This window comes from Streptomyces sp. NBC_01622, assembly GCF_045209635.1.
GTDB lineage: Bacteria > Actinomycetota > Actinomycetes > Streptomycetales > Streptomycetaceae > Streptomyces.
The window spans coordinates 1,479,540-1,707,666 of sequence record NZ_CP109293.1; the positions used below are offsets into that span (position 1 = coordinate 1,479,540).

The following is a 228,127-nucleotide window of genomic DNA, read 5'->3' on the forward strand; positions in this document are numbered from 1 at the left end:
CCGCCCTCGACCATGTCGCGGAGCTGGGCGAGATGGACGCCGAGTCCGGCTGGGACGAGGACGCCTGGGGCGAGGCGATGGACAAGTACTGGGACGAGTACGAGGACCTCGGCACCGGTCCCGACGCCCGCGGGCCCAAGCTCCTGCTCATCGAGGAGGAGCCGCAGCACAGCCTGTGGCGCGTTCGGCAGATCTTCGCCGACCCGAACGGCGATCATGACTGGGGCATCAGCGCGGAGATCGATCTCGCGGCCTCCGACGCGGAGGGCCGTGCGGTCGTCCGCGTCACCGACGTCGGCCAGCTGTGAGCACAGGAGAATCCCACCCATGACGAACCCGGCAGAGCGGCTCGTCGACCTGCTCGACCTGGAGCAGATCGAGGTCAACATCTTCCGTGGCCGCAGCCCACACGAGTCCCTGCAGCGGGTCTTCGGCGGCCAGGTGGCCGGCCAGGCCTTGGTCGCCGCGGGGCGCACCACGGAGGGCGACCGGCCCGTGCATTCGCTGCACGCGTACTTCCTGCGCCCGGGCCGGCCGGGCGTGCCGATCGTGTACCAGGTCGAGCGGGTGCGGGACGGGCGGTCGTTCACCACCCGCCGGGTCACCGCCGTGCAGCAGGGTCGCACGATCTTCAATCTCACCGCCTCCTTTCACAAGCCTGAGCAAGGTCCTTTCGAGCACCAACTACCGCCCCGCGACGTCCCGGACCCGGAGTCCCTGCCGACGGTGTCGGAGGAGGTCCGGGCTCATCTGGGCGTGCTGCCGGAGCAGTTGGAGCGGATGGCACGCCGTCAGCCCTTCGACATCCGGTACGCGGACGGGCTACGCTGGAGCGCCGAGGAGATCAAGGACGCCGAGCCGCGCAGCGCCGTGTGGATGCGCGCGGTGGGTCCGCTCGGCGACGATCCGCTGGTGCACACCTGCGCGTTGACGTACGCCAGCGACATGACGCTCCTGGACGCCGTCCGCATCCCCGTCGAACCCCTATGGGGCCCGCGGAACTTCGACATGGCGTCGCTGGACCACGCGATGTGGTTCCACCGGCCGTTCCGCGCGGACGAGTGGTTCCTGTACGACCAGGAGTCCCCGATCGCGACGGGCGGACGCGGTCTGGCCCGCGGGCGCATCTACGACCTGGAGGGGCGCCTGCTCGTCTCGGTCGTCCAGGAGGGGCTGTTCAGAGCGCTGTAACTGGTGGACGTGCGCCGCAGCTCACCCGTTTCTGCGGCGCAGCCAGCTCAACATGCCGCGTGATCGCCCGGGTTCCGGCGCCGGCTCGGGCGGGTGCTCGCTCGGGGTCGACGGTGGTCCGGCCAGGCGCTCGCTCGGGGGCAGCGGTGATCCAACTGGTTGGGAAGCGGGGCGCGGTGCCGGACGATGGCGGCGTGCCTCGTCCAGCACCTGGGCCAGGTCCGCCCGCAGCCAGCTGATCTCGTCCGGGTGGTCCGCCGTCATGATCCGCTCGGCGAGGTGAGCGGAGGGCGAGCCCGGAGCGCCGTGGGCGGGCGGGTCCGGCCGGAACCGGTTCAGGTGGGCGCGCTCGTAGGGGTCCTGGACGATTTCGGCCACTTGGACGGGGTCGAGCAAGGCGGACAGGGCACCTGCGCGTTCCCATGGACCGTCCGCCTCGCGCAGCAGGAATCCCAGATGGCGTCCGCGCCAGTTGCGGGGCCGCAGATCCAGACCCTCCTGGAGTTGGTCGCGCAGCCCTTCGGGCGTGCGGCCGTTCAGTAGTGAGGTGTGGTTCTTGTCGGTGGCGAACTGCCGTAGTTCTTCGGCGAGATAGAGCCAGACCACGGCTCGGTAGCGGTTTAGATAGAACCTCACCGGCACCACCAGTCCCAGCCGGGCGAGGCGGGTGAACCTGGCGGCGGTGACCTCCATGAGGGCCGCGCCGTCTGTGGTGCCCACGGTCCTGACGCTCTCCACGAGCGATTCCGGGAACCCCTCCGCCGAGCGCAGTCGGTCGATCTCGGTGCGGGCGACACGTCGGCCGCCGCCCCCTTCGTCGGGCACGGTGCGGATGCGTCCGAGATGGACGGCGAGGTCGAACTCGCCTCGTTTGAGGCCCAGTTCCCGTGCCGCGCGACTCGGCGTGCACGAGAGTTCCGACGGTGTGGTGATGGTGTTGCCTGCCATGGTCGTTCTCCCCCGTTGAGTCCGTTGCTCACGCTGTGTGCGTTCGCGATGGACAAACCGTAGCCGGTTCGGGGAATCTCATGGCGGGCCTGTGGATAACTCCGCGGGATCGGGCGAACTCACAGGTCAGAGGTCTGTGACGGGAGTTCGCTCGGGCTGCCGGGCATCCACGCCGAGGTGCTCGCCGACGCGGTTGACGAGCAGTGTCATCTCGTAGGCGATCTGGCCGATGTCCGCGTCGGCGCCGCTGAGGACGCACAGACAGCTGCCGCTGCCCGCGGCGGTGACGAACAGGACGGCGTCGTCGAACTCGATCATCGTCTGCCGTACCCCGCCGGCGCCGAAGTGGCGTCCCGAGCCCTTGGCCAGGCTGTGCAGTCCGGACGAGACAGCGGCGAGGTGTTCGGCGTCCTCGCGGCGAAGTCCCGTGCTCGCGCCGGTCACCAGTCCGTCGTTGGACAGGACCAGAGCGTGGCGTACGTGCTCGACGCGCTCGGTCAGATCGTCCAGCAGCCAGCTCAGTCCCTGGTTCTGCGCCATGTTCCGGCCTCCCCGTGTCGCGTCTCCCCCTGGCCGGAGGATCTCCCGTCAGCCTTCACCACGCCCGTCGCCCGGGCAAGGAGGATGGGGGCATGGCACAGAACATGACCGACGAGGAATGGCGGGCGTTCGTCTCGCACGGTACGCGCACGGGCAAGCTGTCGACCGTTCGCGCCGATGGGAGCCCACATGTGGCGCCGATCTGGTTCCTGCTCGACGGGGACGACGTGGTGTTCAACACCGCGAAAGGAACGGTAAAAGGGCGCAATCTGGCCCGTGATGGGCGAGTCGCCCTCTGCGTGGACGACGATCGGCCCCCGTTCGGCTTCGTGGTGCTGCAGGGGCGCGCCGCATTGTCCGAGGAACCGGGCGAACTCCGGCACTGGGCCGCCCGGATCGGGGCCCGGTACATGGGCGAGGAGCGTGCCGAGGAGTTCGGTGCCCGAAATGGAGTGCCGGGCGAACTCCTCGTCCGCGTAACGGTCGAGAAGGTGGTGGCCCTGAAGGGGATCTCGGAGTGAGAGCTCCGGTCAGCCCACCGAGTCGAGCATCCGGGCGGTGTGCATCCGTCCGGCGTACTCGACGAGCCGGATCAGCACCTCCTTCCCCGAGTCGCGGTCCCGGGCGTCGCACAGGACCACCGGCGTTCCCCGGTCGAGGTCCAGGGCGCGGGAGACGTCGTGGGCGCCGTAACTGCGGGCGCCCGTGAAGCAGTTGACGGCCACCACGAACGGGATGTGCCGGTGCTCGAAGTAGTCGACCGCGGGGAAGCAGTCCTCCAGTCGCCGGGTGTCCGCGAGGACCACGGCTCCCAGGGCTCCCTGCGACAGTTCGTCCCACAGGAACCAGAAGCGGTCCTGGCCCGGTGTGCCGAACAGGTAGAGGGAGAGGCCGGACCTGATGGTGATGCGGCCGAAGTCCATGGCGACGGTTGTCGTGACTTTCTGGTCCACGCCGTCGGTGTCGTCCACCAACTGGCCGGCCTCGCTGAGCAGTTCCTCGGTGCGCAGCGGCCTGATCTCACTGACCGCGCCCACCATGGTGGTCTTGCCCACGCCGAATCCGCCGGCGACCAGGATCTTCAATGCCAGGGCGGTCGTCTCGCCGCCTTCGGCATCGGAGTGCTCGGAGACCATCGATCACTTCTCTCGGGAGTGCCGGCAACGGTCGACGACCGTAGGTGTGCATCCTGGCAAGTACGACCTCATCCTGGGCGGTTGGACCACTATTTGCCCGATGTGACCGTCTCGCGCCTGTTCGGTGTACGGAAGGGTGCACAAGTCGTCGTCGTACGCGTTCGAGTGGTGCTGAAGTTTCGTCACAGTGCCCGGAGTCCCTCGATCACCTCGCGCAGAATCCGTTCGTCAGGAAGCTGCGCGGGCGGCACCGGACGGCTGACGGTGACACAGCCGAGCTCCAGGAGGTCGCCCAGGAGCACCCTGACCACTCCCAGGGGGAGGTCCGCTCCGGCGGCCAGTTCGGCGACGGACTGTGTTTCCGTACGGCACAGGTCGATGAGAGCCCGGTGTTCCGGTCCGAGCCCGGTGTCGTCGTCGAAGCCGGGCGCGCCCGCGTCCAGCGTGACCAGGGCGATCAGGTCGAACCGCACTCCTGTGGGGCCCGGTTTGGTACGTCCGCCCGTCATGGCGTAGGGGCGGACGAGAGGCCCGGCCTCCTGGTCGTACCACTGGCTGCCCGGCTCGTGCGGGACACCGGTCATGTCTTCGGTCATCTGAACGGACCGCCTTCTCGCCTCATCCGGCGACGGGTGGCCGCGCACCGACGCGCGGCGGCGTGTACAGGTGCTCGCCGACGCGCTTGACCAGCCGTGCCATCTCGTACGCCACCAGGCCTATGTCGGCGGTCACAGAGGTGAGGACGGCGAGGCAGGAGCCGTCTCCGGCCGCCGCCACGAACAGGAAGCCGTCGTCCATCTCCACCATGGTCTGCCGCACTCCGCCGGCGCCGAAGTGCCGCCCCGCGCCCTTGGCGAGGCTGTTGAATCCGGAGGCGACCGCGGCGAGGTGTTCCGCGTCCTCGCGGTCGAGGTCGGTGGAGGCTCCGATGGCGAGGCCGTCGTTGGACAGCACCACGGCATGTCGTACTTCGCCGACGCGCATCACCAAGTCGTCCAGCAGCCAGTCGAGTTCACCGGACCGCTGGGCGGCCCTCATACTCGGGTCCTGGATCATGCGGGGTCTCCTTCGCTGCTGTCGCTGTCCGTTGCGGGGCCTGGGGTGGCGCCTCGGCCCGGCTGCCTGCCGCCGCCGCGCGTCCAGCCTTCGCGGTAGGCCGCCATCCGGTCCCGTACGACCTCCGGGCTGCGGTGTTCGTCGCGGGGGGAGGCAGGCGCCCGTTCCCGGTCCGCGGCGGGCTGTTCGCGGAGCTGGGGGACGAGGTTCGCCTGCCGTACCCGGCGGGGGAGGTCGTCGCTGTCCTCGGGGCCTTCGGCGTCCTCGGGAGGTCGGTGCAGTCGCAAGGTGGTGACTCCAGGGGGCGGGGTGCCGTTCGCCGGCTCCGCCGAGGCCCGGGGCGGGGACGCCAGGGCGGGTCGGTCGGCCGGTGCCGGGACGGACTCCTGGTGCTGGAGCGGGGACGGCACGCGCGCGTACCCGCGTTCCACGGCCCGGTGTCCGTCGTCCACTGCCGCGCGGGGCGCGCGTTCGGCGGCGCCGCCGTGCAGCAGGGCCGTCGGCAGCAGCACGACCGCTGTCGTTCCGCCGTAGGGCGAGGTCCTCAGGTGCACCTTGATGCCGTGGCGTGCGGCGAGCCTGCTGACCACGAAGAGGCCGAGCCGGTCGCTGTCGAAGAGGTCGAGGGCCTCGGACTGCTCGATGCGGCGGTTGGCCTCGGCCAGCGACTCCGGGCCCATGCCCAGGCCCCGGTCCTCGACCTCGACGGCGTACCCGTTGCCGACGGGTTCGCCGGTGACGCGCACGCGCGTGTGCGGCGGCGAGAACTGGGCGGCGTTCTCCACGATCTCGGCGAGCAGGTGCGTGAGGTCGGCGACGGCCGTGCCGAGAACGGAGGCTTCCGGGAGTTGGCGTACCTCCACGCGCGCGTAGTCCTCGACTTCGGACACGGCGGCGCGGACGACGTTGGTCAGGGAGACCGGCATGCGCCAGGCCCGGCCGGGTGCCGCGCCGGAGAGAATGATCAGGCTCTCGGCGTGCCGTCGCATCCGGGTGGTGAGGTGGTCCAGGCGGAACAGGTCGCTCAGTTCGTTCGGGTCCTCGGAGCGGCGCTCCATGCTGTCCAGAAGGCTGAGTTGACGGTGCACCAGGACCTGGCTGCGGCGGGCGAGGTTGACGAAGACTCCGGAGATGCCGCTCGCCAGTTCGGCGCGTTCGACAGCGGCTCTCAGGGCGGCTCGGTGCACGGTGCCCAGGGCCTCGGCGACCTGCCCGGTCTCGTCCTCCGCGGCCGGTCCGGGCGGGGCCTCCGCCCTGACGTCGATGTCCTCCCCCGCACGCAGTCTCCGCATGGCCTCGGGGAGTTTGTGGCGGGCGATCGCCAGGGCGTCGTTGCGCAGACTCACCAGTTCGACGACGAGACCGCGTCCGATGCGTACCGAGATGACGAGCGACGCGATGACGGCGGCGAGACCGAGCAGTACGGCGGCGCCGGCCGGGGTGAGGAGTCCTCGTGCGAACGGATCGGCGCGGTCCGCGACTCCGCTGCCCGCGTCCGCCTCGATGGCGCGCATGCCGTCCCGCACGCGTGCGTGCGCGTTGTTCCAGGTGCTCTCGGGAGCCGAAGCGACCGCGCGGGTGCCCGAGTTGGCGGCGAGGACCTTGTCCTCGACCGCGCCGACCACGGTGTAGGCGCCGCTGTCGGCGAGGTTCCGCCAGGCGGTGCGTTCGGAACCCCTCAGGTCCGCGGTGGCGGCGTCCGTGAGGGTACGGCGGGTGTCGACGGCGCCGGTGAACAGCCGCAGCCGCTCCCCGTCGAGGCGGCCGTCGAGACGGGCACCGGCGAGTACCACGTCTTCCTGGGACAGCGATTCCGCGGCCCGGGAGAACTCCAGCAGCACACGTGCGTCGGAGCCGAGGGCGGCGTCCTGGATTCCGGTGAGCGCCCCGCCCACGGCGAAGGCCGCCGAAATGGTCCTCGTGTACTGCCCGTACGTCTCGTCCCATCCCGCGCGGTGGGCGAGCACGTCGGCCCGCAGCGAGCTCAGTCGCTCGGCTCCGGTGACGAAGGATTCCAGGCGCTGGGCGACTCCGGCCGGCAGTTCCTCGCCGTCGGCGACGGTGCTGGTGTCGCCGAGCCGCAGCCGGGCGATGGCCCGGTCCGTGTCCGCGGCCAGTTTCTTCAGGTCACCGCTCGGCTCGGCGCCGGGGTCGGTGGCGTAGCGCACCGCGGCCGACCGCTCGGCCTGCAGCGCGGCGACGGCGACCGCGACGGGGCTGCGCACCGCCGAGTCCACACGCTGCAACTGCCTTAGCCGGGCGACGTCCTGGGCGGTGCTGACGGTGGCGTACGCCCACAGGGCAAGCAGGGAGACGACTGGGACCATCAGCAGGCAGACGATCTTGGCCCGTACGGTGCGAGGTCGCATCCGCCATCGTCCCGCGCGCGGGGGCACCTCGTCCTGCGGTGCGCCCAGGGGCTCGTCGAAGAGCTCGTCGGCAGGTGGTCCGGCGTGTGCGCGGCGACCGCGCACGGGCGACGGCGTCTCGGCGCCGGCTCTGGGGGTCCTACGGGGGTTACGCATGGCCTCCTCGCTCGGGAGTGGTTCGGGGCGTGCCGTGGCGTGCCCTGGTCGGTCGGGCCGCTTGTCAGTGGGCGACGCTCTCGGCCGGCCGCTCGGCCGAGGCGGTTGCCTCGCGTTCTCCCGTCGTCGGCGACAGCGCGACGAACGCCGAGGTCAGGAACAGGTAGGACCCGAGGCCTACGGCGAGGGGGAAGATGAACTGCATCGCCGTGGCCCCGGGCAGGACCGAGCCGGAGGGGGTGACACGCACGCTCACCGCGAACATCCCGGTGTAGTGCATGCTGGCGACGGCCGCCCCCATGACGAGTGAGGCGACGGTGACCGCGATGGGCGACTTGATGTTGAGGGCCGCCCACAGGGCCGCGGTCGCCGCGACGACGGCGATGAGGACGGAGAGCCCGACGAGCATCGGGTCGTAGCTCACGTCGCCGTGCAACCGCACCGCCGCCATTCCCAGGTAGTGCATGCTCGCGACGCCCAGTCCGGTGGTGAGGCCGCCGAGGAAGAGCGCGCGGCCCCGGTCTCGGCCGTAGCCGACCGCGAAGACGCCCGCGCAGACGACGACGATGGCGACGACGAGGCTGAGCACGGTCAGTGGCACGTCGTAACGGATGTCGGTGCCGCTGACGCCGAAGCCGAGCATGGCCACGAAGTGCATGGTCCAGATGCCGGTGCCGAGCGCGGAGGCCGCCGTGATGAGCCAGTTGCGGCGCGACCGGCCGGTGGCGCCGAGCGCGCGGACGGTGCAGCGCAGCCCGAGTGCGGAGCCCATGCAGGCCATCACGTAGGACAGCACGGGGGTCAGCCAGCCGAAGGTCGCGTGGTCCAGGTGTCCCATGACCAGGGGACGCTAGTAGGGGCACGGGTGCACAAAGGGGGCGCATTTCGAAAGGTGTTGCAATATGACGCAGAGAGGCGCCTGAACGACCGAGTCACGCTCGAACGTGTGCACCGAAGCGTCATCCGTGTCGGTGAGGGACTATGCGGAACATGAACGACGACCACACGCATGTCCGGGAATTCTTCGGTGCGCGCGCCGCGGACTGGGACAGCCGCTTCCCCGACGACGGCCCCGCCTATGCGGCGGCCGTCGCCGAACTGGCGCTGCGCGCGGGGGACCGTGTGCTCGACGCGGGCTGCGGGACGGGGCGTGCCCTGCCGCCGCTCCGTGCGGCCGTGGGGCCCTCGGGAGTGGTGGTGGGGGCCGATCTGACCCCGGCCATGCTGGAGGCCGCCGTACGGGCCGGACGCGGCCGTGAAGGGTGCCTGCTGCTCGCCGACGTCGCCACGCTGCCGTTGCGGCCGGAATCGCTCGATGCCGTGTTCGCGGCGGGCCTGATCGCGCACCTGCCCCAACCGGAGGCGAATCTGCGGGAGTTGGCGCGTGTCGTACGCCCCGGCGGCACGCTGGCCCTTTTCCACCCGATCGGCCGCGCGGCACTCGCGGCGCGTCAGGGGCGGCAGATCACCCCGGACGACCTGCGCGCGGAGCCCAATCTCCGTCCGCTGCTTGCCCGTTCCGGTTGGCGCATGACGTCGTACACCGACGAGGACGCCCGCTTCCTGGCGCTGGCCGTGCGCGAGGGCTGAGTCGCACCGCTGCGGGAGGCCCGAGGCGCTTCACCGCAGCGTCCCCCTTCTGTCGCCGCAACTCCAACTCTAGGTTGGGTAGCAGTAGATGGACGGTCGGCGACAGAACACCACGCAGGGGGAAGGTGGTCAGCATGTTCGACAGGCCCCGCAAGACCTTCGCCAGAATTCTCGCCTCCACGCGCACGGAGGCCGGCGACAGCCCCGAACGGCGGGCGCACAACCTGTTCGAGGCCGCGGCCGTCTACGTCTCGGCGCGCGCGGAGGACGACCAGGACCGGATCGACGAGGCCGCGGGCTGGGTGTCGCCGGAGGCGCTGTCCTTCGGGGTGAGCGAGTTGGCGTGCCGGGCCGTGGTCGCGCTCGCCAGGGAACGTGACGAGTCGCCGCGGACGGTGGCCCGGGCCCTTCTCGGGCTCCCCGCGGCCTGATACTTCGGGTTACCGGTGGTCATTTCGCCCTGTCCAGACGGAAAACTGCAGCTCCGCGTGTACTTGGGAGTCGTGACAAGCGGCTTCCGGGCACACTAGGGTGCGCGCGGTTGGACGAATGATGGGGAGGCTGGGATGGCCGACACGGATGAAGAGGCCGTCGCCGCCGAGGACGACGCTCTCTATGTGCTCACGGCGGTGCTGCTGACGCCGGCGAAGTTCCCGAGTGTGCTGGGTGACGACTATCCGGAAGCCTGCGCCGCGCTCGGTATGGCGCCGCTCGCCGACGGGTACGGCCTGGTGCTCGGCCAGGACGGCGAAGGTGCGCGGTGGACGGTCGTCATCGACGACGTGTCGCTGGTCGCGGTCGCCATCGCGTCCTGGGACTGCGGCATGGAGTACGACCTGTCGCCGAGCGAGCGCACAGTGGTCGCGGCCCTGCCGGGCTGGCCGCTCGCGGTCGCGGTCGCGGCTCCCAATGTGCCCGCGCCGCACGATCCGGACCCCGACCTCGTGGACCGGCCGCCGTTGGCCCCGCCGGACACCACCACCTGGGGCCCGGCGCAGCGACGGCTGGGCGCGGACGAGATCGCGCTGCAGTGGGCCCTGTGGCGGGAGCAGATCGACGACTCGGCCTTCCCTGCCCAGGGCAAGACGGACGAGTCTTCGGAGTCGTCGCCGGGTGACGTCACCTCCGAAGACGCGTCCGAGGCGGACGAGGTCGCTTCGGACGGCAGCGGAGAAGGCCCGCAGACGGGCCACAGCGGGGTCCGCAGGGTGCTGTCGGAGGCCCGGGCGTATGTGGACGCCCCGCCGCCTCTCGGGCGCGTCAGATCGTCCTTCGCGCCGGGCGAGGCGCGCACACTGCGCGCCGACGGCCCCGGCTGGTCGATGGTGGCCCGGACCGACGACATCGCGTTCGTCCTGCTCGACGAAGAGCCGGGCGAGGTGCTGCCTGTGGGTCGGGGCCCGGAGTTGCCAGGCCTCCTGGAGGCGCTGGACAAGCTTGCCGTACGGCCCAGTTGACCGGCCGTACGCTCCCGTAGTCGGGCACTGTCCGCGGGGCTGCTGACAGCAGCCCCGCGGACAGTGCTGTGCTGTTCTCTGTTCCCGCGCGCCGTACGGGAGCGCGGTGGGGCATCGGTGTGTCGGTGTCAGCGGCCGATCTCCTTGCCCGCGGCACGGCGCAGCCGACGGCGCTGCGACGGATCCAGCGTGAGATACGCGGCGGTCGGCACTCCCACGACTATCAGGAATGAGACCCACCAGGGCAGCCAGATCAACAGGATCAGTCCGACCGCCACACCTCCTACAACGATCTTCGTGTTCCTCGACATGTGTTGCCTCCTCCGCGGCCACGGCCGCTCTCTGATGTGAAAACGGGTCCGCGCTTCCCACAGTTCCGGACCGCGACCCTGAGACATCCCTGAGACGCTTCCCCTACTGGTCCCCGGGCCACCAGTCCCCGAGCCGTCAGCCGCTCCGTCGTCACTCCGTCCACTCCGGCCTCAGCGGCTCCCCCACCTCGTGGAGGTGACGCAGGGCCTGTCGGTAGGAGTCGACGAGCCCGGTCTCCACATAGGGGATACCCACATCCTCGCAGTGGGCGCGCACCAGCGGCTGGGCGAGCCGCAGATTGGGCCGCGGCATGCTCGGGAAGAGGTGGTGTTCGACCTGGTAGTTGAGCCCGCCGAGGAACCAGTCCGTCAGGGGGCCGCCCCGGATGTTCCGTGAGGTGAGCACCTGGCGACGGAGATGGCCCCATCGTTCGCCGTTCGGGTCCGGCATCTCCATGCCCTTGTGGTTGGGGGCGAAGGCCAGACCGAGGTGCAGTCCGAACAGGGCCTGGTGCAGTGCGGCGAAAGCGAGCGCCTTCCCCGGGGACATCGAGGTCAGCAGCAGTGTGGCGTACGCCGCGACATGGCCCACCAGGAGCGCGCCTTCGACGGACCGTTCGCGCCGGGGCTGCCGCCGCAGGTCCTGGAAACCGTGCACCTTGAGGGCGACGCCTTCGAGCAGGGTGAGCGGGAAGAACAGCCAGGCCTGGTTGCGGGTGAGCCAACGCCGCAAACCGGCACGGTCCTTGGCCTGCTCACCGGTGAACACGAGGATGTCGGCGACGACGTCCGGGTCCTTGTCGATGTGGTTGGGATTGGCGTGGTGGCGGTTGTGCTTGTCGTTCCACCAGGAGTAGCTCATTCCCAGCAGCAGGTTGCCGTGGATCAGACCGACAAGGCGGTTGGCGGTCTTGCCGCCGGCGATCTGGGAGTGGCCCGCGTCATGGCCTATGAAGGCCGTTCGGGCGCCGAACACGGCGAGCAGCGGGGCCAGGAGCAGGGTCGCCCAGGAGTCGCCGATCAGGACGATGCCGGTCACGGTGCCGGCCAGCGCGAGGGCGTTGGCGGATACGCAGAGCGCGTACCGGACGCGCCGCCGCTCCAGTAGGCCTCGGCTCTTGACCGTGCGCAGGAGGGGCGCGAACTCGCTTCCTGGGGACGGCGCTACGGCATCCCCTGGATCATGCGCGCCGACGACTGCGGTGGTCTGGGACATGTCCGGTCTCCGGCTCTCTCAGGCAACGGGGTGACCTGAGCAAACGTACGAATCGGTGACCGGTCGCGACCATGGCGGCACCCCCCGTGTCCGTACGGGGGTCACCCGGTTCCTCACAGGGGGGTTGACGACACCCCGGCGACCCGGTCCCAAGAAATCGAGCGCCCGGAGAAGTGCGCCAAAGGGCGTCGGAAAAAGACAATGGCAAGGAAATCGTCCGCTCCTTGCCACACCCAACGTATAGCGCAGTACGGGGCTTGCGGCAAGGCCCCTGTAGTGCCGCAAAATGACCGACCGAGGCCCGGACCTGCGGAAACGCAGGGTCCGCGAAACAGATGCCCTCAGGGCGGCCGACCGGAAAGCAATCTCGTTGAATGGGCGTTTCGATGACGGACGTGATCGTGGTCGGCGGCGGACCGACCGGCTTGATGCTGGCCTGCGAATTGCGGCTGCACGGCGTGCGCGTGGTCGTACTGGAGAAGTTGACCGAGCCGACCGGGGAGTCCCGCGGGCAGGGTCTGCACGCGCGCAGCGTCGAGATCATGGACCAGCGCGGTCTTCTCGACCGGTTTCTCGCGGTGAGTGAGAAGTTCGTGGCCGGTGGTCTCTTCGGCGGCATCGTCAAGCCCTGGCCGGACCGGCTGGACACGGCTCACCCCTACGGCGTCGCCACCCCGCAGCCGGTCACCGAGCGGTTGCTCGGCGAGCGTGCCGTTGAACTCGGTGCCGAGATCCGGCGCGGCCGCGAAGTCGTAGGGCTGAGCCAGGACGCGACCGGGGTGACAGCCGAGTTGGCGGACGGCACACAGCTGCGCTCGCGCTACCTCGTCGGGTGCGACGGTGGCCGCAGTGCGGTGCGCAAGTCGCTCGGCGTCGGTTTCCCCGGGGAGCCCGCCACGGTCGAGACACTGCTGGGCGAGATGGCGGTGACCGAGGATCCGGCCACGATCGCCGCCGTCGTCGAGGACGTCCGCAAGACCCAACTGCGGTTCGGCGTCAGCCCCGGCGAGAACGCGATGTACCGCGTCGTGGTGCCCGCGGACGGCGTGGCCGAGGACCGGGCGACCCCACCGACCCTGGACGACTTCAAGCGGCAGCTGCGGGCCGTCGCGGGCACCGACTTCGGCGTGCACTCGCCGCGCTGGCTGTCGCGGTTCGGCGACGCCACGCGGCAGGCCGAGCGCTACCGGGTCGACCGGGTACTGCTGGCCGGCGACGCGGCGCACATCCATCCACCGACCGGCGGGCAGGGGCTCAACCTCGGTGTGCAGGACGCGTTCAACCTCGGCTGGAAGCTGGCCGCCGCGGTCAACGGGTGGGCTCCGGAAGGGCTGTTGGACAGCTATCACAACGAACGGCATCCGGTGGGCGCCCGCGTTCTCGACAACACGCGCGCGCAGATCACACTCCTGGGGACCGATCCGGGTGCGACCGCACTACGGGGGCTGTTCTCCACGCTGATGGACTTCGAGGAGGTGAACCGGTATGTGACCGAGATGATCACCTCGGTCGGCATCCGTTACGACTTCGGGGAGCAACATGAACTCGTCGGTCGGCGGATGCGGGACGTGAAGTTGACGCAGGGGCACCTCTACGGGTTGATGCACGGCGGCCGGGGGCTGCTGCTCGACCGGACCGACCGGCTCTCGGTGGCCGACTGGACGGATCGCGTCGACCACGTCGGCGAGGAATGCGAACTGGACGTACCCGCTGTCCTCCTGCGGCCGGACGGCCATGTGGCCTGGGTCGGTGACGATCAGGAGGGCCTGCTCGATCGGCTGCCCAAGTGGTTCGGTGCCCCGCGCTGAGCGCAGCTTTCAGACCCGCGCCTGCCCGACGAGCGGCCGACACCCTGGATTCATCCGGCCGTCGACCATGGTTCCCCATGGGGACCAACTCTGGCCGCTGTCAACGAATTTGTCCTCAGGAGGCCAGATGTCCCCGCACGCCCCCGTCCGGCGCCGCGTCCGTCGTCCCGTCGCGGCGGGTGTCCCGCTCGCCATGGTGGTCGCCCTCATGGCGGCCGGCACGGCCGCTGGAGCCCCCTCCGGAAGCGGGGCCGCCCATGTCACCCGCACGGCGACACTGGGCGACATCCCGCTCGGCGCGTTCAGCAACGCGCTGCTGCCCGGGTCGGTGGACAACGACCGAGGCGTGGACCTCGGCGGCATCGGCAGCGACATCTACCCGGCCGGCCGCAAGGGCGAGTACTGGACGATCACCGACCGCGGGCCCAACGGCCAGATCAAGGTGAACGGGACGAAGGGCCGCACGTTCCCGGTGCCCGGTTTCGACCCGGCGATCGTGAAGATCCGTGTCTCCGGGGACACGGTGAAGGTCTTGGACGCCATCCCGATCACCACGTCCTCCGGGAAGGGCGTCACGGGGCTGTCGAACCAGCAGGGACGCGACGAGGCGCCGTACTCCTACGACGCGCAGACGCCACTCTCGTACAACCCGAACGGGCTGGACACGGAGGGCATCGTGCGGGCCGGGGACGGTTCGTTCTGGCTCGTCGACGAATACGGCCCTTCCCTTGTGCACGTCTCCGCGCGCGGGAAGGTGCTCACGCGGTACGTGCCCAAGGGGCTGCGTCTGACCGGGGCCGACTATCCGGTGGTGGAGGCGCTGCCGGCCGTCCTGCTGCACCGGAAGATCAACCGAGGCTTCGAGGGGCTCGCCCAACTGCCCGGCGGTGACCTGGTGATGGCCCTGCAGAGCCCCCTGTCGCTGCCGGACGGGGACGCCGGGGACGCGTCGCTCAACACCCGTCTGCTGCGCTTCTCCACGAAGAAGAAGGCGGTCACGGCGGAGTACGCGTACCGCTTCGCCCCGGTGAACGTGGTCGACCCCAGCGAGGACGACACCTCCGAACTCAAGATCTCCTCGGTGGTCGCCGTGGGCGACGACCGGCTCCTGGTCGAGGAGCGCACCGACAAGGCCGCCCGGCTCCAACTCGTCAAGCTGGAGCGGAAGTCGAACATCCTCGGCGGTCGCTACGACGACGACACGACGTCACCGTCGCTGGAGCAGCTCGACGACCCCGCCGCCGCGGGTGTCCCGGTGCTGGCCAAGAAGCTGGTCGTGGACCTGGGGACGGTTTCCGGGGTGCCGCAGAAGATCGAGGGCATCGCGCGCGTGGACCACGACACGCTCGCCCTGATCAATGACAACGACTTCGGGATGACGGACGGCGCGGGCGCGTTCGACACGCAGGGGCGGCTGGTCGACAGCGGGATCGAGACGGCCGTGGTCTATGTGAAGCTGCCGCGCGGAATCTGAGTGTGCGTCAACCCCTGCGACGGCTAGCCGTACAGGGACGGGAGCAGTGACTCGATGTCGCTGGGGATCTCGCTCGGCAGTTCCGAGGGGAGGTTCGAGGGAAGCGCCGTCGGGAGCTTGGTCGGCAGGCTGGTGGGGAGTTTCGTCGGGAGGGTCAGAGAAGGGCTCTCGCTCGAACTGCTCTCGTCGGGCGTCTTCTTGTCCGGTGAATCATGTCCCCCGGAGGTCATCAGCACGACGGCGACGACGGCCCCGGCGAGCACGATCACTGCAAGCAGGATGAACAGCGGGCGGGGGCGCCTTCGGGGTGGCGGTCCGTAGTCCCCGTAGTCACCTCCCGAGCCGTGCCCGAAGTCTTCGGGAGGTGGTCCGAAACCGCCTCCCTGAGGCGGGGTGGCGCCCGGTGGCCCGGGCGGTCGAGGCGGTACGGGCGGCATGGCCATACCGTCAAGGGTCGCCGCGTAGCGGTCATGACGCGACCCCCGCGCGGTGGTTGATACGGACTCATGCCATGGATCGCATGATTCCGGAGCATTCCGCGCGGGGGCCGGTCACGGTCCGGGACTTGTGTGACGCACGCGTGCGTGCCGTCAGCCGCGTGCACCCAGGAGGTGGTCCATGGCGAGCTGGTCGAGCTGCTCGAAGGCCATCCCGCGCTTGGCGGCGGCCTCCACGTCGAACTCCTCGAACGCCGAGCGGTCCGCGAGCAGCGCCTTGAGGCCGTCCGCCGCGGTCTGCTGCGCCAGTTCGTCCAGACGCGAAGCGCGCAGCGCCTCCTGGACCACCGGGTCGGCACGGAACGCGGCTGAACGCTCCTTGAGGATCAGGTAGTTGCGCATGCAGCCGGCCGCGGACGCCCACACGCCGTCGAGGTCCTCGGTGCGCGGCGGCTTGAAGTCGAAGTGCTTCGGGCCGGCGTAACCGGCGCTCTCCAGGAGGTCGACCAGCCAGAAGGCGGCACGCAGGTCGCCGTTGCCGAAGCGCAGGTCCTGGTCGTACTTGATGCCGGACTGGCCGTTGAGGTCGATGTGGAAGAGCTTGCCCGCCCACAGGGCCTGGGCGATGCCGTGCGGGAAGTTGAGCCCGGCCATCTGCTCGTGCCCGACCTCGGGGTTGACGCCGTAGAGCTCGGGGCGCTCCAGGCGCTCGATGAACGCCAGGGCGTGGCCGACGGTGGGGAGCAGGATGTCGCCGCGGGGCTCGTTCGGCTTGGGCTCGATCGCGAACTTCAGGTTGTAGCCCTGTTCGGTGACGTACTCGCCGAGGAGGTCGAAGGCCTCCTTCATGCGGTCGAGCGCGACGCGTACGTCCTTGGCGGCGCCGGACTCGGCGCCCTCCCGGCCGCCCCAGGCGACATAGGTCTCGGCGCCGAGCTCGGCCGCGAGATCGATGTTGCGGATCGTCTTGCGGAGGGCGTAGCGGCGCACGTCGCGGTCGTTGGCGGTGAACGCGCCGTCCTTGAAGACCGGGTGCGTGAAGAGGTTGGTGGTCGCCATCGGCACCTTCATGCCGGTCGCGTCGAGGGCCTCGCGGAAGCGCTTGATGTGCGACTCGCGCTCGGTGTCCGAGGACCCGAAGGGGATCAGGTCGTCGTCGTGGAAGGTCACACCGTGGGCGCCGAGCTCGGACAGGCGCTGCACCGTCTCGACCGGGTCGAGGGCGCGGCGGGTGGCGTCGCCGAACGGGTCCCTTCCCTGCCAGCCGACGGTCCACAGGCCGAAGGTGAACCTGTCCTCGGGGGTGGGCTGGTAGTTCATGACGCGGCTCCTTGCTGCTTCGCTCCGACTATTTCGTCATGGCGGTTTACAAATTAGTATGCCGGAGCGTCTCTGGGAAGGGACAATGTGTCTCCGGGCGGAGACGCATGCCGCACACAAGGGAGAAACCCGATGTCAGCAGCCGAGGGTCCGCTCGTCGTCGGTGTGGATTCGTCCACCCAGTCCACCAAGGCACTGGTCGTCGACGTGTCCACCGGCCAGATCGTCGCGAGTGGCCAGGCGCCGCACACCGTCTCCTCGGGGGCGGGCCGGGAGAGCGACCCCCGGCAGTGGTGGGACGCCCTGTGCGAGGCCCTGCGCCAGTGCGGGGACGCGGCCCACGAAGCGGCGGCCGTGTCGATCGGCGGCCAGCAGCACGGCCTGGTCACCCTGGACGCCCAGGGCGAGCCCGTGCGCCCCGCGCTGCTGTGGAACGACGTCCGTTCGGCGCCGCAGGCCACCCGTCTGATCGAGGAACTGGGCGGTCCGAAGGCCTGGGCGGAGCGCACCGGCAGCGTGCCGGGCGCCTCGTTCACGGTCACGAAGTGGGCCTGGCTCGCCGAGCACGAGCCGGAGGCCGTGCGAGCCGCGGCGGCCGTACGTCTCCCCCACGACTACCTCACCGAACGGCTCACGGGCCAGGGCACCACCGACCGGGGCGACGCCTCCGGCACCGGCTGGTGGGCCTCGGGGACCGAGTCGTACGACGAGGAGATCCTCCGGCATGTCGGGCTCGACCCGGCGCTGCTGCCCCGGGTCGTACGGCCGGGCGAGGTGGCGGGCACGGTGCGGGACTGCCACGACCTGCCGTTCTCCAAGGGCACTCTCGTCGCCCCCGGAACCGGCGACAACGCAGCCGCCGCACTGGGCCTCGGCCTGCGCCCCGGCGCGCCCGTGCTCAGCCTCGGCACATCGGGCACGGTGTACGCCGTGTCGAAGCACCGCCCCGCCGACCCGTCCGGCACGGTCGCGGGCTTCGCCGACGCGCACGGCGACTGGCTGCCCCTGGCCTGCACCCTGAACTGCACCCTCGCCGTCGACCGGATCGCGACCCTGCTCGGCCTGGACCGGGAGGCCGTGGAACCCGGCACGTCGGTCACGCTGCTCCCCTACCTGGACGGCGAGCGCACCCCGAACCTCCCCAACGCCTCGGGCCTCCTGCACGGTCTGCGCCACGACACCACCAGCGGCCAGCTCCTCCAGGCCGCCTACGACGGTGCCGTACACGCGCTGCTGGGCGCGCTCGACCTGGTCCTCGACGAGGACGCGGACCGCACCACGCCGCTGCTGCTGATCGGCGGGGGCGCGCGGGGCACGGCCTGGCAGGAGACGGTACGGCGGCTGTCGGGGCGTCCCGTCCAGGTGCCCGAGGCGAAGGAACTGGTCGCACTCGGCGCCGCCGCGCAGGCCGCGGGCCTGCTGACCGGCGAGGACCCGGCCGCGGTGGCCCGCCGCTGGAACACGGCCGCCGGGCCGGTGCTGGACGCCGTGGAGCGGGACGAGGCGACGTTCGCCAGGATCTCCGGGGTACTCTCCGACGCGGCTCCGCTGCTCGAACGCGACCCGAGCGGCCGTTGACGCACACCGACCGAGGACTGAGGGAGGCATGACCGCACCGCTGCACGAGGCGCACCCCGCCGGGCCCGGACGTGCCCTGCCCGACACCCAGCAGGGCATGCGCCGCCGCAACCTCGCCCGGGTGATGCACACGGTGAGCGCCGAGGGTCCGCTCTCGCGTGCGGCCGTCGCCTCGCGCATCGGGCTGACCCGTGCGGCGGTGTCGACGCTGGTGGACGAGCTGATCCGGTCGGGACTCCTCGAAGAACTGGGCCCCGAGCGGCCCGGCCGGGTGGGCCGCCCCGGATCCGCGCTCGCCGTCAGCGGGCGCGGTCCGGCCGGGATCGGCGCGGAGATCGGGGTCGACCATCTCGCGGTCTGCGCGGTCGATCTGCGCGGCGAGATACGCGCCCGTGCCGTACGGCACGGAGTGAACCGCGGCCGTTCCCCCGAGCCGGTGCTCGCCGAACTCACCGCGCTGGTACGGCAGGTCGTCGCCGAGGCGGACGCGCAGGGCCTGTGGCCGGCCGGGCTCGCGGTCGCCGTGCCCGGTCTGGTGGCCCGCGACGGCCGTACGGTCGTCCGCGCCCCGAACCTCGACTGGCACGACACGGATCTCGGCCCCCTGCTGCCCGCCGAACTCCCGCCCACCGTGGACAACGAGGCCAACTTCGGCGGGCTCGCCGAACTCTGGCTGGGCGATACCACTCCGCGTGACTTCCTGCATGTGTCGGCCGAGATCGGTATCGGCGCGGCGGTCGTGGTGGACGGCGGGCTGTTGCGCGGAACTCGGGGATTCGCGGGCGAGTTGGGGCATGTGCCGGTGCGTCCGGACGGGCCGGAGTGCGCGTGCGGCGGGCGCGGGTGCCTCGAACAGTACGCGGGCGAGGAGGCGGTGCTGCGCGCCGCCGGCCTTGAGCCCGGAGCGGACCGGGTCGGTCTGCTGGCCACCCGCGCCGCCGACGGCGACGAGGCGGTACGACGTGCCCTGCACGATGCCGGTACGGCGCTCGGCATCGCGCTCACCGGCGCGGTCAACCTGCTCGATCCGCAGCTGGTGGTGCTGGGCGGCGCGCTGTCCGGGCTCGCGCCCTGGCTGCTCCCGTCGCTGGAGGCCGAGTTGGCGCGGCGCACAGCGGGGCCGCCCTGTCCGGTGTCGGTGTCGCGGCTGGGCCCCGAGGGTCCACTGCTGGGGGCCGCGCACTCGGTCGTGCGGGCCGTGCTCGACGACCCGGCGGCGGTGGCCGAACGGGCTGTGGACATCGTGGCCGAACAGGCCTGAAACACAACCGACTTCACTCGTCAGGGTGGCCGGGTTTTCCACAGATCCGTCGTCGTCCACGGAAGCACGCCACGCCCTACTGCCCAACCCGCAAGCGCCGTACCGTGATTCACGCGAGGCGCAGCCGTCGTGACGTGACGACGGCGGGCGTGCATGGATGGACAGGTGGACGAGGGGGGATTCACGTGTCGGCGGAGACAGTTCAGGGGCTGCGGCGGGATGCCGTCGGCCTGCGCGAGGTTCTCTTCCAGAGCGTCACGGCGATGGCGCCGGCCGCCGCGGTCGCCGCGTCGATCCCGTCGGGCGCGGCCTTCGCGGGCGGCAGTCTGCCGCTGTCGGTACTGATCGCGCTGGTGGCCTGCCTGTTCACCGCGTCCTGCGTGGCGGAGCTGGCCCGGGAGTTGCCCGCCGCCGGTTCGGTGGCCACGTACGCGGCGCAGGGACTGCATCCGGCCGTCGGCTTCCTGGTCGGCTGGGGCTACGTCTTCGTGGAGGCACTGGTCCCACCGCTGCTGCTCCTCCAACTCGGCTTCACCACGGCGGGCACCCTCCACCAGGAATGGTCCTCATATCCGGAGAGCCTGTGGTGGCCGTGGGCGCTCGCGGGCGCCGCGATCATCGCGGCGGCGGGCTGGTTCGGAGTGCGCGCCTCCGCCCGTTTCGGTACGGTCCTCGGGGTCTTCGAGATCCTTGTCTTCCTGGTCTTCGCCATCTGGCTGATCGGCAAGGCCGGCAGCGCCAACACCCTGTCCGTCTTCGGCACTTCGCACACCGGGAAGGATTACTCGGGCCTCGGCGGAGTCTTCGCCGGCTCGGTCTACACGGTGCTCGCGTTCGCCGGATTCGAGGCCGCGGCACCGCTCGCGGAGGAGACCCGGGATCCGCGCCGGACGATGCACCGCGCGGCCCTAGGTATCGGCCTGTTCTACGTGCTGACGACCTACGCCATGGCGGTGTACTTCGGCCCGGACCGCTTCGCCGGATTCGGTGCCTCCGGCGCGGCGTCCTGGGAGGGGGTGGCACGCGCGTCGTTCGGCCTGTTCTGGGTGCTGGTGTTCCTGGCCGTGGTCAACTCGACGATCGCCAACGCCAACGCGTGCGCCACCGTCTCGACCCGCACCGCCTTCGCCCTGGCCCGCATCCGGGTGCTCCCCCGCGTCCTGGCCACCCTGCATCCCCGCCACCGCTCCCCCGTCGCCGGCATCGCCGTGCAGACCGTCGTCGCGGTGGGCGCCGTACTGGGCCTCGGTTTCGGCTACGACCCGGTGACGGCGTTCCTCCTGCTGGCCACCGTGATCGTCACAGTCGTCATCGGCGTCTACATCGTCGTGAACCTGGCCTGTGCGGGCTACTTCCTGCGCCGCAGACGCGAGTTGCTCAAGCCGGTACGGCACCTGCTGGTGCCCCTCCTGGGGATCGTGGCATTCGTCCCGGCCCTGCTCACCGCGGCGGGTCTCCCGGTCTTCGACTTCGTCACCGAGCTGACCGCTCCCGTCTCGTACGCCGGACCGGTCGTCGGCGTCTGGATGGCGGCAGGAGTCGTAGTGCTGCTGGTTCTGCTACGGCGCCACCCCGAGCGAATAGCCGAGACCGCCCGTGTCCATCTCGACGAACTCGCCTCCAGCGGTCTCTCTCAGAACGGAGCAGTACAGCCATGAACGACCCCCGGATCCTGACGGTGCGGCCCGAACCGGGCGAGTACGCCTGGACGTTCGGCGGCGCGCCGCCCGTGGCTCGCATCGCGCCCGGTACGGTTCTCGACCTTTACACGGAGGACTGCTTCGCCGGGCGGGTGCGGTCCGAGAAGGACCTGGTGTCCGAAGTGTGCGAGTTCCCGTTCCTCAACCCGCAGACCGGCCCCTTCCATGTGGAGGGCGCGGAGCCGGGCGACACGGTCGCCGTGCACTTCGTGTCGATCGAACCGGCCCGCGACTGGGCCGCCTCGACCACGGTCCCCCTTTTCGGCGCGCTCACGTCGACGCACACCACGGCGACACTGCAGCCGCCGCTTCCGGAGACCGTCTGGATCTGGCAGTTGGACCGCACCCGCCGTACGGCGTTGTTCCGCGCGCGGGACAACGACATCGAGGTCGAGCTGCCTCTGGACCCGATGCACGGCACGGTGGGCGTGGCCCCGGCCAACCTGGAGGTGCGGTCGGCGCTGGTGCCCGACGCGCACGGCGGGAACATGGACACACCCGAGATGCGGGCCGGAGTCACCTGCTATCTCGGGGTCAACGTCGAGGGCGCGCTCCTCAGCCTCGGCGACGGGCACGCCCGGCAGGGCGAGGGCGAGACCTGCGGTGTCGCGGTCGAGTGCGCGATGAACACCGTGGTGATCGTGGAACTGCTCAAGGGCGTCTCGACTCCCTGGCCGCGCATCGAGTCGGACACGCACATCATCTCGACGGGTTCGGCACGCCCGTTGGAGGACGCGTTCCGGATCTCCCAGCTCGACCTGGTGCGCTGGCTGGTGCGGGACTACGGGTTCAGTGAACTGGACGCCTACCAATTCGCGACCCAGGCGGTCGAATCGCCGTTGGCCAACGTGTGCGACACCAACTACACCTGCGTGGCCAAGATCCGCAAAGAGTGGCTGCCCGCGCGCGAGACTCACCGAGGGCTGCACGCGCGGTTGCGTGAGACCGCTTCGGCCCTCCGGCACTGAACCGAAAGGCAACCCGACCATGGAACGGGCAACACCGCTCCCGAGCAGGCGATGGCTCCTGAAGGGCGCCGCCCTCGCCGCCGTCCCCTACGCGTTACTCCCCGCCCCACAGGCCGACGCACAACCGCAGGCCGTCGACTATCCGTCGGCCGAGTGGCAGCCGGCGACCTCCTCCAACTACACGGCGTCCGACCGCCCCAGCACCTATCCCGTGGACTACGTGGTCATCCACGTCACCCAGGAGACGTACTCCTCGACGCTTTCCATCTTCCAGAATCCGAAGAAGAAGGTGTCCGCGCACTACCTCGTGCGATCGGCCGACGGGCATGTGGCGCAGTGCGTCCGAGAGGCCAACATCGCCTGGCACGCGGGGAACTGGGACTACAACACCCGCAGCATCGGAATCGAGCACGAGGGCTGGGTGGATCAGCCCGCGTACTTCACCGACGCGCTCTACGAGCAGTCGGCCAGGCTCACGGCGGCGACCTGCGCGAAGTACGGGCTCCCCAAGGACCGGTCCCACATCATCGGACACTACGAGGTGCCGGGCACCGACCACACCGATCCGGGACCGAACTGGGACTGGACTCGCTACATAAGGCTGGTCACTTCGGCCTGATCCGAGCCGGGCCGGAGTCCGATCCGCGCCTGCTCCACGCCTGATCCGACCGGGATGTGCCGCGTTCGGACCGTCCCGGTCGAAACGGTTGTCCGTACCCTTCCCCGGAGTGACGATGTCCGCAGGCGTTTCCCCGCCGTATCGCGGGCGTGTCACCGCTGTATCGCGGTACTCGCGACGCCGTATCGCCTTCCTGGGAGGCCGAGTTGACCGATCCATGGGTGGCCCTGGAACCGGGGGCCGACCCTGCCGAGCGGGTGCGGGTGCTGCGCCGGGCGCACGAGACGTTCGCCGTGGCGGGCACGGTGCCGCAGCCGGTGCGCTCGGTGGTGGCGGACTCCTGGCGGCGTTCGGCACGCGCCGGTGTCGGTCCCGAGGGCACGGCGAACGTGGAGCTCACGGACGGCGACCTCGGCGTCTATCGCGCGCAGCATCCGCTGGCGCGGGTGATGCCGCTGATCCGGGAGCTGATGGGCACGTTCGCCGCCGACGGCGAGCATCTGCTCGCCGTGTGCGACGCGCAGGGCAGACTGTTGTGGGTCGAGGGACATCCGGCGACCCGGCGGAAGGCCGACCGGATGAACTTCGTGCCGGGTGCGCGCTGGGCGGAGAGCGCGGTCGGGACGAACGCGCCGGGTACGGCCGTCGCCGTGGACCGGCCGGTGCAGGTGTTCGCGGCCGAGCACTTCATCCGGCGGGTGCAGCCGTGGACGTGTGCGGCGGCTCCGGTGCACGATCCGCGCACCGGGCGGGTGCTCGGTGCCGTGGACATCACCGGCGGGGACGGGCTGGCGCATCCGCACAGTCTGGGTTTCGTGCAGGCGGTGGCGCGCGCCGCCGAGTCCCAGTTGGCGCTGCTCGCCCCGGAACAGGCGTCGGTCGACGGGCCCGAGCTGACCGCACTCGGCCGGGACGAGGCCCAACTGTGCGTCGACGGACGCAAGATGAGGCTGAGCCGTCGGCACAGCGAGATCCTGGTGCTGCTGGCCCGGCATCCCGAGGGGCTGACCGGCGACGAGCTGCTGTGCGCGCTGTACGAGGACGAGTCGGTGCCACCGGTGACACTGCGGGCCGAACTGGCCCGGCTGCGCAGGCTGTTGGGTCCCGGTCTGCTCGCCTCGCGTCCCTACCGGCTCACGCTGCCGGTCGAGTCCGATGTGGCGATCGTCGAACGGCGACTGGAAGGAGGTGCGGTGACGGGAGCCGCGACGGCGTACACGGGTCCGCTGCTGCCGGGTTCGCAGGCTCCGGCGGTCGTTCGGCTCAGGGCCCGCCTGGCGGACGGCATCCGTACGGCGTTGATCGCCCGCCGCGACCCCGACCTGCTGGCCGACTGGGCGCACGCGCCGTGGGGCGAGGACGACCTCGACGTGTGGCGGGCGCTCGCGGCGATACGCCCGACGGCACCGGTGCGCTCCCGGCTCGCGGCCCTGGAGTCGGAGTTGGCGGCACCGGGCACTTGGTCGCGCGGGACCGGCCGCTGACGTACCTCACGGGAGGCACCGCAACGTACATGCAACGTCCCGCTCCCTAGCCTCGCGCCGAGAGCTGCCCAACGGCGGGCAGCGCTGCTCCGGGAGGCACACCAGCATGACCCGTTACACGGCACCCGGCACCGAGGGCGCGATCGTCTCCTACCAGGCGCGCTACGACCACTTCATCGGCGGCGAGTACGTGCCGCCGGCTCGCGGGCAGTACTTCGAGAACCCGTCCCCGGTGAACGGGCAGCCGTTCACGGAGATCGCGCGCGGCACCGCGGAGGACGTGGAGCGGGCGCTGGACGCGGCGCACGCCGCCGCGCCGGGCTGGGGGCGCACCTCGGTGACCGAGCGGTCCGACATCCTGCTCAAGATCGCCGACCGGATGGAGGCGCACCTGGAGCCCCTCGCGGTCGCGGAGAGCTGGGAGAACGGCAAGCCGGTCCGCGAGACCCTCGCCGCCGACATCCCGCTTGCCATCGACCACTTCCGCTACTTCGCGGGGGCGATCCGGGCGCAGGAGGGTTCGCTGGGCGAGGTCGACGACGACACGGTGGCGTACCACTTCCACGAGCCGCTCGGGGTCGTGGCGCAGATCATCCCGTGGAACTTCCCCATCCTGATGGCGACTTGGAAGCTGGCCCCGGCGCTCGCGGCGGGCAACGCGGTCGTCATCAAGCCCGCCGAGCAGACCCCGGCGTCCATCCACTACTGGATGAGCCTGATCGCGGACCTGTTGCCGCCGGGCGTGGTGAACATCGTCAACGGCTTCGGCGTCGAGGCGGGCAAGCCGCTCGCGTCCAGCCCCCGCGTGGCGAAGGTCGCCTTCACCGGCGAGACCACCACGGGGCGGTTGATCATGCAGTACGCCTCGGAGAACATCAAGCCGGTCACGCTGGAGCTCGGCGGCAAGTCGCCGAACATCTTCTTCGACGACGTGTCGTCCGCGAACGACGACTTCCTCGACAAGGCGCTCGAAGGCTTCACGATGTTCGCGCTCAACCAGGGCGAGGTGTGTACCTGCCCGTCCCGGGCACTCGTCCAGCGCGGCCACTACTCCGACTTCCTCCAGGCGGCCGTCGCCCGCACGGAGTTGATCAAGCCGGGGCACCCGCTCGACACCGACACGATGATCGGCGCCCAGGCCTCCAACGACCAGCTGGAGAAGATCCTCTCCTACCTGGACATCGGCAGGCAGGAGGGCGCGAAGATCCTCACGGGCGGCGAACGCCTCGACTACGACGGCGAGTTGAAGGGCGGCTACTACGTCCAGCCGACGATCTTCGAGGGCGACAACCGGATGCGCATCTTCCAGGAGGAGATCTTCGGACCGGTGGTCTCGGTGACGTCGTTCGACGACTTCGACGACGCGATCAAGGTCGCCAACGACACGCTGTACGGTCTCGGCGCCGGTGTGTGGACCCGGGACATCAACACGGCGTACCGCGCGGGCCGGGCGATCCAGGCGGGCCGGGTGTGGACCAACTGCTACCACGCGTACCCCGCGCACGCGGCGTTCGGCGGCTACAAGCAGTCCGGTATCGGCCGTGAGAACCACAAGATGATGCTGGAGCACTACCAGCAGACCAAGAACCTCCTCGTCTCGTACTCGCCGAAGAAGCTCGGCTTCTTCTAGACCCACAGGCTCAAACGAAAGGGTGCCTGAACTGGGAGAACTCCCGTCAGGCACCCTTCGCTGCAACCACGCAAGCCGCGCTGGTGCGTTGGCATGGGTCGCCATGGCATCAGAGGGCGGCGAGGTTGTTGAGCAGCCGGCCGAGCTCTGCAGGCGCCTGGATGTGGGCCAGGTGGCCCTGGCCGGGGAGTTCGTGGACTCGGGCGTGCGCGACGTGCTGTCGTACGGTGTCGAAGGACGTTCCGTAGGGGGCCGTTCCGCGATTGAACCGGCCGATGATCAGGTCGACTTGGGCTGCCAGTCGCGCCATCGCATCGGGAGGCGGCGCCGCGTTGAGCGCGCCGAGTTCGGCGTACAGCGGTCCGCTCAGGCGACACAGGACCGCCCAACCGTCACGATCGGCCCGAAGCTCCTCGACATGCGCAGCGGAGAATCCGGAGATCTGCCGGTTGACGATCTCGACGCAGCGGTCCCAGTCCGCTTTCTCCTCCGCACTCTTCAGGTCCGGCAGCACATCGCGTCCGAACGGCCGCATCACCGGCTCGTAGGCGATCACCTGGGGAATCAGGCGGTCGTTGGCGGCGAGCAAGGCGATGAGGCCGCCGTAACTCCAGCCGAAGAGCGCCTTCGTGCCGGCGAACTCGTCGAGGACCACGCCGAGGTCCTCGACCTCCGTCCGCAGCGAGTACGACGTGGCCAACGGCCCCGAGGGAGCGCGGCCCCGGCGATTCACGACCACCACCGAGGGCCAGGCGTCGATGGTGCCCGCAACGCGGCGCCACGCATGCGCGTCGGTCATCACGCCCGGGACGACGGCGAGGCCCGGGGCGTCCGGCTCGCCGTACACATCGACCGTGACCCAACTGCCCCCGCCGACCGACAGCCTCTTCTGAATCGTTCGCTCCACAATTCAATTATGGAGCGAACGATCTACAATGCAAGCGTGACCGAACGCAGCCGTGGACGACCACGGGCCTTCGACCGCGACCGCGCGGTTCTGGACGCCGCCCGCCTCTTCTGGCGGCGCGGCTACTCCGGCACCTCGACCCGCGCCCTGACCGCGGCCCTCGGACTCTCCACCTCCAGCCTCTACGCCGCCTTCGGCAGCAAGGCCGGACTGTTCGAGGAAGCGGTGCGGACCTATGCCGAGCGCTATCGCGAGATCTACCGACAGGCTGTCGCCGAGAAGGACATCCAGACCGTCTTCGAACGCGTCCTCATCGACTCGGTCCACGAGTTCACCCAGCCCGGCGACACACATCCCGGGTGCCTGATCAGCAGCGCCGCCATGACCGACAGCACGAACGCGCTCGACGCCGGCGCCTACATCGCCGAACTGCACAGTTCGAACGAGCAGGCCCTCCTCGTACGCGTCGAACGGGCCGTCCAGGACGGGGAACTGGCCGCCGACACCGACGCAGCGGCCCTCACCGGGCTCGTCCAATCCCTCTGGCACGGATTGTCAGTGCGGTCCAACGCCGACACGTCGCGCGAGAATCTGGTCAAGACAGCGCAACTCGCCCACCAGCTGATCTGCCGGCAACTGGCGCCGCCGGCGGCGGGGTACGCCGGCTGCCGCTGCGGCGGTTCCGGCATCGCCGCAGGTGACAGTGGTAACGGTGCTCATTGCAGCCTTTGGAGAAACCCTCCGCGGCGCGGTTGACTTGCCCTCCGCCGACGCAAGACAGCGACCCTGGGAGCTCCCGTGTCCGACCATCACGACCACGAGCACGGCGGCCACGACCACGACAGCGGCGGCGGCCACTCCGGCCACTCCCATGGCGTGTCCGCGGACGCCGACCGGCGCTGGCTGACGATCGCCCTGGTGCTGATCAGCGTGTTCATGCTCGCCGAGGTCGTGGTGGGGGTCGCGGCCAACTCGCTGGCGCTGATCTCGGACGCCGCGCACATGCTCACCGACGTCGCCTCCATCGTGCTGGCACTGATCGCGATGCGACTGGCGGCCCGCCCCGCGAAGGGGCACTTCACCTACGGCCTCAAGCGCGTGGAGATCCTGTCCGCGCAGGCCAACGGCCTGACCCTGCTACTGCTTTCGATCTGGCTGGCCTACGAGGCGGTACGTCGCCTCGTCTCCCCGCCGGACGTCACCGGCGGCCCGGTCCTCGTCACCGCGCTGGTCGGAGTGGCGGTCAACCTGGTGGCCACCTGGTGCATCTCCAGGGCCAACCGCACCTCGCTGAACGTCGAGGGCACCTACCAGCACATCCTCACCGACCTGTTCGGCTTCATCGCCACCGCCGTCGCCGGAGCCGTCGTACTCACCACCGGCTTCGCCCGCGCGGACGCGATCGCCTCCCTGCTCGTGGTCGTCCTGATGCTCAAGGCCGGCTACGGCCTGGTCCGCGACTCCGGACGGATCTTCCTCGAGGCCGCGCCCGCCGGGATCGACCCCGACGTACTCGGCGACCGCCTGGCCGCGCAGGACACCGTGGTCGAGGTGCACGATCTGCACGTCTGGACGATCACCTCCGGCCAGAGCGCCCTGTCCGCCCACGTCCTGGTCGAGCCGGGCGGCGACTGCCACGCCGTACGCCGCGGCCTGCAGAAGATGCTCCTGGAGGAGTACGGCATCGGCCATGCCACGCTGCAGGTCGACCACCTGGGCGAGGACGCTCCCGACCTTCTCCAGATCACCAGCGCCACCGCCGACGACCGTGACGCGCACTGCGACGACGCCCACGGTCCCGTCCACCGCCCCGGCCCCCACGACCACTGAGCCGCCGACGACCCACCCGCCAGTACAGGAATTGCTGAATTCAGGTTTTCCCGTACCGTCACCGTGTGCTGACTCTCGCCTCCGAGGTCGAGGTGCTGGCCCGTTTCGGCCGTGCCCTCGCCGACCCGATCCGCTGCCGTCTGCTGCTCGCGCTGCGCGAGGCCCCGGCCCACCCCTCCGATCTGGCGGAGGAGTTGGGCATTTCGCGGACCCGGCTCTCCAACCACCTGGCGTGTCTGCGCGACTGCGGTCTCGTCGTCGCCGTGCCGGTCGGCCGCCGTACCCGCTACGAGCTCGCCGATCCCCGCCTCGGTCACGCACTGCAGGACCTGCGCACGGCGGTGCTGGCGGTGGAGAGCGACCGCACCTGCCCGGACGCCGACGCGAAGGGCTGCTGCTGATGAGCGCCGGGACGCCCCTGGTCACTGCGGGCCCATCCCCGGTCCGTCGCGACGAACTGGCCCGCCGCATACGACTGTTGGTGGGCGCGACCATCACCTACAACGTCGTCGAGGCGGTCGTCGCCCTGGCCGCCGGGACCGCCGCGTCGTCCAGCGCGCTCATCGGCTTCGGCCTCGACTCCGTGGGGGAGGTGTCCTCGGCGGCGGCGGTCGCCTGGCAGTTCTCCGCGGCCGACCATGCGGTGCGCGAGGCCCGGGAGGCGCGGGCGCTGCGGATCATCGCCCTCTCGTTCTTCGCCCTGGCGGTCTACGTGGCTGTGGAGTCGGTGCGTGCCTTTGCAGGGGTCGGCGGGGCGAACCGTTCGTACGTCGGTATCGCCCTGGCCGCCGTGTCGCTCGCGGTGATGCCGTTCCTGTCCGCGGCCCAGCGCCGGGCAGGGCGCGAACTGGGTTCGGCCTCGGCGGTCGCCGACTCCAAGCAGACCTTGTTGTGCACCTACCTGTCGGCGGTGCTGCTGACCGGCCTGGTCGCCAACGCCGTCCTCGGCTGGTCCTGGGCCGACCCGGCCGCCGCCCTGGTGATCGCGGCCGTCGCGGTCAAGGAAGGCCGGGACGCCTGGCAGGGCAAGGGGTGCTGCGCTCCAACCACCGCCGCCGTACTGCCCGTTGAGTCCGCGGCGGACCCGTGCGGCTGCCGGCCGGGCTGCGGGTGCTGTGCGTGAGCAGGACCCGGCGGCCGACCAGGGCCCGGCGCGGTCGAGGGCTCGTACGCCGAAGTGGGCGTCGCAGCCGCAGAGTTGAGGCGCGGTGACCGGCAGCACTCGGGTCCTCCCCGACCACCTCCTCGTACGGATCATGATGGCACCTGGCGCACGGGCACCAGCCACCTCACCCTGACCGCCTCGGCGGGCGAGGAATGGGCCGACGGCCGTGCGGGCCCGGCCATCACCTGGCCCTCCCGCCCGGACCCCGCTCCGCTGGGCGAGGCCGTGGCCGCGATGAAGAAGGCCCCCGGCCTCACCCTGCACGAACCGGTCACCAGCAACACCGCCCTCGGCCTCGGCGACCTCAAGCAACTCCCCATCACCGCCAAGGAGTTCCTCGCCGCCGAGCCCTACGGCAGCGGCACCACCCCGGTCACCACCCGCCTGCCCGACGAGACCGGTCGGATCCGGCACGAGCCCCTGACGGCCACTGACATCCTGGGCCCGGCCGAGGTGTGCTCACAGGCACCGCTCAGCAGCACGGTGATGACCGGCAGGACGCAGCAGAGGGCCCACGGCGCGTGGCGGACCACGCGAACCGAGGCGCTCTACCCTGCCCTGGTGGTGCTGTTCGCCGCGCTGGTGATGTGCCTGGGCGCCTTGGCCCACGGCACCGACGCCCCCGCTGCCGCCCCCCATGACCAAGATGTCCGTCACGGCGGTCCCGGCGGACACCAACGCCAACGAGAAGAGCGACCAGAAGGCCGCCACCGCGAAGAAGCTCATACGCGGAGAGAAGACCTGGGACGCCAAGAATCTCGGCCGCAACCATGTCGAGACCAAGGTCGACTACCCGATGAATCCGCCCGTCGGTGGCAACCACGCCCCGGTGTGGATGACCTGGAACGGCAACGTCTACACCAAGGCCGTCCCGAACGAGAACGCCGTCCACTCCCTCGAACACGGCGCGGTCTGGGTCACCTACAACGACAAGGCGACCGCCACCGACCTCAAGACCCTCGCCGACGAGGTCACCAAGACCCCGTACACGCTGATCGACCCGGACAAGACCCGGTCCGGGCCGATCATGCTCTCGGCCTGGGGCCACCGGCTCAGCGTGAACACGGCCTCCGACCCGCGGGTCGACGAGTTCCTCACCAAGTACGTGCAGGGTGCGCAGACCCCGGAGCCGGGCGCCGCCTGCACCAACGGACTGACCGCCTCATGGTCGACACGACCAGGGCGTCGTACCCGACCGCAAGCCCGCTCTCAGCCGCTGGCCAATGACTGGCGCCGCGGCCTGGTCACCTTCGTCCTGGCCCTGTCGTTGCCGGCCATGACGGACAACGGCACCAACAAGCCGTCGAAATGGCGTACATCGTCCGCGACCGAACGAAGAGCCAGGAAGTGCGAGGCCTCGCCTACGACATCGCCCAGACCCAGGCCAACCAACTCGGCATGCTGCTCGGCTGGCTGTCCCTGTGGAACCTGCTCCTCGCCCCGACCGGCTCGCACCCCCTTCGGAAAGCATCAGCGAGAACTGACATACCGTCATTCCCGGAGGTCCAGAAACCTCCTTCGGTTAGGAGTCGTCAGCCGGTCCGGCTCGAGACAACGATGGCTGCGGGAATTGGTGGGCCGGGTGCCTTTGGAGCAACCCTTAGGAGCCGCAACCGATGCCGTGGGTGGCCGAACGGACCTTCGCCCGGCCACAAGGCTTCCGCCGGGGACGTAGATCCGACGACGCGCACGAAGCGTTGCTCAAACTCGCCAGCCGCCTCACTACCCACCGACAACTCGGCTTATAACATTAAGAGGTTGTCTCACGTGGTGAGTTTCGCGAGTTTCTTGTAGCAGGTGAGAGCTGCGGCGAGGCCCAGGAAGGCGAGGAAGTGGCTGCCCTTGCGTTCATAGCGAACGGTGAGACGGCGGTAACCGAACAACCAGGCGATCGACCTCTCGATCTTCCAGCGGTGTCGGCCGAGCCGCTCGCCGGACTCGATGCCCGGGCGCGCAATGCGTGGGATGAATCCTCGGGAGCGGAGCCAGGCAAGATGTTCGGCGGAGTAGTACGCCTTGTCGGCGCGGACCTTGACCGGTCGCCGTCGTCGTGGCCCGCGCCGGGAGCGTATGGCGGGGACGCCCAGGAGCAGCGGCTTGAACGCCTGGCTGTCATGCACGTTCGCACCGGACACTGCGACGGCCAGCGGGATGCCCTGCGCTTCGGACAGCACATGCAGCTTGCTGCCCTTCTTGCCGCGATCGACCGGGTTCGGCCCGGTCAGCGAGCCCCCCTTTTCGCACGGACGGACGCGGCGTCGATGATCGCCGAGGTCCAGTCCAGCGCACCTCTGGCACCGAGTTCGTCCAGGACCGCCCGGTGCAGCCGGCGCCACAGACCGGCCCTGGTCCACGCCGAGAACCGGCGATGCGCGGTGGCAGGCGAGGTGCCGAACGTCGGCGGCAGATACCGCCAGGCGCAACCGCTGGTCAGCACGTACACCACCGCCGTGAACACTTTCCGATCCGCCACCGGCACCGTCCCGCCACCCTGCTGTCTGGGCCGGAACGGTGGTATCAGTGGCGCGGCAATCTTCCACAGCCCATCGGGGACCAGGTCCCGCGCAAGATCCACAGCCATAGCGGACGATCATGCCCCACATGGGACCTGGGGCCCGTCCTCGGGGCAGTGCGGGAATAGCAGTTGGCGATCGAGCCCCACGACTTCTAACCTGCACAAATGACCGAAGACGGCCCTGCGGTACGCGTGGGAGACACCGGACCGCGACCGGTCCACCTGCTCTTCTCCGAGCTGGCGAGACCGTTCGAGGACGACCCCACACTCGACTTCGTCGTGAAAGCTCGCGGGCAATGGGTCAGTATCGAGACCCTGGTTCGGACGTGGGACGGCGACGGCCTCGACACCTTCCTCTCCTCACTGGCCGAGGATTTCCGCGGCTGGGAAGGTGCGCGCGCCTGGCGCTCTCTGGAACGCGACCTGACGATCTCGGCGGAACACCATTCGGGCGGCTACGTACACCTGACGTGGGGCATCCACGATCGGCCTCCGTCCGAGGAGTGGCACTTCGAGACCACCACCGTGCACGCCGCCGGCGAGGAAATGCGAAACCTCGCCGCCAAGCTCCACACATTTCTCACGAGCACGATCGAGTAGCTGGGGCAACACCACGTGAGACAACCTCTAAGTGTTGTTAATGGATTCACACGTACGGTGATGACGGATTGCGTAATCGTTGGCAACTCGTGCCAGTTCGTGGGCAGGAGGGCACGTGTATCTCACCATATGCGTGGCGGGCATCACTGCTCGCGGACTTCGGAATGGGTACACCGGACGATGCCGCAGACCATTCGGAAGTACTGGGGGCCGTTCCAAGGCCGGGTCACCCTGAACTACAACTGGGGCGCCATCGATCACGACTCGGTTGTGATCGTCACCGTGTCGGAGTACACGCCGGAGAAGGTCCGCTTCATCGGGGCGGCGTCCATCACCGTCGAGAACATCGCTCCGCACGGGCCGCCCTACGACCCCAACCACGGTGTCACCTTCGTCGTGAACGTCGACTGGGGTGCGCCGCTGACCATTGTCACCGACATCACGGTCCTGGATGCCAAGCCTCTTGAGACCCAGACCTATGTGCCCGATGTCAGCCACAACCTCGGTATGCGGATGCAGTACCAGGAGAGCAACGAATGGTGCTGGATCGCTGCAGACACCAGCGTCAACCATTTCTACAACCCGGCGAGCACCTGGACCCAGTGCCAAGTCATGACGGAGATCGGGCATAAGATCAATGGGTTTCCGGCGGACACCGGGGCCTGCCCGACCCAGACAGCCCTCAACGACAACCCGGTGCTCGCCAACCGCTACGCGGACCCTTACAGCGGCGACGCCCTCTACGTCCTCGACGATTCCCGCCTCGGGGTCGATCGGTGCTATCTCAAGTCCGGCGGCATGACAGACGCTCTCAAGACAGTCGGCAACTACGCCAGTTACCAGCCCGCCAGCCTGACCCTCTCGCAGATCGTCGGCGAGATCAATGCCGGCCGCCCAGTCGTCGCCGATATCACCTGGAACTCCGGAGGCTCGCACTCTCTCGTCATCGCCGGGGTGCAGGGCGAAGGATTGTTGATCCTCGACCCCGTCAACGGCCAATCCCTCGTCGAGTTCGGGGCCTTCCCGCTGACCTATTTCGGCGGCGCGGTCCTGGACGGCTACGCATTCACCAAAAGGTAGTGCGTGGCCCTGCTCGCCAATATCTTCCCCCGCCACCTAGACCTGCGCACCTACTTACAACGCCTAGCACTATGAGCCGATTTGTCGGTGGGTGATGAGGCAGCAGGCGAGTTTGCGGAACGCTTCGTGGGTATCGGATCTGCTTTCCCCGGATGCGTAGGCGGCGGAAGTCTTACAGCCGGGCGAAGGTCCACAGCGCAGCTCCAGGCGTTCCCGCAGCTCATCCGACCGGCTCTGCCGGATATACCGCTGCCCCTCTACACCGCCCCGCCTTTCTCAAGCCGCTGGTCTTCGCGGGTCGCCGGTCTCCTCGGCGGCTTCTGCTGCGGCCTTCAGCAGGCGGGCGGCCAGTTCCGTAAAGCCGGCAGGTCCGGGCCAGGTGCCGTGCAGTTGGTGTCGCGTACCGGCGGGTGCAGCCGCGCGACCGGCAGCGCGTCCAGCACGGCCGTCGAGCGCCAAGTCAGCTTGACACTTCCTCCCGTTGCCGGTCATCGCCGGCTGCGGCGGGGATGGCGCTGTCGATGAGGACGGCGGCGATGGCGGCGGCGGTGGGGAAGGCGTCGGCGTTGAGGACCCGGGTGCGGGCCGCGGCGCCGTCGATGAGCAGCGCGAGCTGCTCGCCGAGCTGTTCAGGGTCGGCGGCGCCGGCTTCGCGAGCGGTGTCCGCGAGCCGCGCGGCGACGGCCCTTTTGTAGTCGCGCGCGTATTGGGATGCGGGGTGCTGGGGGTCGTGGAGTTCGACGGCGGCGGCGATGTAGGGGCACAGGGGGGTGGTGGGGGGGATGTCGAAGGCGGCGAGGAGCCGTTCGCGGGGCGTGAGGTCGGTGCGGTCGAACACGCCGGACAGGACGGAGGGGTCGAACCGGCGCAGGTACTCGGCGACGAGTTCGTCCTTGCCGGTGAAGTGCTGGTAGGCCGTGCGCTTGGACACCTGGGCCGCCGCGCAGAGCTGGTCCATGCCGGTGCGGTTGATGCCCTGCTCGCGGAACAGCTGCTGGGACGCGCTGATGATGCGCTCGCGGGCGCCCCGACCGCGGCGGCGGCCCGTGGGGCCCTTCTCCAACTCCGTCATGGGCCCATGGTAACGCAGCCGGGTAACGACCGGTGTACATAGTTTGCGTCCCGGCCGCCCGCCCCGTACCGTAAGCACACAGGACGGTGTACATAACACCGTCGCCCCCAGGTACGTACGGCATTACCGACTCGAGGGAACGACTATGGGAAAGCTCGACGGCAAGGTCGCGGTCATCACCGGCGGCACTACCGGCATGGCGCAGGCCGGCGCGAAGCTGTTCGCCGACGAGGGAGCGCACGTCTTCATCACAGGCCGCCGCCAGGACGCCCTGGACGAGGCCGTGAAGCAGATCGGCCGCAACGTCACCGGCGTCCAGGGCGACGCAGCCGACCTGGACGATCTGGACCGCCTGTACGACACCGTCAAGCGGGAGAAGGGAAGCCTCGACGTGCTGTGGGCCAGCGCAGGCGGGGGCGAGCCCGCCCCGCTCGGCGAGATCACCGAGGCCCACTTCGACGCCGCGTTCCACCTCAACGCCCGCGGCACCCTGTTCACCGTCCAGAAGGCCCTGCCGCTCTTCAACGACGGCGGCTCCATCCTCATGACCGGCTCCAACGCCTCCCTCGGCGCCTTCCCCGGCTGGAGCGTCTACGCCGGCAGCAAGGCCGTCCAGCAGGCATGGGCCCGCGTCTGGCTCAACGAGCTCAAGGACCGCCGCATCCGCGTCAACGTCCTGACCCCCGGCCAGGTCGCCACCGCTATGCAGGAAGAACTCTTCGACGAGGCCACCAGGCGCCAGTTCGAGTCCCTCATCCCCCGCGGCCAGATGGGCCGCCCCGACGAAATCGCCGCCGCCGCCCTCTTCCTCGCCTCCGACGACTCCAGCTACGTCAACGGCATGGAACTCGTCGCCGACGGCGGCACCACCGCCATCTGAACCGGACGACCCACAACCAAGGACACCTCATGAGCAACATCAGCATCATCGGCACCGGGAACATGGCCCGCACCATCGGCGCGCGGGCGATAGCGGGCGGCAACACCGTCGAGGTCATGGGCCGCGATCAGTCCAAGGCCGCTGACCTGGCCAAGGCTCTCGGCGGCGGCGCCACGACGGGAGAATGGGGCACCGCCCCGGCCGGGGACATCGTCATCGTGGCCCTGCTGTACGACGGTGTCGTGCCGGTCGTCACCCAGTACGGAGACGCTCTCGCGGGCAAGGTCATCGTCGACATCAGCAACCCCTTCAATTCCACGTTCGACGGGCTGGCCCACCGCGAGGAGACCTCGATCGCGCAGGAAGCCGCCAAGGCCGCCCCGGCAAGCGCCAGCGTGGTGAAGGCGTTCAACACCATCTTCCGACATGTCCTGGAGAAGGGGCAGCCCGACGTCTTCATCGCCGGCGATGACGCGCAGGCCAAGGCAGGTGTGGAGGCGTTCGTCAAGAGCCTCGGGCTGCGCCCGCTGGACGTCGGCGGCCTGAAAATGGCGCACTGGCTGGAGGGAGCGGGCTTGGTCACGGTGGGCCTCGCCAACCACGGGGTGGGGAACTTTGACTTCGCCCCCGGCATCACCGAACTTCCCGTCTGAGCAAACGGTTGACGGACCGACGAAAAGACTCGCCGATGAAGCTCGGTTCACACTTCCCTTAGTCGGGCCCGCTATTGAGGGAAGTGTTCGAAGTCTCAACCCACCGGCACAGAAGCCCTGTTGGTTCCCTGTCCTGCCGCACTCGACCTCCCGCACACCCTGGTCGAGTGCGCAGGATGCTCATCCGGATCTGCGAACGCAAGGGCGTGCCCGTCCTCGCCGACCACGCCTAGACCGGTGCCGGCCTGCGCGTCACCCACTGGCCCGAGGCGTCCGCCCGGCGGGGAACTCACCCCCACCCAGCGCACCGTGAACCGCGAACCGTGTCCTCGCCCAGGCCCGAGTTCCCGTCGAACGCGGCATAGCGCGACGGAAGTCCTGGCAGATCTTCCGCAGATCCCGCATCATCCGCTCCTGCCAGGAGAGACGACGGCCTCCAAGGCTCCTTGCGCAGCACGGGCGTCGGCGTTCGCCGCCCCACTGGTCATCGGCCGGGCCTTCGGCGTTTCACCCGGTCACTGCCCGGCGTCGACCGGTTCCTTGTCCTTGACCGCGGCGTCGAACAGTGCCGCGGCTGCCGCACGGGCCGTCGTTGCCGCGGACGGGTCCCGGTCCATCCGTGCCGAGATCCCGGCGCCGTCGTACAGCAGGTGGAGCTGCCGTGCCAGGTCGTCGGGATCGGCGACGCCGGCCTCGCGCGCCAGATCCGTGAAAAGCGTCCGCACCCAGAGCCGGTATCGGTCGGCGGCGCCCTCCACCGGGCTGCCGGGCCGTACCTCCGCGCTGGCCGTCATGTGCGCGCAGCCGTTGAAGCCGGGCTCGGTGAACAGCTGGCCCTGCCCGTCGAAGACGCCGAGCAGCCGCTCGCGCGGCGTCCGGAACCGGGTCAGGACGCGCTCGATCTGCTCACGGGTGCGATCGTGGCGGGCGTCGAGGTACGCCTGCACCAGTTCTTCCTTGCTGCCGAACAGGTTGTAGAGCGACGCCTTGGCCACGCCGGCCTTCTGCACGATGCGGTCGATGCCCACGGTCTGCACGCCCTCGCTGTAGAACAGCTCGTCGGCGGCGGCCAGCAGACGTTCACGCACGGACGGCTTCGAGGCGGTGGCCTTGGTGGACATGGTCACTTCCTTCTTTCAGACTGACGGTCCAGTCTACGGCTCCCCGTGGAGGGCTCGTTCGCCTCCCACCCCGTCCAACAAAGCCAGACAGACCTGTCTTCCCGCACTGACGAGCAGAGGCGGTCACCGTGCTGCGGTGACCGCCTCTGCGCTACGGGGCCTTCTACCTGGCCACTGTGGTCCTATCGGTCGAGGAAGAGCTTCGTGTGGGTGACGAACCGCTCGGGGTACTGGAAGTGGGCTCCGTGGTTGGCGTCCGGGTACAGGATCAGCTCGGCGTCCGGGAGGAACTGCTGGAGGATGTACGAGTTGATCGTGGGGATGATGATGTCGTCGGTGCCGTTGACCACCAGGACCGGGATCGCGATGTTCTTCAGGACCGCGTACGCGGGGTCCTTCACGGCGCCGTAGGTGTGGATCGCGGTGCCCTGGCCTGCGTAGACCTGCTCGCCGAACGGGGAGTCGTCGCGGTCCTTGCGGGCCACGATCCGCTCGACGTAGGCGCGGCCGAGCTTCTGACTGGTCTGGGTCGGGGCGAAGAGGACAGGCAGCCACATGTCTTCCTGCCGGGGCAGCCTGACGGTGAACAGGGCGGCGGTCTCCGCCGGCGTCTCGCCGATGCCCACCCCGCCGCGCGGGCCGGTGCCGACCAGGACCAGCTTGCGAGCCAGGTCGGGGCGCTGGATGGCGACCTGCTGGGCGACCAGGCCGCCCATGGAGTGGCCGACGAGGTCCACTCTCGTCAGCCCGAGGGCGTCGATGAAGATGCCCGCGTCGGTGGCCATCTGCTCGATGGTGTCCGGGACGAGGCCGCTGGTGGAGGCGACTCCGGTGTTGTTGAACAGGATGACCTCGCGGTCGGCGGCGAATCCGTCGCTGATCGCCGGGTCGTGGTCGTCGAGGTTGCCGATGAAGTGCTGGAAGAACACGACGGGGGTTCGGCCGACGGCCGCGTTGCCGAAGCGGCGGTAGGCGAAACGGATGCCGCCGGCCTCGACGAACCGGGTCGGGGCGGTGTCGTGGGTGTGGTCGGTCATGGTGGCGCTTCTCCTCGGATCAGCGTGTGGAGGCGGGGCGGTGGGCCGTCCGGGCACGCAGGGGTTCTGCGTCGGGAGCGGCTCAGTTGGCGGTGTGGCCGCCGTCGGCGTTGAGGATGTGGCCGGTGATGAACGACGCCTCGTCGGACGCGATGAACACGATCGCGGCGGCGACCTCCTCCGACAGGCCGAGGCGGGCCAGCGGAACCTCACTCACCAGGGCCGCCTTGTTCTGCGACGTGCCGGTGAAACGGGTCAGCATGCCGGTGTCCGTCGGCCCCGGGGCCACACCGTTGACCCGGATTCCCGACGCGGCGACCTCCAGGGCCACCGACTTGGTGATGCCTTCGACGGCGTGCTTGCTGCCGACGTAGACGGAGGCTCCGGCGGCGCCCTCATGGCCGTAGGTCGAGGAGATGTTGACGATGCTGCCGCTGCCCTGTTCCTGCATGACGCGGACCTGGTGCTTCATGCTCAGGAGCACGCCGAGGACGTTCGTGTCGAACGTCGCGTTGTACGTCTCGGCAGTCTGGTCGGTGATCGGGCTGGGCCGGCCTTCCGTGCCGGCGTTGTTCACCGCGACATCGAGACGGCCGAACCGTGCGACGGTCTCGTCGACCATGGCACGCACCTCGTCCTCGTTGCGGACGTCGGCGTTGACGAACTCGGCCCACGAGCCGAGCCCACGCAGTTCCTCGACCAGGGCCTTTCCTGCCTCGTCACGGCGGCCGGTGACGACCACGTTCGCGCCCTGCTTGGCGAAGGCGACGGCGGCTGCGCGACCGATGCCGGTCAGCGCGCCGGTGATCAGTACGACGGGGTTGTCCATTGCTGTGCTCGGTTTCTGTAGGTGTGGTGGGGGTCAGACGGCGGTGCGTCCGCCGTCGGCGGGGATGACGGCGCCGGTGATGTACCGGGCGGCACGCGAGGCCAGGAACGCGATGACGTCGGCGATCTCCTCGCCTTCCGCGGCGCGGGCCAGGAGCGTGGTCGTGCCGAGGGCCGTGATGTTCTCCCTGTCGGAGCCGCCGGTGTAGACGGGTCCGGGGGCGATGGTGTTGATCCGCACACCCCGCGGGCTGTATTCGGCGGCCCAGGAACGGGTCAGCGAGGTGAGTGCGGCCTTGGTGGCGCTGTAGGCGGCGCCACCTGCCAGGCCGATCTGCCCGGCCATGCTGCCCAGGTTGATCACGACGCCCTCGCCGCGCTCGGCCATCGCCGGCGCGATGACGGACGTGAGGTAGTAGGCGCTGCGCACGTTGGCGTCGAACAGCGCGTCGAACGTGTCGGGCTCCAGGTCTGCCGTGGGTCCGAACCAGGAGAACCCGGCGTTGTTGACGAGGACGTCGACGCCCTTGGCCGCGGCCGCCAGCTGCATGACGGCCCGGACGTCGGTGAGGTCGGCGGCGAGGAACTCGGCACTGCCGCCGAGGCCCTCGATCCCCTTGACCACCGCGGCCCCGCGGTCCGCGTCGCGGCCGTGGACCAGGACCCTGAATCCGTTCCGGGCGAGCTTCTCCGCAGCGGCCCGGCCGATCCCGGACGTCGCGCCTGTGACCAGGGCTGTGCGTGTGTCGGTCATGGTCGCCCTTCCCGCTAATTGAGTAGACCGGTCTGTCTGCTTTCTGCATTCAGCTAAACAGACCTGTCTAGTCTCGTCAACTCCACCACGGAAGATCCAAAGCCACGCCCGTCCATCAATAGTGTTTGACGTGTAGCAAAGGTGGCGCCTACGGTTGCCACGCCACAGAGACAGACTGGTCTAATCAGTCGAGTAGATCGAGGAGTGGAGCATGAGTACGACCTTCTTCGGCGTGTCCTTCGACGCCATCGACGCCGCACGCGCCGCGCGGTTCTGGGCTGCCGTCCTGGACCGAAAGGTCACCGACGGGGCCGACGAGCACGATGCCGTCGTGGAGGCCGGCGACCCCGCCAGCGGACCGCGACTGGCCTTCCACCAGGTGCCCGAGGCCAAGAGCGTCAAGAACCGGTTCCACCCGGATCTGATCACCGGCGACTACGAGGCAGAGACCGAGCGACTGCTCGCCCTCGGGGCGACCGAGCTCCACGAAGTCGTGCGCGGCGGCGCCCGGTGGACCACGTTCGCCGATGTCGAGGGCAACGAGTTCGACCTCATCGCCGGCTGAACCGCCCACGACGAAAGGGAAGATGACCATGACGACACGGGAACCCAAGATCCCCGGACCCGACCACCCCATCACCATCGAGGCCACCGACATACGCGTGGTCGCCCGCGTCGGCACACACGTCGTCGCCGACACCACGCGGGCCCTGACACTGCGCGAGGCCAACTACCCGCCGGTGCACTACATCCCGCTCGACGACGTCGACCGGACGCTGCTCACGGACAGCTCCACCCAGACGTACTGCCCCTACAAGGGCGACGCCTCGTACTACAGCCTCGCCCTCGCCGACGGCGTGCGAGCCGACTCCGTGTGGTTCTACCCCGAGCCGTACGACGCCGTCGCGGACATCGCCGGTCACGTCGCCTTCTACACCGACCACGTGGACGTCCAGGCCGGCGCCTGACAACCAAGGGGCGAGGAGTCCACGCCGCCTGCCACAGGAGCCGCCCGGAGGACCCGGGCGGCGGTCCTGTCCGTGGGCAGTGGGCAGTTCACCCGCGTCACCAACGAGTTCCTGCCTGTCGGTCCGCTCAGCCATGTCGCAGCCGGCCCGACGCCGAAACAGCCCGCCATGCCGGACGCCCGCGCCCGCGATCGGGGCTCCTGCTCTGGGAACCGGTCGGAGGGTGTACGGCTGGTGACGATATGCTCATGCGATGGGCCGGAATCCCCGTCATGCCGTCGTCTGGACTGTCGGAGGACGGGAGATGAAGCCGGTCCTGCCGAGCGCGGGGTCAGAGGAGGCGATGGGGTGCGGCAGGCAGGTGTGCTCGATGTCGGATGCCACAGTGCTCTGCTGACGGTCGTGCGACGGCGCCCGGGTGCGGTGCTGGAGCCGGTGTTCTCCCGCAAGGTGCGGCTGAGACTGCACGAGACCCTCGACCACAAGGGACGGCTGGACCAGGCCGGCGTGCACAGCGTCGAGCGGGCAGTGGCCGAGGCCGTCGCCGCCAATCCACGTCAGCGCGGACCGGAAGTGTTCGCCTTCGCCACCTCCGTCATCAGGGACGCCCCCAACCGTGACGCGATCATCGCGCGCGTGGCACTCACCACCGGCACCCGCCTGCGCGTGCTGACCGGCGAGGAGGAGGCACGGCTGGCCTACGTGGCCGCCCGCCAGTGGGCGGCCCCGACGGCCGCCCCCCTCCTTGTCCTGGACATCGGCGGCGGCACGCTGGAGATAGCCTCCGGCACCGGAGACCAGCCCGACGCGGTGTACTCGCTGCCGCTGGGCGCGCGCAGAATCACCCGGGACTGGCTGCCCGGCAACACCACACCGTCCCCACGCCGCCTGGCCGAGATCCGCAAGTACCTGCAGCGATCCCTCGAAGCCGTTCCCGACCTGCCGCGAGCCGACCCCGGCGTGCGGGTGCTGGCCTGCTCCAAAACCTTCGAACAGCTCGCCCGGCTCGCCGCAGCCCGGGGCAGGACGCCGCGAGCCGGACGACAGTTGGCCCTGCCCCAACTGCGCGCTTCGGCCACCCTGTTGGCCGGGGCGACGCCGTCCCGCCGCGGCAAGCTGCCGGGCATCTCCCGGCACCGAGCTGAACAGTCCCTGGCCGGAGCCCTGATCGCCCAAACCCTCATGGAAGCCTGCGGCGCCAAGCGCGTCGAAATCTGCCCCTGGTCCACCCGGGAAGGACTCCTGTTGGAACGTCTCGGCGTGCCCCACACCACAACAGACCCCTCCCGCCTCGCCGGCTGAACCCCAACACTCCGCCCGGCGAGCGCCGCCCCCTGCCTTCCTTCAAGCCCGGTGACCAGCGACGACTTCACATCGATCGATGTGTTCCGGCCCTCCATGCACCGGCCGGCCGACCTGCATCCCGGCACCGGCAAGACCGACGCCCGCGACGTCTACGTCATCGCGGTTGCACCCTGCCGCACTCCATCGACCTCGACAAGAGTGCGCGAGCCTGATCACGGCCCTGGGATACGACGACGAGTCCGTTGCCGACCAACCACCTGTGGGCATGGGCCCCACCCCTGCAGGCGGGCCCTTGCAGGGCGGTCACGGCAGGGAAACCGTCCCCACGACGAGGGCGTTGGCACTCACCCCCGCGACCGGAACACGTTCCACCGCAGCGCATCCGGCCGCCCGCAGCCACCGCTCGTACTCGGCGCCCGCGTAGTTCCTGCCACGTCGCGTCTCCACGAGCATCAGCAGGTTGAACAGCGCGGCAGGCGCGGGTCCCGACTCGTCGTCGTCCATCAGCAGTTCGGCGACCAGAATCCGGCCCCCGTCCGGGAGCGCCGCCGCGACCTTGTCCAGGATGACCTGGTTCTCTGCGGCGCTCCAGTCGTGCAGCACCGACGACAGGAGGGCTGCGTCGTGTCCGCCGGGCAGCTTCTCTTCGGCGAAGAAGTCTCCGGCCACGCAGGTGATCCGGTCGCTGAGGCCCGCCTCGGCGACCCGCTCCGCCGTCTGCTCGCACACGAACGCCAGGTCATAGACCGTCGCTTCGAGAGACGGGTAGGCCCGGCACAGCTCGATCGTGAACGCGGCACCGCCACCACCGACATCCAGCAACCGCCGCACCGACCCGAAGTCGTACGCCTCGGCGACGGCCCGCGCCGTGTACGTCGACAACGAGTGCATGCCCCGCCAGAACGTCCGCACCGTCACGGGATCGGCGTCGTCGAACAGCGAATCCCGCCGCGTCGAGTCCCATACGGTCGGTGCGTCGGTGTGCACCGCCTCGGCGAGACGCATCCAGCCCGCGTAGACCCGTTCGTCCAGCATGGTGACGAAATCGCCGAAGTAGTAGCGGGTTCCGGGGACCAGGTACTCGCGCGCCAGTGGCGACGCCAGGAACCGGTCCCCGTCCTTCTCCAGCAGCCCCAGACCTGCGCATCCGGTGAGCAGCATCCCCGCCGGACGTGTCCGCAACTCCCGTGCGGCGGCGAACTCTTCGACGGTGATCCCGTCGCCCGCCGCCATGCTGAACACGTCCAGCTGAACGGCGACGGCGAGTGTCTTGCTCGCGAACAGCCCCGAACTGAGCTGCATCAGAGCGAAGGGTGCGACCGTCACAGCCCGTCCCCTTCCCGCTGCGGGCCGAGTCGTGGTTGCCCGACCGTGGCCGTGGACTGCTCGACGATCTCGGCGATGGCGTCGAAGGGCCGGTACTCGGCGCACTCACTCCGGATCTCACTCGCGCGCTTGCGGTAGCGCGGGTCGTTCAGTACGTCGTCCACGGCGGCACGGACGGCGGCCGACTCGGGGCGGGCGGTATGCAGGTTGACCCCGACGCCGGACCACTCGACCCGGGCGGCGACCTCGGGCTTGTCCTCGGTCTCACCACCGACGACGAGCGGGACCCCGTGCCGCAGCGCGGTCTGGACGCCCCCGTAACCGGCGTTGGTGACCAGGACGTCGGCGAGCGGCAGCAACTGCTCGAAGGGCACGAACCCGGCGAGGCGGACGTTGGCGGGAACCTGACCGTCCAGCGCCGCCCGTACCATGTCAGGGCCGTCGGGGCGTGCCGTCGCGGCCACGACGGTCACGTCCGCGTCCGCCAGCGCACCGAGCGTGGGCACGAGGAGCTGGGACAGGTCACCGTTCTCCACGGTGCCCTGCGTGACGACGACGACCGGCCTGCCGGTGGACAACTCCGCCCACCAACGGGGGAGTTCGAACTCGCTGTCGGTGGCAGCCGGGAGAGGTCCGATGAAGCGGAAGCCCTCCGGGGCGTCACTGCGCGGGTACTCGAAGGCGGGAACAGTCAGCTGAAGCAGGTGGTCGGGGACCGTGGCCATGGCATCGAAGAGCGGAGCGGGCAATGCGACGCCCATCGCGGAGAAGACGCCTTCCACGTACTGCTGCGGATCGGCGAAGAACGCCCCCATCTGGACGCGCATGTCGTCGTAACGGGCACGTTCTTCGTCTGTGGTGGGCGGGAGCAGTCCCGGCCCGAAGGGCGCGGTGTCCACGCTGCCGAAGGCGGGCGGCGCGATGCCTATGTTCACCAGGAGAGGGCGTCGGCCACGGGAAGCGCGCAGGGCCGTCGGCAGCGTCCAGAAGGACATCGGCTCGCTGATCACCACGGTCGCGGGGAACTCGGCGAGCAGTTCCTGGAGGCGCCTGTCGTGGATCGGCGCCTGGTCGGCCGCGAGGTGCTTGATGTCGAAAACGATACGGTCGAGCGGGGCGAGCTTCTCGCGCTCCTTGAGCTCGGCGTCCAGGGCGCCGATCGTAACGTCGACCTCCGCCGGGTGCGGGACGAACCGCGCCCCGGTCGCGCTGATCCGCTCTTCGAACTGGGCCCCTGTGTAGAAGAGAACCTCGTGTCCGCGCTTCGTCAGGTCGGCCGCAATCGCCGCGAGGGGTACGACATGGCCCGGTACAGGGCCCGCCGTGACAATGATCTTTGCCATGGTCTCTCTTCCGGATGGGCAGAAAAGTGGTCTGGGGAAAACCGATGGGTATATGGGCGATGCAGAGGCTTTCAGGGCGTCGAACGGTTCGCGGCACCTGACAGGACTTCGGGAGCGCCCAGGTGGCGGTTGTCCGTTGGTGCCAAAGACGGACTGCGGGCGCGGCGGAACGAGATCTGTTCTCGCGCGATGCCCGCGTGGCCGACGCGCCTTCGGAGATCGGAGATCAGGCGCACCAGGACGTGGTGCGGACTGGGCTTGATCCGCTTTGGCGGCCATGCGAGATCAGAGGTCGAGTCCCGGAAGGACGTCCACCTTGGAGAACCCGGGGCAGAGGAAGCCGCCAGCTCGCCGCCCGGTCACCCCTGAGTTCAAAGCCGGGATCGTGGAACGGTGCCGCTCGGCCCGGACTGTTCAGGCCCTGTAGGCACGGGCACTGATTTCGACGGACAGGTGGCGGGCCGCCATGCCGCGCATCTTGGTGATTCCGAGCGCGTAGCGGTCGATCGTCCCGTGGGCGGTGAAGACCGCCGACGCGCCCGTGATGTCGATGTCCGTCACGGTGAGATCGACGAGCGCCGACTTGTCCCTCACCGTGAGGGTTCCCGAGACGGTGCAGCTGTCCGTCCGGCGCTGGATGCCGTTGGTCCGGAAGAAGATGGTGGGGTGACGGCGGGCATGGAGGAACAGGGACGACCTCACCTGGGGGTCCCTGATGAAGTTCCGGGTCGAGAAGCTCGAAGCGGAGATCTCGGCGTCCACGGTGGAGTCGTCGACCTGGTCGGGAACGACGATCACGCCGTGCGTCACAGTGAAGCGGCCGCGAACCTTGCCAAGGCCGAACATGTGCTTGGTCGTGAATGTGACGGTCGATGCCGAGCCGTCGATGATGTACCGCCCTGTCGGCGGCGCCTGGAGAGCGGTTGCGGAAGTCGACATGACATAGGTGCCCTTCGTCGAGTGGCGTGCCAGAAGTGCCGCGAGCCATGGGACGGCTCCCAATTCCATCTGCGGCAACAGCCAACCTAGCAATCGATGTCTGCGCAGGCAAGTAACGGTATGTGTTGGCTCCGCTACCACATGGGCGGCGAGCGAAGGAGTGCCGGCCGGCCGGCACTGTACGCGCGAACAGGCCGGACAGTGCGGTCAGGTGGCGCCTGCGAGTTGGCGGCGCTCTCGAATGGTCTGCCCCGGAGCGGGAAGACGGCGACCCCAGGCAGGTGGAGGTATCAGCATGAAATAGCTGCCTGCAACTGCAAGTATGCTGGAGGCATGACGGATGGCCCACCCACGAACATTCAGCCTTTGGACGATGTGGAGGAGCCGGCATGGCGAGATCTCGCCCGCTTCTTCGTGCTGGCGCCGCGGTACCTCGACGACGACTTGCAACGCGGCGCGAACATCTCACTCAGTACGTACAGTGCCCTGACGCACCTGTCCGAAGCGCCCGATCAGGTACTGCGGGTCACTGAACTCGCCAACCGTGTTTACCTGTCGGGCAGCAGGACGACGCGTCTGGTCGACGCCCTCGCTGCTGATGGCCTGGTGATCAAGAGACGTTCCGCAGGTGACGCGCGGGGTGTCGAGGTCATCCTCACGGCGAAGGGGCTGGAGAGACTGCAGCGGGCCTACCCTGTGCACCTGCGTAGCGTGCGGGAGCGCGTTCTCGATCACGTCCCGCGCTCCACCCTGCCCGATCTCGCGGAAGCGATGCACGCCATTGCCAAGACGCTCGGCTAGTTGCAGAAGTGGGCAGCAGGCTGTCCAACGCCTGCTGCTCCTCTGGTCCGGATGGAGTCGGCTCAGACCCCGTTGAAGTGCTCGTCGGCGAAACCCGGCTTGGCGTCGTCGATCGCCCGCCGGTACCGCTCGGCGATGTGCTCGGGGTCGAACGGGGTGCCCGGCTCCACCATCCCGTTGACCGTGAGGGTGAAGACCCGAATGCCGTCGTCGGCCAGCTGGGTGCCTAGCAGGTTCGCGACCCCGCGCAGCCCCAGCTTGCCCAGGGACAACGTGGCGAGGCTCGGGTGCGGCCGGTCGGCCAGTCCGCCACCGGTGAACAGCAACGTGCCGCCGCCGGCGGCTCGCATGGCCGGCACCGCGACCTGGGCGGCCACCACCCCGCCGACGACGTCGACGGTGTAGGCGCCCAGCAGGTCCTCGGGCGCGGCCGACAGAAGGTCGTCGGGCGTCAGCTGGGCAACGTTGTACAGCACGACGCCGGGCGGGTTCGGGGCCGCGTAGAGCGAGCCCAACGCCTCGCGCAGCTGCCCGGGGTCGGCCGCGTCGACGCGCACGACGGCCACCTCGGCCCCGGTCGGGCGCAGGTCGGCGGCGAGCTCCTCGAGCTTGTCCCGGTGCCGGGCCGCCAGGGTCACCCGGTAGCCGTCGCGGGCGAAGCGACGAGCGGTGGCGGCACCGATGCCGGGGCCGGCACCGATCACGAGCAGGTGGCGTGCGTCAGCGGGATGCGGCGAGGAGGACGTAACGGCGGACACGATGGGAGGGCTCCTTCAGGGCAGAGTGCACAAGGCCGATGGCCGTATCGTTTCCGTCCTCAAGACTGGTATCAAGTCACTGCTGATACTAGTTTCACGACTGAGTGGGGGCGATCGGTCCCCGGAGGATCCTGATGGTTGTGTACACCGTGCCGCGGCCCGAGGAGCCGGCCGATCCGTCGCCCGATTCCGCCGATGCCATCGGTCTCGGGAGCCGCGGCGGCTCCGACGGCGCGGCTGTCCGGCGCCGGGAGCTGGCCGTCTTCCTGCGCAACCGGCGCGAGCGCATGTCGCCGAGCGAGCTCGGTGTCGTGACGGTCACTCGGCGGCGCACGCCCGGTCTGCGCAGGGAGGAGGTCGCTCAGCACGCCGGGATGAGCGTCACCTGGTACACGGCCCTGGAGCAGGCCCGCGACGTACGCCCCTCGCCGCAGGTGCTCAACGCGCTCGCCCGCACGCTGCGCCTGGACCATGACGAGCGCCACCACCTCTACCGGCTCGCCGGTGCCGCGGACGACGCCGTGGCCGTGGAGTGCAACGCCGTGAGCACCGAGTTGCACGCCGTGCTGGACAAGCTCGACCCTTACCCCGCCTGCGTCCAGAACGGCAAGTTCGACCTGCTCGCCTACAACAGCGCGATGCGCCTGCTGATCACCGACCTCGACGAGGTGCCGATCGCACAGCGCAACTGCGTCTGGCTCACCTTCACCGAGCCCCGCTGGCGCGAGCGCGTCGTCGACTGGGAGCAGGCCGCGGCTCGCCAGGTCGCGAACCTGCGCGTCACCATGGCCGAGCACGTCGACGACGGCCGATGGAAGGCGCTGGTCTCGCGGCTGCGCGCGGAGTCGCCGGAGTTCACCGAACTGTGGGACCGGCACTCCGTCCGCGGTGTCGACGCCGGTGTGCCCCGCCAGATCGACAACCCGGAGGTTGGCCGGATGACCTTCACCGTCTCCAACACCTGGGTCGCGCCCGGCTCGACGACCCGGCTGCAGGTGCTGCTCCCCGCTGACCCCCACACCGTCGAGCGGCTGACCAGGCTGGTCACCGACGCCGGCTGAGCCCGACCCGCACTCGGCCCGCCTGGTCGTCGAGTCACTCCCCCGCGGCGCAGCAGGCCGGCGATCGCGGCATTGGCCACCGTCTCGCCGTTGTCCCCTGGTCAGCGGGACGAGCCCGGCGATCAGCCGCGGCGGCGCATCCACCCGGTTTGAGGCGGGCCGCTCCTGCGGGTCCGCAGGCTGTCACACATCCACCACGCCCCCGGCCTCCCCCGGTCGCGCACGCAGGTGGGGCAGGGTGTGCGCGCCTGCCGCGATCGCGAGCATGATCGCGGCCTGGACCGCGAGCGACACCACGAAGGCGGTGCCTACGCCGGTCTTCTCCAGCCCGACGAACAACGTGCCCAACGTCGCCACCCCGAGCGCCAGACCGGACTGCTGCACCGTGGTGACCACACCGCCCCCCACCCCCACCAGATGCTCGGGGACGTCGAGCAGGATCAGCCGGAAGAGGCAGGCGAAGACGAGCGCCTGGCCGGCCCCCGCCAGCACCAGTCCCGGTGCGAACGCCCAGTAGTCGGTGTGCGGCCACGTGGTCACGGTGACCAGGACGAGCACCAGGAGGCCGAGGGCGACGGCCACCGCGGCGACGGCGACGACGCGACGGGCGTCGAACCGGGCGATGGCGCGCGGCGCGGCGAGGGACCCGGCGAAGTAGGCGACCGCCAGCGGCAGGACCGCGAGACCTCCGCCGAGCACCCCGCTGTGCAGACCCGTCTGGACGGTGAGGGCGAACACGAACATGAAGGCGCCGTAGGTGAGCATGAAGGGGAGGTGCATAGCGAAGCCGCGCCTCATCGACCGCAGCCGCAGCAGCGAGGGAGGCAGCAGCGGCACCCGCCCGGCCGCCTCGGCGCGGCGTTCGACGACGACCGTCGCCGCCGCGAGCACCGGCACCAGCACCAGCGCGCCCCAGCACCACGGAGGCCAACCGATCGTCGGTCCCTCCGCGAGCGGCACCAGCAGGGCCACCAGCGTCCCGGCGAACAGGAGCGTCCCCACCAGGTCGAGCCCGAGCGGGTGCGATGAGCGGGACGCCGGGACGAGACGCCGGGCCGCGATCAGGGCCACCGCACCGATCGGCACGTTGACGAGGAAAATCGGCCGCCATCCGGTGCCCGCGACGTCGGCGGTCACCAGCAGGCCGCCGACGAGCTGGCCGACCACGATCGCCGCGCCCGCGGCCGAGCTGTACAGCCCCAGGGCCCGGTGCCGCCGTTCACCGCTCAGCGTCGCGTGAAGCGTCGCGATCACCTGGGGGACGACCAGGCCCGCCGCGGCCCCCTGCAGGATCCGTGCCGCGAGCAGGACACCGATCCCGGGAGCCGTCCCGCAGACCAGCGAGGTGAGCACGAAGGCGGACATCCCTGTCAGCAGCATCCGCCGCCGGCCGATCATGTCGCCCAGCCGCCCGCCGAGGACGAGTGTCGCGGCATAGGCCGTCCCGTAGCCGGCGACGACGAGTTCGAGCGCGCCGGCACTCGCCCCGAGCGACGACTGGATCGTCGGCAGCGCGACGTTGACGATGAAGAAGTCGACCTGGGGCAGGAAGACCGCGGTGATCAGCACGGCGAGGCCGGCCCTGGTCAGGCCGGCGGCCGGCTGCGCGGAATCGCCCGCGCTTCGGACGACGGCTGCAGAACGGGATGACGAGGTCATGGCCCCCATGGTCAGCGCCCTCAAGGCGGGCAGCCAGCAACGCCTCATCCTAGGAGTCACAGTGACCGGCACGGAGCGGAAGCAGCAGATCGGCAGGGCCGACAGGACCGACAGGCCTACATCGCACGCACGAAGCCGTGCCCTCAGTCAGGTCCTCCCACCGACTCCTGCGATCGGCCAACACCCCTGCTTCCGGCGCGACTTGTCCGAACAAGAGCAGCGAGCTGTCGTGACCGCCCGCACCGACCCGGAGTTCCTTCCGCAGGGTCGCATCAACGCCCGTGCCGGCCACCGGAGGCCACCACGCGACGAGTACCGGCTGACGGCACCGTCCCGCGGTGCTGCGGCAGCGGTCACACAGCCCACCACATCAGCCGTTACCAGGCGAAAAGACCTGGTCAGAGTCCCCACAGTAAACGCCTTGTAGCGTACTACGCGTATAGTTTCGCTGTGAGCAACTACAGTCCAGATACTGAAACGACAGGTTCGCACTCCGGCGGGGTGCAGTCCGTGGACCGCGCCATCAGCGTGCTGGAGATTCTCGCGCAGCGTGGCGAGGCCGGGGTCAGCGAGGTGGCCGGTGAGATCGACGTGCACAAGTCGACCGCGTTCCGGCTGCTCGGCGCCCTGGAGGCACGCGGGCTCGTGGAACAGGCGGGCGAGCGCGGCAAGTACCGGCTCGGCTTCGGGATAGTACGGCTGGCCGGCGCGGTCACCGGTCGGATCGACATCACCCAGCAGGGCCGCCCGGTCTGCGAGCGCCTCGCCGAGGAGATCGGCGAGACCGTCAACATCGCGGTGATGCAGGAGCAGTACGCGATCAACCTGTACGAGGTCCGCGGCCCCGGCGCCGTCACCGCGCACAACTGGGTAGGCGAACTCACCCCGTTGCACGCCACCTCCAGCGGCAAGGCCCTGCTGGCCCACCTGCCCGCCAAGGAGCGCACCGCGCTGTTGGCCGAGGCCGGCCTGAAGAAGGTGACCCCGCACACCATCACCTCGAAGTCGAAGCTGGAGAAGAACCTCGCCGAGGCCCGGGAGCGCGGATACGCCTGGACGCTCGAGGAGTTGGAGGTCGGGCTGCACGCCGTGGCCGCACCGGTGCGCAACCGGGACGGCGAGGTGATCGCGGCGGTCAGCGCCTCGGGACCCGCCTACCGGTTCACGGAGGAGCGGCTGCACGAACTCGCCCCGGTCCTGGTCAAGGGCGCCGAGGAGATCAGCCACCGCATGGGCTACCTGGGCTGAGTCACCCCGGGTTGATCCCCAGGCGCTCGTTCACCCAGTCGTGGAACGCGCCGATGTGATGCTCGCTGGGCACCAGCACCCCGCCCTTGGCGTACATCCGTGAGCTCATTCCGGGCTGCGTGCGTTCGCAGGCCTCGAAGTCCTGGCGGTTGACCCGGTCGAAGAGTTCCACGGACCGGCTGACGTCCTTGCCGCTCTCGACGACGTGTGGGAGGTAGAGCCAGTCGCACTCGACGATCGTGCGGTCGACGGCCACCGGGTACATCCGATGGAAGATCACGTGGTCGGGGACGAGGTTGATGAACACCTGCGGCTTGATGGTGATCGCGTAGTAGCGGCGGTCCTGGTCCTCGCTGACCCCGGGGATGCGGTCGAGGCCCTCGGAGCCGTCGACGGTGAATCCCTGGACCTCCTCGCCGAACTCGGCGCCGTGGCCGACGTAGTACTGGGCGGCGTAGCCGTCGGCGAACTCCGGTAGTACTTCGGTGAGTTCGGGGTGGATCGTGGCGCAGTGGTAGCACTCCATGAAGTTCTCGATGATGAGCTTCCAGTTGGCCTTGACGTCGTAGACGACGCGCCGGCCCACCGAGAGGTGGTCGATGTCGTAGTGCTCCAGCGACTCCACGTCGCCGAGCCGGGTGACGACCTCGCTGATGACGTCCTCGTCGAACGACGGCGGGTTCTCCGCCAGGTTGACCCACACATAGCCGAGCCATTCACGGACGGCGACGCTCACCAGCCCGAACTCGGTACGGCCGACATCGGGCATCTTCGTCAGGTTGGGCGCCGCGACGAGCTTGCCGTTCAGGTCGTACGTCCAGGCGTGGTACGGGCATTGGAAGGCCCGCTTGACCTCGCCGGCCTCCTCGGTGCAGAGCTTGGCGCCGCGGTGCCGACACACGTTGAAGTAGGCGCGTATCGAGTTGTCGCGGGCGCGGGTGACGAGGATGCTCTCGCGGCCGACGTCCACGGTCCGGAAGGCACCGGGTTTGGCCAGGTCGGAGGAGCGCACGACGCAGAACCACATCGTCTCGAAGATGTGCTCCTGTTCCTGGGTGAAGATGGCCGGGTCCGTGTAGGAGGAGCCGGGCAGGGTGGCGATCAGGCTGTCCGGCAGGCTGGTCGAGGTCACAGTGCACTCCTCCGAGAACGTCGTGGATCGGTCGGTCACGCGCCGGGAAGAGCGACTCCGGACGGCGTAGGTACGGGTCAACTCACCATCGCGGCAAGCTGCTTGCGCCACCGCGTGAACAGCCGCGGCTGGTCCATCGCGAGCACGGCGACCGGCTGTCCGCCGCACCGGTAGACGGCGAGGAAACTACGGTCGCCCGGGGCGCCCTCCTCGACGGTCACACTGTCGGCACCGGCCGCGTGACCGGCGAACTGGATCTTCACGCCGTACTGGTCCGACCAGAAGTACGGCGGCCGGGGCACCCCCGGCTCCGCCGCCCCCCAAGACAGCAGCGCGGCCACCGCCGCGTCGGGCCGCTCCCGCGCCCCGGTCCAGTGCTCGACCCGACGATGGAACCCGGCCCGCGGGTCGTACCAGGACGCGCAGTCTCCTACGGCGACCACGCCGGCGAGGCTGGTACGGCCGTCCGCGCCGCACTTGACGCCGTTGTCGAGCTCGACGCCGGAGCCTTCGAGCCACTCCACGCACGGGCGCGCGCCCACCCCCACGACGACGATGTCGGCGGGGACCGTCCGCCCGTCCTCAAGGAGCACGGCGTCGACCCGGTCCTCCCCACTCAGCCCCTTCACCCCGGCACCGCACAACAGCCGTACGCCATGGGCCTCGTGGAGGGCGGAGACGATGCCGCCCATGGTCTCGCCGAGGGGACCGGCCAGGGGGGTCGGTGCCGCTTCGATCACCGTCACGTCGAGTCCGAGGGCGTACGCGGTGGAGGCGACCTCGGCACCGATGAAGCCGCCGCCGATCACCACCAGCCGTCCGCCCAGGGCGAGTTCGTCGCGCAGGGCGCGGGCGTCGTCCAGGGTGCGCAGGGTGTGCACGCCGGCCAGGCCGTCCGTGCCCGGCAGGTTCCGCGCCACCGCACCGGTCGCGAGGACCACCCCGTCGGCCCGGACCTCCCGGCCGTCGCCGAGGGTCAACACCCGTTCCGCGCCGTCGGCTTGGAGTCCTACGGCGCGGGCACCGAGCAGCCACTCCGCGCGCAGGTCCTCGCCGTCCGTCTCCAGCAGGAGATCGGCCTCGCCTACGGTCCCGGCCAGGAACTCCTTGGACAACGGCGGTCTGTCGTACGGGCGATGGGGTTCGTCGCCGATGACGACGAGCCGTCCGTCGTAGCCCTGTTTCCGCAGCGAGCGTGCCGCCGACAGCCCGGCCAGCGAGGCGCCGACCACGGCCACGGTCCTCACGCGGGTCCGCCGGCCAGCCGGGACGCGACGCAGGGCGGCAGGTTCGGGGCGTCCGTGGACGGCACGACGTAGATCATGCCGTCCTGGACGAGCACCTCATGGGTACGCACCGGGCGCTTGGCCGGCGGGGCGTCGACCGCGCCGGTGCGCAGGTCGAACTTCGAAGCGTGCAGCGGGCATTCCACCTCACAGCCCTCCAACCAGCCGTCGGCGAGCGAGGCGTCCTGGTGAGTGCACGTGTCGTCGATGGCGAAGACCTCGCCGTCGTCGGTGTGGAACACCGAAACCGGCGGATCGATGTCGAGCCGGTAGGCCTCGCCTCGCGGCAGATCCACGAGAAGGCACGCGGGAATCATCATGACACCTCGGTGCGTATAGCGAAACGGATTGCGGTAAGCGCAACGTCAGTTTGAGGGCGCCCCCAAACCCTTGTCAAGGCATCCAGAGGACAGGTGAACCCCGGGTTCGACGTTGCCTCTCACGCAACATGCCGCACAATAGGCAACTCCGCGAGCAGGGAAACGGGCCGTTCATACGACGCCGAGGAAACCCGGGTCCACGCCGTCGAGCTGAAGGCATGTGTCCCGGCTCAGGCCGAGGAGTTCCGTCGTGGGCACCGTGCGACGGCTGGTCGCCGACAGCTCCCGGCGGCCCTCGGCCGACCCCAGCGGCGGGAAGAACGACAGCCCCCTAACCCTCGCTCAGCTGCTCGTGGAAACGGTGTGCCAGGTCCGTCAGCTCTTCCGCGCTCCGCGCGGTCTGCTGCAGGTCGACGAGGACCTCGTCGGCGCCTGCCGCGTGGGCGGCGAGCAGGTAGTCCGAGACCTGGACGACGGCTCCCCGGTGCGGAACGGCGTCGTCCGGTACGGCCTCGGCCGTCACGACGGGGTTCACGCGGACGACGGTGCGCAGGCTGCCGGGGTCACGTCCGGCCGCCTCCGCGATCTGCCGGATCTGGCTGATGACGTAGGCGAGTCGGGGCACCGGGAGCGCGACACCGGCCCAGCCGTCCGCGCGGCGGCCGATGCGTTCCAGCGTGGCCGGGGTGAGGCCGCCCAGGAGTACCGGCGGGCGCGGGCGCTGCACGGGGAGTGTCTCGATGTGCGCGCTCGGGATCGTCCACAGCTCCCCCTTGTACTCGGCCGGGGAGCCGGGCCAGACGTGTTCCAGGACGTCCAGGATCTCCTCCAGCCGGGCTCCGCGTCCCCGCCACGGCACCCCGATGGCCCGTACTCGTCGGACGACCAGCCGAGCCCGAACCCGACGTCGAGCCGCCCCCCGCTGAGGATGTCGACGGACGCCAGCGAGCGGGCCAGCAGGAGCGGGGAGCAGAAGGGCGCGTTGAGCGTGCTGGTCCCGAGGCGCAGTCGTCGGGTGGCGTGTACCAGGAAGGACAGGGTGACGACGGGGTCCAGGAAGGTGCGGTACTCCTCCGGTACGGGACCGCCGCCGGGATAGGAGTCCTTGGGGTGCGTCGGTACCAGGGCCCGGTCGCCCACCCACAGGCTGTCGAAGCCGATCGCTTCGACGTCGGCGGCGAGCCCGGAGATCGTGGCGGGGTCGGTGAACAATCCGTACTGGGGAGCTCCCAGTCCGATCCTGAGCATGTGTGTCACCTGATTCGAGAGACTGGTGCGGTCCGTTCTCGGATCACGGTGCCCGACGCGGATCGACGTCCGGTCGACGGCGGGTGAAAGCGACGTCGACGCGGTGGGCGAACAGGCTCAGCGCCCCGCCGCTTCCTTCCGCAGCCGGTCGCTGACCTCGTACACACGCTGTGCCGCGGAGATGTCGACCTCGGCCCGGTCCGAGCTCAGCGCGGTGAACAGGCGTGTCGGGACTCCCGTGATTTCCTTCCGGTCAGTGCATCTTCTCCTGACCTGCGACGCTGGTGAGCCGGGGGTCCACTCGATCGCGTGGAGAGTTCGACGTTCCGTCGAGAATCCCGAAGGTCTGCCGCTATCCATGACGCATGGTCGTTTGCAGTGAACTGAGGCACGGATGACGCTCGCGGTCGTCCGGTCGATCGGGACGCCCCGGCGGCTGGAGACGGCGCAGGAATACGAGGACTTCGAGCAGGAACTGGTCGACCAGTTCCTGCTCGCCGGAGTTGGCGCCGGACTGAGCGACGACTCCATCGCCGACGACCGCCGGGCGATCTTCGAGTTCGTGCGGTTCCTCAGCCGGCCGGTGTGGGCCACAGCGCCGGAGGACGCGGACCGATTCCTTGCGCATCAGCGCAAGGCGAAGCGGCTGGCTCACAGCACGGTCCAGGGCAAGGCGTGGACGCTCGCCCAGTTTTTCGACTTTCTTATCGCCCGTTACCAGGGCGACGTGTACGCGCTGACCCGCCATGTGCTGGTGCAGCCGATCGACGAGTTCAACCGACCGGCAAAGAGCGAGTACGGGACGCCGCAAATCCCACCATCGGAGGCCGAGGTGGACCAACTGTTCACCGGATGGCGGGAGTCACTGGGGCAGGCGCGGAAGTTTTTGCCCTCCGCCCAGGACTACATGGCGGCCTCACTGTGGCGCCGGGTCGGTACGCGGATCGGCGAGAGGGTAAAGCTGGACATTCGCGACTAGCGGCCAGACCTGGGCGACTTCGGCAAGTTCCACGTCCGGCACGGCAAGGGCAACCGGGGGCGGGGACCGAAAAGTCGCCTGGTGCCGGCCATCAACTCGACGGACGTCCTGATGGACTGGTGGCTCGGTGATGTGCGGCATCAGTTCGGTGACGACTACGCCAACCCCGACGCCCCGATGTTCCCCAGCGAGCGCCGTGACCCCCACACGGGGTTCTGCCTCCGGGCTGAAGACGACGCGCTGCGGTCGGGCCTGGAGAGCGCGGTCGACGCATCCCTGCCCTCCTGGTCAGGGAGGCTGACGCCGCATGTGCTTCGGCACTTCTGCGCTTCATCGCTCTACCTGCAGGGCGTCGATCTGAAGGCTGTGCAGGAGCTGTTGGGCCACGAATGGCTGTCCACGACGACCCGGTACATACATGTTCACGACAACCACAGTGAGCAGACATGGGTCGCGGCGAACCAGCGGGTCGCGTCCCGGCTGGGCCTGGGATGAGGAGGAGGGTATGCGCTGGAACTTGCGGATGAAAGCCGCCGAGCAGGGGATCTGGAAGTCCACCGAGATGCGTCGGCGCCTGGCGGAGGCCGGGTTGGAGATCAGCGCGGGCAAGATGTCCGCGCTGTGGACGGGAACGCCCACCACGGTCCGGCTCGATGACCTGGACATCATCTGCGCGGTGCTGAGCTGCACGACCGCAGATCTGCTGATCCATGAACCGGAGGTGGCGGCAGCCCGCCGGCCGAAGTGCGAAGCGCAGGCCGCGACGGGATCTCCGACAGCTGTCCCGCGGCTCGGGCGCGGCCGAACCGTCCCGCCGATCTGATGACGGCGCCGAGGATCTGCCCGAAGTGCCGCGCGCGGCCGGTAGCCAATCACCACTCGAAGTACTGCCACCGCTGCCGGCCGCAACCGTGCGACCCGCCACCGTGTCTACAGTGCGGCTCGACGGAGGACTACTGGACAGCGTACAAATGCCGTAGCTGCTACCGAGGTTCGCCTGAGCTCCCAGCATCTTGCCCGGACTGCTTCGCGTGGGGGATGCTGCGCAGTAATAGCGGGCTGTGCCTGGGGTGCCGAGGCTGGCGTAGGACCTACCCCGGACCGCGGCCGTGCCGGATCTGCGGACGGGAGCGATGCCTACGCGACCGTGCGTGTCGCTTGTGTTGGAGGCAGGCCCGACTGCTGCGGCACCCAAAGCGCGCTTGGGAACTGGAGGCGGCGAACCGGCACCGGCAGCAGTTGTTCCTCGCCGACATGGAGCGACGCCTGCAACTGATGCGGGACCCGCCCCCGAAAGGCCGGCAGCCTGCGTTCTTGACCGATGCGCCACCACCGCTGGTCCCAGTCCCATACCGACAGCTCGTGCTGTTCCCACCGCACAAGCGGGATCTGCGACGCGGGCAGCAACACGGGTTCCCCGACGTCGACACGCCGGGGATCGCAGCGGCCTTGGAGACGGCAGCCGATGACTACGCGCGTCGCCACGGGCTGAAGAAGGGAACCGCCTTCGGCCTCATTCGCGGACTGCGCATCCTGCTCGCCTTGCAGGACACCCCCGGTACTCCCTTCCGGGCAACTGACGTCGTACCTCTTTCAACGTTGCACCTGCCGGTCAGGCCGATCCTGAAGCAGCTTGCCGAGGTCGGCATGCTCGACGACGATCGCACCCTGCGGATCGTGACCTGGTTCCACGAGCAGACCGGTTCGCTTCCGGATCCGATGGTCAGTGAGCTGACCAGTTGGTTCGAACTGGTCCTCAACGGAGCGACATCCGCGCCACGGGTCAAGGCCCGCCCTCACCACTGGATCCAGAAATTGTACGAAGCGCTGCCCGCCCTGCGGGCGTGGGCCGCTGACGGCAAGGAATCGCTGCGGTCCGTCACACGTGCCGATGTCCTCGCTGTGCTCCCCGGTGGGGGGACTCCGCGCGGGGCAATGCTCCAGGGTTTGCAGCACATCTTGCGTGTCTTGAAGCGCCGAGGGGTCATCTTCACCGATGCCACAGCGCGGATCTCCGGTGGCAGCACCTTCCCCACCGTGCCGCTACCGGTGCGGGTAGCCGAGCTTCGCGAGACTCTGAATGCCGAAGCCGCTCCGAAAGCGGCGCTGGCAGCGCTGCTCATCTTCCACGCGCTCACCTCCAAGGAACTGCAGACAATGCTCACCACTGACCTGCGTGATGGCCGCCTGTTCCTGCAAGACCGCACTGTCCTGCTCGCCGACGAAGTACGCACCCGCCTGAAGAGATACCGGGAATATCGAACCAACCGGTGGCCACGCACCGCCAATCCGTACCTTTTCATCTCCCAGACAACCGCCTGCGGCACCGGCCGGGTCAGCCACGTGTGGATCAACGACACTCTCGGCATGCCCGCCCGGCGGCTTCGCGAGGACCGTCTCCTCCACGAAGCCGAAGCCACCGGCGGCGACCCCCGCCGCATCTGCGACCTGTTCGGCCTGTCCGTCGGGGCGGCGCTCCGCTACACCTCCACCGTCGACCAGCCCGGCATCGTCGAGTACCGTCTGCGCAACTCCGGGCCACGCCCGTCCCCACGAGCCGGCGACCTCGGCTGACTCCGCCGGCAATGCCCGCCCGCTGGTGCTCAGCCGCGCGCGTGGGACTGCAGTCACTGGGCTGCGGCCCGCAGAGGACGTTCGCACCGTGCGGGTCTGAGCTTCCCGAGGGTGTCTGCCCCCGCCCTGCGGCGGACGGAGGAGGGGCCACAGATGGCGGCTTGCCGTCTGTGGCCCCCTTTCGCGCGGGCGACGTGCCCAGCCAGCTCGGTCAGAGGCCGCCGACCTTGACGGGGAACTTCTCGATCGTCGCGACGACGGTGTCCGGGTGTTCGAGGTCGACGAGGTCGACCGGGTTCTGAAGCTGGTACAGGTCGCCCTTCGGCGGGAATTGGGTGAGAGAGCCGATGAGCTTCGCCGGGTCCTTGGTGGTCAGGATCAGCGGCTCGCGCGCGGCGCGCGCTTTGTTGTCTGTCGGCTGCTCGATCACCATGGTGAAGCTCAGCACCATGATCTGCTCGTACTTCGGCGGGAAGGCCTGCGTGAGCCGCAGGAGCGACTTCGGGTCGACGTCCGCGTCGTTCTGCTCAATGGTGATCGACCCTCCGGGGGTCCGCCCGCTCCCGCATGTCTCTCCGCCACGCATCGTCAGGTGCTTCTCCGCAACCGTGTCCGTCCGGTGCGCGGCGTCCTGGGCGAGGACGTCCTCCTCGACAGACCCGGCCACGTGTGCGCGGCAGGTGTGGCCGTTCAGCGTGAACTCGAAGTCTCCGGCCAGCGGCTCGTAGTCCACCTCTCCGACTGGTGGCAGCTCCGCTGCGTCTGCCTGGGGACGGGTTGCCGGACGGAGCGACGGCATCGCCTGCGCCATGGGCGGCGCAAGGCAGACCAGCCCCGCCATGCCCGCAACCGCACCGGCCGCCGCACGGCTGCCGGTGATTCCGAATCGAGCGTTCACTGCATCCTCCACAGAAGGCGCCAAGATCATCATTTCAACCGTGACACACGCACAAGCGTTCACGCCCGCACGACGCTCCCAGGTCACCCTGTTGGACACCGCATGCGACATAAGCGAAGAGGCGGCCTCCATCCGGATTCGCAGGCGGGGGATCCGAAGTCCCGCGGGTCGAGTGCTGCCGGCCGGGACCGTCGGTGCGGCCGACTGGGCCGGCCGCACCAACACGCACCGGCGCTCAGAACATCGGGACACCCAATTGGCCGTGCACGTCGGCGACTGCGGCATGGCCGGCCGCCAAACCGCCACTCGACGCCAAGGCCAACCGCCTCACCCGCGCCGTCGGGGCAGAACGCTCCGGTCGCTCAAAAAGAACTGGCTCATGCACGGGCCCGTGGTCCGCAAAGCCCACGGGGTCAGTTGTGGTCTCACCGCACGGCGGTGCCTCCCGGCCGAAGGTCGCGAACCCGCCCTGGACCGTGCAGTCCCGGGCGGGTTCGGCGTGGCCCTTGAGAGGTGTCGGATGGGGCCACGGTGGAGAGCGACGCTGCCGGTACCGGCTTACGCGCGGTGGAGTTTCCAGTCGCCGACGTTCTGGGCCCGGTTGTAGTAGGCGTTGGTGCACACGTCGTACTTGCCGCCGGCGGGTCCGCCTCCGTTCGTCTCCAGGAAGCCTCCATTGTCGCCGTAGGTGTTCCACAAGTGGATCACGTCGCCGGGCCGGACATGCTGGTCACCGGGGCTGGACGCCTGGGCGAAAAGGCGCCAGCGGCCGGTACCGGGGGCGCGGTCCTTGTCCTTGGACGTCAGGACGTTGAACTTGCCGCCGCTGTTCTTCTGGTCGGCGGTCGCATGCCCGTTGGTGTCGAGGTAGCCGCCGTCACCGCCGTAGAGGTTCCGCAGGTAGACCAGGCCCCGCTGACCACGTTGGCACCAACGGCTTTGCCCTCGGCGGAGAGGATCTGCCAGGTTCCAGTGCCCTCTCCACGCGTGGGCGAGTCCGCAGTCGACACCCCGTACTTCGCCCCGCCGTCGCTGCTGTGGCCGTTGGTATCCAGGTAACCGCCCGCCCAGCTGTTGTAGCCGTTCTGCAGGTGGACTTGGTCGCCGTACTTCAGCTCGTTCGCGATGCTTCTCCCTTGGTCGACGGAAGGCATGCGGACGGCACCCGCCCCGACGGTCAGGTCATCCCCCCACAGCCCATGTCCTTGACCTGCTCCGGATACCAAACCGCCCGTGAGGGGGGCGCTGGAAGCGCGACCGCAGTTCACAAGCACCAGGGCGCACGGAACCGCGGCATCTTCTGTCCCGAGGTGATCCCGACCAATCTCGCGGCAGCCTTCTGAAGATCCCTCCGCTGCCGCTCGGCTGCCCGTCCAGGTGTTCACGTCGGGTACCACTCGGCCGGTTAGATGTGAGGACACATCCGCTCGGACGCGTGGAGGCGCGGTGGCAGAGCCGGTCAAGGTCCAGCCGTCCAGGTCCTCGATGTCCTCGGGTGAGGCGAGCGGCTTGGCCAGCAGCCGGGTGTTCTCCTCGAAGATCTCCTCGGCCCGGCGGCAGGAGAGCCGGGCCCGGCCGGTCTCTGGGCACACGTCGAGCGTCGGTGTTCCAGCCGGGGCCTTGCGACCGGTGAGGAACAGTGGGCCGCGGGTGCGCCGGGCGATCAGTCGGGGCAGCAGCTGAGTTCGGTAGCCCAGGAGTCCGTGATGCGGGCCGGTCTATTCAGGCGGCGACGACAGGTTCCCCGGTCAGCGCGACACCGGCCCGGCGCAGCTCGGCGAGTGCGGTGCGCGTGGTGTCGGCGGCGACGCCAGCGGTGTAGTCGAGCAGGACCCGCACCGCGAAACCCGCGCGCACTCCGTCCAGCGCGGTGGCCTTCACACAGTGATCGGTCGCGATGCCGACGACGTCGAGGTCGGCGATGCCGCGGGCCTTCAGCCAGGCGGACAGTGTCGTGCCGTCCTGCGCCGAGCCCTCGAAACCGCTCTTCGAGGCAGAGTGCGCGCCCTTGAAGAAGACCTCGTCCACGTGCCCGGAGTCGACTGCGGGCACAAAATTCGGATGGAACTCGCCTCCCTCACTGCCGACGACGCAATGCACAGGGAACGAGTCCCGGAAGTCGGGGCTCTCGGAGAAGTGGGCGCCCGGGTCGATGTGGTGGTCACGGGTGGCGACGACGAAGGCGTACTTCTTCCCGTCGGCGCGCCGGACCAGCTCGGCGATAGCGGCGGCCCGGTCCGCGCCGCCCTTCACCGGAACGCTGCCGCCCTCGCAGAAGTCCTTCTGCACATCGACGATGATCAATGCACGACGCATGGAAAGCCCTTCCCTCGGATGAACCTCTCCTCGATGGTTGCCCTTCCGCCGGCGGGCGAGCGCGCCACTCGCGGCTCGATCACCCGACCGGCGTAGCGCGCACAGCAACGAGGCGCAACGGGCCCTCGCTCCCCCAGGGGTCCCAGAGTGCTCGCCGAAAAGACAACGCTAAGTGGTCGAGTTTGGAAGTCCTTCGGGGTTTGACGCTGAGGAAGCTCCCGTGCTTGGTGGTGGCGTGGAACGTGGCCGAAGTGCGAGTCGACCTTCAAGTTGGATGAAGGTCAACCATCGGGTCCATGGACGGCACCACGGAACTACTGAGCATCAGCGCCTTCGCGCGGCGAGTGGGTCTCGCTACGAGCGCCCTGCGTCTCTACGACGGTTGCCGTGTCCGTCCGGGCCCGCTGGGCGTTGAAAGTACGACACGTGCAGCGCTTGAACTCGCGTCGGGCCAACTGTGCATTGAGCCCGGCTCGGGCCTGCTGTGCAGTGGCGGCCCCTGTCCCTGCCCGGCATCGGGGCCGCAGGGCAACTCCCGGTTCCCCCGAACCGTGTGAGGGGTATCGCCGAGGTGAGCTCAGAAGGGACATATCTTTGTGCCGTGACCGCGATGCGGACACAAACAGCTCAGGTGACTTCGTCTTCTCCCCTGCCCCGCGCCACGCTGGCGCTGGCCCGGCTGCTGCGCAGACAGTCGTACGGATCCGGGTGCACCGGGAGCGATGCCGCCGGGTCCTGGAGAAACGCCACTGCGCGGTGCCCGTCAGTTCGGCTTCAAGCCTCCTTCGGAAAACGAGAACCCACGGCCCTTGGCCACCTCCTGAAGGAAGTAGGCCGGGCTGTTCGGGTCGTCCGACGCGCCGCCGACGGCCTCCGACTCGGCGAAGAACTCGACGGCCTCCGTGCTCCGTCCCTGGTCCGCGAGCACGACCGACAGCAGCCGGGTGGACATGAAGAGCGTCAGCGGGTCGTCGCCGCCGCGGGACTGCCGGATCCCCTCGCGCAGATCGGTCTCCGCCGCTGTCAGATCACCGCGGATGAAGCCGAGCCAGGCCCGGATGTGCCGGGTCTGCGACGGCAGCCCCGGGTCGTCGCCCAGGTCCGCCGCCGCGACCGCGTGGTCCGTGACGCGTTCCAGTTCCCGCTGGTGCGCGGGCCCGGCGAAGAGCCCGCTCGAGGCGATCACCGACAGCGCGGCGACGACGATCTGCGAGGCGTCCGGGATGTCGCGCAGCACCCGGGAGAACACCGCGACCAGCAGGGTGTGCTCGGCCAGCAGCCAGGTACGCGCCTCGGCGGCGTCGGCGAACCGCATTCCGGTCAGCGGCACGGCGAAGAGATGGACGCTGAGCGAGCCGGCCCGCTCGGTCGCGCTCATGGCCTGGAGCAGAGTGGCGTGCAGGAACATCGTCAGCCGTACGAGTGCCGCCTCGCGGTCCGCGACGGGGTCCTCGCGCTCAGCACGGCGGGCGGCGAACGCCCGTACCAGATCGTGGAATCGGTAGCGGTCGGCCGAATGCGGTTCGAGCAGACCGGCCTCCACCAGATGCTCCAGCTGGTCCTCGGTCTCCGCTTCCGGCTGGTCGAACAGTACGGCCGCGACCGCGACCGGGAAGTCCGCGGCGTCGAGCAGCGCGCACAGGCGCGTCGCCCGGGCCTGCGCGGGGGCCAGGGCCCGGTAGCCGACCTGGAAGGTGGCCTCCACCGAGATGCCTCCGGCCCGCAACTCGTCGAGCTGGTGCTCCTCGGCGCGCAGCCGCAGCAGCTGCGCACCGAGCCCGCGTCCGGGACGGGCCGCCGCGCGGGCACCGATGATGCGCAGCGCCAACGGCAACTGCCCGCACGCGTGCACCAGTTCCAGCGCGAGGTCCGGGTCGGCGGTGATCTCGGCGTCGCCGGTGAACCGGCCCAGCATGGCCACCGCCTCCTGCTGATCGGGCACCGGCACCTCGAAAGGCGTCGCACCCGGCGGTACGAGCGACCGGTGCCGGGTCGTGATCAGCGCGGCGTTGCCCGGTGTGCCCGGAAGCAGCGGCGTCACCTGGGCGGTGTCGTACGCGTTGTCCAGGAGCACCAGGATCCGGCAGTCGGCGGTCAGGGTGCGGTGGGCCCCGGCGCGGGCGGTGGGCGTCGCGGGGATCGTGGCGGCGGGCATGCCGAGCGCGAGCAGGAAGTCGACCAGTACGTCCGCGGGATCGGCGGGTTGGCCACCGTCGCCCCGCAGGTCCACATAGAGCTGTCCGTCCGGGTAGTCGCCGCGGATGCCGTGCGCGAGGCGCAGCGCGAGCGCGGTCTTCCCCACACCGCCGATACCGCTGAGCACCGCGAGCGCGACGGCTTCCCCGCTGGGCCGCAACGCCGGCCGGAGCCGCTCCCCAGCCGCTCCCGCCCGACGAAGTCGCCCGGCGCCGGAGGCAGTTGCTGCGGACGGACACCGGCCAGGACCTCGTCGGCCGGTGTGGTCGCGACCTGGTCGGTGTCGGGGGCGGCGCCGCCCGATGCGATGCCGTGCCCCTGTCCCTGCCCCTGTTCCTCGGGGCGCGACTCGAAGGGGTCGGGCTCGGTGCCGCCGAGGATGCGGGTCTGCAGCTCGCGCAGCTCCGGTCCCGGGTCCATACCCAGCTCGGCGACCATCGTGTCGCGGGCGGCGGCGTAGACCGCGAGGGCCTCCGCCGCCCGCCCGGCGCGGTGGAGGGCGCGCATGCGGAGCGCGTACAGGTCCTCCCGCAGCGGATGGTCGGCGATCAGCGAGATCAGCTCCGTCGCCACGCGGGCGTGCTCACCCAGTTCGTCGGCGCACCCCAGCCGCGCCACCTGGGCGTTCAGCCACAGCTCGGCGAACCGTCGGCGGTGCCGCTGGGCGTAGGGACCGGGCACCCCGGACAGCGGCTCCCCCGACCACAGTGCCAGCGCGGCGTCGAAGGCTCGCAGCGCGGGGCCCGCCTGCCGGGCGGCCCGCAGTTCCTCGCCGTCACGGACGAGCCGCTCGAAGCGCAGGGCGTCGACGGCCCGCTCCGGGATGTCGAGCCGGTAACCGCCCTGCGTGGTCTCCAGCCGGGAACGCTCCTCGCCCAACGAGAGACGGATGCGGCAGACGTACGTCTGCACCGAGCGCACCGCGTTCCCGGGCGGCTCCTCCCACAGCGCGTCGATGAGGTCGTCGAGACCGCACTGCCGCCCTTCCGCGAGCAGCATCCGCACCAGGACCGCGCGGTGCAGCGGACTGCCCAGATCCAGTGGACGCCCGTCATCGCGACCGCTCAACGCCCCCAGCAGCCCGAACTCGTACCCCTCCACCGCCGTTGCCACCTGCCGGAGGCGGCCCGCAACCCCCCTCATCTGCGGCTCCATCGGGCCGGGCGGCAGGGCCGACGGCCTACGGTTCCTCCTCGAAGCGGTACGGCAGCGCCTGTGCGTCCACACCGGTTCGAACCACCGCGTCCGCATTGCGGTTAGGGTGCTGATGGCTCGCGAAGGGGACACGACGGGGGGCTCGCGTTGGATCGTGTGGCAGGAGAGGACCTCGAAGCCGGCCCGAACGAGATCGCGGCGCGTGCGGTGCTGCCCCCGTCGCTGCGCCCCCGGCTCGGGCTGATCGGGGTTCTCGCCGCGCTGGTGGTCGTCGCGCTCGGGGTGCTGTACTCCGGGCACAGCGCGCCCGGTGCGGTGGACAGGTGGATCTTCCCGCCGACGGCGGACAGTGTGCGGGCACCGTGGCGCCAAGTCGCCCTGGTTCTGGACTTCTTGGGGGAACCCGCGGGGTCGGCGATGGTGATCGTGGCCGGTGTGGTGGGCTGTCTGGTGCTTCGGCTTCCCCGTGCGGCGGTGCTCGTCGTCGCCGGGGCCGGCGCGACCGTGGGGACGACCACGGTGCTCAAGCATGTGGTGGGACGGACCATCCACGGGCCCGGCAACCTGTCCTACCCGAGCGGGCACACCGCCTTCGCCACCGCGCTCGCCCTCATGGCGGCGCTGTTCGCGACGGACCGGCTCGGCCTGGGCAGGACGGCCGGTACGTCCCTCGTGCTCGCGGCGGGGCTGGTGGCCGGCACGATCATGGGCTGGGCGGAGGTCGGGCTGGGCGCGCACTACCCGACCGACGCCCTCGGCGGCTGGTGCACCGCGCTGGCGGTGATTCCGGCGACCGCGTGGCTGGTCGACCGGGCGGCCGACCGGCTGGGTGATCGGCCCTTCCGTCGGACCGCCGACGCCGGTCGGCGCGAGCCCCGCTGACGTCACCTCACGCCAGGCGGCGGAACACCGGCTTCACCGGCCGCCCGGCCAGCCAGGGAGTGGGGTCGGCGGCGTCCAGTGCCTTCCGGTACACCGCGCAGGCCTGGGCCACCACGTCGACGGTGCGGTCGATGTCCTCGTCGTCGATCGCGCTGCTCACCACGAAGGACGGGGCGAGCACTCCGCCCGCGAGGAGCCGGCGCAGGAACAGGGTGCGGTACTGCTGCGACGGCTGCCCGTTCTCGTCGAGGGTGGCGAAGACCAGGTTGCTGGCCCGCCCCCGGACGACGACCTGGTCACCGACGCCCATGGCCGCCGCCGCGTCGCGGACACCGGCCGCCAGCCGCTCGCCGAGGGCGTGCAGCCGCGCGGTGATGCCCTCCTCGACGTAGGTGGTCTGCACGGCCATCGCGGCGGCAAGGGAGTGCGTCTCGGCGCCGTGGGTGGTGGACAGCAGGAACACCCGGTCGCCGGAGTCGCGCAGCCCGCCGCGCTCCATCAGGTCGCGGCGCCCGGCCAGCGCGGAGACCGCGAATCCGTTGCCCAGCGCCTTGCCGAACGTGGAGAGGTCGGGGACGACGCCGTAGAGGCCCTGGGCGCCCGCCTCGGACCAGCGGAAGCCGGTGATCATCTCGTCGAAGATCAGTACGCAGCCGTGCCGGTCGGCCAGTTCGCGCAGGCCGGCGAGGTAGCCCGGCGGCGGCTCGGTGTGGGTGGCTGGTTCGAGGATCAGGCAGGCGATCTCGTCCGGGTACCGGGTGAGCATCTCCTCCGTGGCGGCCAGGTCGCCGTAGGGGAAGGACGCGATGAGCTCGGTGGTCGCCGACGGGATGCCGGCGGACATCGGTGTGGTGCCGATGAACCAGTCGTCGACGGAGAAGAACGGATGGTCGGAGCAGAGGGCCACCCGTGAGCGGCCGGTGGCGGCACGGGCGAGGCGTACCGCGGCGGAGGTGGCGTCGGAGCCGTTCTTCGCGAACTTCACCATCTCGGCGGTCGGCACAGTGGCCAGGAAGCGCTCGGCGGCCTCGACCTCCACGATGGACGGCCGGACGAAGTTGCTGCCGCGGCCGAGTTCCCGCCGCACCGCCTCGATCACGCGCGGGTGGGCGTGGCCGAGGCTGACCGACCGCAGGCCGGAGCCGTACTCGATGTAGCGGTTGCCGTCGACGTCCCACACGTGGGCACCGCTGCCGTGGCTGATGACCGGGGCCAGGTTCTCGGGGTACTGGTCGTCGCCCTTGGCGTAGGTGTGAGCGCCCCCGGGGATCAACGCGTGCAGCCGCTCGTTGGCTGTCCGCGACAGGGGCAGGTCAAGCACTTCGGTGTCCACCAGGACCTCAACTTTCTCTGTGCTTCAGGACATCGGCGAGGCCCGGCGCCTCACGGTCCCGTTGGGACATCAGTGCAACCGGCAGCGGCCAGGGAATGGCGAGCTCCGGGTCGTCGAAGGCGATCGTCACGTCCTCGGCCGGATCGTGCGGGCGGTCGATCCGGTACGAGGTGTCGGCGGTGTCGGTCAGTGCCTGAAAACCGTGCGCGCATCCCGCGGGAATGTAAAGAGTTGGCTGTGATTCTCCTGTGAGCTCAAAGGAGGTCCAATTGCGGTAAGTCGGAGAATCCGGCCGCAGATCCACGACGACGTCGAAGATCCGCCCGTACGAGCACCGCACCAGCTTGGCCTCGCCCGCGCCGGAGCGCAGGTGCAGGCCGCGCACCACGCCCCGGACCGAGCGGGACAGGCTGTCCTGCACGAAGGCGTCCGGGTCGAGGCCCACCGAGCGGACCACGTCGGCGTCGAACGTGCGGCAGAAGAAGCCGCGTTCGTCGGTGTAGGGCGTCGGCTCGAAGAGGTACGCGCCGGCGATCTCCGGGACTTCGGTCGCTTTCATGGAGACTCCTGCCGGGCGTGGGCGTGGGTGTGGTCGGTCGTGGGGAAGACGGCCGCGGTCAACGAGCTGAACTGGTCCTCGAGTTGGCGGGCGGCGGCCTGGTTCCGCTCGGCGAGGGTCTGCCGCAGTTCGGGCGCTCGCTTCTCCAGCGCCCGGAATTGCTCCAGCAACCGGTCGGCGTCGACCTCGCGCGCCGGGTGGCAGTACGCGCCGAGGCCCATCCGCTCCATGAGCGCGTCGCTCTTCGCCGCGTAGCTGAGCGCGAGCACCGGTGTGCCGGTCTTCAGCGCGCAGATCAGGTTGTGGTAGCGGACCGCCACCACGGTGTCGGCGGCCACCATCTCGTTCATCAGGTCGGCCAGTGAGGCCGGTTCGGCCGCGGTGACCAGCGGGGAGTCCACCGCGTCGAGGATCGCGGCGACCACCGTGGCGTCGCACCGGTCGCCGGTGAGCAACCGGACCGGCCTGCCCTCCTCGACCAGGGTGCGGACGAACCGGATCGTCCCGTCGAGATAGCGCCGGTAGATCTCGTCGGCCCGGGTGCGGTCGTCGTTGCCGCCGTGGAAGTCCATGACGCCGACGCAGACCGGGCCCGGCGCCTGCGAGGGCGGGCTCGACGGCGGTGCCGGCAGGGAGAAGGCGAGGTCCGGGTAGACCTCGTCGCGCGCGGTGTTCACGCCCATCGCCCGCATGGCGTCCCTGGATTGGGCGTCCCGGTAGGACCGGTAGGCGGCCAGGCGCCCCGACCAGCGGACCAGGGCGCGGGTGGGCCGGTTGCGGATCTCGGCGGCGCCGACGCTGACCAGCGCGACCCGGGTGCGCGTCAGCCGGCCGCTCGCGCAGAGCAGGAACAGCGAGTACGGGAAGCCCCAGGGCCGTAGCGGCAGGGTGGCTTCCAGGACGCCCATGCCCGGCACGATCACCACGTCGTGGCGGCGTACCCAGGCGGCGGTGCGGAAGACGTCGACGAGTTTGCCGAGCCCCTTGGACGCGATCGCGCTCACGCGGGACGCGGTGCGGTACTCGGCGCGGTTCCAGTGCATCCGGGTGGCGGGGATCCCGAACCGGGCCGTCACAGCCTCGGGCCCACCGCACAGCGCGTCCACGACCGCGTCCGGGTGGTCGGCGCGGAGGTAGCCGAGGACGGCTTCGAGCGATCCGTCGTTGCCGAGGTTGCCGGAGCCGAGCAGGCCGAACACCCCGACGCGCACGGGAGTTGATACCGCGGACGTCATGCGTGCCTCCCTTCGCGGCCGGCGACCAGGGCGTCCACGGAGACCGTGAGCTGGGCCGGGTCGACCGGGGCGCGGTCCTCGACCCGCTCGCCGGCGCCGGGCCGGACCCGGCTGGTCATCCAGGAGGCCAGGTGGCGGTAGCAGGCGCGCCGGTCGGCCGGGGACAGCGGTGCCCGCCGGATCGCGGAGGCGAAGCCCCAGACGTACTCGGCGAGCAGCCGGGGCGTCGGGTGCAGCGCGCCTGCCCGGCGCGGGTCCAGGTTGACGCAGCGGGCGCGCTTGGAGGGGTTGGCCCGCTCGGCGCGAGTGGGGTGGTCGCGGCGGAAGTAGAGCAGTTCCGGTACCTGGTGGAAGCGTCCGTGCAGGGTGATCTCGGCGACGAAGGTGCGGTCCGCGTGGTGGTAGCTGTCCATCGGTTTCACCCGGCGCAGCATGTCGGCCCGCATCACTCCGTAGAAGTCGTCGCCGCCCGGCTCGAACAGCAGACTGCGGAAGCGCTCGGGTGCGTTCGGAGAGCCGGTGGCGAGCGTGTACTCGTACGGGACCGTCACCTGGCCGTCGCCGTCGATGACCGCCTGGCCGGTGTGGGCGAGAATGGCGTCCGGCCGCTCGTCCAGTGCTCCTATGCAGCGCCGCAGCAGGTCGCGGCCGTAGAGGTCGTCGTGCGAGGCCCACTTGAAGAGCTCGCCGCGGGACTCGGCGAAGACGTGGTTGTGGTTCGGGGTGGCGCCGATGTTGCGGGGCAGCCGGACGTAGCGGATGCGGGAGTCCTGCGCGGCGTACTTGCGGCAGATGGCCTCGGTGCCGTCGGTCGAGGCGTTGTCGGAGACGACCAGCTCGAAGTCCTCGTAGGTCTGGCCGAGCAGGGCGTCGAACGACTCGGCCAGGTACTCCTCGCCGTTGTACACGGGCAGGCCGATGCTCAGCCTCGGTCGGTCGGTCATGAGGTCCTCAATTCGGGGATGGGTTCGCGTTGGCGCTCGCGCAGGGCGGAGCGCAGTTGCAGCCACCACACGGCCGAGCCGCTGATGGTCGCGGCGGCGACGCCCCAGGCCGAGCCGGCCGTGCCGCCGAGGGCCGCGCCGCCGAGCCCGCCGCCGACGTAGCAGGCGGAGGCGAAGAGCTGGCAGCGCAGGCTGCGGCGGGCGGCGCCGAGCGCGCGGAGTCCGGCCGCGGCGCCGGTGCCGAGGCCCGCTCCGGCGACGCTGAGGGTGATCTGCACGATGAGGTGCGAGGAGGAGTGCCAGACGTCGCCGAGCGCCAACTCGCCGAGCCGGCCGGGCATCAGCAGCAGCGCCGAGCCCCAGAGCAGCGCGCCGACGGCCTGTCCCCCGCCGAGCATCAGGCAGAACCTGCCGAGTTGGTGCGGGGCCTGCCGCAGCACGCGTGCCGCCTCGGGGACGGTGACCAGCGAGAGCCCCATCAGTACGGCGAGGAAGGGGCCGAGGAGGAGTTCGGCGCCGCGCACCGCGCCGACCGCGCTCACCCCGACGATCGCGCCGAGGCCGTACGCCCGCAACTGGCTCGCGCCGCTGAGGCTGACGTTCTCGACCAGGTACCGGTAGCCGAGGTCGCGCTGTTCGCGCAGCCAGCCGCGGGCCTGGGCCGGCCGGGGCCGGATGCCGGACTGGATGCAGCCGTATCCGGCCGCGACCGTGGCGGACGCGCCCCAGGCGAGCACGAAGGCGGCCACGGTGCCGACATGGGCCGCCACCACCATGGCGGGGACGAGCGCGATGCCCCAGACGACGTCGTTGACGAACGCCTTCCGCCCGTCGCCTGCGGCGAAGAACGAGAACCGCCAGGCGTCCTGGAGCAGCAGCCCCGGCATCATGAGTCCGAGGGCGGCGAACGCGGGCCCGACCCGGCCGCCGAGGCCGAGTCCGGCCGCCAGGCACAGCACTCCGAGGGCCGTGCCGACGCAGAGCGCGGTGCCCGTCGAGCGGGCCACCGCCCCGCGCCAGGACGCCTGCGGCACCCCGCTGAAGCGGACCACGAGCGGGTCGGTGGCCAGGCCGCGGGAGACGTTGAGCACCACTCCGTAGGTCACCCAGGCGAGGCTGAACACGCCGAACGCCGTCACCCCCAGCGAGCGGGCCACGTAGATGCCCACCGCGAAGTTGCTGATGCTGGAGGCCGCCTGGTCGGCCAGTCCCCAGGACAGCCGGCCGACGAGGGCCCGCTTGGCGGACCGGGCCGGTCTCGTGGCCTTCTCCCCGTCGGTGGTCGTCGGCGTCATGTCTTGATCAGCCCGGCCTCGTGCAGGGCGTCGGCCGCGCCGGCGACGCTGTCGAACGGCAGCCCGGACCGTTCGGCGACGTCCAGCAGACTGTGCTCGCCGTCGGAGAGGTTGAGCACCCAGAGCATGGCCATCTGGGCCTGCTTGGTGTCGCTGCGTCCGCCGAGCGCGTCGTACAACCCGCGCCGGCCCAGCTGGGGTTCGCCGTAAGGGCTGAGGTTGAGGTACCGCCGGTTGCGGTCGAGAACGGCGAACGCCTCGCGGCAGACGGCGAGGGTGTCGGCCATCGCCTCCGGGGAGACGAAGTCCGGGTTGTCCGCCGAGGTGTGGTACTCGGGGTACCCGGCGTACGGGGTCCGGCTGAGCGAGCCCACGCCGAGGTTGAACCCGGGTGAGCAGTACTGCCGCTCGTCGTACCCGTACGGCGTGAACTCGTCGACGCGGTGCGGGCGTTCGGACGCGGTCAGTACGTGCCGCAGGACGCGGTCGATCTCCGCGTCGCCGCGTCGACTTTGTTTGTACGTCAGTTGACCCGAGTCGCCTGCGCAGGCCAGCACCAGCCCGTGCTTGACCCGGTCCACCCGTTCCGCGTTGCGGGCCAGCCAGGTGATCGCCCCGATGGTGCCGGGCGCGTAGATGAACCGGTAGGTGTAGTACGGCGTTTCCCGCGCCAGCGCGCGGGCCAGGAAGGTCGCGACCGCGATGCCGGCCAGGTTGTCGTTGGCCAGCGACGGGTGGCAGGTGTGGCAGGAGACGATGACCTCGTCGGCCACCTGTCCGGGGACCACGTGCTCGGCGTAGGTGAGGTGGCCGTCCGCGAGGGTGGAGTCGACGCGTACCTCGTAGTCGCCTTCGGGCAGCGCGTCCAGGGTCTCCTGGGCCAGGCAGAATCCCCAGTCCGGCTTGTAGTAGCTCGTGCGGTACGGCACCCAGGACGGGTGGTCCGGCATCGTGTGCAGGTGTTCGCGCAGCTCGGTGAGCGGCATGGTCTTCGACACCGGCACGCTGTAGCCGAGTACGTGCAGGCTGGACTCGGCGAAGTCGACGACCCGCCGGCCGGTGGCGTCGGCGATGTACGCGTCCCGGATGTTCCACTCCTGCGGAACCGTCCAGTCGAGGACCTGGGTCCCGGTCGGCACCTCGTGCACGTTCAGCGGGAGGTACTCGCCGACGATGTCCAGGGTGGCGCGCACACCGTCGCCGGTGATGCTCCGGCAGAGCGGGTACAGCCGCTCCACCAGTGCGTGCATCTCCTCGCCGACTGCGGTCATCGGCGCCACCGCAGGGTGTCGTCGACGGTGCCGGCGTCGGTGGCCGCGCGCAGTACGGCGAGGCGGGTGAAGCGCTGCTCGAAGTCCTCCCGGGTCAGCCCGAACTTCCGGTAGGCGTCGGCGAGTTCGAGCGCGCCCTGCTTCACCGTCCACTCGCAGTCGAAGTCGGGGATCGCGGTGCGGAAGCGGGAGAAGTCCACCCGGTACGAGCGCGGGTCGGCGCCGTTCTCGCCGGTGATCACGACCTTCGCGCCGGACACCGCCTCGGCGACCTGATCGGCGATCTCGGCGACGGTGACGTTGTTGATCTCGCTGCCGATGTTGAACGCCCGGTCGTGGACCGCCTCGCGCGGCGCGGTGAGCGCGGCCGTGAAGGCGCGCGCGATGTCGGCGGCGTGCACGAGCGGGCGCCAGGGGGTGCCGTCGGAGAGGACCAGCACCTCGCCGGACAGAAGCGCGTGGCCCACCAGGTTGTTCAGCACGATGTCGGCGCGCAGCCGGGGCGAGTAGCCGAAGGCGGTGGCGTTGCGCATGAACACCGGGGTGAAGTCGTCGTCGGCGAGCGCGTGCACGTCGTCCTCGACCCGCACCTTCGACTCCGCGTACGGCGTCACCGGGCGCAGCGGGGCGTCCTCGGTCACCAGGTCGTCGCCGCCCGAGGCGCCGTAGACGGAGCAGGTCGACGCGTACAGGAAGCGCCGGACTCCGGCGTCGCGGGCCAGCTTTGCCAGTCGTACGGACGCGTGGTGGTTGATGTCGTAGGTGAGTTCCGGGGCCAGCGAGCCGAGCGGGTCGTTGGACAGCGCGGCCAGGTGGATCACGGCGTCGACCCCGGCCACGTGCTCGGCGGTGAGGTCGCGCAGGTCCACCCGCACCCCGGGCGGGTCGGCGGGCTGCGGGCCGAGGACGGAGTCGGCGAACAGGCCGGCGTCGAGGCCGACGACCTCGTGTCCGGCAGCGGTGAGGACGGGTGCCATCACGGTGCCCAGATAGCCCTGGTGTCCGGTCAGTAGTACGCGCAAGGTGTTCAACCCCCCAGGTTGAGCGTGAGTTTGGTGACGGCGAACGCCTCGGCGTAGCGCGCGTGGCATTCGATGCCGCGGATCCGGGCGAGGCCGAGGAAGGCCTCCCGGTCGTACCACGGCCGGTGGCGCTGCGAGGGGTAGTGCTCCTGCAGCAGCCGTACCTTCTCTTCGGCGGTCTCGGTCTCCAGCGGCTGGTAGGCCGCCGGCCGGCCGAGGTCGCCGTCCCACTTGACGATCTCGTAGCCGAGCACGAGGTGGTCGCGGAACGCGGTGGTCATCAGCTTCGCCAGGCCGCGGTGGTCCTGGTGGGCGTCGTCGGTGCGCGGCGCGAGGACCAGCTCCGGCTCGCTCTGCGCGCGGAGTTCCTCGACGGCGGCCTTGGCCTCCTCCCAGTGCGCGGGCAGGCGGCCGTCCGGCAGTTTGTGCACGGTCAGCCGCAGGTCGGCGCCCGGGCAGAAGGCGGTGAGCGCGGCCTGTTCCTCCTGCTCGCGCTCGCTGCCGCCGCCGGAGAGCACCAGCGCGTCGACGCGGATGCCGGGCCGCGCCTGGCACAGCGTCAGCAGGGTGCCGCCGGCGCCGATGGCGATGTCGTCGCAGTGGGCGCCCACGACGACGATCCGGTCGAGAGGACCGGCTCCGAGCCTGATCACGCACGCACCCCCGCGCTGTCCCGCTCCCACACGGCCCACGGGCGGTCGCCCCGCGCGTAGGCCTCGTCGAGCGCGGCCCGCTCCTTCACGGTGTCCGTCGGCTTCCAGAAACCTCGGTGCTGATGCGCCACCAGCCGTCCCCGCTTGGCCAGTTGGGAACATCCGTCGGCGACCAGGTCACCGTTCTCCGGTATGTGGTCGAAGACCTCCTGGCGGAGCACGAAGTAGCCGCCGTTCTCCCACAGCGGCATGTCGCTCACCGCGGTGATGCCGCCCACCAGGCCGTCCTCGCCCAACTCCACGCAGTGGAAAGAGGATTGCGGCGGCACGACCATCATCGACGCGCCCGCGTCGCGCTGGGCGAACCGGTCGATCATCTCCGGCAGCGGGGCGTCGGTCAGGACGTCGGCGTAGTTGGCGAGGAACATCTCGTCGCCGTCCAGGTGGTGGCGCACCCGGCGCAGCCGCTCCCCGATGGGTGACTCGATGCCGGTCTGCGCGAAGGTGATCGTCCAGTCGGCGATGTCGGTGGAGAGCAGCTCGGTCTGCCCGCCGCGCAGCACGAAGTCGTTGGAGGCGGTCTCCTCGTAGTTGAGGAAGAAGTTCTTGATGTGGTGGGCGCCGTAGCCGAGGCACAGGATGAACTCCTTGTGCCCGAAGTGCGCGTAGTAGCGCATGACGTGCCAGATCAGGGGTCTGGGCCCGACCATCGCCATCGGCTTGGGGACGTCGTCGGAGGTTCCGTTGCGCATGCGCATCCCGTAACCGCCGCAGAACAGGACGACCTTCATGCTGTGACCTCTTTCGACTGCGCGGCCTCGACGATGCCCAGTTCCGGGATGGGGAAGACGAGCCGGCCGCCCCACTCGTGCACGAAGGACAGTTGCTCGACCAGTTCGGCCCGCAGGTTCCACGGGAGGACGAGGACGTAGTCGGGCTTGTCGGCGGCTATCTGCTCGGGCGGGAGGATCGGGATGCGAGTGCCGGGGGTGAACCGGCCGTGCTTGTACGGGTTGCGGTCGACCGTGTACGCGAGCAGGTCGGGGCGGATGCCGCAGTGGTTGAGCAGGGTGTTGCCCTTGCCGGGGGCGCCGTAGCCGACGACGGTCTCGCCGCGGTCGGCCGCGTCGATGAGGAACCGCAGCAGGTCCCGGCGCACCTTGGCGACCCGGGCGGAGAACTCGGTGTACCCGGCCAGTTCCTGCAGCCCGGCGGCCTTCTCCCGGGCCAGCACGTCGGCCACCCGCTGCGAGGGCTCTCCCGCGACCTCGGCCGGGCGGGCCCACAGGCGGATGGAGCCGCCGTGTGTGGGCAGCAACTCGACGTCCACGAGGGCGAGTCCGCCGCTGGCGAGGGCCCGGATCGCCGAGGCGACCGTGTAGTACTGGAAGTGCTCGTGGTAGATCGTGTCGTACTGGTTCTCCTCGATCAGGGTCAGCAGGTGCTGCACCTCGATGGAGACCCAGCCGTCGTCGGCGACCAGGGCGCGCAGCCCCTGGGTGAAGCCGACCACGTCGGGGATGTGTGCGTACACGTTGTTGGCCACGACCAGGTTTGCCGGGCCGTGCTCGGCGCGGACGGCGGAGCCGGTGTCGGGGCTCAGGAAGTCCGTGAACGTGGGCACACCCGCCTCGCGCGCCGCGGCACCGACGTTCACCGAGGGTTCGATGCCCAGGCAGCGGATCCCCCGGTCCACCACGTGCCGCAGCAGGTAGCCGTCGTTGCTCGCGACCTCGACCACGAAGGCGTCGGAGCCGAGGCCGAGGCGGTCCACCGCGCCGTCGACGAAGGTGCGCGCGTGCTCCACCCAGGAGGTCGAGAACGAGGAGAAGTACGCGTACTCCTTGAACGTCTCCTCAGGCGTGATCAGCGGCGGTATCTGCGCCAGCCAGCAGTCGGTGCAGACCCGCAGATGCAGCGGGTACGCCGGTTCCGGCAGGTCCAGTTGGTCCGCGGCGAGAAAGCTCTCACACGGCGGTGTCGCCCCAAGGTCGACGACGCTCGCCATCGCTTCCGAGCCGCAGAGTCGGCATCGTGTCATCTGCTGTCCCCATCCCCCCTGCTCGCGTGGGTGTCCCCATCGCGAGCCTGTGCTGACCGACCCGCGATCGCGGTCCGGTACTCCTCCAGCAGGCGCTCCAGGCCGACGGCCGGGCTGAATCCCTGCTCGTAGCGGCGTCGGGCCGCCTCACCCATATCCCGGTTGCGGTCCGGGTCGGCCGTGATCCGGCGGATGCCGGACGCGAGCGAGGCGGCGTCGCCCGGCCGGTGCAGCAGCCCGGTGACGCCGTCCTCGACGAGTTCGACGAAGGCGCCGTGACCGGCGGCGACGGTCGGCACCCCGGCCGCCATCGCCTCCACGACCACCAGGCCGAACGCCTCCAGCCAGGTCGAGGGCGCCACCACGGCGACGGACCGCGCGATGGCCTTGCGGCACTCCGCCGGGTCCAGCAGGCCGACGTAGCGCACGTCGTCCCGGCCGGCCGCCCAGGCGGTCACCTCTTTCTCCAGCGGCCCGGTGCCTGCGATCACGAGCGGGACGCCCGCGCCGCCGCCCGCCGCGACCTCGTCCCACGCGGCCATGAGCAGCCGTACGCCCTTGGCCTCGGCGAGCCGGCCGAGATACAGCAGCTGCTCTCCCCCGCCCGCCCGGCGGATGTCCGGTTCGGGGACGAAGTTGTGCTTCACCGCGAGGCGTTCGGCCGGCATGCCGGAGCTCACCAGGACGTCTCGCTGCGCGGCGGAGATGCACAGGAAGCGCTCCACGCCGGTCCACCAGCGCCGCCGGTTGGCCGACAGGCTGACCGCCAGCGGCACGGTCGCGAGGCGGGAGTTGCGGTAGCAGCCGTGCCGGACGGCGGGCAGCGGCGTCGAGCCGACGCACTCGGTGCAGGGCCGGCCGTCCCGCTGGAGTGTGCCGGGCGGGCAGACCTGGGTGTAGTTGTGCAGCGTGGCGACGGCGGGTACTGCGGCGTCGGCGCAGGCGGCGAGGACCGCGGGCGACAGGAGCGGGAACACGTTGTGGACGTGCACCACGTCCGGCCGCTCGGCGCGCAGTCTGGCGGCGAGTTCCCTGCGCACGGCCGGGTTCCACGGCACCAGGAGCGGTACCGCGACCTTGCCGAGGAGGGAGCGGGCGCCGATGTCGTCGCTGCGCCGCTCGAACAGCTCGACCCGGTGGCCGGCCGCGCGCAGCAGCTCCACCTCCTGGTCTACGACCTTGTTCTCCCCGCTCGGCTGCGCCGAGTTGTAGCGGTTGTGCACCACGAGGACGTGCATGCTCAGTTCACCTCCGATCTACGGGCCCAGCGCGGGACGCGCCGTCGAGGGGCTTCGGGCAGCGCGAGCGGAGCGGCCTGGGCGGGTGCCGCCAACAGCGAGGCGGCCAGGGCCAGATGGAGCAGATAGGGCGAGGCGTCGCCGAGGCCGGCCTCGGTGTACGAGGCGATCGCGCAGTAGCTGATCAGGAAGATCGCGCAGGCCCGCTGCAAGGACGGCGGGCGCAGCAGCGCGACGCCGCCCAGCACAACGATGATCACCGCGACGAGGGTGACACCGATCAGACCCTGCTCGTTGTAGACGGCCAGCCAGCTGTTGTCGATCGGCAGCCCGCCGAACGACTTGTCGCCCAGGCCCACGCCGAACAGCTTCTCCGCTGTCGACCGGGGCTCGGCCAGCAGAGCGTTCCAGACCTTGGCCCGGCCGGTGAGACTGGAGAAGTTCTCCTGGCTCTGTCCGCGCAGGAACCACGTCTGCAGCGCGGAGGCGAAGCCCACCGCGGCCACCCCGGAGATCAGCACCGCCCAGGTGAAGAACCGGCGGGCCACGGCGCTGGTCAGCATGAGCGAGCCGATCGCGAGCGCCAGCCCGAGCAGCAGGCCGAGCGTGGCCGTCCGGGTGTGGGTCAGCGCGAGCAGCACCAGCGACGGCACGATGACCAGCACGGCGCTGGTCCGGTCGGTCCGTTTGCCGATGACGAGCAGCACGGTGAGCCCGGTGATCACCGCCGCGTACTGCCCGATCTGCGGCGGGGTGAGCGGCCACAGCGCGCCGACCAGGCGTCCGCCGTAGAGGTCGGGCAGCGCCTTGCCCGGGGAGACGACCAGGCCGAGGGCCACCGAGCCGAGAACCGCGAAGTACGCCCGGATGTGGTACCGGACGAACGTGAGGCTGCCGTCCCACCAGCGGCTGAGCAGCCACAGGGTGCCGACGAAGAGAGTCAGCCGGAAGCAGCGGAACAGCGCGCCCATCCCGGACTCCAGGCTCGCGCTGGAGATCACGCTGGACACCAGCAGCAGGCTGAGCAGCAGCACATAGGCGCTGGACCGCACGCGCACCCGCTGGTTGACCACGAGTGCCAGGCCGAACGCGGCGACCAGCGAGCCCATGGTGACCATCTGGATGAGGGAGCGGGGCAGCGGGACGATGGTCTTCGCCCCGGCGGAGCCGAGCGTGTTGAGGACCAGCAGCCCCCAGACGATCCCGACGGCCTTCGGTGTGCCGGCCGGGCGCGGTTCGGCGCCGGGCACCGTCCCCGCCGTGTCCGGTCCGCGCGTCAGGTTCTCACCCATCTCAACCACCGGCCTGTAGGTCGAGGGTGCTGCCCTTGTCCTGCTGGTAGGGCGTCGCCTGCCACTGCCCGAAGTCGAGCACCCGGCTCTGGTCCTCGGCGACGAACTTCCACGGCCCGACGTAGACGTTGTCGTGCCAGCTGTTGTGCTGCTTCTCGGTGATGGCGTCGGCCACCCCTTCGCCGTGGTACGGCGACCAGTCCGGATAGGTGCCGTAGTTGGACAGCACCGCCATGCGGTCGCACATCTCCGTGCACTTGACGACGGACTCGTCGAGCACGAAGCGGTTGTCGTGGATGTCCACCCACTGGGTCTTCCACCGGCAGTCCGAGTAGAGCGGGGCCTTGGCGATCGCCGGTCTCACACAGCTGCTCGTCTTCTTCACCAGCAGGGTGCAGTCACCCGAGGAGGTGTTGGCCGGGCTGTTGCAGTACCGGTCGGCGTTCTCCCACAGGGTGATTCCGGACCAGTTGTTCTCCAGCACGTTCCCGTAGATCTCGATCTTGTGGGTGCGGGCCTTGACCCGCGGTTCGCCGCCGGACTCGGACAAGTAGACGGTCGCGTACGGGAAGTTGTCGCCGCTGTCGGCCGCCTTGCGGCCCTCGACCCGGTTGTTCCGCCGGATCGTGTTGTCCCGGATGACCGCGTTGTAGCTCGTCTCGTAGATCAGTGCGGCACCGTCGTTGGCCTCGATCACGTTGTTCTCGATACGGAAGTCGTTGTTGTTGGTGTCGGCCCACAGCCCGGCGCCGCGGTTGTCGTGCACCCAATTCCCGCTGATGTCGGCCCCGTTGACCTCCCAGAACTTGATGCCTCCGGTGCAGCCGCAGCCCTTCTTCTTCCGCTCCCAGTCGCCCGTGTTGTTGCCGACGATCTCGTTGCCCTGGACCACGAGGCCGGTGAGGGGGCCGTTGCCCTTGTAGGCGTTCATGCCGTACTGGCCGTTGTCGCGCAGGCAGTCGGCGCGGACCTGCTGGCGGGCGCCGGCCATCAGTCCGGCGCCGGAGTTGTCCTTGATCGTCGTGTGTTCGATGACCCATCCGTCGGCCGAGTCGTGGTTGACGACGCCCTCGTCCTGCGGCGCGACGAATCCCTGCACGGTGAGATAGCGGATGGTGACGTCGGCGGCGTTGCCGGTGAAGGCGTACTGGTTGACCTTCCGGCCGTCGAGCACCGCGCCCGGCGCGCCGATGTAGTGGTCCCCCTTCTTGGGGATGACCTGGGCATAGCGGTCCCGCTCGAGTCTGTGCGTGCCCGGCTTGAGCCAGAACGTGGTGTTCGGGGGGCTCTTCTTGGTCTTCGCCGCCAGGTCGCCGACCACCTTGGGGTCCACGGTCACCGCGCCCTCCGGCGCCTTCGCCGGTCCGGCGGCGGGGTTGGCGCACACCCGGGCCACGGACCGGGCGGCGGACGTGGCCGTGGACGGCGCGGCGTTCGGCTTCGTCGTGGCCGGGGCGCTCGACGTGCTGTCGCAGCCGGTCGCCGTCAGCAGGAGCAGTGCCAGCGGTGCTACCGCCGGCGCCCAGTGCCGTCTCATGTTCCCCACGCGCCCCCCTGGCCGCGGAACCCGAGCACGGTGGTGAACCCGTCCGTGCCGTCGGCGAAGCCGGTGCCGATCAGCGTGGTGGTGGGTTCCTTGCGCCCGAATCCGGCGGAGTACCAGCCCAGCGGCGGTTCGCTCTCGCCGCGGTGCGCCCGCCAGGACAGTTGCTCGGGCAGTTCGAGCACCGCGGAACGCCCCTCGCCGTCCCGGATCCAGGTGAGCACCGCGCGGTGTCCCGCCAGGTCCGCGGCGATCGCCGGGCCGAGGTGGAACGCCAACCGCACGTCCCGGCGCGGGCTGTGTTGGCAGCGGACCTCGTCGACGATCCTCAGCTCCTGGCTCGCGGCCGTCAGCTCCACCCGGCGGCGGTGCACCGAGCCCTGGTAGCCGTCGTGCTCGGCGGCCCAACGGGCCACCCCTGCCCCGGAGTTGTCCACATCCAGGACGCGGGTGCGGGCATGCCGGGTCCACAGGAACGGGCCGCCGGACACGGACTGGTCAGCGCCGTCCAGCTGGAGGGTGTTGTGACCGAGGGTCGACCGGAAGTACTGCCGCCACGCGGGCTGTCCGTGGTAGCAGTACGTCCCCGGGTCGGCGAGCACATCGATGCCGTCGTGCCGGACCTCCACGGACAGCGCGTCCGCGTGGGCGTGCGCGGCGATGGACAGGAAGCCGTGCGGACCTCCGTCGCAGCGGCACCAGATCTCCTCCGGACCGCGCAGGACGGTGAGCCCCGCGTCGGCGAAGTGGGCGGGCCTGGTCGCCGGGCGGGCGGTTCCGTCCTTCGCGTACGGCCGGAGGAGCGCGGCCAGCAGCGGGGTGCGCACATCGGTGCCGGTCACCTCCGGCCACCAGTCGAGCCGGCCGAACACCGCGTCGCCGGTGGCCAGCAGCGAGCCCCAGCGGTCGGTGCCCTCGCCGTCCAGGATCAGGCCGTGGCCGTCGTCCGCGTCCCCCTGGCGGGGCGGTCGCAGTCGGTTGTCCACTACAGCGGCGAGCGCGTCGGTCATCCGCAGCAGCACCAGCCGGAGCGACTCGGGCACCGGCACGCCTGCGGCGTCCGCCTCGGCCACCGCGGCAAGACCGAGTTCCAGCACGAGTCCGTGGTACTCGGTGGCCAGCTCACGGTTGAGGCCGGAGTCGAAGGTGTTGGCGCGCAGCTGCCGCTCCAGCGAGCGCAGCGCGTCGGAGCGCCAACGCGCCGACGAGGGGAACCAGTTGAACGCGCAGGCCGCGGCGGACTGCCCGGCGGTCTCGGCGATGACGTGGTTGTTCGCCGAGGAGCCCCGGCTGGGGAAGGCGGCCAGCCAGCGCTGGTGGTGCCAGATCTGGTTCAGCGCGACCGGGTTGTCCTCGAACAGCTCGGCCGCGCCCGGCCAGCCGTCGAGCAGCCGGCGGATCCACACCCACGACAGCAGCCGGATGCCCAGCTCGATGCCGCTGATCCAGTGCACACCGCGCAGCGGCGGGTTGGCCGCCCACCACGACCGCAGGTGCCCGGCGACGCGCTCGGCGTACCGCTCGTCCCCGGTGACCGCGTAGGCGGCGGCGAGCACGGTGAGGTACTGGTGCCGGGACGGCTCCCAGATCTGCTTGATGTCCCCGGCCACGTCCTCGTCGCGGTACGGCACGTCGAAGGCGTAGCCCGACGGGGCCCGGCGCCCGGTCTTCGGGTCGTAGAACCAGTCCGGGTCGGTGAGGTCGTCGCGGACCACCCCGAAGAACTCGGCGTGCCCGGCCATCAGTTGGTCCGCCTCGGCGACGAGGCGTTTCGCGGCGTCCGGCGGCACCTCGGCGATCGTCCCCGCGGGCAGGACGGCGGTGAAGCGGGCGCCGGTGACGCTCGGGCAGTCGGGCGGCGCCGACCGCCAGCGCCGTCTGCGCACGGTGTCGCCCGCCCGGCCCGCGATCTCCCGCGGGCCCATCCGGGACAGGCGGCGCAGGTACCAGCCCGCGCTCATGGTCATGGCGTCCTCGCCAAGGTCACCGGCGCGCCGCCGGCCAGGCCCGCCCGCACGGCGAGGGTGGCCGCCGTGGTGGCGACCAGCGACTCCAGCGGCACCGGCATCGGTCCACCGGTCCGCACGGCCTTGATGAACGCGGCGAGTTCGGCGTTCTGGCCCTTGTCCCGGGCCTTGGGCAGCCGCGAACTGACCCACTTCTTGCGGCCGTGGACGGAGGCGCGGACGAAGTCGTCGAGCCGCAGCACCTTGCCGTCCGCGACCAGGTCCAGGGTCTCCTTGGGGAAGCCGGGGGCGCCGGTGGTGACGTAGCTGATGGTGGCGGTGGAGCCGTCCGGGTAGCGCAGGACGACCTGGAGGTCCTCGTTGCCGGGCGCGGCCGTCGCGTACACGGAGACCGGGTCGGCTTCGAGCAGCCAGCTCGCCGTGTCGATGAAGTGGCCGCCCTCGCCGGCGAACCGCGAGCCCTCGGCGCCCTGTTGGAGGTACCAGCTGCCGTGCTGGAGCTTGCCCGCGTTGACCAGGTAGCGCAGGCTCGCCGGACCGGTGCGGGCGCCGAACCGCTCCTTGGCCTCCTGGAGCAGCGGCGCGAAACGGCGGTTGAAGCCCACTTGGAGGCGGTCGTTGCCGGACTCCCCCACCGCCGCGAGTACGCCGGCCAGCTCGTCCTCGGTGAGGGCCAGGGGCTTCTCCACGAACACGGTCTTGCCGGCCAGCAGCGCCTGCCGGGTCAGTTCGGCGTGCGAGCTGTGCCGGGTGACCACGAACACCGCGTCGACGGACTTGTCGCCGAGGACGGTGTCGAGGTCGGTGGTCGCCTGGGCGAAGCCGAACTTCCGCTGCGCGTTGGCCCCGGAGAGCGCCGTCGTGGTGACGACGGTCGACAGCTCGACGCCCTCGCGCCGGGCCAGGTGCGGCAGCAGCATCGACGTCGCGTAGTTGCCCGCGCCGACGAACGCGACACGTACCGGCGCGTTGGCGGACCGGGCCGGGGCGACGGTCTTGCCGCTGCGTCGCACCTCGGGCACGGACACCTCCGGGGCCGCCGATTCCCCTTGTTCCTCCGCCTGTTCGGGGTACCGGAACAGCACCGCGACGGCCTTCAGTTCGCCGTCCTTCAGCCGCCGGTACGTCTCGACGGCGTCGTCGAAGTCGGCGATGTGGGAGACCAGGGGCTCCACGTCGACGCTGCCGCGGGCGAGGAGGTCGAGGAAGCACGCCAGGTTGCGGCGCTCGGTCCAGCGGACGTAGCCGATCGGGTAGTCGCGTCCCTCCAGCTCGTACGACGGGTCGTAGCGGCCGGGGCCGTAGGAGCGCGAGAAGCGGACGTCGAGTTCCTTCTCGTAGTACGCGTTCCACGGCAGGTCCAGGCGGCACTTGCCGATGTCGACGACCCGGCCGCGGTCCCGTGCGAGCCGGGCGGCCAGCTCGACGGGCTGGTTGCTGCCGCCCCCGGCGGCCAGGAACACCTGGTCCACGCCGTGGCCGTCGGTGAGTTCGGCGACGGCGGCCTCTACGGCAGCGGAGGCGGGGTCGCCGCAGGCCGCGGCGCCGAGGCGCTCGGCGAGCTCGCAGCGCGCCGGGTCCGGGTCGGCGCCGACGACGCGGACTCCGGCGGCGGTGAGCAGTTGCACCACCAGCTGCCCGATCAGGCCGAGGCCGATGACCAGGGCGACCTCGCCGAGCTGCGGCTCGCCCTGGCGGACGCCCTGCATCGCGATCGAGCCGACGGTGCCGAAGGCCGCGTGCCGCGGCGCGAGGCCGTCGGGGACCGGGGCGTAGAGGTTCTTCGGCACCCAGTTCAACTCGGCGTGCAGCGCGTGCTCGTTGCCCGCGCAGGCCACCAGGTCGCCGACCTTCACATCGTCGATCCCGGCGCCGACCTGCTCGACCACCCCGCACAGCGAATAGCCCAGCGGGGTGTAGGAGTCCAGCTTGCCCATCACCTTGCGGTAGGTGGCGGGCACCCCGTTGGTGGCCACGCTCTGCATGACCTTGGCCACCTGGTCCGGCCGGGAGCGGGCCTTGCCCAGCATCGACATGCCGGCCTCGGAGACCTTCATGAGCTCGGTGCCGGTGGATATCAGCGAGTAGGCGCTGCGCACCAGCACACCGCCCGGCTTACACCCCGGTACCGGAACGTCGAGCACCGCCAGCTCGCCGCTCTTGTAGTTCTGTACAACCTGCTTCACCAGAACTCCTGATTCCTAAGCCGTCGACCGAGTGCTCTGGGCGGAGCCAGAGGTCGCGTCGCGATACCAGTACTCGAGGGTCAGTACATGCCACAGATGCTTGGAGTAGTCCGCCTGTCCGGCGGCGTCCTCGGCGACCATCCGGGCCAGCGCGTCGCGGCGCAGCAGCCCGGACCGGACGAGCTCGCCGTCGTTGACCACCTCGCGCACCAGCGGTGCCAGATCCCGGCTCATCCAGGCGCGCAGCGGGGCGCTGAACAGGCCCTTGGGCCGGTACACGATCTCGCGCGGCAGGATCGAGGTGGCCGCCTCCTTGAGGACGGCCTTGCCCTGCCGGCCGACGATCTTGCGACTGCCGGGTACGGCGAACGCCGCCTTGACCACCTCGATGTCGACGTACGGCACCCGGACCTCGGTGGAGGCGGCCATGCTCGACCGGTCCGTGTAGGCGAGGTTCAGGCCCGGCAGGAACATGCGGGCGTCGGTCAGGCACATGCGGTTGACGAAGTCGTCGAGGTCGTTGTCCTGGTAGACGTCCGTGTGTTCGGTGACCACGTCGTCGACCGTCCCGGCCAGGTCCGGGTTGAGCAGGGCGAGCAGTTCGTCCTGGTCGTACATGGTGTAGCTGCGCCGGAACGCGGTCTCCTCCGGCAGTTCGGCGAAGGAGAGGAACCGCTTCGCGAAACGCACCGACCGGTAGCCGCGGCGGGCCGAGGCGACCGGCAGCCGGTCCACGACCCCGGACACCCCGCGCCGCAACGGTCGCGGGACGCGCTGGTAGCGCAGCGCGAGCAGGTTGGCAAAGTGCTTGCGGTAGCCCGCGAACAGCTCGTCCGCGCCCATGCCCGAGAGCATCACCTTGACCCCGGCCTCCCGGGCGGCCATGCAGATCAGGTAGGTGTTGATCGCGGCGGGGTCGCCGATCGGCTCGTCGAGGCTGTACGTCATCTGCGGCAGCAGGTCGAGCACGTTGGGCGCGATCTCGATCTCGTGCAGGTCGACACCGAATTGCTCGGCGACCTGCCGGGCGTAGCGCAGGTCGTCCGGCATCGCCTCGAACTTGGCGTCCTCCGCGCGGAATCCGATGGTGTAGGCGGAGATCCCCGGCTGGTGGCGGGCCGCCAGCGCGGTCAGATAGCTGGAGTCGAGACCGCCGGAGAGGAAGGTCGCCACGGGTACGTCGGAGATCAGGTGGCGGCGGGTCGACTCCTCGACGATGGCGGCGAGGTCCGGCTGTTCACCGGCCAGGGCGCGGTCCCGGCCCTCGGCGGCGACGTCCTTCAGGTTCCAGAAGCTGCCGCGCTCCACCCGGCCGTCGGGCCGGCAGCGCAGCCAGCTGCCCGGCGGCAGCTTCTCCGCCTCGCGGAACGCGCAGCGCGAGTCCGGCACCCAGTAGTAGAGCAGGGACGCCACCAGCGCCGCCTGGTCCACCTCCAGCGACTTGCCGGTCACGGCGGCGAGCGCCTTGAGCTCGGAGGCGAACATCAGGCCCTCGCCGCGCCGGAGCAGGAACAGCGGCTTGATGCCGAGCTGGTCGCGGACGAGCACCAGGTCGCCGGTGCGCTCGTCGAAGATGCCGAACGCGAACATGCCGCGCAGTCTGGGCAGGCAGTCGGTGCCCCAGCGCCGCCAGGCCTCCAGGACCACCTCGGTGTCGGAGGTGCCGCGGAAGCGCACCCCGGTGGCCTCCAACTCGGCGCGGAGTTCGGGCGCGTTGTACAGCTCGCCGTTGTACGTCAGGGCGAGGCCGTCCGAGACCATCGGCTGGGCGCCGGTCTCCGACAGGTCGACGATGGCCAGCCTGCGGTGCCCGAGCTGCACCTCGCCGTCGCCCAGGGGGTGGCCGTAGCGGCCCGAGCCGTCCGGGCCGCGGTGGGCGAGGGTGTCGGTGAGCCGGTCGGTCACGGCCTTGCCGTCCGGCCATCGGTACGTGCCTGCGATGCCACACACGTCCTACCGCACCTCCTGGTCGTTGTCCGGGACCCGTGCGGCCCGTATCGGCTGGCGTTCGGTGAGCCGCCGGCCGTCCCCCACTGCCTGAACGGCGTGGGAGGTACCCCCACCGTTCTGCCAGGTCGGTCGCTCGGTCCGGCCGCGCAGCGCGTTGGCCAGCCCGTCCCACAGGGTGCCGTCGGTCCGGTCGCGCGGATCGGGGTCGATCAGCACGACACCGATCACCGGGATGCGCTGGTCCGCGAGCTGCCGGGCCACGGTGTGCAGCCAGGCGGCGTTGCCGTGCCCGGCACGGACGACGAGCACGGTGCGGGTGCCGAGGTACTGGAGGTCGGTCCACGCGGTGCCGGGTGCCACCGAGCCGACGCCGATCCGCTGGTCCTGCGGGGACACAGTGGCGGCCTTTTCGCCGCCGACCACGGTGGGGTCTCCCGGTTTCGGACGGCGGACCGAAAGCTGGGTGCCGGGGAGGCCGTCGACGACGGTCACCGGACCGTCCTCCCCCAGTGCCCGGGCGAGACCGAGGGCGATCACGGCCGTGCTGCGCGCACAGCCGAGTTCCAGCAGCGACAGCGGCTCCGCCGAACCTCGCGAGGTGCGGGCCAGCGTGGTGGTGAGCCGTTCGCGTGCCACCCGGGTCCGCCGGCGCTGCCACAACCTGCCGGAGCGGCGGGGCAGTTCGGCGATGACCGAGGCGCCGAGGTTCGCCGCGATGTCCCGGCGCAGCACGGGGCGGTCCGCGACGACCACGCCGACCGCGGCCAGCGCGAGCCCGAGGAAGAGCCCGAGGACGAGTCCGACCACGCCGTCGGTGACGAGGGCCTTGGGCAGCGAGTGCAGCACCGCGCGCGGTGCGTCCACGATCTGGGTGCCGGCGACGAGCTGGGGTGCGCCGACGCGGGCCTCCTCGGCGCGCTGGCCGAAGTCGGAGATCTGTGAGGTGAGTTCGGCCCGCCGGGCGAAGAGCGACTCGAGGTTCGCCGCGTCCTTGGGGTCGGTGTCGGGCGACCGGCCGCCGATCGTCTTGTTGACGTCGGCGAGCTCCGCCTCCATGCGGTCGCGCTGGTCGAGCAGCCCTTGGGCGTTGGCGTTGGCGATGTCGTTGATGCGCTTGGCGTGGTCCGCGACGAACGCCTCGGCCAGTGCCTTGGCCCGGGCCACCGCTTCCGCGTCGGTCCTGCCCGTCACATCGATCTCGAGGACGTTGTTGGTGAGTCCGGTGCCCCGGTAGTCCTTCATGAAGTCCTCCGGTTTTTCCGGGGACTTGAGGATCTTCAGGGCCTGGCCGGCGATCCGCGAGGTCGCCAGCAGCTGGGCGTCGGTGCGGATCAGCGTTCCGGTGTCGTTCGGCTGGTCCTCCTGATGCGCGACCAGCACCTTGGTCACGGCGGCCGGGGCCGGCGGCAGCAGGACCGCCACGGCGGCGCCGGCCAGCATCCCGAGGAGCGCCATGGCGCCCCACAGGCGGCGGCGTCTGCGCACCGCGACCACCAGCGCCTGGAGGTCGAGGAGCGGGGTGGCGGCCGACGACTCCGAAGTCGTGCTCGTCGTCACGCTGGATCTCCTGTCGCGTGGCCATGGACCGCGAACGTCAAAGTGGCGTCGTCGGAAAGTCGGTCGGCGGTTTCCGTCGGCCGGGTGCGGACCGTGCCGGCGACGACGACGCCGACGAGCTCGTGCCCGCCGTCCGCGCACGCCTCGGCGATGCCGGCGAGTTCCCCGGCGGTCCAGCTCCCGGCGCTGAGTACGGCGAGGGCACCGGACTCGGTGTCTCGGTCCGGCACGATCGGCCGGTCCACCGAGACCTCCACCACCCGCAGCTGCGGGTCACCGGTGGCCTCGGCGACGAGCTGTCCGGCGGCCAGCCGGGCGACCTCGTCGCCTTCCGGTACGACGACCAGCAGCCGCCGGGGGGCGGGCAGTTGGTCCCGGAGGCGCGCGCACACCCGCCGGTAGCGGATCCGCCGCTCGGCCTCGTCGCCGGACCGCTGCGGGGCCGGTACGTCCCACCGGATGTCGATGCCGAGCAGCCGGCGGAGCCGGGCCCGCGAGCCGTGGCTCTCGGGCCGGTGCCCATGCCGTTCGCCGGGCACGTCGACGGTGCCGAGGAACGGCGAGCCGAGCGCCGCGGCGATCTCCGGTTCGGTGCGCAGCCGGCGGCTCACCCGTGCGGCGGCGAGATGGCCGACGACCGCGAGCACGAAGAACAGCAGCGCCCCGCCGACGATGAGCTGCGTCCTCGTCGGCGACGCCGCGCCGGTCGGCCGGGGGGCCGGCCCCATGACGACCATGCTGGCCTTGGCGCCCGCCGGGTTGGCCTCCTCCAGCTTCTTCATGGCGTCCTGCAGCCCGGTGCGCAGACCCTCCAGCTCGGTGCGGGCCTGCACGCTCTCCACGGTCTGCCCCGGATCCGCCGACTTGGCCAGGTCGGTGATACGGCGGTTGGTCTCGGCCACCTGCTTCCGCAGCGCCTCTGTCGCCGTGTCCGCCGCGGGGTCGGTGCTGCCGCCCGCGATGCGGGTGGCGAAGGTGACGAACTGCTGGGCCAGCTGGTCGGAGAGCCGCTGCGCGCGCTCCGGGGTGTCGGCCGTACCGGAGACCTTGATGATGTTCCCGTCGTCGGCCTTGGCACTCACGTCTTTCTGCAGTTCGGTGCCGTTGACGCCCGTCCAGTTGAGCGCGGCGGCCGCGCGGTCGACCACCGCCGAACTGGTGGCGATGTCCACCTGGGTCAGCAGTTCGCGCTCTTCCCACTGGCCCGGCAGCAGTACCGATGCCTCTGCCGTGTAGCGCGGCGGAAGCAGCAGCACCGAGGTGCCGTAGCCGAAGAGCGCGCCCGCTACGGCGAGGACGGCCAGGAGCCGCCACCGCCGACGGAGAATCCGTCCGATCGTGACCAGGCGGATCGTGTCGTCATTCAATGGTGCGGCCTCTTCCCCGTACGGACCGGCCCACCCGCGGACACCGGGGCTCGGTCCCGGCAGGCGGCGGCATAGGCGGCGAGCAGTGACGCTTGCGAGTTCTCCCAGGACAGCGGTCCGCTGATCCGCTCCTGGCCGGTCTTGCCCATCCGGGCCCGCTTCTCCGGATCGTCGAGGAGCAGCGCGACGAGCTTCGCGAACTGGGCCTCGTCGTTGGCGGGCGCGTAGACGGCGGCGTCACCGGCGGAGACGCGCGCCTCCCGGAGGTCGAACGAGACGATCGGCCGTCCCATCGCCATGTACTCCAGGACCTTGTTCATGGTCGACACGTCGTTGAGCGGATTGTGCGGGTCGGGGGAAAGGCATACGTCGGCGGTGCACAGGTAGCGCACCAGGTCGGCGTCCGGGATGCGTCCGGTGAACTGCACCTGGTCGGAGAGACCGAGCTGCCGGGACAGTTCGACCATCGCGTCGAAGGCGTCGCCGGCGCCGACGAAGACCGCGTGCCAGTCGGTCCGGCCGACCTCGTCGCGCAGTTTCGCCAGGGCCCGCAGGGCGTAGTCGACGCCGTCCTGGGGGCCCATGACGCCGAGGTAGCACAGCAGATGGGGCTTGCCGCGCTTCAACTCCGGCTCGGGCGGCACCGGTTGGAACCGGTCGGTCGCGGGCGCGCTGCGCACCACGAAGACGTCCTCGGGCCGCCGGCCGCCGCGGGTCAGCGCGACGTCCTTGTAGCTCTCGTTCGTGGCGAGCACGATATCCGCGGCCCGGTAGGTCCGCCGCTCCAGCGCGCACACGGCGCGGTAGAGCAGGTCCTCGCCGCGGTCGAACCGGGAGAGGTACAGCTCGGGCACCAGGTCGTGCTGGTCGAAGACGAACCGCGCGCCGCGCCGCTTCATCCACAGGGCCGGCAGGAACAGCAGGTCGGGCGGGTTGCAGGCGTGGACCACGTCGACCGGGCCGACCTTGCGGGCCAGCCGGAGCGTGTGCCACAGCGCCGATCCGTACTCCCGCAGATAGCCGGCCGGCCCGCCGGTGGCCGCGCGCAACGGGTAGCGGTGGATCCGCACCCCGTCGATCACCGCCTCCGCCTCCGTGTCCCGCTTCTCCCCCCGGGGGCAGATGACGTGCACCTCCCAGCCCGCGTCGCGCAGCGTGGTGCACTCCTGCCACACCCGCCGGTCGAAGGGGACCGACAGGTTCTCCACCAGGATCAGCGCGCGACGGTTCGTGCCGTCGCCACTGGTCTCGTTACCAAGCAAGGCCTATGTACCCCGGTTCGGTCCGGCGCGCGTCGGCGTCGGGAAGGCGGATGAGGTCGATGATCGCCGGTTCGCCCGTGTGGGGCAGCGCCGACAGTACGGTCGCGTCCTTGGTGCCCACCAGGCACACCTCGGCGTGCTCCAGCACCTCGTCGACGGAGTCGGCGAGCAGCTGCGCGAGATGCGGCAGCCGGCTCTCGATGTACTCGCGGTTCGCGCCGAGCAGCCGGGAGAGGCTCACATTGGCGTCGTAGATCTTGAGGTCGTACCCCTTGCCGAAGAGCCGTTCCGCGAGTTCGACGAGCGGGCTCTCGCGGAGGTCGTCGGTGCCGGGTTTGAAGGAGAGTCCGAACAGGCCCACCTTGCGCTTGCCGGTGCGCTCGACCAGGTCCACCGCGCGCTGCAGATGGTCGGAGTTGGAGGCGAGCACGTGGGAGAGGATGGGCACCGAGACGTCGGCCCGCTGTGCCGCGTGGACCAGGCTGCGCAGGTCCTTGGGCAGGCAGGAGCCGCCGAAGGCGAAGCCGGGGCGCAGGTAGGCGGGGCTGATGTTCAGCTTGCGGTCGGCGAGGAAGACGTCCATCACCTGGTGCGAGTCCACGCCGAGGGCCTGGCACACGGCTCCGAGCTCGTTCGCGAAGCCGATCTTGAGGCCGTGGAAGGCGTTGTCCGCGTACTTGATGGCCTCGGCGGTCGGGATCGGCACCCGGAACACCTCGCCGGGCAGGCCGTCGTAGAGTGCCGCCACCGCGTCGCCGCTGGCCGGGTCGAGTTCGCCGATGACGGTCTTCGGCGGGTCGAAGAAGTCCTTGACGCTGGTGCCCTCGCGCAGGAACTCCGGGTTGACCGCGACCCCGATGTCCACACCGGCGGTGCCGCCGACGTGCTTCTCCAGGATCGGCACCAGCAGGTTCAGGCAGGTGCCGGGGAGCATGGTGCTGCGGAACACGACGGTCTGGCGTCCGCCCCGCTCGGCGAGTGCGGCGCCGATCTCCTCGGTGACCCGCTCCAAGTAGGTGGTGCACAGGCTGCCGTTGGGCTCCGACGGGGTGCCCACGCAGATCAGCGACACCTCGCTGTCCGCGATCGCCTCACGGACGTCGCGGGTGGCGCGCAGCGCTCCGGTCCGTACGACCTCGGCGATGAGTTCGCCGATACGTTCCTCCACCACGGGTGCCTTGCCGTCGTTGACCAGGTCGACCTTCACCTGGTTGACGTCCACCCCGATGACCTCGTGGCCCATGCTGGCCAGGCACGCGGCCGACACACAGCCCACGTAGCCGAGCCCGAAAACGCTGACTCTCATGACCGGTCTCTCCCCCCAGGCAGGCCCCTGCGGCCTGCGGTCCGCGCGCCGGTCGGACGACCCCCGCGCATCAGTAGGCCCCCTGACCGTGGATCACGGCACGCAAGGTCTTCCACAAGATCACTGTGTCGAGGGCGAGCGACCAGTCCTCGACGTACCGGAGGTCGAGGCGGACGGCCTCCTCCCACGGCAGGTCGCTGCGTCCGCTGATCTGCCACAGGCCGGTGAGCCCGGGCTTGACCAGCAGCCGTCTTCGGATGTCCGGGTCGTACGCGGCGGACTCCTCCGGCAGCGGAGGCCGGGGCCCGACGAGCGACATGGATCCGGTGAGCACATTGAAGAGCTGCGGGAGTTCGTCGATCGAGTACCGGCGCAGCACCGTGCCGACCCGGGTCACCCGGGGATCCCGGCGGAGCTTGAACAGCAGTCCCGCGCCCTCGTTGCGGTCGGCGAGCTCCGCGCGTGCCCGGTGGGCGTCGGCGACCATGCTGCGGAACTTGAGCATGGTGAACTCGTGGCCGTCCTTGCCGACTCGGCGCTGGCGGTAGAACACCCCGCCCCGGCTGTCCATCAGCACGAACAGCGCGACGAGGATCATCAGCGGCGCGAACACGAACAGCAGGATCGCGGCGCCCAGACGGTCGACGACCCCCTTGATCGCCCGGCGGCCTCCGGTGAAGGTCGGCATGCTGACCCGCAGCAGCGGTATCCCGAGCACCGCGTCGACGTGCAGCCGCGGGCCGGCCACCTCCATCAGCACGGGGGCGACGATCATCTCGGCGTCGCTGCCTTCGAGGTTCCAGGCCAGGCGCTGCAGCCGGTCCGGTGACCAGTGCGGGTCGGGGGTGACCGCGACGACCCGGTAACCGTCGTGGCGGACGTGCTTGGCGACGTCCTCCAGCAGACCTATGACCGGCACTCCGTCCAACTGGTCGCCGTCCAGGCCGCCTTGATCGCCGTCGACGCCGCGGCCGTCCGTCGTGCACACGGCCTCCACGCGCCAGCCGAGGTGCGGGAACTTGCGGGTCCGGCTGATCAGATCGCGCACGGTCGCCGGGCTCCCGGCGGCGAGCACCGGTCTCAGGCAGCGTCCTTCGTTGCGCTGTTTGTGCAGCCAGAGACGGAGCACATACCGCTCCGTCATGGTGACGAGCGCGATCGCGGGGATCGCGACGAAGATCCAGAGCTTGATGTTGCGCGAGGTCAGAGCGATCCCGCCGAGCGCCAGCACGACGGTCGCCGTGAACAGTGAACGTCCCAACCGGCGGAATTCCTCCGCGCCTTGGCCGAGTACGGCCGGGGACCACGAGCGGCTCACCGCCAGCGCGCCCAGCACCAGCAGCTGGGTGCCGAAGGCGAGGATGCCCCACTTCTCATGCCAGTTGGCCGCGTCCCGGGCCCCGAAGAAGTCACCGATCGACGCCACCACACAAGCGGTGGCCACGGTGTCGCTGATGATCACGGCACGTCTGTACCGCTGCTCCCAATCGATCGCGATCTGGCCGATCGCCCCGTTCGCCAGACGCTCGCGCGCCGACGGAAAAGGGCCGACTATTCCCCCCTGTCGCACTGAACCCCCCAAGGTCCCCAGTGGTTTGACGTGGTCGCCGCACACTGTTCGTCCCCTGCGGGAGGCCCCCGCCCCCCGCACTGCAGCTCCCCCACGGAAGCTCGCACTCCGCTGTTCCCCCTCGGGAAGTCCGCGCCCCCTGCGCGCGACGTCCCGCCCAAGTCAGATCCTCGCGAACAACCCACCCTGGCAACACCGGACCCGTAGGCCCTGCCAGCCTCTTGAAGCGCACGGGAACCCGTCGCGAACTCGGATGCTCTCCACGCCCCAAGCCCCCCTCGGGCTAACGGAATTGATCACCCCCACGCCCGGCGCGAGAGCCACAACCGCTGGCCATCCGCATCGCCGGACCCATAGATCATCTTTTGTCGCCTGGTGTCACACCGTGCGAAGCAAGGTCAATCTAGACCATGTGTGCCCACCTGGAGAGAGGTCTGTGTGGAATTTGTGCACAACATTTGACGCCGAGTCGATAGATCTGCGACTGCCCGCAGGTGCGCCGGGGACGGAAAACAGGCCCTGCGCCCAGTGACGGCGGGAGTTCTCCAGACCGTTGGCACTGGCAACCCAGGCGTCCTGACACTGATCGACGCTGATCGACTGTGCCAGGAAAGGGGAGTTGATCGCTCCGGGTACGGCCGAGGCAGTTGGCGCGAACCCGTCGGCCCGGCCGTCGCGGACGCAGCCGGCGATTGGCGGGAAAACGACGGTCGAAGGGGAGTTGGAGGCCGTGGGGGGGCGGTGACGGTCCGGCTCGCCCTGATGGTGGCCGGGGGTTCCGGCCTCACCGGATCACCTGCCGCGCTGGTGCTGCTCGATGAGTTCCTCCGCCACGACCAGGTCCTGCCAGGACATTCCCACGCTCTTGAAGACCGCGGTGCGGTCCGGGGGAAGCGTTCGCGTGCCCCGGACGACGTCCGCCATCGGGATCAGCTCGTCGGCGTGGAGGTGGCCTTCACGAATCGCCAGGACGACGTCCCCGGCCTCGCGCAACGCCGTGCTTACGTCTTCGACGACGACGTGTGCGCGGGCCATCAGCGGGCCGTCGAGCTCACGCGCATCGGGCTCATGGGATCCGACCGCGATCACGACCGTACCGTCCGTCAGGTCCGCGGAGTCGAACAGCGGGGCACGGGCGCTGGTGGCGCAGACCACCACCTGTGCCCGCCCGAGCCGCACCGGCACGTCCGTCGAGTCCGCGGCGACGACGGTGGCGTGGGGTGGCAGCTGCTCACGGGCCCGGTCGGGGTGGCGTACCACGTAGGTGACGTCGGCCAGTTCGACCGAGTCGATGGCCTTGATCGCGTCCACGTGGCCGACCGCCTGGGGGCCCGCGCCGAAGACCACCAGCTCGATCGGCCCGGTGAACCGGGTGAGCAGCGGAGCGGTCGCCGCGACGGAGACGGCCGGTGTCCGGAGGTTCGTCACCGCGATCCCGTCCATGATCGCCCGCAGTTCGAGCGTCCCGGCGCCGAACAGCAGATAGGCGCCCTGGATCCGGGGCAGCCCGCGGCTCGGATTTCCCGCGGCGAGCGTCACCGTCTTCAGGCCTACGGCGGATGTCCCGGCCGACGGCATGAGCAGCAACTGGCCGCCGGTCACTTCGAGTACGGACCGTTGCAGGTCTTCGCTCGGCTCCAGTCCCGCCCGAAGCGCGCGGGTGAGGGCCGCTGCCGCCTGCTCCCGGGTCAGTGCCCGCTCGACATCGTCGGCGGAGAGGATCGGAAGATGCTTGAGGGATGTCATCGCAGCACGAATCCTGACGCGAGAGGATCTCTGGGATCAACGGTGAACCGGCTCGAACCGCAGCGGTAGGCCATGCCGGTCACGCTCGGAACGACGGCCGGCGTTCCGTCGTCCGCCGTGGTCTCTGCCACTACCGTGCAGACGAAACGGGAACCCACGACGGATTCGTGCAGCAGCCGCCTTCCGGGCTTGAGCGCTCCGCGCGCCGCGAGTACCGCGACCCGTGACGCGGAGCCGGATCCACAGGGCGACCGGTCGAGCGCGCCGTCGGCGAAGACGGTCGCGCTGCGCTGGTGGAGATCACCGTTCGCCTCTTCGTCCAGTTCGTCGTGGAGGATCGTTCCGTAGATCCCGTTCAGCCTCTGGTCCGTGGGGTGTTGGGCGTACGGCGTCCCGGCGAGCAGGGACTTCACCTCTCGGCCGATGGCGATGAGTGCGTCGACGTTGCGCGGCTCCACGCTGAGGCCGACGTCCGCGGCCCTGAGGTGGGCATAGACGCTGCCCGCGTACGCGAGGTCGACGAGGACGTCCCCCCGGCTCGTCCCGACCTCGACATCGGTGGCGAGCACATGGCTGGGCACGTTGACGAAGTCGACCGCGGTGACCTGCCCGGCCTCGGTGTGGACGCGTGCCACGACCCGGCCGGACGGAACGTCGATCGTCACGTCGGTGACGCCGGTCGGGTCGGCCGCGACACGGCCGCTCTCGACCGCCCATGCGCCGAGCGCGATGGTGCCGTGCCCGCACGCGGACGAGAAACCGTCCTTGTGCCAGAAGAGGACGCCGAAGTCCGCCCCCGCGTCGTCCGGTGGAGTGAGGAAGCCGCCGAACATGTCGGCGTGACCTCGGGGCTCCAGGCAGAGCAGCCGCCGCAGGCCGTCCACGGCAGGGTCGGCGATCGCCCTGATACGGCGGTCGGCGACGGAACGCCCGGGGATCGCCGTGGGTGGTTCGGCGACGATACGGAACGGCTCTCCGCCGGTGTGGTAGTCGACCGTGTCGACGTGGTCGATCACCGGGTCACCGAGAACCCGCCGGACAGCGGATCGCGGTCGTCGATGACCCAGTTGGCGAATCCGCAGATGAAGGCTTCTCCGCGGATTTCGGGCACCACCGCGGGATTGTCACCGACCCTCGTTTCCGAAAGGACCCGGCCCTCGAATACGGAGCCGATGAACGACTCGTTGACCAAGGTCTCCTCCTGCGACAGCTTGTCCTGAAGATACAGCTGGGCCACGCGCCCGGCGGTACCGGATCCCGTGGGCGAGCGGTCCAGTTCCCGGTCGGCGTAGACGCAGGCGTTGGCCTGGTGGGAGCCGGGATGCCGCGGCGCGCCGGAGATGATGGTTCCGTACACTCCCCGGATCTCGGGGAATTCCGGGTGGACGACGTCGAATTCCGCGTTCAGCGCGTCCTTGACCTCCATCCCGAAGTCCTTCAGCCGGCTGGCCTCCGACTCCCTTATCTCCAGGCCGAAGGGCGCACCGTCCGTGTAGAAATAGAAGGCGCCGCCGTAGGCGATGTCGCCGGTGACCCGGCCGTAGGACGGAGTGTCGACGGATACGTTCTCCCGCCAGATGAAGGAGGGGACGTTCACGAAGCGGACGGCTCCCGCATGGGTTCCGTCCCATTCGACGAAGGCCTCGATGAATCCGCAGGGAGCGTCGATACCGACCCGTGTCTCGGGGGATGTCCTCTCGACCCAGCCCAGTTCTACGGCGGCGGTCGCCAGCGCGATGGTTCCGTGGCCGCAGTGCGGGCTGTAGTCGACGTTCTGCATGAAGATGATGCCGAGGTCCGCGCCCTCGCTGATGGGCTCGGTGACCAGTCCCCCGTACATGTCGGCGTGCCCCCGGGGCTCGAACATCATCGCTTTCCTGATGTCGTCCGCGTTCTTCTGCAGCCAGGCGCTGCGTTCCAGGATGGTGTTTCCCGGAACGCGTGGAGTGCCGCTGGTGATGATCCTGAACGCCTCGCCCCCTGTGTGGGTCTCCACGGTGGTGACAAGTCGACTGGTCTTCATTTACCGGCTCCTTTGATTGTTGTGCCCTTGTGGCCCTTGTGTCTTTGTGACGAATCGGCCGTCATTCACCGTGGACGTTGTTCGTCAGTCCGATGACGTCGGCTGCCGGGAGGCGGACCGCGAGGGCCCAGTAGTAAATGGCCAGGCTCCAGGCGGAGACCGCCGCGATGTCCCACCAGAAGGGGATGTGCGCGAGTCCGAAGAGGAGGTGTGCCGGGCTGTCGTACTGGCCGACGTAGGAGAGCGCCGCCAGGCCCACGAGCCAGGGCACGACCCAGCTGCCGGACTTGAGCGCCAACTCCGGCCGCTCGTCCGGCCGTTTGGTGAGAAAGGACGCGGCGAGCAGGCAGTATCCGAAGGCGACCGCGCAGAAGATCTTCCAGTCCACCGTCCAACCGCCCCAGTAGACAAGCAGGTTCACCACGATGAAGGCGAAGGGGGCGAGAACGTCGGCGTACCGGAGGCGGAACGGGCGGGCGTGGTCCGGCAGTTCACGGCGCAGCGCGCCGAGGGCGAGCGGTCCGCCGGCGTACATGAGCGCGAAGGCGGAGGTGATGAATCCGACGAGGGTCTGCCAGCCGGGGAAGGGCAGCAGGCAGATGAGGCTGACGACGAGCGTGACCAGCACGCTGAATACCGGCACCCCGGTCCTGGGGTTGACCTTGCTGAAGCGCGACGAGATGTAGCCGTTCCGGGACATCGCGTAGGAGAGGCGCGACGAAGTCGTCACGTAGATGAGGCCGTTGCTTCCGGGCGAGACGATGGCGTCGAAGTAGAGAATCCACGCGAGCCAGGTGAATCCGAGCAGAGTGGCCAGACCGGCGAACGGACCGAAGATTCCTTCGAACGTGATGTCCGACCATCCGTGGGCCAGTTGTTCCGGGCGCAGCCCGCCGATGAAGACGATCTGCAGTCCGAGATAGAGGACCGCCGTGATGAACAGGGACCCCATGACCGCCCGCGGAATGTCACGGCCGGGATTCCGGCTCTCGGCGCCGACCTGGACGGCCTGCTCGAATCCGACGAGCGCGAAGATGACGCCGCCCGCGCTGAGCGCCGCGATCATTCCGTGGATGCCGGAGGGGAAGAATCCGCCCGGGCTGGAATGACCGAAATTGCCGAAGTGCATTTTCGTGGCGAGGACGCCGATCGTCAGGACGAGCGTGATGATCTTCCAGACCGAGATCGCGCCATTGAGTTTCGACAGTGCTCTGATGCCGTAGAGATTGACGACCGTGAACAGGACCACGAGCAGAGCCGCGACCCCGATGCCGGGGCTGGTGAGTGACACGGCGCCGTTGTCCACGTGCGTGAGCCAGTGCACGTAGTTGCTCGAGTACTGCAGGACGGCCTCGACCTCGATGGGCACGGTCGTGACCCCGGCGAGCCAGGTTGCCCATCCCATCGTGAAGCCGGCGATGCTTCCGAAGGCGTAGTGCGGGAACCGGGCCGTGCCACCGCTGACCGCGAACATGCCGCCGAGTTCGGCGTGCACGAGGGCCAGCACGGCCACGGCCGCGGTGCCGATGATCCAGGTCAGTACGGCGGACGGCCCCGCGACCTGTGCCGCGAACAGCGCCCCGAACAGCCAGCCGGACCCGATGATCGACCCCACGGACACCCACAGCAGCTGCACGCCGGAGATATGACGACGCAGTCCCTGACCGGTCACCGGAGGTGCCGTCGCTATGTCTTCAGTGGTCATCGTCTCTACCTCATGATCATTGTCCGAGCCGTTCGGCCCGGCCGACAGGAGAAGCGGGGGGGGTGCCACCCGCTCGGGTGGCACAGAGAGGCGGGGCCGGGCCGGCACGCACGGCGTGAGGCATGCGGCCTGCGGGTTTCCGTCCATGGGTTTCGGTGCGCACAAGTCTCCGCGTGGCGTTTACTGCCCGTCCAGCACACATATCCGACGCGTATCTGTAAGAAGAACTGACAGGTACCATGCGCGCATGGCCCGCCACTTCGATCTGCACCGGCTGCGACTGCTGCGTGAGCTGAAGCATCGCGGCACGATCACCGCTGTGGCCGCAGCCATGTCGTACAGCCACTCCGCCGTCTCACAGCAGCTGACGGTGCTGGAGGACGAGCTCGGGACGCAGTTGCTGGAGCCGGACGGCAGGCGGGTGCGCCTGACGGCGCAGGGCGAGATCCTTGTCGAGCACGTCGAGGCGGTCCTCGAACGGCTCGATCGGGCGGACGCGGATCTGGCCCGGGCCACGGGCCACATGGCCGGGACGCTCAGGGTCGCGACCTTCCAGACGGTCATGGTGGCCCTGATGCCGTTCGTGCTGACGACCCTGCGGGCCGCGCATCCCCGGCTGACGGTCGAGCTGGCGCATGCCGACCCCGATGTCGCTCTCTCGGGTCTGCAGGTCAGAGAGTTCGACCTGGTGGTCGACGAGGTGTTCGCCGGCCAGCCGCTCGCCCGGTCGACCGCAGTGGAACAGGCCGTCCTGCACCGCGACCCGCTGCGTCTCGCACTTCCGCCCGCCGACGCGGACCCGACCGGTGCCGAGCGGGTCGCGGACCTGGCGGGTGCCGACTGGGTGATGGAGCCGGCGGGCAGCCCCGCACGGGAGTGGTCCGAGCGAATCTGCCACGCCGCCGGATTCAGGCCGAACGTACGGTTCGAATCCCCCGACATGCTCGTGCACGAACGGCTCGTCCGGGGCGGCCACGCCGTCGCGTTCCTCCCCGACCTGTACTGGGTCGACACCGTACCGACCGTCCGCCTGCGCGAACTCCCGGACGGCGGCTACCGCGACATCATCTGCAGCGTCCGCGCCGGAACCTCCGACAACCCCTCGGTGAAGGCCACGTCGAAGGCACTGCACGCGGCCTGCGCGGTGGCCGAGATGACCATCACGGCCAACCTGGCGGCGCAGCCGCACTGAAAGCGGTCGCAGACGATCTGCCGGACAACCCTCCAGGAACACAAAGAGCCGCCCTCCCAAAAAATGAGAGAACGGCCTCCGGCCCGCTGCAAAGCTGGTCGGGACGACAGGATTTGAACCTGCGACCCCTTGACCCCCAGTTGCGGAGTCACTGAGCGGCATGCGACGGGTCGTTCTTCGAGGTCGGTGTTCAGCGTACTCGGCCGAGTAAAGGAGTCTGTGTGCTCAGGCTTCCTTCGCCGGACCGCCTCGTCGACTCACGCACCGCCTTCCGCTCCTCGATGAGAACCGCAACGAACCCTGCTTTCCATCGGCTCGCTTCGGTCAAGAGCCAGCAAGTCGGAACATATATGCGGGCCTTGCGCTCTGAGGCGACTCTGGCCGACGTGCCGTCGCCCCGGCGACCGCCGGGTGCCGTACCGCCCGGACGTCGACCAGGGGCGTCTTGGTTCGCAGTTCGGAAACGGTCCAGACGCAGAGCAGGAGTACGGCCGCGACGGCAAGGGTCACCGCCACGGTGAGGTGTCGGCTCCACAGGCTCCTCTCGCCGACCAGGAACAGGACGAGGAGCAGTCCACCCGCCAGGACGAGCGCACGGGCCACGTTCACGTGAGCGGAGCGGCCTTCGGGAGCTGCGGGCATGGAGCGCCACCCCGTCACGAAGGCGATGGCGGTGACGAGCAGGCCGAGGCCGTGGGCGGCCCGCAGTCCGCCGAACTCGGCGAGCAGCGCGGCCAGCGGGTAGCCGACGCCGGCTCCGATGATGGAGATCACTGAGATCAGGGCGATCGTGGCCGCGCTGCGCTCCTCGGGAAGATGGTCGCGGGCCACGCCCATCATCAGCGCCGTGAGACGGAGTCCGACGCCTTGGGCCGCTCTGCCCACGAGCAGCCAGGCGAACGGCAGCGGCAGCACGGTGAGCGCGCTGCCGACGACGACGATCGCCAGCGTGGCGAGAATCGTGGCCGAGCCGGTGCGGACCGGCTCCGAGCCGGCCGAGGACGGGTGTGGCGACGGCGCCGCTGAGCAGGGCGATGAACATCAGGGCGGGGACCAGCAGACGTGCCTCGGAACGTATCAGGGCAGTGCTCATGGGCTGGTCATGAGCCTGGGCCGCGGTCACCGGTCCGACTCCTCTCGGGCGTGGCTTTCGAGCTCCGCCAGATGCCGCAGCGCCGGAAGGGCTGCTGCCAGGGCCTCGACCTCGTCACCGGTGAGTTCGTCGATCAACCGCGCGTACGCGTCGACGCCCGCCTGGCGTCGCGTCCGGACGTACGACGCGCCGGCCTCGGTCAGCCACACCAGTGTGACCCGCTTGTCGGACGGATCGCCCTTCCGCTCGACCAGCCCGGATTCCTCCATCACCCGGACCAGGACGGTCATCGCGGGCTGGGTGACGCCCTCGGCCACCGCCAGATCGGTGATCCGTCGCGGGCCGGTCTTGTCCAGGGTGGCCAAGGTGGCGGCGGACGTCAGGCTCATGTCGCGGGGAAGGCGTCTCACGGCCCTGGTGGCCAGACCGTAGAGGGCTGACCCGATGGCATCGGAAGCGCCGTGCGCGGCGTCTCGGCGACTCACGGCTGAAGCATGGCGGCTCTATATGAATCCTTTATGCATCTCCCGATCAGGGCTCGGCGATACTTGACTTACAACGCGTTCGCGTAAAGACGAACGGCGTCGGTTTTGATCGCCCTGTTGATCCCTTCGGAGGCGGCGTTGGTGACGCCGGTCGTGATCGCGGCGAGGATCTGCGGCCACCACGTGCTGACGTGCGGCAGCGAGTCGCGCACCGCGGCTTTGAACACGGTGCACATGTCGATCGCGACCACCTGGACCCCGGCCCGCCACTGGCGAGTCTGGGCGCCGATCCGCGCCGACACACTCGCCGCGGTGCGGACCTCGACCTGCCCCAGCAGCCCGGCACCGCCGACCAGGTCGACCAGCCCGACATGCCACCGGTCGGCGACGACTTCCCAGATCTCACCGCCGTCGGGCGCCTCGACCAGGCGGAACTTCGCCTTCCCGCGTCGGGTCTCGTCGATCCCCAGGTGCGTCACCGGCGGCGTGTCCAGTCGACCGGAGTTGCGGCGGCCAGCTCAAGATCAAGTGCACAGCCCGGGGGCGGCCAAAAGCCGTCGCAGCTGACCTCTCGGGTGCCAGCCGTACGTCTCCCAACCGCCGAGCAGTGAGTGGCCGTGTCGGCTCTCTGTTTGGAGACGGAAGCCAGCAGTCAGGCGGCGAAGGCGCGGCGATATCTCGACGGGCTGGTCCTGGTCATCGCGGTGAAGTGGATGCGCAATGACTCCGCGGAGCCGAAGCCACATCGGTGGGCGATGTCGTCGATGCCGAGGCGAGTGGTCTCCAGGAGTTCGCGGGCGCGAGTTACGCGTTGCATGGCCACCCAGTTCATGACACTCGTTCCGGTCACGGCCCGGAATCTGCGGCGCAGGGTTCGTGTGCTCATGTGGCTGTACTGGCTGACCGACTCCAGAGTGAGCGGCTCGTCGAGGTGTTCCAGGATCCAGGTGATCACCTCGGTGATCTCGGAGTCGCCGCCGGGCGGGACGTGCTCGATGAACTGGGCCTGTCCCCCTTCGCGGTGGGGTGGGCTGACCAGGAAGCGGGCCATCGTGTTCGCGGCGGCCTGTCCATGGTCGAGCCGCAGGAGATGCAGGCACAGGTCGGTTCCGGCGAGGACACCTGCGGAGGTGAAGACGCCCGTGTCCTCGACGTAGAGCTCCGCTTCGCGGACCCTGACCGACGGGTAGCGGTCTCGCAGCAGCCTGGCCCAGTGCCAGTGGGTGGTGGCGCTGCGGCCGTCCAGGATCCCGGCCGCCGCCAGGGCGAAGGCGCCCGTGCAGATCGACACCATCCGGCTGCCCCGGTCATATGCGTCACTCAGCCGTTCGACCAGCTCGGCGTCCGGAGACTCGGTGGGGTCCTGCACTCCGGCGACGATCACGGTGTCCGCCGTGTCCAGCAGGTCGAGCGGCTCGACCTCGCGGGGCACCAGCGTGCTTCCCGCGGGAACCGCACTCACCAGGGTCAGCTCGTAGGGGGCGCCGCCGGGCCAGCACGCGGTCACGTAGTACGGCCAGTGGCCGAAGACCTGCTGGGGAACGGCTACGTCCAACAGGACGTAGCCCGGCTGCACCACCACAGCAACTTTGGCCGGATCTTTGGGATAAGTGTCCATCTGGCCATCGTACGTCGGCTGCGTGGTTTCTAAAGTGTTTCCAACATGTCTATCGCGATAAGTGAGGAGATACGCAACATGCATGTTGTGATCGAGACGTGGACCCCGAAACCTGCCTTCTTCGCCGCCGACGAAGAAACACTGAACAACCTGTTCGCGGAGATGCAGGAAGCCATCAAGCAACTCGCGGAAATCGGCGTCGTGACGCTCGGCTGGGGCAAAGTGGAATCGGCCCCGCATTCCACGTCCTACGAGTGGTTTGCGGTCTGGCAGGCCCCTTCGAGGGAAGGGGCCGATGTATTCCTGGGCGGCGTCGAAAGCTCCGGCTGGTACGACTACTTCGAGCAGACCAACCTCGTGGGTGAGCTGCGGTCGGTCGAGACGGTCTCCGCCGAGGTCCGGGCACTGGAGGCTGAGGTCAAATGAGCGTGCTCGAGAATCTGCCCGAGAAGATCGGGGACTGGCCGCGGACCGCGGCAGCAGAGGCCGCTGTTGCCTTCACTGCCGAACACGCTCCGGACTGGCTGCTCAACCACAGTATCCGCAGCTACTTCTATGCTCGTAGTATCGCCACCGCCCAGAACCTCGTCGCGGGTGCGGACTACGACGACGAGACACTCTTCCTCGCCACGGTGCTGCACGACATCAGCCTGACCGACGCCGGAAAAGGCCCGAACCGGTTCGAGGTGGACAGCGCGTTCCTGGCCGCCCGCTTCGCCCGGGAGCACGGTCTGTCCGATGCCGCCGCCGACCAGATCTGGGACGCGGTGGCGCTGCACACCTCCTCGGGGATCGCACCCCACAAGGGTGTGATCTGCGCTCTCGCGCATTTCGGTATCGGCGCCGATATTTTCGCTTTCGGTGTCGAGAACGTGGACCGGGCGGTAGTGGACGCGGCGCACACAGCATTTCCGTACCTGGATCTGCGGGAGAACATCCACACGGAAATTGTCCACCAGATCGACGAGCAGCCGTCGAAATGGGTGCCGTTGTCATTCGTCGACACCGTGTATCGCAAATACCGGCCGGACAATCCGTTCCCCGGGCTGGACGACCTGATCGCCGCCCCGGTACGTCCGGAGTAACGACGTCTCACGGTGGCTGAGGCCAGCCGGCTGACCGTGGCAGCTTGTCGGTAGGCGGCTACGGCGAAACGGACGTGGAGCCGGGCACCCCGTGTGCCTGGCTCCACGCCTGTGTTGACCCGGCATCACGTCCCGGGACTTTGCGAGCCGGCATCCCGCCGTCAAGGAAAGCCAGGGCGGCCACGATGCGGGGACCGATGTCGCCGGGAGCGGCGCCGGGTTCTTCGGCGAGGGCTTTCACGGCTGCGTCCACAGCCATCGGCCCGGGATTTCCATGGCGGTGTCGCGGGACTCGCGGTCGCGCAGCTGATCCATCGATTCGGTGAACCGCTGAGCCCAATGTCTTAGTACAGGGGTCCCAGCCGCTGCCGCGATGTCGACGACCGTGGTGGCGTGCCTGCCGCGTTCGCTTCGCCTGCCGCCCGTGCCGAGGCGGAGGCCGACTTCCTCGAGGTGCGCCGCCTGGGCGTCGATGCCTACCCGACGCTGCTGCTGCACACCGCCCACGGCACCGACCGTCTGGGCTACCCGGTCACCCCGGCCGACGCCCTGGACCAGCACACGGCCGCCGGAAACCGCCCCTCAGCACTCTGCAAACGAAAGCGCATCCCATGCCCGCCCTGGCCCAGAACGCCCACGCCGCCGGTAACACCGGTCTGAACAAGCCGTCCGGCCTGATCACGGTTGAGCGCGAAGCACGCCTGTTCGACGGCCAGTTCACACTCGCCGAGCAGCACCAGACCCTTGCGTTCATCACCGGCTGCGGCAGCGGCAAGAAGTCGACCGTCCTGACGGGCACAACCGCCGACCCCGATTACTGCGTGAAGGAAGTGGACCTTGAGCAGTGTCCCGATCTGGGCCTGCCGGTATTTTGGGACCCGGGCACCAGGGGCACCATCGGCGTGATGGCCCGGGGTTGACCGTGTCCACGATGGCCTGTGTACCTGCGCGGCGGACTACTGGTGCCACCGCCTGGGTCGCGGTGGTCGCGGAGTTCGCCCTTACTGGCGGTCTCCTGTTCGTCGTAGTGACCGCTGTCCGCTGGGTGATGGCATCGTCACTCAGCCGGGCCCTGCCAAAGCCGTATCTTCAGCTTGCGGTCGTGGCGGTGATGGTCGGCGCGGCGCTCGCGGGGGCGCTGTCCTCTCCATGGGGCCGTTATTCCGGCGGGCATCTCAACCCCGCGGTGACCCTCGGCCTCTGGCTGACCGGTGCCTTCCCCGGCCGCCGGGTTCCGGCGTACTTCGCTGCCCAGCTCACCGGTTCCGTGGCAGGTACCGGCCTGGCCCGCCTCGTGTGGGGTCCCGTCCTCGGGGACCGGATGGCCTACGCGGCGGTTGAACCCGCTCCTTCCTGCTCACCGACCTTGCTGTTCACCGTGGAAGCCGTGTCTACCGGCGCCGTCCTCACCGTCACCCTGCTGCTGATGTCCCGTCGCGCGTGGACACGCTGGATCCCGCTGGCTCGCCCCGCCGCTACCGCTGCGGTCATGATTGCCCTCGGTACCCTCACCGGCGGGTCCGCCAATCCCGCCCGCCAGTTCGGCCCCGCTCTGTGGGCCCACCGACCGGATGACTGGTCACACCTGTGGCTCTACCTGGTGGCACCCCTTGCAGGCGCGGCCCTCACCGGTGGGGTCGCCCGATACCAGGCATATCGCCTTGTCCATCCTCCGAAGAGGGGCGGCGGACGGTCGCGCGCGAGGCGATCCGAGTGGCCGATGCGCTGACGGAAGAACTTGCTGAAGTTGGTCGCGCTGGTGAAACCGATCTGCGTCGCGACACGGAAGGCCGACGGGTCACCCCTGTGCCAGGAGGCGTTTGGCTTCCGGAATGATCGCCGGTCAGCGCGGCCTGGAGAGGGCGCGGGGTGAGTAGGTGAGGCGAACTGGTCATGATTAAATCCGATACCTGGGTCTGCAGACCGCTCTGGTCACGCCGGCGTCGGCCAGATTCCCTGTGTGATGGTGGCTACTGGTGACGGTGAGAAAACGACAGCACAGACCGCGCGAGATCGCGGACATCGGCTTCGCTCCCGCCGTCGGCACGCCTGCCGGCATCGAGATCATCTCTCTGGCCGACCTGCGGGAGCGGGCCGCCGTCCACATGGGCGAAGAACGGCTGCAGGCACCGCAGCGACCCGCGTTCCACCACCTGATCACTCTCTCCAGCGGCTCGTTGTGGCACACGGTGGACTTCACCGGTTACGCCCTCGAGTCGGGCTCCTGGCTCTGGATCCGACCCGGTCAGGTACAGCAGTGGGGTGATCTGGACGACGCCGAGGGCACCCTGGTCCTCTTCGAGGGCGACTTCCTGGATCCAACCACCGCGGCCGCAGCCCGGATCGACGATCCGCACGCCCCCGCACTCCAGGTTCCCAGTCCCGAGGACCGTCACGCGCTGGAGATGGCCCTGGACCATCTCACGCTGGAGTTCCAGGCGCTGCGCGGCATCACCCTGGAAACGCACGTGGCGGTGTTGCGCCACCTGCTGACAGTCCTCGTGCTGCGCCTTGCACAGCGCACCGCACCCGTCGGCAGCCCGGCACCGGACCCAGGAGAGACATTCCTCCACTTCCGTGACGCGGTCGAACGCGACTTCACCCGTACCCGCCGCCTGGAGGACTACGCCCGGACCCTGGGCTACTCACCCCGCACCCTCTCCAGGGCCGCGCTGGTCGGAGCCGGAGTGGGGGCGAAGGAGTTCATCGACCAGCGGGTCGTCCTGGAAGCCAAACGCCTCCTGGCGCACGGCAATCAATCAGCCGCCCGTGTCGCGGCGCAGCTGGGCTTCACCAGCGCGAGCAACTTCAGCAAGTACTTCCACCAGCGCACCGGCCAGTCTCCCATCGCCTTCCGCGTGGCCGTCCGCGGCCGCTCCTCGGAGGACGGCGGGAGCGAAGCGCCCGCCGCCAGGCGACCTGGGCGGTGAACGCCGCTCCCGCGAGCGGCCCCCAGAGACAGAGACCCACAGAGGCCGCCTACCGACGGGCCGGTTCGCATAAGCAGCAGGGTGATGCTGAGGACCGCCGCGTAAGCGATCCGCCGCCGGCCCCCGCGCAAGGCGGGCGAGGCCATTGCCGACTGCGAAACCAGCGAATTGGAGCGATGCACACCGGAACTCGACGGCCGGGAAAGGCGCCAGCCCACAGGCCGAGGGTGACGGCCGGAGCGAGGTGTTCGCCGGAGTGGCGAAGTTCGAACGGTATGTGGGCCGCCAACTCGACCTGCTGACCGACGCCGTGGTGCACCCCAAGGTCGAGTACCAGCAGCCCAAGAAGGAGAAGGCCAAGTCGGACGACCAGTTCCGCAAGGCCTTCCGCCAGGTCGACAACTCGGCGACCCGCATCCGTTCCAGAGCGCACCCCGAGTTTGGCCACATCCCGCGCGACCGGCAGATGCTCGGCATGGTGGTCACCGCGGAGCAGTTCCACCAGATCAACACGCCTGAGCACCGGACCGAACTGCCCCCGACCACCGTGCCGGTGACGGTGACCTCCATCCAGGAACTGGAGGATGCGGTTGGAGGCGACGACACCCGCGCGCACCGCGCCTACGATCACCGCCGCGGCCACGAGTCGAGAAAGCGGCTACGGCCGGTCTCGGCCGAATGGGAAAACCACCGTCACCCAGCGGACAGCGCTGACCGCTGCGGAGAAGGCACCGCAGGCCCGTCGTGAGTATGAGTCAGCCCCAGCTCATCTCGCCGGTGGCGACCTTGGTGCCCAGATCCAGAGCCAATGCGAGCCGCTCCATCTCGGCGAGCGTCACGGCCCAGGCGTGCCGCTCACGCGGCGTAGGGGTGTCGGCGGTCCACATATGCAGACCGGCGAAGAGCAGGACCCCGCCCACCACCGCGCGGTCCTGACGCGCTCCCCATCCAGCGCCTCCGGGACGATCACTTCGCTGGGCAGGTTCTTGCCCAGGTGTGCCCAGGTCTTGAGCTTGCCCTGCCAACTGCCTCTTGATCCGCTCCACGGTGGTGGCGGTGGCGACGATCCTGACGTCGGGGAACGCCTGCCAGGGTCGGCGGTGGTGACCACCACGGTGGTCAGCTCCTTGCCGCTGTCGATGACGTCCAGGACCCGGTGCTGCTCGGCGAGTGTGAACTGGCCGTCGACCAGGAGCGCTTCGCGCTCGCCCCTCACGAGGACGGACGACTAGTTCAGGCCGGTGTCGCCGGCCGTGTGAACGGAATACGTCAGGCTGGACATGGGTGCACTGCCCTTCAGGGGTGTGCAAGTGGTTTCAGGCGGCCGTGGTGGCGGCCATGTGCTGGTCCAGGGCGTGGGTGAGGGCGTCGGCCGAGGTGACCGGGCCGCCCAGACGGTCGGTGCCGTGGGCGGTGTGCAGCAGCAGCGTCGGGTAGGCATCGACGCCCAGGCGGCGCACCTCGAGGAAGTCGGCCTCCGCCTCGGCACGGGCGGCAGGCGAAGCGAACGCGGCCACCACCGCCTCGGCGTCCAGACCCAGCTCGGCTGCGAGCTCCCGGTACACTCCGGCAGCGGACAGGCTGCGACCGTCACGGTACCAAGCACGCTGCATCGCGGCCGACGCGTCCAGGGCGTTCACGCCCGGCTGGCTGCGCAACGCGACCAGGCCGGTGGCGGCATCGGCGGAGTCCATCACCACGTTTCCGTCCGCCAGCCCGGCTCGGTAACCGTCGCCGAAAGTGACACCGGTCAGTTGGGCGATGCGCTCGTTGGCGCCGGGGATGTGCGGGTAGGCCGACACCGAAAGTGCGCGCGAGCCGGTGAACAGACCGCCGGACAGCACTCGCAGCTCGAGCCGGTCCGCGTTCGCGGTGGCGAACTCGTGCACGGCGGGTCCGAAGCCATAGCACCAGCCGCAGTAGGCGTCGAAGGCGTAGGTCAGCCGAATACGCTCTACAGAACTCATCGTGCTTTGTCCCTTCCGGAATCCGTCACCCGGCGCTCTGCGGCAGTCGGGTCGATGCCATCAAAAATATGCTCAGAGGCCTGTGGATGCCGGATACGCAGACGACTCTTCATGGTCAAAATCCGACTGCCCCGAGAGGCCACCGCGCAGTCCGGGGAAGCCTCGGAGCCGGAGCGTGCCTGGGCCCCCGGTCCGGGGTACCAGAGGCACGCGGTCACACTTGGGAGCAGTTCCATGTCCGGCCTCGCACGGACACCGGTTCTGAATCCGACGTCGATGGCCAATCGGCCGCTTGTCTCTCACATGAATGGGTGCACACGCCGTCACGCGCGTCCGATCTTCGGTCGCACGGCCGCGACGTGCTGCACGGTTTGGTCTTGCCTGGCGATGATCAGGAGCAGACGGGCACCCCCGTCGGTGGTCCGAGGTCGTTCGGCAGTGAGCGTCCCCCCGTGGGCGGTCGCGATGTCGCGGGCGATGGCGAGGCCAAGACCCGTGCCGCCTTCGCTGCGGGTACGGGCATTGTCCAGACGCGTGAAACGGTCGAAGACCCGCTCGCGGTCGGGTTCGGGGATGCCGGGACCGTCGTCAGTGACCTCGACGATCAACTCGCGCTCGGTGTGGCTCACTTCCACGGTCACGGTGCTGTGTGCGTGGCGCAGCGCGTTGTCGAGGAGGTTGGTGAAGAGGCGGGTGAGCGCCGTACCACTGCCCAGGATCGCCTCGTCGGGGTCGGAGTCCGCGGCGAGGACGACCGGTTGACGGGGATAGCGCTCGGCGAGGGTCCGTCGCAAGAGGTCGGTGACGCGCAGGGGTTGGAGTTTCAGGGGCTGGCGGGCGTCCAGGCGGGCAAGGAGCAGCAGATCGGTGACGATGTCCTCAAGACGTGTGGTGTCGCGCAGGGCTTCGTTGCCGACCGCGGTCCATTCGGCCCGGTCGGGACGGGCCAGGGCCAGCTCAAGACGGGCCTTGAGGGTGGTGAGGGGACCGCGCAGTTCGTGCGAGGCGTCCGAGGTGAAGGTCCGCAACCGGCCGACGGCACGCTGAAGTTGATCGAGAGTGCCGTTCATCGTCTCCGCCAGCGAGGCGACTTCGTCGTCGGAATCGGGGACGGGAACGCGCTGCTGAAGACTGTGGGCGGTGATGTCGGCGAACTCGGCACGGATGTTCTCCACAGGTCGCAGCGCTCGGCCCATGGCGTACCAGGTCAGGTAGGCGACCAGCAGAACCAGCAGGGCGGTCGAGGGGACCAGAGCCCAGGTCAGGGTGATAACGGCGGTGTGCGCGGGAGCGAGGTTCGGGAAAGCCTGCACCACCATCGTCCCCGTGGGCGTGCCCACACTGGCACTGGCCCCCTGGTCTCCTGACGCGGTGGACGATGAGCCGGCGGGGGGCGCGCTGTCCAGGATGATGTCCGGTAGGGAGGCCTGTACGTCGGCCGGAGGCGTGCCTGAGCCAAGTTGGTGAGCTGCCTTGTCGACGTGATCGCGCGCCGCGCCCTGGGCGGAGGCGACCAGGTTGGTGTGAACGGCATAGAGCAGGACCACCGAGCAGGCAGCGAGAGCAAGACTGGCGACGAGTGCGACAGCAGCAGTGGCACGGCCGCGCACCGTCTGCGGTCGCAGGCGTCGGCTGCGTCGGTGGTCACGCTCCGTCGGAACGGAGCCGGTAGGCCCCGCCTGGCACGGTTTCGATGCTGGCCCGGCCGAAGGGTTTGTCGATTTTCCGGCGAAGAGCACTGACGTAGACCTCCACGATGTTCGGGCCGCCCTCGTACGCGCTGTCCCAGACCTGTTCCAGGAGGGCGGCCTTGTTGATGGCGATGTCCGGGCTTGCCGCGAGCAGCGTCAGGATGTCGAACTCCCGTGGAGTGAGGGCGATGTCCGTTCCTGCACGGCGGCAGCGGCGGGCACCCGTGTCGATCTCCAGGTCTCCGAAGTGCTGGACGATCTGCCGCTCTGGGCGCGCGCGGCGTATCAGGGCGTGCAGCCGAGCGGTGAGGACGACGAAGGAGAAGGGCTTCGTCAGGTAGTCGTCGGCGCCGGTTTCCAGTCCTTCTGCTTCGTCGTACTCACCGTCTTTCGCCGTCAGCATCAGGATGGGGGTGTTGTCGCCGATCGACCGCAGGTGCGCGCACACCTTGTAGCCGTTCAGGCCGGGCATCATGACATCGAGAATGATCACGTCGTAGTTGTCGGCCGCTGCCCTGGCGAGACCGTCAAGGCCGTCACTCACGGCGTCCACCGCGAACCCCTCTGCCCTGAGGCCCTGTTGGAGCAGCTCCACGAGCCGGGCGTCGTCGTCCATCACCAGCACACGCATGCGCCTAGCTTGCCCGATCGGTCACGCCAGGGGCTGAAGGGAATCTTCAGGACGTTCAGCGGCCCTTCAGCCGACGGAAGCGAGAGTCGGTCCGTACTCGTTTCCCCGGCGGGACCGGGACCGGGCTCGGCCCGGCAACCCCGTGTCCCTGCCACCGCTGAAGGAGCAGATCCCATGAACACGCAGTGGCACGGCATTTCGCGCCGTCGAGGCGCAGCGATAGCTGGCGCAGTGGCCGCCCTGCTCGTCTCGGGTGGGGTTGCCGTAGCAGCAACCTCCTCCGAGGGCACCGTCGTCAAGCACGGCGGCGTCACCCTGAGCGAGGTACCCGGCAATCCGCACCCGCACCACATCCAGCCGGGCACCGGCAAGAAGCTGCGAGACCTCCCGGTCACCAAGGGAGGCCCCGTCACGGGCGAGAAGCCCTCGCTCGTCGAGGTGCCCGGCGCGAAGCCGCACAACGTGAAGCCCGGGAAGGCCACTCTGATGCCGGGCGCCCCCGTCGTCGTCGGCGACGAAGGCAACACGGGCGACGCAGTGACGACGCTTCCGGGGCACACGCGACGCTAGCCGCACCGCACAGGCACCCTCCAGGGATGCCGAACCCGCATCCGCGGAACGCTCGGCCGGGGACGCCCGGCCGAGCGTTCTGCGCACCATGCAGTCCACCAGCCACAACATGACCTGCCGCAGGCATCCCTCGGACACCCGAAGTGAGGAGAACTGTTGCCCGACGCGCTGCATGAGTACAGGGCGTCACTGTCGTTGATGATGTGCGGGAGTGAGAACACCCCTGCGGTCTACGGCCGCAGGGGTGTTCGGTGTCACGGTGTCGGCTTCGTGTTCACGATGTCGGCCTGGGGCGGGCCTCCTGGATCTGGCTCCGCGCAGCGGGCCCGTGTTGTGGCTCGGTGGGACACCTGAAGGACTGGGCGCCTGTGACGCATCTGATCCTGCTCGTCGTATCCGTGCGGTCCCGGTCTCTCATCTGGAGGGCCGCTTCATGCTTCGGTCCGGCCGTGCCGCCATGGAGCACTTCGACAAGTACTGGTTCGGAGACGATCCCGTGCTGCTGGACGAAATTGCCCAGCGGCTGGTGTACCGAACTCATCGTCGACGCCCCCGCGGCAGCGATACGGACCCGTGGGAACCCGGGAGTTACACCGACCGTGTGCCCCTCGCAGTCCGCGGCGCGTCAAGAGGTGGCAACCGGATTCGAGCGCACGTTCCACAGAGCGCTCGGCTGGGAAGTCCCAGCCGAGCACCCGCGGAAGCGGCCTGGCACACGTTCAGCAACCCTGCGGGTCTCCGTGCGTCCCCCCGGTTACGGCCGCTTGTGCCCCGGAAGCGTCACTGTGTGGGGGGCAGCTCCGTGTTGCCCTTTTCACCGATGATTTCGATGGGATAAGGCAACGGCTTGCTCTTGCCTTCCGGCAGGCTCTCGACGGGCGGCAGCTTTACGCCCGGCACCTCCACGATGGTGACCGGGACCTCGTGCGGGTGCGAGTGCGGCCCGGACACCGGAGTGAGGGTGACGCCGTCGTGCTTGGTCGTGGCGGCGTGACCCGAGGTCGCCGCCGAAGCGGTCCCGCCCGCGGCGAGGAGTGCGGCCACTGCGCCGGCCAGCATCATGCCTCGTCGGCGTGAGACCCTGCGCCATTGCATGTTCATGGGATCTGCTCCTTCGTGATGGGATACAGGGGGCATCGGCCTTGTTCCGGCCCCCGACCCCACCGGGATCGAGTACGGGGCAACTCTTGCGCCCGGCGGCTGAAGGGCCGCTGAAGAAGCTGAAGATCCCGTTCAGCTTGCCGTTGCGCACCACCGGACGGTGCCCCTTCCCGTCACGTTCACCGGCCAACTCGGTTGTACGAGCGTTGACTTGGGCCTCCATCGGAGTGGTCGGCATTCCCCTCTCGCCCTCACGGACGTAGCTTCCCGAGCCGATCCACACGCCGCGCATCGGCGCCGACGGTGGCTGGTACGTCAGCCGTTGGTTCAGCAGGCCAACGCTTCGGCGAGCAACTCCTCGACAACGTCGCCGTAGCACGCCGCGCTGCCGATGGCCTCGAACGCCTTGCTCGTACTTGGCCCAGCGTCTTTCGGAGTCCGGATCCGTCATGAGCCGGATCGTAAAAGCGCCACCGGCGACGGGCGGAAAACTCCGTAACCGCCCTGCCAGGCGATCTGCACGGCCAACTGCAGCCCCCGAACAACAGACCTGTCGCTGCAAGATGGCGGCAGCTCACTGATCGAACCGACCGGTCGGCGGCATGCCGCAGGCGCCCCGGCCAGGCACGGGACAGCAACAGGGCGAGCGCACCTTCGAGGACGTACGGCTCAGACAGCAAGCGCCGCGTCGAGGAGGTCGACCACAGGACCTGCGGCCAGACCAAGGGCCTGGGCCACGGGCTGTTCGGCAGCACCTACGGGGGCGGCTGGGGCGGCTCCATGGTGATGGTCGAGCCCGATGCCCGGATGGCAGTGGCGAACGTGACGAACCAGATGCGCGAACCCGCGGACGACATGCGGGTGTTGGAGGTCGTGATGTCCGCGTACGACGGTCTCGGGGGACTGAGTGTCCGAGTCAGGGGCCTGAGCGTCTGAGCGCGCCGTCTCCATCGGCGGGGGAACAACCCGCTCAACGCTTCCCCCGCCGACGGGCTGTCCAACGTGCCCAAGGAGATGGTTTCTTGGGCTTGGCGCGGATCTGCCAGCCGGGGGCGCTGTAGCTCTGGACCGCTGCCAGCATGCCGGGGCGCAGGTCCAGTTTCGGGGGCCGGAAGCGGGCCAGCGGGCCAGCGTCGGTGAAGGCCCACTCCCGCTCCTCGGGGATGAGGTCGGCGGTGAAGATGCGGACGCCGAACACGCGGAACGACGGGCTCCACGGACGGGGGCCGACTACTGCCGTGGCGGGCGGGCCCGTGTAACGGACCACCTCGCCGCTCGTGCCTCTCGTGCCACCGATCTGCCGGTCGAAGGCGCGCACCTCGTCGAGCGGCGTGACCCGCAGCTCCCAGCCACCGTCGCCTTTGACCTGGAGCAGCGTCGGCGCCGTGGCGTTCCCGACGATCACGCCTCCCGTGAGCGGGCGGTCGGCGTAGGAGAGCAGGGAGACGTCGAAGCCCGTTACTTGGACCAAACCCGGGCGCCCGGTTTGGCGCAGCGTGAGTGCCCCCGGGTGCCCCTCGTAGGCGATGACCTCTGTACCGGAGCCGGTCACCACCGTCTCCAGGGGCTCGGCGGCGGACAACGGCAGCACCCGCAGCCGCCATTCGTGGTTGTCGGCTTCGCGAACCTCGACATGGGTGGCCACCCCGCCGTCGGAGCGCCCGCCACGGGCGGCGTCCAGGCTGTTCCATCGGTGCAGGAACCGGACGCGGTCGGTGTCACAGGGCTCCCACCTCTCCACGCCGGGCCTCCCGGCCAGGAACACATGGAGGCGCTGAGATGTATAGCCGGCAGGACGGACAACCTTGGTGAACTCGACGATCGCCGCGGGCTCCGAGTCGGTCCTGACGATCTCGACCAACTGGCAGCCGATCCCCCGGTAGGAGAAGTAGCCGCCGTCCTCGACCTCGTCCTGCTCCAGCGGGGTGACGGAGATCGACCACTGCTCGGCACTCTCGATACGCAGCCGCTGCGGCCCGGACAGGCCCACCCGGTACTCCCAGACGCGCGGCCGCCCCATGTCGTGCTCCCGGGGGCCGACTTCATAGCCCAGCAAGCCGCCGTCGGGCCCGCGCAGGCAGAACGGCTGCCCCTCGTAGGCGCGGTGGACCACCGTGGCCCAACCCTGCGGGCCCCGGTAGTCGAGCTCCGCGGGGCCACTGCCCTCCACCGCCACGGTGAACGAGCGCGGCTCGGCCGTCATCGCATATTGCTCCCCACCCCCGGGATACGGCATCCACCGTCACTGTCTACCAGGCCTACTCCCCCGAGATCGGCCTACCCACAGCCCCGGAGGGGCATTTTCCCGGCGAGTGAGGACGAGCAGCCCTCGCCCTGGGCCACCGCGTTGGGGGACGCTCCCATCTGTTCGGTCAAGGTCTGCATTCTTGATCAGGCAGCTTGTTCGTGTGTCGGCTCGTAGGTGGCACGGTGTTTGAACATGGCGTGCAGGACGTCGACCCTGCGGCGGGTGAGACAGATCAGGGCGGCGTTGTGACGTTTACCTTCGCCGCGCTTCCTGTCGTAGCAGGCGCGGGACTCGGGGCTGCTCAGCGAGCGGTGTGCATCGTGAAGCCGCAGGTCGCAGGTCGCAGATCTGGTGTGAGTGACGAGTGGGGTACTCGCGCCGGTCGGCGGCGGATGGCCATGGCATAGATCATTGGGCATGTCCGGTTGGGGCGGGATGCGTGGTGTGGATCACCGCTCGCCGGAGCGAACTGGACGCCCTCGCCAAGTGGTTGGCCAAGCAGCTTCAGGAAGTTCAGGTCGAGCGGGACGAACTGGCGATCGCAGAGCGGGTGTTGAACCGCCTGGCCGAGCAGGCCAACGCCGAGGCTGCTGCTCCGGTATCGGTGAATGCGGCCGGGCGGGCGGTGCTGCTCATCCCGCACCGCGGCGACGCGGTCGAAGAGGGCGCGCTGCCTGGTGATTACCGCAAGATCCTGGCGATTGTGCGGGAGGCCGGCCGGTGCAGGGCCAAGTCCCTTGGACGTCCTCGCTCGGCGTACCCATCACGCATTTAGGTGAGAGACCGGAATCGACGCCCGAGATAATCTCGGGCCGCCCAGTGGCGATTGGCGCGGTACGACACCGTCTGCAGCAAGGGACAAGGCCCGATGACTAAGAGCGACGAATCGTTCATGACTGTCGAAGAGGCGCGCAGGATCTCTGCCCCGCTCTACGAGGCGCTGAACAAACCGAGCGAGAAGAATGTGTCGGAACTTCTGGCCCAGGCATGCAACGACGACTATCACTCGTACCACACAAATCAGGATTTCCTGACGCGTGACCAGTTGGGCGACGTGTTCAAGGCCATGGGAGAGACCGTGCCCGATCTGGCGTGGGAGGTGGTCGACATCCATGTGGTCGACGACACGATGATCGTGCGTGGCGAAGCAACGGGGACGCCGGTCAAAGAATTTTGGGGCACTGCTCCGACCGGCAAGTCCTTCAGGACGATGGCGATTGACGTATTCACCGTCCGTGACGGAAGGCTGGCCAGGGGCTACCACATCGAGAATTGGGCGACGGCGATCCAACAGCTCAACGCCTGACACGAGGTAGCGATCACGACCTGGGTTGTGTCCCTGTCTCACGAGCCGGTACGGAAGAGATCCGGTAGCGGTCAGTAGTCGCAGTTCCAGGGCGTCGAACGGCCAATCAGAACCTCTGCATCGGCCGAACAGAGCTGGTGGGCACGCGTCCTGTCCGGCTGGCTGCTGCTCGAATGGCCTGAAGACGTCAAGGTCCACACCGACTACTGGCTGCAGGAACCCTAAGAGGTCGCGCGGATAGCAGATCTTCATCGGCACCGGGCGGGGCCGTTGCCCCACCGGTGGGCGATCCTGGCGCGGCAGGCCAGGCTGCGCGTGGTGAGACGGCGTCGGCGAGGCCGAGAAGCACGCGCTCCCCCGAGACGCAGCCCAGCCCACATGGCCGTCGCCCGGTCACTCCACAAGCAGGGCCGACACAGAAAGTCGCAGTGCCGCTGTTTCGGAAGGTCCCCAGGGATCTGAAAGCGCCTCAGCCGGTGTTTTCACCACCTTAAGGAACGACTTCTCATGCCCCTCTCTCGCGCCGCCAAGCTCATAGGCACAGCCCTGAGCGCCGCGGCTCTCGCACAGACCGTCCCAGCGGTCGCCGCCACCCCGTCCAACCCGTTCACCAAGGTACGGATCGCCGCCCACTTCGACCTCGCCGCCGGCCAGCAGCCGGAGAACATCGCGCTCGAACCCCACGGCGCCATCGACCTCAACCAGGCCGTCGCGCACCAGGTGGCCAGGCTCCATCCCGACGGCCGCCGCGAGGTGTTGGCGACCCTGCCGGCTCCCGCCGATGGCGGTGTCCACACGCCGTTGCTCGGTTTCGCGCTCCTCACCGGGCTCGTGCGGGCCGACGACGGCACCCTGTACTTCCTGTACGTGACCGGGACCAGCGATCTGACCGGGCTCTGGCGGTTGAAGCCGGGCGGCACGCCCAAACGCATCACCCCGCTGTCGGCCGACAGCGTGCCCAACGGGCTCGGGCTGGACAGAGCCACAGGCGAGTTCTACAGCGCCGACTCAGCGCTGAGCACCGTCTGGCGGATGCCGATCGGCGGCGGCGCAGCCACTGCCTGGGCCACCGGCCCGGAGCTGGCTCCTCATGGCACCCTGGGCGCGAACGGCCTGAAAGTCCATCAAGGAGCGGTATGGGTGACGAATACGTCACTCGGCACCATCATCAGGATCCCCATCCGCCGCAACGGTTCCGCCGGGGCGTTCCAGACCAAGGCGACCGGGCTGGACGGCATCGACGACTTCCAGTTCATCGGCCATAGCGATCGGATCATCGCAGCGCTCGACAGTCAGAACGAGGTCGCAATCATCGAGCCCGACGGCAACCAGACCATCGCGCTCACCGGCAAGGACGGACTTGAGAATCCGACGTCGATCGCCATACGCGGTCACACGGTCTACATCACGTCCGCCACGTGGGCCCTGCGCAAGGACCCGAACCTGATCATCGCCCACCTGCGTTAGCCTCAATATCGGTAACTCAGGGGCAATCCGGGCGTCGCTGTCGGCTTGGTGAGCGAATACGTGCTCCGGATCCCCATCAAGCGGCACGTCCTCAACACTCGGCGACCTTTCGGCGCCGTCATCCAGGACATCCGCGAGACACTCGGCATTTCCGAGGCCGACGTACAGCTCCGCCGTCGGACAACCGCGGTTGGACATGCACTTCCCGTACGGCGCGTCACCACCCCGCCTGCTCCAGGCCGTCTCATCGGAATCGCAGAACTTGAGGTCAGCGGTAGCTGGGACGGGAAACAGGGTGCCGGCAGCCGTCTGATCCGATTCAGCGTCGCCCGCAAGCTCGACGCCGAGGTTCTGGCCCTGCTGAGGCGCACCGCTGCCCTCGTTGGCTGAAAACACTGTTTGGCCGTCGTCCACCACCCCACCGAGGCAGATCGTGATGAACCAGATTCGCCGTATCACTGCGTGGCTGCGCCGCCGGGATCCGGGCCTGGCCGCCACACGGCGGGCCGCCAGGAACGCGTTGGTGATGCCCTCCCTGTTCGCCCTGTGCACCCAGGCCTTTCACGCACCCGCCGTAGGTACTTTCGCCGCGTTCGGTGCGTTTGCGATGCTCCTGCTGGTTGATTTCACCGGCCCCATGGCACAGCGACTGCGGGCGCACGCGGCACTCACGGTGGCGTGGTTGGTACTGGTCACTCTGGGCACCCTCGCGGCACAGTCGGTCTGGACCGCGACAACGGCTACGGTCGTGGTGGGCTTCGCTGTGCTCTTCTCGGGTGTGGTCAGCTCGGTCCTGGCCGGAACCGCAACATCGCTGCTGTTGGCGTTCATTTTGCCGGTGTCGGCGCACGCCCCGCTGACGCAGTTGCCCGACCGGCTGATCGGCGTGATGCTGGCGGGCGTGACCTCCATGATCGCGGTCTGGCTGCTCTGGCCGAGGACTCATGAGGATCCGCTCAGCGCGCCCGCGGCGCAGGTCTGCCGAGCCGCGGCGCAGCAGTTGCGCACCGACGCGGACTACTTCGCGGGCCACGCCAACGGTCCGGCCTTCGGGGAGTGCCGTGCCTGCGTTCAGCAGACCGTGTCGAGCGCGCAGGATCTGCAGCGAGCCTTTACCGCCACTCCCTACCGACCCACCGGCCTGTCCACCGGTTCCCGGGCACTCGTCCGCCTCGTCGACGAGCTGACCTGGCTGAGCACGGTTCTGGCGCCGGCATCCCCCTTGGACGAGCCCGGCCCGACGGGCGACCTTCAGCCCTCGGCGGTACGCAGAGCCGCCGCTGACGTGCTGGATGCATCGGCGGACATGCTCGATGATCCCGGCACCACGCAGGACCGGCTGCGCGCCGCGGCACAGGAGCTTCGTAAGGCTCTGGCTGCGCTGGAGGACGGGGCAGTCAGCCGGTTGCCCACACCGGACAACCAAGCAGGCGGCGAGTTTGATGTCGACACCTTCATCGACAGCCTGGATGTGTCCTTCCGAGCCCAGGAAGTGGCCTTCGTCGTTCTGCAGATCGCCCGGAACATCGACATTGCCCGGGCTGCGGACCAGCGCGGCTGGTCGGACCGTCTCCTTGGCCGCGAACCCGGATCGCCGTCGGGTGCGCTGACCAGCGCCTGGGAGCGAGCGGCGGCGCATGTCGAACCGCACTCGGTCTGGCTGCACAACAGCATCCGCGGCGGCATCGGCCTGGGCATCGGAGTCGCGCTCGCCGATGTGACCGGTGTCCAGCACGGATTCTGGGTCATGCTGGGCACTCTGTCCGTGCTGCGTTCCAACGCCCTCAACACTGGGCAGAGCGTCTTCCGAGCCGTCGGGGGCACCCTGGCCGGATCGGTTCTGGGCGCCGTTCTGCTGCAGCTGATCGGGCACGACACGATCGCACTGTGGATCCTGCTGCCGGTCGCGGTGATGGCCTCCGGCATCGTTCCGGCCGCGATCTCGTTCGCCGCCGGGCAGGCGGCCTTCACGCTCACCCTGGTGATCCTGTTCAGCATCGCCCAGCCTGCAGGGCTGTCGGTCATCCTGATCCGCATCGAGGACATCGTGCTCGGCTGTGCGGTGAGCGCGGTCGTGGGGCTGCTCTTCTGGCCCCGAGGCGCGTCTGCGGCCCTGGTCAAAGCGTTGGCGGAGGCGTATGTCGACAGCGCCCGGTATCTGGTCAGTGCGGTGGGCTACGCAGTGTCCTGCTGCACTTTCGGACCCACGGCCCTCGTGATCCCACAGGAGGGTCGCCAGGCGGCCGCAGCCGCGCGCCGGCTGGACGACGCCTTCCGGACGTATCTGGCCGAGCGCGGAGCAAAAGCCATCCCGATGGATGAGGTGACCACCCTGGTCACAGGTGTTGTCGGACTCCGCCTGGCCGCCGACGCCGTCCTGGAGCTATGGCGGCGGTCCACGGGGGGCGAACCGCTCAAGGACCGGGCCGCCGCACAGCGAGAGTTGCTGATCATGGCCGAACGGATCTTTCAGTGGTACGAACGCCTGGCCCAGGGAATGGAGAGCGAAGGAACAGTGCCCCGCCCGCTGGAATCCGACCGCAGAAACAATTCGCGACTGATCGAGGCCGTACGCCGTGACCTGCATGATGCGGATGGCCGCGCCACGAGGACAGGCGTCCGCATGATCTGGACCGGCGACCATCTCGAAGCAGTCCGTCGGCTGCAGTCGTCCCTCGCCGCGGCTCTGGGCGACGCCGACGCTCGGGTCGTCGTGACCGAATCAGCTTGAGCCCTGTAAGGCGGCACGACAGAAGCCGAGCCGTTTCTCCAGCGCGGGGAGGGCGGTGGTCACGCTGAGCGCCTGCAGAGGTCGTCGACGTACATTCGCACATCTACCTCGGGCAACGACCAGGGCAGGAAAATGACCCAGTAGATGATCGGGGCCACCACGCGGTCGATGATCTGGCCGCTGCTGAAGGTACTGGCAGACCGAGCGACGAAACCGGATGCTTCCGTCTGGCGGTCACGCAGACAGTCCGACTCCCGCTCGCCGGCTGCGGCGACTCCGCCCCGCAGGAGTGCAGCGTTCACCGGCTTGCTGTAATGACTGACCAGTTCGTCGTCCCTCGACAGCCTTCCTGATGGACGTCAGCACCATCGCTTGCAGGTGGCGCAGCCTCCGTGCGGTGGGGTCCTTCCACCGCACGGAGGCCTGCCCGTTGCCCGGATTCCAGTGAGTGTGAACCCCAGCCCGTAGGCGGCGCGTCCAGCGGTTACTGGGAGGCGGGGTTGTCGATTTCGAAGCCGTCGAAGGTGGCGTAGGAGCCCGAGAGCTTGGTCACCACGATGGTGTGGACGCCGGCGGCGAGTGCGGTGTTGCTGTAGACGGCGGCATCGGCGTGGCGCGCACCGTCGGCAGGCACCGTGTCGACAACGGTGGCGGGACCGCCGTCGATCGACACGCCGATGTTGCCCTGATCGGTGAACTCCTCACCGAACACCTTGATCCCGGTGCCGATGAACGTGAACGTGATACTGCTGCCGTCGGTCGTCGCGTAGTGGACGTCGTCGTCGTGGTCGCCATAGCCCCGGCTTCCCAGGTAGTCCCAGGCGTTGTAGACGATTGACGGATCGGTGTCGTTGAGGCGTGCTGTGGCCGGCGGGGTGCCGACGTAGACCAGGACGGCTGCCGACGGCTTGGACGTGGCTCCGTCCTTGTCGGACTGCGTGGCGGACAGGGTCTGCCGGCCGGGCGAGGAGTCGGTGAGCGTGCACGACCAGGCGCCGTCGGCGCCGGTGGTTGCGGTGCAGCCTGCCTGGTTCGCGCTGTCGTTGACCGTGACGATGTTGTCGGCCACCGCTGTACCGCGGACCGTGAAGGTGTCCGCCAGGCCGATGGTGCCGCTCGTGGGGGCGGTGATGACCGGACGGGGTACGTAGGTGCCGACGGTGACGTCCGTGCCGTCGGCTCCGGTCGGCACCGTGGCGATCAGGAAACCGGAGGAGACCACCTGGACGTCGGTTGCGCGCCGGTCGCCGAAGTACACCGGGGTGCTGGATGAGAAGCCGGCACCGCCGATGAGGACCCTCTGGGTCGAGGAGCCGGCGACGATGGGCGTGGGCGCGGAGACGTAGCTCGCGGTGAGCGGGAGGCGACCCGCCAGCGACCCGTATCCGTCGGTGACGCCCGCGTGGGCGAGGAGGGAGACGGGGATGTCACCCGGGGCCGGAGACGCGGGGATGGTGGTGTTGTCGCTGGCGTGGGAGTCGATGGGCTGCGTGCAGAAGTAGCTCTCCGCGGGGTCGGAGAAGTAGTTGCCGGTGACCCAGAAGTGGCCGGTGGCCGAGCAGCCGCCCTGGGCGCCGAGTGAGGCCAGGGGGTGGAACTCGGCGTTGCCGCTGAAGCTGATCCACTCCGAACCGGCGTCGTCGTAGAAGGCGTTGAAGCGCGAGCCGTCGTTGTAGACGACGTTGCCGGTGACGTGCAGGCCGTGTGCCAGGGTGGCCGTCGCGTCGATGGTGCCGTCGGCCTGGTAGACGTACTGCGCCTGGTGGCCTTCCATGTAGATCGCGCCGCCGTCGTCGAGGACCTGCATGACGTTGAAGATCAGGTTGCTGCTGATCGTGTTGTCGGCGTTGACGTTGGTCGAGTTCTGCGGATGGTTGGCGTCGTCGACGTGGCCCTGGATGACACCCGCGGTGATCCCGGTGTACGGCAGGTTGTACAGCTCGTTGTGCGTGATCGTGGTGTGGCGGCTGAACAGCAGCGTGATGCCGCAGGCCGAGCGGTAGTCGGTGCCGACGTCATGGATCACGTTGTTCGAGACCGTGGTGTGGTCCAGGATCTCGTTCGTCCCGACCTGGTCCGCCTGCACGGTCTTCGGGTCGGGGGTGCAGTTGTCCTTGATCACCGAGTCCGGTGTGCCGGTGGGAGTCGGGTCGTACGTGCAGCCGAGCGAGAGGGCGGTGGAGGCGATCGAGGTGAACTCGTTGCCGTCGATGACGTTGTGCGATCCCCCGTACATGAAACTCAGGCCGGCGCCCCCGAGGTTGACGAATCGGTTGCCGGTGATCGTCACACGGCTGGCCCCGGTGAAGGCGACGTTGGCCAGGGGCTGGGTGAGTGCGCCCCACGGGCAGGAGCCGGCGGGTGCGGAGAAGGTGCACAGCCCCTGATTGCTGGCGCCGGTTCTGTGCAGGTTGCTCTGCACGTCGGCGAAGCCCACCGGTGACGAGGGGGCGTTCCAGGTGGCGTACGAGAACTGCAGGCCCTCGAAGGTGACGTCGTGCAGGGGCCTGGCCAGGCTGCCGGCACCTTGCACCAGCTTCTCCAGCCGGGGCAGTTCGATGTCCAGGCCGGCCATCCGCTGACCGCTCCTGGGCGTGTAGTAGAGCGTGTCGGTGGCGCCGTCCAGGAACCACTGACCGGGCGTCAGAAGGCTGCGGGCACCCTGGATCGTGTCGGGAAGCTGCGAGGTGGGCATCGACGGCAGGCCGCCGGTGCCCTGGCTGAACGGGGCGATGTCGGTGACGTTGGTCCAGCAGGGCTGATCCATGACCAGCGTGCTGCCGGACATCCGTGCGACCCCGCACTTGGAGTCGGTCCACGCGCCGTTGCCTGCGGGATAGTCGAACTCGACCTGCGCCACTTGCGCGGGCGTGAGGTGCGAGAACCAGGCCAGGGCCACGGCGTCGTTCGACAGGTCATACCCTGTGGCCGACCCGGCCCAGTTGCCCGTGAAGTGCAGGGCCGCCGGGGTGGCCTGGGCGATGGGGGCTTGCCTGCCGTCCACGTAGAGCTGGCGGGTGGCGCTGCCGCGGGGCACATGTGCGGCCCACACACCGCTGCTCCCCACCTCGCGCCAGGCGGTTACCCGGGAGGCGCCGGAGATGACCGGGTGGGCGCCGGGCGCGGCCTCCCACACCACGGGGTGGGCGGGCCGGCCGGAGTCCTCCGTGCCGAACGTCCATGTCTTGTCCAACCGGTACGTGCCGCCGAGGAGTTCGACCCGGGGGCTCACCGGGTTCCGGCCGTGCTCAAGAGCGCGCACTTCGGCCTGCGCGGTGGGCAGGGAACAGGGATTCCTCGATGTGCACGCCGCACCGCGACCGTCAGGCGCTGCCCACAGCACCGATGCGGTGGCGGCCCGCGCCGGACTTGCCGACACGCCCAGCGCTCCCGCGCCGACCAGTCCGAAGGCGAGTACAGAACCGAGAATCTTGCACGTCGACGCCATCCATTTCATGACCGCTCCGGGATCCGTCAAGCCACGGGCATGCCCGCAGGGGGAGATCGATACATCCGATGAATGAGGTTCAACGTGGCAGCACGCGCTTGACGCTGTCAACGGGTTGTACGCGACTTGCATGCAAAGGGAGTCGCCTCCCGTCCACCCTGTAGACAAATCCGGAGCAATTGATCGGATGTATGGGTGATTCTGCGTGCCGAAGACGACTGGCGGTCTCGCCCGCGAGCCGGGACCACGGCCAGGACATGGGGGGTCCGCGCGATACCGCTCGCCCGGCTTGAGCAGCCAGACCCGGGACAGGCGACGGCCGAAGGCGTCATCGACGACGTCGGCCACGTCGGCGTCAAGATCGCTCAAACGGTTCTGTGGAACGCCCAGTCGCAGGGGGCTGCGGCACCGGCGGGGCGGCTCGGACGTCGACCGGCCACCACTGCGTCAACTGCGATCACATCCGCAATCGATGTGGCCATCACGCCGACACTGTCCCGCGTCCAAGAAATCGACAGGAGCCCATCGTCGGGTACCGGCTACGGGTCGGCCGGTACCCGACGATGCTGCAGCACGCAGCGGGGATCGTCATCGACCCGTCGGTGTCGGTGCCGAGGGAGAACGTCGCGGCACAGACCGCGACAGCGACCGCGCTCCCTCCGCTCGACTCGCCGATCTCCCGGTGTCATGCGGGTTCCGTACGACTTCGGCGTCCGCGCGGGGCAGCGGTCCATCCAGCACAGCCGACCTGTCCGTTGTCGCCAGTGAAGAGGTGTCGATGGTGTCCTTCACCGCGAAGGGCACGCCCTTCATTCCCCGGGCCTGCCGCGGAGACGTCAGGGAGGAGGCGGGCTGCGCCACGCTCAGGAACGCTCCGAGGTACGCGGCACTCTCCAGCGTCGTGTCCCTGGCGCGCTCTCGAGCGGTATGCGGATCAGCGGCGCGCAGCTCGTGCCAGCCTCTCGAACCCCAGTGCTCGACGATCCACGATGCCCTCCTGATGTGTCCACGCTCAGGCGCTGAATACCTCGTCGGGCTCAGCATGTCGGTAAGCGTGTGGCCTCAGCTGGGCGACATTACAGCCGGCTCAGGCCAGGCTTGAAAGCTGAACCTCAGCGGCGGTGCTGTCTGCTGGCTCGTCCAGGTCGACGAAGTGAGGTCCGGAAGCCTCGCCGGGTCGGACCACGGCAGGCCTGGGCCGGTCGTCGTGCAGCAGTCGCGTGGCGTCCGACCTGGCGTAGTGGCCGGTGGGGTCTGCGGCGTTCTTGGCCAGGTCGATCAGAGACAGGTCGATGTCGGCGACGACCAGCCCCTCGGCGTACTCGTCGAGGGGCTTCCCCATGGGCGATCCGTCGGGGCCGTAGATGCGGGAGTTGCCGGCGCCCGTGGTCAGCAGAGCGCGCTGTTCGTCATTGGTCGCGAACGTCTCGATGGCCCGTTCGCCGATTACCTGACTCGGGGCGATGACGAAACATCCGCCTTCCAGGGCATAGCTCTGCGTCACGGCGAGGTTGGCCTCGGCACTCAAGGCATAGGCAATGCCCTTGTACAGGCCAAAGGCGGGCCAGGCTGCGATGTGGACCTGTTCGTGCTGGGCATACATGGCGTACCTGTTCAGCGGCTGGAGGTGCTCCCAACAGTTCAACGCACCGAGCCGGCCGAGCGGGGTGTCGACGACCTTGAGGTGGCTGCCGTCGCTTTCACCGAACAGGGTGCGTTCGACATGGGTGGGCTTGAGCTTGCGGCGGTGCAGCGGGACACCGCCGTCGGCGCCGATGATGGTCTGCGCCATGTAGAGGCTGCCGTAGTCCTTCTCGCTGTAACCGAGAGCGACGGTCACACCTGTTCGGCGGGCCGCCTCGCGGATCGCTGTGAGGTGGCGGCTGTCCAGCGTGAGGGAGTTTGCATGATATTGGGCGACATACGGCACCTGCCCGGCTACCGCTCCCAGCCACAGGAACAGCGGGTAGCCCGGGATCCAAGTCTCGGGAAAGGCGAGGAGAGCCACGTCTTGCGCTGCCGCATCCTCGATGAGTCCGATGGTCTTTTCAACTGTGGCGCCGGCGTCGAGCCATACGGGCTCGGCCTGCACGGCTGCGACACGGTACACGGACGACATGGCGACCTCCGGGCGGGTGGGTGTTATTGAGATGGCCAAACCGTAGGTGCGAGCGAACCAGTCGATGCGGCGTTGCGGGCACGAGTCTGCGGCGTTTTCGGCGGTCAGCTGTGCTCACCGACGACGGGCTGGATCGCGCTACTCGGACTCGTGGCCGTGTGCCGCACGAAGGGCAACCGGTGTCAGGCCAAAGGCCCGCACAAAGGCGCGGGTGAATGTGGTGCGATCACCGAAGCCGCAGCGGGTCGCGACGGTGGAGACCGTGAGCGCCGAGTAGCGGGGATCGGTCAGCAGGCGATGCGCGGCACGCAGTCGCTCTGCGCGGATGAACGCGGCCGGAGAGGAACCCTCAGCGGCGAACAACTCGCTCATGTAGCGCATGGATACGCCATGGAACCGGGCCATCTCCGCCAGCGTCAGGCGAGGGTCGGACAGGTGATCGCGTACATACGTCTGCATCGATACGAGCAAGGCGGCTCGTCCTGGGAAGCCGCGCGGACCGATGTCGTCGCCGACAGCCGCACGCAGCACGGTGGCCAGAAGGTCGACGGTCGTGACCCCCAGCTCAGCCCGAGGAGTACTGGTGAGGCTCTCGCAGGTCTCGGCGAGTTCGCGCACACAGGCAGCCAGGACCCTGACGCCGGGGCCGTCGGGGGGCAGCGCGCGCCCGCACACCTCTGCCACGTGGTCTACCCGGTCGTACAAATGGTGTCGGGGAATTTGCAGCACCAGCTGACGATGGCTGGTTGGAAAAAGCAGCTGGTAGGGCCGCGCGGAGTCGTACAGCACCCCACCCCCGCGCGCCAGCACCGCCTCATGGCCGTCCTGCACGACGGCGCCGTCACCGTCGAGATGAAGGGAGAACAGAAAGTCGTCTCGTGGCTCGGTGCGCACCAGCCTGGAGGTTCGGGTAACGACGGAGTGGCCCTGCACACTGACCGCGGAGAGCGTGAGAGCGGGGCCCAGAGCACTGGAGTGCACCGAACCGGTGAAGGAGCCGGACAGCGTGACCAGCGACAGCGGAACGAAACTCGCCGAGACCACCTGGGCCCATTCATCCACGTCGTGGGCAACGTGCATTCCCATGAAGCCAGTGTGCGCCGTGGGAGTTTCGCACGTAAAGCAATCCGTTGGCTGAGAAGTAAACCGTCCCGGGTCGCATGGGGGGGCTCCGGCGGCCTCGGGGCGGTTCAGATCTCGACGCCGACGGGGCGTTGGACAGGGACCGAGCGCACACCGAATGGGGAGGCAAGAAGGAGCTGGACGCTACAGATGCTTCCCTCCGTCCACTTGGAAGGTAGTCCCGGTGGCGATGCGGAAGTGGGTGACGGCCCCGATGATGGCGACCGCAACGTCGTCTGGCGCGACAACGACCTGGAGTGGTGTGGTGGCAGCCTGGGCGAGCATGGCGTCCCTGCCCCGGCCCGGGACGAAGCCGGTGTCCACTGCGGCCGGCGCCACGCCGATTACCCTGATCTCAGGGCCCAAGGCCCGCCCAAGAGACATGGTCAGGTTGTCCAGCGCAGCCTTCGCGGCACAGTAGGCGATGTTGCTCCCCGACGCAGTGCTGCCCGAGATCGAGGACACGTTGATCACGATTGCGTCGCCCGTGCTCCGCATCAAGGGCGCAAGTGCTCTCACCACAGCGAACGGACCGCGGACATTGACCCGCATCAGCGAGTCGAACAACTCGTCATCCAAGCCATCGAGGTCCGGGTGTGCCACCTTGCGCGTCCTGCCGGCGGAGTTGACCAGCACGTCGCACCGGCCGTAGTGGTTCTCGACGAATTGGGCCGCCTCACGCAACTGCGCTGAGTCCTCGATCGACAGCGCCAGGTATCGATGCCCGGTACCCGGCAGTTGGGCTACCACTTCGGCCGCCCGATCCGCTCCATGGTGGAACCCCACCACCACCGATGCCCCCTGTTCGGCCAGGCGATTCGCGGTCGCCGCGCCGATCCCACTGCTTCCGCCTGTCACCACCGCAACCTTCCCCTCCAGTCGCAGGGCATCAAGTCCACCGGTCCGCACTACGTTCATTCGATCGCTCCCCTCAATCGGACCACGCGGCGATCTCAAGCCCGTCACTTGACGGGCCGTTCTTGCGTGAGGTCAGTTGGTCGCTTGCGATGGCTCGCTGTCCGTTCCCGCATCGGAGAGAGCTCAGCAGGTCCCATTGCGAGTGCCCGCTGCCTCGCCTTCCAACGAGCGCCTTGAAGAAGGTCTGACAGCACAGGTGTTGGGGTTGTCGTCCTCTGTGCTGACGATGGAGCCAGGTCGCGTCTCTTTTGGCTACTCAGTTGATGAGACGTCTCTGGTAGGCCAATGAACACTGATCTGATGTGGGGCCTGAGTGAGCCGCTCATTCCGACCGATTCGGTCCCCGGTCGACCCAGGCGTTGCCCGTTGGACGGTGGTCATTGGGTCGAGCGCCTGCTGAGAGAGTGCATCGCGTTCAAAATCCGTCTGATCCGCGGCCTCTGCAGGGTTGAGGCGCTGTCAGTGACGCGGGTGGCGGGTCGGTTTCGATCGGTATGACGGCAGAACACCGCGCCCACGGTTCGGCCGGCTTGGGTCGTGCCGGGTCTGGCCGTGCGGAGGCTCCCATGAGCAGGATCTTCGCGAGGTGCGCGGTGTTCTTGTCCGTGCAGAAGCCCGGTCCTGCGGATCAGGCGGCGCGTGCGGTGCGACCGGCCACCCACGTGGCGGCCGCGTCCGCGACCCGGCGGCCCAGCGCCTCGGCGGTGGCGATATCGCTGACGGTCACGCCCTCGGGGCCCTGGTCCGCATTGGATTGCGCGGCTGCGCCCAGGAAGAATCCCAGCCTGTTGAGGTCGTTCTCGCTGCCCTTGGAGGAGTTCCAGCCTCCGTGCAGGCCCAGCGAGATCCAGTGCATGCCATGCTGCGCCGCCAGCGTCGCGTAGTACTGCAGCGTCGACTGCTTGTCGCCCGCCTTGGAAGCCGAGTTGGTGAATCCGGCAGCCAGTTTGTCCTTCCATGCCTGCCGCGACCAGCGCTCTGATGAGGCCTCCGCGAAGCCGTGGAAGGCAGTACTGGCAGTTCCCATGTAGGTGGGCGAACCGAAGACGACTGCATCCGAGACGTCCAGCTGTTCCCATTGAGCAGGGGTGATCTCGTCAACGGCGATCAGATTTACGACCGCGCCGGCTTCCTTGGCGCCCCGCTCGATCGCCTCGGCGAGAACTGCGGTGTGGCCGTAGCCGGAATGGTAAGCAACGGACACGATGGGCACGTTCACAAGTACTCCTCTGTTGAAAACGAACGCTTCGCCATTCAACGTAAGTGCGTACTTGCAGGTGAATCAGGTGCGGTGCGGACGCATGCTGGTGAAAATCCGACACAGTTGCGGCGTTCCGGCAACCGGCAGCTTCAGGTCTCTGCGAGCCCGGTGGCGCCGACTCGGGCGACCGGGCACAGGGTCCGGCCCGTGGCGTACCGGGTCAGGCCCCGTCTACGAGCTGATCGTGGTGAGCGCGACTCCCTCAGGCGAGATTGCAGCCACGTGAGGTCGAACCAGTCCACCAGCTGGTCACGAGGAGCCTGGCAGACACGGACGTGAACATCACATCGCAGCGGTTAGGCAGACCCGACCAGCGGACCGCCCGGGACGGGTTGGTGACGTACTCGCCTCACCGCCCTGCCGAAGTAGCCCTTGCCGAAGAAGCGCGCCCTGTCGAACCAGACGGCGCCGGAGAAGCGCGCCCTACCGAACTCGGCGTGGCCGGAGAACTCGCGCCGTCCAAATCTCGGGTATCGGCGTGCCACGGATTCGTGCCGAACACCGCGTCGCTGGAGAACTGTGCCTCACCGAACTCGGCCCTGCCGGAGAAGCGAGCCCCACTGAAGTTGGCGCGGCCGGAGAACTGCGCTCCGCTGAACAGGGCATCGCCGAGGTGGGGGTTCCCGGTCGTGGAGTCACGGACGACGTCGAGCAACGCGGTGAGGAGTTGTCGGGTGAAGGAGGTACCGCGATGGTCGATGTCTGCCCCAGGAGTCAGGCCGGCCAGGTAGGCGGTGCGGTCGGGATCCGCAAGGTGGGCGAGACAAGCGGAATGGCTGGTTACGTGGATGCCGTAGCAGCCGACGGGGTCGGTGGCAGGGTCCGCGCCCTGCGCGCAATGCGGCCAGGGAGACGCATATGGCACGGGCGCCGGCGGGGTGCTCATGAGGTGGCGGCTCCATAGGCGGTCCAGGCATTCGCGCTGCGGCGGATGAGATGGGTTTTCCACGCAAAAGCGGAAGAAACCGAACCACTTACCGCATCGGGCGAGATCGGGGCGCCTCGCGGTGACGAGGAGTTGCTCAGACTTTGCTGGCACAGTCGTGCGGCCATCAATCTTCGGCGACATTGGTCAGCCCTCGATGGCACAGGAAAGCCGGCACTTGACGGTCAACCGAGTAGGCGGCAAATGATCTACTCCACGGAACACTTGGCGCGGCCGACCCGGTGAGTGCACGTGCAGTTCGTCTTCTCCCTGCCTCTGCCGGAGAGAAGAGAAGTAGGGACTCCTCGGCTGCGCATGTCAGGGACATATGAATGGCAGAACCCCTCGGCAAGGTACATCGTCCCAGGCCAGAAAGGCGCTTTTGCGTTTCCACCTCGCCGACCGTCACGTCCGGGCAAAGCGGCGAAGTCGAGCAGCCCAAGTCACGAACGCCCGTCGAGGCAACATCACATGAATAAGTGAAGCAGTCCACTCATCAGCGCGGCACAGACACCCAATCCTTCACCCATTCATGTTATGGAGCGGCACAGGGCGGACGTGATCAGCTGGAGCTCGCCGTTCGAAGGATTCTTCGGACGGCTTTCGTCGCCGACGCGCGTGAAGGAATCTCGATGAGCATTTCCCTGGACGATGCCCAGTCAATCGTCGAACGAGCCCGCGCCCATGCTGACGGTATCGGGGTACCGATGGCCATCGCCGTCGTTGACGGCGGCGGCCATCTGCTGGCCTTCGCCCGGATGGACGGCGTGATCCTTGGCTCGATCGAGATTGCCCTGACCAAGGCGAAGACCTCAATCCTGTTCGGTGGGCCGAGCGAAACCCTGTGGGAGTACTGCAAGCCCGGCGGACCCGCTCCCACAGTCGAGTTCACCAACGGCGGCCTGATCCCCTTCGCCGGTGGCGTGGCCCTCCGTGACGAGGCAGGGACCCTGATCGGCGCGGTCGGAGTCTCGGGTGGCTTCCCCGCCCAGGATGGCGAAGTCGCTCGTGCCGGCGCCAAAGACTCCGTCTGAACTCCAACTACCCGACTACTCATCACAGAGGACGTCATGAAGAAGATCCTGATTACGGGTGCAGGCAGCGGCCTCGGCCGCGGAACTGCCATCGGACTGGCGCAGGCCGGCCACCAGGTCATCGCCACCACCCAGATCTGGCCGCAGGTCAGCGAGCTGCGTCGACAGGCAGCAGAGCTTGGTCTGCAGGATCGCATCACGGTCGACAAGCTCGATGTGCTCGATGCCCGCGACATTGCAACCGCTGTCGCCTGGGACTTCGACACCTTCGTCAGCAATGCGGCCATCGGCGACAGCGGGCCGATGGCCGAAATCCCGGTCGATCTGGTCCGCCGCACCTTCGAGACGAACGTCTTCGCCAACCTCGACCTCACCCAGCACGTCATCCGCAAGTTCGTCGACGCCGGCACGGCGGGCCGCATCGTCATCGTGAGCTCCATGGGCGGCCTGCTCACCGCCTACGGACTGGGCGCGTACTGCGCGAGCAAGCACGCCCTGGAAGCCATCGCCGCAACACTGCGGGCCGAACTCGCGCCCACTGGCATCACCGTCCAGACCATCAATCCCGGCGCCTACGACACGGGCTTCAACGACCGCATGGGCGAGTCGACCTACCACTGGCAGGACGACGCGGTCAACTTCACCCCCGAAAAGGACATCAAGGCCACATTCACGGAGATCATGAAGGGTCAGCATGACCCGCAGGACATGATCGACAAGATGGTCGAGGTCATCGGCGCCGAGGACGGCAAGTACCGCAACGTGTGGCCGCCGGCCACCGAAGAACTCATCAAGCAGATCCAGGACAACGCCTGGACAATCCCAGTGAACCCGGTCTGACCCGACCGATGCTCACAAGGCCCGTTGGAGATCCCCGGTGCGGCGAGGCGGTCTGGGCTACCTGACGTTCGGTCAGTGGGCTTCCTCGCGGGAACAGTGCCCACGCCACCCGGACCGTTTCCGCTGGGCGCGGTCACCCCGGCACCGTGTTCCCTGCCACGGCACGGCGTCGGGCCCCGAGACATAGATCTCGGGGCCCGACGCACCTCCCACCGCCGAATTCACCAGCAGCGTCCGGAACTGAGAAGCAAGGTTCCCCCGTTGTTGTGCGAGGGGTGCTGATCAGCTGGGCTGAGCCATCCGAGCCGTTCCTGGATACGGCGGGAGTTGCAGAAGCCGTCGATGTACTCGAAGAGCGCGAGGTTGGCTTCTGCCCGGGTGGCGAAGGTGCGTCCGCGGAGGCCCTCGGTCTTGACCAGCATCCACAGATTCCCCGCGAGGGCGTTGTCGTAACGGTCCCCGACAGAGCCCATGGACGCTTCAACTCCCGTCCGCAGCGGCCGAGTTGTGAGCTTGACGTACGTGTTCTGGGCGAGTTCAACCAGTCGTTGCAACACCGGGCTGTTGCAGCGAGCGTAGCTGCTCTTCGAAGACCTCGGCGGGTGTCCGCCAGCCGAGGGTCTTGCGGGGCCGGTTGTTGATCGCCATGGCGACGGCTTCGAGGTCCGTGGACGACCACCGGGACAGATCGGTGCCCTTCGGGAAGTACTGACGCAGCAGCCCGTTCGTGTTCTCGTTCGTCGGTCGTTGCCAGGGCGAGTGGGGATCGGCGAAGAACACCTTCGTCCCGGTATCGATGGCGAACTGGGCGTGGCCGGAGAGTTCCTTTCCGCGGTCCCAGGTGAGGGTTTTGCGTAGCTGCTCGGGCAGCTGCGTCATCGACGTCGTGAGCGCCGCGTTCATCGCGATCGCGCCATAGCCCCCGAGTGAGGTGCCGTTCTTCACGGGCGGATTCTCGCCCCAGCCCTCGAGCCGGGGCAGGTGCACCAGGAGCGTGGAGCGGCTGCTGCGCTCGACCAGCGTGCCGATCGCGGAGCGACCCGTCCCGATGATCAAATCGCCTTCCCAGTGTCCGGGGACCGCGCGGTCTGCGGCCTCGGCGGGGCGTTCGCTGAGGATGACGTCCGCGGTGACATGCCCCTGCGGTTTGTTCTGTGACCGTGCACGGGGAGTCCGCAGCGCCCGGCCGGTGCGCAGGCACGTGACCAGTTCCCGCTTGAGCGCGCCACGGCCCTCGATGAACAGCGCCTGGTAGATCGCTTCGTGGCTGATGCGCATGGACTCATCATCGGGGAAGTCGGCATGGAGACGGTGCGAGATCTGCTCCGGGCTCCATGCCGTCGCCCATCGTCTGTCCTGCCGGTGCGGCTTGTTCAGCCCTTTCCATGCGGGCGTCCTGGGTCCGGGGACGATCGTGTTGTCGGGGCGGCGGACGCTGCCGGCGAGCCGGTCCTGCACGTACTCACGCAACCTGTCGTTGCCTGTGAGCTTCGCGGTCTTCGGGCGCTTGGCGGCCTGCTGTGCTTTCCACTGGGCGACCGTCGCGCGGTACTCCTGCTTGCCGCTGCGCGTGGCGGCGTTGCGGCGCAGTTCGCGAGAGATCGTTCCGGGGTCACGCCCCAGGGCGCGGGCGATCTCGCGCACGCCCTTGTTCATCGCACTGAGGATCGCGATCTCCTCGCGCTCCTCGAACGCGAGGTACCGGCCCGTGGGCTCGGCCAACGAGATCGGAGGCATGCCGCCAGCGTGACGAAACCACCTCGCACCCACCGGCCACGACACGCCGACCGCCAACGACGCCTCCACCGTCGTGACCCCTGTGGCGATCAGCCGCCAGAACTGGCGCTGCACGACTCGAGACGGATCAGGCCGCCCCGGCGAACGCATCGCCGGCCGCAACGCACGATCAGCGCGCCACTGCCGACGCCGACCCTCCGGAACATCGGTGGTCTTCAAACTCCAGTCCGCCGTGGCCACGTCGCACACCTCCGAGATCAAAGTGTTGCGACGACCAGTTGAATCCACCCTGACAGCCGTGGTCAGTGTGATGGTTGAGCTTGCCGGGCTCGACCTCCGGGACGCGGGCGCGCACTTCAGCATGGTCAGCACCATCTCGGCGCCCGCGCGGGCCGATGTCTCCCAGGCCGCGCCCCGGCGACAGAAAGTCGAGAGCCACAGCGGTTCCGCGCCGGTGGGATCATCGTCAGGTCGATCACCCACAGCTGGTTCGACGCCGGTGCCATGAAGTCCTTGTTGACCAGGTCCGGGGCAAGCGTGGCTTCGGGACCGCGGCGTGTGGAGCCCTTCCGTCAGAGGCTGGCGCCCACGATGTCGGCCTCGCGCATCAGACGTTCAACTTGCCTGCGGCCGCGTGGACGCCCTCGCGTTTGAGGACGGCGCGCGTGCACGCACGGCGAACCGTAGTTGCCGCCGGACTCCGCGTGGATCTCCTTGATCCGCTCGGTCGGTTCGACGTCGTGGCGGCGCCGTTCGCACGGCTCCTTCTTCGCGCGGCGCCACCGGTAGTGGGTGGGGGAAGCGATGTGCAGCTCCCGCAGGACGCACTCGGCTCCCCGGCGGGGATGCTCGTCGATGAGCGCCGTCGCTTGAGCTGGGCGTTCTCCTTGCGCGGAGCCACGAGCTCGGCGCGTTCGTCGATGGTGAGCCGGCCGTCACGCTCGCCGGCGTCCGCCTCGGCCTTGCAGATCCGGTTGCGCAGGGCCTCGATGTGCACCCCGAGGTCGACGGCCAGCTTCTTGACCTACGGCTTCGGGTCCGTGGTGCGGTACATCCGCACCGCACTCTCACGCAACTCGAACGAGTACTTCCTGGGAACAGCCATGGTCGATGTTCCTCTCATGAGAACCATCTGCCCCCGTCACCCCCTCCACATCTCGGGAAAGAACCTCACTTGGCAAGGAGGCGAGATAGCAGCGCGCCGAGGCTGGCCTGCTCCTCGGTCGTCAGTCCGTCGAGCAGGGGGGTTTCGACCGAGCCCACGGCATCGTCCATCTCGCTGAGCAACCGGCGACCTGCGTCGGTGACGCGCAGTTCCGCGGTACGACCACGTCCTGCTGGAGTCACGCGACGGACGGCGCCAATTTGTTCGAGTTGGCGAACGGTGGCCTGCATGCTCTGTGCAGTGACGCCAGCTCTGCGCCCCAATGTGCTGTAGGACAGCCCGGGCTCACGCGAGAGATGGCCCAGGGCGCTCAGATGTCGCAGCGACAGCCCCTTGGCATCAAGGGCGCGCTCGACCTCCTCCCGCACGAGCCGCCCCAAGGCGAGCAGCAGCAGCGCGGGGCGCCCTGGCGGCGGTCGCTCGGCCGGGTTTCTCGTCACCTGTCCCACCCTCCAGAGCCGGATGCGGGCAGCCGGCGGTTCTGAGCTCTCGAAAGAGGAATGCTATCGTCGCCCAAGTTTAAGTCAGGCTGAAACTGCTGCCTGACGCTCGGCCTCAGCGTGCGCGCGAAAAGGGAGACACCGACATGGCCAAATTCCTGCTCACCATCCACGTACTAGCGGCGATCCTGCTCATCGGACCGGTCACCGTTGCAGCAAGCCTGTTCCCGCGCTATGCGCGCCAGGCCCTGGCTGACGGCCCCGAGCAGCAGTCGGCCAGGAGCTCGGTCCAGCTGCTGCATCGGGTCTGCCGGGTGTACGCCGTGGCCGGCGTCTCCGTCCCGGCCTTCGGTATCGGTACCGCCCAGGTGATGGGCGTGATGGGCAGTGCCTGGCTCATAGCCTCCACGGCTCTGACGGTGGTGGCCGCCGTCCTACTCGGCATCGCGGTGCTCGGCACGCAGGACGCCGTGGTCACCCAGCTCGAGGGGCCCGAACAGGCAACGACCGACACCGAGCCCCTGATCGCTCGGCTGCCCCGTCTGTCGATGATCACCGGCCTATTTGCCCTCACCTGGCTGATCGTGGTGGTCCTGATGATCGTCCGCCCCGGCTCGACGACAGGCGCATAACGGCTCACCCGGTGGAGCCAATCCCCTCGCCCTGCCTGTGACTGCCGTTCTTGACCGTTGACCAAGGCCGCCGGCCTGAACCACCACGACCTGTGAACGCTGCGGGGTGCCGGACTGCCGCCGACCGCTACCCGGTGATCCTCGACGGAGAAGCCAGCGGCATCGACGAAGAAGGCAACGAGGTCATCGTCGGCACCACCGCCTCGCTGGGCCACGAGCCGGTCCGTGGCCCCGCCCACACGCTCCTCAGCGAAGGAGCCCCCGGCACCTTCGCCGAACACGTCGCCGTTCCCCGCCGTGTCCTCGCCCCGAAACCGGCGAGTTCACCCACGCCGAAGCCACCTGTGTCACCGGCACCCTGACTCATCGCCTTCTGGATGCTGTTCACCAAGTCCGGTCTCACGCCGGGAGACACCGTCCTGATCGAGGGAGCCGGCGGCGGAGTGTCCACCGCGCTGACCGGGCTCGCCCGTGCGGCCGGTTTCCGCGTCTGGGTCACCAGCCTCAGCGCCGAGAAACGCGCCGCGGCCGAACGGCTAGTACTCCAGCAGGATGTCGCTGTCTGACCTGCGGATTTCGCTCGGTGGCTGGAGCATCGCGGGCTGTTGAACGGTCAGGGGCGGTCTCACGGAGGCCGCCCCTCGAACGTGCGACAACGCCGCAGGTAATGACAGCGTGCGGGAAAAGTCCTCACATGATCTTCGAGAGTGCTGCCGAGCAGTGAGACCTTGAACTGGACGACCTCTTCGTGACCATCGGTCATCGCTTCGGCCGTGTGGAACTTCGCCACTGTATGCGTGACTACGCAAGCGGACTGCTCGCTCCAGTGGTCCGAAAGAACAGCTGGCAGCCGGCCGGGTAGACAGGCCACGCCACCTCCGAGGTCTGCAGCACCGGCTCGCCGACGCGAAGTGGGAGGAACCGGACGACACCGCGACGACCTGCTGCAGGCGGAGACAGCGCGAAGGGACCGCGCGTCTATCACTGGGCGGCGGTGCGGCTGCCAGCCGTCGCCGAGTTCGACAATCAGGGCGAGGTCGCCCACCGGATGCGGTGAGCGCCGGCCGTCGCAGCATCCGCAAGCCCGACGAGATCGCCTACTACCTCGCCTACGCCCCCTTGGAGGCCAGCGCCCGAGAGCTGGTGCGGATCGCCGGGACACGTTGGGCAATCGAGGAGTGCTTCCAGGCCACGAAGAACGAGTGCGGCCTGGACCAGTACGAAATCCGTCGCTACGTGGGCTGATACCGGCACATCACCCTCGCCACGTTCGCGCACGCCTTCCTGGCAACCACAACACACCCCAGGGAAGAGGGGACGGAACTGGTAAGGCAGCCGAGGCCATCACGCTCACCGTGGCGGAGGCCCGGCGACTCCTGGCAGCCTGTCGTCCCCGGCCCCCGCACCTGCGTGCGCCGAGGCCGACGCCACGCGATGAACTGGTCGAACTGGCGCCGACATCAGGCAGTCACCTGTCGCTGTCATTACCTGCGGCGTTGTCGCACGTTCGAGGGGCAGCCTCCGTGAGACCGCCCCTGACCGCTCAACAGCCCGCGATACTCCAGCCACCCATCGAAATCCGCAGGTCAGACAGCAACATCCTGCTGGAGTGCTGGGCGTCGATCAGCAGGCCGACGGCTTTTTTGTGTGTACCACTGGCCTCCCTCTGGCTCTCGTCAGCCGCCGGCTTGCCTGAGCAGTTCAGCCGCGATGGAGAAAGGTGGCGCCGCCTTCGGAGACTTCCGGGCGTGCTTGATGATGGCCACCTGGACCGAGCGGTCACTGGGCGACCGCGGGTAGGCGAGACGCACGGGCTCCTGCAGCTCGGGGGAAAGCTCGGTGAAGCGACCACCGTCGCTGAAGACACCCTTGTGCGTCAGATAGGTCAGCAGGCCCATGCGATCGGCGAGGCCGATCGAGCTGTGCAGGGCGATGGCTTCCCAGACCCGGCTGATGTCGCCGTCCGGGACCCCGTGCTCAGCCAGCAGCTTTGCGGCGAGATCCGCGCCTTCGACCTCGAAACGGGCCTTGCCCTCGGCAAGCGTCCCCAGCCCGAGGTCGTGCATGACCGTGGCCGCGAACAACAGCCCCTCGTCGTATGCCGCATCGGTCAGCAGGCCTTCTTGCTGAGCAGTCAGCCGTGCGAAGTAGAAACTGCGCAGGCTGTGTTCGGCAATCGGCCTGTCCACCGTCTCGCGCAGGATCGCGAGGGCCGCGTCGGCGATGTCGCCAGTTGGTACAACCAAGGGATCGTTCATGGTCTGAAGCTAAACCGTCGTCACGGTCCATGAAAAGTGGCCCGCGGGCCGCACTCCGCTGCGATCGGGCCATGATCATGCGTCCAGATCCCACCGAACAGTCCCGGGATCTGGCCCCAGAGCGGAAATGAAGGGCTCGGCGCGGTCCAGTGGACGGCCCCAGTCGAATACTCGGATCGGCAGACAGTCCGTGGGGGCCTCGCCAGCCTTCGACGAACCGTGCTCCGGGCCGGCCAACGCCCGACGGTCGGCATCGACCCGGACCGCGGTCGAGAACATCGTGTTGTCGTTCGCCGATGTCTCCAGCACGTCCTGGAGCGAGTCCCAGTGCTCGACGATCTTTCCGTTCTGCACGCCGAAGAGGTCAACGACCGCCTGACCGCAGTGAGCTGGTGAGGGGTGCGCCGGTGGTGCGGTTGTTCCAGATCGCGCAGGTCATCACCAGGATCCGCTGGGTCACACAGACTGCGACGCCTTGGATGGTGCAGTCGCCGTGCTGTTCGAGGTCGAGTTGGCCCTTGAGGGTGTCGTTGACCGACTCGCTCCGCTGCCGCACGGTCTTGAGAAGGGCTTCTACGGGCTGTGGGGTACTGCAGTTGCGGTAGGAGAGTCGCAGCAGCTGGATGTTGCGGGCGCCGAGGAAGCGGCCGAGTTCGGCTGCGATGTAGCCCTTGCCGGCCAGGTTCAGCAGGCCCCGCCGGACAGCTGCAAGGTGCGGTTCATCGTCGATCAGGGAGGCCGGTACGTGCCGTTCGTCGATCTTGAGGTCGGCCAGGGCCCACGTGACGGGCAACCCGGCCGGAGTGCACACCATGTGCAGTTCCAGGCCCCAGTAGAAACGGGAGTAGGAGTAGCCGTAGTTGGCCCAGCCAGCCGGGTCGGAGCGCTTGCCGGTCCCACGTGAGCGGGCGCACCCGATCAGAGCGGAGTCCGCGATCCACAGCGGGTCCAGCCACAGGTCACAGTCGCCGGCCAGGGACCGGATGCCCCGCTTTGCCAGGTCGAGCGCGGCCCGCAGGCGCTTGTTGCAGGTGGGCCGTCGAGGCGGATACGGGAACAGTCTGTGCGGGTGAGCGAAGCGCAGTCAGCCTCGTAGTGGAAACCCGGCGCAGCCTGGGCCACGGCCGGCGTGACCAGTTCCGCATCGGTCGGTCGCGGCGGCCGACCACGCCACCGCGGGGCCTTCAAACGGTCATCGACGTGTACGTACAGTGCGGTCAAGTGGGTGTCCAACTCGGCCGTCACAACCCGATGTTGGACACCCTCCCCGCGTCCGGGAGCCTCGGCAATCGGAACTGCTCGCCCAGCTCACTGCTCGCCGATCCGGGCAGCCGCGAACTCCCCGATCATCGTCGAGGGAGCGTTGGTGTTACCCGAGGTGATCGAAGGCATAACCGAAGAATCCGCCACCCTCAGCCCTGCGATGCCTCGGACACGAAGGTTGGAATCAACGACTGCATCCTCTCCGACGCCCATCGCGCAGGTTCCGACCGGGTGCACATAGGGCATCGTGGCACGCCGCACGAACACTTCGATTTCGCGACGGGTCATCGGGTGAGTCGGCACAGCCCAACTCCCTGCCACCACAGAGAACTCCTTGGTGGCTGCAAGATCTTGGGCCAGGTCCACGCCTGCGACCAGTGCGTCGAGGTCTGCGGTTTCGGCGAGCATGTTGGCGCGAATCCGCACCGGTCCCTCGGCGCTCGCAACCTCGACCGAGCCGCGGCTGGCGGGGCGCATCAGGCACGGCAGAAGCGTCACCGCGTCGGGCGGAACGTCGTACTGGTCTCCGATCTCCCGGGAGAAATAGGGAATCTGCACGGCGAGGATCATCACATCCGCAGTCGGGCGGTCGCTGCGGCTGCGCCACAGAACGCCGGCTCCCTCGAGATTGCTGTTCGGCGGTGGCAATGTTCTTCCAGGAGCCAGACACAGCCCGGCGACGATCGGATGATCTTGCAGGTTCTTGCCGACTCCCGGCAGGTCGGCAACGATTCCGATCCCCGCATGTTCGAGTTGCCGAACAGGCCCGATGCCGGACCGCAACAGCAGGGCTGGTGACCCGATCGCTCCGGCCGAGACAAGGACCTCGCGCGCTGCGCGGGGTGACCACGAGCGGCCTGCGATGACGACGTCGACACCGACACACCGCTCGCTCACCATGACGAGCTTGCGCACCCGAGCCGCGGTGACGACCGTAAGCCGCTCGTCGTCGGCCTTGTCCTGCAGATATCCGGTCCACGACGAAACCCTGCGACCGTCACGCACGTTCAAGGTCAGTGGGCCCGCCCCGGACGGCGACGGCACGTTCAGATCGTCGAGATACGGCAGATCCAGCGCGCAGGCGGCGTCAATGAGTCCCGCTGCGACCGGGTGCAGGTCTCGGGCGCGCTCCACCCGGATCGGTCCGCCGGTTCCGTGCAGGGGGCTTGGGCCATCCTCCCAGTCCTCGCTTCGCCGAAACAGCGGCAGCACGGATTCGTAGTCCCATCCCGTGTTCCCCTCGGCCGCCCATTCGTCGTAGACCGCGCGGTCGCCGCGCATCCAGATGAGCCCGTTGATGCTGCTTGAGCCGCCCAGCGCCCTGCCCTGCGGCAGTGGCAAGGTCCGTCCGTCCAGGTGGGGTTCGGCGTCGTACTGGTATTGCCAGTCCTTCCGGGAGCCGAGGTTCTCGACCCACCGCGTGGGTGTGGTCACGACGTCGTCGCCGTCTACGGCATCACCGGCTTCCAGCAGCAGTACTCGCACGTCGTCGTGCTCGAGCAGGCGTGCCGCGACGGCGCTCCCGGCCGAGCCGGCGCCAATCACGATGTAGTCGAAGGTCTCCGGCAGGTCGCCGGGGGTGATCTGGTTTCCGTCCACAAGCATGTGGCGAAGATGCCACGAGAGCCTCTCACCAGGCCTCGTTGATCGTGGTGAAGACAGTGGCAGCCGCGAGTCACCACGCCAAGATCATCAAGTTTGACGATACGAGGTGCACCGGCCGCCCTTTGCACCATCGGAAGCGAGCCGTCCACACACAAGTACGTCGCTGCGATTGGCCGTGAGGTACCGCCAAGAGCTTTGGCGGGGACGGTACAAGCAAACCGGTCGTCGGGCGCGAATGCACAGGTCATGCCGCTGGAACGACCCCGTCTCCCTGCTCCACTGCGGCGGCGTCGCGTCACGACCGCGCCATTAGACCTGGCGCTCCCCATGGGGCCCTTCGTCGGATGCGGCAGAGGCGCCTCCCCGAAGCCACCTGCATCGGCGGCGGTCTCTCATCAATCCAGGTGAGATCGTTCGCGCTGAGCGGTGACAACCTTGGCCAATTGCAGCCGGGAACTGATGCCCAGCTTCCCGAACACGGCCCGCAGGTGGGTAGCAACGGTGTTGGGCGAGAGAAACAGCTCGGTAGCCGCGGACTTGTTGCTGTGCCCGTCGGCGACAAGGTCAGCCACGCGCCGTTCGGCATCGGTCAGAGCGTCCCAGCCGGTCTTCGGGCGATGCGTGGCGGGCGCCCAGCGGCGCCGCGCACCCGTAGCGCGCACGACCGAGTACAGCCGGCGTAGCTCTCCTTGGGCACCGACCTCGCGGTAGAGCCCGGCTGCCTGATCCAGTGCCGCCAGCCCTTCGTCGCGGCTGCCCGTACCTACGAGTGCCTCGCCATGGTCAGCCAGCGCTGCGGCCAGCAAGAGCGGCCTGTCGGCAGGTCGCAACGTGTCGACTGCCTGACGCAGTTCGTCGAGATCGTTCGTCGCGAGGCCTGCGACGTGGGCGCGGACCGCCGCAGGCACAGCCAGTCCGCTGTTGCGTTCGGCGAATGTTCTGGCCATCGCCACGCCCCTGCGAGCCAAGGGTCCGGCTCCGGACGAGCGCGCCACACGGGCCACCAAGATCTGCCATTCCGGCAACCATCGCATCCGGTGGACACCGCCGCTTTGATCGACCTGCCAGGCGAGGTCGGGGGCCCGGCTGTCCTCACGGGCAGCCGCAAGTACCGTCTGGAGCATCAGCAGAGCTGTCGGCCATGCCGGATCCTCATCGAGCGGCAGACGCTGCGCGAGGCGAACCTGCTTCTCCAGTGCCCGCAGGTCCCCACGCAGGTAGGCGATCCAGGCCAGCCGTACGCGCAGGTTCTCGGCAGCCAGTCGGTCTTCGGGCGGAGCTGCCAGAACAGCATGCGCCGACTTCCGCGCTGCTTCGAGATCAGCCGAGTTGCCGAGCAAGTCGCCGGAGACCGGGTAGCGGCCTTCCAGGCCGGCGACCTCGGTCGAGGCCCATCGTGCCAGCCTCTCGCCTTCGTTGTCTCCTGCACGTCGCGTTGCCGCGAGCACTCTGTCCACGGCCACGCGCGCGGCCTCCACATCGCCGGCGCGTGAGTCGGCGAGCACCGTCACGGCGATGAGACGCTCTCTGTCCCGTTCGGACAGATCCGTGCTGCCCAGGATCTGCCACGCTCGCGACCGCATCGTCTGCAGGAGCCCGAGCCGCCACAACGGCATCGCAAGCGAGACTTCTGCACGTACAAGAACGGTGGTCTCCGGTGCGCGCGCGATAACGCGGTCGGCGAGCGCGACCGCCTCCCGGTCGTGGCCTGTCTCGGCGAGTACGCCGACCGCGCGCGCCGCGAGTTCCGTCCACTCCGCAGCTTCTGGACCAGCCAGCTCAATCGCCTTGATCGCCAAGCGGGCCGCGTCGTCAGGAGCGCTCTCGCGTGTCCGCTCTGCGGCGTCGACGAGTGTTGCGGCCGCCGCGAAGTCGCCCGGCCGGGCACTCGCCAGCAGGTGCGGGGCACGTGCTACAGGGTCACTGCCTGCCACTTGCAATGCTTTGCTGTGCAGGGCCGCGCGCGTCGAGAGGGGAAGTGTCGCGTAGATGGCGCGGCGCTGCACTTCGCTCCGGAATGACATCCTCTCGCCGTCGTCGATGACGAGGCCGACGCGGGTGACCTCGGTCAGCTCGGGGAGGACCGTCTTGCCGGTCGAGCCGCCCAGCAGCGCTGAGACAGTGTCGGGAGTGAATGAGGTGCCGAGCACGGAGCCCGTGGTCACCCACCGTGCCGCGGCCTCCGGCAGTGACCGCAACTGTTCGCCGACCCTGGCTACCAGGCGCTCGGGTATGGGCGGCTCAGTGTCGGCATCGAGCCCATAGGCTGCCTCGGCCAGTTCGACCGCGATCAGCGGATTGCCACCGGCGCCCTCGATCAAGGCCCGCAGCGCCGGCCCTGGTTCGCCGTCCAGCCGGTCGGAGGCGATCTGGAGCATCGCGTCGGTAGGCAGGGGGGGTACAGCGATGATCTTCGACGGAAGCTGCCGGGCCATCTCCGCCGAGGCGCGAGATATCGGGCCAGTCGCTGTGTCCCGAGTGGAAACAAGCCATACGACGCGGTGTCCGACGAGACGCTCCGGCAGTACGCGCAGGGCGGCCGCTGTCAGTTCGTCAGCCCAGTGCACATCCTCAAGTGCCATCAGCACCGGCTGACGAGTGGCAGTGCTCTCCAGCAGATCGGCGATCCGGTCAAGGAGCCACGGCGGACGTTCGTAGACGGACGCGAGTTCAGCGAAGAGCTCGGCGGGGACGAGCGGGTGGCGACCCGTCCGCAGCGCCCAGACCAACGCCGGCAGCCGCGATGCCCCCACAGCAGCGTCACTGCGACCGTGACCTGTCGCGAAACCCATGCGAGTGGCCTCACGGGTCACCGCGTCGGTCAGTGCGGTCTTGCCAATCCCTTCCTCGCCGTTCAGGACCACGGCAGCGGACTGGCCGGTCTCCATGGAGTACTTGAGGATCCTGGATACGACCGAGATCAAGTCCTGGCGGCCGCGCAGCGGGAACCCATCCTGACGGCGCAATCCCGTGTTGACCACTTCGTCAAAAATAGCGGCGCCCCCTTAGAGGCATTGCCTCTTGGTGTTCTGGTGGTAGCGGATGAGAGTGGGGGCGATGGCGGGAGGGTGTTCGAGTTTTGGTTCCTGTGGTAGGTGAGGACGGCGTATTGCCGACAGTGGTCCGTTGGTGTGTCCAACGCTCCGGCGGTGAGGGTGCAGTTGACGGGACGAGCAGCTTTGCCGTCTCTCAGTACCGGGGGCTCGGCGGAAGCTGATCGGTGCAAAATTCCGGGACGTAGGCGCGGCCCACCGTGTCGCCGGCCCGATCTGGTCCCGTCAGCTGTCCCCCGTGAAAAGCCGCACGCCGGCTGAGTCGATCGCGCACCACACCCGGTCCCCCTCCCCCACACACACTCCCGATCCTCGGGAACGTAGCAAGTCCGAAGGGGCGCCCCTGGCTGGGTGCCGGCGCGAGACGCGGACGCTATGTCAGCGACGTCCAGACACTCTTTACTTCGGTGTACAGGTCGATAGCGCCGCTGCCCATCTCGCGACCCCATCCACTGGCCCCGTAGCCGCCCCAGGGCGCCGAGGCTTCCACGGGGTTTGGCATGTTGATGTAGATGGTTCCGGCGCGTACGTTGCCGGCGACACGGTGGGCCGCACCGACGTCCCGGGTCCACACCGCAGCGGCAAGTCCGTACTCGGAGTCGTTGGCGCGGGCGATCGCCTCGTCTTCCTCGTCGTAGGCGAGGATGGAAAGCACGGGGCCGAAGATCTCTTCCCGAGCTATGCGCATGTCGTCGCGAACGTCGGCGAAGACAGTGGGTCGATAGAAGTAGCCGGGCCGATCGGCGCGAGAGCCGCCTGCGAGCAAGCTGGCACCTTCGTCCATGCCGCTTCGGACGAGTCTGTCGACGTGCGCCTGGTGCTCCCCGCTGACCACGGGGCCAAGGTCGGTGTCTTCGGCGCTGCCCGGCCCGAGTCGCATCTGGGCGACCGCCTTGGCGCATCGCTCGGCGAATTCGTCGGCCAGCGACCGGTGGACGAGGAAACGAGTGTACGCAGCGCACACCTGTCCGCTGTTGAGCAGTGCCCCCTGCAGACACCCGGTGACGGCCGAATCGAGGTCGGCATCGGGCAGCACGAGGCTGGGCGCCTTGCCACCGAGCTCCAGAGAAACGCGCTTCAGGTTGCCTGCGGAGGCCTGCACGATCGCGCGTCCGGTCTCGGTGGAGCCGGTGAAGGAGACCTTGTCGACGCCCGGGTGCTCAACCAGCGCGCGACCGGCATCCGGGCCACCAGTAATCAGATTCACCACACCGTCAGGGATGCCCGCCTCGCGACACAGCTGCACGAGGCGGATCGTCGTCATTGGTGTTTGCTCGGCGGGCTTGACGATCACGGTATTGCCGCAGGCCAGTGCTGGCGCGATCTTCCAACTGGCAATCATCAGCGGGAAATTCCATGGCGTAATGAGCGCGCACACGCCGACCGGTTCCCGCTTGGTGTACTGCAGGACGTTGGGAAACGACATCGGAGCCGTCTCACCGTACAGCTTGGTCACCCAGCCTGCGTAGTAGCGGAAGTGCTCGGCCGCGCCCCTGACGCTCACCGTCCTCGAAACACCGATCGGCTGACCTTGGTCGAGGGTTTCCAACTGGGCGAGTTCCTCAGCATGCTCCTCGATCAGGTCACCGATACGCCACAGAATGCGCGCCCGCTCGGCCGGCGCGATGCCCGCCCAGGAGGGGCTTCCGAGCGCCGCCCGAGCTGCTGATACGGCCTCGTCGACGTCTTGTCGATTGGCGTCGGCGCAGCGTGCGTGTGCCGTGCCGGTCGACGGGTCGAGAGTATCGAATTCAGCGCCGGACGCGGCCGATTGCCAAGTGCCGCCAATGAACAGGGTCTTACTCATTCCCTACTCCTCGGTTTTCGTTGTCGGTCCTGTATCGCTACGCCGAGTACCGGCTCTGGCCCGAAGCGACTTTCGGTCGTTGTTGTACGAATTTTCTGTACGGAGTTGGATGCATCGCCCGGCAGTGACGGCTCTCTGTTGTGCGGAAGGAAGGCGGCCCCGATCTGCGGGACCCCCGGGGCAGGCTCAACCGAGTCCGTCTGCGCCGACCTGAACGGCGGACTCATCGAGCACGGCGTCCGAGACGTCCTGGAGCCGCCCTTCCAGATCCAGGACCGGGGTGGCCTCCTTGTACCAGGACTCGATCACGGCATTGCCCCAGAAGTCACGGCGACGGTCGTCGTGTACGTTCCAGCGGTACGTCTCGTGGTCCGGGTCACCGGTGTAGTAGTCCGAGGTGTAAATCTCCACTCGGTGGCCATCGGGGTCGCGGAGGTAGAGGTAGAAGGCGTTGGAGACCCCGTGGCGCCCGGGGCCGCGTTCGATGTGATGCTCCTTGCGCAGCGAGCCGAAGATGTCGGCGCATCGCAGGATCTGGTGGGATTCGTGGGTGGCGACGCCCAGGTGGTGCAGGCGGGGGCCGGCACCACCGGTGAAGGCAACGTCGTGGACCGTCTGCTTGCGGTACATCCACGCTGCGTACAGTTCGTGTTCGTCGCCTTCGATGGTCTCCGAGCAGCCGAAGCCGAGGGATTTGTAGTGAGCGTAAGCGGTGGGGATGTCGGGGGTGCAGATGTTGAAGTGGTCCAGGCGGGCGACCTCGGCACCGTGACGGATGTCGTAGCGCTGAATGAGACGTTCGGCGTGTTCGATCTCGTAGAAGAACTCGACGGGGAAACCCAACGGATCGATCACACGTACAGCGTCGCCAATGCCGCGTGTGCCTTCGCCCTTCTTCAAACGCTTGACAGGGCGGCCGAGTTCGGCGAAGAACCGCTCAGCCTTGTCGACATCTTCAGGGGTGCGTACGCGGTAGGCGATGTGGTCGAGGGCGCCCAGTTCCCCTCGGCGCAGCACCAGGGAATGGTGAGTGAGTTCGTCGGTGCCGCGCAGGTAGAGAGAGTCGGCGTCCTCGTACTGGACGTAGAAGCCGAGCATGTCGACCCAGAACCAGCGTGCCGCGCCGAGATCGGTGACGGCGAGTTGGGCGTATGCCGAGCGGATGACATCAGGCGCGTTCATGAGGCAGCCCCGAACCGTGGCGTGTGAACGTCGCCGAGAGTGACGTGGACAATCTTGGATTCCGTGTAGAAGTCGATGGAATGGGCACCGCCTTCGCGGCCGACGCCCGAGTCCTTGACCCCGCCGAAGGGAGTACGCAGGTCCCGGACATTGTGGGAGTTGATCCAGACCATGCCGGACTCGACGGCATGGGCGATGCGGTGGCCGCGCTTGAGGTCCGTTGTCCAGATGTAGGCCGCCAGACCGTACCGGGTGGCGTTGGCGAGTTCGATCGCTTCGGCCTCGTCGTCGAAGGGGGCGACGGCGACGACCGGCCCGAAGATCTCCTCCTGGAAGATGCGGGCGTCGCGCTCGACGTCGGCGAAGACGGTCGGCTGTAGGTAGTTGCCGTCGGCCAGGTGGTCGGGGCGGGTGCCGCCGGCGACGAGCCGGGCTTCCTTCTTGCCGATCTCGACGTAGTTCAAGACCCGTGCGTAGTGCTCGGGGTGAACCAGTGCGCCGACCTCTGTTGCCGAATCGGACGGCAGTCCGACTCGGATATTTGCGGCCCGTTCGGCGAGGCGGTGCACGAACTCCGCGTAGAGCGATCGCTCCACGAGCACCCGTGAACCGGCCGTGCAGCGCTCGCCGTTGAGGGAGAACACCCCGAATACGATCGAGTCGAGTGCGGCTTCGAGGTCGGCGTCGGCGAAGACGACGGCCGGGGACTTGCCACCCAGTTCCATAGAAGTGGTCTTGAGGTGTTGGGCGCTGGACCGGATGATGCGCCGGCCGGTGTCGGTAGATCCGGTGAAGGAGATCAGCGGCACGTCCGGGTGGTCGACGAGGGACTGGCCGGCCTCCTCGCCGATGCCGTGCACGATGTTCACCGCCCCTGCGGGCACGCCTGCCTCGGAGAAGATTTCCGGCCACAGCGACGCGGACAGTGGTGTCCACTCGGCCGGCTTGAGGATCAGCGTGCAGCCGGAGGCCAGGGCAGGCGCCAGCTTCCAACTCTCCAGCATGAACGGTGTGTTCCATGGCGTGATCAGTCCGGCCACTCCGACAGGAGTGCGCCGGACGTAGGAGAACTGTTCCTCGCCCTGCCGGAAGGCCTCCTCGCCGAGGGCGACGATGACGTCCGCGAAGTAGCGGAAGTTCTCGGCGGCGCGCCGGGCCTGGCCGCGTGCCTGGGTGATGGGCAGTCCGGTGTCGTACGTCTCGTAGGCGGCCAGCCGGTCGTGGCGGGCCTCGACGGCGTCCGCGATGCGGTACAGCGTGGCGGCTCGGTCCCGGTTGGACAGTCCGGCCCACTCCGTGGAGGCGGCAGCGGCCGCGCGTGCTGCCCGGTCGATGTCGGTTGCCGAACCGCGGGCAGCCTGTGCGTAGGGGTTGTTGGACACGGGGTCGGAGACGTCGAATGTTCGGCCGTCGGCCGCATCGACGAGTTCGCCGCCGATCCAGTGCTGAATGACAGAGGGCAAGCCCTTGGGGGCCGTGGTCATCGTGCATCTCCGATCTGTGAGGTGAGATCGCCGCCCTCGGCGAGCAGCTCGCGGATCTTCACGAGGCCCGCGTCGGTGGGAGTGATGAGGGGCGGGCGAACATGCGGGGAGGTGATGAGGCCCTGCTGGTGGAGCACCCACTTGACAGGCGCCGGGTTGGTCTCGACGAACAGCAGGTCGACCAGCGGATGAAGTCGGTAGTGCAGGTCGCGGGCGGCGTCGAACTCGCCGGCCTCCCACAGCTCGTACATGCGGGCAACCGCGGTCGGCGCGATGTTGGCGACGGCCGACACGAAACCGGCGCCGCCCAGCGCCAGGAGCGGTAGGCAGAGCAATTCGATGCCGGACCACACCAGCAGCGAGCGGCCGCAGGCGTGCAGGACGCGCGAGAAGTGCTCGAAGTCCTTTGTCGTCTCCTTGACGCCGACGAAGTTCTCGAAGTCGGTGAACAGGCGCTTCACTGTCTCCGGTGCGATGTCGACGGCGGTGCGGGAGGGCACGTTGTAGGCGATGATCGGCAGGTCGGGGAACTCCCGGGCGACCGTCGCGTACCACTGGTAGAGGGCTTCCTGGGTGGGGCGTGCGTAGTACGGCGTGATGACGAGAGCCGCGTCGGCGCCCATCATCTGTGCTGCGGCGGTGAGTTGGAGGGTTTCGTCGAGCTTGTGTGAACCAGTGCCGGGCAGGAACGGGACACGGTCGTCGATTTCCTTCGCGACAGTGCGCATCGCCGCGATCCGCTCGGCAGCGGACTGCGCACTGGGTTCGCCGGTCGAGCCGCCCAGGGAGATCCCGTGTGAGCCGGCCTGGAGTTGGAAGCGGATCAGTGTCCGCAAGCTGTCGTGGTCGACGGCGCCGTCCGCGGTGAACGGCGTGACCACGGGGGCGATGGATCCGCGGATTATGGACGGGTCACTTCTGAACTTCACAGGGACTCTCCTTCCGTAATGTGCTGCTTGCGCCATTGCTCGTACGGCTCACGCCACTCCGGCCCCAACGGATAGAGGCCATCGATACTGCGTCCGGTCCGTACCTGCTCGGTGATGAACCTTTCCTGTGCCTCCTGCTCGCGGCAGTCGGCAATCAGTTCCTCGGACAGCTCGGGCGGTACGACCACCACGCCGTCGGCGTCCCCGACAATCAGGTCGCCGGGCTGAACCAGAGCTCCACCGCAGGCGATCGGCACGCCGGTGTCCCAGGGGACGTGACGGCGTCCGAGCACGGACGGATGCTCCCCGCCGTGGAAGACCGGCAGACCGAGTTCGGTCACGGCCGCGCTGTCGCGCAGCCCGCCGTCGGTAACCACGCCGGCCGCGCCACGCTGCTGTGCGCGCAGAGCCAGGATGTCGCCGAGCGTTCCCGCGGAGGTGTCGCGACGGGCGTCCATCACCAGCACATGGCCGGGCCGAAGTTCTTCGACAGCGCGCTTCTGGGCGTTCATTCCGTTGCCGTACTTCTGGAACAGATCTTCACGCAGCGGCAGATAGCGCAGGGTGTGGGCGACGCCGACCATGCCGATGCCCGGCTGGGTGGGCCGTACGCCGTCGATCGACATGTGCGGCAGACCGCGCTTGCGCAGCTGTGCGCTGAGCGTGGCGACCGCGACCGAGCGCAGACCGTCCTCGATCTCCTTGGCGATCAGCGGCTCGGGGACGTAGGTCGGTCCGTACGCGGCCTCGCGCTCCGCCGGATCGAGGCGGGGCATGGCTCCGTACGGGGCGAGGGCGGGCCCCGCTGCGATCGGATTGCGCAGCCGCCCGGTGGACAGTCCGCCGCCGCTCACCTCGACCTCGACCAGATCGCCTGGCGAGACGACGGAGGCGCCGGCCGGAGTGCCCGTGAGGATCACGTCTCCCGGCTCCAGCGTGACCAGCCGGGACAGGTCGGCAATGAGTTGCCCGAAGGGGAAGAGCAATGTGTCGGTGGTGTCGTCCTGGACCAGCTCGTCGTTGACCCAGGTGCGCAACTGCAGGGCGTCTGGGTCGAGTTCACGAGCATCCAGCAGCCGCGGCCCGATCGGTGTGAAGCCGTCGGCGCCCTTGGAGCGGAGGTTGGAGCCGCGGTCGGCATACCGCAGGTCGTACACGCCCGCGTCGTTCGCGGCGGTCACCCAGCGCACGTACGACCAACCGTCTTCAGGTGTCACGTGTTGGGCGCGTGAGCCGATGACGAGCGCGATCTCGCCCTCGAAGCCGAGGAGTTCGCACCCCTCGGGCCGGACAATCGCTTCCTTGGTGCCCGACAGTGACGACGGCGGCTTGAAGAAGTACGACGGCTGCGACGGTATCCGTCCGCGTTCCTTTGCCCGGCTGCGGTAGTTGAGGTGGACCGCGATGATCTTCGATGGAGGGTTCCCGAGCGGATGTGTCATCAGGCACGCTCCAGGCTGTGCCGATTCAAGAAGTCCTGGACCTTGGCCTTGTAGGGCTCGCGGTCGTAGGACTTCACGTAGGCGCCGGCCATGCGGACCGGGTCGCCGAAGAAGTAGTACTCGTACAGGGCCTGTCGGCTGGAGAAGGCGGAGATGCAGGTGTCCCACACCAGCCGGAAGAGCTTCACGCGCTCTGGGCCCGTCAGTGTCGCCGACTGCAGGTACGCCTCGATGTCGGCGGCTGCCGGCCCCGTGATGTCCAGTTCGGTCGGAGTGGCCATCAGGCCGGAGGCACCAAGCTTGCGGAGGATCTGAGGGAAGCGCTGGTAGAGCTTGGGGTAGAGGTTGCGGGCGGCGTTCAGCGGGGCGAAGGCCGGAGTGAGGACGCCGTACTCGTTGATTTCGGCGTCGGCCTCGGCGGCGCGCAGGAACGCGCGCAGCATCTCCAGCGTGGTGATGATCTCGGCGATGTCCTCCTGGACGTGCTGGAACTGCTCGATGCCGATGGCCTCGGTCAGCAGCGACACCAGTCCGAGGACGTACTCCGTCTTGGCAGTGGTGCGGGTGACGACCTGATGGGTCATGTGCACCACGGACGACGTCTGCGAGTAGAAGCCGTTGCACAGCTCCGCTTCGCCAAGGACGAAGCAGCGCTCGTAGGGGACATGGACGTCGTCGAAGACGACCACGCAGTCCGATTCCTCGAAGCGGGAGGAGAGCGGGTGATCGTGGCGGGGGCGGTCGTAGTCGAGTGGTTCGCGGGCGATGTAGCGCAGGCCGGGAGTGTCGTTGGGAATCGCGAAAGCGTAGGAGTACGGCTTGTCCTCGGGAGTGCCGCGCAGCACGGTGGAGGGGAAGACGAGCATCTCGTCAGCGAACGGGGCGATGGTGGCGAGCATGCGCGCACCGCGGATGACGACCCCGTTGTCGTCCTCCTTCACGATCCGCGCCGCCAGCTTGCCTCCGGCTTGCTGGGTGCCGGTCACCGCCCGGTTGACCTGCGGCGGGATCAGAGTGTGCGTACACAGCAGGTCCTCTTCACGCACCTTCTCGTAGTAGCGGCGGATGTTCTCGCCGAAGGCGGGGTTGGCCTGGGCGAACCAGTCGGCAGCGGAGGCCAGTGCCATGAGGGAGCTGTTCATGTAGTCGCCGGTGCGACCGAGCATGCCGCTGCTGTAGTCGGCCCATACCTTGAACGCCTTTCGGCGCTTGACCAGGTCGTCCGGGGTCTTCGGGGCCAGGAACGAGGTGCCGACCGGCTCTCCGGAGGTAGGGGAGGTGTAGGTCAGAACGTCCTTGTGCTCCGCGGAGTGCTGAAGGTCGTACAGCTCGGCATACGTGCGCACCACGTTGCGGAAGGCCGGGTGGTCCTGTACGCCGCCGGTGATGGTCTCGCCCTGGATGTGCACCGTGGGGCGGGAGGCAGACAGTCGCTCGAGGTATTCCTTGCCTGTACGTGCGGCCATGGTGGTGCTCCTGAGTCGGGAGGGGCAGAGGGGAGGGCTGTTCAGATGAGGTGTTCGATGCCGTCGGCTGACTCGGCGGCTGTGCCGAAGCGGCTCCAGGTGTAGGTGAGGGCGTCACCGTCGCGGTGGCCAAGGTCGGTGACCTGGCCGACGACGAGGGTGTGGTCGCCGCCGTCGTAGGAGCGCCAGGGGGTGCACTCGATCCACGCGAGGGGGGTAGCGAGTCGCGGCACCCTGGCATCGGCCACCCAGTCGGGTTCATCCAGCCCCTGCGCCCCCGCGAACAGGCGGGCCAGGCGTTCCTGTTCAGCGCCCAGGACGTTGACGCAGAACGACTGGTCGACGAGCCGATCGTGGCATCGGGCTCTGCGAGCGACGCTGATCAGCACCAGTGCGGGGTCGGCTGACACAGACGTGAAGGAGTTCATGGTGGCTCCTCGCGGGCCGTCTTCGCCGTCGTAGGTGACGACGGTGACGCCCGTGACGAAGCGGGACATGCACGCGCGCAGCGCGCCGGGGCTGGGGGGAGCTAGGACTTCGGGCATGAGGACTCCCATGAGAGGCACTCGTATCGCTGCCGTGGCGGGGCGCGATCAGGGAAGCCGGTGAGGCACACGGTGTGACGCCATACCGGGGCAGATGTGCACCATTGGCACCTGAGATCAAAATCAGGAGGAATGATGACGAAAGCCATAGTGAAACCTTTGACTATTTGGAACATACCCTCCGCGGGGCCCGTTGGGAAGACCCGAGTGACAGCCTCCTGCGCCTCGCCGAAGACGTCGCGAACCCGCCCGTCTCCTCGGGCGGACCTGCCTCGGACCGCGTCCTACACTCCAGACATGACCTTGGAACCGTCCGACCCCGAGCACCTGCACTTCTGGTCGTTCATCGACTACGCCGTCGAGCGGGTCTCCCGGGAACTGCCGAGCATCGATCCGCTCGCCATGCGCCTGGTGTTCACCCTCCATCGGGCGGCCAACATGCTTGTCTACGACCTCGAATCCACCGTTCACCGGCCACGCGGCTGGTCCTGGCCCGGCTTCCGCGTGCTGTTCGCGATCTGGCTGACCGCTCCTGTTGAGGCGAAGAAGGTGGCGGAACTGTCCGGCATGAGCCGGGCTGCCGTGTCTGCTCTGGTCAACACGCTGGAGCGTGACGGGCTGGTGAGCAAGGAGCGCGCGGCCTACGACGGACGAGCGCTGGAACTGTCCCTCACCGAGTCCGGGCGGGATGCAATCGCTTCCGCGTTCCTGGCTCACAACGAGCGAGAGCGGGAGTGGGGGGGCGCTCTCAGCGAGGACGAGAAGCGCACGCTGATCGAACTGCTGGGGAAACTGACCTCCCACTCCGTCCACTTCGACGCCAGGCATCGGGCTTGACGCGAATGATCGTTGTCCAGGCGTTTGCCCGAGTCCTCAGGCGGTCCGACCTGGCCGCCGGAGCCCACTTCCCCCCTCACCGAGGGCTGCCCAGCCCATGACTTCCTTCGCGCGGAGTGACGTCTATCTGATGGAAGTGACGCGAGATGCGCCCGTGGCCGATGGGCGCAGGCGACTCAGGACCGACCAGTAGGTGGAGGGAAATATACGGCCGACAGTTTCAGCGAAGATGGCGAGCCTGGTAATCACTACCCGGGCATCACGCTTCTCAATGGCGCAGAGTATCTGGGCCGCAGCCTTGTCCGCAGGGTAAGTGAGCATCTTGTCGAAGGACGCCGATTCAGCTTGCGCTGATTGTTTGCCGGCGAGGCTTGCGGCGATCCGCGCTGTCTCGGAGATACGGGTCCGGATTCCACCGGGGTGTACCGTGGTTACGCCGATCCCTTGGGCGACGACCTCGTGACGCAGGGCTTCACTGAAGCCGCGCAGAGCATATTTGCTCGAGGCATAGGCGACCTGGCCCGGGGGCGCGATGAGACCGAACAGGCTGGATACATTCACGATGTGGCTTCCGGGGTGGCTTCGCAGGACGGGTAGCAGTCGCCTGGTGAGCGCGACCGGCGCGTGGAAGTTGATGCGCATCATCCAGTCGAATTCCTCGGCCGACAGATCCTCGAACCGCCCGTCCATGGCCACGCCGGCGTTGTTGACCAGAAGCGTGATGAGCGGGTGGTCAATGAGGATCTGCTCGACAGCGTTGTCGAGGGCTACTTGGTGGGCAAGGTCAACCACGATGGCGTGGACACGTACATCGGTGTGCCGTTCGCAGATGGTGTGCGCGACGTTGTTGAGGCGCTCTGCGTCGCGATCGAGCAGCACCAGATTGCTTCCGCGGGCGGCCAACCCATAGGCCATTTGTTCACCCATGCCGCTGGCGGCTCCGGTGAGTACGGCAGTGCCTCCAGCGAAGCAATACGGTCGGAGCAGGTACATCGTTCTCCTGTGTGCAATAAAGGGGGCGCCTTGCAATATATGTGCATGCTCGACGCACAGATGACGTGAGAGGGAGAGACGGAGCACCCAGGGTGATGGCGGTTTTGGTTGCCACCAAGGCCAGCCCCGTAAACCTGCACCGCCATCACCTGGAGCGATATACAGCAGTAAAATCCGCAACGGCACCCGCCGCTCACGTGCGACGCGTCGCGATGACACGATCCGCGGGTGCTACCCGTAACTCTTGTCGAGTTCTCATCGAAGTGGCCGTGTAACGGTTGGCATCGACTGACATTGCGGTCTAGAACATCGTGTTGTCGTTCGCCGATGTCTCCGGCACGTCCTGGAGCGAGTCCCAGTGCTCGACGATCTTTCCGTTCTGCACGCGGAAGAGGTCAACGACCGCCTGACCGCGCTCACCGGGCGCGGCGACGAAATGACTGTGGACGGCCACCAGGTCCCCCTCGGCGATGATCCGCTTGGGGGTGAACGTCATCTGCGGGTAGTGCTCGAAGTAGGCGGCCATACCAGCCTTCACCCCGGCGATACCGTCCGGGATGGTCGGGTTGTGCTGGAGGTAGTCCGGGGCGACGTAGCGGTCGATGGCGGACAGGTCCTTGTGTACCGGCACGTCATTGACGAAGGCGGTCACCAACTTCTTGTTGGCGGCGGTGAGCCAGCGGGGGCCGGTCTGGTGAATCGGGGGCCGGCTGATGGTGGAGAACATGTCGTGGCCGTTGACGGAGGTCGCCGGCACGTCCTGAATCACGTCCCAGTGCTCGGCGAGCTTGCCGCCCTGGAAACGGTAGATGTCGTAGTAGGACCCGCCGCGGTCGTCCGGGGTCAGCTGGACGTGAGAATGCACGATCACCAGATCACCCTCGGAGATCACCTGCTTGATCCCGAACTTGAGTGCGGGGTACTGCCGGTGGAGGGAGACGCCGAGGTTCTTGAACGCCTCGGCGCCGTCGGGAAGCGTCGGATTGTGCTGGATGTAGTCGGGGCGCACATAACGGTCGACGATCTTGGTGTCTCCGCGCTCGAACAGGCCCTTGAGGACCCCGACGGCGACGGACTTCTGGTACTGGAGGCGCTCGTTCTCGCCGTCGCGAGAGGCAACGGGGTGACCGGTGTGCCGCACGGTGGTCGCCGGCGAAGTTGCCGCGCTGGCGGGCAGGGCCATGGCCGCGGTGAGGGCCGCGGCCACGAATGTGGCCGCGAGGGTGCTTCGACTGGTGACGGTCATGATGCTCGGATCTCCGATCGCGCTGGGCAGACAAGACGCGACGCTTCAAATTTGAAACATCGACGAGGTCATACAACCATTGACTACTTGAGGGTTCAAGCACTTGTTTTCGGCCACCCGCGGCGAGCTGGCGGGGTTGGGCTCCACTCACGTGGATGCTGGAGGCCGTGCAGTACCGGCCTCGCGCGCAGGATCGACAACGCGACGAACATGCCGGGCGCACGGCCTTGAGCTGAGGGTCTGCGCCGCCGGCAGATGATCGGCACAGTGAACTCTTCCCCGGCCTCGGCGAGTTGGGGTGAGGAAGCTCGTTGCCGGCGTGGTCGGCCGTAGCTGCGATCATCGGTGCATGGCTGGTTTCGGAAGCCCGGATGTTGTCGACGTCAGCTACGACAATCCGGATCAGCCCCGGTTGGGGCTGGAGGTTTTGTCCTTTGCGACGTTGCGTGAGCGGCTGTCGCCGTCTGTCGCGGCGGCGCCCAGCCGTCCGGACTTCCATCAGCTGACCCTGGTCACCCGCGGGGAAGGTACCGCGCTGATCGACTTCGTGAGTTACCCATGCGCTCCGGGGACTCTGCTGCATTTGCGTCCTGGTCAGGTGCAGCGTTTCCCCGCGGGTCCTCAGGGGGGCATCGCGGATCTTGATGCGACCTTGGTGGTGTTCACGCCTGCCTTTCCACCGCCGGTTCCTGCCAGCGCTGCCGTCATCGACGAGGGGCTCACTCCTGCCGCTTTCTCACTGTCCGCGGTGGAGTACCGGGCCATGTCGGTGGCGGTGGCTGAGATAGCGGCGGAATACGCCACGCTGGCCGATCAGGACGCTTGGCAGGCGGACCTCACTGTGGAACTGCTGCGGCAGCTTCTTGCCGCGCTGCTGGTGCGCATTGCCCGGCTGCCGCACCCCGGTGAATGGAATCCTGCGGCGGGGGGCGAGGTGTTCCGGGCCTTCCGAGGTGAACTGGAACGCACGTTCGCGACGAGGCGCCGTGCCGCCCAGTATGCCGCGCGCCTCGGTTACTCGCCGCGGACGCTCACGCGGGCCTGTCTGGCCGCGACAGGCCGTACCGCGAAGGACCTCATCGACGACCGGGTCGCCCTGGAAGCCAAGCGGCTGCTGGTTCATACCGTCCTTCCCGTCGCGTCCGTCGGTCGCATGCTGGGCTTCACGGAGCCCACCAACTTCGGGAAGTTCTTCGAGCGGACAGTGGGTGCCACTCCCGGGGCGTTCCGTGCCACGCAGCGCTGACAGCCCCGCCCGCGGGGACAGCCAGAGGCGTCTGGGCCGTGGGGCGGGGACGCGCTGAGCCCGGGCTCTCTGAGGTGCATGCCTTGAGCGGATCGGCGAGTCCATTTTTGACCATGGCAGGTCTCTTGCGCACCTCGTCTGCGCCGCTCGCATCGCGCATTGTTTGAGCAAGCAGCCAGCGCGTCATCCACTTCCGGTCAAGCCTCTGACTGTCTGGTGGGTCCCGGGAGTAAAGGAGAAAACAACCATGCCGTACGCAGATGTCAACGGTGCCCGCCTGTACTTCGAGGACAGTGGCGGTGAGGGTCCGGTCGTGGTCTTCAGCCACGGCAACCTCATGGACCGTGACATGTGGGTGCACCAGGTCCAGGCCCTGGGCGGGGACTTTCGGGTCGTCGTGTGGGACGAGCGGCTGCACGGCCGTACCGAGGACGACGGTAAGGCCTACACCTACTGGGACTCGGCTGCCGACCTGATCGGGCTGCTGGACCACCTGGGCGTGCGGCAGGCGGCGCTGGTGGGGCATTCGCAGGGTGGCTTTCTGTCGATGCGGGCCGCCTTGACAGCGCCTGAACGGGTCAAGGCCCTGGCGTTGATCGACACGACGTCGGTCGCCTGGCCGCTCGATGCGCTGTCGCAGATGCGTGGCGTGTCGGAGGGATTCCGCGGCGCGGGTCCGGAGGCGGTGGCCCCGGTGTTGCTGGGGATGCTGCTGGGACAGCCCGCGATTCACGATCAGTGGCTGGCGAAGTGGAAGGCGCAGCCGCGTGAACGGCTCGCCGACGCGGTGCAGGTGCTGATGGAGGCAGATGACATCACCGGCCGGCTTGGTCAGATCACTGTGCCGACCCTGGTCGTCCATGGCGACGCGGACCAGCCGATCCCGTACCCGTTGGGCCGGTCACTGGCCTCGATGATCCCCGGTGCCCAGGAGTTGGTCACCGTAGCCGGGGCCGGACACACGCCGAACCTCACTCATCCCGACCGCGTCAACCCGGCATTGGCCGGCTTCCTTCGCCGGTATGCCTAACGGTCCCACTCCCCCCTCTGCGTGGAACCTGCGGCGGCGGTCAGCACAGCACTGCTGTCCACAGGGCATCCCTGGCGGACATGCACACGCGGGTCCCGACACCCGCCATTTCAACGATCTGCACGACATCCAATTCTGGAAGGAACGACCATGTCGACTCCCATCACCGACCCCGCGCAGCTCCCCCCGGCCTTCGAGAAGGCCATGAACTCCGGGAACCTCGACGAGGTCCTGAGCCTGTTCGCGCCCGGTGCCGTCATGCGTACCGTCACCGGTGAGACCGTCACCGGCCAGGCACTGCACGACTACACGGCCGGATCGATCGCCGGCAACGCCCAGCTGTCCAACGGCCCCTCACGCGTCGTGGCCGGCGACGACATCGCATTGATCAGCGAGGAGTGGACCCTCGAGATCACCACCCCCGACGGCAACCGGCACAAGGCCACCGGCACCACCGCCAATATCGCCCGCCGCGGCCAGGACGGCACCTGGCGCATCGCCATCCTCAACCCCCTCGGCACCGCCTGAGCATCCATGCAGGGGGTGGCCGCACTCTCCGGGAACCCGACCACCCCACAACCAACCAGCACGCGCCCCCGCTTCGTGCTCTTCTAGTGCATCGACGGCTTCTGTCAACAGAAGCCGTATCCCGGAGAAGCTCGGCCGGCTCAGTCCCATCGCGTCCGAAGAGAAGTACCGCGCCGAGCAGGCAACAGCTGAGCGAGCGAACCTGAAACCCCGTCAGCCCACTCTGACCAGCTAATCAGTGTCTCCCGAACGACAGGTGGAACCGCAGTACCCAAGCGAAACACGGAGGCTAACGTGTTTGGGTGAGTGAGCGGGAAGCGGCAGTGGACCCACACTGTGGAGAGCACTGACTGGACGGCTGTCCGGCTGGAAGATCGTGCTCTCCTGGCTCTGTGGCCGGTGGACCGACCGGGACCGGGTGGAGCAAGCCCTGTCCCGAGGGTGTCTCTTCATCACGAATCCCCACTCACGAGAGGACATCGCCATGCCGATGATCGACGTGTACGCCCCGACCGGGACGTTCGACGACAAGCATGCACTCGCCCAGGAACTCGCTCAGGCGATCATGCGATGGGAGAAGGTGCCCGCGATCCCCTTCTTCCTCGACAACACCGCCGCGTTCATCCACGAGCTGGCCCCGGACTCCCTCTCGACCGCCGGCGGCGGCAGCACCAGTGTTCGCGTGAACGTGACCACCAACGCCGGCGCGCTGGACCGCGAGCAGCAGCTTGGGCTGGTCAAGGAATTCACCACCCTGGTCGCCAAGGCCGCAGGCGACCCGACGCTGGAGGAGCGCACCTGGGTCGCCCTCACCGAGGCAGTCCCCGGAGGCTGGGGCATCGCCGGCCACGCCTACACCAACGAGGAGATCGTCCAGCACGTACGCGAACTGCTCGGCAAGGCGTAGGTACCTGCCGCCCGGTCGCGTGCTTGCACCCTGCAGGCGGGAGGCAGCACCGCCCAGGCCTGTGGGGAACACGATTCAACGGGCCCGGTGAGTCTGCGGTCCCGTGCCGCGTCTCAGCCGGCCCCGCGTGTGCTCCCCGGATCCGGCTGCCGTCTCTCCCCCGTTCGGCGACCTGGTTCCGGGCCAATTTTCCACCGCATCCCCTGAAAGGTGCGCCATGTCTTCTTCGGCGGAACTGAGCGGCCGTGTCGCTGTGGTGACTGGAGCATCCAGTGGCATCGGCGAACAGATCGCGCGGGCGTTCGCTGCACGCGGTGCATCGGTCGCCCTGCTTGCTCGCCGTGCGGACAAGCTCGATGTGATCGTCAAGGACATCACGGCGTCGGGAGGCAGTGCGGCGTCCTATCCGGTCGACCTCACCGACGCGGCGGCCACCACAGCAGTGGCAGGCGAGATCGCCCGTGAGCTCGGCGATGCCGGAATCGTGGTGAGCAATGCGGGCATCATGCTGCCGACGCCGCTCGGTGACCTCAATCCACAGGACTGGAGCCGCCAGGTCGAGCTGAATATCGGTGCGGTGAACAACACGCTGATCGCGTTCACCGAGCAGCTCGTGCGCTCCGCGGCGGCCACCGGTGTTGCGGACCTTGTGAACACGGCTTCGTTTGCCGGCCGGAGTGTGTTTCCGACGTTCTCGGTCTACGCGGCGTCGAAGGCTTATGTGATCCACCTGGGCAACAACCTGCGCGCGGAACTGGGGCCGAAGAACGTGCGGGTCACCACGATCCAACCGGGCATTGTCGGCACAGAGTTGCAGAGCCATATCGCTGACGAGCACGTACGCACACGGCTGGCCGCCACTCGGGACACGATCGAGTGGCTCACTCCTCAGGACGTCGCCGGCGTGGTCGCTTATGCGGTGGGGCTGCCCGCCCGCGTGAACCTGCCCGAGATCACGGTCCTGCCCACCCGGCAGACCGCCTGACCTGGAAGGTCGCCATGACTGCCACGATGCCCCACCTGACGCAGTTCACGATCACGGTCCCCTTCCCGGGATACTGGAGGGTCACCTTCGACAACCCTCCGATCAACCTGATGAACGCCACGACGGCCGCGGAGTTGCAGGACATCGTCACTGCGGTGGAGGATACGGACGACTTGCGGGTGGTCGTGTTCGACAGCGCCAACCCGGACTTCTTCTTCGCCCGCTACGACCTCTCCGGCGGTGCCCTGCCGACCACTCCGGGCCCGACGGGGCTGCCGCCGTTCCTGGACATGACGGTCCGGCTCTCCCAGGCACCGGTGATCTCCATCGCGGAGATCCGCGGGAGGGCACGGGGCGGCGGAAATGAATTCGCGCTCGCCTGTGACATGCGTTTCGCTGCCGTAGAGACAGCTCTGTTCGGGCAGCCCGAGATCGGCAGCAGCCTGATCCCCGGCGGCGGGGGTATTGAACGGCTCGCGGCCTTCGTGGGTCGGGGACGGGCGTTGGAGATCGTTCTCAGCGCGGACGACTTCGACGCGGTGACCGCTGAGCAATACGGGTGGATCAACAGGGCTCTCCCGGGCGCGGAACTGACCGGCTACGTGGACGCACTGGCACGACGGATCGCCGCCTTCGACTCCATGGCGCTCGGCACAGCGAAATCCATGATCAACCGTCATACCCTGCCCGCTCCCGAAGATCTGCTGGAATCCCAGGGGACCACGGTGACACTGGTCCAGAACCCTGCATTCCTGGACCGGTTCCAGAGGGTCAGCGCCTACGCTCGGGCTACCGGAGCAGACTTCGACATCCGGATGGGCCATCACATGGGTGCGGTCCCGGACGCGGAAGCAGCGCAGTAGGCGTGCTGTGGCCGCACGCTGCGAACAAGTCCGAGGAGTGCTTGCCGAGGCGCGCATCACCGAACACCAACGACCAGTCACCTGCAGATACCGGCCGTCGCAGTGTCCCTGCTGAACGAGACCGGCGCGAGGCTGGGCCGCGGACACGCCGACTGGGCCGGCATCGCGATCTGTCCACCTGGGCGGACGGCTCGGGCCCGCTGTGACGCGGGTCCACGGACATGGATGGGTGTGAAGACATGAAGGTCGTCATCGTCGGCGGGCACAGCCGGATCGCACTGCTACTGACAGCGCTCCTGAGCCGGCTGGGCCACACAGTGGTGGGCACGGTGCGCTCCGACAGCCAGGGACACGACGTAGTCACGGCCGGGGGCACGCCACTGGTGCTCGATATCGAGACCATCAGTGTGCAGGCGCTTGCCGAGTCCTTGTCCGGTGCCCACGCCGTGGTGTTCGCGGCGGGTGCCGGCTATGGCAGCACCACCCGGCAGAAGGAGGCCATCGACCGCGACGGTCCGATTCTGCTGGCCAACGCAGCCGAGAAGGCTGGAGTCAACCGCTACGTGCTCATCTCCTCGATGGGTGCCGACTACTTCGACAGCGGCTCGTCCAATCCGTTTCAGATCTATCTGCGTCTCAAGAGCGATGCGGATGCGAACCTTCGTGCGCGCGCACTGGACTGGACCATCGTGCGTCCCTCCGGACTGGATGATCGGCCGGGGTCCGGGCGGGTCCAGCTGGGCGACGGGATCGGCGGCGGAAGCATTCCTCGCGCCGACGTGGCTGCGCTGATTGCCCGATTGCTGAGCGAGGGCGTCGGCATTCGGCACCAGTTCGAGGTAACTTCCGGGTCCGAGCGCATCGAGGACCTCGTTTTCTGACCGTCCGACGCCCAGACGGCCACAGCCGGTTCGCGCAGCATCACCGGTCACGAAATCCTCGCGTGCCCGATGGCCAGAGCCCTGAAGATCATCGATGGGCGGTGGACGCTGTTTGCCGTATGCGAGTTGATGTGCGGCGTCTACTGTGAGCGGCCTCCACGGTCCGAGTACCACCTGACCGAGGCGGGGCAGGGGCAGCAGCGTGGTGATGGTCGACAACCACATCGTCTGAATCGGCCTCCGGAACCGGCCGCCCCCGCCAGTGCCAGCCCAGGACAACGGCCCGGATGTCGCAGCCTGCCCAGGCACACAGCAGCCCTGATCCGCGCCGATATCCATCGGACTGCCGCCATCAGCCTCCCGCTTGGTCAATCGCTTGGGACTCTGCGGTCCGCCTTGGGTCGACTGATCGGAACCATTCGAGTTCACAAGGGCTGGCACCAGTAAGTTGGAAGGGGCAACAAACTAGACTGAAGGCCATGGAGGAGACGGACGAAGGAACCGCTGCGCAACGGGCTACGGTGCATCCGCCCGTGACGACCCGACCGTGCTCGGTCGCCGCCTCGCTGGACATCGTCGGCGAGCGCTGGTCGCTACTGGCGATCAGGGAGATGGGCTACGGGGTGCACCATTTCACGAAGATCGCGGGCTACACCGGGGCCTCGCGCGACATCCTGGCCGACCGGTTGCGCAAGCTCGAAGCGGCACACATTGTGGAGCGTCGGCAGTACAGCCAGCACCCCCCGCGCTACGAGTACCACCTCACCCAGGCGGGCCAGGATTTGTTTCCCGTACTCCTCGCGCTGTTCCAGTGGGGCGACAAGTGGGCGGTGGATGAACCCGCCCTGGAGCTATGGCACGACTGCGGTCATCGCCTGGAGATCGAACTGGCCTGCCGGCACTGCGATCAGGCGGTGGCCTGGCCCAGCGTGGAGCTGTTGCCGCTCCGCAGCCCCTGAACGAGTCGAGTACGTTCAAGATTCCGCATCCGGCTCCCGAAGCGGCCGTGCCGGTCCCTTCCACCGCGTCACCCCCTGAAGGTTGTGCGTCGCAACACACAACTGACTATGGTGAAACCATGTACAAGGTGCGCCGCTGGCCCCACCCGACCCCCGCCGCAATCATGAGTCACAGCCGCTGCCGGTACCGTCGCGCAGGCGCTGGAGGGGCCTGAAGTGGCCAGGACCGTATTGCGGGGACGTGCCACGGCGATGTCGTCGGCCCTCTCGGTGGTCCGGCGCACAGGGCAGGACGGACGCAGCGGCATCGTCGTCCTCACCGGCGAAGCCGGTATCGGCAAGACTGCGGTGCTCGAGGAACTGATCGCTCAGGCCCGTACGCGAGGATTCGCCTCGGGGGCCGGCAAGGCCGACGAGGCCGGGCAGATCTCCCCGGGCGCACCGCTTCTGGTGGCGCTGCGCTCCGGTGCGTCTCCTCTGATCGCCTCCGACGCGCTGGCCGAACTCCAGCTCAGCGTCGACCAGCCTCTTCAGCTGCTTGAGCAAGTCAGCACCCACCTCGAGAAGCTCGCCTGTGCCTCCCCGGTGATCTTCGCCATCGACGACGCCCAGTGGGCGGACCGGTTGACCAGGTTCGTGGTGCGGGCCCTGCCCGCACGTCTGGCCGGGTCGCCCATCGTGTGGGTCGTCGCCGGGCGGGACGCCACCGGTGGCCTGGTCTCGGATCTCTCGCGAACCGAGACCCCCTCGGTCCCCCTCGAGTTCATTCACCTGGGACCGCTGGACGCCGGCGATGTCGGCGCCCTCGCGCAGGACCTTCTCGGGGGCGCCCCCTCCGAGAAGGTCCGCGGCATGCTGAATGGAGTTGGCGGCAACCCCTTTCTGATCACGCAGATCCTGGACGGCCTGGCACGGGCCCGCACACGGGGCGAACCGGAGGACCAGGTCCCGACCGAGTTCGTCTTCGCAACACGCCGAAAACTGCTGGGCCTGGGCGCGGGCGAACGCCAACTGGTGCAGACCGCGGCGGTGTTCGGCCAACCGTTCGCGGTTGACGACGCCACTGCTCTGCTGGCCGAACATCCGGCCGCTCACGTGTGGGCCTGGGCGGAGTTGGCCGTCGAGTCCGGTTTGCTTGCCGCCCGCGACCATCGCCTCAGCTTCCGGCACGACCTGGTTCGCGAGACCGTCTACGCCGACCTCGCCGGCAACGCCCGACGCGCGCTGCACCAGCGCTGCGCCGAACACCTGATGGCTACCGGGCACGGCCCGCTGAGTACCGCCCCGCACGCGCGGGCGAGCGCGACACCCGGGGACCTGGCCAGCGCGAGGATCCTCACCCAGGCCGCCGACGCCGCCGTCACGGCCATGCCCCACACCGCAGGCGATCTCGCCCTCCAGGCCTTCCAGCTCCTGCGTCCCGCGCAGCCCGCCTGGCTGACCGTCGGGGAACACTGCGTCGACATCCTCTCCCGGGTCCAACGCTGCGCCGAGGCGGTCACGGTTGCCGACACACTGCTGACCCGGTCCGACGATCCCGCAGCCACTGCACGCATTCAGGTCCTGGCCGCCCGCGCCCTGTGGCTGATGGGCCGGCTCGCCGACTCCCTGACCCGGATCGACGCGGCACTCTCCCAGCCCGGTCTGCCGCCTGCGCTACAGTCCCGGCTCGCCTCCTCGCGCGCCTTGGCCCTCACCCGGACGGAACCCGCCGACATCGCCAGGCAGGCAGCGGAACCGGCCCTGGTAGAAGCCCGGCTCACCGGCGACCGTGAGGCGATCACCGTGGCACTCCAGGCCCTCGGTGAGGCCGCCAAGAACTCCGGACACCACGCCGAATCCCTGGCCCACTTCCGCGCACTGCGCACGACCGCAGGCCACACGCAGCTGGCTCAGGAGATACTGGCCCTGCAACTGCTCGACCGCTTCGCCGAGGCCGAGGCGATACTCAGCGCCGCCCACGCCGATGCGCGCAACCAGGTCGAGGCGATCCTGCCCTCCGTGCTGTACGCACAGCTGTGGCAGGAGTTCAGCCTCGGCCGCCTCGATGACGCCGACTCCACCGCCCGAACCCTGATCGCCCTGAGCGAGGAGCTCGGCAACCACACGCACGGCCTGCAAGCAATCATGATCACAAGTTCCGTCGCGCTGCTGCGCGGCGACATCGCCGATGCCCGCAACCGTCTGACCCCGGTCCTGACGCACGCGGACGCCGACGACGAGGTCCGCCTGCCTGGCCTGCACTTGCTGCAGGGGTGGATCAGCGCGGCGGAAGGCCACCTGGACCAGGCCATGTCGATCCTGTCCCCCGCGTTGTACCGGGCCAGGGAGACGCCGACCTACTGGCCCTGGTGGCCCGGCTGGATGAGGGGCTTCACCCGGTTCGGCCTGGCCGCCGGCGATCTGGGCTTCGCCGAGCACGCGGTGGCCCTGGCCGAGGAGGGAGCTGCCCGCAACCCTGGGGTGGCCAGTTTCGAGGGAATAGCGCTGCAACTGCGCGGCACTCTTCGTCAGGACCTCACCCTCCTGCGCCGGGCCACGGAGGTGCTCGCACGCAGCCCACGGCCCGCGCTGAGGGCCAGCGGCTACGAGGACTACGGCCGGGTGCTGCTGACCTCCGGGCAGCGAAAGGAGGGCGTGGCCAACCTCGACCGCGCCTGGGACATCTACCACCACATGGGCGCGCGGGGATCCGTTCTCTCGCTTCAGCACACGATGCGCCGCGCCGGGGTCCGCCGCTCCAAATGGATCAATGATCTCGAACGGCCTCGCACCGGATGGGCCGCGCTGAGCGAAGCAGAGAGGAAAGTCGCGGAACTGATCAGCGCAGGGCAGACCAATCAGGCCGCCGCCCGCACACTGGGGCTGTCGCCCAACACCGTGGGAACACACCTGCGTTCAATCTTCGCGAAGCTCGACGTGCACTCACGCGTGCAACTGGCCAACGTCTGGAACGACCGCACCGCGACCGAGCGCGTGCCTGAACTCAGCGCAGCACGTCGACGCCCGTAGATCCGCTCGAGATGGCCCCGTTGCCGGCGTCTCCTGTTGATTGCCACTCAGGCAGGATGATGTCGTTAGGGGCTGGTTGCGTTCTTCGCCTCCGCGCCCCAACGGGCCCGCTGAGCTGGCCTGTTGGCCCTTGCAAGCAGGGTGTTACATCACTGCTTCAGCGGGCGCCGAGAACGCCCGTTGTGCTTGTGACTCTCTTTTCCTCGGCTCCGAGGGGCAGGGGGCTTTTGTCTTGTGCGCCGCCCAGGGGACGGCTTCGGCTCCGTCGAGACCCCAGCGGTGATGGTGTCCCGCCGAGGACACCGTCCCAGCGGTCACGATGCCGTGTCCGAGGTGTCCGTCTGGTGCTGGAAAAGGGTGCGGTATTGCTGGGGCGAGGTGCCGAGGTATCGGTGGAAGGTGGCTCGGAGTGCGGCGGGGCCGCCAAGGCCGCTGAGGTGGCCGATCTGCTCGATGGTTACGGTTGTTGTTTCGAGCAGCTCTCGCGCCCAGTCGATGCGGGCGCCGGTCAGCCAGGCCAGTGGCGAGGTGCCCGTCTCCTCGCGGAAGCGTCGAACGAACGTGCGGCGGGACATGTGTGCACGCTGCGCAAGTGTGTCCAGAGTGTGGTGGTCTGCAAGGTTGGCCAGTGCCCAGTCGCGGACGGGGGCAAGTTCGGTGCCGCTCGTGGCCGGACGCAGACGTTCGATGAACTGGGCCTGCCCGCCCGCTCGTTGCGGTGGCGCCACCAGGGCCCGGGCGCGGGTGTTCGCGGCGGCGGCTCCGTGGTCGCGGCGGATGATGTGCAGGCAAAGGTCGATGCCCGCGGTCACGCCTGCGGAGGTAAGGATGTCTGAATCGTCGACGAACAGCCGGTTCGGCACGACGGAGATCCGCGGATACAGGCGCTGCAGGCGGCCGGCTTCCTGCCAGTGGGTCGTCGCCGGGCGCCCGTCGAGGAGTCCTGCGGCGGCCAGGGCGAAGGCACCCGTGCAGATCGAGACGATCCGCCCACCGCGGGCATGGACGGCACGCAATGAACGAAGAACGCTGCCGGGCACCGCCGCGTCCGGGATCTCGTAGCCGGGAACGACCACCGTGTCGACGTCGTCCAGCGCTTCGAGACCGGTGGACGCGGTCAGCTCGAAGCCGCCGCTGCCGCGGATGGGTCCGGCTGCCGGATCGGTGCACACCGTGACGTCGTAGTGCGGGTCCTCTCCGAACGTCTGAACGGGGATCCCGAAGTCAAGCGCGAGGACACCGGGAAGCGCCAGGACTGCAACACGGTGTCGGCTGGTCGTCCGCATGGCCCGATCATAGCGCTGGGCGACCCTCGGGCCACTGGCGGGTGGGAGGGACTGCTTCGTAGCGTCGAGGCATGACTTTCACCCTTGACCTGCCGACCGGGCCGCCGACCGATGCTGTGTTGCGCACGGTGCAGTCCTCGGAGAGCGCCTCGATCGCGAACCACAGCGTGCGCAGCTTCTTCTTCGCGCAACTTGTCGCTGAACACGAAGGCGCTCTGGACGATGCCGCCTACGACCGTGAACTGCTCTTTGCTGCGACCGTCATGCACGACCTGGGGGTCGGCGACCTCGCTCAGGGCGACGCGCGGTTCGAGGTGGAGGGCGCGGATCTTGCCGCCGCGCTGCTGACCGAGCACGGCGTCGACGCGCGGGATGTGGACCGGGTGTGGGAGGCGATCGCCCTGCACACCTCCCACGGGATCGCCGAACGGCGTGGACTGCTCGCCTACCTGACGCGTGAGGGCATCAGTACCGACTTCGGACGCAACGCGGAGATCGTCGCTGATCGGGAGAAGGAGATCCACGGCGCCTATCCGCGACTGGCGATGGTCCGGTCGCTGACCGACGCCATTACCGAAAGGGCCGCACGATCCGACGCGGCGGCGCCCCGCTACTCGATCGGCGGCGAACTGCTGCGCGAACGCCGCGCCAACGGCATCACCGCCCTCGAACTCGCCGCCGCATCCTCCCCCTGGGGAGAGTGAGCACAGCGCGCGGGCGCAGGTCGGGGTGGAACTGAAACTCCGCGCCATGCTCAGCAGCGGCGACCTCGAACCGTACTGGGCCGTCTCCAACACGAACGCGAGCGGAGGTTGGTGGTCACGGGGAAGGCCAGGCCGTCAGGCTGCTCGGTGCTGGAAGGCGCGTCGATACGCCTGGGTCCCGGTTCCGGGTGGTAATCCGGGTCTGGGAGCGGACCCTGCCAGCCGTGATCTCCTGCCTGGACCCCACGTCCCAGTTCAGCGTGTGTGGGGGGGCGTTCCCTCGCCACGCAGCCCCGCTCTGCGCACCGTGCTTGACACGGTCGCGGCCGAGCCGGCCGGCCGCCACACCCTTACCGGGATGGCCGCCCGCGCGATGGTCAGCGAGCGCCACCTGACCCGCCTGTTCCGGCGCGAGCTCGGGATCACACCGGGCCAGTACGTCACCCGGGTCCGACGAGACCATGCGCCGTCCTCCAAGTCCTCGGCACCACTCCAACCGCATACCGACAACGTTTCGCCCACCCGTAGAGGAGACCTGATGTCCCGTCCCGTGCCCCGCCGTGTCGTGCTGGGCGGCGCCGTGGCCGGCGCCGCCGGAGTCATGATCGGTGCGCCGGCCGCCAGCGCGAGCCAGACTGACGCTGACCTGTCCTTTCCCACCACCCGACTGGCCCGGCGCGCCCACACGTTGGTCTCCGAGACGCAGGAACCGTCCCTGCGCTACCACAGCCTGCGTAGTTTCCTGTTCGCTCGCGCGGCCGCCGGCCGGCAGGGCAAGCGACCCAATGAGGACTACGACCTCGAACTGGTCTACCTCATCTGCGTGTTGCACGACATGGGGTTGACCGCCGAGGGAAACACCGACGACCAGCAGTTCGAGGCCACCGGCGCCGACATCGCAGCGCGGTTCCTGGAAGAGAACGGCATCACCGACCGCCGGGTGGACACGGTGTGGGACGCCATCGCACTGCACACAACGCAACTGCGCCGGTCACCGGTGTTCCTACGTCGTCGTCCCGCCGAGATCGCCATCGCACTGAACGGGGTCGGCATCGACGCGGGCACCGGCGATCTCGACCAGCTTCCGCCCGGGTTCGCAGACCGCGTCCACGCCCGTTATCCCCGCCTCGGCGGCATCCGCGCCCTCTCCGAAACCATCGAAGAACAGGCCCTCGCCAACCCTCGCAAAGCGCCCCCGAGGACGCTCGCCGGCGAGCTCGTCCACCAGCGCCACCCATCTCTGCCCTACGTGACCTGGGACATGGCCATCGACGCGAACCCCTGGGGAGACTGACCGCGTCGGGTCGATCGCCTGGATGGTGGCGCGGCAGGCGCCGCGCCGGGGAAAGGCGTGAATGGACCTGCGCCGGGGCCGGTTGTGTTCGGCGCGGGCCTGGTACCCGCCATGCCGGGCAGACAGGTGAGTTTCTCCTTGAGAAGTCGGGCGGCTCGGACGGGTGATTCCTCCGGGCCACCCGACTTCTGATGGACCGTAGGTCACCTGTTCGTGTGGTGGTGCGGGCCGCGCACGCAGTGGTGTCCTCTCCTGGACGCGACCGTCCCCCGTCTCCGCTCGGGAGGACCTCTCATACGCAGACGCGCGCCGTTGGCGGCGTTCCGGGGACGACGACTTCTAGTCGAAGAGGGGCACACCATGAACAGACTCGCCACGCTCCGAGCGAGCCGTAAGGGGAAGGCCTCGCTCGGGCTCGGTGCCGCCGTGGTCAGCCTGGCGATCTTCGGCGGCGCGGCCGCGGCGAACGCCGCGTCTGCTCCGGCACCCCAGCAGACAGCCCGTACCACCGGCGGGGGTGTCACTCTCGGCGAGGTCGGTTGCGCTCCGGGCACGACCACGGTTAAACCGTTCGATCCGGTTGAGGTGAGGCCGGTTCCGCAGGAGCCGGTCGGCGCCGGGGGCAAGGCAACCGTCGACAACTTCAACTGCAAAGACATCGCGCATGCGATGATCGGCACCTGGCGGAGCAAGGACTGCGAAACCGCGAGTCAAGACCTGACGCGGCGGCGCACCTACGTGTTCGACAGGCATGACGTCGCCGCCATCACCTACGATCTCTACGGTGGTGTCGGCTGTGACGAGAGGGCAAAGCTCTTCACGATCACGACCCATGGGATCGCGGCATTCGTCGGTCCTTCGGCTACGGTCGCGGGGGCCTCGAACGTCCTCTTCACGTTCAAGAGCCGTGCGGCCACACCCACCACGACCGGGCTGGGCGTGCTGCAAAAGGCGTGCCCGCAATATCACTGGGCGCCAGGTGTCTCCGTGGACCTCAGCAAAGATGGTTGCGGCGCGCTCGTTCAGTCGAACGCGGAGTGCCCCGTTGAGTACGACCTCGCAGCGATCGTCTCTGGCGTCGCCTACTTCGGCGATCGAAGCCACCCACTTTGCACGGAAGCCACACGACCGACGAAGCTCGCATCGTGGGGTGTCGTAAAGAAGCGGAAGTCATACGACCGATGAAGCTTGCGTCCCGGGTGTCGTCTCGTCTGTTGTGCGCTTGGTGAGATTGTCGATCGAGGCGACGTGGATCATGGCCTCGGAGCCGGCGGGCAGGGTCTCATAGTCTCAGCCCGCCGTCTTCACCGGCGTCCGCGACGACATACGTTTCGTTCGCGAGGAGATCTTCGGCCCCGTGCTCGCGGTCCTCCCCTTCGACGAGGAGGACGAGGCCCTCGCCCGCGCCGGAACCGTCTACATCAATATGCCCAACCCGGTGGACGCCTCAGCGCACTGGGGCGTCTACGGGTCCAGCGGGTGGGGCCGCGAGATGGGCAGCGGCGCCATCGACCTGTACACCGGGGTGAAGAGCGTCTGGACGTCGCTGGCGTAAGCGGGCTGCCGGTCCACACCCACGTCAAGCTGCAATCTGCTCGCCGCCGGACGGCTCCGGCCACCATATCGATCCGGGGAGAGTTGCCCGGCCCGTCGCCGCGGTCGCCTGCGGACTGAAAGCGCGAGACCGTCGCGGCAGCGTCACCTCGCGGCCGGTGCCTGCTCCCCCGGACCGTCGAGCCGGAATCGGCGCCGGACGGCCGGACGGCTGAGCAGCTTGGGCGGATAGCCGGGGCCTGGGCGGGGTGTGACGTCCTCCCAGGCGAGCGGCTCCTTGCAGCACGCGCACACCACTTCCGCGTGGGTGTCGCGCCCGCAGGTGTCGTGACGGGTGATGACGGGCACGCCCGCGTCGTCGGCGAGCCATTTGTCCCCCCAGGCTGTCATCGCCAGGGGGGTGCCGTCGGCGGCGAAGAGGCGGCTGAGCTGCGCGTACGCGGTCGTGTAGGTGCCCTGGGCCAGCGCGGACAGACCTGCCGTCTGCCAGATCCTGGCGGCGAACCCGCGGTATTCGCCGGTGTCCACGGCGCCGCGCACGCGGGCCAGCAGCGGTGCCACCCGGTCGTGTTCGCCGCGCATGGCCGCCACGACGGCCGTGGTGAGGTCGGCCGAGCCCGCGACGGTCTCCATCTTGTACGCGGCGGCGATGTCGCCCGCCTCCCGGGCGGCGGCGAGTGCGTCGTCCCAGCGGCCGCTGTCGACGTACGCCCATTCAAGTGCCGACAGCACACCGCCGCCGGCACCGCGGACGCCCGGGGCGCGCAGCCGGCTGAGGGCTTCGCGCAGCACCCTGACCGCCAGTTCGGTCTCGTCCAGGACCCAGGCCGCCGCGCCGAACGTACCCGGGTCCGAGAGGGGGCCTTCCGCTGTGCGGCGCAGGCGGGGGACGAGGTCGGCTCGTTCGCCGTACGGGTCCGTGCAGGCCCGGATCCAGATCCGGTACTCGGCCGCCGGTGCCGGCGCCGGCCCGTCCTGGGAGTCGAGCAGGTCGAGGGCGGCGCGTGCCCTGGCGGAGACTTCGGGGAGTCCGGTCTGGTGGGCGACCGTGGCGGCCATCCAGGCGGCCTGCCACGCGAGGGCCGGCAGCCTGGGGGATGCCTCGGCGGCGACGGACAGGAGTGTGTCGAACGCGTCGGCGTTGCGGTCGGACCACAGCAGCGACCAGCCGATGTCCAGCCGGGCGGCGATGCACAGGTCCGGGTCGGAGGTCAACGTGAGGACCCGGCCCGCCAGTTCGCGTACCCAGTCGGCCTGTCCGGCGGGCAGGGCAAGGTCGGCGGCGGCCAGCAGCCGTCAGCAACTCGGGGGTCGTGCGCACCAAGTTGTCACTGCTGTCGTACGCCTGCACGTCGTAGGTGGTCACAGGCGGCAGGTTGTATGTGGCGCGGACCCGGTTGACCTTCTCCGGAGCGAGCGTGCCGATGCTCTTCAGGATGCGAGGGTCGCCAGCTCCACTCCTGCGTGGAGGAAGGCGCCGACCGCGAAGTCCGCGGTGGTGTCGTAGGTGACGGGTTGGCTGGAGTCGGGGCGGTCGCCCACACCTTGGACGTAGCCGAGGACGCCGTCCGGGTGGACGGCGGTGGTGCCCAGGCCGTTCCAGGCACGGGCGGCGACGGGCAGGTAGGTGGCCCGGTCGACGAGGGCGGTGGCGACGGCGTAGGCGATGGCACAGACGAAGAAGGACGTGCCGCTGCTCTCGGGGCCGGGGAAGTGTGCAGGGTCGGCAAGGTTGACGTTCCAGAAGCCGTCGGGGCGCTGGATCGGGGGGAGGGCGGTCACCAGGCGTGTGAGGGTGTCGCGGTACTCGGCGGTGTTGGACTGGGTGGGCGGCAGGGCCTTGAGGGTCTTGACGTGGGCGGCGGCCACCCAGCCGTTGCCCCGCGACCAGAGGACGGGCTTGCCGGAGGGGGAGACGATGTGGCCGGGCAGGAAGTTCTTGTCGCGGTACCACAGGCCGGTCGCCGGGTTCAGCAGGCCGGGACCCCCTTCGGCGTGCTTGGTGTGCTGGTACAGGCTGTACAGCTTCTGGTGGTAGCGGGCGTCACCGCGCAGGGTGCCGAGGCGCGCGAAGGGCGGCATCGCCATGTGGAGGGCGTCGGCCCACCACCAGTCGTCGTTTTTGTCGACTTGGTCGGAGTAGGTCATGCGGTGCAGCGAGGTCTCGATCGCGCTGATCTTGTGCGGGTCGGGTTCGAGCGCGTAGAGGTCGAGATATGCCTGTCCGGCGTTTTGGTTGTCGGCGATCCGGGTGCTGGAGCCACCGTTGAGGGCGTAGTTGTTCTGCTCGGCCCAGGACCGGGCGTAGGCAAGGTAGCGGGCGTCCTTGGTCAGGGAGTACAGGGACAGCAGGCCGGAGAAGAAGGTCGCGTTGGCCCACTGGTTGTTGCCCGGGTTGCTGTGGGCGGCGATCCAGTGGTCGGCGACTCGGCGCAGCACGGCGATGATCGCGGCGCGCGGGGGCAGAGTGGACGAGGGCACGGCGGCGGGGGCCGCCATTGCGCGCGGCCCTCCGATGCCGGTCAGGGTGGACAGCCCCACAGCGGCGAGCGCACTGCCGCCCGTGGTGGTCAGGAAGTGTCGTCGGTCCATGTCCTTGTCCATGGAGGCCAGAGCCTTTCGTGTCTGAAGAGGGGGCGGATTCCCCGGAGTTGGGGGTGAGGGTTGGCTGCTGCTTGGGCAGGAGCCCCCTTACGGGAATCGGCGCGGCGGATCGCCATCGGCCGTGCAGAGCGAACTCAGTTGGGGTTCTGGGCGTTGGTGAGGGTTTCCCAGGCCACGAAGAGGTTGTTCGTGCCGGCCGGGCGGTTTCGCTCGGTGAGAGTCTGAGTGTTGGCCATCGCGACGCCGTGGAGGGTGTTCAGTGTGTTGAAGCCGACCTCGGTGATGGGGCCGAGTCCGCGTTTGAGAGTGCCGCCGCACACGGTGGACGGGATGGCCGCGCCGAGTTCGTACTTCGACTGGAAGCCCAGTGCCTGCCGTAGCCGTTCACCGACCTGCGGGTAGAGGTCCTGCCCCTGGATGCGGGCGGTCTCCAGGACGTGGGAGATCGAGGAGATGCCGTAGCCGGTGTGGGTGAAGTCGCGGCAGGTTTCCTGGGTGATGCCGGTGGTGAAGGTGCTTGCGCCGAACCAGAAGTTGACGATCTGGTCGCGAGTGGTGAGGTGCTGGCTGGGCACGGTCTTGGGCAGCGCGCCGTCCGAGGACAGGTAGACGAAGGCGGGGACGCGCTGCAGGTAGTGGCCGATCGCGGTGTCGTAGCTGGCGTGGTCGTCGAGGAAGACAGAAATGCTGACGGCCGCCTCCAGCATCGTCAGGTCCCAGTTGCCGGTGCGGTTGGAGCCGTTGACGGCCAGCGGGAGGTAGACGGTGCGCAGCATCGTCGCGAAGCGGCCGGCGTTGGACCAGTTGCCGTGCACGGTCTTGATGATCTCGGCTGCCTTGGGCCAGGAGGAGCCCGCCCAGCCGGTCTGCAGTGGGGCGTTGTCGTTGGTGTGGGCATGGATGGTCGCGGACCAGGCGTCCATGAGCTGGATCGCCTTCTGTGCGTAGCGGTCGTCGCGGTTGATGTACCAGGCCAGCGCATCGGTGTACGCGGCTATCGCGTCCTCGCGTTCGTCGGTACAGCCGTTGTTGGGGTTCGAGGAGGGGCCGCACTCCACCGTCGCCCGGGGTTTGGGGCTGCGTGACAGCGAGGCGTACGAGCTCGCCATCATGCTGTCGTACGCGGTCTTCCACGGCTGGGCCCCTGCCTGGACCTTGGCCCGTACGAAGTCGAGCTGGGCGGAGTCAAGGTTCACGCCCGGGTGCACGAACACCGCGGGCGATGCGGCAACGGCTGCGGCTTTGATGGTGCGGGGCTGAACGGTCGTGGGCCGCGTGGCGGCTTCCGGCGTGGGTGCCGGGGAAGCCGAGGCGGGAGCCATGACGGCTGCGGCCGCCACAGCGCCGAGCACGGCCGACAGGCCGGCGAACCGGGAGAGGGCTGTTAAACGCATGGGGGGATGGCCTTCCATGAGGCGACTGCCGCTACGGAATTCCTATACGTGAACAGTGAATTCGATTGTGAACCGCTGATGCCGGAAGGTAGTCGCATGACAACGAGGGCGTCAAGGTCTAGACCATCATTCCCGGCAGTCTGCGGCTGCACCATCACGCGCCCCGCGTAGTCCGGGACGCCAGGGCACGACGGTGCCGAGAGGGAGCATCGCCTCGCGTTCACCCGTCTGACGGTCGGGGCTGTCGATGAGGTCGGCCTGCGCTGCGAGGCATTCCTCAACCCCGCTGACATGCGTTCCTGGGCTTGAGGACCGGCCCCTCACCTGAACAGGTGAGGGAAGCGTCCAGCTCTTGCGGGAACCATGCATGACGGGGGCCGATGAGCCGTACAGGCGGCACCTCATGTAATTCGCTGCCGGGTCCCCTCGGGCCCGCCACAACCGCTTCGCCTATCACAATCGCAGGAGTTTCATCATGGCTTCCGAATCCGGTCTGAGCATCGACGTCCACGTGGCGCCTATGCGGCCGTTCGTTGGTGCCGCGTCAGAGGGAGCAGGCGACCAACCCCTGTGGTCGCCGATGAGCAGCTCGCTCATCGCCGGAGCGGAGGAAGCGGTACTGGTCGACACCCTCATCACTTTCGACCAGGTGGACGTGTTGGCCGACTGGGCCGAGAGTCACGGCAAGCGCATCACCGCGGTCCTGATCACTCACGGCCACTCCGACCACTGGATCGGGCTGGGCCGGCTACTCGAACGCTTCCCGGATGCCCGCGGTCTGGCTACGGGCAAGGTTTTGGACCGCGCCCGCTTTGAGGCGACGGACGCGGGCCTGCAGAAGTACTGGCACACCTGCTTTCCCGGCGAGATCCCCGACAGTCCGGCACTTCCAGGCCTGCTGGAGGACGGCACGTTCGAGCTCGACGGCCACGAACTCCAGATCATCGACGTGGGCCAGGGCGATACCGAGCACTCCTCGCTCGTGTACGCCCCGTCGATCGGCGCGGTCGTCGCCGGTGATGTGGTCTACAACCAGGTCCACATGATGACCGCCGAGACCGACGGCGCCTCACGCGCCGCATGGGTCGCCAGCCTTGATGCCATCGCCGCGTTGAACCCCACCACGGTGGTCTCCGGTCACAAGCGGGTCGGCGCGCCCGATTCCCCCGAGACCATCGAGCAGAGCCAGCAGTACCTGCGCGACTTCAGCCGCATCGTGGACGAACAGGAGACCGTGGAAGACATCGTCGCCACCATGCTGGAGCTGCACGGGGACCGCGACAACCCGCGGGTGCTGTGGTACGGAGCCAGGCAGGCCGTCGCCAAGCGCAGCTGAAAAGAGCGATATCGATGACGGGAACCGCCTGTGGCGCGCAGCCGGAATTCCGAATGCCATCGCGCTCTGGTGCAGTGCACGAACCGAACTGACGGCAAAGCGCACCGACGTCAGACGCAAAGCACGGAAGGGACAAGGGAATATCGTGAGCGACGACGCCTCGACCACTGCTCTCCTGCTGGTCGACCCCTATAACGACTTCCTCAGCGAGGGCGGAAAACTCTGGCATCGCGTGAAGGCGGTCGCCGAGGAAGTGAGGCTGCTGGACAATCTGCGGGAAGTGGTCTCGACCGCACGGGCCCAGGGAGTGAAGATCTTCTTCGTCCCGCATAACCGCTGGAAGCCCGGCGATTTCGTCTCCTTCGACTTTCCCTCGCCGTATCAGCTCGGCACAGCCAAGGCGGAGGTCTTCGCCGAAGGCAGTTGGGGCGGAACGTTCCATGACGATTTCCAGCCCCAGCCGGGCGATGTCGTTGCCCACGAGCATTGGGGCTCCAGCGGCTTCGCCAACACCGATCTCGATCTACAGCTCAAACAGCACGGCATCCGCCGCATCATCCTGATCGGCCTGGTCGCCAATACCTGCATCGAGGCGACAGGCCGCTTCGGCATGGAACTCGGGTACCACGTCACCCTGGTCAAGGACGCCACCGCAGCCTTCAGCCAGGAGGGGATGCACGCCGCCCACGCCATCAACGGGCCAACGTACGCTCATGCCATCCTCACGACCGGAGAGCTGCTCGCGCAGCTTTCCGCCTGATCCTGCGTCTCGTCTCCCGCATTCCATAAACCATTGGAATGCGGGACGCGAGCTGTTTCCAACCTGACTGCGAGGCCGGTCGGTTGGTAGCAGTCAGCAGCAGTACGGAACGACGAAGCTCGTGGTGGACGGGCTCTCGAACGAGATCACTCGTGTCCCCCGGGAGCTTCATGTGCCTGTCTGCCCATCCTCGCGGTCCGCGTGTTCATACGAGGCCAACTTGGCCCAGCAGACGGCGGATGTCAGGGGATGTGTCGTCAAAATTGTGGCCGTGTTCGAGACTCTTGAAGGCGACGGCGCCTTCGGGGACGTGATCGGCGTGGAAGGTGGACCAGGGTGTAGTCGGAGTCGGTGAAGCCCCTGATGATCCGGAGGTTTTACCACGGCGACAGCCGGGCTGACGGCGTGCGCTGCAACGCCGGCCTGGCGGTCCGATCCGACGGCGAAGGCCATCTCCCGGAGCCGCACCTCGGCTACGGCATCCACAGCCCCCGTCCACGCTCTGCGCCAGCCTCTGGAAGGCTGTCTCAGGTGAACGGGACGATCCGTAGGCCGCCTCAGGTGAACTGGTCCGAGTAATGCTCTGTTTGCGCACGGGGCCCGGCAGAGTGGGCGCATGGGATCGATAGACGCGCCGAGTGCTTCCGATGGCCCCGAGCCCGGTCAGGGTGATGTCGTGGAGGCTGCGTGGCAGCGGATGCTCCATCGCGAGGGCATGGACATCAGGCTGGTGCGAGCCGCGCATGACGAGCCGCTTCTGCGGCAGCTCCATCCCTCAAGCAGCCACCAGGACCTGCACTTCAGCAGGTGCACCGATGACTGGTCTTGGGATGTTCCGTTCGTCATGCATCTTCCTGGTGAGCGCTACCTCGTCGTCGGGCCGTCCCGTTCCCAGATCGTCGGGGAGGCGGACACCGCCGAATAAGCCGTTGCTCTGGTTGTCGGTGGTCTTCCGCCAGGCTGCGGCCCTGCGGTTGTCGGGCGCCGGGAGGAACTCGACCGGCTCGACACGGCCCCGCCGGCCCAGGTCCTTGGAGACGACGAGCGGCGTTCTCGCGCATCGGACCGGACCGGCTGAGAACTCGAGTATCCGCCCGTCTCAATCGATCCGGTCCCCGCAGCTCACGGCCCTGGGTTCGAGCCAGATCTTTTGAGACGGGACACGAAGGACTGCTCGCTTTCAAGGGAGCCGCAACAACTTCCACCTCATCTCTGAAGGGCTCGTTGAAGACGTCTACTTGAGCGTGCAGGAAATCCCCGTCCGCCAGGCTTGATCGACGCGCTTTCCTGGTTGCCAGGCGGAGTCGCGGCGACGGCCGGCTTACACCATCGGGCGCCCGCCGGTTTCCTCCCAGTGGCTTCCGTCTCGACCACGGGACAGGCCTCTGGCACGTTCACCTTTCCAGTTGCGGGTAGTCGGTGTAGCCGGCGGCGTCCGGGCCGTAGTAGAGGTCCGGCTTCGGTTCGTTGAGGGGCGCGTAGTCGGCGAACCGGGCGGGCAGGTCCGGGTTGGCGATGAATGCCTGTCCGTAAGCGACCAGATCTGCCAGGTCGTCGGCCAGAATCGTGTTTCCCCGGTGCTGGTCGAATCCGACGTTCGCGATGACGGTGCCCTGGTAGACCTTGCGGAAGTGCCGGAACATCTCGTCGCCGGCCAGATCCCCCAGCGGTCCCCCGGCGGGGTCGGCCATCATCCCCATGAGCAGCAGGTGGGAGAGATCGTAGTCGTTGAGGCGCCCGAGAACGTACTCGCTGTCGGCCAGGGCCTCGCTCCCGGAGACGAACGCGCCCGCCTCCGCCCAGGAGGGTCCGGCCTTCACACCGACACGGCGCAGGTCGACATGGACACCGATGGCCTCGATGATCTCGAAGAGGAAGCGGGCCCGGTTCTCGATCGAGCCGCCATAGCGGTCCGTGCGCACGTTGGTGCGGGGGTTCAGGAACTGGCTGATCAGGTAGTTGAAGCCGGCCTGGAGCTGGACCCCGTCGAATCCGGCGCGCAGGGCGTTGCGGGCGGCCGTCGCGAAGTCGGTAACCGTCTGCCGGATGTCGTGCTCCGACATCGCCAAGGGCTCCACGGTGGCTTTGCGGCCCGCCGCTGTCGGCGCCAGCAGCTCCGGGTTGACGGCCGACGGCGCGAGAGGCGGCCGACCGTCGAAGAAATCGGGGTGTGAGGCGGACCCTGTGTGCCAAAGCTGCGCGAAGATGACGCCCCCCGCGCGGTGGACCGCGTCCGTCACCTGTTTCCAGTGAGCGATCTGCTCGTCGGTGAACAGCCCCGGAACGTCGTGCCAGCCGATCGCTTCACGGCTGATCCATACGCCCTCGGAAATGATCAGGCCGGCCGACGCGCGCTGAGCGTAGTACTCGGTGTGCAGATCGCCCGGCAGCAGATCGCGGTTGCGTGCGCGGGCCCGCGTCAACGGGGCCACGACCATGCGATTCGCCAGCGGGACATCCCGCATTTGGTACGGCTGGAGCAGAGGCTGCGTCGAACTCGTCATGTGAGTCTCCTGATCAAGGGCGAAGCCGGGCAGGCCGCGGGTAAGGGTGCCGGGTCACATTCCGGGGCGGCATCAACCGCCCTAACACACAGACCCTCTAATGCACAGATCTGAGCCTTAGGGTGACCTTAGCAGGCATCCGCCTTAACGCAAAATTCTGAGCAACAAGCATGGGTGGAGGGAGTAGGGACCCAGGGGCGCCGGCCATAGAGTTCGTCGACACGGGTGCTCGCGTCGACCCCGGACTGACCCCGGGGCAGGGAAGTGACGCGGTAGAGGATCGGGATCACCACCCGGTCGACGACATCGTCACCACCAAAGACGCCGCCGGACCGGGCAGCCACCCTCGCCCGCCGGTCACACGGGCAGTCCAGCTCACCCTCGCCCGCCACAGCGGCCCCATCCCGAAGGACTGCGGCACCCGCCTGGATCTCCTGCACCCATGCAGCCACATCGCTCCACACACCCCGGCACACTCCGCGATCACCGGGACGGCGACGGCGTCACCACCCCGTTCGGCGATCAGCGCCTCGACAGCTCGCCGACGGACGCGAGCGCCGCGGCACTACGGCCACCGGGGGGCAATTCTGCAGTCATGGAGCCCACGGTAACGCACGACTCTTTGCATTAATCCCCCTCCAGAGCTACGCTCCCCCCTAACGCACAGAACCTTGCCTTAGGGGGTTTCGAGGTGTCCCACGTCATCGAATCAGCATGCGACCGCAGCCCGGCACCTGTGATCACCGAGCCTGCCCGGGTCCGGAGGACGCTTGCTTCTTCCACCGCGTTCGCCGGATCGGGTGCGGTGTTCGCGGCGCTCTACGTGGCCGCGGGCGCGCCGACGCCGCTGCTGGTCGTCTACGAGCAGCAGTGGCACTTCCCGGCCTGGGTATTGACGGTCGCCTTCGCGTCGTACGCGCTGGGGCTGCTGGCGGCTCTCCTGGTCGCCGGTTCCCTCTCGGACCACGTCGGACGTCGCCCCGTCCTGATCGGATCCCTCGTGGTGGAGTTCGGGGCGATGCTCATGTTCGTCTTCGCCTCCGACATCGGCTGGGTGATCGCGGCCCGCACCATCCAGGGCATCGCCACCGGCGCGGCCACCAGCGCCTTCTCGGCCTCAGTCGTGGAACACGCCCCGGAGCACCGCAAGAAACTGGGCACCATCATCGCCGGCATCGCCCCGGCCGGCGGACTGGGCCTGGGTGCCCTGCTGACCGGCGCGGCGGTCCAGTTCAGCAGCCACGCGAGTGCCCTCGTGTTCACCGCCCTGGCAGTGATCATGATCGTCGGCACGGGTTTCGCCGCGTTCTCGGCCGAGACGGTCTCCCCCCGCCCTGGGGCGATGCACTCCCTGATCCCGCGCGTTTCCATCCCCAAGGCGGCGCGCCGTGAATTCGTGGCGAGCGTCCCCGTTCACATGGCCGCCTGGATGCTGGCCGGACTGTTCATGGGGCTCGTCCCCACCATCCTCCGCGACCTCCTGGACCTGCACAGCGGTCTCCTCAACGGCGCCACGGTCTTCGTCCAGCCCGCGGCCGCCGCGGTGGCCGGCCTCGCCCTCGGCCGCCTCACACCCCGCCGCACCATCTTCCTCGGCGGTACGGGCGTACTGCTGGGCACCGCGGTCAACATGACCGGGGTCGCCACCGCGACACTCCCGCTCCTGTGGCTGGGCGGCCTCATCGGTGGCGTGGGCGTCGGCGCCTCCTTCTCCGGAGCCCTGCGCACCATCACCCCCCTCGCACAACCCCACCAGCGGGCCGGGCTCTTCGCGGCCGTCTACCTGATCGCCTACCTGAGCTTCGGGGTCCCGGCGATCATCGCGGGCCTCCTCATCGCCCCGCTCGGACTCCTGCACACCGTCCTCGGCTACGGCGCCGTCATCATCGCCGCCGCCGCCCTCGGACTGCTCGCGCAGTACCGCATCCACACGCGACGCCAACCGATGGCGCGTACTGGTGACGGCGATGAGATGAGGGCCAACGACGGCCCGCCCCTTGTCTCTCGGCAGGGCAGAGCGGCTCCCTCACCTATTCAGGTGAGGGAAACACAGCCGACTGATGAGTAGGAATTGAGGTCGTGAAAGCCGTCGAGTGCATCCAACGCCACGCCGCGAGGACAACGCTCAGGTGCGCCGTCGACCAGGCCGAATTCCAGGCCTCCGGCCGAGCCGCGGCAGCAGCGGCCCAACCGGCCGGCAACGGCATGCCCCCTCCGGACCAGAAAAGTTCCACGTGCGCAGATGCGCAGCACGAATGACGCATTCGTCATAGAGAGGAACCAGCGATGCACTCCGCACCTCACACCACACCACAGCAGTACCTGGGCCGCTTCGGAATCTTCAGCCATGAACTGCGCTCCGAAGACCCGGCGCTTCAAGAACAGCGACACCACGCGGCAGCCGAGCTGGAAAGCTCCGGTTTCGGCACGATCTGGCTCGGGGGCAACAGCAGCGTGCACCACGCCGCCGCGCTCGCCGGGTCCACTGAACGCATCGCCCTGGCCACCGGCATCCTCAGCATCTGGAACGAGGACGCCAACACCGTGGCCGAGCAGCGAGCCGAGATGGAAGAAGCCCAGCCCGGCCGGTTCCTTCTGGGCCTGGGCGCAAGCCACGCGCAGCTGGCCCGCGACTACCGGCGGCCCTACTCGACGATGGTCGGCTACCTCGACGCCCTCGACGACGCCGCCGTCCCCGTCCCGGCCGACCGCCGGATCCTGGCGGCCCTCGGACCGAAGATGCTGCGTCTCGCCCGCGACCGGGCCGCCGGGGCCCACCCCGCCTTGGTCACCCCCGAATACATCAAGCAGACCAGGGAGGTCCTGGGCGACGGACCACTGCTGGCTCCCGTGGTCGCTCTGGTCCTGGAAAACGACCCCGTCCGCGCACGTGCCATCGCACGTGACCACCTCGACCTGTACCTCAGCCTGCCCAACTACACCGCGAACTTCGAACGCCTCGGCTTCACCGACGAAGACTTCACCGGCGGCGGCAGCAACCGCCTGGTGGACGCCCTGGTGGCCTGGGGAACCGACGACGCGATCAGCAACCGCCTGACCGAGTTCCACACCGCCGGCGCCGACCATCTGGCCCTGCAGCTCATCACCGCCGGGGGCGGCGAGACCCCGCCGCTCACCCAGTGGCGCCACCTCGCCGACCTCACCGCGAAAAGCGCGTAGCCGCACACGCGACAACGCCCGAGGCACTCATGACACATCCTCTGGAGCACGGCATGCCCACACCCCAGCAGAACAAAGAACTCGCTCTGACGGCCTTCGGCACCCTCTTCGGCAAAGGCGCGACTACACGGCTGCGGAGGCGTTCCGGTCCGAGGACTGTCTTCGGCGCAGCGGGCACACCCCGCCGGGACAGGACGCCTCGCGCCGAGTCCACAAGCGGTCTGCCGATGACCGGCGACCACTTCCCGCCCAGCCGGGCGAGGTGAGCCGGGATGACCAGCACCAATCGCCAGTTCCGTCTCAAGGCCCGCCCCGTCGGCCCCTTCGAGGACTCCGACTTCGAGCTCGTTCAGACCCCCATTCCCGTGCCCGGCGACGGCGAGTTTCTGGTCAAGGTCAGGCACCTGTCGATCGACCCTGTCATGCGCAGCTGGATGAACGCAGGACACGTCACTCCGGTGGACGTCGGAGCGGTCATGCGCGCGATCACGATCGGGCAGGTCGTGCACTCCCGCCACCCCGGCTTCGCGGAGGGCGACTTCGTCCACGGCACGTTCGGCGTCCAGGAGTTCGCTCTGTCGGACGGAACCGGGGTCTACAAGGTCCACCCCGAGGAGGGCCGGTCGCTCGCGGCGTATCTCGGCGTCCTGGGCATGACCGGCATGACCGCCTACTTCGGGCTCCTGGACGTCGGCCGGCTCGCCTCGGACGACGTGGTCCTCGTGTCGGGAGCGGCCGGGGCCGTCGGAAGCATTGCCGGCCAGATCGCGAAGATCAAAGGCGCGCACGTGATCGGGATCGCGGGCGGGCCCGAGAAGACACGCATGCTCGTCGACCGGCTCGGGTTCAGCGCCGCCATCGACTACAAGCGGGACGACTTTCCCGACCAGTTGCGCGACCTCACCCCCCGATACGTCGACGTGTTCTTCGACAACGTCGGCGGAGACATCCTCAACCAGGCACTCACCCGCCTCGCCAACGGTGGGCGAGTCGTCATCAGCGGGGCGATCTCCCAGTCCGACAAGGCCGATACGGTCGTGGGCCCGAGCAACTATCTGACGCTGCTGTACCGGAGCGCCTCCATGGCCGGCGTCGCCTTTCCCGCATTCGCCCATCGGTATCCCGAGGCCATGGAGCTGATGTCGCGCTGGCTCGCCGCCGGTCAGCTGACGAGCGTCGAGGACACGGTGCGCGGCGACATCGAGACGTTCCCGGCCACACTCAGGCGCCTGTTCACCGGCAAGAACACCGGCAAGCTCGTCCTCGAACTCGAGCATCAGGGCTGAGCCTTTCTCCCTGGCGTACCTGCACCGGTCCGCCAGACCGGCTCCCTCACCGGTTCAGGTGAGGGACAAGTAACCGATCAGTGACGAGGACTTGAGGTCATGACCACCACCCAACGCATCCACACCCCCTTCGGTGCAGAGTCGACGGCCGCCGAGGTCATCGAAGGCATCGACCTCACCGGCAAGCACGCAGTCGTCACCGGCGCCGCCTCGGGTCTCGGCGCCGAGACCGCCCGCGCCCTCGTCGGCGCCTCGGTCACCCTCGCGGTCCGCAACACGGAAGCCGGCGAGCGCACCGCGACCGACATCCGCAAAGCGACCGGAAACCGCTGCCGATGTTGCCGAGTGGACCGGTCCAGCGGACAGTGCCGTAGGTCAGGCCGCAGGCATGGCGATGCCGTACCGACCAGCGCACGAAGTGGCCGGTCTCGTCGCGGCAGCTGACCGTGGCGTCGGCCGTCAGGATCACCGGGGTAGTCCCACACCGCTCTTCACGCTCTGCCAAGTCCTCCCACCCCGACCAGGATCGGTATTCGATTGCTCACTACCCGGGGCTTGGGAACCCAATACGTACGCCAGCCAGGCACGGAACCACCCTTGCCGGATCAGCTTCAACACGCTGATGCGACAGGGAACGTGTTGGACGTGAACTGATCCGGCTAGGGCCGGGAGCGCATGAACACCCACCTCGGGGGGAGGCAGGCGCTGTCAAGCTCCGTGACGTGTCGGGGTACCAGTCTGCTCGCGGATCCATGACGCAGCGAAGCGTGTCCATGTCGATGCCGCGCCCGCCTCACGGGCAAGGCCCAGGCTGTGGGGGCCGTGGGGGAAGACGTGCACCGTGTGGGGAACCTTGTGGGCAGCCAAGGCCGTAGCAAGGCGATAGGTGTGCTCAGGTGGAACATAGGGGTCCTCCGCCGTGTGCCACAGGAAGAACGGAGGGGCCGACGGAGTGACCAGCGCATCGAGCGAGGTCGAACGACGCGACTCCGGCGACGCGTCCTCGCCCAACAGAATGTCCTGCGCAGGCCGATACGTCTCGGTCTCCATCGACGTGATCGCATAGCCGAGAACAGCGAACTGAACCGACGCCTGTTCGTCAGTGTTCGGAGTGAGGGCTGCGAGGCCGGCAAGGTGCCCACCGGCCGAGAACCCCACGATCCCGATCGAGTCGGCTCCCTTCGCCCGTTGGCGCCGGATCTCACTTTGAAGTGCTACAAGCGGTGCTGGATGCCGCGTGTTGAGCGGATACCGGAAAACGCTCGCTTCCACGCCCAATCCTTCGAGCCAATCGACAATCGGCTCCGCCTCGTGGGCGGCGTGCACCGCATAGCCGCCCCCCGGCAGCACGATCACATGCAAAGACATCTCAGCGTCCTCTTTAACTGACCGGGCGAACCGCTTGGACACGCGGGACGAACGAGCTTAACCGGGCTCGCGCGAAGCCGTCACGGGGACACGGTCGCGCGCCCCGAGCCGCGATGAGGCCGATCGAGCCCGAACGCTGACCGCGCTGGCCAGTCGAGTTGGGTCGGGGGCTCCGCGTGTTGGCGAAGACATCCCCTCCGCTCCTTCAGGCCATGTATCCCGCCGACCACGAGGGAGACCGGCGACCGCCGTCAGATCATCCCCGGCTGACCAGTTCGGCAAGCACTGCCACTAGGCTTCCGTCATGCCCACAGCCCTGGTCACCGGAGCGACGGCCGGAATCGGAGCGGCGTTCGCCCGGCGGCTCGCCGCGGACGGCTTCGATCTGGTCCTGCTCGCCCGGGACACCGAGCGCCTCGAACAGACCGCCGAGGAACTCCGGACCGCCCGCGGTGTCAGGGTGGAGGTCCTCGCCTCGGACCTCACCACCGAGACGGGCCTCGCGGCGGCGGAGCAACGGGCCGCACGCGAGGTGGACTTGGTGGTCAACAACGCCGGGTTCGGACAGCGCGGCGACTTCCTCGACACCGAACTGTCCGAGGAACTGGCCATGTTGCGGGTGCACTGCGAAGCCGTACTGCGACTTACCCGCGCCGCTCTGCCCGGCATGGTGGAACGCGGACGCGGAGGCGTCATCAACGTCGCCTCGGTCGCGGCGTTCTTCCCGCGCGGAACGTACAGCGCGTCCAAGGCCTGGGTGGTGGCCTTCAGCGAAAGCGCCTGCCAACAGGTGGGCGGCAGCGGCGCCCACGTCATGGCCCTGTGTCCCGGGTGGGTACGCACCGAGTTCCACAAGCGGTCGGACATGGACACCGCGGGGATCCCGGACACGTTGTGGATCGACGCGGACCAACTCGTCGACAGTGCGATCCGCGACTTCCGCAGGCGCGTCCCGGTGAGCGTGCCCGACAACCGCTACAAGGCCATGGTCGGTCTCGGCCGCGTCCTGCCCCGCCGGCTCGTCGCCTACCTGTCCGCGCGGGCAGGCAGCCGGCACCAGGGACCTGTCCGACTGGGCTGATCTCGGCGTACAGAGATGAGGAGGCCATCACGCGGCGGGAAAAGCCGGCCGCATCCCCTTCTTCAGCAACAACACCACCGCCGCTGCCCGCGAACTGGAGCCGGCGACGCTCTCCACCGCCGGGGGCGGCGACAGCACATGTGGGGGCAAGGAGTGCGGTCAGTACCCCCCGCGCGCGAGTCGGGGATCAGGCGGAGCGGTTGCAGAGTTCGTCGACGTACGTGCGCGCATCGACCTCGGACAGGGTCCAGGGCAGGAAGATGACCCGGTAGATGATGGGGGCCACCACGCGGTCGATGACGTCGTCACCCTTGAAGGCACTGCCGGGCCGGGCGGCGAACTCGGCCGCTTCCGCCCTCCGGTCGCGCAGGCAGTCCGACTCGCTCTCACCGGCCGCGGCGGCTCCGCCTCGTAGGAGGGCTGCGTTCACCGGAACGCCGTAGTGGCTGATCAACTCCTGCGCCCATGCGATCAGATCAGCCCGCAGGTCTCCGGTGTCGGGAAGGCCGCGGTCCGGGTCGAGCCGATAGGTCGCCAGATCATTGATCATGGTCCGCGCATCACCCCACCGTCGGTAGATGCTCGAGTGATTGACTCCCGCCCGCTCCGCGACCATGGGGATGGTGAGGGCATCGCTGCCCTGTTCGGCGATCAGTTCCTCGACGGCCTTCCTGATGGACATCAGCACCACGGCGCTGCGGCCGCCGGTGCGCCGCCGAGGGGACGATTCTGTAACCATGCCCTCATGGTAACGCACAAGGTTTTGCCTTAGAGGGCTCTGGAATGTTCCGTACCGAATCGAGGCTTGACCGCAGCCATGGCTCTGCGGTCTCCGAGTCCGGCCGGGCCCGCAGACCGCCCCCTCCTTCTCCGCCGGCCCCCGAACCCGGCCAGGTCTGCAGGCTGCTTCCGCTTCCCACGGCGTTCATCGGCTCCGCTGCCACCTTCGCGCCCCCGTGGTGCAATACAGGCGGATGATCGCCTCGTCCCGCAACTGGGCGAACTGCCTGCCCTTACACGTACCGAGGACTTTCGTGGTCTCCTCGGCCCGAATGACCGGCACCAGCTTCTGCGGCATCTTCGGCTGCCTGACCCGCTCCATCGGTGACCGGTCGATCTCGCCCTCGTCCAGCATCAGCCACTTGAAGAACTGCTGCAGCGCCTTGTGTTTGTTCAGCGCCGTCGACGCCGACCGCGTCTCGATCATCCACGCCTGGAACGCCTCAATGTGCGCGCGGCTCACGTCGGTCGGGCCCTCGGCCGCGTCGTCGGCCTCCGGGTCCGGCGAATACTCCCCCGGGTAGCGGCCCAACTGGGCAGCCGCCAGCAGATAGCCGTAGCAGGTGGTCTCCGGATAGTTCCCCGACCGCAATGAGCGGTCCCAGTCCCGCAGAAACCCCGACCAGGCCTTCGACAGACCCACAGTGATCTTGTCCAGGTCCAGCAACGGCATTTTCGCCGGCCTCCGAGTGAAGGTGCCGATGAGCGGCATGCGACGGGTTGTTCTTCGAGGTCGGTGTTCAGCGTACTCGGCCGAGTAAAGGAGTCTGTGTGGTCGGGCTTCCGCCGGACAGCCTCGTCGCCTCGCACACCGCCTTTCACGCATCTGCTCGAAGACCGCCGAGTTGCGTGCCGGATCCTGCGGGGCCCACGGGGAACAGCGGGCTGATGTCTCCTGCAGTGGCCGGTGCTGTCGCGGTCAACGGCACTTGTGGTGGTTGCACTTGGCGCGGGTTGTCGGGGCGCCCGGCGTCGGGACGGGAGCAGTGGTCGTGTTCTTGCCGGGCTTGCCGTCGTGCTTGGTGGGAGCCGTGGACGGAGAGGGCGAGGGCGAGGGGGCACCGAACTCGTCGGTGCCCTCGCCGAGGGAAGTGGGCGCGGGGAAGGGGGCGTCGGGCAGGCCGGTGAGGGCGGCGCGCATGTACTGGGTCCAGATCGCGGTGGGAATGTCACCGCCGAACACCTTCTGCAGACCACCTACGCCCACCAGGGACTGAAGCTGTGGGTGGTTGGAGTCCTCGCGGAAGAGGACGACGGAGGTGGCGAGTTGCGGGGTGTAGCCGATGAACCAGGCCGAACGGTAGTCGTCGGTGGTTCCGGTCTTGCCTGCGGCGGTCCTGCCGAGGGCCTGCGCCTTGGTGCCGGTGCCCCGGGCTATGACGCCTCGGAGTACGTCGGTCACGTTGTCGGCGACCGCCGTCGGCAGGGCCCGTACGGGGGCGGGGGCGGTGAAGGCGGTCAGTACCGAGTCGTTGTGGGTTACCTTCGTGACCGAGTACGGGGCGGCCTGCATACCGGAGGCGGCGAAGGTCCCGTAGACACTCGCCATCCGAATGGCGCTCGGTGTCGAGGTGCCGATGTAGAAGCCGGCGCTGGGGGCGGCGAGGCTGCCCGGGCGCAGGCCGAGGGATTGCGCCGTCCCCGCCACGTTCCCGTAGCCGACGTCCTCTCCCAGTTGTACGTAGGGCGTGTTGACCGAATCCTCCATGGCCTTGCGCAGGGTGATGTAGCCCCAGCGCTGGGAGGTGTCGTTGTGCTGGTGGAGGAGGCCGGTGGGGTCCTTGGGGTCGGCGACGTAGGTGCCCTGCTGGTCCTTGATCCTGATGCCGTCGTCACCGTTGAACCGGCTGGCCGGGGTGATCGGCTCCGGGGACGTGCCGGGTTGCAGTACGGCGCCGTGCTGGAGTGCGGCGGCCAGGACGATGGGCTTGAAGGTCGAGCCCACCGGGACGCCGGAGGTGTCGGCGTTGTCCGAGTAGTGGGCGTGGTCGAAGCCGGGGCCGCCGTAGACGGCGAGGATCCTGCCGGTCGCGGGGTCCACCGAGGCGGCTCCCACCTGGACGTCCCGGTCGACCGACCGGTGGGCCGGGTCGAGGCGTTGCCCCCGCACTGCTGCGACGGCCCTGGCCAGTGCCGCCGTCTTCTTTCTGTCGAAGGTCGTGTGGATCTGGTAGCCGCCCCTGCTCAGGCTGCTCTCGGTGATGGTCGGGTCGTGTGTCTCGGCGTAGGACCTGGCGAGTTGGACCAGGTAGCCGGTCTCGCCCGTGAGCCCTGAACCGCGGGTCCACTTCGTGGGTGCGGGGAAACCGGCGGCCGCGTACCGTGCCCGCTGCCCGGGCGTCAGCTTGCCGGTCTTCACCATCCGGTCCAGCACCCAGGACCAGCGTGCTTCCGCCTGTTTCCTGGCCGCGGGGTCGGAGTCCGCGTACTGGAAGAGGCTCGGCTCGTTGACCGCCGCGGCGAGGAAGGCTCCCTGACTGACGTCGAGCTTCTCCACCGGGAGGTTGTAGTACATGTGGGCCGCGGCCTGGATGCCGTTGGCCTGACGGCCGAAGAAGCAGGTGTTCAGATAGCCCTGGAGGATCTGCTCCTTGCTCATGGCTGCGCCGATCTTGGTGGAGATCAGCAGTTCCTTGAGCTTGCGTGAGACCGTCTGCGACTGATCCAGGTAGGTGTTCTTGACGAACTGCTGGGTGATCGTCGAGCCGGACTGGACCGAGCCGCCCTCGGCCATGTGGACGACTGCACGGAGGATCCCCTTCGGGTCGACGCCCGGGTCGGTGTAGAAGGAGGCGTTCTCCGCGGCGATGAAGTCGCCCTGCACGTCGGCGGGTACCTGCGCGAGTGACACGTTCTGCCGATTGACGCTGCCGTCGGTCGCCAGGACCGTACCGTCCGACCAGTAGTAGACGTTGTTCTGCAGCAGCGTCGTGGGATTGGGGTCGGGGATGGTGACCGTGGCGTAGGCATAGCCGACGGCCGCTGCCGTGCCGCCGACGAAGAACAGGAAGAGCCCCAGCAGTTGGCGCACCGAGGGCAGCCAGCGGCGCGGGCCCGTCCTGCCTCGGTGCGGGTAGTCGATCCGACGTTTCTTCTGTGGCGCCCTTCTCCGGGAGCGGCCACGCCCGGCACGTGTGCCGCCGTCGAGGCGCTGCGGCGGTCGGCGTCGGTGTCCGCTCATGGGCTCTGCTCACTGTCCTCTCAGTACAAATAGTTTCGATTGGCTATGGATAGTTGCAATTCAGTACAACTGCTGCGTCTCGTACGGATATTGCTGCGGGAGGCCGGGGTCCTGCCGAGGGAAGTCCGTGCCGGGCACCTCCGCGCCCGCCGGGACCCGCAGGCTGCCGTAGCGCTCCATGCGATGCCACCTCAGTCGTGAGCCGGACACGGCGGTGACGACGGACTGGATCACCACCAGGTACATCAGCTGCCGGTAGACGAACTGCTGCAGCGGCAGGGTCCACAGCGGGCCGGGGCGCTCTCCGTCCAGGCGGAACGCGTACAGGCCCATCACGAGTTGCAGCAGCAGGAAGGCCAGCCACAGCCCGATGATCCGGAGCGGGTCGAGGAAGAGCAGCCCGTACAGGGCGAAGATGTCCACGACGGGTGCGAGCAGGGGCAGCAGTACCTGGAAGAGCAGCAGATAGACCAGGCCCCGGCGGCCCAGTTTTCCTGCCGCACCGCGCTGCACCAGCGCGCCGCGGTGCTTCCACATCGCCTGCAGGGTGCCGTAGCACCAGCGGTAGCGCTGGCGCCACAGGGCGTCGAGTGACGCGGGGGCCTCGGTCCAGGCTCTCGCGCGCTCCTCGTACACCACGCGCCAGCCGTCCCGGCACAGTGCCATGGTGAGGTCGGTGTCCTCGGCGAGGGTGGTGTCGCTGACGCCGCCGACAGCCAGCAGCGCCTGACGGCGGAACGCGCCGACCGCTCCCGGTACGGTCGGCATGCACTCGGCGAGGTCGAACAGGCGGCGGTCGAGGTTGAACCCGATCACGTACTCGATGTGCTGCCAACGGCCAAGGAGGCCACTGCGGTTGGCGACCTTGGCGTTGCCCGAAACGGCTCCCACTCGGGGATCGGCGAAGGGCTGCACGATCGTGCGGACGGTGTCGGTCTCGAAGACCGTGTCGCCGTCGACCATGACCACCAGCGCACAACTGGCCGCGGCGAGCCCGGTGTTGAGTGCGGCCGGCTTGCCCGCGTTCTCCTGGCGGATCACCCGTACCGGCAGGTGGAGCGACTCCACCAGGTCGGCGGTGCCGTCGGTCGAACCGTCGTCCACCACGATGATCTCGACCGGATGGTCCGAGGCGAGCAGTGAGCGTACGGCCGCCTCGATCCCCGCGCTCTCGTTGTACGCGGGGACGATGACACTGACCGGTTCGGTCACCGGCGGCCCCCAGGACCGGCCCCGGCCCCGGCGCCTCGTCCGCAGTCGCCGGTGCCGGTGGGCCGTGACGAGCACGACCGCCGCGCGCAGCACACTGATCGCTCCGGCCGCGTACATCAACAGCCCCAGCAGCCACACCAGCCAGTCGCCGGCCTGCAGCACCCGGATGAGGGCCAGCCCCTGCAGATGGTCCCCGAGCCCGGTGGGCTGGACGGGTGCGGCCATACCGACCGCGTCGGACACCGTCGCGAACCGGAAGCCCTGTGCCTTGAGCCGTGGCAGCAGGGCACTCAGCGCGGCGACGGTCTGGGACCGGTCACCACCGGAGTCGTGCATGAGCACGATCTGTCCGTCCCGGCCGTGCGGGGTCGCGTTCGCGAGAATGCGGTCGACACCGGGACGCTGCCAGTCCTCGGCGTCCCGGGTGGCGAGGACCGTGACGTAGCCCGCCGCGTCGGCCTGCTCGATGACGGACCAGTCGGCGTCGTCCAGTGCGTCGTTCCGCGAGGAGAACGGCGGCCTCAGCAGTGCGGTGGTGACCCCCGTGGCGCCGGCCACCGCCAACTGCGTCTCGCGGAGCTCCACGGAACGCTGCCATGGGGCGAGGCGGGCCAGGTCGGGATGGGTGAAGGCGTGGATGCCTATCTGATGGCCGTCGGCGACGATCCGGCGAACCAGGTCCGGGTGGGCCACGACCTGGGTTCCGACGACGAAGAAGGTCGCGTGCACATGGTTGCGGCGCAGCACGTCCAGGATCCGTGGCGTCCAGACGGGGTCCGGGCCGTCGTCGAAGGTCAGCGCGATGGTGCGTGCCTTCACGCGGGCGGTGTGCGGGGCCGTGGCGGCGTTCGCGATCACGGGTCCGCCATGCACCACCTGGCTGGGTACGGCTCCGTCGTGGCCTCGGGCGCCGGTGGCATCGTCCGAGGCGATGCCGAACATGTGGTGGGTGTAGCCCTGCAGCAGCAGGGCCGTCGACAGGGTTACCGCGAGCACGCTCAGCAGCAGCCAGTGACTGCGGGGCGTGATCCGGCGGGTGCGGCTGTGACGACGGGAGGGAGCGGCGTTGCCGCGTCGGCGGTTGGTCACGGCAAGGGGCCCTGGATCACTTCTTCACGGGCTTGTGGGACGAGCCGGTCGCGCGGCCCTTGGATGTGGAACCGGGGGTGACGGCGGGGGTCGAGGCCGACGACGTGGGGGCCACGGCTGGCGCGGCGGAGGCCGTCGGCTTGTCGGTGGGGCGGGAGGTCGTCCGGGCCGCCGTCGGGTCGGGGGCCTTCCGGGCCGCGGTCGGGCTCCCGATCTCCGGGGACCGGGCGGTGCCGGGCGAGGAGTCGGGTGCGGTCGCCCGGGGCGTGGCAGGGTGCGTGGAGTGCGGCTGCGGCACGAACGGAGCGCTGATGGTGGGGCCGCCCAGCGCGGAGCTGATCAGCAGGGCGACGTAGCCGCCGGCGGGGATCACCAGGAGCCGGGCGGCGCGGAGCACGCGACGCCGGCGGCGCCCCGAGGAATCGACGAACACCGGCCGCACCGACGGTCTCGTCGGCGTCTTCGGTCCTGGTACGGGAAGGCCCGACGGGTCGGCCTCCGGGAGCGGCACGGTGAGGACGTCACCGTGGGGTGAGTCCCACTCCGTCGTGACGGGGTCCCAGGTCAGCAACTCCGTGTCGGCCATCGCGCCGCCGTCGTACTCGTGGCCGTAGGCATACGCGTACCCGGAGCCCCCATACGGCTCCTCGCTGTACGCCCCGCCGCTTTCGTTCGTCCACTGCACGGGTCGTGCCCCCTGTCCTGTCCGACCGACACGGTCGCCCGCATGGACAGAGCGAACGCGGCCGGAAGTGTTACACCTCGGTTTCGCATAACGGATCAATGGGACCTAGATGCCCAAGCCGAACAAGAAATTGACTGTCGGCCTCGGGCTTCCGGCCCAGACCCTTCGCGTGCCTCAGGCCGGCAGCAACTTCACCACCGCGTCCCCGTGCTCGGCCGTCTGCGCGTAGAACGCCTTCAGCTCCTGGTGCGCGGCCGCGAACGCACCCCAGGTCTCGGGCTCCGCGGTCACGCCGCCGTAGCGCGGTACCAGTTCGTCGCGGGCGACATCCCACAGCGCGTCGAAGTCGGCCGCCGCCAGGAACCCGGCAACCCGGCGGGCCTGGGCCGCCGTCAGCACCAGGAGGGGCGGCTTGTGTCGGTCGGGGCGGAACACCGGGCGGCCACCGAGCACCACCTGGGTCCGTGGCCGGTCCTCGGCACGATGCGAGAGAGCACCGGCGTAGATCCGCTCCTGGTCCAGATAACGCTTGTCCAGCACCTCCTCGTTGTTCCGACCGAGCCGGTGCCGGACGGTCGCCGAGTTGTCCCCGAACAGTCGTTCAAGCCAGGTCGCGCTGTTGCGCAGTGCCGGGGGCGGCACCGCTCGCAGTCGGAGATACGTACTCATGCCAGAAGGAGCGCACGGGGGCGCCGAAGCATTACGCGACCCGGCGGACCCCGTTCCGGCAAGACCGCCGCGACCGTCGTGCGCGCGAGGGTGATGTTGTCGGGCGTACGGGGGTGATGTCGCCCGCGCCACGCCCGACTGCCTGCCGTCGGTCCGAGGCGCCTGCGGGGTAGCCGGAACCCGCGCAGTGGGCGGGTTCCGGCCACCCAGCGCTCGGCCGACGCGAAACGTCACCGGGCGGGGGCGGTGCCGGTCGCGCACCGCCCTCCGCATATCGAATCGCGGGGCGCCGGGGAGGTGTCGAGCCGCCCCTTCGTGCCGGCAGCGGCTGCGCGGCGGAGCGCCGGCGATGCCGTGGAGGAAGCTGATGTGTTGTGACACTTCTGTGAGCACGGACGCTGGTCAACATGGGGCCGTCGATGCGACCGGAGCACGGCGGACGGCACGGACCCACTCTGAACGGTGCGAACGAGGACAGTTTTGGGCCAGCTACGGCGACCCCGGCGCGTGCAGACGTACGACGGGGAATTGGGCGCGGCAGTCGAGCGAGCCCAGGACGGCGACGAATCCGCCTTCACGATCCTCTATCGGATCGTGCAGCCCAGCCTGCTCGGCTACCTGCACGGGCTTGTCGGCGACGACGCGGAGGACGTGGCATCGGACGCCTGGCTGGAAATTGCCCGTGACCTCGAACGTTTCAAGGGAGACGGGGCCGGGTTCCGTGGCTGGACCGCGACCATCGCCCGGCACCGTGCGCTGGATCACCTGCGGCGCCAGCGTGTGCGGCCCCGGGCGGGCGGGACCGAACAGGACGTACTGGACCTGCCCGCCCCGCACAGCACCTATGACCAGGCCCTGGAGTCCCTCTCCACCGAGCGGGCCCTGGACCTGGTCCGCGGGCTGCCGCGGGACCAGGCCGAGGCCGTGCTCCTGCGGGTCGTCGTCGGCCTGGACGGTCCCGCCGCCGGCCGCGTCCTCGGCAAGCGCCCGGGAGCGGTGCGCACTTCCGCCCATCGCGGACTGAAACGCCTCGCGCGCCAGCTGGGCGCCGGCAGCGAAGTGGACACGGGTGTGACGGATGAGGCTTCCCGAACGCTGGTGGAGTCGGAACGAACAACGACAGCAGCCGAAATGAACATAGACGGCCGCGGTGGGCCGACGTACAGGCACCAGACGGCTATACCGAACGAATCGAACCTGTCGGACAAGAACGGAAGCGGACATGGGTGAACGGCTGAGCGGCGACGGAGTTCCGGGCCGCCAACGTGCGCACCCTGGTGGCGCCGCGTCCGACCCGTGGGACGCGCCGGACACCGCCGGACTGGAAGCGACGCTGGACGCCGTCATCCGCGGCAGAGATCTCGACCCGGAGGCCGAGCAGCGCGCCCTGGTCGCCTTCCGGACCACCCGCAACCCGGGCACGCACCGGGCGCGGACCCGGCGCCGGGACGACTGGCGACTGCCCGCGAAGCGGCGTGCCGGGCGACCCGTGAAAACGACGTTCGGCGTGGTATTCGCCAGCCTGGCCCTGGGTGGCGTCGCGGTCGCGGCCATCGGTTCCGCCGGCTCGTCCACGGACGGCGCCGGTACCGGCCGGGCGACCGAGCACCCGTCGGTCGCCCCGGACCGGCCGGGCAGTGCGGCCTCGTCGGCGCCGACCGGCACCGACCGGCCGACGGACGGTTCGTCGCCCGCCCAGAACACCGAAGCCCACTGTCGCGCCTACGAGCAGGTCAAGGACCGCGGCAAGGCGCTCGAAGCGACGGCCTGGCAGCAGCTCGTCGCGGCCGCCGGCGGGAGTGACAAGGTCGCCGCGTACTGCTCCGAGCAACTGGCGCAGGCGACGTCCACGCCGAGCAAGTCGGTCGGCACGGGCAAACCCAGCCAGGCCGCAGACGCCGGCAACGGCACGGCGGGCAACACCGGTTCCTCCGGCAACGGCCAGACAAGTGGAGCCAAGGGCAAAGAGAAGAAGCCCAAATAACGCCTCGTACGCGTCAACCCCACCCACCCGAAACCCCCACCGACCTCGTGGGCCGGATCCTGTCCGTCCCCGTCGGGGCCGACCACCTGCTCGACGCACACCGCTCCCCCTTCGGTGGGTGTGGCTCAGGTGATGGTGAACTGCTTCAGAACGGTGGTCGGCTCCGTGCCGTCGGCGATCGCGTTCCGATCGGAGGAGCCCGCTGTCGCCGACGTGGTCAGTGTCGTGCGAACTGCAATCGCGTGGGCTGCACGACGTCCGGCCGTAGGGCGACTCCGTCGACGGTGAGTTGTTGTCCGTAGATGTCGGTGAGCCTGATGGTGCCACCACACCCGCTGCCGTCGGGAGAGAGGAAGTAGTTGTAGTCGGTACGGGCCAGTTGGCGCCAACTGCCGCCGCTGCGGACCTCCAGCCGGGCCAGCGGGTTGCGGTGGCCGATCGCCTGGATGCCGCACCAGTAAGGGCTGGACCCGGTCTTGTAACGGATCGAGATCGTGCCCGATGTGTCGGGGCTCAGCAGGCTCCAGGTGATCGCGAGCCGGCCGGTCGAGACGGGGGCCAGTTCGGCGAAGGCCTGTTCGCTGAGGTCGAGTTGCCCGGGCGCACAGGGCAGCGGGCATTCGTTGGTGATCCGTACTGTGACGGAGGCGCCGTTCGCCGCGTGGACGCGTATGTACGCCCCGCACGCCCTGGACGTCTCGTAGTCGGTCGTGTTCATCGCCGCGATCATCATGTCGCTGCTCGGACCGTACGAGCAGGCGCCGTCCCCGACCCCGGCCTTGTAGACCGTGGCGACCCCCGGGTAGGTGACCTTGGGCCGGATCCGCCCGGCCGGCGACGTCGTGACGGGAGCCTTCCGCGGGGAGGTCGATGCCGGCGTCGCCGACCTGGACGGGGAAGCCTTCGGCGGGGTCGGACCGGCGGACGCCGTCACGGAACTCGTGGAGGTCGTGGACGGGGACGCGGAGTGCCCAGGCGAGCCTGCCGGGAGAGTCTCCTGGGAGTTGGCGACGGCAGTGGCCGCCGCCGGCCCTGCGTCCTCCTTGCGGTCTGGCTGCATCGTCATGACCAGGCCGACGAGAAGTCCTGTGACGATCAGTCCCGTGGTTGCGCCCACCATCAGTCGGCGTCTGCGCCTGCGCTGCCACGCCGCCTGACGTGTTGTCTCCTGCATGTCCATCCGTTCGAAAGAGCGAGTCGGTGTTGCACTGCTCAGTGGTCACAGGCGGCGCAAAGGTTGCCGCCGACTTCTCGGCGGGCCGGATACGGGCGCATGACCAGCCGGACAGAAGTGCCGGGCACGGGACAGCACCATGGCTTACGGCGTCTGGCTACGGAGGAGGATCCGCTCGCCGTCGACGCACTCCTGGTGACCGGTCGACCGCTCGCATCCCGCCCTGTCACCGCCAAGGCCCCTTCCGCACCCATCCGCGGAATTCCGCCGTGCGCACCGGCCACGGAGACGCTCCACGGCCGCATCGACCGCGGGTCGTCCTCCAAGTCCCGTCCTCCATATGCCCGGGGACCCGCTGTCGCTCTGGGCGCCTATGGGCCGCACCTCCCGTACCCGCAGGAGCAGCGGCGTTCGGGCCCGGAGTCGGCTGCGGGCAGAACCAGGCGGAAGGTGCAGCCGCGGCCGGGGGCCGTATCGAGTTCGAGGCAGCCACCGTGGCCCTCGGCGATGGTCGCGGCGATGGCCAGGCCGAGGCCGCTGCCGCCGTGGATGCGGGAGCGGGCGGGGTCGGCGCGGTAGAAGCGCTCGAAGACGAGCTCGGCGTCGACTGGTTCGAGGCCCGGCCCTTCGTCCGCCACCTCGACCACACTGATCGGCAGGCCCTCCGGCAGGGGTGGTGAAGCGGTGGTGCGTCCGGGCCGGTCCTTGCCGCCGGTTCCGCCACCCGCTTCGGTCATGCCGACACGAACATGGACCCGGGTGCCCGGCGGGGTGTGGGTGCGGGCGTTGGAAAGCAGGTTCTCCACGATCTGCTGCAGTCGGTGCGGGTCGCCGACGGTCTCCGCGACATCGAGTTCCTCCGCTCCGGTGGGATCGGCGGGGGTGTGCAGCGGGCCGAGGTCGACGGGATGGGACTCGCTGTGGACGGCGGCGGCGCTGACGGCGTCCGCCGCGAGGGACAGCAGGTCGACCCGCTCCCTGCGGTAGGAAGGTTCTTTGTCCAGGGTCGCGAGCAACTGGAGATCGTCGACGAGCAGACTCATGCGTTCCGCGTTCTGCGCGATGAACCGGTTGGCCTCGTTTCGTTCGAGGGCCGAACGCGGTTCAGTGCGAAGGGCAAGTTGGGCGTAGCCCTGGATGGCGGTGAGCGGAGTGCGCAGCTCGTGCCCGGCGTCGGCGACGAACCGGCGAAGGCGGGCCTCCGAGGCCTCTCGGGCCAGCAGCGCCTTCTGCAGACGGTCCAGCATGGAGTTCAGGACCCGGCCGAGTCGTCCGATCTCGGTATGCGCATCGGTGTCTGCCAGCCGCAGATCGAGCCGGCCCGCGGTGACGTCCTGAGCCGTCCGTTTCATTCTGGTCAAGGGGAGTAGCCCCAGACGAACCACCCACCGGCCCAGGGCGATCAGGGCGACGATCGTGACGGCGAGCAGTACGGCGTTCAACCACAGGAGCTTCGATGTGGCGCCGTCGACGGTGTCGAGCGGAAGAGCGACCACCGCGCTCATGCCGTGCGGACCGGGGTTCAGCAACACCCGCCACCGGCCGTCACCACTGACAGCGGACACGGTTCCGGGGTGCCCGTCCTGCAGCCCGAGGCCCTCCGCTTGACCGGCCAACCGAGGTCCTGGCTCGGTCTCGGAGCCCAGGGAGTTGTTCAGACGGCTCCCGGAGGAGTCGTAGAAGTAGATGTGGAAGTCCGAGGGAAGCACGTCCTGGCGTTCTCCCTGGGCCGGGAGCCTGTCTCGGAGTGCGTCGTAGTAGACGAGAGCCGGTGGATGGAACTCGACTGGCTGCTCGTCGACGCGGTCCAGCAGCCAGGAGTGAAGTACCACATAGCCGATCGCCTGGGAGATCAGGACTGCCGCGGTGGCGAGCAGAGCCGCTCCGAGGACGAGGCGCCGTCGCGGCGACCTGGGCGGCCGGGGCAGGAACCGGGTCACTGGTCCGATGTCCCTGCGCGGTCGCGGGGAAGCCGCAGGCAGTAGCCGACGCCGCGCACGGTGTGGATCAGTGGCGGCTCGAAGCGGTCGATCTTCCTGCGCAGGTACCTGACGTACGTTTCGATGATCCGGGAGTCGCCCGCGAAGTCGTAGCTCCAGACGTGGTCGAGGATCTGGACCTTGCTCACCACCTGGCCCGCGTTCGACAGGAGGTAGGCCAGGAACTTGAACTCCGTCGACGACAGGGCGATGTACCGTCCCGTGCGGTGCACCTCGTGGGCGCCCTCGGCCGCATCGTCGGCCTCCGGGCCCGGCGCATACCCCCCAGATAGCGGCCCAACTGGGCAGCCGCCAGAAGATAGTTGTCGCAGGTGGCCTCCGGATGGTTCCCCACCCGCAGCGAGCGGCCCGAGTCCTCAGAAAACCCCGGCCATGTCGTCGACAGCCCCGCGGTCATCCTCTCCAGGCCCAACGGCGGCATTTTCGCCGGCCTCCGAGTAAAGGTGCCGACGAGCGGCATGCTCAACCCCGAAGATCGGAAACGACCCATACGAAAAGGGCCCCCGCAAGCTCTCGCCTGCGAAGACCCTTCACACCGTCGGGACGACAGGATTTGAACCTGCGACCCCTTGACCCCCAGTTGCGGAGTCACCGAGCGTCGTGCGACGGGTCGTTCTTCGAGGTCAGTGTTCAGCGTACTCGGCCGAGTAAAGGAGTCTGTGATTTCAGGCCCCGCCAGGCAGCCTCGTCGCCTCCCGAACCGTTCTCCCCTGATCGATGGGAGCCACTCCGAACTCTTACACTTCCCTCGTCACGCCTCAGCCGAGAGCAGGCAAGTCAGCGGATGGGAACGGCCCTTGCGCTCTGAGCGTCCGTGGCCGACCCGCTTCCTTGGGGCCTGGTGCGGCTCCCCCACACGCGCTCGCAAAGAACTGATGGTTTATCAGGTACACCGGAACATGCAGGTGCCGACATCTGCGGGGCGTATAGAGCGGTCGCAGCGCTTGGTTGCAGGTTGGAGCCCCGCCGGGGGCGCACCGCTGCACCCCGTGTTTCCGCAGGTCAGGTGGGCCGTATGGCCTACCGATGACACCTCTCATGGCGCGTTGCTCGCTGCGCCGTAGACAGCTTCTGACGCTCTGGGAAGCAACGTCGCAGGCAGATGCGATTCCAGCGCTTCCGGACGTCCCGCAGGTTCGTGCCGGAGGGTGAACTCCAGCAAGCATTCGTCACGCTCTGCGACGAGGCCTCTCGTCGATCCTCGAGGACTCCGCGCCAGAAATCGCAGGGAAGGCGGACTTCTGACACCCGGCTGCAAGCCAACGCGCGGCTGCGCAGCTTTCTGAACCGAGGGGACATACCGATGCCTCGATATCGCCCGTTCAGAACCAAGCGCCATCCTCATCGGTAACCCGCTGATCCGCCCCGCGAAACCCCAGACCCGAACGGTTCCGGGCCTCGATGCGTACTGGACGCCCGTTTCAGATGGCCGGGGCGCGCCATAGGCGGTCACCGGCGGAGCCTGGGCCCGGAACGGCGGTCAAATCGACCAGGGATGGGACCGGCTTTGGCACATCCAAGACCTGGGCACCGACGTAGTACGCGTGGGCCCAGCCGTCGTCGACGATGACCAGGCCATATGGGCCAGGTGTAACGCGACTGCCGGAGCAACGGCGTTCGCGGTGGAGCGGTATGGCCTCATCGACGACCCGCACTACGAGGTCATACCTTCACCCGCATCCTGAAGGCTGTAGAAACTCTCCAAGAGGCCGCGAAGAACACCTCGTTGATGGGGGCGCATGCACTCTTGATCGAGGAAACAGTCCAGTAAAAGTTCACCCAAGCCCACGGCCCCACTCTGAAGTTGGTTCGCGATCGCACCTTGCAGTTGGAACGCAAGGTGCCGGTAGACATGGCCGACAGCGAGCAAGACGACCCATCAGCAGGAGGATCAATGGGCTTGGGCTTACGGCACTCCAAACAGAGTGCTGCACATCTGAAACTGGCTCACGAGGTTTCCTGGTGCCTCTCTAAGACTTGTCCCGTAACTGCTGGTCAGGGATGAGATGATCTTGTCGTGGCTGGCGTGATCACGGCGTCGGAGCCGTCCTGGATAGCCCCGTTCACCGGGCTGAGTCCGCGTCAGTTCGGGAAGCTGATCACCGCGTTGCGACGCGAGGGGGCAGATCCGGTGCGCAAGGGCCGGCCGTGGAGCCTGCCGCTGGAAGACCGGGTGCTGCTGGTCGCCGCGTACTGGCGGACGAACCTGACGCTGCGCCAACTGGCGCCGCTGTTCGGGGTGTCGAAGTCGGCCGCCGACCGCATCATCGACCACCTCGGACCCGCGCTCGCCCTCCAGCAGCGCAGGCGGTTCCGCAAGGACGCCGTGCTGATTGTGGACGGCACCCTGGTTCCCACCCGCGATCACCAGGTCGCCGAGCAGTCGAAGAACTACCGCTACTCGACCAACCACCAGGTCGTCATCGACGCCGACACCAGGCTCGTCGTCGCCGTCGGCCGCCCGTTGCCCGGCAACCGCAACGACTGCAAGGCGTGGGAACTGTCTGGCGCGAAGGACGCCGTCGGCAAGACCACGGTCATCGCGGACGGCGGCTACCGCGGCACCGGCCTGGTCATCCCACACCGCCGCGAACCCGGCCAGGCCGAACTCCCGGCGTGGAAAGAGGAACACAACACCTCCCATCGCAAAGTACGTGCACGCGTCGAGCACGCCTTCGCCCGCATGAAGACCTGGAAAATCCTCCGCGACTGCCGCCTCAAGGGCGACGGCGTCCACCACGCCATGCTCGGCATCGCCCGCCTGCACAACATCACCCTCGCCGGGTGACGGAGAAAAGGCAGGTAATCCAGCACGTCAAAGATCATTTACGGGACAACGCTTAAGCAAACGGTCGCATCTCCCGATTCCAAACCCTTTGGCGGGCAGATAGCCGGCAGTTCTATGGGCACTTGGACCGTCGCAACGTTCCCCAGACGCATGGTCAGTGCGGCGGCCCTGGTGACTTTGGCCTTCACAGTTTCCGGCTGCTCCGGCGGCAACCTGCACCACGATCGGGTCCTGACCGCCGCCGCCAAGGCCCGAGATACCGCCACTCGTACACAACAGGGCGCGCCCAAAGCTCCCTTGGCGGAGCTGGAGGGACAAGGCGGACTGGACTTGACGATCACGTCAGCCGAGCGGGACCCGGTGGCCGGCTACCTCACCGTACGCGGAAACCTCAAGAACGACGGGGCAGGCACGGTGGTGGTCCCCGCCGAGCTCCGCGGCAACGAGCTGGACGTCTTGCGAACTGGCCCGTCGCTAGGCGGGGCAACCGTCGTGGACTTCTCCCAGCACAAGCGCTACTACGTCTTGCGCGATACGGACGGGCGCCCTCTCACCACGACCGGCCTGTCCACGCTCAAGGCCGGTGAGAGCGTCCACGTCTTCATGCAGTTCCCCGCACCGCCAACAAGTACGACCACAATCGGCTTCCAACTGCCGTTGTTCGACACGGCGAATATTAAGATCTCCGGGTAAGGCGAGACTTCCATGTGCCCTGACCGGTCCCGCCTCGCGATCGCGCTCCTCGCCTTCACCACCCTGGTGGTAGCTCATAGCCCGGACCCCGGCAGTATCCAGCGGGCAGTTGCCAGTCCCTATCTGGCCAGCTCCGGCCTCGCGCTGCGCGGCGGTGCGACACTCGCCCCTCTCAAGATTCTCGACCTCGGTTCGGGTCCTCTTGCCATCAGCCGAGTGGTCGAGGATCAGGACGGCACCGAGCGCCGCAAGGACACAGACACGGAAGTGACGTACACGCTCCAGTCTGAGGTGTTGTTCGCCAAGGACAGCTCACGGCTGAGTAGTTCGGCGCAGTCCCGCCTCGCCGCGATCGCCGCAGAGATCAAGCAGCGGACAGTGACGAGAGTTCGCATCTTCGGCTTCACCGACAATCTCGGCTCTTCCGCGCACGGCGACCTCCTGTCTCAGCAACGCGCCAGCACGGTACAAAGCGTGCTGGCCAACGCACTCCCGTCGGCGGTCAGCTTCGAGACGCGAGGACTTGGCGAGCGGCACCCGGTCGCGTCGAACACGACGGAGGCCGGTCGACGAGAGAACCGGCGCGTCGAGATCTCGTTCCCGCAGGCGACGAGTTGACTCCTCCCACGGACAGGAACGGCGCTAGTTGCGGGCACACTCCACCAGCGCGGCGGAGCCGGCGCCGCGCAGATCGCCCCCTCACTGGGACCCCGCCGACACACCGTGGCCACTGCGGAGGTGCGCCGGCACCAACAGCACGAGTGAGATCTCCATACCAGTCCAGGCGGACGGTACGGCTTACGACCTCACGAGTTCCGTGCCTCCGATCCGCATCACGCAGACCGATACCTTGGCCCAATGGCGCGATTGCACAGCTCACCGGCCAGGACCTTTTCCGGGCCTCGGCCACGTGCTGGTGAGCTCGCACCGTCGTGGGGTCAGCCGAAGCCGAACAGTCGAGGTCCTCCTCCACGTCGACCTGAGACGTCAGCGTCGGCCTAGCGGTACACCCCGGTGTACCCCATCGGAAGGATGTTCTGGAACTTGCTGACGACGAGCGAGGCTCTCCCCAAGGCGTCCTTCGTCTGGCCGGACACGATGCCCACGATCGGGGCCGTCCCGGCGGAGTTGACCGGCTGGAAGAAGACGGGCCTACCGGAGTCGCCTGTCGTCGCCATGCAGCAGGCATTGCCCAGGAGGATGCCCCGGCCGCTCGTGATGAAGGTGTTCTTCGGTACGCGCCGCCATAGCAGACGTTGGCGTTGTTCCGGACGACCGCGTACCCCCGGGTGATTCCGGTGGTGGATCCGCTCACCTGGAGGCCGTCCTGCCGCAGGAACGTGCCGGCGCTGCCCGTGACCTTCAGGTTGGTGTAGGTGTCCTGGTTCGCGCCGCCGATGAAGATCCTGCACCGCGGGCAGCTCGTCCAGCCGAAGCAATCTCGCGAGCGCCTGGGCATCGCGCTTGTCGGTCTTGATCCTGTCCCCGGCGGGCCGCTCCATCTTCGAGGGGGCCGCCACCACGCAGCGGATACCGGCTTGCTGTAGGGCGCGTGCCAGAACGAAGCCGGCCGGTGCGGCCTCGTACGCGACCGCGGCCGGCTGCGGCAGACGACGCACCCAGGCCACCACGTCCGCCGTGTTGGCGACGAGGCGGTCGCTGAAGATTTCACCGATCGTACCGTCCACCGCCCAGGCCGTGGTGGAGCGGGCATGGACATTCAGGCCGACCGAAGTACGCTCGGAAAACATCCGGTGCCTCCCGGCAAATGCGGCACTACCCGCCACCGCGCCCACCGGCAGGCAGCCCACGTCAACTTACGCGAGGGGCACCGGTCTTGTCCTTCTCTGCGGTCGAACCCACCGACGCTTCATACGATCTAATTGGCAGCCGAGTCGTCGTGGGGCGCCGGGCGGCCAATCACTGGAAGCCACAAGCGGCAGAACTTTTCAACCACACCCGACACTCCTGGGTGGGTGAACCACACGAAGGGTTCACCGCATTCTTCAGAACAACGTAGGGAACCTCTTTCATCCTGAGCGGTCGGGTGAACAGTGCTGGTCAAGGGCGGTGAGGTGGCAAAGCCCCTCGTGGTTGGTGTGGCGATCTCACTCAACACGCCGACAGCCGGGGGCGTTGGTTCCGTATGCTTCCACGCCCGACGCCCCGCACGAGCTGGTCGAGCACGTCTCATGGCTCATCTACGCCCGAAGGTGTGAACGCCACACTCACTCGCGCAAGTTGAGCTGCTTCCGTCAGGCACAACTTGCCCTTGCCCACCTGCGCAAGAACGAGACGCTCGCCCAGCTCGGCGCAGGGTTCGGCGTCTCCGAAGCAACGGCCTGACGCTACGTGGACGAGACGGTCGACGTCCTCGCCGCCTGGGCGCCCGGCCTCCGCGAGGTCCGACCGGCCGCGGCGAGGGCGACTTCGTAATCCTGGACGGCACTCTGATCCCCACCGACGGGGTCGCGGCGGACGAGCCGTGCTACTCCCAAACGCAGGAAACGCGGCATGAACGTGGGCGCGGTCGGCCAGGGCGTCGGCGCACCCCCTACCACCACCACGAACTGCCCGAGCCCTACTGGCAGTACAACCGGGACCACGCGCGACTCCGCGCCCCAGGCGAACCCACCTTCGCGCAGCTGAAAACCTGGCGCCTACTTCGCCGAGCCCAATGCTCGCCCAACCGCATCGGACGCACGGTCGCCACTGTCCACACCCTCCTGATCCGCGGATACAGAGGATGAAAGAGGCTCAGTGCGATCACTACACCAACAACGAGGGACTTCGTCATCCCCCCTGACCAGCCCATTTCACCTCCACAGCACAGGATGAAAGAGGTTCACTGCCAGTCCGTTGACCATGAAGAAATACAGAAGTTCAACGGTAGTACCGAGGGGAAACGTATGCCTATTTTTTCAGATTCAGAACTGCACGGACAAACTGATTGGGTGCGCTCTGCCCGCTGAACAACTTCTGAACTTCGGCAAGAATTGGGGTCCCCAGCCTGAGGTCGAGCGCTTGATCCCAGGACTGCGTGAAGGTCGTTGCGTTCTGAACAAGATCATACTGGAATTTCGCGTACACCGGGTCAGGAGATTTGGCCAACAATTTCTCAGCGTTGGTCGTGACTGGCACCTCGCCTTTCTTTATCAGTCCCTCGACGTAGCTGTCGCTGTAGGTAGTCTTGAGGAACGCTGCGGCGGTTTCCTCCGGTGCACCTTTGGTCACGGAGATGTAATTGGTGGGGTTTCCGACGATATTGTTCGGGTCCCCCTTTCCACCCTCGACCGTGGGGAAGGGAACATAACCGAGATCATTCTTGGTGAAGTCCGGATCCTGGCCCTGCTGGACAGCATATTCCCACGAACCCATGAGGACCATCGCCGCCTCCCCCTTCGACAGCATGGTGGAGGTGCCGCCAGCGCCGTAATTGATCGAGCTGAAATTTTTTCCGAACGCTCCACTGTCCACCAAGTCCCGAATCATCTGCGCAGCTTTGAGAACCGCGGGGTCGCTCCACAGCCACCACTGGCCGTCCTGGATATCTTGGAAGAACCAGGGCCTCGCTAGGCGTTCAACGAGGTACTCCACCCACATCAGCTCGGTCCACAAGGAGCTGGAATTACCCGCGAGCGCAATAGGTATTACTCCCTTTCCCTTGAATACCGTCACCAAGTCCGTCAGGTTGGCGTAGGTCTTCGGCGGCTCCACAGCCGCATCAGCGAAGACCTTCTTGTTGTAGAAGAGAAAAACTGGCTGAGCACCGCGGCAAGGCAGTCCAATAAGCTTGTCACCGACCTTGCCGGCTTCGAGCGCAGAAGACAGGAAGTAGACTTCCAAGAAATTATCAAGCCCCTCCAGCTTTCCAGCCTTATCATAATAGGCAAGGTCGCCGCCACCCCAACTGAAAAACAACCCCGGCATCTTCGAAGATCCCATGGATCTCCGCAATTTTTCCTTGTACTTGCTTGCGGCGATCACGGACATCGATATCTTTCCATGGCCTGCAGAGTTGAACGCATCCACTGCCGCCTGTTGGACCGAGTTCGTAGGATCCTGTAGCGTCCAGAAATCCGTAGATCCAATTCCGTTAGACGCATCGTCGGCGAACGAACCGCAACCAGCCACGGAGAGGCCACCAGTCGCGGCAGCAGCGGCGGTGAGGAACCATCTTCGGGAGCCTCTGTTCATTGAACACCTTCCGATTCGGCAGCACCCGCATAGGGACGCACTTCACCCAGCAGGCCCTTCAGGGCCTGCTGGGCATTGCTGTGGGAGAGGGTGATGGCTCGACTTGCCGGGGGACTCGCGAACCGCCCACGTCATCGCAGCCGAGGCCAAGCCAGCCAACTCCAGGCTAAACATCGATATTTAGCCGCGGCAACAGTCGGAGTGTGTCGATCGCGAAAGGTTTTCGCAATTTGACGATTTGTGGAATTCAGGCTAGAGATCTTTAACGGTGCGGGCTACGTCAGGTCGTGACGGTTGGTGTGGGCCGCGCTGTGCCGGAGGGATGAGGTTTGGCGATGGTCTGACGGCCGAGGAGTGGGGTCGGCGTGAGCAAGTCCGGCTCGGGGCAGCTGACTTGATCGAGGTGGGGACCAGTGATCGGGAGGTGGCCCGGCGGTTCAGGGTGACCCAGATGTCGGCGAACCACTGGCGCCGGGCCCTGGCTTCGGGCGGCCGGCAGGCCCTGGTCTCCAAGGGCCCTGGCGGCACACGCTGCAGGTTCGACACTGGTCAACTGCGTGCTCTGGAAGCAGCGTTGGAAGCCGGCCCGGCCGCATGCGGTTGGAGCGACCACTGCTGGACGCTGGCGAGGATCACCGAGACCGTGCGCCGCCGATTCGGCGTCGACTACACCCTGGCCGGGCTCGATCTGCTGCTGCACCGCATCGGTTCGTCGGTGCGCAACTTGTGCGGCGTGCACGCGCAGCTGGGCCAGCATGGGCATGGCCCACTCCTCTTCCCAATCAACGAGTTGCGTGCACGCCTCAAGCCAGGTGAGAGCCCGTTCCATGACGTTGAAGCCGTACCGCATCCACGGGAAGTACTCCACGGTTTTGGCGTTGTAGGCCAGGACATCCCAACGGCGATCATTGAGGTAGACCGCCCAGGTACGGCTCTCCTCGACGAAGACACGGAACGCGTCGGGGAGCAGCGGGCCGAGTTGACTCACGGGGGCCGCAGCGGGGGCATGGCCGCGGGTGACGCGCTACACGATCTCCCATTCCTCGTCACGCAGATCGAGGACCCACCGCACAGCGTGAAGAAACGCGTCGCTGTAGATACCGGGGCGCCCAGCCTCCAGACCGCCGTACCAGTAGCGGCTGACGTCGGCTAGCCGGGCCACCTGGCCCTGCGTGATCCCGACAGCCCGCCCCGCCGACCCGGCGGTCCCACCGCTGCGGGTGACGTGGCACCTACTCCCGCCACGCGGCCCGTCCTGTCGCCGCCCTCTCCGTCCGTGCACCGCTGACCAGCAGAAAGGCCCTCTCTCTGCCCGACCGCTTCCGCTTCACTGCCCATCCGGAGCACGGCTACGTCGCCGAAGGCGGCCCGCAGATTCCCTCCTACCTGGCCGACGGGTTCCTCACCGGCGAGCAGTTCAAGCCGCTCCCCGGCGCCTCGGGCCGGTACCGGCTCACCGAGCCAGAACGCGACGGACAGTGCCGCACCCGCCAAGCCGTCCACGACCTGCGCAGTCTCAGCCACCGCATCCATGCCGACGCCGCCCTTGAGCCCCTCTGCTCCACCCCGCCCGCTCCGGGACCAGAAGATGTACGAACGGCGCAGCCGTCTCGCCCGGGCAGCCGCCCGCTCCTCACCCCAGAGCGGCCCGACTCCCGCCGCCTCTGCACCGTCTGTACGGCCGAACCCACCCGCGTACGCACCCGCCGGTCACCTGCCCGGCGTCGGGCGGTCACGGTGACACCCGGCACCCAGCCGATTCGGATCCTGCGCGGACATTGCGGCGAGGTCGAAGTCACCGGCCCCGTCGACGCGTTCGCCGACGAGGTCCTGCGCGGCGTCCGGATCCGGCTTCCCTTCGACCTCGGCCGCGGCGGTCAGCCAGGGAGCACCCTGACGGGCGTGGTCATGGTGCGGGTGCTGTCGACAATGCGCTCGTCTCCTTGCAGGGTCACCTGGACGGGAACGCCTCGGTCGCCAGCCGACCGGGCGACGGTGAGCGTGAGGTCACCGGGTTCGACGCATCGGCGAAGGTCTCTCCCGGTGAAGCCGGCCATGTCCGTGTGGACCTCGAACTCGACGACACGGGTCTCACCGGCGGCGAGGTCGACGCGGGTGAACGCGATGAGCTGGCGGACCGGGCGGGTGACCGAGGCGACCGGGTCGGTGAGGTAGAGCTGGGGGACACAAGTGCCCGCGCGCTCACCGGTGTTGGAGACCCTGGCCCGCAACGTGATCGTCGCGTCGACGGACACCACAGCTTCGTCGACGGACGCGCTCTCAACCTCGAAGGTCGTGTACGACAGACCGTGCCCGAACGGGAACGCGGGTGTGGGGTCGATGTTGCTCACGCCGTCGCTCTTGAGCGCGAGCGGAGGCGCCAGGTAGGTGCCCGGCTGGCCCGCCTCGTCGCCCGGGATCTGGACCGGAAGGCGCCCTGAGGGGTTGATCCGGCCCGAGAGGACACCCGCGATCGCCGCCGCCCCTTCCTCGCCGGGGAAGAACGCCTGGACGGTGGCGCCCGCCCGCCGCGCGTGCCGGCCGATGGCGTACGGACGGCCCGAAAGGACGACGAGGACGACTTGGTTCGCCGCGTCGAGGACGGCCTCCACCAGTTCGTCCTGGACTCCAGGGAGTGTCAGCACGCTGACGTCGCAGCCCTCGCCGGAGGAACCGTGTCCGAACATCCCGGAGCGGTCACCCACGACGAGGACCGTCACGTCGGCCGCGGCAGCGGCAGCCACCGCGGCAGCGATGCCGCTGCGGTCGTCCCCTATGACCTGGCAACCGGTCTCGTGGCGGACCTCGGCGTCGGGGAACTCGCGCCGGAAGGCGTCGAGCACCGTGGGCGCTTCGACGCCCAAGGGGGTGTCGGGGTGGTGGGGCAGTACGTGGTTGGGGAACGAGTAGCAGCCGAACAGGCACCGGACGTCGTCGGCCGCGGGACCGATGACGGCGACGGAGCGCGCGCCGGCGAGCGGCAGCAGGTCCGAGGGGTTGTCGAGCAGGACGACGGACTCCTCGGCCAACTCGCGGGCGACGGACCGGTTTCGGGCCGAGTCGAAGTCCGCGGGAGCGGTGTACTGCCCGGGATTCCAGTCAGGATCGAGCAGGCCGAGTTCGGCCTTCTGGGTCAGGACCCGCAGTACGGCGCGGTCGACGAGATCCGCTGGCATGCCCTCGTCCAGGAGCGGCTCCCCGTATGCGGTGGTGTGGGGCAGTTCGACGTCGATTCCGGCCCGGAGCGCGGCGCGTGCCGCGCCCGGGATGTCGGCCGCCACGTGGTGCAGGGAGGCGAGGAACGCGATCGCCCAGTAGTCGGACACCACCGTGCCCTCGAATCCCCAGCTCTCGCGCAGCAGCAGGGTCAGGAGTTCCTCGCTGGCGCCACAGGGCACGCCGTCTATGTCGTTGTAGGCGTTCATGACCGAGCCGACCCGGCCCTTGACCACGGCCTTCTCGAACGGCACGAGGATCAGGTCGGCGAGTTCTCGGGGACCGACGGCGGCGGGGGCGTGGTTGCGGGCGGCCCTCGATGCGGAGTAGCCGGCGAAGTGCTTCAGCGTGGCGACGACGCCGGCCGACTGCAGCCCCTGCACGTAGGACAGGCCGAGTTCGGACACGAGGTAGGGGTCCTCGCCGAGGGTCTCCTCGACCCGGCCCCAGCGGTAGTCGCGTACGACGTCCACGACGGGTGACAGTCCCTGGTGGATGCCGACGGCCGCCATGTCCGAGCCGATGGCCGCGGCCATACGGTGGACGAGGGCGGGGTTGAAGGTGGCTGCCCAGGCGAGCGGTGTGGGGTAGACCGTGGCCTGCCAGGCGGTGAACCCGGTAAGGCACTCCTCGTGGGCGATGGCCGGGATGCCGAAGCGGTTCGCCGCCGTCACCCGCTCCTGGAACTCCGCGAGGCGCTTGCGGCCCGTCTCCGGGTCGACCGGCGCCGTCCCGAACACCCGGGTCAGATGTCCGAGGCCGTCGACGATGGCTTCTTCGAAGCTCTCGGCGCCGCGGAAGGTGTCCTGCATCGGGGCCACGTCGCCGGACTCGTCGTGGCCGGGCCAGGTGCTGCCGAGCTGTGCGACCTTCTCGGCCCTGGTCATGGTGTCGAGGAGGGCTTGCGCGCGAACGGACGCCGGCAGGGCGGGATCGTTCCACAGCCCGGTCGTCGGGCGCTCGTCGCTGATCGTCAAGGTCTCATCCGTTCTGTTGCGGGGGGGTGCGCGAGAGCGCGCGAGTGGTCCAAGAGGTCGAGGAGGCACCGCCGACCGGGAAGGGAGGGGCCCGGGCGCCGGTCCGGCGTTCATGGGGAGGCAGTCACGCCGGACTGCGTCGCACGGGGGAGTCGGCGCCTTTCGGCGTCCGGGCCCGAACTGGGTGGCGTCCCGCTTCGGCGAATCCGGTGGGACGCGGCACCGTTACTTGCCGCCGGCTCCCATCAGACCCGCGACGAGGGCGCGGCGGGCGAAGAGGTAGACGACGAGGATGGGGACCGCTGACATCAGCACCGCGGCCAACAGGGCCGGCACGTTCGCCGCGTACTGGGAGACGAAGTTGTACAGGCCCAGCGTCACCAGCTTCTTGTCGTTCGACTGGGTCATGATCAGCGGGAACAGGAAGCCGTTCCACGCTTGGAGGGCCGTGAAGACGCACGTGGTCGCGATGGCCGACTTCGACATCGGGACGACCAGCGTCAGCAGGGTCCGTGCCGGGCTCGCGCCGTCCAGTGCCATCGCCTCGTACAGCTCGTTGGAGATGTCCCGCATCCCGCCGCTGAGGACCAGCACGCTCACCGGCAGCGCGAACGCGGCGGTGGGCAGGATGATGCCCCACAGGGTGTCGTAGAGGCCGAGGTTGTTGATGATCAGGAACAGCGGGATGATCACCGCCTGGGAGGGGATCGCCAGGCCCAGGAGGAACAGGCGGAACACACCCTTGGTCAGCCAGCCCCGCCCACGCACCACGGCATAGCTGATCGGGACCGCGAGCGCCAGCACGATGGCGACCGTGGCCACCGCGACGACGACGGTGTTCCAGATGTACTGCAGGAAGCCGCTGTCCACGACCGTGCGGAAGTTGTCCAGGGTCACGGTGTCGGGGATCGAGACGGGACCCTTGTCGGTGTACTTCGTCTGCGGCTGCACCGCCGTGTTCACCAGCGCGTACAGCGGGACGCCGATGATCACCAGCCAGACGAGGGCGGCGGCGCCGGCGAGGTAGTTCGGGCGCGTCCTCACAGCCCCTCCATCGTGCTCGTCATCTTGTCGTACCCGCTGAGCTTCGTGAGGATGACGGAGGCGGCGGTGGCGAGCACCAGCAGGAAGCTGGCGATGGCGCTCGCGTAGCCGTAGTCGTATGTCCGGAAGGCCGTCTGGTACATGGAGAACGGCAGGATCGCCGTGTCGGTGCCGGGGCCGCCGTTGGTCAGCAGCAGGACGATGTCGAAGGCGGTGAGGCCGCCGACGACCATGAAGATGGTCGAGGTGATCATCGTGTTGCGCAGTTGCGGCAGCGTGATGTGGACGAACTGCCTGACCCGCCCCGCGCCGTCGATCGAGGCCGCCTGATAGAGCGTGTGCGGGATGGCCCGGGCGGCACCCTGGTAGAGCAGGCTGTGGAAGGGGACGAACTGCCAGGTGGTCACGAGCACCAGGCAGGCGATCGCGCCCTGCTGGGTGCCCATCGGATTACTTCCGAACAGCCACTCGAACTTGGCCGGCAGGCCGAAGTTCGGGTCCAGCAGCTGGCGCCACATGATGGCCGTGGCCGCTGTGGACAGCAGCAGCGGCAGGAAGAACACCGCCGACAGGATCGCCCGGTTGCGCTGGTGACCGGCCGCCCAGACGCCCAGCAGGATGCTGACCGGCGCCTGTACCACGATGTTCCCGATCAGCAGGACCCCCGTGACCGTGGTGGACTGCCAGACCTGGCTGTCGCCGAAGAACCGCGACCAGTTCGCCGTGCCCGTGAACTGCGGTGGGTTCAGGCCGTCCCAGTGCGTGAAGGAGAGGTAGAGCACGCCCACCATCGGGGCGACGGCGAAGACGAGGAAGAACAGCAGCCCGGGAACCGCCCAGGCCACGCCGGGCCGCTCCAGGGTGGGCGGAGCGGCCCGGTCACGCACCCGCTGCTTGCGCAGGGGCCGTGAAGTCGTTGCGGAGACCACGTGGACGCGCCTTCCTACTTCTTGATCGCCAGAACCGCGCTGACGAACTGCTCCGGCGAGCTCTGCCCATTGAACAGTTTCTGGATCTCGGTCAGCAGCGGCGTGCCGAGGGTGAGGCCGAGCGCCTGGTCCCAGGACTGGGTGAAGGAGGGTGCCTTCTGCACCAGGTCGTACTGGAACTTTGCGTACGCCGGGTCGGCCGCCTTGGTGAGGTACTGCGCGGCGTTGGAGGTGACCGGCACCTCACCCTTCTCGACCAGGCCTTGCACATAGCTGTCGCTGTAGGTGGTCTGCAGGAAGTCCGTCGCGGTCTGCTTGGCGGCGGAGCTGGTCACCGAGAGATAGTTCGTGGGGTTGCCGACCACGTTGCCGGCATCGCCCTTGCCCCCCTCCACAGAGGGGAAGGGCACGTATCCCAGGCCGTTCTTCGCGAAGTCGGGGGCCTCGGCCAGCTGGGTCGCGTACTCCCACGAGCCCATCAGCACCATCGCCGCCTTGCCCTTGTTGAGCAGCGTGGAGGTGCCGCCGGCGCCGTAGTTGACCGATCCGAACTTCTTGCCGAACGCGCCGGTGTCCACCAGCTCCTTGATCATCTGCGCGGTCTTGAGGATGGTGGGGTCCTTCCACTGCGACCAGTCGCCGCCCTGGATCTTGTCGAACAGCTTCGGCCCCGCGAGGCGGTCGACGAGGTACTCGACCCACATCAGCTCGGTCCACGAGGAGCTGGCGTTGCCGGCGAGCGCGAAGGGCGTGATCCCCTTGCCCTTGAAGACCTTGACCAGGTTCTGCAGCTCGGCGTAGGTCGTCGGCGGCTGAACGCCGGCGTCGGCGAAGACCTTCTTGTTGTAGAAGAGGAACACCGGCTGGGTGCCCCGACACGGGATGCCGACCAGCTTGCCGCCGACCTTGCCCGCGGCCAGGGCCGATGGCAGGAAGTGCGACTCCAGGGCCGTGTCCAGCGTGACCAGCTTGCCGGCCGTGACGTAGTCGTTCAGGCTGCCGCCGCCCCAGCTGAAGAACACCCCGGGCATCTTGGCGGAGCCCATCGCGGTCCGCAGCTTGTCCTTGTACCCGTCGGTGGCGATCACGGTCATGCTGACCTTGCCCTTGCCGGCGGAGTTGAACGTGTCCACCGCGGCCTTCTGGACCGAGTTGGTCGGGTCCTGCAGCGTCCAGAAGTCGACGTTGCCCGTGGGCGAGGACGTGGAGCTGCCGGACGAACCACAGCCGGCCACGGTGACGCTCAGCGTGGTCGCCGCCGTAGCGGTGAGGAACCATCTCCGGGACACACTGTTCATCGTTGAACACCTTTCGAGTCGGCAGGATCCCCTTCGCGGGTGCGCTGCACCCGGCAGGCCGTCCCGGGCCTGCCCGCACTGAGGGATCTGGGTCGATGGCCATGACCGTCAGGCGCTGTTGCGCAAGTGTTGCGGTTCCGTTGCTCCTGCGGTTGAGCTGGCGTCGGTCACGTTAAGCGGCGGAATTCGGCCGCGGCAATATCGGAGCGAAATCACTTCCGAAAGACTTTCGCAGTCCGAGGGCTTGCGGAACCGGCTCGGCTTCGTCCCTATTTCCCGGTTTCGGGCGGCGCTGTGGACATGCGCACGACCAGTTCGGTCGCGAGTTCCCTGCGCGTCGTGGCGGGAGGTCGGCCCTCGGCGAGGTTCAGCAGGACACGTGTGGCCTCCTGGCCCAGTTCCCTGAACGGCTGCCTCACCGCACTCAGCGGCGGCGAGGCCATGCCGGCCACGAGGGTGTCGTCGAAGGACATCACCGATAGTTGGCGCGGTACGGCGATGCCCAGTTGCCGGGCGGCCTCCAGGGCGCCGAGCGCCTGGACGTCACTGGCGGCGAAGAGAGCGGTCGGCCTCTCGTCCCGCCCCAGCACACTGCGGGCGGCGCGCAGTGCCTCGCCGTAGTCGAAGTCCGTCGAGCGCACGAGCGTGGCGTCGTAAGGGATCCCGGCCTCCGTCAGGGCGGCCCGGTAGCCGTGCAGGCGTGCGGACCCGGCCAGGGAGTGCGACCGGCCGGCCAGCATGCCGATGCGGCGGTGCCCGAGGTCGATCAGGTGCTGAACGGCGGTCGTCGCGCCGTGCCAGTTCGCCACCCCGACACTGGGGATGTCCGCGGACGGTGCGTTCAGGGGGTCGACGAGCACCACCGGAATTCGCTGCTCCAGGATCCGGCGCTCGTCCCGCTCGACGAGAGTGGAGATGACGATGACGACCCCGAGGGCGTCCAGCTTCTGACACTCCTCCAGCCACTGTGCGATCGAGCGCCGACTCGTCGTGCCGACGGTCGTGTGGACGCCGATCTGGGCCGCCGACTCCACGATGCCGCGGACCACTTCCAGGGTGTACGGTCCCGCCAGGTCCCGGAACACCGCGAGGATCTGCCGTCGCCGACGGGCTTCGGTCTCCCACGTACGGACAAAGCCCCGTTCGGTCAGCAGCGCCTCGATGCGGGCGCGTGTCACCTCGGACACGTCACGCCGCCTGTGGACGACCTTGGACACGGTCGCCGGCGAGACGCCGACCTCGTCGGCTATCGAGGCGAGAAGCCCGTACTGGGCGTTCCGGCGCGAACTGGTTGGGCCCGTCACTGCGGTGTGGACCTCCCCTGCGCGTCCGTTGGCCTGTTCTGAGCGCGTGCTGAGTGAACGTACACGCCGGTTCGATCACGGCAGGCCGGGGCAGAGCGCCGAAAGCCCGGTACACCTGCGGAAACGCGAGTACTCAAGGGTCGCGAAAGTCTTTCGCAACCCGATCGGCCGCCTCTTGTAGGCTCCCCGGCAGCCTGTTCGAGCCGCTCAGGCACGTCACGTCCGGGAGGCCGGGAATGCCGGTGCACAGCATCTACGACACACAGCCCGCCGACCGCTGGGAGGACGCTTTCCTCTCCGGCAACGGCGAGTACGGAATCATGGTGTTCGGGCATCCCCACCGGGAGCGGATCGTTCACAACCACCACCGTTACGTGCTGCCCAACGAGTCCCTCGAGATGCGGCCGCCGGCCGTCGCCGACCGTCTCGAACGGGTCCGCGACCTGGCCCTCGCCGGGGAACGGGAGCAGGCACAGCGCGAGTTCTCCGACGGCAGGGGGATGGCCTGGACACAGTCCTTCCATCCGGGACACATGCTTCATGTGGACACAAGGGCCGGGGACGGCCCGGTCGAGGACTACCGCCGGGTCACCGACTTCGCCACGGGCGAGGTGCGGGTCACCTGGTCCGACGGGGAACGGGAGTGGGTACGGCGTGCGTTCGTGTCGCGCACCGACGCCGTCGCGGTCGTCGAGATCACCGGTCCGCGGCTCGACCTGGCCATACGGCTGTCCGGAGAGCTGTCCGGCCGCCCCGCCGAGGTCACCTTCACGACGTCCGCCGAGGCCACCGGGGACGGCGAGGCGTCACTCGCCGTCGTGGGCGAGTATCCGCCCGGTCCCGGCGCGGCGGGTTTCACCGGCGTGACCCGGGCCGTCGTCACGGGCGGCCGGGTCGCCGCGGAAGGGGACACGGTCCGTGTCGAAGGAGCGACGCGCGTCGTTCTGCTGACCCGGATGGACCGGTCGGCGCCCCTCCCCCGTATCGACGCGCTCCGCGCGGTCCTGGCTGAACTGCCCGCCGAATACGACGAGTTGCTCTCCCGGCATGCGCCCGTCCACGGCGAACTCTACGGCCGCGCCGAACTGGACCTGGGTTTGCCCGACAGCGACCGCGGCCTCCCCGTGGGCGAGCTGATCGCCCGTGCCGACACCAAGACGCTGGACGGCGCGCTGATCGAGGCGCTGTTCCACTCCGGCCGCTACCTGCTGCTCAGCTCCAGCGGGGTGCTGCCGCCCCGGCTCACCGGCCTGTGGCTCGGCGAATGGGGCGCCGCCTGGTCCGGCGACTACACCACCGACGCCAACATCAACCTCCAGATGGCCGGGGCGGTCCTCACCGGCATGCCCGAACTCATCGCGCCGTACACCGCCTTGATCGAGGGTCAGATCGACGACTGGCGCACCAACGCCCGCACGATCTACGGCACCCGAGGGATCCTGGCCCCCAGCCGGACGGACGGCGAACACGGGCTGCTCTTCCACCTGAACGACGACTGGCCCTGGACCATGTGGCTTGCCGGCGCGGACTGGCTGCTGTTCCCGCTGTACGAGTACTGGCAGGCGACCGGCGACGACGACTTCCTCGCCCGCACCCTCGCCCCCTGGCTCGTCGAGGCCGCCGTCTTCTTCGAGGACTTCCTCACCCGCGAGGATGAAGACGGACACGTCGTCCTGGTCCCCTCCTACTCCCCCGAGGTCGGCCCTCGCGACGGGCGTGGGATGTCCGGGGTGAACGCCACCATGGACCTGGCCGCGGCCCGGCACGCCCTCACCACCGCTGCCGACGTCTGCACCCGCCTCGGCATCGAGCAGGCCGCGATCGGCCGCTGGCGCGCGCTGGCGGAGCGGCTGCCGCCCTACCGCGTCGACGGGCAGGGGGCGCTCGCCGAGTGGGCGTGGCCGGGACTGGAGACCGCCGACGCGCACCGGCACATCAGCCACCTCTACCCGGTGTGGCCGCTGCACGACATCACCCCGGACGACACCCCCGACCTGGCCGCCGCCGCTCGCGAAGCCCTGCTGCGACGGGGTGACGAGAACCTCTCCGCGCACGGCAGCCTGCACCGCGCCCTGGTCGCCGCACGTCTGAAGGACAGCGGGACGGCGAAGGAGAACGTCCTCAAGATCGTGGGCCACAACATGGTCTTCCGGTCGCTGATGACCTCGCACAACCCCGATCTGGAGATCTACAACGCGGACGCCGCCCACTGTCTGCCGGCCGTGGTCGTGGAGATGCTCCTCGACTCCCAGCCTGGGACCGTGGAACTCCTGCCGGCCCGGCCCCCGGAGTGGCGGTCCGGCAGCCTGCGCGGCATCGCCACGCGCGCCGGGGTCGGCGTCGACGAGCTGACGTGGGATGTGTCCGAGGGCCTCGCGAAGGTGGTTCTCACCTCGCCACTTGAGCGGGACATCGTCCTCGTGTGCCGTGACGGCTCGGACCAGCGACAGACCGTACACCTGCTGCCGAACGTCCCCACCACGGTGACCGTCCCACTGGCCTGAGGCATCAGGGGCGGGCGGACGCGGGACGCCCGCCCTCGGAGCAACCGCAACGGTGCACGGCGTGCGCCTGGGGGTCGCTCACTGGGTGTCGGCTCGGCTGCGCACCGATGTCGAGGTACGCAGTACGAGTTCCGTAGCCAACTCGATCCGGGACGACGCGGGCGGTCGGCCCCCCGCAAGTTGCACGAGCACCCTGGTGGCCTCGGCGCCCAGCTCCTCGAACGGCTGGCGCACCGCGCTCAGAGGCGGACAGGCCATGGCCGCCACGAGGGTGTCGTCGAAGGACATGACTGCCAGGTCCTCGGGAACGCTGAACCCGTGCTGACGGGCCGCCTCCAGGACGCCGAGCGCCTGCGCGTCACTCGCCGCGAAGACGGCGGTGGGTGGATGCGCGGAGCGCAGGATCTGCAGGCTGGCGAGCAGCCCTTCTTCGAAGTCGAAGTCGGTCGAGCGCACGATCGCCGGGTCGTACGCGATCCCCGCCTCCTCCAGAGCGGCCCGGTAGCCATGCAGCCGCGCCGCCCCGGCCAGCGAGTGCGAACGGCCCGCGACCATGCCGATCCGGGTGTGCCCGAGGCCCAGCAGGTGCTGCACCGCTTCCCTGGCTCCGCTCCAGTTCGTCACCCCGATGCTCGGAATGTCGTGGGTCGGTGCGCTCAGCGGGTCGATCAGCACCACGGGAAGCCGCCGCTCGACGATCCGGCGCTGGTCTTCCTCGGCCAGCATGGAGATCACGATGATCAGGCCCGCCGCGTCGAGTGCCACGCACTCCTCAAGCCATTGGGAGATCGAACGGTGACCGGTGGTCCCGGTCACCACGTCCAGGCCCAGTTCGTCCGCCGCGTCCACGATTCCACGGACGACTTCCAGCGTGTACGGCCCCGACAGGTCACGGAACACCGCGATGATCTGACGCGACGCCGCGGGATCAGGTTCTCCCGGGCGGACATACCCGTGGCGTACCAGCAGGTCCTCGACCCGGGCCCGGGTCGCCGCTCCGACGTCGGCACGCCGGTGCACGACCTTCGACACGGTGCTGAGCGACACTCCCGCCTCGCCGGCGATGCTGGTGAGCAAACCGTACTGCGCATCCGCGCGCATGCCGCCCCGAACTGTCACTCGTACGCCTCGCCTTTGAGCTGCCACTCGAAACTCCGCCGCAAGCCAACAGGACGAAAGGCCCGGTGACAAGGCTGCTGCGTCGGATGACGAGCAGCGCGCCGCGTCGGTCTCACCCCCTGTGGATCATCGAGGGTACGCACGACGCCGTCGGCCGTAGTTCTCGCCTCCGGACGCGAGTCCCCGCGCCGGCCGAGCTCCGACGTTGCTCGCTCAGGTGATGGCCGTGGTCATGATCTGCTCCCTTGCCGTGGTTACCCGCGCCGACTCGCACTCACCGGCTCAGCCGAGGCCGATCTGCCCGTAGAAGGTCTGGTTGTCCCAGAACAGGAACTCCTCGTCCATGGTGCCCCGGCGGTTCCAGATGCCGACCGTGGCCATATTGATGGCGTACTTCTTGCCGGTCGGCTGGATGAAGCCGCCGTTCCCGTCCGGCATGGGGCGGGTGAAGGTGCCCTGCATCACGCCGGTGACCGCGGTCAGTTCGCCCTTCGCCACCCGGAGCGGGTGGGACAGGATCCGTGTGTCGGGAGCCCACACGAAGAGGGCCGCGAGGTCCTTGACGTGCTGTTCGATGCCGTCGGTGTAGTGCCCGTCGGGCCAGTGCACCCGCACGTTCTTCGCGTGGCTCTCACCCAGGCGCGCCCAGTCGGCGTGGGTGAAGATCTCGAAGTCCAGTTCGTCGAAGGTCTCCAGGTGCCTGCGCTCGGCGCGGGTCAGGTTCTGCGGGTAGGGAGGGTTCGGCACCGGCGTGGTGGCCGGGTCCGGGAGCAGACCCGGGTATTGCTGGGCCGCCTCGGCCAGACTGTCTCCGCTCGTGACAGCGGTGATGGCGAGTGCGCCGAACGCGGCGGCGGCTCCCCCTCTGAGCATGGAACGACGCTCCATGGTGCGTACTCGATTCTCTTGGGCGCGCTCGACGAGCGCTGCTGGTGAATCCGTGGCTGTGGAACCCGGGCCGTACGGGCCCGGCCGAGAAGTGACCGCACGCGGGAATCCGCGCCGATCGGCTATGCCGAAGCTGGGGCGAACTCCCCCGCCGCCCAGGCGTGGCTGGTGCTCACGATCGCGGTGACGATGTCGAGTTCGTGCTCGTCACGTGGTCCGTAGACCAGCACCATGCCCGGAGTGAGCCTGATGCCGGCGAGTGGATGGGCCACGGCCCAGCCGTGCCGGATGGCGTCGGCGGCCAGGCCGACCGGCAGCGCCACGTGGAGTGAGCCGTCCTGTCCGGGGTGCAGGTGAGCGAATTCCCTGGCCCTTGGCACGAGGAACGCCTGCACAGGACCGGTAGTGGGGGCCTGCGTGAGCATGAAGCCTCGCGCGCCCGGCACGGAGATAGCCGACTGGCCGGTGTCGACACCGACGAGCGCGCTCAGCCGGGCGAACAGCTTCTCCTGCAGCTCCGGAGGTGAGTTGTCGGTCAGCTGCTGCTGGGGAATCGTCACACTGACCCGCGGCCTGGGCCCGGCGCGGCCGGGAAGCCCCTCGGAGAGGGTCGGCCAGCGCGCCGGCTCGCTGCCGGAAAACCCATGACGGGCAAGGTGGTCGGCCCGCTCCGCGAGCCAGCCGGCGAGGCTGGCCAGCGCGCCGGGGGCCATGGTGTGCCCCACGGGATCCCGCCGGGCGATCGTCGGCGCCCCGGACTCCTCGGTCAGGTACTGCCAAGTGCGGTCGAGGAGTTCCCGCGGGATGACGTGGTCGTGCTCGCCCTGGGCGAGGAACACCGGCACCCCGGCCAGTCGCGCGGTCACCGTGGGCACCCCTGCGTCGAAGGGCAGCGTGCCGTAGAGGATCGCGGCGCCGGCGAAGCGTTCGGGGTCGTCCAGGACGAGGCCGCCCGCGAACGCGGCGCCGCCGCTGAAGCCGACGAGCAGAACGGGTCGACCGGGTGGGGCGATCCCGTCGAGCCAGGCGTTGAACCAGTTCATGGACGCCCGCAGGGACTCCGGGACCGGGCGGCCGATACCGCGGTTGGCGAACCAGGCGAAACCCGGCCCCTCGGCGATGGGTGCGCGGACTGCCGCGTACGCCAGTTCAGATGGCAGCGCGTCGGCGAGCGCCATGATCTCGGTCTCGCGCGAGCCGCGGCCGTGCAGCAGCACGACGAGCGGAGTCACCGCGTCTCCCCGGGTCACCGCGACCGGCGCCCCGAACGGGGAGTTCGATATGTCGGCGTCCGTGGTCATCCTGGACTCCCCTCAGCCGGTCGGGCCGAGCAGTGCCCACCCGGACTGCCACGCCCAGCCCTGGGACGCGTTCAGCGAGATGTTCAGGAAGGCCATCTCCTCCAGCGCGCGGGCCATGCGCAGCCCACCCGCGTCGATCGGCGCGAAGCCGAGCGAGGATGCGAACTCCGCAACGTTCTTCTTCGCGTCGGCATCGTCACCGGCGTAGAAGAGGTGCAACGGAACGCCCTGCTCGACGGGGTTGCCGAGGCGTCCGGCGAAGACGGTGTTGAAGGCCTTGACCACGGGCGTGTTCGGCAGGTGCCGTTGGAGGGTCTGCGCGGCCGCGGTCTCCTCGATGTCGAGGTCGGTGAAGGTCGCGTTCAGCGGGTTGGTGGCATCGACGACGATCTTGCCGCTCACCGCCGGCGCCAGTTCGTCCGCGACGGAGGTCACCGCACTGCCGGGCACGGCCAGCACCACGAGGTCGGCGCCGGTCACGGCGTCCACGTTGTTCACCGCGGGACGCGCTCCCGTTTCGGCCGCCACCGCAGCGGCCTTCTCCGGGCTGGTCGCCGAGACGGACACCGTGTGTCCGGCGGCTACCGCGGCCTTGCTGAGAGCGGAGCCCACGTTGCCCGCTCCGATGATCGCGACATGCATGACTGCCTCCAGTTCATTGACTAGTCAGATATTGACACAGTAACCATCGATGCTTGATGACGCAATATCTGACTCAACAACCTTTTACCGGGTAGGATTGTCAACATGCCTTCCGCGACTCCCATCGACGACCCTCTGATCACCACGTTCGGCCGCCTGGCCGAGGCGTACAGCCGGCTGGAGCAGTGGCTCGGCTCGGCCATGGAGTCCGAGACGGGACTCCCACACGTCTGGTTCGAGGTGCTCATCCGGCTGGCCCGCTCGGAGGGGGAACAGCTGACGATGAGCTCCCTGGCCGACCAGATCGCCCTCACCACGAGTGGCGTGACCCGCCTGGTGGACCGGATGCAGATCGCGGGATACGTCGAGCGGCGCCCGTGCCCCACCGACCGGCGCGTCTCCTACGCGGGCATCACCGCCACCGGGCACGACGTACTCGACCGGGCGGCCGTCGTGCACGCCTGCAACCTGCGAAAGGTCTTCGACGGCTTCACCTCGCAGGACCTGGCCGCACTGGACACGGCACTGGACCACGTCCGGGAGGCGGCGTCCGGGCTGCCCCGGCGGCCATGACGCGGCGCGCCGGGACACCGGGACAGGACGAACCGGGCGCGGGCACCGAGGGCTTCTTGAACCGCCTCGGTCACCTTGTACCTGACGTCAGAAGACGACCACCGGCTTGACCGTGGCGCCGGACGCGGAGTCCGCGAAAGCGGTGTTGATGTCGTCGAACTTGTAGTGCTGGATGAGCTTGTCGAGGGGGAAGCGCCCCTGCTCGTACAGCTCGACCAGCCGCGGGATGAACAGCTGGGGTACGGAACTCCCCTGGACGATGGTCTTGAACGTCCACCCCTTCACCAGGGACTGCCCGATCTCGAACGGCGCCTCGGTGCCCGGAGCGGCGGCTCCCACAAGGGCCAGCGTGCCCCGGATGGACAGTGCGCCGACCAGCGGAGCCAGCACTCCGGGGATGCCCGTGGTGTCGAGGATGTTGTAGACGCCCCTGCCACCCGTGATCCGCATCAGTTCGTCGGCGACGTCGGCATCGCGGCCATTGATCGTGTGGGTGGCGCCGAGCTCCTTCGCCAGTTCGAGGCGGGAGTCGTGGACGTCGATCGCGACGATCGTGGTGCAGCCGGCGACCCGGGCCGCCATGATCGCGGCCAGGCCCACCGCGCCAGCGCCGGAGACCGCGAAGGACGATCCGGCCGGCGGACGGAGTTCGTTGAGGACGGACCCTGCACCGGTCTGCATACCGCAGCCGAGCGGCGCCAACGTCTCCAGCGGCGCGGCCGGATCGACTTGGATGACGCTGCTCTCGACGACGTTGGCGTGCGTGCTGAACGCGGACTGGCCGAAGAAGTGCGAGGAGACGACCGTCCCGTCCTGGGCGGACAGCGCGGTCGAGCCATCGTCACGACGGCCGCCAAAGTCCTGGGTGAACAGGTTCTCGCAGTAGGCCATCTGGCCGGCCAGGCACTCTGTGCAGTGGGTGCAGTAGGCGGCGGACATCACCACGTGGTCGCCGGCCTTGACCCGGGTGACCGTCTTCCCGACCGCCTCGACGATGCCGGCGCCCTCGTGGCCGAGCACTGCCGGGAGCGGAGTGGGGTAGACGCCGTCGCGGACGATGAAGTCGGTGTGACACACACCCGTGGCCACCATCCTGACCCGCACCTCGTTGTCCCGGATGTCGTCGAGTTGAAGCTGTTCGAGGGTCAGCGGTGCCTTGTGCACCCGCGCGACGGCGGCGGTGATCGTGGTCATGGCGATCGGACTCCAAGCTGTGTACGGGGCCGAACACCCGGCCCGTCGTCGCGGAAGGGCGAGGCCAGGCGGGTTCCGACAGGTGATCTTCTGTGAACGGCACCACCGACGGATACAGCGGGTGCCGCGAGACTGCGCCGACACCTGGCCTCCCGCGCGGTGTGCGCGGGAGGCCGGACGTCGGACTACTTCAGGCGGCGGATGGCGTGGTCCTCGACGTACTCCGACATGCCCGCCGTACCGAACTCACGCCCGATGCCGCTCTCCTTGATTCCGCCGAACGGCATGCGCAGATCGAGCGACTCGAAGGAGTGCGTGTTGATGAAGGTGCTGCCGGCCTCGATCCGGCGGGCCAGGGCAAGGCCGCGGTCCGGGTCCGTGGTCCATACCGACGAGCCGAGGCCGTAGGCGCTGTCGTTGGCCCAGCGCACGGCCTGGTCCTCGTCGTCGTAGGCGATGAGGGGGACGACCGGACCGAACTGCTCCTCGCAGGAGACGGGGGCCTCGTGCTCGACGTCCAGGACGACGTGCGGCAGGACGTAGTAGCCGTCGTTCCACGAGTCGGCGTCGACCTTGCGCCCCAGTTCCACAAGCCGCGCGGTGGAGTTCCTGGTCCTGTCGAGCAGGTCGGTGACCTTCTTGTGCTGGGCCTCGTTGTTCAGCGGCCCGAAGCTCGTGGCCGGGTCGAGTCCGTGACCGACGGCATACTCGTCCACCCGCTCGCAGAACGCGTCGGAGAATCGCTGATAGAGGCCACGGGGGACATAGATCCGCTTCACCGCGAAGCAGATCTGTCCGGACCTCGTGTAGACACCTTTGAGCATGCGCTCCAACGCGGCGTCAATGTCCACGTCGTCCAGGACGATCGCCGGATCGTTTCCGCCCAGCTCCAGGGTGACGTTCTTGATGGTGTCCGCGGTCGCGTGGATGACCTTCTGCGCGGTGAGCGTCCCTCCGGTGAAGCCGACCTTGCGCGCCAGCGGGTGTCCGGTGAGGGCGGCGCCGACGTCGCCCTCACCGTGGACCACGTTGATCACGCCCGGCGGGAAGAGTTCGGCGACCCGCTGGAGGAGGAGAGTCAGTGCGGCGGGGGCGAACGGCGAGGGCTTGAGCACGACCGTGTTCCCCGTCGCCAGCGCCGGCGCCAGCTTCATCATCGTCAGGACGACCGGCATGTTCCACGGGACGACCGCCGCCACGACACCGCGCGGCACCTTCTCCACGCTGATGAAGCTCTGCTCGTCGTCGTACTGCACCGGGCGGAAGAAGTCCTCGACCAGACTCGCCGTGTGCTGGAGCACTCCGGTGCCCAGCGCGAAGTCGGTCTGGGCCTCCCACAGCACACCGCCGTGCTCCCGCACCAGAAGGGGAGCGAGTTCCCCGGAGTGGGTGGTGAGTAGGTCACCCGCGGCCATCAGCAGGGCCGCGCGCTCGCTCGCCGGGGTCTGCCGCCAGGCGGCATAGGCGACGTGGGCCGCCCGGACGGCGCGGTCGACGTCGTCGACGGTTCCCACGGCCACCTGCGCCACGACGTCCTGGAGGCGCCCGGGATCGTGGACGTCACGCAGGTCGCCGACGGGGGTCATCTCTCCGTCGATCAGGTGGCCTACCCGTGGAATGGGGGTCGCGGTCATGATCTGAGTCCCTTCAGATGCTGTCTGACGGCTCTGCTGCCGACGGCCACTGGCTGCCCCGCACGGGGAGGGGGTGGATGCGGAGCATGGAGCGTCGGGGAATGCGGCTCAGTACGGCTCCGAGCCGGCTTCGTTGCTTCCTCCGAACTCGCGGTTCGGAGATCCGGCCCCGTGCCGACCGTTCGGACTCCGGAGCCGAACTTGAGGACGGGCGGAGCTCACCAGGTCTGCAGTCATCATCGTGACCCACATCTCAAGTGTCAATATTACGCCG

Annotated in this window: 200 protein-coding genes and 15 pseudogenes (1 of these 215 running past the window's edge); 90 read left to right on the forward strand and 125 right to left on the reverse strand. The window is 68.7% G+C overall.

All coding sequences use genetic code 11. From position 1 onward, the window contains the following. Both OH768_RS06810 and OH768_RS06815 read left to right on the forward strand, forming a co-directional pair. On the forward strand, window positions 1–308 hold the end of the coding sequence (locus OH768_RS06810; protein ID WP_406451061.1) for a DUF3516 domain-containing protein. 2,206 nt of this gene lie to the left of the window's left edge; only the last 308 of its 2,514 coding nucleotides appear in the window; the start codon falls outside the window, past its left edge; its stop codon occupies window positions 306–308. A 19-nt stretch (window positions 309–327) separates the two neighbouring features. Continuing rightward, window positions 328–1,191 (forward strand): acyl-CoA thioesterase, encoded by an 864-nt coding sequence (locus OH768_RS06815; RefSeq protein WP_406451063.1) that lies wholly within the window; start codon window positions 328–330, stop codon window positions 1,189–1,191. Between the two features lie 21 nt (window positions 1,192–1,212). Here the strand turns inward: OH768_RS06815 and OH768_RS06820 are convergent, their stop codons facing one another. Both OH768_RS06820 and OH768_RS06825 read right to left on the reverse strand, forming a co-directional pair. Continuing rightward, window positions 1,213–2,139 carry a DUF6397 family protein gene (locus OH768_RS06820; protein ID WP_406451065.1) on the reverse strand — a complete coding sequence of 309 codons (927 nt, stop codon included), beginning with the start codon at window positions 2,137–2,139 and terminating at the stop codon, window positions 1,213–1,215. A gap of 126 nt (window positions 2,140–2,265) precedes the next feature. Then, entirely contained in the window at window positions 2,266–2,679 is a 414-nt protein-coding gene (locus tag OH768_RS06825) for a roadblock/LC7 domain-containing protein (RefSeq protein ID WP_019062680.1), read from the reverse strand. Window positions 2,680–2,771: 92 nt separating this feature from the next. On the opposite strand from OH768_RS06825, the gene OH768_RS06830 reads away from it, so the two are divergent. Beyond that, the gene (locus tag OH768_RS06830) at window positions 2,772–3,200 is read left to right on the forward strand and encodes a PPOX class F420-dependent oxidoreductase (RefSeq protein WP_406451067.1); all 429 of its coding nucleotides are present in this window, start codon (window positions 2,772–2,774) and stop codon (window positions 3,198–3,200) included. A gap of 9 nt (window positions 3,201–3,209) precedes the next feature. Here OH768_RS06830 and OH768_RS06835 read toward each other — a convergent pair whose 3' ends face one another. The 5 genes from OH768_RS06835 to OH768_RS06855 form a co-directional block, all read right to left on the reverse strand. After that, on the reverse strand, window positions 3,210–3,815 hold the full coding sequence (locus tag OH768_RS06835) for an ATP/GTP-binding protein (protein WP_019069338.1): 606 nt from the start codon (window positions 3,813–3,815) through the stop codon (window positions 3,210–3,212). 182 nt (window positions 3,816–3,997) lie between these two features. Further along, on the reverse strand, window positions 3,998–4,411 hold the full coding sequence (locus OH768_RS06840; RefSeq protein WP_362976813.1) for a DUF742 domain-containing protein: 414 nt from the start codon (window positions 4,409–4,411) through the stop codon (window positions 3,998–4,000). 22 nt (window positions 4,412–4,433) lie between these two features. Further along, the gene (locus OH768_RS06845) at window positions 4,434–4,871 is read right to left on the reverse strand and encodes a roadblock/LC7 domain-containing protein (RefSeq protein ID WP_406451070.1); all 438 of its coding nucleotides are present in this window, start codon (window positions 4,869–4,871) and stop codon (window positions 4,434–4,436) included. Then, window positions 4,868–7,396, reverse strand: coding sequence for a nitrate- and nitrite sensing domain-containing protein (locus OH768_RS06850; protein ID WP_406451072.1), 2,529 nt, complete (start codon window positions 7,394–7,396; stop codon window positions 4,868–4,870). The genes OH768_RS06845 and OH768_RS06850 overlap by 4 nt, the downstream gene beginning before the upstream one ends. A 64-nt stretch (window positions 7,397–7,460) precedes the next feature. Further along, on the reverse strand, window positions 7,461–8,234 hold the full coding sequence (locus OH768_RS06855) for an MHYT domain-containing protein (protein WP_406451074.1): 774 nt from the start codon (window positions 8,232–8,234) through the stop codon (window positions 7,461–7,463). 152 nt (window positions 8,235–8,386) lie between these two features. Here OH768_RS06855 and OH768_RS06860 point away from each other — a divergent pair, with 152 nt between their 5' ends. The 3 genes from OH768_RS06860 (at window position 8,387) to OH768_RS06870 (ending at window position 10,443) form a co-directional block, all read left to right on the forward strand. Continuing rightward, window positions 8,387–8,986: a class I SAM-dependent methyltransferase gene (locus tag OH768_RS06860; RefSeq protein WP_406451076.1), complete on the forward strand. Its 600-nt coding sequence runs from the start codon at window positions 8,387–8,389 to the stop codon at window positions 8,984–8,986. Window positions 8,987–9,120: 134 nt separating this feature from the next. Then, window positions 9,121–9,417: a hypothetical protein gene (locus OH768_RS06865; protein ID WP_359612810.1), complete on the forward strand. Its 297-nt coding sequence runs from the start codon at window positions 9,121–9,123 to the stop codon at window positions 9,415–9,417. A 135-nt stretch (window positions 9,418–9,552) separates the two neighbouring features. Next, entirely contained in the window at window positions 9,553–10,443 is an 891-nt protein-coding gene (locus OH768_RS06870) for a hypothetical protein (protein ID WP_406451078.1), read from the forward strand. Between the two features lie 128 nt (window positions 10,444–10,571). On the opposite strand, the gene OH768_RS06875 is transcribed toward OH768_RS06870, so the two are convergent. Next, the gene (locus tag OH768_RS06875; protein ID WP_406451080.1) at window positions 10,572–10,754 is read right to left on the reverse strand and encodes a hypothetical protein; all 183 of its coding nucleotides are present in this window, start codon (window positions 10,752–10,754) and stop codon (window positions 10,572–10,574) included. A gap of 151 nt (window positions 10,755–10,905) precedes the next feature. After that, entirely contained in the window at window positions 10,906–11,970 is a 1,065-nt protein-coding gene (locus OH768_RS06880) for a fatty acid desaturase family protein (RefSeq protein WP_406451082.1), read from the reverse strand. Window positions 11,971–12,356: 386 nt separating this feature from the next. Here OH768_RS06880 and rox point away from each other — a divergent pair, with 386 nt between their 5' ends. After that, the gene (gene rox, locus OH768_RS06885) at window positions 12,357–13,778 is read left to right on the forward strand and encodes a rifampin monooxygenase (RefSeq protein WP_406465173.1); all 1,422 of its coding nucleotides are present in this window, start codon (window positions 12,357–12,359) and stop codon (window positions 13,776–13,778) included. 127 nt (window positions 13,779–13,905) lie between these two features. After that, window positions 13,906–15,252: an esterase-like activity of phytase family protein gene (locus OH768_RS06890; RefSeq protein ID WP_406451084.1), complete on the forward strand. Its 1,347-nt coding sequence runs from the start codon at window positions 13,906–13,908 to the stop codon at window positions 15,250–15,252. Between the two features lie 23 nt (window positions 15,253–15,275). Here the strand turns inward: OH768_RS06890 and OH768_RS06895 are convergent, their stop codons facing one another. After that, window positions 15,276–15,521 (reverse strand): hypothetical protein, encoded by a 246-nt coding sequence (locus OH768_RS06895; RefSeq protein WP_406451086.1) that lies wholly within the window; start codon window positions 15,519–15,521, stop codon window positions 15,276–15,278. Window positions 15,522–15,842: 321 nt separating this feature from the next. Continuing rightward, window positions 15,843–17,009, reverse strand: a complete 1,167-nt coding sequence (xylA, locus tag OH768_RS06900) for a xylose isomerase (protein ID WP_406451088.1) — start codon at window positions 17,007–17,009, stop codon at window positions 15,843–15,845. Between the two features lie 132 nt (window positions 17,010–17,141). Here xylA and xylB point away from each other — a divergent pair, with 132 nt between their 5' ends. The 7 genes from xylB (at window position 17,142) to OH768_RS06935 (ending at window position 26,249) form a co-directional block, all read left to right on the forward strand. Then, entirely contained in the window at window positions 17,142–18,587 is a 1,446-nt protein-coding gene (gene xylB, locus OH768_RS06905) for a xylulokinase (protein ID WP_406451090.1), read from the forward strand. Window positions 18,588–18,615: 28 nt separating this feature from the next. Further along, window positions 18,616–19,848, forward strand: a complete 1,233-nt coding sequence (locus tag OH768_RS06910; RefSeq protein WP_406451092.1) for an ROK family protein — start codon at window positions 18,616–18,618, stop codon at window positions 19,846–19,848. Window positions 19,849–20,033: 185 nt separating this feature from the next. Next, a complete protein-coding gene (locus OH768_RS06915; RefSeq protein ID WP_406451094.1) occupies window positions 20,034–21,506 on the forward strand; it encodes an APC family permease in 1,473 nt (490 codons plus the stop codon). After that, on the forward strand, window positions 21,503–22,516 hold the full coding sequence (locus tag OH768_RS06920) for an acetamidase/formamidase family protein (RefSeq protein WP_406451096.1): 1,014 nt from the start codon (window positions 21,503–21,505) through the stop codon (window positions 22,514–22,516). Before OH768_RS06915 ends, OH768_RS06920 begins: the two co-directional genes overlap by 4 nt. A gap of 19 nt (window positions 22,517–22,535) precedes the next feature. Then, a complete protein-coding gene (locus OH768_RS06925) occupies window positions 22,536–23,135 on the forward strand; it encodes an N-acetylmuramoyl-L-alanine amidase (RefSeq protein ID WP_406451098.1) in 600 nt (199 codons plus the stop codon). 206 nt (window positions 23,136–23,341) lie between these two features. Continuing rightward, complete coding sequence (locus OH768_RS06930; protein ID WP_406451100.1) at window positions 23,342–24,619, forward strand: GAF domain-containing protein; 1,278 nt, start codon at window positions 23,342–23,344, stop codon at window positions 24,617–24,619. Window positions 24,620–24,725: 106 nt separating this feature from the next. Next, window positions 24,726–26,249, forward strand: coding sequence for an aldehyde dehydrogenase family protein (locus tag OH768_RS06935; RefSeq protein ID WP_406451102.1), 1,524 nt, complete (start codon window positions 24,726–24,728; stop codon window positions 26,247–26,249). A gap of 109 nt (window positions 26,250–26,358) precedes the next feature. Here the strand turns inward: OH768_RS06935 and OH768_RS06940 are convergent, their stop codons facing one another. Beyond that, window positions 26,359–27,156 carry an alpha/beta fold hydrolase gene (locus OH768_RS06940; RefSeq protein ID WP_406451104.1) on the reverse strand — a complete coding sequence of 266 codons (798 nt, stop codon included), beginning with the start codon at window positions 27,154–27,156 and terminating at the stop codon, window positions 26,359–26,361. Between the two features lie 36 nt (window positions 27,157–27,192). Here OH768_RS06940 and OH768_RS06945 point away from each other — a divergent pair, with 36 nt between their 5' ends. The 6 genes and pseudogenes from OH768_RS06945 to OH768_RS06970 form a co-directional block, all read left to right on the forward strand. After that, entirely contained in the window at window positions 27,193–27,912 is a 720-nt protein-coding gene (locus OH768_RS06945; protein ID WP_406451106.1) for a TetR/AcrR family transcriptional regulator, read from the forward strand. A gap of 42 nt (window positions 27,913–27,954) precedes the next feature. After that, window positions 27,955–28,986, forward strand: coding sequence for a cation diffusion facilitator family transporter (locus OH768_RS06950; RefSeq protein ID WP_406451108.1), 1,032 nt, complete (start codon window positions 27,955–27,957; stop codon window positions 28,984–28,986). 65 nt (window positions 28,987–29,051) lie between these two features. Beyond that, a complete protein-coding gene (locus OH768_RS06955; RefSeq protein ID WP_019069600.1) occupies window positions 29,052–29,387 on the forward strand; it encodes a helix-turn-helix transcriptional regulator in 336 nt (111 codons plus the stop codon). Then, window positions 29,387–30,109: a cation transporter gene (locus OH768_RS06960; protein ID WP_406451111.1), complete on the forward strand. Its 723-nt coding sequence runs from the start codon at window positions 29,387–29,389 to the stop codon at window positions 30,107–30,109. Before OH768_RS06955 ends, OH768_RS06960 begins: the two co-directional genes overlap by 1 nt. A gap of 724 nt (window positions 30,110–30,833) precedes the next feature. Beyond that, a pseudogene (locus tag OH768_RS06965) lies at window positions 30,834–31,313 on the forward strand (DUF3105 domain-containing protein); the annotation flags it as partial. A gap of 128 nt (window positions 31,314–31,441) precedes the next feature. Beyond that, window positions 31,442–31,582: pseudogene (locus OH768_RS06970) on the forward strand (DUF305 domain-containing protein); the annotation flags it as partial. Window positions 31,583–31,914: 332 nt separating this feature from the next. On the opposite strand, the gene OH768_RS06975 reads toward OH768_RS06970, so the two are convergent. Then, window positions 31,915–32,732, reverse strand: a protein-coding gene (locus OH768_RS06975) for an IS5 family transposase (RefSeq protein ID WP_406451113.1) whose coding sequence is annotated in 2 segments (ribosomal slippage) — window positions 31,915–32,382 and window positions 32,385–32,732 — 816 coding nt in all. Because the reading frame shifts where the segments join, the coding sequence is not laid out codon by codon here. Window positions 32,733–32,831: 99 nt separating this feature from the next. Here OH768_RS06975 and OH768_RS06980 point away from each other — a divergent pair. Next, complete coding sequence (locus OH768_RS06980) at window positions 32,832–33,266, forward strand: DUF6228 family protein (RefSeq protein ID WP_406451115.1); 435 nt, start codon at window positions 32,832–32,834, stop codon at window positions 33,264–33,266. 180 nt (window positions 33,267–33,446) lie between these two features. Continuing rightward, the gene (locus tag OH768_RS06985; protein WP_406451117.1) at window positions 33,447–34,346 is read left to right on the forward strand and encodes a papain-like cysteine protease family protein; all 900 of its coding nucleotides are present in this window, start codon (window positions 33,447–33,449) and stop codon (window positions 34,344–34,346) included. A 69-nt stretch (window positions 34,347–34,415) separates the two neighbouring features. Here the strand turns inward: OH768_RS06985 and OH768_RS06990 are convergent. Then, a pseudogene (locus tag OH768_RS06990) lies at window positions 34,416–34,515 on the reverse strand (IS5/IS1182 family transposase); the annotation flags it as partial. A 291-nt stretch (window positions 34,516–34,806) separates the two neighbouring features. Continuing rightward, a complete protein-coding gene (locus tag OH768_RS06995) occupies window positions 34,807–35,418 on the reverse strand; it encodes a TetR/AcrR family transcriptional regulator (RefSeq protein WP_406451119.1) in 612 nt (203 codons plus the stop codon). A gap of 145 nt (window positions 35,419–35,563) precedes the next feature. Here OH768_RS06995 and OH768_RS07000 point away from each other — a divergent pair, with 145 nt between their 5' ends. From OH768_RS07000 to OH768_RS07010, 3 genes and pseudogenes are all read left to right on the forward strand, one after another. Next, complete coding sequence (locus OH768_RS07000) at window positions 35,564–36,298, forward strand: SDR family NAD(P)-dependent oxidoreductase (protein WP_406451121.1); 735 nt, start codon at window positions 35,564–35,566, stop codon at window positions 36,296–36,298. Window positions 36,299–36,327: 29 nt separating this feature from the next. Then, a complete protein-coding gene (locus OH768_RS07005; RefSeq protein WP_406451123.1) occupies window positions 36,328–36,951 on the forward strand; it encodes an NADPH-dependent F420 reductase in 624 nt (207 codons plus the stop codon). 149 nt (window positions 36,952–37,100) lie between these two features. Then, a pseudogene (locus OH768_RS07010) lies at window positions 37,101–37,357 on the forward strand (transposase family protein); the annotation flags it as partial. Between the two features lie 109 nt (window positions 37,358–37,466). Here the strand turns inward: OH768_RS07010 and OH768_RS07015 are convergent. The 4 genes from OH768_RS07015 to OH768_RS07030 all read right to left on the reverse strand — a co-directional run bounded on the left by OH768_RS07015 (window position 37,467) and on the right by OH768_RS07030 (window position 40,691). Further along, window positions 37,467–38,072, reverse strand: coding sequence for a TetR/AcrR family transcriptional regulator (locus OH768_RS07015; RefSeq protein WP_406451125.1), 606 nt, complete (start codon window positions 38,070–38,072; stop codon window positions 37,467–37,469). 182 nt (window positions 38,073–38,254) lie between these two features. After that, window positions 38,255–39,109: an alpha/beta fold hydrolase gene (locus OH768_RS07020; protein WP_406451127.1), complete on the reverse strand. Its 855-nt coding sequence runs from the start codon at window positions 39,107–39,109 to the stop codon at window positions 38,255–38,257. 82 nt (window positions 39,110–39,191) lie between these two features. Continuing rightward, on the reverse strand, window positions 39,192–39,938 hold the full coding sequence (locus OH768_RS07025) for an SDR family NAD(P)-dependent oxidoreductase (RefSeq protein ID WP_406451129.1): 747 nt from the start codon (window positions 39,936–39,938) through the stop codon (window positions 39,192–39,194). A gap of 33 nt (window positions 39,939–39,971) precedes the next feature. Further along, window positions 39,972–40,691 (reverse strand): SDR family NAD(P)-dependent oxidoreductase, encoded by a 720-nt coding sequence (locus tag OH768_RS07030; protein ID WP_406451131.1) that lies wholly within the window; start codon window positions 40,689–40,691, stop codon window positions 39,972–39,974. Window positions 40,692–40,902: 211 nt separating this feature from the next. On the opposite strand from OH768_RS07030, the gene OH768_RS07035 reads away from it, so the two are divergent. The 3 genes from OH768_RS07035 to OH768_RS07045 all read left to right on the forward strand — a co-directional run bounded on the left by OH768_RS07035 (window position 40,903) and on the right by OH768_RS07045 (window position 42,961). Continuing rightward, window positions 40,903–41,256, forward strand: coding sequence for a VOC family protein (locus tag OH768_RS07035; protein ID WP_406451133.1), 354 nt, complete (start codon window positions 40,903–40,905; stop codon window positions 41,254–41,256). A 28-nt stretch (window positions 41,257–41,284) separates the two neighbouring features. Then, a complete protein-coding gene (locus OH768_RS07040) occupies window positions 41,285–41,659 on the forward strand; it encodes a DUF427 domain-containing protein (protein WP_406451135.1) in 375 nt (124 codons plus the stop codon). 348 nt (window positions 41,660–42,007) lie between these two features. Beyond that, window positions 42,008–42,961, forward strand: coding sequence for a Ppx/GppA phosphatase family protein (locus OH768_RS07045; protein WP_406451137.1), 954 nt, complete (start codon window positions 42,008–42,010; stop codon window positions 42,959–42,961). 306 nt (window positions 42,962–43,267) lie between these two features. Here the strand turns inward: OH768_RS07045 and OH768_RS07050 are convergent, their stop codons facing one another. From OH768_RS07050 to OH768_RS07060, 3 genes are all read right to left on the reverse strand, one after another. Next, entirely contained in the window at window positions 43,268–44,290 is a 1,023-nt protein-coding gene (locus tag OH768_RS07050) for a methyltransferase (protein ID WP_406451139.1), read from the reverse strand. Further along, on the reverse strand, window positions 44,287–45,633 hold the full coding sequence (locus OH768_RS07055) for a glycosyltransferase (protein WP_406451141.1): 1,347 nt from the start codon (window positions 45,631–45,633) through the stop codon (window positions 44,287–44,289). Before OH768_RS07055 ends, OH768_RS07050 begins: the two co-directional genes overlap by 4 nt. Window positions 45,634–46,047: 414 nt before the next feature. After that, window positions 46,048–46,572: a YceI family protein gene (locus tag OH768_RS07060; protein WP_406451143.1), complete on the reverse strand. Its 525-nt coding sequence runs from the start codon at window positions 46,570–46,572 to the stop codon at window positions 46,048–46,050. Between the two features lie 333 nt (window positions 46,573–46,905). Here OH768_RS07060 and OH768_RS07065 point away from each other — a divergent pair, with 333 nt between their 5' ends. Further along, window positions 46,906–47,373, forward strand: a complete 468-nt coding sequence (locus OH768_RS07065) for a MarR family winged helix-turn-helix transcriptional regulator (protein WP_406451145.1) — start codon at window positions 46,906–46,908, stop codon at window positions 47,371–47,373. Between the two features lie 62 nt (window positions 47,374–47,435). On the opposite strand, the gene OH768_RS07070 is transcribed toward OH768_RS07065, so the two are convergent. Further along, window positions 47,436–48,131, reverse strand: coding sequence for an SDR family NAD(P)-dependent oxidoreductase (locus OH768_RS07070; protein WP_406451147.1), 696 nt, complete (start codon window positions 48,129–48,131; stop codon window positions 47,436–47,438). A gap of 134 nt (window positions 48,132–48,265) precedes the next feature. Here OH768_RS07070 and OH768_RS07075 point away from each other — a divergent pair, with 134 nt between their 5' ends. Then, entirely contained in the window at window positions 48,266–49,192 is a 927-nt protein-coding gene (locus OH768_RS07075) for a helix-turn-helix transcriptional regulator (protein WP_406451149.1), read from the forward strand. A gap of 183 nt (window positions 49,193–49,375) precedes the next feature. Here the strand turns inward: OH768_RS07075 and OH768_RS07080 are convergent, their stop codons facing one another. Next, window positions 49,376–50,851 carry an MFS transporter gene (locus tag OH768_RS07080; RefSeq protein ID WP_406451151.1) on the reverse strand — a complete coding sequence of 492 codons (1,476 nt, stop codon included), beginning with the start codon at window positions 50,849–50,851 and terminating at the stop codon, window positions 49,376–49,378. A 501-nt stretch (window positions 50,852–51,352) separates the two neighbouring features. Here OH768_RS07080 and OH768_RS07085 point away from each other — a divergent pair. Further along, window positions 51,353–52,099 carry an IclR family transcriptional regulator gene (locus tag OH768_RS07085; RefSeq protein WP_406465175.1) on the forward strand — a complete coding sequence of 249 codons (747 nt, stop codon included), beginning with the start codon at window positions 51,353–51,355 and terminating at the stop codon, window positions 52,097–52,099. A gap of 1 nt (window position 52,100) precedes the next feature. Here OH768_RS07085 and OH768_RS07090 read toward each other — a convergent pair whose 3' ends face one another. From OH768_RS07090 to OH768_RS07105, 4 genes and pseudogenes are all read right to left on the reverse strand, one after another. Beyond that, window positions 52,101–53,231 carry an aromatic ring-hydroxylating dioxygenase subunit alpha gene (locus tag OH768_RS07090; RefSeq protein ID WP_406451153.1) on the reverse strand — a complete coding sequence of 377 codons (1,131 nt, stop codon included), beginning with the start codon at window positions 53,229–53,231 and terminating at the stop codon, window positions 52,101–52,103. Between the two features lie 77 nt (window positions 53,232–53,308). Next, entirely contained in the window at window positions 53,309–54,478 is a 1,170-nt protein-coding gene (locus OH768_RS07095; protein WP_406451155.1) for an NAD(P)/FAD-dependent oxidoreductase, read from the reverse strand. After that, window positions 54,475–54,837, reverse strand: a complete 363-nt coding sequence (locus tag OH768_RS07100; protein WP_019069625.1) for a bifunctional 3-phenylpropionate/cinnamic acid dioxygenase ferredoxin subunit — start codon at window positions 54,835–54,837, stop codon at window positions 54,475–54,477. Before OH768_RS07100 ends, OH768_RS07095 begins: the two co-directional genes overlap by 4 nt. 331 nt (window positions 54,838–55,168) lie before the next feature. Next, window positions 55,169–56,085, reverse strand: a pseudogene (locus OH768_RS07105) (TIGR03619 family F420-dependent LLM class oxidoreductase). 394 nt (window positions 56,086–56,479) lie between these two features. Here OH768_RS07105 and OH768_RS07110 point away from each other — a divergent pair. The 4 genes from OH768_RS07110 (at window position 56,480) to OH768_RS07125 (ending at window position 59,638) form a co-directional block, all read left to right on the forward strand. Beyond that, on the forward strand, window positions 56,480–57,064 hold the full coding sequence (locus OH768_RS07110) for a hypothetical protein (protein WP_406451157.1): 585 nt from the start codon (window positions 56,480–56,482) through the stop codon (window positions 57,062–57,064). Window positions 57,065–57,145: 81 nt separating this feature from the next. Continuing rightward, window positions 57,146–57,559, forward strand: coding sequence for a tyrosine-type recombinase/integrase (locus OH768_RS07115; RefSeq protein WP_406451159.1), 414 nt, complete (start codon window positions 57,146–57,148; stop codon window positions 57,557–57,559). A gap of 10 nt (window positions 57,560–57,569) precedes the next feature. Next, entirely contained in the window at window positions 57,570–57,887 is a 318-nt protein-coding gene (locus tag OH768_RS07120) for a helix-turn-helix domain-containing protein (protein WP_406451161.1), read from the forward strand. Between the two features lie 491 nt (window positions 57,888–58,378). Beyond that, on the forward strand, window positions 58,379–59,638 hold the full coding sequence (locus tag OH768_RS07125) for a hypothetical protein (protein WP_406451163.1): 1,260 nt from the start codon (window positions 58,379–58,381) through the stop codon (window positions 59,636–59,638). Window positions 59,639–59,849: 211 nt separating this feature from the next. Here the strand turns inward: OH768_RS07125 and OH768_RS07130 are convergent, their stop codons facing one another. From OH768_RS07130 to OH768_RS07150, 5 genes and pseudogenes are all read right to left on the reverse strand, one after another. Next, window positions 59,850–60,623, reverse strand: coding sequence for a hypothetical protein (locus OH768_RS07130; RefSeq protein WP_406451165.1), 774 nt, complete (start codon window positions 60,621–60,623; stop codon window positions 59,850–59,852). A 471-nt stretch (window positions 60,624–61,094) separates the two neighbouring features. Continuing rightward, entirely contained in the window at window positions 61,095–61,244 is a 150-nt protein-coding gene (locus OH768_RS07135) for a hypothetical protein (protein WP_406451167.1), read from the reverse strand. A gap of 1,014 nt (window positions 61,245–62,258) precedes the next feature. Continuing rightward, on the reverse strand, window positions 62,259–62,852 hold the full coding sequence (locus tag OH768_RS07140) for an isochorismatase family protein (RefSeq protein WP_406451169.1): 594 nt from the start codon (window positions 62,850–62,852) through the stop codon (window positions 62,259–62,261). A gap of 763 nt (window positions 62,853–63,615) precedes the next feature. Beyond that, a complete protein-coding gene (locus OH768_RS07145; protein ID WP_406451171.1) occupies window positions 63,616–65,154 on the reverse strand; it encodes a hypothetical protein in 1,539 nt (512 codons plus the stop codon). 329 nt (window positions 65,155–65,483) lie between these two features. Beyond that, window positions 65,484–66,299: pseudogene (locus OH768_RS07150) on the reverse strand (BTAD domain-containing putative transcriptional regulator); the annotation flags it as partial. A gap of 60 nt (window positions 66,300–66,359) precedes the next feature. Between OH768_RS07150 and OH768_RS07155 the strand changes: the two are divergent. Beyond that, window positions 66,360–67,085, forward strand: coding sequence for a phosphatase PAP2 family protein (locus tag OH768_RS07155; RefSeq protein WP_406451173.1), 726 nt, complete (start codon window positions 66,360–66,362; stop codon window positions 67,083–67,085). Window positions 67,086–67,092: 7 nt separating this feature from the next. On the opposite strand, the gene OH768_RS07160 is transcribed toward OH768_RS07155, so the two are convergent. The 25 genes from OH768_RS07160 to OH768_RS07280 all read right to left on the reverse strand — a co-directional run bounded on the left by OH768_RS07160 (window position 67,093) and on the right by OH768_RS07280 (window position 100,150). Continuing rightward, a complete protein-coding gene (locus OH768_RS07160) occupies window positions 67,093–68,418 on the reverse strand; it encodes a glutamate-1-semialdehyde 2,1-aminomutase (protein ID WP_406451175.1) in 1,326 nt (441 codons plus the stop codon). Window positions 68,419–68,425: 7 nt separating this feature from the next. Continuing rightward, entirely contained in the window at window positions 68,426–68,977 is a 552-nt protein-coding gene (rfbC, locus tag OH768_RS07165) for a dTDP-4-dehydrorhamnose 3,5-epimerase (protein WP_406451177.1), read from the reverse strand. Beyond that, window positions 68,974–70,212, reverse strand: a complete 1,239-nt coding sequence (locus tag OH768_RS07170; RefSeq protein WP_406451179.1) for a polysaccharide pyruvyl transferase family protein — start codon at window positions 70,210–70,212, stop codon at window positions 68,974–68,976. The genes rfbC and OH768_RS07170 overlap by 4 nt, the downstream gene beginning before the upstream one ends. Further along, window positions 70,209–71,156 (reverse strand): glycosyltransferase family 2 protein, encoded by a 948-nt coding sequence (locus OH768_RS07175; RefSeq protein ID WP_406451181.1) that lies wholly within the window; start codon window positions 71,154–71,156, stop codon window positions 70,209–70,211. Before OH768_RS07175 ends, OH768_RS07170 begins: the two co-directional genes overlap by 4 nt. Beyond that, the gene (locus OH768_RS07180; protein ID WP_406451183.1) at window positions 71,153–72,451 is read right to left on the reverse strand and encodes a hypothetical protein; all 1,299 of its coding nucleotides are present in this window, start codon (window positions 72,449–72,451) and stop codon (window positions 71,153–71,155) included. Before OH768_RS07180 ends, OH768_RS07175 begins: the two co-directional genes overlap by 4 nt. After that, window positions 72,448–73,722 carry a DUF4910 domain-containing protein gene (locus OH768_RS07185; protein ID WP_406451185.1) on the reverse strand — a complete coding sequence of 425 codons (1,275 nt, stop codon included), beginning with the start codon at window positions 73,720–73,722 and terminating at the stop codon, window positions 72,448–72,450. Before OH768_RS07185 ends, OH768_RS07180 begins: the two co-directional genes overlap by 4 nt. Beyond that, entirely contained in the window at window positions 73,719–74,744 is a 1,026-nt protein-coding gene (locus OH768_RS07190; RefSeq protein WP_406465176.1) for an NAD-dependent epimerase/dehydratase family protein, read from the reverse strand. Before OH768_RS07190 ends, OH768_RS07185 begins: the two co-directional genes overlap by 4 nt. Window positions 74,745–74,749: 5 nt before the next feature. Then, window positions 74,750–75,397, reverse strand: coding sequence for a PIG-L deacetylase family protein (locus OH768_RS07195; RefSeq protein ID WP_406451187.1), 648 nt, complete (start codon window positions 75,395–75,397; stop codon window positions 74,750–74,752). Continuing rightward, the gene (locus tag OH768_RS07200) at window positions 75,394–76,188 is read right to left on the reverse strand and encodes a sugar phosphate nucleotidyltransferase (protein WP_406451189.1); all 795 of its coding nucleotides are present in this window, start codon (window positions 76,186–76,188) and stop codon (window positions 75,394–75,396) included. Before OH768_RS07200 ends, OH768_RS07195 begins: the two co-directional genes overlap by 4 nt. After that, complete coding sequence (locus tag OH768_RS07205; RefSeq protein ID WP_406451191.1) at window positions 76,185–77,438, reverse strand: class I SAM-dependent methyltransferase; 1,254 nt, start codon at window positions 77,436–77,438, stop codon at window positions 76,185–76,187. The genes OH768_RS07200 and OH768_RS07205 overlap by 4 nt, the downstream gene beginning before the upstream one ends. After that, the gene (locus OH768_RS07210; RefSeq protein WP_406451193.1) at window positions 77,435–78,676 is read right to left on the reverse strand and encodes a glycosyltransferase family 4 protein; all 1,242 of its coding nucleotides are present in this window, start codon (window positions 78,674–78,676) and stop codon (window positions 77,435–77,437) included. The genes OH768_RS07205 and OH768_RS07210 overlap by 4 nt, the downstream gene beginning before the upstream one ends. Before the next feature lie 2 nt (window positions 78,677–78,678). Further along, a complete protein-coding gene (locus tag OH768_RS07215; protein WP_406451195.1) occupies window positions 78,679–79,968 on the reverse strand; it encodes an O-antigen ligase domain-containing protein in 1,290 nt (429 codons plus the stop codon). A gap of 1 nt (window position 79,969) precedes the next feature. After that, window positions 79,970–81,505 carry a right-handed parallel beta-helix repeat-containing protein gene (locus OH768_RS07220; protein WP_406465177.1) on the reverse strand — a complete coding sequence of 512 codons (1,536 nt, stop codon included), beginning with the start codon at window positions 81,503–81,505 and terminating at the stop codon, window positions 79,970–79,972. Continuing rightward, a complete protein-coding gene (locus OH768_RS07225) occupies window positions 81,502–83,478 on the reverse strand; it encodes an alginate lyase family protein (RefSeq protein ID WP_406451197.1) in 1,977 nt (658 codons plus the stop codon). The genes OH768_RS07220 and OH768_RS07225 overlap by 4 nt, the downstream gene beginning before the upstream one ends. Beyond that, a complete protein-coding gene (locus OH768_RS07230; RefSeq protein WP_406451199.1) occupies window positions 83,475–85,664 on the reverse strand; it encodes a bi-domain-containing oxidoreductase in 2,190 nt (729 codons plus the stop codon). The genes OH768_RS07225 and OH768_RS07230 overlap by 4 nt, the downstream gene beginning before the upstream one ends. Window positions 85,665–85,679: 15 nt before the next feature. After that, on the reverse strand, window positions 85,680–87,614 hold the full coding sequence (asnB, locus tag OH768_RS07235; RefSeq protein ID WP_406451201.1) for an asparagine synthase (glutamine-hydrolyzing): 1,935 nt from the start codon (window positions 87,612–87,614) through the stop codon (window positions 85,680–85,682). A gap of 3 nt (window positions 87,615–87,617) precedes the next feature. Beyond that, window positions 87,618–89,171 (reverse strand): Wzz/FepE/Etk N-terminal domain-containing protein, encoded by a 1,554-nt coding sequence (locus OH768_RS07240; protein ID WP_406451203.1) that lies wholly within the window; start codon window positions 89,169–89,171, stop codon window positions 87,618–87,620. Then, window positions 89,168–90,538: a Wzz/FepE/Etk N-terminal domain-containing protein gene (locus OH768_RS07245; RefSeq protein ID WP_406451205.1), complete on the reverse strand. Its 1,371-nt coding sequence runs from the start codon at window positions 90,536–90,538 to the stop codon at window positions 89,168–89,170. The genes OH768_RS07240 and OH768_RS07245 overlap by 4 nt, the downstream gene beginning before the upstream one ends. After that, window positions 90,535–91,800 carry a glycosyltransferase family 4 protein gene (locus OH768_RS07250; RefSeq protein WP_406451207.1) on the reverse strand — a complete coding sequence of 422 codons (1,266 nt, stop codon included), beginning with the start codon at window positions 91,798–91,800 and terminating at the stop codon, window positions 90,535–90,537. Before OH768_RS07250 ends, OH768_RS07245 begins: the two co-directional genes overlap by 4 nt. Further along, window positions 91,790–93,106 carry a nucleotide sugar dehydrogenase gene (locus tag OH768_RS07255; protein ID WP_406451209.1) on the reverse strand — a complete coding sequence of 439 codons (1,317 nt, stop codon included), beginning with the start codon at window positions 93,104–93,106 and terminating at the stop codon, window positions 91,790–91,792. The genes OH768_RS07250 and OH768_RS07255 overlap by 11 nt, the downstream gene beginning before the upstream one ends. A 70-nt stretch (window positions 93,107–93,176) precedes the next feature. Beyond that, window positions 93,177–94,676, reverse strand: coding sequence for a sugar transferase (locus tag OH768_RS07260; RefSeq protein ID WP_406451211.1), 1,500 nt, complete (start codon window positions 94,674–94,676; stop codon window positions 93,177–93,179). 792 nt (window positions 94,677–95,468) lie between these two features. After that, window positions 95,469–96,422, reverse strand: a complete 954-nt coding sequence (locus tag OH768_RS07265) for an ornithine cyclodeaminase family protein (RefSeq protein ID WP_406451213.1) — start codon at window positions 96,420–96,422, stop codon at window positions 95,469–95,471. Next, entirely contained in the window at window positions 96,419–97,438 is a 1,020-nt protein-coding gene (locus OH768_RS07270; RefSeq protein WP_406451215.1) for a proline racemase family protein, read from the reverse strand. Before OH768_RS07270 ends, OH768_RS07265 begins: the two co-directional genes overlap by 4 nt. Beyond that, complete coding sequence (gene lhpH / locus OH768_RS07275; RefSeq protein ID WP_406451217.1) at window positions 97,435–98,445, reverse strand: trans-3-hydroxy-L-proline dehydratase; 1,011 nt, start codon at window positions 98,443–98,445, stop codon at window positions 97,435–97,437. Before lhpH ends, OH768_RS07270 begins: the two co-directional genes overlap by 4 nt. Window positions 98,446–98,506: 61 nt before the next feature. Next, on the reverse strand, window positions 98,507–100,150 hold the full coding sequence (locus OH768_RS07280; RefSeq protein ID WP_406451219.1) for an APC family permease: 1,644 nt from the start codon (window positions 100,148–100,150) through the stop codon (window positions 98,507–98,509). 247 nt (window positions 100,151–100,397) lie between these two features. Here OH768_RS07280 and OH768_RS07285 point away from each other — a divergent pair, with 247 nt between their 5' ends. Continuing rightward, entirely contained in the window at window positions 100,398–101,342 is a 945-nt protein-coding gene (locus OH768_RS07285) for a LysR substrate-binding domain-containing protein (RefSeq protein WP_406451221.1), read from the forward strand. Window positions 101,343–101,666: 324 nt separating this feature from the next. On the opposite strand, the gene OH768_RS07290 is transcribed toward OH768_RS07285, so the two are convergent. The 4 genes from OH768_RS07290 to OH768_RS07305 form a co-directional block, all read right to left on the reverse strand. Beyond that, the gene (locus OH768_RS07290) at window positions 101,667–102,257 is read right to left on the reverse strand and encodes an MFS transporter (RefSeq protein WP_406451223.1); all 591 of its coding nucleotides are present in this window, start codon (window positions 102,255–102,257) and stop codon (window positions 101,667–101,669) included. 204 nt (window positions 102,258–102,461) lie between these two features. Continuing rightward, window positions 102,462–102,920: a MarR family winged helix-turn-helix transcriptional regulator gene (locus OH768_RS07295; protein ID WP_406451225.1), complete on the reverse strand. Its 459-nt coding sequence runs from the start codon at window positions 102,918–102,920 to the stop codon at window positions 102,462–102,464. A 68-nt stretch (window positions 102,921–102,988) separates the two neighbouring features. Further along, entirely contained in the window at window positions 102,989–103,399 is a 411-nt protein-coding gene (locus OH768_RS07300) for a hypothetical protein (RefSeq protein WP_406451227.1), read from the reverse strand. Between the two features lie 173 nt (window positions 103,400–103,572). Then, a complete protein-coding gene (locus OH768_RS07305) occupies window positions 103,573–104,538 on the reverse strand; it encodes a GlxA family transcriptional regulator (protein WP_406451229.1) in 966 nt (321 codons plus the stop codon). Window positions 104,539–104,616: 78 nt separating this feature from the next. Between OH768_RS07305 and OH768_RS07310 the strand changes: the two genes are divergently transcribed. Beyond that, window positions 104,617–104,964, forward strand: coding sequence for a DUF6616 family protein (locus tag OH768_RS07310; RefSeq protein ID WP_406451231.1), 348 nt, complete (start codon window positions 104,617–104,619; stop codon window positions 104,962–104,964). Further along, window positions 104,961–105,623 (forward strand): HD domain-containing protein, encoded by a 663-nt coding sequence (locus OH768_RS07315; protein WP_406451233.1) that lies wholly within the window; start codon window positions 104,961–104,963, stop codon window positions 105,621–105,623. Before OH768_RS07310 ends, OH768_RS07315 begins: the two co-directional genes overlap by 4 nt. 237 nt (window positions 105,624–105,860) lie before the next feature. Here OH768_RS07315 and OH768_RS07320 read toward each other — a convergent pair whose 3' ends face one another. Continuing rightward, a complete protein-coding gene (locus OH768_RS07320; RefSeq protein ID WP_406451235.1) occupies window positions 105,861–106,130 on the reverse strand; it encodes a hypothetical protein in 270 nt (89 codons plus the stop codon). 104 nt (window positions 106,131–106,234) lie between these two features. On the opposite strand from OH768_RS07320, the gene OH768_RS07325 reads away from it, so the two are divergent. The 4 genes from OH768_RS07325 to OH768_RS07340 all read left to right on the forward strand — a co-directional run bounded on the left by OH768_RS07325 (window position 106,235) and on the right by OH768_RS07340 (window position 109,301). Beyond that, complete coding sequence (locus OH768_RS07325; protein WP_406451237.1) at window positions 106,235–106,543, forward strand: hypothetical protein; 309 nt, start codon at window positions 106,235–106,237, stop codon at window positions 106,541–106,543. Window positions 106,544–106,554: 11 nt separating this feature from the next. Continuing rightward, entirely contained in the window at window positions 106,555–107,352 is a 798-nt protein-coding gene (locus OH768_RS07330; RefSeq protein ID WP_406451239.1) for an MIP/aquaporin family protein, read from the forward strand. Window positions 107,353–107,599: 247 nt separating this feature from the next. Beyond that, complete coding sequence (locus tag OH768_RS07335) at window positions 107,600–108,553, forward strand: helix-turn-helix domain-containing protein (RefSeq protein ID WP_406451241.1); 954 nt, start codon at window positions 107,600–107,602, stop codon at window positions 108,551–108,553. Window positions 108,554–108,809: 256 nt separating this feature from the next. Continuing rightward, window positions 108,810–109,301, forward strand: a complete 492-nt coding sequence (locus OH768_RS07340; protein WP_406451243.1) for a hypothetical protein — start codon at window positions 108,810–108,812, stop codon at window positions 109,299–109,301. Between the two features lie 7 nt (window positions 109,302–109,308). On the opposite strand, the gene OH768_RS07345 is transcribed toward OH768_RS07340, so the two are convergent. From OH768_RS07345 to OH768_RS07360, 4 genes are all read right to left on the reverse strand, one after another. Then, entirely contained in the window at window positions 109,309–109,476 is a 168-nt protein-coding gene (locus OH768_RS07345; protein WP_406451245.1) for a hypothetical protein, read from the reverse strand. A gap of 393 nt (window positions 109,477–109,869) precedes the next feature. Then, window positions 109,870–110,520, reverse strand: a complete 651-nt coding sequence (locus OH768_RS07350; RefSeq protein ID WP_406451247.1) for a DsbA family protein — start codon at window positions 110,518–110,520, stop codon at window positions 109,870–109,872. A 323-nt stretch (window positions 110,521–110,843) separates the two neighbouring features. Continuing rightward, on the reverse strand, window positions 110,844–111,860 hold the full coding sequence (locus OH768_RS07355; protein WP_406451249.1) for an ATP-binding protein: 1,017 nt from the start codon (window positions 111,858–111,860) through the stop codon (window positions 110,844–110,846). A 304-nt stretch (window positions 111,861–112,164) separates the two neighbouring features. Further along, the gene (locus tag OH768_RS07360) at window positions 112,165–112,842 is read right to left on the reverse strand and encodes a response regulator transcription factor (RefSeq protein ID WP_406451251.1); all 678 of its coding nucleotides are present in this window, start codon (window positions 112,840–112,842) and stop codon (window positions 112,165–112,167) included. A gap of 174 nt (window positions 112,843–113,016) precedes the next feature. Between OH768_RS07360 and OH768_RS07365 the strand changes: the two genes are divergently transcribed. Next, window positions 113,017–113,412, forward strand: coding sequence for a hypothetical protein (locus OH768_RS07365; protein ID WP_406451253.1), 396 nt, complete (start codon window positions 113,017–113,019; stop codon window positions 113,410–113,412). Window positions 113,413–114,192: 780 nt separating this feature from the next. Here OH768_RS07365 and OH768_RS07370 read toward each other — a convergent pair. After that, the gene (locus tag OH768_RS07370; protein ID WP_406451255.1) at window positions 114,193–114,513 is read right to left on the reverse strand and encodes a hypothetical protein; all 321 of its coding nucleotides are present in this window, start codon (window positions 114,511–114,513) and stop codon (window positions 114,193–114,195) included. Window positions 114,514–115,320: 807 nt separating this feature from the next. Here OH768_RS07370 and OH768_RS07375 point away from each other — a divergent pair. Beyond that, complete coding sequence (locus OH768_RS07375; RefSeq protein ID WP_406451257.1) at window positions 115,321–115,449, forward strand: hypothetical protein; 129 nt, start codon at window positions 115,321–115,323, stop codon at window positions 115,447–115,449. A 34-nt stretch (window positions 115,450–115,483) separates the two neighbouring features. Here the strand turns inward: OH768_RS07375 and OH768_RS07380 are convergent, their stop codons facing one another. Next, complete coding sequence (locus OH768_RS07380; RefSeq protein WP_406451259.1) at window positions 115,484–116,716, reverse strand: hypothetical protein; 1,233 nt, start codon at window positions 116,714–116,716, stop codon at window positions 115,484–115,486. A gap of 5 nt (window positions 116,717–116,721) precedes the next feature. Between OH768_RS07380 and OH768_RS07385 the strand changes: the two are divergent. The 6 genes and pseudogenes from OH768_RS07385 to OH768_RS07410 all read left to right on the forward strand — a co-directional run. Next, window positions 116,722–116,820, forward strand: a pseudogene (locus OH768_RS07385) (DUF4291 domain-containing protein); the annotation flags it as partial. A gap of 380 nt (window positions 116,821–117,200) precedes the next feature. Next, window positions 117,201–117,536 carry a hypothetical protein gene (locus OH768_RS07390; protein ID WP_406451261.1) on the forward strand — a complete coding sequence of 112 codons (336 nt, stop codon included), beginning with the start codon at window positions 117,201–117,203 and terminating at the stop codon, window positions 117,534–117,536. Between the two features lie 93 nt (window positions 117,537–117,629). Beyond that, entirely contained in the window at window positions 117,630–118,067 is a 438-nt protein-coding gene (locus OH768_RS07395; protein WP_406451263.1) for an ester cyclase, read from the forward strand. A gap of 507 nt (window positions 118,068–118,574) precedes the next feature. After that, window positions 118,575–119,534: a hypothetical protein gene (locus tag OH768_RS07400; RefSeq protein WP_406451265.1), complete on the forward strand. Its 960-nt coding sequence runs from the start codon at window positions 118,575–118,577 to the stop codon at window positions 119,532–119,534. A 48-nt stretch (window positions 119,535–119,582) separates the two neighbouring features. Further along, on the forward strand, window positions 119,583–119,924 hold the full coding sequence (locus OH768_RS07405; protein WP_406451267.1) for a hypothetical protein: 342 nt from the start codon (window positions 119,583–119,585) through the stop codon (window positions 119,922–119,924). 388 nt (window positions 119,925–120,312) lie between these two features. Further along, on the forward strand, window positions 120,313–122,265 hold the full coding sequence (locus OH768_RS07410) for an FUSC family protein (RefSeq protein WP_406451269.1): 1,953 nt from the start codon (window positions 120,313–120,315) through the stop codon (window positions 122,263–122,265). 59 nt (window positions 122,266–122,324) lie between these two features. Here OH768_RS07410 and OH768_RS07415 read toward each other — a convergent pair whose 3' ends face one another. The 8 genes from OH768_RS07415 to OH768_RS07450 all read right to left on the reverse strand — a co-directional run bounded on the left by OH768_RS07415 (window position 122,325) and on the right by OH768_RS07450 (window position 132,202). Beyond that, a complete protein-coding gene (locus tag OH768_RS07415; protein WP_406451270.1) occupies window positions 122,325–122,567 on the reverse strand; it encodes a hypothetical protein in 243 nt (80 codons plus the stop codon). 182 nt (window positions 122,568–122,749) lie between these two features. Continuing rightward, window positions 122,750–125,722 carry an Ig-like domain-containing protein gene (locus OH768_RS07420; protein ID WP_406451272.1) on the reverse strand — a complete coding sequence of 991 codons (2,973 nt, stop codon included), beginning with the start codon at window positions 125,720–125,722 and terminating at the stop codon, window positions 122,750–122,752. Window positions 125,723–126,194: 472 nt separating this feature from the next. Continuing rightward, entirely contained in the window at window positions 126,195–126,389 is a 195-nt protein-coding gene (locus OH768_RS07425) for an amidase family protein (RefSeq protein ID WP_406465179.1), read from the reverse strand. A gap of 411 nt (window positions 126,390–126,800) precedes the next feature. After that, a complete protein-coding gene (locus tag OH768_RS07430) occupies window positions 126,801–127,832 on the reverse strand; it encodes a carbon-nitrogen hydrolase family protein (RefSeq protein WP_406451274.1) in 1,032 nt (343 codons plus the stop codon). Window positions 127,833–127,970: 138 nt separating this feature from the next. Continuing rightward, the gene (locus OH768_RS07435) at window positions 127,971–128,918 is read right to left on the reverse strand and encodes a helix-turn-helix domain-containing protein (RefSeq protein ID WP_406451276.1); all 948 of its coding nucleotides are present in this window, start codon (window positions 128,916–128,918) and stop codon (window positions 127,971–127,973) included. A 180-nt stretch (window positions 128,919–129,098) separates the two neighbouring features. After that, entirely contained in the window at window positions 129,099–129,872 is a 774-nt protein-coding gene (locus OH768_RS07440) for an SDR family NAD(P)-dependent oxidoreductase (RefSeq protein ID WP_406451278.1), read from the reverse strand. 628 nt (window positions 129,873–130,500) lie between these two features. Continuing rightward, window positions 130,501–131,091 (reverse strand): flavodoxin family protein, encoded by a 591-nt coding sequence (locus OH768_RS07445; RefSeq protein ID WP_406451280.1) that lies wholly within the window; start codon window positions 131,089–131,091, stop codon window positions 130,501–130,503. Window positions 131,092–131,482: 391 nt separating this feature from the next. Then, window positions 131,483–132,202, reverse strand: coding sequence for a pentapeptide repeat-containing protein (locus tag OH768_RS07450; protein ID WP_406451282.1), 720 nt, complete (start codon window positions 132,200–132,202; stop codon window positions 131,483–131,485). A 488-nt stretch (window positions 132,203–132,690) separates the two neighbouring features. On the opposite strand from OH768_RS07450, the gene OH768_RS07455 reads away from it, so the two are divergent. After that, window positions 132,691–133,092: a heme-binding protein gene (locus OH768_RS07455; protein WP_406451284.1), complete on the forward strand. Its 402-nt coding sequence runs from the start codon at window positions 132,691–132,693 to the stop codon at window positions 133,090–133,092. A gap of 36 nt (window positions 133,093–133,128) precedes the next feature. Then, complete coding sequence (locus OH768_RS07460) at window positions 133,129–133,932, forward strand: SDR family oxidoreductase (protein ID WP_406451286.1); 804 nt, start codon at window positions 133,129–133,131, stop codon at window positions 133,930–133,932. 221 nt (window positions 133,933–134,153) lie between these two features. On the opposite strand, the gene OH768_RS07465 is transcribed toward OH768_RS07460, so the two are convergent. The 4 genes from OH768_RS07465 to OH768_RS07480 form a co-directional block, all read right to left on the reverse strand. Then, complete coding sequence (locus OH768_RS07465; protein ID WP_406451288.1) at window positions 134,154–134,405, reverse strand: IS3 family transposase; 252 nt, start codon at window positions 134,403–134,405, stop codon at window positions 134,154–134,156. 64 nt (window positions 134,406–134,469) lie between these two features. Next, entirely contained in the window at window positions 134,470–135,669 is a 1,200-nt protein-coding gene (locus tag OH768_RS07470; RefSeq protein WP_406465181.1) for an IS30 family transposase, read from the reverse strand. A 572-nt stretch (window positions 135,670–136,241) separates the two neighbouring features. Then, entirely contained in the window at window positions 136,242–136,526 is a 285-nt protein-coding gene (locus OH768_RS07475; RefSeq protein WP_406465183.1) for an IS3 family transposase, read from the reverse strand. A 313-nt stretch (window positions 136,527–136,839) separates the two neighbouring features. Next, window positions 136,840–137,274: a MarR family winged helix-turn-helix transcriptional regulator gene (locus OH768_RS07480; RefSeq protein ID WP_406451290.1), complete on the reverse strand. Its 435-nt coding sequence runs from the start codon at window positions 137,272–137,274 to the stop codon at window positions 136,840–136,842. A gap of 146 nt (window positions 137,275–137,420) precedes the next feature. On the opposite strand from OH768_RS07480, the gene OH768_RS07485 reads away from it, so the two are divergent. The 4 genes from OH768_RS07485 to OH768_RS07500 all read left to right on the forward strand — a co-directional run bounded on the left by OH768_RS07485 (window position 137,421) and on the right by OH768_RS07500 (window position 139,151). Further along, on the forward strand, window positions 137,421–137,906 hold the full coding sequence (locus tag OH768_RS07485) for a DUF2269 family protein (RefSeq protein ID WP_406451292.1): 486 nt from the start codon (window positions 137,421–137,423) through the stop codon (window positions 137,904–137,906). 92 nt (window positions 137,907–137,998) lie between these two features. Then, window positions 137,999–138,268 (forward strand): hypothetical protein, encoded by a 270-nt coding sequence (locus tag OH768_RS07490; RefSeq protein ID WP_406451294.1) that lies wholly within the window; start codon window positions 137,999–138,001, stop codon window positions 138,266–138,268. A gap of 15 nt (window positions 138,269–138,283) precedes the next feature. Continuing rightward, entirely contained in the window at window positions 138,284–138,472 is a 189-nt protein-coding gene (locus OH768_RS07495) for a hypothetical protein (protein WP_406451296.1), read from the forward strand. A gap of 487 nt (window positions 138,473–138,959) precedes the next feature. Beyond that, window positions 138,960–139,151 (forward strand): hypothetical protein, encoded by a 192-nt coding sequence (locus tag OH768_RS07500; RefSeq protein ID WP_406451298.1) that lies wholly within the window; start codon window positions 138,960–138,962, stop codon window positions 139,149–139,151. Between the two features lie 431 nt (window positions 139,152–139,582). Here the strand turns inward: OH768_RS07500 and OH768_RS07505 are convergent, their stop codons facing one another. The 12 genes and pseudogenes from OH768_RS07505 to OH768_RS07560 form a co-directional block, all read right to left on the reverse strand. After that, the gene (locus tag OH768_RS07505) at window positions 139,583–140,164 is read right to left on the reverse strand and encodes an HD domain-containing protein (protein ID WP_406451300.1); all 582 of its coding nucleotides are present in this window, start codon (window positions 140,162–140,164) and stop codon (window positions 139,583–139,585) included. 273 nt (window positions 140,165–140,437) lie between these two features. After that, window positions 140,438–140,560, reverse strand: a pseudogene (locus OH768_RS07510) (SnoaL-like polyketide cyclase); the annotation flags it as partial. Beyond that, complete coding sequence (locus OH768_RS07515) at window positions 140,529–140,978, reverse strand: hypothetical protein (RefSeq protein ID WP_406451302.1); 450 nt, start codon at window positions 140,976–140,978, stop codon at window positions 140,529–140,531. The pseudogene OH768_RS07510 and the gene OH768_RS07515, both read right to left, overlap by 32 nt. Before the next feature lie 494 nt (window positions 140,979–141,472). Beyond that, window positions 141,473–143,032, reverse strand: coding sequence for a GMC family oxidoreductase (locus tag OH768_RS07520; protein ID WP_406451304.1), 1,560 nt, complete (start codon window positions 143,030–143,032; stop codon window positions 141,473–141,475). A 395-nt stretch (window positions 143,033–143,427) separates the two neighbouring features. Then, complete coding sequence (locus OH768_RS07525) at window positions 143,428–146,013, reverse strand: AAA family ATPase (protein ID WP_406451306.1); 2,586 nt, start codon at window positions 146,011–146,013, stop codon at window positions 143,428–143,430. Window positions 146,014–146,458: 445 nt separating this feature from the next. Next, complete coding sequence (locus tag OH768_RS07530; RefSeq protein WP_406451308.1) at window positions 146,459–147,892, reverse strand: aldehyde dehydrogenase family protein; 1,434 nt, start codon at window positions 147,890–147,892, stop codon at window positions 146,459–146,461. 186 nt (window positions 147,893–148,078) lie between these two features. Next, window positions 148,079–149,074, reverse strand: a complete 996-nt coding sequence (hpaD, locus tag OH768_RS07535) for a 3,4-dihydroxyphenylacetate 2,3-dioxygenase (protein WP_406451310.1) — start codon at window positions 149,072–149,074, stop codon at window positions 148,079–148,081. Further along, complete coding sequence (hpaE, locus tag OH768_RS07540; RefSeq protein ID WP_406451312.1) at window positions 149,071–150,558, reverse strand: 5-carboxymethyl-2-hydroxymuconate semialdehyde dehydrogenase; 1,488 nt, start codon at window positions 150,556–150,558, stop codon at window positions 149,071–149,073. Before hpaE ends, hpaD begins: the two co-directional genes overlap by 4 nt. Continuing rightward, window positions 150,555–151,487, reverse strand: coding sequence for a 4-hydroxy-tetrahydrodipicolinate synthase (dapA, locus tag OH768_RS07545; protein ID WP_406451314.1), 933 nt, complete (start codon window positions 151,485–151,487; stop codon window positions 150,555–150,557). The genes hpaE and dapA overlap by 4 nt, the downstream gene beginning before the upstream one ends. Then, entirely contained in the window at window positions 151,484–152,929 is a 1,446-nt protein-coding gene (locus OH768_RS07550; protein ID WP_406451316.1) for a fumarylacetoacetate hydrolase family protein, read from the reverse strand. The genes dapA and OH768_RS07550 overlap by 4 nt, the downstream gene beginning before the upstream one ends. Continuing rightward, a complete protein-coding gene (gene hpaB, locus OH768_RS07555; RefSeq protein ID WP_406451318.1) occupies window positions 152,929–154,395 on the reverse strand; it encodes a 4-hydroxyphenylacetate 3-monooxygenase, oxygenase component in 1,467 nt (488 codons plus the stop codon). Before hpaB ends, OH768_RS07550 begins: the two co-directional genes overlap by 1 nt. Window positions 154,396–154,436: 41 nt before the next feature. After that, window positions 154,437–154,940 (reverse strand): flavin reductase family protein, encoded by a 504-nt coding sequence (locus OH768_RS07560; protein ID WP_406451320.1) that lies wholly within the window; start codon window positions 154,938–154,940, stop codon window positions 154,437–154,439. Between the two features lie 297 nt (window positions 154,941–155,237). Here OH768_RS07560 and OH768_RS07565 point away from each other — a divergent pair, with 297 nt between their 5' ends. Further along, window positions 155,238–155,777, forward strand: a complete 540-nt coding sequence (locus OH768_RS07565) for a MarR family winged helix-turn-helix transcriptional regulator (RefSeq protein ID WP_406451322.1) — start codon at window positions 155,238–155,240, stop codon at window positions 155,775–155,777. A 123-nt stretch (window positions 155,778–155,900) separates the two neighbouring features. Here the strand turns inward: OH768_RS07565 and OH768_RS07570 are convergent, their stop codons facing one another. Continuing rightward, window positions 155,901–156,770, reverse strand: a complete 870-nt coding sequence (locus OH768_RS07570) for an SDR family NAD(P)-dependent oxidoreductase (protein WP_406451324.1) — start codon at window positions 156,768–156,770, stop codon at window positions 155,901–155,903. Window positions 156,771–157,071: 301 nt separating this feature from the next. After that, a complete protein-coding gene (locus OH768_RS07575; protein ID WP_406451326.1) occupies window positions 157,072–158,016 on the reverse strand; it encodes a nuclear transport factor 2 family protein in 945 nt (314 codons plus the stop codon). A 349-nt stretch (window positions 158,017–158,365) separates the two neighbouring features. Here OH768_RS07575 and OH768_RS07580 point away from each other — a divergent pair, with 349 nt between their 5' ends. From OH768_RS07580 to OH768_RS07620, 9 genes are all read left to right on the forward strand, one after another. Beyond that, complete coding sequence (locus tag OH768_RS07580) at window positions 158,366–159,262, forward strand: AraC family transcriptional regulator (protein ID WP_406451328.1); 897 nt, start codon at window positions 158,366–158,368, stop codon at window positions 159,260–159,262. Between the two features lie 313 nt (window positions 159,263–159,575). Then, complete coding sequence (locus tag OH768_RS07585; RefSeq protein ID WP_406451330.1) at window positions 159,576–160,292, forward strand: alpha/beta fold hydrolase; 717 nt, start codon at window positions 159,576–159,578, stop codon at window positions 160,290–160,292. Between the two features lie 150 nt (window positions 160,293–160,442). Continuing rightward, window positions 160,443–160,820: a YybH family protein gene (locus OH768_RS07590; RefSeq protein WP_406451332.1), complete on the forward strand. Its 378-nt coding sequence runs from the start codon at window positions 160,443–160,445 to the stop codon at window positions 160,818–160,820. A gap of 484 nt (window positions 160,821–161,304) precedes the next feature. Next, window positions 161,305–161,727: a 4-oxalocrotonate tautomerase family protein gene (locus tag OH768_RS07595; RefSeq protein WP_406451334.1), complete on the forward strand. Its 423-nt coding sequence runs from the start codon at window positions 161,305–161,307 to the stop codon at window positions 161,725–161,727. 217 nt (window positions 161,728–161,944) lie between these two features. After that, entirely contained in the window at window positions 161,945–162,712 is a 768-nt protein-coding gene (locus OH768_RS07600) for an SDR family oxidoreductase (RefSeq protein WP_406451336.1), read from the forward strand. Between the two features lie 14 nt (window positions 162,713–162,726). Continuing rightward, on the forward strand, window positions 162,727–163,575 hold the full coding sequence (locus OH768_RS07605; RefSeq protein ID WP_406451338.1) for an enoyl-CoA hydratase/isomerase family protein: 849 nt from the start codon (window positions 162,727–162,729) through the stop codon (window positions 163,573–163,575). Window positions 163,576–163,814: 239 nt separating this feature from the next. After that, a complete protein-coding gene (locus OH768_RS07610) occupies window positions 163,815–164,456 on the forward strand; it encodes an NAD(P)H-binding protein (RefSeq protein WP_406451340.1) in 642 nt (213 codons plus the stop codon). 533 nt (window positions 164,457–164,989) lie between these two features. Further along, window positions 164,990–165,415 (forward strand): winged helix-turn-helix transcriptional regulator, encoded by a 426-nt coding sequence (locus OH768_RS07615; RefSeq protein ID WP_406451342.1) that lies wholly within the window; start codon window positions 164,990–164,992, stop codon window positions 165,413–165,415. 216 nt (window positions 165,416–165,631) lie between these two features. Further along, window positions 165,632–168,427, forward strand: a complete 2,796-nt coding sequence (locus OH768_RS07620; RefSeq protein WP_406451344.1) for an AAA family ATPase — start codon at window positions 165,632–165,634, stop codon at window positions 168,425–168,427. A 314-nt stretch (window positions 168,428–168,741) separates the two neighbouring features. On the opposite strand, the gene OH768_RS07625 is transcribed toward OH768_RS07620, so the two are convergent. After that, complete coding sequence (locus OH768_RS07625) at window positions 168,742–169,713, reverse strand: GlxA family transcriptional regulator (protein ID WP_406451346.1); 972 nt, start codon at window positions 169,711–169,713, stop codon at window positions 168,742–168,744. A gap of 71 nt (window positions 169,714–169,784) precedes the next feature. Here OH768_RS07625 and OH768_RS07630 point away from each other — a divergent pair, with 71 nt between their 5' ends. From OH768_RS07630 to OH768_RS07640, 3 genes are all read left to right on the forward strand, one after another. Beyond that, the gene (locus OH768_RS07630) at window positions 169,785–170,417 is read left to right on the forward strand and encodes an HD domain-containing protein (protein ID WP_406451348.1); all 633 of its coding nucleotides are present in this window, start codon (window positions 169,785–169,787) and stop codon (window positions 170,415–170,417) included. Window positions 170,418–170,775: 358 nt separating this feature from the next. Beyond that, complete coding sequence (locus OH768_RS07635; RefSeq protein ID WP_406451350.1) at window positions 170,776–171,711, forward strand: HD domain-containing protein; 936 nt, start codon at window positions 170,776–170,778, stop codon at window positions 171,709–171,711. Between the two features lie 360 nt (window positions 171,712–172,071). Next, the gene (locus tag OH768_RS07640) at window positions 172,072–172,896 is read left to right on the forward strand and encodes a hypothetical protein (protein WP_406451352.1); all 825 of its coding nucleotides are present in this window, start codon (window positions 172,072–172,074) and stop codon (window positions 172,894–172,896) included. Here OH768_RS07640 and OH768_RS07645 read toward each other — a convergent pair. Next, a pseudogene (locus OH768_RS07645) lies at window positions 172,882–173,001 on the reverse strand (IS5/IS1182 family transposase); the annotation flags it as partial. The gene OH768_RS07640 and the pseudogene OH768_RS07645 overlap by 15 nt on opposite strands. A gap of 13 nt (window positions 173,002–173,014) precedes the next feature. Between OH768_RS07645 and OH768_RS07650 the strand changes: the two are divergent. Continuing rightward, window positions 173,015–173,266, forward strand: a pseudogene (locus tag OH768_RS07650) (aldehyde dehydrogenase family protein); the annotation flags it as partial. A 143-nt stretch (window positions 173,267–173,409) separates the two neighbouring features. On the opposite strand, the gene OH768_RS07655 reads toward OH768_RS07650, so the two are convergent. The 3 genes from OH768_RS07655 to OH768_RS07665 all read right to left on the reverse strand — a co-directional run bounded on the left by OH768_RS07655 (window position 173,410) and on the right by OH768_RS07665 (window position 177,263). Continuing rightward, window positions 173,410–174,480: a hypothetical protein gene (locus OH768_RS07655; protein ID WP_406451353.1), complete on the reverse strand. Its 1,071-nt coding sequence runs from the start codon at window positions 174,478–174,480 to the stop codon at window positions 173,410–173,412. Window positions 174,481–174,696: 216 nt separating this feature from the next. After that, entirely contained in the window at window positions 174,697–175,857 is a 1,161-nt protein-coding gene (locus OH768_RS07660; protein WP_406451355.1) for a glycoside hydrolase family 88 protein, read from the reverse strand. 146 nt (window positions 175,858–176,003) lie between these two features. After that, on the reverse strand, window positions 176,004–177,263 hold the full coding sequence (locus tag OH768_RS07665; RefSeq protein WP_406451357.1) for an alginate lyase family protein: 1,260 nt from the start codon (window positions 177,261–177,263) through the stop codon (window positions 176,004–176,006). A gap of 475 nt (window positions 177,264–177,738) precedes the next feature. On the opposite strand from OH768_RS07665, the gene OH768_RS07670 reads away from it, so the two are divergent. The 3 genes from OH768_RS07670 (at window position 177,739) to OH768_RS07680 (ending at window position 180,284) form a co-directional block, all read left to right on the forward strand. Further along, window positions 177,739–178,599 (forward strand): MBL fold metallo-hydrolase, encoded by an 861-nt coding sequence (locus OH768_RS07670; RefSeq protein ID WP_406451359.1) that lies wholly within the window; start codon window positions 177,739–177,741, stop codon window positions 178,597–178,599. 145 nt (window positions 178,600–178,744) lie between these two features. Further along, window positions 178,745–179,359 carry an isochorismatase family cysteine hydrolase gene (locus OH768_RS07675; protein ID WP_406451361.1) on the forward strand — a complete coding sequence of 205 codons (615 nt, stop codon included), beginning with the start codon at window positions 178,745–178,747 and terminating at the stop codon, window positions 179,357–179,359. A gap of 616 nt (window positions 179,360–179,975) precedes the next feature. Further along, the gene (locus OH768_RS07680) at window positions 179,976–180,284 is read left to right on the forward strand and encodes a DUF6193 family natural product biosynthesis protein (protein WP_406451363.1); all 309 of its coding nucleotides are present in this window, start codon (window positions 179,976–179,978) and stop codon (window positions 180,282–180,284) included. 469 nt (window positions 180,285–180,753) lie between these two features. On the opposite strand, the gene OH768_RS07685 is transcribed toward OH768_RS07680, so the two are convergent. Further along, complete coding sequence (locus OH768_RS07685) at window positions 180,754–181,863, reverse strand: alkene reductase (protein ID WP_406451365.1); 1,110 nt, start codon at window positions 181,861–181,863, stop codon at window positions 180,754–180,756. A gap of 736 nt (window positions 181,864–182,599) precedes the next feature. On the opposite strand from OH768_RS07685, the gene OH768_RS07690 reads away from it, so the two are divergent. From OH768_RS07690 to OH768_RS07710, 5 genes and pseudogenes are all read left to right on the forward strand, one after another. Further along, window positions 182,600–183,931 carry an MFS transporter gene (locus OH768_RS07690; protein ID WP_406451367.1) on the forward strand — a complete coding sequence of 444 codons (1,332 nt, stop codon included), beginning with the start codon at window positions 182,600–182,602 and terminating at the stop codon, window positions 183,929–183,931. Between the two features lie 218 nt (window positions 183,932–184,149). Next, window positions 184,150–185,043: an LLM class F420-dependent oxidoreductase gene (locus tag OH768_RS07695; RefSeq protein WP_406451369.1), complete on the forward strand. Its 894-nt coding sequence runs from the start codon at window positions 184,150–184,152 to the stop codon at window positions 185,041–185,043. A 53-nt stretch (window positions 185,044–185,096) separates the two neighbouring features. Next, a complete protein-coding gene (locus OH768_RS07700) occupies window positions 185,097–185,309 on the forward strand; it encodes a hypothetical protein (RefSeq protein ID WP_406451371.1) in 213 nt (70 codons plus the stop codon). 6 nt (window positions 185,310–185,315) lie between these two features. Beyond that, a complete protein-coding gene (locus OH768_RS07705) occupies window positions 185,316–186,329 on the forward strand; it encodes an NADP-dependent oxidoreductase (RefSeq protein WP_406451373.1) in 1,014 nt (337 codons plus the stop codon). A 99-nt stretch (window positions 186,330–186,428) separates the two neighbouring features. Continuing rightward, a pseudogene (locus tag OH768_RS07710) lies at window positions 186,429–186,659 on the forward strand (SDR family NAD(P)-dependent oxidoreductase); the annotation flags it as partial. Between the two features lie 378 nt (window positions 186,660–187,037). Here the strand turns inward: OH768_RS07710 and OH768_RS07715 are convergent. Beyond that, on the reverse strand, window positions 187,038–187,697 hold the full coding sequence (locus tag OH768_RS07715; protein WP_406451375.1) for an alpha/beta hydrolase: 660 nt from the start codon (window positions 187,695–187,697) through the stop codon (window positions 187,038–187,040). Between the two features lie 304 nt (window positions 187,698–188,001). On the opposite strand from OH768_RS07715, the gene OH768_RS07720 reads away from it, so the two are divergent. After that, a complete protein-coding gene (locus OH768_RS07720; RefSeq protein WP_406451377.1) occupies window positions 188,002–188,778 on the forward strand; it encodes an SDR family NAD(P)-dependent oxidoreductase in 777 nt (258 codons plus the stop codon). Window positions 188,779–188,965: 187 nt separating this feature from the next. Here the strand turns inward: OH768_RS07720 and OH768_RS07725 are convergent, their stop codons facing one another. The 6 genes from OH768_RS07725 to OH768_RS07750 form a co-directional block, all read right to left on the reverse strand. Then, on the reverse strand, window positions 188,966–189,517 hold the full coding sequence (locus OH768_RS07725; RefSeq protein WP_406451379.1) for a TetR/AcrR family transcriptional regulator: 552 nt from the start codon (window positions 189,515–189,517) through the stop codon (window positions 188,966–188,968). A 186-nt stretch (window positions 189,518–189,703) separates the two neighbouring features. Continuing rightward, window positions 189,704–190,231, reverse strand: a complete 528-nt coding sequence (locus OH768_RS07730; RefSeq protein ID WP_406451381.1) for a tyrosine-type recombinase/integrase — start codon at window positions 190,229–190,231, stop codon at window positions 189,704–189,706. A 246-nt stretch (window positions 190,232–190,477) separates the two neighbouring features. Next, complete coding sequence (locus OH768_RS07735) at window positions 190,478–192,739, reverse strand: transglycosylase domain-containing protein (protein WP_406451383.1); 2,262 nt, start codon at window positions 192,737–192,739, stop codon at window positions 190,478–190,480. 60 nt (window positions 192,740–192,799) lie between these two features. Further along, window positions 192,800–195,040 carry a bifunctional polysaccharide deacetylase/glycosyltransferase family 2 protein gene (locus OH768_RS07740; protein ID WP_406451385.1) on the reverse strand — a complete coding sequence of 747 codons (2,241 nt, stop codon included), beginning with the start codon at window positions 195,038–195,040 and terminating at the stop codon, window positions 192,800–192,802. A 16-nt stretch (window positions 195,041–195,056) separates the two neighbouring features. Continuing rightward, the gene (locus OH768_RS07745) at window positions 195,057–195,725 is read right to left on the reverse strand and encodes a hypothetical protein (RefSeq protein ID WP_406451387.1); all 669 of its coding nucleotides are present in this window, start codon (window positions 195,723–195,725) and stop codon (window positions 195,057–195,059) included. A gap of 174 nt (window positions 195,726–195,899) precedes the next feature. Beyond that, complete coding sequence (locus OH768_RS07750) at window positions 195,900–196,394, reverse strand: DUF1877 family protein (protein WP_406451389.1); 495 nt, start codon at window positions 196,392–196,394, stop codon at window positions 195,900–195,902. A gap of 480 nt (window positions 196,395–196,874) precedes the next feature. Here OH768_RS07750 and OH768_RS07755 point away from each other — a divergent pair, with 480 nt between their 5' ends. After that, window positions 196,875–197,624 carry an RNA polymerase sigma factor gene (locus OH768_RS07755; protein ID WP_406451391.1) on the forward strand — a complete coding sequence of 250 codons (750 nt, stop codon included), beginning with the start codon at window positions 196,875–196,877 and terminating at the stop codon, window positions 197,622–197,624. Next, window positions 197,617–198,378 carry a hypothetical protein gene (locus tag OH768_RS07760; protein ID WP_406451393.1) on the forward strand — a complete coding sequence of 254 codons (762 nt, stop codon included), beginning with the start codon at window positions 197,617–197,619 and terminating at the stop codon, window positions 198,376–198,378. The genes OH768_RS07755 and OH768_RS07760 overlap by 8 nt, the downstream gene beginning before the upstream one ends. Before the next feature lie 217 nt (window positions 198,379–198,595). Here the strand turns inward: OH768_RS07760 and OH768_RS07765 are convergent, their stop codons facing one another. From OH768_RS07765 to OH768_RS07775, 3 genes and pseudogenes are all read right to left on the reverse strand, one after another. Further along, entirely contained in the window at window positions 198,596–199,552 is a 957-nt protein-coding gene (locus OH768_RS07765; RefSeq protein ID WP_406451395.1) for an expansin EXLX1 family cellulose-binding protein, read from the reverse strand. Window positions 199,553–199,923: 371 nt separating this feature from the next. After that, a complete protein-coding gene (locus OH768_RS07770) occupies window positions 199,924–201,492 on the reverse strand; it encodes a sensor histidine kinase (RefSeq protein WP_406451397.1) in 1,569 nt (522 codons plus the stop codon). Then, window positions 201,489–201,779 (reverse strand): annotated as a pseudogene (locus OH768_RS07775) (winged helix-turn-helix domain-containing protein); the annotation flags it as partial. The gene OH768_RS07770 and the pseudogene OH768_RS07775, both read right to left, overlap by 4 nt. 1,790 nt (window positions 201,780–203,569) lie before the next feature. On the opposite strand from OH768_RS07775, the gene OH768_RS07780 reads away from it, so the two are divergent. From OH768_RS07780 to OH768_RS07790, 3 genes are all read left to right on the forward strand, one after another. Next, window positions 203,570–204,340 (forward strand): transposase, encoded by a 771-nt coding sequence (locus OH768_RS07780; protein WP_406451399.1) that lies wholly within the window; start codon window positions 203,570–203,572, stop codon window positions 204,338–204,340. A gap of 330 nt (window positions 204,341–204,670) precedes the next feature. Then, complete coding sequence (locus OH768_RS07785) at window positions 204,671–205,033, forward strand: hypothetical protein (RefSeq protein WP_406451401.1); 363 nt, start codon at window positions 204,671–204,673, stop codon at window positions 205,031–205,033. A gap of 12 nt (window positions 205,034–205,045) precedes the next feature. Beyond that, entirely contained in the window at window positions 205,046–205,651 is a 606-nt protein-coding gene (locus tag OH768_RS07790) for an OmpA family protein (protein WP_406451403.1), read from the forward strand. Window positions 205,652–206,031: 380 nt separating this feature from the next. Here the strand turns inward: OH768_RS07790 and OH768_RS07795 are convergent, their stop codons facing one another. Beyond that, window positions 206,032–206,784 (reverse strand): transposase, encoded by a 753-nt coding sequence (locus OH768_RS07795; protein WP_406451405.1) that lies wholly within the window; start codon window positions 206,782–206,784, stop codon window positions 206,032–206,034. Between the two features lie 343 nt (window positions 206,785–207,127). Here OH768_RS07795 and OH768_RS07800 point away from each other — a divergent pair. Beyond that, window positions 207,128–207,783 (forward strand): annotated as a pseudogene (locus OH768_RS07800) (transposase family protein). 163 nt (window positions 207,784–207,946) lie between these two features. Here the strand turns inward: OH768_RS07800 and OH768_RS07805 are convergent. Then, the gene (locus tag OH768_RS07805; RefSeq protein ID WP_406451407.1) at window positions 207,947–209,230 is read right to left on the reverse strand and encodes an ABC transporter substrate-binding protein; all 1,284 of its coding nucleotides are present in this window, start codon (window positions 209,228–209,230) and stop codon (window positions 207,947–207,949) included. A gap of 451 nt (window positions 209,231–209,681) precedes the next feature. Between OH768_RS07805 and OH768_RS07810 the strand changes: the two are divergent. Further along, window positions 209,682–209,900 (forward strand): annotated as a pseudogene (locus tag OH768_RS07810) (transposase); the annotation flags it as partial. Window positions 209,901–209,906: 6 nt separating this feature from the next. Here the strand turns inward: OH768_RS07810 and OH768_RS07815 are convergent. From OH768_RS07815 to OH768_RS07840, 6 genes and pseudogenes are all read right to left on the reverse strand, one after another. Further along, window positions 209,907–210,218 (reverse strand): annotated as a pseudogene (locus OH768_RS07815) (XRE family transcriptional regulator); the annotation flags it as partial. An 889-nt stretch (window positions 210,219–211,107) separates the two neighbouring features. Continuing rightward, complete coding sequence (locus OH768_RS07820) at window positions 211,108–213,423, reverse strand: beta-glucosidase (RefSeq protein ID WP_406451409.1); 2,316 nt, start codon at window positions 213,421–213,423, stop codon at window positions 211,108–211,110. Window positions 213,424–213,648: 225 nt separating this feature from the next. Further along, window positions 213,649–214,467 carry a carbohydrate ABC transporter permease gene (locus OH768_RS07825; RefSeq protein ID WP_317879891.1) on the reverse strand — a complete coding sequence of 273 codons (819 nt, stop codon included), beginning with the start codon at window positions 214,465–214,467 and terminating at the stop codon, window positions 213,649–213,651. Further along, complete coding sequence (locus OH768_RS07830; protein ID WP_406451412.1) at window positions 214,464–215,396, reverse strand: carbohydrate ABC transporter permease; 933 nt, start codon at window positions 215,394–215,396, stop codon at window positions 214,464–214,466. Before OH768_RS07830 ends, OH768_RS07825 begins: the two co-directional genes overlap by 4 nt. Window positions 215,397–215,410: 14 nt before the next feature. Beyond that, window positions 215,411–216,694 carry an ABC transporter substrate-binding protein gene (locus OH768_RS07835; protein WP_406451414.1) on the reverse strand — a complete coding sequence of 428 codons (1,284 nt, stop codon included), beginning with the start codon at window positions 216,692–216,694 and terminating at the stop codon, window positions 215,411–215,413. 269 nt (window positions 216,695–216,963) lie between these two features. Then, window positions 216,964–217,998 (reverse strand): LacI family DNA-binding transcriptional regulator, encoded by a 1,035-nt coding sequence (locus OH768_RS07840; RefSeq protein ID WP_406451416.1) that lies wholly within the window; start codon window positions 217,996–217,998, stop codon window positions 216,964–216,966. Between the two features lie 236 nt (window positions 217,999–218,234). Between OH768_RS07840 and OH768_RS07845 the strand changes: the two genes are divergently transcribed. After that, complete coding sequence (locus OH768_RS07845) at window positions 218,235–220,502, forward strand: glycosyl hydrolase family 95 catalytic domain-containing protein (protein WP_406451418.1); 2,268 nt, start codon at window positions 218,235–218,237, stop codon at window positions 220,500–220,502. Window positions 220,503–220,580: 78 nt separating this feature from the next. On the opposite strand, the gene OH768_RS07850 is transcribed toward OH768_RS07845, so the two are convergent. The 4 genes from OH768_RS07850 to OH768_RS07865 form a co-directional block, all read right to left on the reverse strand. After that, the gene (locus OH768_RS07850) at window positions 220,581–221,603 is read right to left on the reverse strand and encodes a LacI family DNA-binding transcriptional regulator (RefSeq protein ID WP_406451420.1); all 1,023 of its coding nucleotides are present in this window, start codon (window positions 221,601–221,603) and stop codon (window positions 220,581–220,583) included. Window positions 221,604–221,903: 300 nt separating this feature from the next. Next, the gene (locus tag OH768_RS07855; protein WP_406451422.1) at window positions 221,904–222,494 is read right to left on the reverse strand and encodes an ester cyclase; all 591 of its coding nucleotides are present in this window, start codon (window positions 222,492–222,494) and stop codon (window positions 221,904–221,906) included. Between the two features lie 137 nt (window positions 222,495–222,631). After that, a complete protein-coding gene (locus tag OH768_RS07860; protein WP_406451424.1) occupies window positions 222,632–223,810 on the reverse strand; it encodes a hypothetical protein in 1,179 nt (392 codons plus the stop codon). A 12-nt stretch (window positions 223,811–223,822) separates the two neighbouring features. After that, window positions 223,823–224,452 carry an NADPH-dependent F420 reductase gene (locus OH768_RS07865; protein WP_406451426.1) on the reverse strand — a complete coding sequence of 210 codons (630 nt, stop codon included), beginning with the start codon at window positions 224,450–224,452 and terminating at the stop codon, window positions 223,823–223,825. Window positions 224,453–224,557: 105 nt separating this feature from the next. On the opposite strand from OH768_RS07865, the gene OH768_RS07870 reads away from it, so the two are divergent. Then, complete coding sequence (locus tag OH768_RS07870) at window positions 224,558–225,025, forward strand: MarR family winged helix-turn-helix transcriptional regulator (RefSeq protein WP_406451428.1); 468 nt, start codon at window positions 224,558–224,560, stop codon at window positions 225,023–225,025. Window positions 225,026–225,112: 87 nt separating this feature from the next. On the opposite strand, the gene OH768_RS07875 is transcribed toward OH768_RS07870, so the two are convergent. Both OH768_RS07875 and OH768_RS07880 read right to left on the reverse strand, forming a co-directional pair. Beyond that, complete coding sequence (locus OH768_RS07875) at window positions 225,113–226,219, reverse strand: NAD(P)-dependent alcohol dehydrogenase (protein ID WP_406451430.1); 1,107 nt, start codon at window positions 226,217–226,219, stop codon at window positions 225,113–225,115. Window positions 226,220–226,404: 185 nt separating this feature from the next. After that, window positions 226,405–227,853 carry an aldehyde dehydrogenase family protein gene (locus OH768_RS07880; RefSeq protein WP_406451432.1) on the reverse strand — a complete coding sequence of 483 codons (1,449 nt, stop codon included), beginning with the start codon at window positions 227,851–227,853 and terminating at the stop codon, window positions 226,405–226,407. Window positions 227,854–228,127: the final 274 nt, after the last annotated feature.

What these genes read in the sequence shown, in the direction of transcription:
- OH768_RS06815 (WP_406451063.1), top strand. Translation starts at nt 328, where the DNA reads ATGACGAACCCGGCAGAGCGGCTCGTCGACCTGCTCGACCTGGAGCAG.
- OH768_RS06820 (WP_406451065.1), bottom strand. Translation starts at nt 2,139, where the DNA reads ATGGCAGGCAACACCATCACCACACCGTCGGAACTCTCGTGCACGCCG.
- OH768_RS06825 (WP_019062680.1), bottom strand. Translation starts at nt 2,679, where the DNA reads ATGGCGCAGAACCAGGGACTGAGCTGGCTGCTGGACGATCTGACCGAG.
- OH768_RS06830 (WP_406451067.1), top strand. Translation starts at nt 2,772, where the DNA reads ATGGCACAGAACATGACCGACGAGGAATGGCGGGCGTTCGTCTCGCAC.
- OH768_RS06835 (WP_019069338.1), bottom strand. Translation starts at nt 3,815, where the DNA reads ATGGTCTCCGAGCACTCCGATGCCGAAGGCGGCGAGACGACCGCCCTG.
- OH768_RS06840 (WP_362976813.1), bottom strand. Translation starts at nt 4,411, where the DNA reads ATGACCGAAGACATGACCGGTGTCCCGCACGAGCCGGGCAGCCAGTGG.
- OH768_RS06845 (WP_406451070.1), bottom strand. Translation starts at nt 4,871, where the DNA reads ATGATCCAGGACCCGAGTATGAGGGCCGCCCAGCGGTCCGGTGAACTC.
- OH768_RS06850 (WP_406451072.1), bottom strand. Translation starts at nt 7,396, where the DNA reads ATGCGTAACCCCCGTAGGACCCCCAGAGCCGGCGCCGAGACGCCGTCG.
- OH768_RS06855 (WP_406451074.1), bottom strand. Translation starts at nt 8,234, where the DNA reads ATGGGACACCTGGACCACGCGACCTTCGGCTGGCTGACCCCCGTGCTG.
- OH768_RS06860 (WP_406451076.1), top strand. Translation starts at nt 8,387, where the DNA reads ATGAACGACGACCACACGCATGTCCGGGAATTCTTCGGTGCGCGCGCC.
- OH768_RS06865 (WP_359612810.1), top strand. Translation starts at nt 9,121, where the DNA reads ATGTTCGACAGGCCCCGCAAGACCTTCGCCAGAATTCTCGCCTCCACG.
- OH768_RS06870 (WP_406451078.1), top strand. Translation starts at nt 9,553, where the DNA reads ATGGCCGACACGGATGAAGAGGCCGTCGCCGCCGAGGACGACGCTCTC.
- OH768_RS06875 (WP_406451080.1), bottom strand. Translation starts at nt 10,754, where the DNA reads ATGTCGAGGAACACGAAGATCGTTGTAGGAGGTGTGGCGGTCGGACTG.
- OH768_RS06880 (WP_406451082.1), bottom strand. Translation starts at nt 11,970, where the DNA reads ATGTCCCAGACCACCGCAGTCGTCGGCGCGCATGATCCAGGGGATGCC.
- rox (WP_406465173.1), top strand. Translation starts at nt 12,357, where the DNA reads ATGACGGACGTGATCGTGGTCGGCGGCGGACCGACCGGCTTGATGCTG.
- OH768_RS06890 (WP_406451084.1), top strand. Translation starts at nt 13,906, where the DNA reads ATGTCCCCGCACGCCCCCGTCCGGCGCCGCGTCCGTCGTCCCGTCGCG.
- xylA (WP_406451088.1), bottom strand. Translation starts at nt 17,009, where the DNA reads ATGAACTACCAGCCCACCCCCGAGGACAGGTTCACCTTCGGCCTGTGG.
- xylB (WP_406451090.1), top strand. Translation starts at nt 17,142, where the DNA reads ATGTCAGCAGCCGAGGGTCCGCTCGTCGTCGGTGTGGATTCGTCCACC.
- OH768_RS06910 (WP_406451092.1), top strand. Translation starts at nt 18,616, where the DNA reads ATGACCGCACCGCTGCACGAGGCGCACCCCGCCGGGCCCGGACGTGCC.
- OH768_RS06920 (WP_406451096.1), top strand. Translation starts at nt 21,503, where the DNA reads ATGAACGACCCCCGGATCCTGACGGTGCGGCCCGAACCGGGCGAGTAC.
- OH768_RS06925 (WP_406451098.1), top strand. Translation starts at nt 22,536, where the DNA reads ATGGAACGGGCAACACCGCTCCCGAGCAGGCGATGGCTCCTGAAGGGC.
- OH768_RS06935 (WP_406451102.1), top strand. Translation starts at nt 24,726, where the DNA reads ATGACCCGTTACACGGCACCCGGCACCGAGGGCGCGATCGTCTCCTAC.
- OH768_RS06960 (WP_406451111.1), top strand. Translation starts at nt 29,387, where the DNA reads ATGAGCGCCGGGACGCCCCTGGTCACTGCGGGCCCATCCCCGGTCCGT.
- OH768_RS06980 (WP_406451115.1), top strand. Translation starts at nt 32,832, where the DNA reads ATGACCGAAGACGGCCCTGCGGTACGCGTGGGAGACACCGGACCGCGA.
- OH768_RS06985 (WP_406451117.1), top strand. Translation starts at nt 33,447, where the DNA reads ATGCCGCAGACCATTCGGAAGTACTGGGGGCCGTTCCAAGGCCGGGTC.
- OH768_RS06995 (WP_406451119.1), bottom strand. Translation starts at nt 35,418, where the DNA reads ATGACGGAGTTGGAGAAGGGCCCCACGGGCCGCCGCCGCGGTCGGGGC.
- OH768_RS07000 (WP_406451121.1), top strand. Translation starts at nt 35,564, where the DNA reads ATGGGAAAGCTCGACGGCAAGGTCGCGGTCATCACCGGCGGCACTACC.
- OH768_RS07005 (WP_406451123.1), top strand. Translation starts at nt 36,328, where the DNA reads ATGAGCAACATCAGCATCATCGGCACCGGGAACATGGCCCGCACCATC.
- OH768_RS07015 (WP_406451125.1), bottom strand. Translation starts at nt 38,072, where the DNA reads ATGTCCACCAAGGCCACCGCCTCGAAGCCGTCCGTGCGTGAACGTCTG.
- OH768_RS07020 (WP_406451127.1), bottom strand. Translation starts at nt 39,109, where the DNA reads ATGACCGACCACACCCACGACACCGCCCCGACCCGGTTCGTCGAGGCC.
- OH768_RS07025 (WP_406451129.1), bottom strand. Translation starts at nt 39,938, where the DNA reads ATGGACAACCCCGTCGTACTGATCACCGGCGCGCTGACCGGCATCGGT.
- OH768_RS07030 (WP_406451131.1), bottom strand. Translation starts at nt 40,691, where the DNA reads ATGACCGACACACGCACAGCCCTGGTCACAGGCGCGACGTCCGGGATC.
- OH768_RS07035 (WP_406451133.1), top strand. Translation starts at nt 40,903, where the DNA reads ATGAGTACGACCTTCTTCGGCGTGTCCTTCGACGCCATCGACGCCGCA.
- OH768_RS07040 (WP_406451135.1), top strand. Translation starts at nt 41,285, where the DNA reads ATGACGACACGGGAACCCAAGATCCCCGGACCCGACCACCCCATCACC.
- OH768_RS07055 (WP_406451141.1), bottom strand. Translation starts at nt 45,633, where the DNA reads ATGGCAAAGATCATTGTCACGGCGGGCCCTGTACCGGGCCATGTCGTA.
- OH768_RS07060 (WP_406451143.1), bottom strand. Translation starts at nt 46,572, where the DNA reads ATGTCGACTTCCGCAACCGCTCTCCAGGCGCCGCCGACAGGGCGGTAC.
- OH768_RS07065 (WP_406451145.1), top strand. Translation starts at nt 46,906, where the DNA reads ATGACGGATGGCCCACCCACGAACATTCAGCCTTTGGACGATGTGGAG.
- OH768_RS07075 (WP_406451149.1), top strand. Translation starts at nt 48,266, where the DNA reads ATGGTTGTGTACACCGTGCCGCGGCCCGAGGAGCCGGCCGATCCGTCG.
- OH768_RS07080 (WP_406451151.1), bottom strand. Translation starts at nt 50,851, where the DNA reads ATGACCTCGTCATCCCGTTCTGCAGCCGTCGTCCGAAGCGCGGGCGAT.
- OH768_RS07100 (WP_019069625.1), bottom strand. Translation starts at nt 54,837, where the DNA reads ATGATGATTCCCGCGTGCCTTCTCGTGGATCTGCCGCGAGGCGAGGCC.
- OH768_RS07110 (WP_406451157.1), top strand. Translation starts at nt 56,480, where the DNA reads ATGACGCTCGCGGTCGTCCGGTCGATCGGGACGCCCCGGCGGCTGGAG.
- OH768_RS07120 (WP_406451161.1), top strand. Translation starts at nt 57,570, where the DNA reads ATGCGCTGGAACTTGCGGATGAAAGCCGCCGAGCAGGGGATCTGGAAG.
- OH768_RS07140 (WP_406451169.1), bottom strand. Translation starts at nt 62,852, where the DNA reads ATGCGTCGTGCATTGATCATCGTCGATGTGCAGAAGGACTTCTGCGAG.
- rfbC (WP_406451177.1), bottom strand. Translation starts at nt 68,977, where the DNA reads ATGAAAGCGACCGAAGTCCCGGAGATCGCCGGCGCGTACCTCTTCGAG.
- OH768_RS07170 (WP_406451179.1), bottom strand. Translation starts at nt 70,212, where the DNA reads ATGACGTCCGCGGTATCAACTCCCGTGCGCGTCGGGGTGTTCGGCCTG.
- OH768_RS07175 (WP_406451181.1), bottom strand. Translation starts at nt 71,156, where the DNA reads ATGACCGACCGACCGAGGCTGAGCATCGGCCTGCCCGTGTACAACGGC.
- OH768_RS07180 (WP_406451183.1), bottom strand. Translation starts at nt 72,451, where the DNA reads ATGACGCCGACGACCACCGACGGGGAGAAGGCCACGAGACCGGCCCGG.
- OH768_RS07185 (WP_406451185.1), bottom strand. Translation starts at nt 73,722, where the DNA reads ATGACCGCAGTCGGCGAGGAGATGCACGCACTGGTGGAGCGGCTGTAC.
- OH768_RS07200 (WP_406451189.1), bottom strand. Translation starts at nt 76,188, where the DNA reads ATGAAGGTCGTCCTGTTCTGCGGCGGTTACGGGATGCGCATGCGCAAC.
- OH768_RS07205 (WP_406451191.1), bottom strand. Translation starts at nt 77,438, where the DNA reads ATGACACGATGCCGACTCTGCGGCTCGGAAGCGATGGCGAGCGTCGTC.
- OH768_RS07210 (WP_406451193.1), bottom strand. Translation starts at nt 78,676, where the DNA reads ATGCACGTCCTCGTGGTGCACAACCGCTACAACTCGGCGCAGCCGAGC.
- OH768_RS07215 (WP_406451195.1), bottom strand. Translation starts at nt 79,968, where the DNA reads ATGGGTGAGAACCTGACGCGCGGACCGGACACGGCGGGGACGGTGCCC.
- OH768_RS07220 (WP_406465177.1), bottom strand. Translation starts at nt 81,505, where the DNA reads ATGAGACGGCACTGGGCGCCGGCGGTAGCACCGCTGGCACTGCTCCTG.
- OH768_RS07225 (WP_406451197.1), bottom strand. Translation starts at nt 83,478, where the DNA reads ATGACCATGAGCGCGGGCTGGTACCTGCGCCGCCTGTCCCGGATGGGC.
- OH768_RS07255 (WP_406451209.1), bottom strand. Translation starts at nt 93,106, where the DNA reads ATGAGAGTCAGCGTTTTCGGGCTCGGCTACGTGGGCTGTGTGTCGGCC.
- OH768_RS07265 (WP_406451213.1), bottom strand. Translation starts at nt 96,422, where the DNA reads ATGACATCCCTCAAGCATCTTCCGATCCTCTCCGCCGACGATGTCGAG.
- lhpH (WP_406451217.1), bottom strand. Translation starts at nt 98,445, where the DNA reads ATGAAGACCAGTCGACTTGTCACCACCGTGGAGACCCACACAGGGGGC.
- OH768_RS07280 (WP_406451219.1), bottom strand. Translation starts at nt 100,150, where the DNA reads ATGACCACTGAAGACATAGCGACGGCACCTCCGGTGACCGGTCAGGGA.
- OH768_RS07285 (WP_406451221.1), top strand. Translation starts at nt 100,398, where the DNA reads ATGGCCCGCCACTTCGATCTGCACCGGCTGCGACTGCTGCGTGAGCTG.
- OH768_RS07305 (WP_406451229.1), bottom strand. Translation starts at nt 104,538, where the DNA reads ATGGACACTTATCCCAAAGATCCGGCCAAAGTTGCTGTGGTGGTGCAG.
- OH768_RS07310 (WP_406451231.1), top strand. Translation starts at nt 104,617, where the DNA reads ATGCATGTTGTGATCGAGACGTGGACCCCGAAACCTGCCTTCTTCGCC.
- OH768_RS07315 (WP_406451233.1), top strand. Translation starts at nt 104,961, where the DNA reads ATGAGCGTGCTCGAGAATCTGCCCGAGAAGATCGGGGACTGGCCGCGG.
- OH768_RS07325 (WP_406451237.1), top strand. Translation starts at nt 106,235, where the DNA reads ATGCCCGCCCTGGCCCAGAACGCCCACGCCGCCGGTAACACCGGTCTG.
- OH768_RS07330 (WP_406451239.1), top strand. Translation starts at nt 106,555, where the DNA reads ATGGCCTGTGTACCTGCGCGGCGGACTACTGGTGCCACCGCCTGGGTC.
- OH768_RS07350 (WP_406451247.1), bottom strand. Translation starts at nt 110,520, where the DNA reads ATGAGTTCTGTAGAGCGTATTCGGCTGACCTACGCCTTCGACGCCTAC.
- OH768_RS07360 (WP_406451251.1), bottom strand. Translation starts at nt 112,842, where the DNA reads ATGCGTGTGCTGGTGATGGACGACGACGCCCGGCTCGTGGAGCTGCTC.
- OH768_RS07365 (WP_406451253.1), top strand. Translation starts at nt 113,017, where the DNA reads ATGAACACGCAGTGGCACGGCATTTCGCGCCGTCGAGGCGCAGCGATA.
- OH768_RS07370 (WP_406451255.1), bottom strand. Translation starts at nt 114,513, where the DNA reads ATGAACATGCAATGGCGCAGGGTCTCACGCCGACGAGGCATGATGCTG.
- OH768_RS07375 (WP_406451257.1), top strand. Translation starts at nt 115,321, where the DNA reads ATGGCAGTGGCGAACGTGACGAACCAGATGCGCGAACCCGCGGACGAC.
- OH768_RS07380 (WP_406451259.1), bottom strand. Translation starts at nt 116,716, where the DNA reads ATGACGGCCGAGCCGCGCTCGTTCACCGTGGCGGTGGAGGGCAGTGGC.
- OH768_RS07395 (WP_406451263.1), top strand. Translation starts at nt 117,630, where the DNA reads ATGACTAAGAGCGACGAATCGTTCATGACTGTCGAAGAGGCGCGCAGG.
- OH768_RS07400 (WP_406451265.1), top strand. Translation starts at nt 118,575, where the DNA reads ATGCCCCTCTCTCGCGCCGCCAAGCTCATAGGCACAGCCCTGAGCGCC.
- OH768_RS07420 (WP_406451272.1), bottom strand. Translation starts at nt 125,722, where the DNA reads ATGAAATGGATGGCGTCGACGTGCAAGATTCTCGGTTCTGTACTCGCC.
- OH768_RS07430 (WP_406451274.1), bottom strand. Translation starts at nt 127,832, where the DNA reads ATGTCGTCCGTGTACCGTGTCGCAGCCGTGCAGGCCGAGCCCGTATGG.
- OH768_RS07435 (WP_406451276.1), bottom strand. Translation starts at nt 128,918, where the DNA reads ATGGGAATGCACGTTGCCCACGACGTGGATGAATGGGCCCAGGTGGTC.
- OH768_RS07440 (WP_406451278.1), bottom strand. Translation starts at nt 129,872, where the DNA reads ATGAACGTAGTGCGGACCGGTGGACTTGATGCCCTGCGACTGGAGGGG.
- OH768_RS07450 (WP_406451282.1), bottom strand. Translation starts at nt 132,202, where the DNA reads ATGTCGCCGAAGATTGATGGCCGCACGACTGTGCCAGCAAAGTCTGAG.
- OH768_RS07455 (WP_406451284.1), top strand. Translation starts at nt 132,691, where the DNA reads ATGAGCATTTCCCTGGACGATGCCCAGTCAATCGTCGAACGAGCCCGC.
- OH768_RS07460 (WP_406451286.1), top strand. Translation starts at nt 133,129, where the DNA reads ATGAAGAAGATCCTGATTACGGGTGCAGGCAGCGGCCTCGGCCGCGGA.
- OH768_RS07465 (WP_406451288.1), bottom strand. Translation starts at nt 134,405, where the DNA reads ATGGGCTCTGTCGGGGACCGTTACGACAACGCCCTCGCGGGGAATCTG.
- OH768_RS07470 (WP_406465181.1), bottom strand. Translation starts at nt 135,669, where the DNA reads ATGCCTCCGATCTCGTTGGCCGAGCCCACGGGCCGGTACCTCGCGTTC.
- OH768_RS07485 (WP_406451292.1), top strand. Translation starts at nt 137,421, where the DNA reads ATGGCCAAATTCCTGCTCACCATCCACGTACTAGCGGCGATCCTGCTC.
- OH768_RS07495 (WP_406451296.1), top strand. Translation starts at nt 138,284, where the DNA reads ATGCTGTTCACCAAGTCCGGTCTCACGCCGGGAGACACCGTCCTGATC.
- OH768_RS07505 (WP_406451300.1), bottom strand. Translation starts at nt 140,164, where the DNA reads ATGAACGATCCCTTGGTTGTACCAACTGGCGACATCGCCGACGCGGCC.
- OH768_RS07515 (WP_406451302.1), bottom strand. Translation starts at nt 140,978, where the DNA reads ATGGTGTGCACTCCGGCCGGGTTGCCCGTCACGTGGGCCCTGGCCGAC.
- OH768_RS07520 (WP_406451304.1), bottom strand. Translation starts at nt 143,032, where the DNA reads ATGCTTGTGGACGGAAACCAGATCACCCCCGGCGACCTGCCGGAGACC.
- OH768_RS07530 (WP_406451308.1), bottom strand. Translation starts at nt 147,892, where the DNA reads ATGAGTAAGACCCTGTTCATTGGCGGCACTTGGCAATCGGCCGCGTCC.
- hpaD (WP_406451310.1), bottom strand. Translation starts at nt 149,074, where the DNA reads ATGAACGCGCCTGATGTCATCCGCTCGGCATACGCCCAACTCGCCGTC.
- hpaE (WP_406451312.1), bottom strand. Translation starts at nt 150,558, where the DNA reads ATGACCACGGCCCCCAAGGGCTTGCCCTCTGTCATTCAGCACTGGATC.
- OH768_RS07550 (WP_406451316.1), bottom strand. Translation starts at nt 152,929, where the DNA reads ATGACACATCCGCTCGGGAACCCTCCATCGAAGATCATCGCGGTCCAC.
- hpaB (WP_406451318.1), bottom strand. Translation starts at nt 154,395, where the DNA reads ATGGCCGCACGTACAGGCAAGGAATACCTCGAGCGACTGTCTGCCTCC.
- OH768_RS07560 (WP_406451320.1), bottom strand. Translation starts at nt 154,940, where the DNA reads ATGCCCGAAGTCCTAGCTCCCCCCAGCCCCGGCGCGCTGCGCGCGTGC.
- OH768_RS07565 (WP_406451322.1), top strand. Translation starts at nt 155,238, where the DNA reads ATGACCTTGGAACCGTCCGACCCCGAGCACCTGCACTTCTGGTCGTTC.
- OH768_RS07570 (WP_406451324.1), bottom strand. Translation starts at nt 156,770, where the DNA reads ATGTACCTGCTCCGACCGTATTGCTTCGCTGGAGGCACTGCCGTACTC.
- OH768_RS07575 (WP_406451326.1), bottom strand. Translation starts at nt 158,016, where the DNA reads ATGACCGTCACCAGTCGAAGCACCCTCGCGGCCACATTCGTGGCCGCG.
- OH768_RS07580 (WP_406451328.1), top strand. Translation starts at nt 158,366, where the DNA reads ATGGCTGGTTTCGGAAGCCCGGATGTTGTCGACGTCAGCTACGACAAT.
- OH768_RS07590 (WP_406451332.1), top strand. Translation starts at nt 160,443, where the DNA reads ATGTCGACTCCCATCACCGACCCCGCGCAGCTCCCCCCGGCCTTCGAG.
- OH768_RS07595 (WP_406451334.1), top strand. Translation starts at nt 161,305, where the DNA reads ATGCCGATGATCGACGTGTACGCCCCGACCGGGACGTTCGACGACAAG.
- OH768_RS07600 (WP_406451336.1), top strand. Translation starts at nt 161,945, where the DNA reads ATGTCTTCTTCGGCGGAACTGAGCGGCCGTGTCGCTGTGGTGACTGGA.
- OH768_RS07605 (WP_406451338.1), top strand. Translation starts at nt 162,727, where the DNA reads ATGACTGCCACGATGCCCCACCTGACGCAGTTCACGATCACGGTCCCC.
- OH768_RS07610 (WP_406451340.1), top strand. Translation starts at nt 163,815, where the DNA reads ATGAAGGTCGTCATCGTCGGCGGGCACAGCCGGATCGCACTGCTACTG.
- OH768_RS07625 (WP_406451346.1), bottom strand. Translation starts at nt 169,713, where the DNA reads ATGCGGACGACCAGCCGACACCGTGTTGCAGTCCTGGCGCTTCCCGGT.
- OH768_RS07630 (WP_406451348.1), top strand. Translation starts at nt 169,785, where the DNA reads ATGACTTTCACCCTTGACCTGCCGACCGGGCCGCCGACCGATGCTGTG.
- OH768_RS07635 (WP_406451350.1), top strand. Translation starts at nt 170,776, where the DNA reads ATGGCCGCCCGCGCGATGGTCAGCGAGCGCCACCTGACCCGCCTGTTC.
- OH768_RS07640 (WP_406451352.1), top strand. Translation starts at nt 172,072, where the DNA reads ATGAACAGACTCGCCACGCTCCGAGCGAGCCGTAAGGGGAAGGCCTCG.
- OH768_RS07660 (WP_406451355.1), bottom strand. Translation starts at nt 175,857, where the DNA reads ATGGACCGACGACACTTCCTGACCACCACGGGCGGCAGTGCGCTCGCC.
- OH768_RS07665 (WP_406451357.1), bottom strand. Translation starts at nt 177,263, where the DNA reads ATGCGTTTAACAGCCCTCTCCCGGTTCGCCGGCCTGTCGGCCGTGCTC.
- OH768_RS07670 (WP_406451359.1), top strand. Translation starts at nt 177,739, where the DNA reads ATGGCTTCCGAATCCGGTCTGAGCATCGACGTCCACGTGGCGCCTATG.
- OH768_RS07680 (WP_406451363.1), top strand. Translation starts at nt 179,976, where the DNA reads ATGGGATCGATAGACGCGCCGAGTGCTTCCGATGGCCCCGAGCCCGGT.
- OH768_RS07685 (WP_406451365.1), bottom strand. Translation starts at nt 181,863, where the DNA reads ATGACGAGTTCGACGCAGCCTCTGCTCCAGCCGTACCAAATGCGGGAT.
- OH768_RS07695 (WP_406451369.1), top strand. Translation starts at nt 184,150, where the DNA reads ATGCACTCCGCACCTCACACCACACCACAGCAGTACCTGGGCCGCTTC.
- OH768_RS07700 (WP_406451371.1), top strand. Translation starts at nt 185,097, where the DNA reads ATGCCCACACCCCAGCAGAACAAAGAACTCGCTCTGACGGCCTTCGGC.
- OH768_RS07705 (WP_406451373.1), top strand. Translation starts at nt 185,316, where the DNA reads ATGACCAGCACCAATCGCCAGTTCCGTCTCAAGGCCCGCCCCGTCGGC.
- OH768_RS07715 (WP_406451375.1), bottom strand. Translation starts at nt 187,697, where the DNA reads ATGTCTTTGCATGTGATCGTGCTGCCGGGGGGCGGCTATGCGGTGCAC.
- OH768_RS07720 (WP_406451377.1), top strand. Translation starts at nt 188,002, where the DNA reads ATGCCCACAGCCCTGGTCACCGGAGCGACGGCCGGAATCGGAGCGGCG.
- OH768_RS07725 (WP_406451379.1), bottom strand. Translation starts at nt 189,517, where the DNA reads ATGGTTACAGAATCGTCCCCTCGGCGGCGCACCGGCGGCCGCAGCGCC.
- OH768_RS07730 (WP_406451381.1), bottom strand. Translation starts at nt 190,231, where the DNA reads ATGCCGTTGCTGGACCTGGACAAGATCACTGTGGGTCTGTCGAAGGCC.
- OH768_RS07735 (WP_406451383.1), bottom strand. Translation starts at nt 192,739, where the DNA reads ATGAGCGGACACCGACGCCGACCGCCGCAGCGCCTCGACGGCGGCACA.
- OH768_RS07750 (WP_406451389.1), bottom strand. Translation starts at nt 196,394, where the DNA reads ATGAGTACGTATCTCCGACTGCGAGCGGTGCCGCCCCCGGCACTGCGC.
- OH768_RS07760 (WP_406451393.1), top strand. Translation starts at nt 197,617, where the DNA reads ATGGGTGAACGGCTGAGCGGCGACGGAGTTCCGGGCCGCCAACGTGCG.
- OH768_RS07765 (WP_406451395.1), bottom strand. Translation starts at nt 199,552, where the DNA reads ATGCAGGAGACAACACGTCAGGCGGCGTGGCAGCGCAGGCGCAGACGC.
- OH768_RS07790 (WP_406451403.1), top strand. Translation starts at nt 205,046, where the DNA reads ATGTGCCCTGACCGGTCCCGCCTCGCGATCGCGCTCCTCGCCTTCACC.
- OH768_RS07795 (WP_406451405.1), bottom strand. Translation starts at nt 206,784, where the DNA reads ATGTTTTCCGAGCGTACTTCGGTCGGCCTGAATGTCCATGCCCGCTCC.
- OH768_RS07805 (WP_406451407.1), bottom strand. Translation starts at nt 209,230, where the DNA reads ATGAACAGAGGCTCCCGAAGATGGTTCCTCACCGCCGCTGCTGCCGCG.
- OH768_RS07835 (WP_406451414.1), bottom strand. Translation starts at nt 216,694, where the DNA reads ATGAACAGTGTGTCCCGGAGATGGTTCCTCACCGCTACGGCGGCGACC.
- OH768_RS07845 (WP_406451418.1), top strand. Translation starts at nt 218,235, where the DNA reads ATGCCGGTGCACAGCATCTACGACACACAGCCCGCCGACCGCTGGGAG.
- OH768_RS07850 (WP_406451420.1), bottom strand. Translation starts at nt 221,603, where the DNA reads ATGCGCGCGGATGCGCAGTACGGTTTGCTCACCAGCATCGCCGGCGAG.
- OH768_RS07855 (WP_406451422.1), bottom strand. Translation starts at nt 222,494, where the DNA reads ATGCTCAGAGGGGGAGCCGCCGCCGCGTTCGGCGCACTCGCCATCACC.
- OH768_RS07860 (WP_406451424.1), bottom strand. Translation starts at nt 223,810, where the DNA reads ATGACCACGGACGCCGACATATCGAACTCCCCGTTCGGGGCGCCGGTC.
- OH768_RS07865 (WP_406451426.1), bottom strand. Translation starts at nt 224,452, where the DNA reads ATGCATGTCGCGATCATCGGAGCGGGCAACGTGGGCTCCGCTCTCAGC.
- OH768_RS07870 (WP_406451428.1), top strand. Translation starts at nt 224,558, where the DNA reads ATGCCTTCCGCGACTCCCATCGACGACCCTCTGATCACCACGTTCGGC.
- OH768_RS07875 (WP_406451430.1), bottom strand. Translation starts at nt 226,219, where the DNA reads ATGACCACGATCACCGCCGCCGTCGCGCGGGTGCACAAGGCACCGCTG.
- OH768_RS07880 (WP_406451432.1), bottom strand. Translation starts at nt 227,853, where the DNA reads ATGACCGCGACCCCCATTCCACGGGTAGGCCACCTGATCGACGGAGAG.